Below are 172,467 nucleotides of genomic sequence, written 5' to 3' on the forward strand. Positions count from 1 at the left end.
GGCGGGCCGGATACAGGTGCTCCAGATGGTGCCGCGACTCGAAGAACGCCGGGACACCATGGGCGACCGCGTGCGCACCCGGCGTCGGCGCGGACAGCGGCATGCCGTCGAACCGCTCCACGACGTGCGGGTCGGAATACCCGTGCATGCCCAGCACGTGCAGCCGCCCCGCCCGCGCCCCGAGCAGCGCCAGGGCCTGGCTGCCCACGGCCGGCGCGATCTCGTGGGCGACCAGCCCCACCACGTCCTGCACGCTCACCGTCTCGGTGAGCGCCCCCGCCATGCTCAGTGCCTGGGACATCGACACCAGCCGGATCGGCGCGGCCCCCGTCCGCGGCTCCGGCGGTCCGGTCCCCGTCACCCCGCGGGCCCGGCTGATCCGGGCGCTGATCCCGGTGGTGCTCGGGTACAGCCGGAACGACAGCCAGTCCGAGGGCGGCCGCAGCGCCACGAACGACACGGGCTCCTGGCTGAGCAGCGCGGCCCGGTGGCGCTCCTCGTAGGAGGGGTCGTTGAGCCAGGGCACCGCCGCCCACAGCTGCGTTCCCAGCAGCCGGCTCGCCGGCACCCCGAGCAGCTCGGCCGCGGCGGCGTTGGCGAAGCCCACCCGCCCGCTCAGGTCCAGCGCGCACAGCCCGTACGGCAGCCGGGCCACCATCCGGGCCGCCTCCAGGGTGCCGAGCGTGGAGGCGGTCCCGCCGATCGGCCCCGCGTCCACCAGATCGGACTCGGCCGGCAGCGGACGGTTCTCCGACGCCGCCCGCTCCAGCCGCGCGGCCAGCCGGTCGCACGCCGACGTCAGCTGCTCCCGCTCCCCCTCCGACAGCTCCGGCGGATGCGAGCCGGGCCAGGTCACGTACACCGCGCCGAACACCCGGGACGGCGTCGCGACCGGCAGCGCGGCCAGCGCGAAGGGGTACGGCAGGACGACGGCGATCCGGGGGTAGCGGCGGGCCATGTCCTCCTCCCCGCCGACCCACACCAGCCGCCGCTCGCGCACCGCGTCGGCGACCGGGACCGGCGCGCTCAGCACCACCCGCTCCCAGGGCGCCGCGAACGACCGGGGCAGCCCCGCCATCACCGCCATCTGCAGCACCTGCTCGTCGCCCGGACGCAGATACACGGCACCGGAGTGCGCGCCGACGGCGTCCATCATGGAGGTCAGCGCCAGGGACAGCAGCGGGCGGCCGACCGGCGTCGGCACGGTCGTGATCACCTGACCGGACTGCTGCCCGTCGGACACGGCGGTCACCTCCTCGGCCCACTGGTCGCCCGGGGGTCCCAACGTTCAAATCTGCCCCTTGGCGGCCCGGCGCGCACGGCGAGCGGGGAGCGGCAGGGATCCGGGGGCCCTGTGCGCGGAACAGGGGCTGCGCACGGGTTCCATAAGCGCTGTAATTGCGGACGTGGTCAGTGAGGGTGCTGCGGAGCGCAGAACGGGACCCGTGCGTGCCGAAATCGCCCTCAAGACGATCACGGCCGATCCCGCCTCTCCCGAGCGTACGAGGCGTGTCCTCGAACAGGCGCTCGTCTTCACGGCGGCGTCCCTCGCCGCCGTGTACACCCCCGGCGACGACGGTCTGCTCCGCCTGACCGAGTCGGCCGGCGTGCCCGGCACGCTGTACGGGCTGCGCGACGGCTACCCCGCCGACGGACACTCGCCGGCCGCCGAGGCCCACCGCACCGGGCAGCCGGTGTGGCTGGACCCGGACCGGCTCGCCGACTACGCGCCCGCGCAGGGCACGGCCGTCCGGGACGTCCACCTGGCCGTGCTGCCCCTGCCCGACGGCGGAGGCGGCTGTCTGCTCGCCGTCAGCGAGCGGCCCGCCGGCTTCGACGGCGCCGACCGCGCCTGCCTCGCCCTCCTCGCGGAGGCCGTCGCCACGCCCGCGCCGGCCGCCCCCGAGGACGCCGAACCACGCGCCGACGCCTTCGGCCTCGCCATGGACACCGGCCGGGTCGAGGTCGGCGACACGATCCTGGAGCTGTTCGGCATGGACCGGCCGGACTTCGACGGCCGTGTGGAGACGCTGCTCGGCCGGACCGTCCCCGAGGACCTGCCCTCGCTGATGTCCGTCGTCGAGGCCGACCACATGTCCATCGGCGAGCGCGAGCTGGAGTTCCGCGTGCTCCAGCCCGACGGCCCGCCCCGATGGCTGCGGCTGCGCGGCCGGCTGCTGCCCGGCGGGGAGGGACAGCCGGCGCGGCTCGTCGGCACCGTCGCCGACGCCTCCACCCTGCGCGCCGAGATCACCGACGTGGCCCGCGTCCAGCGCCTCGCCGCCGCCCTCGCCACCGCCGGGACCGTACGGGACGTCAGCCAGGCCGTCGTCACCGCCCTGCGCAAGCCGCTGCGCGCCGACCGGATCGCGCTCGCCGAGCTGGAGAACGAACGACTCGTCGTCACCGTCCTCGACCCGCCCACACCCGAGTCCTGGCCCGAGCTGTGGCAGTCGGAGTGGCGCGGCGAGTGGCCCGACGCGCCCGTGCGCGCCATGCCCACCCTGGCCGCCGCGCTGCGCGAGGGCCGCGCCCAGATCTGGCCCGCCGGCGCCACCGGACTGGAACCCGCCCTCGCCGAGGTCGGTCCCGGCGGCCTCGCCGTGCTCCCGCTGCCCGCCGGCGGACGCATGGCGGGCGCCTGTCTCATCGGCTGGGACAGCCCGCACGACTTCGGCCCCGACGAACGCGCCCTGCTCACCGCCTCCGCCGGCCTCGCCGGGCAGGCCCTGCTGCGCGCCCACGCCTTCGACGCCGAGCACGAACTCGTCGGCATGCTCCAGCGCCAGCTGCTCCCGCGCCGCCTGCCCGAACTCCCCGGCGGGGTCGCCGTCGCCCGCTATCTGCCCGCCACCGCGGGCCTGGAGGTCGGCGGCGACTGGTACGACGTGATCCCGCTGCCCGACCACCACGTCGCCCTCGTCATCGGCGACGTCCAGGGCCACAGCGCGGGCGCCGCCACCCTGATGGGCCAGATGCGCACCGCCCTGCGCGCCTACGCCGCCGAGGGCCATCCGCCGGACGTGGTCGTCGCCCACGCCAACCGGCTGCTGATGGAGCTGGAGACCGACCTCTTCGCCACCTGCTGCTACGTCGACGTCGACATGGAGACCGGCACCGGCTGGTGCGTGCGCGCCGGACATCCGCCACCGGTACTGCGCCACCCGGACGGCGCGACCGACATCGCCGAGGCCGACGGCGGGCCGCCGCTCGGCGTGCTGGCGCAGGCCGAGTTCCCGATGACCCCGCTGCGGCTGGTCCCGGGCACGATCGTCGCCCTGACCACGGACGGCCTGGTGGAGGCCGCCGACCTGGACATCGACACCGGTCTGGCCCGGCTCGCCCACGAACTGTCCCTCTCCGACCCCGCCCACCTGGGCCAGGTCGCCGACAACCTGCTCGGCGGCGCCCACCGGGCCGACGACATCGCCCTGCTCCTCCTGCGCTACGACGGCATGGCCGTCAAGCCCCGGCGCGAGGGCTGGACCGTCTGGCGCGTGCCCGAGGCGGCCCGGCAGGCCCGCCGCTTCACCCGGCGCACCCTGCGCTCCTGGGGCATGCCCGAGGACCCCGTGGACACGGCCCTGCTCGTGGTCTCCGAACTCGTCACCAACGCCCTGGTGCACACCGACGGCCAGGTCCGCCTCGACCTCACCCTGATCGGCCGGCGTCTGCGCGTCGCCGTCACCGACACCTCGCCCCGCACCCCCGTCAAACCGACCAGCCTGGGCTGGGAGGCCACCGGAGGCCGCGGCATCCTCCTCGTGGAGGCCGTGTCCGACGCGTGGGGGACCCTGCCGGTCAGCGGCGGCAAGCAGGTGTGGGCGGAGATCTCCCCGCCGGGCTGAGCGCCACGTGTCCGCGCGGCGCAGAAGGGTACTCGCCCGTCCGTGGCCCCGCGTGAAGCGTTCCGGGGGCCTTGTGAAAGGTGTTGAACCGTCGTGACCTCGTCCGCTGAGGAGAAACCCGCCGTCCGCCGGGCCGAGACCGGCTGGGCCCGTGCCCGCCGCCTGCGCCGCGACCTGTGGGCCCTGCGCACCTGTCTGCCGGCCGTCGTCACCCCCGCCACCCCGCCCGGGATGCGCTCCGGCACGGAATGGAACATCGTCAGGGGAGAGGACTGAACGGAAGTGACCACGACGATCTAGGGCATCCGGACGCACCGGGAGCCGAGGTGAGGCGATGAAGGCTCTCGTGCTGGCCGGTGGTGCCGGAACCCGACTCAGGCCGATCACCCACACCTCGGCCAAACAGCTCGTCCCCGTGGCCAACAAGGCCGTGCTCTTCTACGGCCTGGAGTCCATCGCCGCCGCCGGCGTCACCGAGGTCGGCGTGATCGTGGGCGAGACGGCCGACGAGATCCGTGCGGCCGTCGGCGACGGCTCACGCTTCGGCCTCGACATCACGTACATCCCGCAGGAGCGTCCGCTCGGTCTCGCCCACGCGGTCATCGTGGCCCGGGACTTCCTGGGCGACGACGACTTCGTGATGTACCTGGGCGACAACTTCATCGTCGGCGGGATCACCGACCTCGTCGACGAGTTCCGCGGCACCCGCCCCGACGCCCAGATCCTCCTCACCCGCGTCCCCGACCCCCGCGCCTTCGGCGTCGCCGAGCTCGACACGGCCGGACAGGTGGTCGGCCTGGAGGAGAAACCCGAGCGGCCCAAGAGCGACCTCGCCCTGGTCGGCGTCTACCTGTTCACCCCCGCGATCCACGCCGCCGTACGCGCCATCGGGCCGTCCCGGCGCGGCGAGCTGGAGATCACCCACGCCATCCAGCACCTGATCGACGCGGGCGCCGACGTGCGCTCCACGATCATCAAGGGCTACTGGAAGGACACCGGGAACGTCGTCGACATGCTGGAGGTCAACCGGACCGTCCTGGAGGTCATGGAACGGCGGATCGACGGCGAGGTCGACGAGGCCTCCGAGACCGTCGGCCGGGTCGTCGTCGAGGCGGGCGCCCGGATCGTCAACTCGCGGCTCGTCGGACCCGTCGTCATCGGCGCCGGCACCGAGGTCCGCGACTCCTACGTCGGCCCCTTCACCTCCGTCGCGGAGAACTGCCGGATCACCGACAGCGAGCTGGAGTTCTCCATCGTGCTGCGCGACTCCTCCATCGACGGAGTGGGCCGCATCGAGAACTCCCTGATCGGCCGACATGTCGAAGTCACCCCCGCGCCCGGCGTGCCGAGCGCCCACCGTCTCGTCCTCGGCGACCACAGCAAGGTACAGATCCACACATGAACCTCCTCGTCACCGGAGCCGCGGGATTCATCGGCTCCACGTACGTCCGCGGCCTCCTCGCCCGCGACAGCGCCCTCGACATCACCGTCCTGGACAAGCTCACCTACGCGGGCACCCTCACCAACCTGCCCGCCGGCCACCCCCGCCTGGAGTTCGTGCAGGGCGACATCTGCGACGCCGACCTCGTCGACAAGCTGACGGCCGCCGCCGACCAGGTCGTGCACTTCGCCGCCGAGTCCCACGTGGACCGCTCCATCGACGGCGCGGGAACCTTCGTCCGCACCAATGTGCTCGGCACCCAGACGCTGCTGGACGCCGCCCTGCGGCACGGCGTCGGACCGTTCGTGCACGTCTCCACCGACGAGGTCTACGGCTCCATCGAGACCGGCTCCTGGCCCGAGGACCATCCGCTGAGCCCCAACTCCCCGTACTCGGCCTCGAAGGCGTCCTCCGACCTGATCGCCCTCGCGTACCACCGCACCCACGGCCTGGACGTCCGCGTCACCCGCTGCTCCAACAACTACGGTCCCCACCAGTTCCCCGAGAAGGTGATCCCGCTCTTCGTGACGAACCTCCTCGACGGCGAGCGGGTCCCCCTCTACGGCGACGGACGCAACATCCGCGACTGGCTCCACGTCGAGGACCACTGCCGGGGCGTCGACCTCGTCCGCACCAAGGGCCGCCCCGGCGAGGTCTACAACATCGGCGGCGGCACCGAACTGAGCAACCGTGAACTGACCGGGCTGCTGCTCGACGCCTGCGGCGCCGGGTGGGACCGGGTCGAACAGGTGCCGGACCGCAAGGGACACGACCTGCGCTACAGCGTCGACTGGACCAAGGCCCGCACCGAACTGGGCTACCGGCCCGGGCACGACTTCACGGCCGGGCTCGCCGACACCGTCGCCTGGTACCGGGACCACCGCGACTGGTGGGAGCCGCTGAAGCGGGGAGCACGGACCGTATGAGATGGCTCGTCACCGGCGCGGGCGGCATGCTGGGCCGCGACACCGCCGAGGAACTGGCCCGGCGCGGCGAGGACGTCACCGGCCTCGACCACGTGGCCCTGGACGTCACCCGGCCCGACTCGGTCGACCGGGCCTTCGCCGCGTACGGCCCCGACCTGGTCGTCAACTGCGCCGCCCACACGGCCGTCGACGCCGCCGAGACCGACGAGGCCCGCGCCCTGCGCGTCAACGGCGACGGCCCCCGGCTGCTCGCCCGGGCCTGTGCCGCGCACGGCGCCCGGCTGATCCACGTCTCCACCGACTACGTCTTCGCCGGGGACGCCTCGGTCCCGTACCCGGAGGACCACCCCCCGGCCCCGCGCACCGCCTACGGCCGCAGCAAGCTGGCCGGTGAACGGGCCGTCCTCGCCGGACTCCCGGACGCGTCCGTCGTCCTGCGCACCGCCTGGCTCTACGGCGTCCACGGCCCCAGCTTCGTCCGCACGATGCTCGCCCTGGAGGCGAGCCGCGACACCGTCGACGTCGTCGACGACCAGCGCGGCCAGCCCACCTGGAGCGCGGACGTCGCCGCCCGCATCGCCGACCTGGGGCCCCGCACCGGCCGCACCGCCCGGGGCGTCCTGCACGCCACGGCGGCCGGCGAGGCCAGCTGGTACGAACTGGCCCGCGAGATCTTCCGGCGGATCGGCGCCGACCCGGACCGGGTGCGCCCCACCACCAGCGACGCCTTCCCCCGGCCCGCCCCGCGCCCCGCGTACAGCGTGCTCGGCCACGGCCGGTGGCGGGAGACAGGCCTCGCCCCGCTGCGCGACTGGCGCGCCGCCCTGCACGAAGCCCTGCCCCTGATCCGCAAGGAGACCCAAGGAGTCCGTTCGTGAAACGCCATGAGTTCCTGCGGGAACTGCACAAGGTCACGGCCAACCGCAACTACCTGGAGATCGGCGTCAACGACGGCCGCAGCCTGCGCCTGTCCCGCGTCCCCAGCATCGCCGTCGACCCCGCGTTCAAGGTGACCACCGAGATCCGCTGCGACGTCCATCTGGTGCAGGCCACCAGCGACGACTTCTTCGCCCGCGCCGACCCCCTCCAGCACCTCAAGGGCGGCCGCCACCCCTGGCGCAACCTGCGCCGCGGCCGCCACCCCCTCGGCCACTGGCGGCGCCCCACCCTCGACCTCGCCTTCATCGACGGCATGCACCTGTTCGAGTACGCGCTGCGCGACTTCGTCAACGTCGAGCGGCACTCCGACTGGACCAGCGTGATCGTCTTCGACGACATGCTCCCGCGCAACGTCGACGAGGCGGCCCGCGACCGGCACACCGGCGCCTGGACCGGCGACGTCTTCAAGGTGGGCGAGATCCTCGCCCGGTACCGCCCCGACCTCGTCACCGTCCTCGTCGACACCCAGCCCACCGGCCAGCTCGTGGTCTTCGGCGCCGACCCCCGCAACCGGGTGCTCAGCCAGAAGTACGACGAGATCGTCGCCGAGTTCGACGTGCCCGACCCGCAGAAGGTCCCCGAGACGGTCCTGGACCGGGTGCGCGCGGTACCGCCCGAGGCCCTGCTGGAGGCCACCTTCTGGCGTCCCCTCGTGCGCGCCCGCAACCTCGGCCTCTCCCGCTCCCGAGGCTGGGGCGCGCTGCGTGCCGCGGTGGAACAGGTGACGATCAGCCGCTGACCCCGGGGCGCGGGCCCCGTATCCGCTCCACGCTCCTCCGCGGCGGGAGGCGTACGACGGAAGTGCCGTCGTACGCCTCCCGCCCGCGTCGTCGAGACGCAGGCGTCAGCGCCGTCGACGGCACCCGGGCCCCCTGACGGCAGCCGGGCGGCCCCGTGACGGCACCCGGCCCGGCGACGGCCGGACACCGTCACCCCCCGCGCGCCGTGCCCCGTCCGAGCAGCCGGTGCAGCGCCCGCCGCACCCGGCGGGCCGCTCTGCGCACTCCGCCCGGCCGGGGCGCGGGCACCGCGCGCACCCCGTCCGACCCGACGCGCAGCGCCACGGGCAGCGGATGGAAACGCGCCCCCTCCCCGCCCGGGGCGAGACACAGCGCCGTACGCCAGGTGCGCCCCGCCAGATCCGCGACGGGCAGCACGGCCTCCAGCCGCCCCCCGGAGGCGAGCACGGCGGGAACGTCGTGGGAACCGGTCCCGGTCAGCCGCAGCAGCACCCCGGTGCGCGCGGGCACGTGCAGCGGCAGGTCCACGGCGATCCGCTCCCCGGCGACCCGGACGTCCCCGGCGGTGAGCCGGCCGAGGCCCAGCCGCTTGCCGGCCCGGCCGACGTCCAGCGCGAGACCGGCGTGCCGGTCGGTCCAGTACGGCAGCACCACACGGCCGGCGACCACCCCGGCGGGCGGGGCGGGGCGGTCGTGGCGGGGCGCCGGGCCCAGCCGCAGTTCCTTGGTCCAGCCGCCGAGACCCACCCGCACGTACGCGTCCCACAGTCCGTCGGCCGGCAGCACCGCGCGGTCCGCGGGGTCGACGGTCGCCGTCCCCCGCAGCACCAGCCGCACCCGGCTGCCGTCCCCGGCCGGAACCGTCTCCCGGACGACCTCCACCGGATGGAAGTACTGCGCCGCGCTGGCACGGTCGCGCAGCAGCAGGTCCGGCTTCGCCTTGCCGAACCGGCCGACGGTGTCCTCGCCCAGCCACCGCACCGCCTCGCCGATGTCCGCCGGCGGCCACCGGGGGGAGCCCCCGGCGGCGGGGAACGTCATCGGGCCGCCGTCGTGCGTCAGCTCGGCCGCGAACGCGATCCGCAGCACGCCGCCCTGCCAGCGGACGTCCTCCGGGTCGACGGAGAGCGCGACGCCGGCCTCCCACTCGGCGAACGCGACGACGTCGTCGTAGCGCCCGTCCGCGACCAGGGCCGCGACCACCCGCTGGGTGGGCTGCAGCGGTGCCGCCACGCCCGGCCCGAACCGTTCGACGACCACCGCGTGGATCTCGTCGAACAGCTCCCTGCGGTAGTCCTCGGGCAGCTTCAGGAACCGGCCGCCGCGCAGCCGCTCGACCATCTCCACGCGCAGCCAGCGCCGGAACAGCCGGTCGCGCAGCGGACCCGGCTCGGTGTACCTCTCCACGACGTCGAGGGCCTCACGGAGGTTTTTGAAGTACCCGACCGGGTCGAAGCGCTGGAAGCCCGCGTTCGCGTCGTCGTCGCGCCGGACGTGGTAGTAGCAGACGTAGTCGGACAGCACCGAGACGTTGTCCGCGCGCAGATAGGCCTCGGTGACGAAGACGTGGTCCTCCAGACGGCGCCGCCCCTCGGGGAAGCGCAGCCCGGTGCGCTCCAGGAACGCCCGCCGGACCATCTTGTGCGGGGTGAGACTGTCGATGAGCGGCGCGTTCTCCACGTTCGCCTTCGGCCGGTTCACCCGGAACAGCTCCACCGGCACCCCGCGGCCCCGGCCCACCATCTTCCCCACCACGACGTCGGCGCCGTGGGCCACCCCGTAGGCGTACATCCGCTCCAGGGCCTCGTCGCCGAGGTGGTCGTCGTTGTCGACGAACATCAGGTACTCGCCCCGTGCCGCGTCGATGCCGACGTTGCGGGGCTTGCCCGACCAGCCGGAGTTCTCCTGGTGGATGACCCGCACCCGGGGGTCCTCGGCGGCCAGCGCGTCGAGGCGGGCCGGGGTGGCGTCGGTGGAGCCGTCGTCGACGAAGATCACTTCGTACTCGTCGGGAGGCAGCGACTGCCGCAGCAGTGACGCGACGCAGTCCTCGATGTAGGGACCGGGGTTGTAGACCGGGACGATGACGCTGACCTTGACCGGCATCGGGCTCCTGGCCCCCTTTTGGGTCTGTGCCGTCGGGCGGATGAGCGTGGCCCGATGCTAACTCCGCGGGCCGCCGGCCACCTGTCCTGTTCCCCGGCGTTCACGCACCGTTGCCCGGCGCCGCGGGGCTCCCGGCGCCCGCGGGGGCTTCGGCCGACCGGGGGAGAGCCGCGGGCGGGGCCGCGGGAGTCCCGTCCCGCCGAGGGAGGGGGCCGGCCGGGCGCGCGTAGCCTGGCCGGGTGCGTCTGCTCCTGATGTCCGACACCCACCTGCCCAAGCGCGCCAGGGCGCTACCCGCCCCGCTGCTCGACGAGCTCGCGCACGCCGATGTCGTCGTCCACGCCGGGGACTGGGTCGACGAGGCCACCCTCGACCTGCTGGAGAGCCGCAGCCGCCGGCTGATCGGGGTGTACGGCAACAACGACGGCCCGGAACTGCGGGCCCGGCTGCCCGAGGTCGCCCGCGCCGAGCTGGGCGGGCTGCGCCTGGGCGTGGTCCACGAGACCGGCCCCGCCCAGGGCCGTGAGACCCGCTGCGCCGCCCGTTTCCCCGAGCTCGACGTGCTCGTCTTCGGCCACAGCCACATCCCCTGGGACACCACGGCCCCCGGCGGACTGCGCCTGCTCAACCCCGGCTCCCCGACCGACCGCCGCAGACAGCCGCACTGCACCTATCTGACCGCCACCGTGGCCGACGGACTCCTCACCGACGTGGTCCTGCACCGGCTGCCGCCCCGCTGAGCCCGCGGCCCCGCCGCACACGGGTACCGGGCCGGAGACCGGAACCGGGCCGGAGACGGGAACCGGGGCCGGACAAGGGAACCGGGCCGCGCCCGGCCGAAACGGTCGGGGGCGGCCCGGCTGCTGCGAGTGTGCGATGTCTCACGGACCTCCTTCCCTCGCGGAGACAGAAGCCACAGGACATGCATGCCTGTCCGTTGAAGGGGCGACTACCCCGCCCGGAGGCCTCTCACACGCCCTGATTCGACGGATTTGTATGCATATGACCATGGATCGCCCCCGCCGTCGCCGTCAGCGGGGCACCGCTGCCGCCCCAGCGCTGCGCGACGATCTCCGCGGCCACCGAGACCGCCACCTCCTCGGGCGTACGGGCACCGAGGTCGAGGCCGACCGGAGAGCGCAGCCGGCCCAGCTCGCGCTCGGTCAGCCCCGCCTCGACGAGCCGCCGCCGACGGTCGTCGTGGGTGCGCCGGCTGCCCATCGCCCCGATGTACGCGGCCGGCCGCCGCAGCGCCTCCTCCAGGAGCGGCACGTCGAACCGGGGATCGTGGGTGAGGACGCAGATCACCGTGCGCCCGTCCGTGTCCGTGCCGCGCAGGTACCGGTGCGGCCAGTCGACGACCACCTCGACGCCCTCCGGGAAGCGCCGCGGCGTGGCGAACACCGGACGCGCGTCGCACACCGTGACCCGGTAGCCCAGGAAGGCGCCGATGCGGGCCACGGCCGCCGCGTAGTCGATCGCCCCGAACACCAGCATGCGCGGCGGCGGGGCGAAGGAGTGCAGGAACACCGTGACCGCGTCCTCGCGCCGCTGCCCGCGCGGTCCGTAGTGCCGCAGCCCCGTGGCGCCGAGCGCGAGTTCCCCGCGCGCGTCGGCCGTGACCGCCACGTCCAGACCCTCCGTGCCGAGCGAACCCGAGACGCGGTCCGGCCAGACCGCTCGGGTGGCGCCGCGCGGGGCCGGACCGTCGGTCACCGTCGCCAGGGTCACCGGCTCGCCCGCGGCGACCGACGCGGCGACCGCGCCGAAGACGGGGTCCAGCGCGGGCGCGACCGGCCGCACCAGCACGGTGATCTCGCCGCCGCAGGTCAGTCCGACGGCGAACGCGTCCTCGTCGCTGTACCCGAACGACTCCAGCCGTGGCCGGCCGCTCGCCACGACCTCCTGGGCGAGCTCGAACACCGCGCCCTCCACACAGCCCCCCGACACACTGCCGACGACCTCGTCGTCCGGCCCCACCGCCATCGCCGCCCCCGGGCCGCGCGGCGCGCTGCGGCTGACCGCGACCACCGTGGCCAGCCCGAACGGCACACCGGCGGCGTACCACCCGTTCAGCACCGGGAGAATCTCACGCATCCTTGAACGTTAATCCGTTGCCGTGCCCCCCGCCGTTCTGCTGCACTGCGCGGGTATCACTCCCGGGAATCGCAGGAGCCGAGATGCGCACACCGTTCATGTCCACCCAGCAGGAAGGAACACCCCCCATTTCAAAGGACATGACACTTCGTGCACGTGCTCAACCTCGGCATCCTGGCCCACGTCGACGCAGGTAAGACCAGTCTCACCGAGCGGCTGCTGCACTCGGCCGGGATCATCGACGAGATCGGCAGCGTCGACGCCGGCAGCACCCGGACCGACACCCTCGCGCTGGAGCGCCGGCGCGGCATCACCATCAAGTCCGCCGTCGTCTCCTTCCCGGTCGACGACGTCACCGTCAACCTCATCGACACCCCCGGCCACCCCGACTTCATCGCGGAGGTGGAGCGGGTCCTCGGCGTGCTCGACGGGGCCGTCCTCGTCGTCTCGGCCGTCGAGGGCGTCCAGGCGCAGACCAGGATCCTCATGCGCACCCTGCGCAGGCTGCGCATCCCCACGCTCGTCTTCGTCAACAAGACCGACCGGCGCGGCGCCCGCGAGCAGGGCGTGCTGACGGAGCTGACCGAGCGGCTGGCGGTGCCGGCCGTCCCGATGGGCACGGTCACCGCGCTCGGCACCCGTGAGGCCGCCTTCCGCCCCGGTCCGGTGCGCGAGGACGTCCTCACCGAGCACGACGACGACCTGCTCGCCGCGTACGTCGACGGCACCCTCACCCCCCGCCGGGTCCGGGCCGCCCTGGTCGCCCAGACCGGCCGCGCCCTGGTCCATCCGGTGTACTTCGGCTCCGCGGCGACCGGCGCGGGTGTGCCCGAACTCATCGCCGGCATCAAGGAGTTGCTGCCCGCGGCGGCGGGCGACCCCGAGGCCCCGCTCTCCGCGAGCGTCTTCAAGGTGGAGCGCGGCCCGGCCGGCGAGAAGATCGCCTACGCGCGCCTGTTCTCCGGCACCCTGCGCACCCGCGACCGGGTCCCCTACGCGCGGACCGAGGGCAGGGTCACGGCGATCAGCGTCTTCGACCACGGCACCGACGTACGCCAGGAGTCGGTCCGGGCCGGTCGGATCGCCCGCCTCTGGGGCCTCACCGGCGTCCGTATCGGCGACAGCATCGGCGCACCCCGCGAGGACCCCGGCCACTTCTTCGCACCCCCGACCCTGGAGACGGTCGTCGTGCCGGGCCCGGACGCCGACCTGCGCTCCCTGCATCTGGCCCTCACCCAACTGGCCGAACAGGACCCGCTGATCGGTCTGCGGCACGACGAGGTCCGCCAGGAGACGTCCGTGTCGCTGTACGGCGAGGTGCAGAAGGAGGTCGTCCAGGCGACCCTCGCCGAGGACTACGGCCTTCAGGTCACCTTCCGCGAGACGACACCCCTGTGTGTCGAGCGCCCGGCCGGCACCGGGGCGGCCGCCGAGTTCATCAAGAAGGGTGCCAACCCCTTCCTCGCCACCGTCGGTCTGCGCGTCGAGCCCGCCCCGCCCGGCACCGGCGTGACCTTCGGTCTGGAGGTCGAGCTGGGCGCGATGCCGTACGCCTTCTTCAAGGCGGTCGAGGACACCGTCCGCACCACCCTCGGCCAGGGCCTGCACGGCTGGCAGGTCACCGACTGCGCGGTCACCATGACCCACTCCGGCTACTGGCCCCGCCAGAGCCACGCCCACCAGGGCTTCGACAAGAGCATGTCCAGCACCGGCCACGACTTCCGCGGTCTCACCCCGCTGGTCCTGGTCGAGGCGCTGCGGCGGGCGGGCACACAGGTGTACGAGCCGATGCACCGCTTCCGCCTGCGCGCCCCTGCGGACACGCTGGGCGGGCTGCTGCCCGTGCTGGCCTCCCTGGGCGCGGTTCCGCAGACGACGGAGCCCCGGGGTGACGGGTGCGTGCTGGAGGGAACCGTGCCGGCCGCCCGGGTGCACGGCCTGGAACAGCGCATTCCCGGGCTGACGCGTGGCGAGGGGGAGTGGGAGAGCGCCTTCGGCCACTACGCGCCGGTCGTCCGCGGCACGGTCCCGGAGCGGCCGCGCACCGACCACAACCCGCTCAACAGGAAGGAGTACCTGCTCCGTGTGGCGGGGCGAACGGGCGGCTGAGTGACCTGGGTGACGGGAGCGGCGGCCGAGGTGCGTCACGGCAGTGGGGTGACTGATAGTCAACTTACTCGTGGGTCAGAAGCTATTGACGGTGTCCGGAAATCGCACGACTGTAGTGGACATGCCGAATATCCGGGCACGTATGCTCGCTGTTCTGGTTGTCCTCTGCGGACTCTGCGGCTTTCTGACGGCGGCGGGCACCCCCGCCGCCGCGGCCACCGTCCCCGACTCCCTCTCCTTCGACGGCACGGCGCTCACCGTGTCGAACGGCCGCTTCGTCGACGCGAACGGCCGCGAGGTCGTGCTGCGCGGCTACAACGTCTCCGGCGAGACGAAACTCGACGAGAACAAGGGCCTGCCCTTCGCCTCGGTCGCCGACGCCAGGAAGTCGGCGACCGCCCTGCGCGCCCTCGGCGGCGGCAACGCGGTGCGCTTCCTTCTCTCCTGGGCCTACGCCGAACCGGTGAGGGGCCAGGTCGACACCACCTATCTGGCCTCGGCCACGGCGCAGATGCAGGCCTTCCTCGACGCCGGCATCCGTGTCTACCCCGACTTCCACCAGGACCTCTACTCCCGCCACCTGTTCAACTCGGGCAGCTGGTACACCGGCGACGGGGCCCCCAAGTGGGCCGTGGCCCTGGGCGGTTACCCCACCGAGTACTGCGGGATCTGTCTCCTCTGGGGCCAGAACATCACCCAGAACGCGGCGGTGACCAAGGCCCAGTACGACTTCTGGCACAACAACTACGGCCTCCAGGACTACTTCCTGGCCACCGCCCAGAAGACCATGGCGTACCTCAAGGCGAACCTCTCCGCCGAGGAGTTCACCGGCGTCCTGGGCTTCGACCCCTACAACGAGCCCTACGCCGGCACCTACGACTCCGGCCAGAACAGCCGCACCTGGGAACGCGACCTGCTGTGGCCCTTCTATGTGAAGTTCCGGGCCCGGATGGACGCCGCCGGCTGGCAGGACAAGCCCGCCCTCGTCGAGCCGAACCTGTTCTGGAACGGCAACGTCAGCAAGGAGGAGGGCGGTCTGCTCGACGCGGGCACGCTCGGTTCCCGGTACGTCTTCAACACCCACTTCTACGACCAGAAGGCCATCTCCGGCATCCTGATGTGGGGCAACGCCGCGGACGGCCAGTACGTCACCGACTTCGGCACCGTCCGTGACCGGGGCTCGGCGGCCGGGACGGCCGCGATCGTCAGCGAGTTCGGCCATCCCCTGAACGGCAGCACCGCCGGCAAGGCGCCGACCGTCCTGAAGGCGATGTACCAGGCCCTGGACTCCCGGGTGAAGGGCGCCAACTGGTGGACCACCCCCGCCACTTCGGGTCCCGTCCTGTCCGGCTCGCAGTGGCAGTGGGACATCTACAACGGCCGTCACCACGAGCTGATGAACGGCAACGCGGACAAGGTGCAGACCTCCGGCGACGGCTGGAACGACGAGGACCTCTCCGCCGTACGCCTCGACGACAGCGGTGCGCCGGCGCTCCGTCAGGACGCCCGGCTCCTGGACCGCGTCTACCCGAGCGCCACCGCGGGCACCACCGTCGCCTTCACCTACGAGGACCGCTCCCGCGACGGCTCCACCACCCTCACCTGGAACCCGGTCCCCGGCAGCCTGCCGAACGTCGCCTCACTGGTCGGCTCCGGACAGTACGGCGTACTGGTGTGGCGCTCCAACGGCAGCACCGCGCCGACCGAACTGCATCTGCCGGCGTCCTTCCCGACCGCGTCCACCACGGTCGTCTCCGACCTGGGCACGGTGTACGGGCCGTCAGCGTACACCTCCTCGGCGAAGATCGGCGCCGCCGTGGAACCGGGCGGCACGGGCAGCCGCCGACTGCTGCTCGGCGCCCCGGACTCCGGTGTCGTGCACTACGCGCTGGTGACCAACGGAGCGGCCTCCCCGTCCGCGACGCTGCTGGCCGCGGCCCGCGGCGAGCTGGCGGCATGGGTGGCGTCGAAGATCGGATAGGACCCGCGCGCACGGAGGAGGGCGGGCGCCCGGCGCCCGCCCTCCGATGCCGCGACCGGCCGGATCAGCTGCCGGTCCCGGTCCAGTTCGCGGCCACGTGGCCCAGCCGGACCCGCTGCGGGTGGTCGCCCACCGGGACGGACAGGACCTTCTGTCCGGTGGCGAAGTCGATCACCGTGACCTGGTCCGCGCCGCTCTCGGAGATCACGCAGTCCTTGCCGTCGCCGCTGACCGTGGCCCAGTACGGCTTGGAGGCGGTGACGAGCGGGCCCTCCTGGAGGGTGCCGCGGTTGACGACCGTCGCGTAGTCGTCCATCGTGCCCGCGACGCACAGCTTGCTGCCGTCCGGGCTCATCGACAGGCCGTGATGGCGCGAGTCGTTGACGAACGTGGTGCGGTCGTCGCTGGTCGCCGCGTTCTTCGGCAGGGTCTTGGTGCGTGTGATGCGGTCGGTGGCCAGGTCGTACTCGAAGAAGCCGTTGAAGAACGACACCTGGAAGTACAGCTTGGACTCGTCGGGCGAGAACACGGCCGGGCGCACGGCGTCCGAGTAGTCCGTGAGACCGATCGCGTCCAGTCTGCTCCGCATGTCGATGACCTTGACCTGCTTGTACGTGGTCGCGTCGACGACGGTGATGCGCCGGTCGCCCTTCGTCCAGTCCAGCCACGGAGCGTCGAGATCGGTGTTCACGTCACCGATCGCCATGTTGTAGATGTACTTGCCGTCCTTGGTGAAGATGTTCTCGTGCGGCTTGTCGCCCGTGGCGAACGCCCCAACCTGCTTGCCGGTGTTGATGTCCAGCACGTGCACGGTGTTCGCGGTCGACGCGGAGACCGCGACCCGGGTGCCGTCGGGGGAGACGGCCATGTGGTCGGAGCGGTAACCGGACACCGGGAAACGCCAGTTGATGGCCCCGGTGGACAGGTTGATCGAGACGACGTCGGCGAAGCTGGGCCGTGAGACGACCACCGACGAGCCGTCCGGGGTGGAGTACATGTCGTCCACGAACTGGTCGTGGCCCTCGCCGACGCCGTTGCGGATGGCCATGAAGTAGATCCACTTGATCGGGTCGGCGTTGATCTCCGCCATCCGGGCGTCCTTGTCGGGGATCACGTTGATCCGGCCGACCTTGGCGAAGTCACCGGTGGACTTGATGACGTCCGCGGTGCCCTCCCAGTTGTTGCCGACGAACATCACCTCGCGCAGGGAGGCGTCGGACGCCGCCATGGCCGCGGTCGCGGGGGCGGTGACGGTCAGGACGAGGGCGGCGGCTACGGCGCAGAGGTGCCTGGTGCTGAAGGCAGCCATCGGTGCTCACTCCTCTGGAGTGGGGAAAAGGGGCGGGGCAGGGCTGAGCGGCTCTGGGGGTCCGAATCTGAACACAGCTGCGTTCAGAGTGGACTTACTGGAAAGTAAGGAAGGGGTGCCCTTCGCCACAAGACTTCTGGCACGACAAAATTGGCGACGGGGGAGCACGGAGCGACGAGGGAGGGTTCAGTGGCGGGCAGGCTCAGGGCGCCGACCGGCAGGTACGGCGGCAGGACCGCGGCCGAGCGGCAGGCCGAGCGGCGCGGAAGGTTCCTGGCCGCCGCGCTGCAACTGTTCGGGGGCGCCCCCGGCTACCGCGGCACGACGGTCGCGGCACTCAGCGAGGCCGCCGGCCTGTCGACCCGCCAGTTCTACGAGGAGTTCCGCACCCTGGAGGACGTCCTCGCCGCGCTGCACCTCCAGGTCAACGACTGGGCGGAGGAGGCGGTCGTGGCCGCGTTCGCCGCGGCGCAGGGCCTGCCGCTGGCCGAACGGGTCACGGCGATCTTCCGCGCCTATGCCGGGAACGTCACCTCGGACCCGCGCCGCATCCGCATCACCTTCGTCGAGATCGTCGGCGTCAGCCCCCGCCTGGAGGAACAGCGTCTGGCCCGCCGCGCCCGGTGGGTCGACCTGATCTGCGCCGAGGCCACGGCCGCCGCGGCCCGCGGAGAGGCGGCCCCCCGCGACTACCGGCTCGCGTCCACCGCCTTCATCGGCAGCGTCAACGGCCTGCTCCACGACTGGAGCGCCGGCTGGGTGGACGCCACCCTGGACGAGGTGGTCGACGAGCTGGTGCGCCAACTGCTGGGAATACTGCGGCCGGTGGGGTGGGAGCCGAGCGGACGGTCCCCCGGGGCGGCCGCCCCGGTGTGAGGCCCTCCGGTCCGTCGCCGGCGGGGTGAACGACCGCGTGAATGCGGTCACTTCGCTTTTGAGACCGGTCACATGACTTCTGTCGCAGCCGTTGACTTCATCCTCCGGCGGCTCTACTTTCGGCGCGCCGACACGTTCGGATCGCCGACCCTTGTTCGATATCTCGGAGCCGCCGCATGTTGCCCCCACCGCGCTCAGGACTCCTCCGGCGCTGCAGAGCCGCCGCCGTACGCGTCCTGGTCCTCCTGCTCACCGCGACCGCCGCCCTCCTGTTCGCCGGTCCCGCACCGGCGCAGGCCGCGACGAGCCGTCAGATCCCGGTGCCCACCGCTCCCATGGGCTGGGCGTCCTGGAACAGCTTCGCCGCGAAGATCGACTACAGCGTCATCAAGCAGCAGGTCGACGCGTTCGTCGCGGCGGGACTGCCGGCGGCCGGGTACCAGTACGTCAACATCGACGAGGGCTGGTGGCAGGGCACCCGGGACAGCGACGGCACCATCACCGTCGACGAGTCCGAGTGGCCCGGCGGGATGAGCGCCATCGCCGACTACATCCACAGCAAGGGCCTCAAGGCCGGCATCTACACCGACGCCGGCAAGGACGGCTGCGGCTACTACTACCCGACCGGCCGCCCCGCCGCCCCGGGCAGCGGCAGCGAGGGTCACTACGAGCAGGACATGCTCCAGTTCTCGAAGTGGGGCTTCGACTTCGTGAAGGTCGACTGGTGCGGCGGTGACGCCGAGGGCCTCGACGCGGCGACGACGTACACCGCGATCAGCGGCGCGGTCGCCAAGGCCACCGCCGCCACGGGCCGCCCCCTCACCCTCTCCATCTGCAACTGGGGCTACCAGAACCCCTGGAACTGGGCCCCGGGCCTCGCCCCCATGTACCGGACCAGCACCGACATCATCTACTACGGCAACAAGCCGTCGATGACGAACCTGCTGTCCAACTTCGACCAGACCCTGCACCCCACCGCCCAGCACACCGGCTACTACAACGACCCGGACATGCTGATGGTCGGCATGGACGGCTTCACCGCCGCCCAGAACCGCACCCACATGAACCTGTGGGCCGTCTCCGGCGCCCCGCTGCTGGCCGGGAACGACCTCACCACCATGACCGCCGAGACCGCGAACATCCTCAAGAACCCCGAGGTCATCGCCGTCGACCAGGACCCGCGCGGCCTCCAGGGCGTCAAGGTCGCCGAGGACGGCAGCGGCCTGCAGGTGTACGGCAAGGTCCTCGCCGGCACCGGCAAGCGCGCCGTCGTCCTGCTCAACCGCACCTCCGCCGCCGCGAACATCACCGTCCGCTGGTCCGACCTGGGCCTGACGAACGCCTCCGCGACCGTCCGTGACCTGTGGGCCCGCGCCGACGTGGGGTCGTACAGCACGAGCTACACGCAGAGCGTTCCGGCGGGCGGCTCGGTGATGCTCACCGTGACCGGCGGCACCGAGGCCCCGGGCAGCACCTACTCCGGCACGTCGGGCTTCTCCGGTGTGGTCGCCGGTGCCACCGGCACCAAGATCGTCGACGTCGCCTACACCAACACCGCCACCACGGCCCGTACCGCCACCCTCAAGGTCAACGGCCAGACGTCGACGACGGTCTCGTTCCCGCCGACCGGTTCGAGCCAGGGCACGATCAGCCTGCTGGTCGGCCTGTCCAAGGGCTCCTCCAACACCCTGACGTTCACGGGCGCCCCGGCCCTCGCCGGCATCACCGTCAAACCGCTGCCCGGCATGAACGGCAGCCTGGTCGTGGGCAAGCAGTCCGGCCGCTGCCTGGACCTCTTCAACAGCACCGTCACCAACGGCACCCAGGCCGAGATCTGGGACTGCAACGGCGGTTCCAACCAGGCCTGGACGTACACCTCCCGCAAGGAGCTCGTGGTGTACGGGAACAAGTGCCTGGACGCCTACAACCTGGGCACCACCAACGGCACCAAGGTGGTGATCTGGGACTGCAACGGCCAGAACAACCAGAAGTGGAACGTCAACAGCGACGGCACGATCACCAACGTCAACGCGGGGCTGTGCCTCGACGCCAACGGGGCGGGCACGGCCAACCGCACGCCGATGGTGCTCTGGTCGTGCGGCGGCGCCGACAACCAGAAGTGGACGCTGACCTGACGGCGCGTACGCCTGTCCGGGTGGACCCCGCGGACGCACCCGCAGGTAATCATCTGTAAATCACACTGTCCCGCCGATCATGACGGTCGGCGGGACACGCCCGCCCCCTCACGACCCGGGCGGAGCGGCGCATGCGGAGCAGGTTCGGATTCCTGGCACCTCTGGTGACGGCCTGTCTGCTGGCCGGCGCCCTCACCACGCCCTCCCTGGCCGCCACCCCCGACGACCGGCGCTCCCGCGCCGCCGACGTCACCACCGTCTCCGAGGACACCTACCGGACCGGCTGGGACGACAACGAACCCGGCCTCGCCCCCGACCAGGTGTCCAGCTCGGACTTCGGCCAGCAGTTCTCCACCACCGTCGACGGACAGGTCTACGCACAGCCGCTGGTCGTCGGGAAGACGGTCGTCGTCGCCACCGAGAACAACAAGGTGTACGGCCTGGACTCCGCCACCGGCGCCAAGACCTGGACGAAGAGCCTGGGCGCCGCCTGGCCCGCCTCGGCCATCGGCTGCGGCGACCTCGTGCCGAACATCGGCGTCACCGCGACCCCCGTCCACGACCCGGCGACGGGCACCGTCTACCTCACCTCCAAGGCCGACGACGGCGCCGACGTCCAGCACCCCAACTGGTACGTCCACGCCCTCAACGTCACCACCGGCGCCGAGCGCAGCGGCTGGCCGGTCAAGGTGGCCGGCGCCCCGGTCAACGACCCGGGCCGCCCCTTCAACGCCTACACCGCGATGCAGCGCCCCGGCCTGCTGCTGATGGGCGGCGCGGTGTACGCGGGCTTCGCCTCCCACTGCGACCACGGGCCGTACGTCGGCTACGTCCTGCGGGTCAGCACCTCGACCCGCAAGCAGACCCTGTGGGCCACCGAGAACTCCTCCGCCAACGGCATGGCCGGCATCTGGATGAGCGGCGGCGGCCTGGTCTCCGACGGACCCGGACGGATCCTCTTCTCCACCGGCAACGGCATCTCCCCGGCCCCCGGACCGGGCTCCAGGCCCCCGGGCCAGCTCGCCGAGGCCGTCGTCCGGATCGGCGTCAACAGCGACGGCACGATGTCCGCCCAGGACTTCTTCAGCCCCACCAACGCCCCCACCCTCGACCAGAACGACACCGACCTCGGCTCCGGCGGCCCGGTCGCCCTCCCCGACGACGTGTTCGGCACCGGCGGGCACCCCCACCTGCTGGTCCAGATCGGCAAGGACGGCCGGCTGTTCCTCCTCGACCGCGACAACCTCGGCGGCCGCAGCCAGGGCTCCGGAGGCACCGACAAGGTCCTCGGCAACTTCGGCCCCTACGAAGGCGTCTGGGGCCACCCGGGCGTGTACGGCGGACAGGGCGGCTACGTCTACACCACCGGCAGCCGCGGCCCCCTGCGGGCGTTCAGGTACGGCGTCACCGGCTCCGGGCTGCCCGCGCTGACCAACACCGGCCGCTCCACCGAGACCTTCGGCTACACCTCCGGCTCCCCGGTGATCACCTCCACCGGCACCGCGGCGGGCTCAGCCGTCGTCTGGGCGGTGTACTCGGACGGTGCGAGCGGCGCGCACGGCCAGCTGCGCGCCTACGACGCCACACCGGTGAACGGCACCCTGAAGAAGCTGTGGTCGGCCCCGATCGGCGTCGCCTCCAAGTTCTCCGTCCCCGCCACCGACGGCGGCCGCGTCTACGTCGGCACCCGCGACGGCCACGTCCTCGCCTTCGGCCGGCCCTCCAACGCCGCCCTCATCGGCGACCCCGTGGACTTCGGCGACGTACCGGTCGGCGGCACCGGGCACGCCACCGCCACCGTCACCGCGACCCGGGACGTCCGGATCGACGCGGTCACCGCCCCGCCCGGCAGCCCCTTCTCCGCCGCCGCCACCGGACTGCCCCGCACCCTGCACACCGGCGACACCTACTCCGTCCCGGTGTCCTTCGCCCCGACCGCACCCGGCCCCGACAACGCGGTCCTCAACTTCGCCACCGACCTCGGCGACACCGGCCTCGGCCTGACCGGCTACGGCACCCAGGACGGCCTGCTCGCCTCGCCCTCCTCCCTGGCCTTCGGCACCGTGCCCACCACCACTGGCAAGACGCTGGGCATCACCTTCACCAACACCGGCACGCAACCCGAGACCATCTCCGCCGTCACCGCACCCGACGCCCCCTTCACGGCCGGGGGACTGCCCGCCGACGGCACGGTCGTCCAGCCGAAGCAGTCCGTCTCCGTCCAGGTGACCTACGCCCCCACCGAGGCCGGCGACGACTCCTCCGCCCTCTCCGTCACCGGAACGCACGGCACCGTCACCGTCCAGCTGACCGGCTCCGCGATCACCGGTGAGGCGCATCTGACGATCACCCCGTCCTCCACCGACTTCGGACAGGTCGGGGTCGGACGGTCGGTCACCAGGACCTTCGACATCAGCAACACCGGCAACATCCCCCTGACCATCACCAAGGCCAAGGCCCCCGCGGCCCCCTTCCACGTCAGCAACCCGCTCAGCGAAGGCCAGGTCATCGGCCCGGAGGACGTCGTCCACCAGTCCGTCACCTTCTCCCCGACCTCCGTCGGCGCGGTCAGCGGCACCTACGAGATCACCGCCGACGACGGCACCGGCGCCCACAACGAGGCCCTCACCGGCACCGGCACCACGGGCAGCGGCGTCACCCTCCCGGCGCCCGGCGCCGGCGGCTGGCAGCTCAACGGCTCCGCACAGCTCTCCGGCGACGACCTCCAGCTCACCCAGGCCACCCGCAGCCAGGCGGGCTCGGCGGTCTTCCCGGTCCCGGTCCTCACCGACGGCCTGAACACCACGTTCACCACCGTCATGGGAGGCGGCACCGGGGCCGACGGCCTCACCTTCGCCCTCGTCGACCCGGCCAGGGCCACCCCCGGCGCCCTCGGCGGCACGGGCGGCGGCCTCGGCTGGACCGGGATGCGGGGCATCGCGGTCACCCTCGACACCTACCGCAACGGCCGCGACCCCTCGGCGAACTTCGTCGGCATCGCCCTCACCGGCAGCGACGCGTCGATCACCTACGCCTCCACCACGACAGCCGTTCCCGACCTGCGCGCGGGCCCGCACGCCGTGGCGCTCTCCGTCTCCGGCAGGACGGTCACGGTGTCGATGGACGGCGCGCAACTCCTGCGGACCACCGTGCCGGCCCTCCCGCCGGCCGCGTTCGTCGCCTTCACCGGCGCCACCGGCTCACGGACCGACATCCACGCCGTCCGGGACGTCGCCGTCACCGCTGCCTCCTACGCCGTACCGCCGCCCGGCCCCAACGGCTGGAAGTACAACGGCTCCGCCGTCCTCTCCAACGGCACGGACCTCGTCCTGACCCCCGCCACCGCCCGCACCCGGGGCAGCGGCATCCAGGGCACCGCCGTCCCGTCCGCCCGGCTGCGCGCCCGCTTCACCGCCAGGATCGGCGGCGGCACCGGCGCCGACGGCCTCGCCCTGCTGCTCCTCGACGCCTCGAAGACGACGCCGACGGCGCTCGGCGCGGGCGGTATGGGCCTCGGCTACGCCGGGCTCCCCGGTGTCGCGGTCGCCCTGGACACCTACCGCAACGACACCGAGCCGTCCGCCAACTTCGTCGGCATCGCCGACGGCAGCACCAGCGGCCGGCCGAAGTACATCGCCACCTCCACCGCCGTCCCCGCCCTGCGCACCGGCACGCACACCGTCGACGCCAACGTCACCGCCGCCGGACACCTGGTGGTCAGCGTCGACGGCACCCAGGTCCTCGACAAGGCGGTGAACCTCCCGCCGAACGTACTCGTCGGCTTCTCCGGCGCCACCGGCACCCGGACGGACACACACACCGTGACCGGCATCAGGGTCGGTTACTGAGGGATGTGAGGAACTCCCATGCGCGCGTTCACCCAACCCCTGCTGGCGGCGGCGGCCGCACTGGCCTGCCTCGCCGCCGCCCCGGCACCCACGGTCCTGGTCGGCTCGACCGAGACGATGGGCCAGATCCTGACGGACCCCTCCGGACTCACCCTCTACGTCTACGACCAGGGCCCGTGCACCGGGTCCTGCCTCGCCGACCGCAAGCCCCTGCACATCGCCGCCGGCGAGACCCCGACCCTTCCCCCGGGCGTCGCCGGCACCCTCGGCGCCGCCCCCCGCCCCGACGACGGCACTCTCCAGGTCACCTACGACGGCTCCCCGCTCTACACCTACGCCGGTGACGCCCAGCCGGCCGAGACGAACGGCGTCACCCTCGACTGGCACGTGGTCCCGGCCCGTTACCTCCCGACCGGCTGATCACCGACGATCCGCACGACGCCCCGGCCGGGCCCGCGCCGAGCAGGTCCAGGCCGGCCCGGAGGCGACCTGGACCCCGGTTCACCTGCCCGCTACTCGTCCCAGGCCTGGACCATCGTCTGCTGGACGATCTTGCCGTCGCGCAGCCGGATCATCGAGTCGGCGAGGACGCGCACACCGTCCGCGTACTCGCAGGACTCGCTGAAGGCGGCGCGGTCGCCCTGGACCACGCACTCCTCCAGCTTGTGCGTCATGTCCCGGCTGTAGACGTCGTCGAGCAGCTCGGCGATCTCGTTCCGGCCGTGCAGGACACGGGGACTGCTGGGCTGGGTGTTGTGGTCGACGACGCGCAGTTCCGCATCGTCCGCGTAGAGCGACAACAGCGTGTTCGGGGCCGGGCCTTCGATGGCCCTGCGCAGTATCTCGGTGTCGAAGGCGGAATCCGCCGCGGTGCCCATGATGACCTCCTCAAAGGGCCGCGGCCCAGGGAGGAGGACCGCAGCGCCCTCACCTTCGAGACTCCTCCGCCGCACCCGCCTCGGCAAGCGCAGCCGCCACCGACCGGCCGCCGCGGCACGGCGGCTGCACCCCTCGGGTGAGCGGTGACCGCCACCCGTGTCCCGGACGGCACCGGTCGCGTTGGCCAGCGCATGATCTCCCCTCGACGCATCGTCGCCGCCGCCGCTCTCGCCGCCGGGGCCGCCGGCCTCGCCGCGCCCCTGGCGCACGCGGCCGAAACCCCGGACACCGGCCGGAGCGGCCCGATGGCCACGCTCGACGCCCTCGGCGCGAGCGGGATCCCGGCCGAGCAGCGGGCCACTCTGCCGCCGGTCTCCCGTCAGCTGGCCGAGCTGAACAACGTGCGGCGGCTCGGCGAACTGCACCAGGTCACCGACCTCGCCGCCCCGGTCACCGGGCTGCTGCCCGCGATCGCGACCTGAACCGCCGTTCCCCGAAGGGCCGTCGCCGACCGCCGGCCCTCTCGGCCGTCCCGGGGGAACCGCCGCCGGCGGCGCCCCTCACTCGGCCGTCGCGAGGAACTGCGTCGCCGCCAGCTCGGCGTAGAGCGGGTCGCCCGCCACCAGTTCACGGTGCGTGCCCACCGCCCGCACCCGGCCCGCGTCCATGACCACGATCCGGTCGGCCATCGTGACCGTCGACAGGCGGTGCGCGACGACCAGGACCGTGGTCGTCCGCGCGACATCGGCGACGGTGTCGCGCAGCGCCGCCTCGTTCACCGCGTCCAGCTGCGAGGTCGCCTCGTCGAGCAGCAGCAGCCGGGGGCGGCGCAGCAGGGCCCGCGCGATGGCCACCCGCTGCCGCTCGCCGCCGGACAGCTTCGTCCCCCGGTGCCCGACCAGCGTCTCCAGGCCCTGCGGCAGCCGGTCGGCCAGCCCGTCCAGACGGGTCGTCTTCAGCACCCGCCGCACGGTGTCGTCGTCCGCCTCCGGGTTGCCCAGCACCAGGTTGTCGCGCAACGAGCCCGACAGGACGGGCGCGTCCTGCTCGACGTACCCGATGGAGGACCGCAGCAGGGACAGCTCCCAGTCGGCGAGATCGCGGCCGTCGAGGCTGATCGTGCCCGACTCGGGTTCGTAGAACCGCTCGATGAGCGAGAACACGGTGGTCTTGCCCGCGCCCGAGGGACCGACGAAGGCCGTCATGCCCCGCGCCGGCACGTCGAACGTCACCCCGTGGTGGACGTACGGCAGATCGTCGGCGTACCGGAAGCGGACGTCGGTGAACGCGAGCGAGGCCGGTGCGGCGGCGGGGGAGGGCAGCGGAGCAGGCCCGGTGGCCGGTTCGGCCGGCAGCCGCAGGGCCTCCTGGATACGGCTGAGGGCGGCCGCGCCCGTCTGGTACTGGGTGACCGCCCCCACGACCTGCTGGATCGGCGACATCAGATAGAAGACGTACAGCAGGAACGCCACCAGGGTGCCGACGTCGATGGCGCCGGTGGCGACCCGCGCGCCGCCCACCGCCAGCACGGTGATGAACGCGGTCTGCATCGCGAGGCCGGCCGTGTTCCCGGCCGCAGCCGACCACTTGGCGGCGCGCACGCTCTGCCGCCAGGACTCCTCGGCCGCCGCGTGCAGCGTCTCCTCCTCGCGGTGCTCGGCGCCCGACGCCTTCACCGTGCGCAGCGCGCCCAGCACCCGCTCCAGCGAGGCCCCCATCACCCCGACCGCGTCCTGCGCCCGCCGGCTCGCCCGGTTGATGCGGGGCACGATCACCCCGAGGACCGTGCCCGCGCACAGGATCACGGCCAGGGTGACCGCCAGCAGCACCGGGTCGACCAGGCCCATCATCACGACCGTCGCGGCCAGCGTGAGCCCCCCGGTGCCGAGGCCGACCAGCGAGTCGGTGGTGACCTCGCGCAGCAGCGTCGTGTCGGAGGTGATCCGGGCCATCAGATCCCCGGGCTCGCTGCGGTCCACGGCCGTGATCCGCAGCCGCAGCAGATACGAGGACAGCGCCCGCCGCGCACCGAGCACCACCGACTCGGCGGTGCGCCGCAGCACGTACGAACCCAGCGCCCCCACAGCCGCGTTGGCGACGACGAGCGCCGTCAGGGCCACCAACGCGCCGGTGATCGCGCGGTCGTGCCCCAGGTCGTCGATCAACCCCCGTGCCACGAGCGGCAGGAGGAGTCCTGTCGCCCCGGTGACCAGCGACAGCAGCGCCCCCGCCAGCAGGGCCGGGCGGTGCGGTCGTACGTAGTCGAGCAACAGCCGCCACGGAGGCCGGACGCCGGCTGTCTCTGCGTTGCTCACGGGACTCCTCGGAGGTCGGACGGAGCCTTCAGGCTACGGGCGGCGATCGCCGGGCGTGGCCGGAAGGGGAGGCTCCGGACCGTCGGCCGCGCCCTTACCGATCAGTCACGCGTAGGGTCGGACCTGGGACGGATGACCGCCGAAGAAAGGGGCAGCACCATGCCGCAGGAAGTACGCGGAGTGATCGCGCCGGGCAGGAACGAGCCGGTGCGGGTGGAGACGATCGTGGTGCCGGACCCCGGTCCGGGGGAAGCCGTCGTGAAGATCCAGGCGTGCGGGGTCTGCCACACCGATCTGCACTACAAGCAGGGCGGGATCAACGACGAGTTCCCGTTCCTGCTGGGGCACGAGGCGGCGGGTGTGGTGGAGTCGGTGGGGGAGGGGGTGACCGATGTGGCGCCCGGGGACTTCGTCGTTCTCAACTGGCGTGCGGTGTGCGGGCAGTGCCGGGCCTGTCTGCGGGGGCGTCCGTGGTACTGCTTCGACACGCACAACGCCCGGCAGAAGATGACTCTGCTGGACGGTACCGAGCTCTCTCCGGCGCTGGGTATCGGTGCTTTCGCGGAGAAGACGCTGGTCGCGGCGGGGCAGTGTACGAAGGTGGACGCGTCGGTGTCGCCGGCGGTGGCGGGGCTGCTGGGCTGCGGTGTGATGGCGGGCATCGGCGCGGCCATCAACACCGGCAGCGTGGGGCGTGGCGACACGGTCGCGGTGATCGGCTGCGGCGGGGTGGGGGACGCGGCGGTCGCCGGTGCGAACCTGGCCGGCGCGGCGAAGATCATCGCCGTCGACATCGACGACCGCAAGCTCGCGAAGGCCCGCGAGATGGGCGCCACCCACACCGTCAACTCCCGGGAGACGGACCCGGTCGAGGCGATCCGAGAGCTCACCGGCGGTTTCGGCGCGGACGTCGTCATCGAGGCGGTCGGCCGTCCGGAGACGTACAAGCAGGCCTTCTACGCCCGTGACCTGGCCGGCACGGTCGTCCTCGTCGGTGTTCCCACCCCGGAGATGAAGCTCGAACTCCCCCTGCTCGACGTCTTCGGGCGCGGCGGGGCCCTGAAGTCCTCCTGGTACGGCGACTGTCTGCCCTCCCGTGACTTCCCCATGCTGATCGACCTGCATCTCCAGGGCCGTCTGGACCTGGAGGCGTTCGTCACCGAGACGATCGCCCTCGACGAGGTGGAGAAGGCCTTCGAGCGGATGCACCACGGCGACGTGCTGCGCTCGGTGGTGGTGCTGTGATGGCCGCGCGCATCGAACGGCTCGTCACCTCGGGCCGGTTCAGCCTCGACGGGGGCACCTGGGAGGTGGACAACAACGTGTGGCTCGTCGGTGACGACCACGAGGTCGTCGTCATCGACGCGGCCCACGACGCCACCGCGATCGCCGAGGCCGTCGGAGACCGGCGGCTGACCGCCATCGTGTGCACCCACGCCCACAACGACCACATCGACGCCGCACCCGCCCTGGCGGACCTGACCGGCGCCACCATCTGGCTGCACCCCGACGACCTGCCGCTGTGGAAACTCACCCACCCCGACCGCGAGCCCGACGCCCATCTGGCCGACGGCCAGGTCATCGAGGCCGCCGGCGCCGACCTGACGGTCCTGCACACCCCCGGGCACGCGCCCGGCGCGGTCTGTCTGTACGACCCCGGGCTCGGCGTGCTGTTCAGCGGCGACACCCTCTTCGCGGGTGGACCCGGGGCCACCGGGCGGTCGTACAGCCACTTCCCGACGATCATCACGTCCCTTCGCGAGAAGCTGCTCGGCCTGCCGCCGGAGACGAAGGTGCTCACCGGGCACGGGGACGCCACCACCATCGGCGCCGAGGCCCCTCACCTGGAGGAGTGGATCGCGCGGGGCCACTGACAAAAGGCGACAGGAGATGTCCGGCTTCCCCGGCACCCTGAAGGGGACACCACTCGCCAGGGAAAGGGAGGCCGGACATGCCGGGTCCGCTGCAGGGCAGGGTCGCGCTCGTCGCCGGAGCTACACGAGGCGCCGGGCGGGGCATCGCCGTCGAACTGGGCGCGGCCGGCGCCACCGTCTACGTGACGGGACGCACCACCCGGGCCCGCCGCTCCGAGTACGACCGCCCCGAGACGATCGAGGACACCGCCGCCCTGGTCACCGAGGCCGGCGGCCGGGGCGTCGCCGTCCCCACCGACCATCTCGAACCCGGCCAGGTCCGCGCCCTCGTCGACCGGGTCGACGCCGAGCAGGGCCGGCTCGACGTCCTCGTCAACGACATCTGGGGCGGCGAGAACCTCTTCGAGTGGGACACCCCGGTCTGGGAGCACGACCTGGACAAGGGGCTCAGGCTCCTCCGGCTCGCCGTCGAGACGCACGCCGTCACCAGCCACCACGCCCTGCCGCTGCTGCTGCGCCACCCCGGCGGCCTGGTCGTCGAGATGACCGACGGCACCGCCGAGTACAACCGCGACACGTACCGTGTGAACTTCTTCTACGACCTCGCCAAGGCGTCCGTGCTGCGCATGGCCTTCGCCCTCGGCCACGAACTCGGCCCGCGCGGCGCCACCGCCGTCGCGCTCACCCCCGGCTGGCTGCGCTCGGAGATCATGCTCGACACCTTCGGAGTGACCGAGGACACCTGGCGCGACGCCCTCGACCGCGTCCCCCACTTCGCCATCTCCGAGACGCCGCGATACGTCGGCCGGGCCGTCGCCGCCCTCGCCGCCGACCCCGACGTGGCCCGCTTCAACGGCCGGTCGCTCTCCAGCGGCGGCCTCGCCCCGGTCTACGGCTTCACCGACCTCGACGGCAGCCGCCCGGACGCCTGGCGCTACCTGACGGAGGTCCAGGACGCGGGGAAACCGGCGGACGTGACGGGCTACCGGTGAGCGTCGTGAGACGTAGTTCACCGTTTCGTCACAGGTTGGGTAATACCACAACCACCGCCCCGGCGCACTGGTCTAGGTTGACGAGACCGCACACCGCGCCAGGAAGAGGGCACCCATGGGGGACATACGCAGACGAGGAGCCGTCGCGCTCGGGATCACCGGACTGGTGGCCCCGCTGACGCTCGTGCTGGGCGCCGCACCCGCCCAGGCCGCGAGCTGCACCACACAGGCCGGGCCGTACCAGAAGCAGGTCGAGAAGTTCCTCGGCCGGCCCGTCGACGGCAGGCAGTCCACCGCCGACTGCCGGGCCATCCAGGCCTTCCAGAACAAGCACGGCATCACCCCGAACATCGGCTACGCGGGTCCCGTCACCTGGGGTGTGATGGACCTCATGAACAAGCAGAAGGCGGTGGGCAGCGACCCGAACAAGGCCGGCAAGTGCCCGACCAACAAGGGCCGGATCGCCTGCGTCAACCTCACTCTCCAGATCAGCTGGATCCAGGACGGCAGCAGGCTCGTCTACGGTCCGGTCCCGGTCCGCACCGGCCGTGACGGGTACGAGACCCGCACCGGTCTGAAGAAGATCTACTGGCGTGACATCGACCACGTCTCCACGATCTACAACGTGCCGATGCCCTACAGCCAGTTCTTCGACGGCGGCCAGGCCTTCCACTCGGTCAACCTCAGCATGTGGAACCCGCCGGGCTCCCACGGCTGCGTCAACATGACCACGACCACCGCCAAGAAGTACTGGTCGCTGCTGAAGAACGGCGACGACGTCTTCGTCTACGGCCGCAAGCCGGGAACCTGACGGCTCGGGGCCCGTCGGACCGCTGGGGGCGACAGGGGACGTGATCAGCAACACGGTGCGGAATGCCTGAATTATCCGTACTAACTCACGTGACCTTCACGTCGGGAGCCGTATGCTTCACAGCATGTCCACCACTGTTGAAACCGTTTCCGATCGCTCGGCTGACGAGGTCAACGAGGAGATCCGGGCCCTGTGGCTGCGGTCGGGCGGGACACTGAGCGTCGAGCAGCGTGAGGAGTACCAGCGGCTCGTGCTGGAGTGGGCCGCCGCGGCCCCGCAGCCGGCGGACGCTGTCTGACGCTCCCCGAGGACCGCAGAGCCTCGAAGACCGAAGCGGGCACCCTGACCGGGTGCCCTTTTCGTTTTCCCCGGGGGGTGCAACCCGGGGTGTCCTTCGGGGCTCAGCTCCAGGTCGCCGAGTAGTACTCCCGGTAGGCCTTGCGGTCCTGTTCGGCGCGGATGTAGCGGGTCGCGACCAGGGCGACCAGACTGCCGCCGATGACCAGCAGACCGGGGCCGATGTTCCTCGGGTCGGTCAGCCGGGAGGCGAGGGTCGCCCCGTCGCCGAGGCCACCCACCGGGGTGGTGGAGCCCGGCGAGGCCGAACCCGGCGCGATCGCCGCCTGGGTGGGCGAGCCGGACGGCTGGGGGGCACCGGACGGAGTGGCGGCGCCCTGCCCGGCGTTGTCCGAGGGCGCGGCCACGATGAGCGTCACACCCAGCTGCGCCAGCGCCCGGGTCACCGGCTGGAAGAACGTCGTACCGCCCGTCGTGCAGTCACCGCTGCCGCCCGAGGTGATGCCGAGGGCGATGCCCTCCGAGAACATCGGCCCGCCGCTGTCACCGGGTTCGGCGCACACGTTCGTCTCGATCAGCCCGCTGACCGTGCCCTCCGGGTAGTTCACCGTCGCGTCGAGCCCGGTGACCTGACCGTCGCGCAGCCCGGTCGTGCTGCCGCTGCGGAACACCCGCTGGCCGACGGCCGCGTCGCCGGTGCCCGTGATGCGCACCCCGTTGCCGTCACCGATCGCCACCACGTCGGCCCCGTCCCCGGCCTTGCCGCTCGCGTACTGCACCAGCGAGAAGTCGTTGACGGGGAAGCTCTGGTTGACCGTCTGCCCCACCTGCTGCTTGGCCGTGTTGTCGGCGAACCAGGTCGACCCGGTCGGCCCGCAGTGCCCGGCGGTGAGGATGAAGTCGTTCGTCCCGTTGGTCACGTTGAAGCCCGCCGAACAGCGCCCGCCGGTCGACAGGATCGGCTGGGCGCCGTTGAGCCGGGTGGTGAACGTGCCGGTGGTGCGCTCCATACGGACGTAACTGCCGATGTCCGCCGCTGTCTTCGTCAGCTTCGCCCAGTCGGAGGCCGACACGGTGCTGTCGGCCCGCACGACCACCTCGTTGGTCCGGTAGTCCGTCACCCACGCCGTACCGGGCACCTTGGGCGCCGAACGCAGCGTCGCCGTCGCCGACTTGAGCTCGTTCATGCTGTGGCTCACGAGCTTCGCCTCGGCGCCCGCCTTCCGGACCGTGGCGGCGGACTCCTCGTCGGTGACCGCGACGACCGGCTGCCCGTCCTCGTCGAGCCAGGTGCCCGCCGTCCGCGCGGTGCCGAGCTTCTTGACCAGCGCCGCGCCGGGATTGGTGACGACGGTCTCCGGCGCGCTGCGGGGCGTCGCCGAGCCGGCGGGCGTCTCGGTCGCCATCGCCGCCTGGGTGACCATGGCCCCGCCCAGGAGGAGTCCGCCGACTGCCGCCAGCCGTGTCACTCGCCGGACGATCCGTCGTCGTACGTGCCTCATGCCTGGCTCCCGAAACCCCGAACGTGCGGCCTCAACACCGCGGGGCCCTCCGGTCGTTGAGTGCCCTCATCCCCATACGTGCGAAGCCCCGGCCGCGTTCAGCCCGGACGCGGTCACATGCCGGTGCCGGCGATCACCTCAGCGTTTTCGCGCCACCCCGCCGAACATCGCGACCTCCTCGGGCTCCGCGCCGTCGGCCGGCCGGGCCGAGGGGCGCCAGCGCGAGCACGACACCACGCCCGGTTCCAGCAACTCCAGGCCGTCGAAGAAGCGGGCCACCTCCCCGGGGGTGCGCTGGGTCAGCTTCGGCGTGCCGTGCTCGTTCCAGAACTTCACGGCCTCGTCCACGTCCGGCATCGCCGGGCTGGTGATGGTGTGCGACAGCACCAGGTGGCTCCCCGGCGCCAGCCGGTCGACCAGCCCGCGCACCAGCCCGTACGGGTCCTCGTCGTCGCCGATGAAGATGACCACACCGAGCAGCATCAGCGCGACCGGCTGGTCGAAGTCCAGCGTCTTGGCCGCGTGGGCGAGGATCGCGTCGGCGTTGCGCAGGTCCTCGTCGAGGTAGTCGGTGCGGCCCTCGGGCGTGCTGGTGAGCAGAGCACGGGCGTGCGCCAGGACCAGCGGGTCGTTGTCGACGTAGACGACCCGCGCCTCCGGGGCGAGCTGCTGGGCCACCTCGTGCGTGTTGTCCGCGGTCGGCAGACCGGTGCCGATGTCGAGGAACTGGCGGATGCCGGCCTCGGCCACCAGGTGCTCCACGGCCCGGCCCAGGAAGAGCCGGTCGGCGCGCGCGTACGCGCCGATGTCCGGGTGTAACTCCCGGATCCGGTCGCCGGCCTCCCGGTCGACCTCGTAGTTGTCCTTGCCGCCCAGCCAGTAGTTCCAGATACGGGCGGTGTGCGGCTGGGTGATGTCGATGCGGCTGTTCTCTGACATGGACGGGCTCCGGCGAGAAGGGATCACGTGCGTCAACCAGCAATCTAGACAAGGGTGTTGACGTCCGTGGCAGGACCCCCGGATTCCTCCGGCGCCGGACCGAGCAGCGCCCAGCTGCGCGCGTCGCCCCACACGGCCGATCCACCGGTGTAGGGGCGCAGCAGCGCGGCGAGCGCGGGGTCGCCGTGCCCGTTCAGCTCGTCGGAGGCGACCTTGCGGGCGATCCCGGCGAGGAAGTCGGCGAGCTGCACCCGCGCGTCGTCGCGCGCCACGACCAGCCGCAGCCCGGTGAGCCCGATGCCCTCCCGCCCCGCCGCGTCCTCGATCCAGGCGATCCGCTCCGGCGTGAGCATGTTCTGCCGGTCGTGGACGAGCCGGACCGGACGCCCGCCGCGGCTCCAGTGCGCCGCCGTGCGCAGGACGGAGGGCAGCAGGGGATTGAGAAGCGGAATGAGGGGTGCCGGTCCGGCCCCGATCCCGTCGCGGTAGGCGACCGCGCGGCACCGCTCCGCCGCCAGTCGCGCCAGAAGGTCCGCGGCCCGCGTGCCGGGATACGTCCGCCGCAGGGTGCCGACGGTGCGGAAGAAGCCGTCGACGGGGTCCTCCGGTCCCGCTCCGGGCCGCACCCGCAGCAGTCGGTTGGCCGCCCCCAGGAAATCCCGCCATTCCTCTTCCGTGAAAGTGCGCCGCCCCTCACGGAAGAGCTCCCCGGCCGCCTCCGGGTCCTCGAGCAGCAGACCCGCGGTCCGGTCGACGACGAAGAAGGCCTTTTCGACCAGGTGCACATGGGCGTGCCCGTACAGCGGGCCGGATTCCGACAGCAGCCATTCCAGGACCGCCCGGTGTTTCTCCCGCAGCAGATGGTTCGCCTTGTACTCCTCGGCGGGCGAACGGATACGGCCGCGGATTTCCTGGACCTGCGCGGCCGCGCATTCCATCGGCAGCAGCACGCTGGCGTGCGCGAACACGTCCGTGTTGCCGCCGGTGAGATTCTCGCCGTCCGAGCCGGACTCGTCGCACGCCACTTCCAGGGATGTCCCGTTCACCCGATCCCAGGTCACACCGCGGCCCCCTATCTTGTGCCCCATGACCAGGATCCCGCACGAAGCCGCCGGTGGACCAAACCCTTTTCACGCCGTCACCCTCGAGCGTCTCCGATGTCGTACGAGCATGAAATGGCGCACCTATCCGGACGACGTCCTTCCGCTGTGGGTCGCGGAGATGGACGTGCCGCTCGCCGCGCCCGTGGTCCGCGCGGTCACGGAGGCCATGGAGCTCGGCGACACCGGATATCCGGCGGGCACCGGCTACGCGGAGGCGCTGGCCGGCTTCGCCGCCAAGCGGTGGGGGTGGCACGGGCTCGCGGTCGAGCGGACCGCGATCGTGCCGGACGTGATGCTGGGCGTCGTCGAGATGCTCAGGCTGGTGACCGGGCCCGGCGATCCGGTCGTCGTCAACCCGCCGGTGTATCCGCCGTTCTTCCCGTTCATCACCCATCTGGACCGCCGGATCGCCGAGGCGCCGCTCGGCGCGGACGGACGGCTCGACCTCGGCGTCCTGGAGGAGACCTACCGGCGGGCCGTCGCGGGCGGCGGGCGGGCCGCCCATCTGCTGTGCAGCCCGCACAACCCCACCGGCACGGTGCACACCGCCGGGGAACTGGCCGCCGTCGCCGCCCTCGCCGAGCGGTACGGCGTCCGGGTCGTGGTCGACGAGATCCATGCCCCGGTCACCGCCGCCGGTGTGGATTTCGTGCCCTATCTCAGCGTGCCGGGCGCGGACCACGGCCTGTCCCTGATGTCGGCGTCCAAGGCGTGGAACCTGGCCGGCCTCAAGGCGGCCCTGGCCGTGGCGGGCCCCGGGGCCGCCGCCGATCTGGCCCGGCTGCCCGAGGAGGTCGGGCACGGTGCCAGTCATGTGGGCGTCCTCGCCCACACCGCCGCCCTGAGCGACGGCACCGCCTGGCTGGACGCCGTGCTGGCCGGCCTCGACGCCAACCGGCGCCTGCTCGCCGCCCTGCTGGCCGAGCACCTTCCCGGCGTCCGGTACCGGCCCGCGGAGGGGACCTATCTCGCCTGGCTGGACTGCCGGGCCCTGGACCTCGGGGACGACCCGGCCGGGGTGTTCCTGGAACGCGGACGGGTGGCGTTCAGCTCCGGACCCGAGTTCGGCACCGGTGGGGCCGGGCACATACGGCTGAACCTGGCCACCTCCCCGGAGATCCTCACCGAGGGCGTGCACCGGATGGCCGCCGCCCTGCGCTGATCCCGGCACGGCCCGACGCCGCCGCGGGTGGTGGCACCGACCGCGGCCTAGACTGCCGGGCATGGACGAGAAGGCGCTCGACCGGCTGGGTGAGGGCAAGTACCTGCTGATCACCAGCTACCGGAAGAACGGGACCGGGGTCGCGACCCCGGTCTGGGTGGTGCGGGACGGAGACGCGCTCGGCGCCTGGTCGGCCGCCGACGCCTGGAAGGTGAAGCGGATCCGGGCCCGCGGTGACGTCCTGGTCGGCCCCTGCGACGTGCGCGGCAACCCCACCGGCGAGCAGATCCCGGCCACCGCCGAGATCTGCGACCCGGAGACCACCGCCCGGTACCGCACCCTGATCGCCCGCAAGTACGGCCTCCTGGGCCGCATGACGCTCCTGGGCAGCCGGCTGCGCCGAGGGCTCGACGGGACGGTCGGGATCCGCGTCACCCTGTGAACGGGTGAGGGGGCACGGACCGGCCGGCCCGTGCCCCCCTTTCTCCTCCGGCGCGGCCTACGGCGCGTCCGTCACCGTCCCCGTCTGCGCGGGGTGGCCGGGCAGCGGCTCGGCGTTGTCGTCGGTCAGCGCCAGACGCACCGACTCGACCGGCTCGGCCACCTGGTCCTTCACCGTCGGCACGACGAACTGGGCGGTGGTGCTCCCGGCCGGGATCTGCGTCCACACCCACAGGTTCGCCTGTGACAGCGGACGCTCCGGGTCGGGCGCGTCACCCGAGTAGTCCATCAGCCACTGCGGGTCCACGTCCTTGGTGGACAGTTCCGCGCCCTCCGTGACGGGCAGCACCCGGGCGGGCTGCCAGATGTCCACGTCGGCCGGCGCGGAGAGGGAGAGCCGCCAGGTCAGCGTCCCGCCCTCGGTGACCTTGTCCGTGACCGGGGTCAGGGTGACCTCGGGCGCGGGGTCGTCGTTCTCCGCGACGACCCCGCCGAGGTAGGAGCCGACGACCGCGCCCCGTACGGCCTTGGCGACGAGGTCGTGCTGCTGGTCGTAGCCGAAGCGCGTGTCGCCCTTCACCACCACCGGCACGTCGACGGGGGTGCTGCCGGGGCGTACCGTGACCAGCTTGTCCACGGCCCGGCCGGACTCCGGGTCGAGGACGGAGAAGCGGACCTTGCCGCTGCCGTGCCCGGAGACCTTGACCGGAATGTGGTACGTGCGGGTGCCGGAGTCGCCCTCCTTGACCCGGAGCCGGCCGATGTCGACGCGCGGCAGTGCCGCGGCACGCACGGCCGGGGTGCCGGGCGCCCAGCCCCAGGCGTCCATCAGCCAGGCCTGCCCCGACCGGGAACGCGGAGTCAGTTCGAGCGACTTGACGTGCTTGAGATCGAACCCGCCGCGGGTGGCCGCGGTCAGCGGGACACGCACCTCGCGCGCCCAGTAGGAGGCGGTGCGCTCGGTGCCGGGCAGTCCGTCGACCTTGACCTGGCCGAGCCTGGCCCGGCGGCCGGCGGAGTCGGTGACCGACACGTCCAGCTTGGTGCCCGTGGTGTTCGGCGGTACGAAGACACGCAGCGCCAGGTTCTTCGCGCCGGACAGGGAGAGCGGCTTCGTGGGGGTGACCTTCGCCGCCGTACCGGGCGCCGACCACTTCAGCGCGACCGCGCCGCGGCCGGCCTCCTTCGCCGTCACCCACCAGGCGAAGTGCGGTGAGGTGCCCCCGGCGTCCTCGCGCAGACAGGCCTTGGCCGGGTCCGGGTCGATCGCCGCGCACAGCTTGCCGCCGGTCACCTTCACGCCGGCGTCGGGCAGCAGCCCGCCGGTGCGGCGCGCGCCGACCGCGTGGGTCAGCACCCGCGCCGGGTCCGCCGAGGGAGCGCGCCGCCCGGTGCCGTCGAGCAGCGGGCGCACCCGGTCGTCGCCGCCGACGAACAGCCGGGCCGAGGCGGCGATGTAGGTGGCGCCGGCCTTGTGCTGCTGGTCGGCGGTCAGCCGGGTACGGGTCCCGGCGGAGCACACCGGGTCGCGCTCGCCCTCCGGGTCGTCCCAGAAGTCGTCGAAGGAGGGCGCCTCCGACTTGCCGGGCGTCCACTCGGTGTTGAAGAAGTTGTGGTTCGCGCCGACCACGTACACGGCGCTGTGCAGGGCGGCGCCCTTGCTGATGCCGCGCGTGCCGTCGGCGTACACCTCGCCCTGGAGGTCGGAGACGTCGCCGTCGCAGCCGGGCAGGATGGTCGTGGACGGGACGTCGGCGACCGGATTCTGACCGAAGATCGTCGGTCCGATGAGGACGGTGCCGCGGATCTTCCAGCGGACCGGCCCGCGGTAGCCGTCCTGTGCGGCGGGTGCCGGGTAGAGGCTGTCCATCGCGGCGCGGTTGACGCCCTCGCCGCCGCGCGAGTGGCCGACGAGCAGGACGCGGGAGAGGTCGGCCTTGGGCGCGCCGCGCACCACCGCCGGGGCGTCGCCCGGGCGGTCGGCCCAGCCGGCCCACCGGGCGAGGTGCTGCCGCACCAGCGAGGAGCGGGCCTGCGCGCCGCCGTCCTCGGCCGCCCAGTCCTGGCCGTTGATGCCGTTGGCGGAGATCGACACCGTCACATAGCCCTGCGAGGCCAGCAGCTTCTGGTCCTGCAGATAGCCCTTGTAGCTCGGGACGGGCTTCAGGCCCGCCGGGCAGGGCCAGTCGCCGGTGGCGTCGTCGCCGCCCGGCTTGTAGCACGTGCCGTGCCGGCCGTGCAGGAACAGCGCGAGCGGCCGCTTGCCGGTGGCGCCCTTCGGGGCGACGACCACGGCCTGCATCTCGACCGGCTGGGCGAAGCCGGGCAGCTTCACCGGGTCGAGGTCGTACTCACCGGTGACCGTGCGGTACGCGCCCGGCTTGCCGGGGTCGACGGGGTTCGCCGGGGGTGCGGCCGGGGGCCGCGCGGCGGCCAGGGAGTTTCCCGCGGACGGGCCGGAGCCGTCGGCGGGCGCGTCCAGCCGGCGTCCGGCCGCCAGGACCCGCAGGTCCTTCAGCGGTGCGGCCCGGTCGAGGGCGAGCCGGAAGGTGCGGCCGTCCCCGGCCGCCTTCGGTACGCCGAGCAGCCGGCCGCCCGCGTGGAACTCCACCCGGGCGTCCCCCATGGGCACGGTCCGCTCCGACCGCCAGACCAGCTCACGCGTCGCGCCCTCGCCGCTGACGCGCCATCCCGGCGGCAGCCCGCTGTCGGACGCCGCCGACGTCGTCGTGCCGGGCGGCTGCTGGGCCTGGGCCAGTCCCGGTGATCCCGCCAGTGCCGCGAGCACGGCCACGGCGGTGACACCTATGCGACGGGCATGGGTCACGGGTCCCCTCCTCACACTTCGAGCGCGGGCGCCCCGTCCGTTCCGGGAGCGCCTCACGCCACGGAGGAAGTGATTCGGGATCTGTGGGTTGCCTGTGACGACGGAATCCGTCCGTGGACGGCAAGAATCCGGACACCTCGGGAGCCGAACTCCCCACCCGCGCACGGCAGTCGTCGGCACCGGTCACCGCGCCCGGACCTTCGCGGCGGCAGCCGACGACCCCGCGCCCGCCCAGCGAGGGCCACGGAGTGACGGTCAACGGCAGGGCGGGGCGGGCCGGCAGGAACTGGAGGAGAGCCGTGGGCGGCCGGGCCGGTGCGCGTGAGGGATGTCGTGCCCGGGGGTCAGCGGCCGGGTCCGTACCCCGGTTCCAGGGCGTGGGTCCGGCGGGCGGGCCTCAGTGGTGCCAGGCCCGGTAGGGCTCGTCCACCAGTTGGAACACCGGCTCGCCGCGTACCGGGTCCTTCACCGTGGACAGGCGCACGCGGTCGCCGCTGTGGATGCCGATGAGCGGGCCCATGACCCGGCCGCGCACCACGAACCCCTCCGCCATCTCCACCAGCGACACATTGCGCGCGGAGGGGGTGTTGCGGTGGACCACCGTGGAATGACGGACCGTCCCGGTGCCCTCGCTGCGCTCCGTCCGCAGGTCGCTGCCCTGGCACACCGGACACAGCAGCCGGTGGTACATGGCGGTGCCGCACCAGGTGCAGCGCTGGAAGAGGATCGCCTCGCCGTCGCCCTTCGCGCGGTCGAGCAGGCCCGCCGAGGAGCCGGCTGCCTGCTGAACGGCGGTTCCTGAGTGGTGGTACACGCTGGTCAACTCCCTGCCCTGGGCCCGGAATCCACGTGCGCGGCTCACCCGTGCACGGACGTGCGCGGTTCACCGTGCCACCGTGCACGCGCTCAGCGTATGGCACTCAGTGCCAGGCGTAAAGGCACTGCGTACCCCCAATATCCGCAGAGCGCGCGCCCCGGATCCGCGTCCCGTCCCGGCTACGTCCGGCCGAGCGTCGTCTCGATCTCCTGCACCACCCGCCACAGGGGCGCCCCGCGCCGGGACACCACCACGACGACGTCCTCGGGGCTCTCCGGTCGCACGTCCACCGAAGGCGCGGCCGGTGCGTTCGGGCCCGCCCCGAACGCCGACTGCACATAGGCCAGCGCGTGATCCACGGTCGCGGTCGCGTCGCCCTGGCCGTCGGAGCGCAGCCAGGACCGCAGGGCGTTGTTGTGCGCGGCGACCACGGCGGAGGCGATCACATCGGCCCGCAGACTGCCGTCGGACCGGCCGGCGAAGCGGCCCCGCAGATAGGCGGCGAGGGCGCGTTCGTAGCGCCACACCACCGACAGTTCGTACGCGCGCAGTCCCGGCACCTGCTTGGTGAGCCGGTAGCGCTGCACGGAGAAGGAGGGGTTCTCGGCGTACATCAGCAGCACGAGCCGGGCCGCGTCGCACACCCGGCGCACCGGCTCCGCGTCCTCCTCGCTCGCGGCGAGGAAGGCGGTCATGTCGGCCAGGCACCGCTCGTGGTCGGGGAAGACCACGTCCTCCTTGGAGGGGAAGTAGCGGAAGAAGGACCGCCGCCCGACGCCCGCGAGGGCCACGATGTCGTCGACGGTGGTCTGCTCGTAGCCCCGCTCCAGGAACAGCCGGAAGGCCGCCGCGACCAGGGCGTCCCGCATGGGCGGCTTGGCCTCCGCCTTCACAGTGGCGCTCATGGACGGGAACGTAACACCTGACACCCGGCGATGGCACTCAGTTCCCTCTTGTCAGGGAACTGAGTGCCTGGCACGCGGTGCCGCTGAGGGTCAGAGCCGCTCGGCGGCCTCGACGACGTTCGTCAGCAGCATCGCGCGGGTCATCGGACCGACGCCGCCGATCGGCGGGGCGAAGGAGCCGGCGACGTCACCGACGTCCGGGTGGACGTCGCCGAGGACGCCCTCGACCGTGCGGGTCAGGCCCACCGACAGCACGGTGGCACCCGGCTTGATCCAGTCGGGCCGCACCAGATGGGCCACTCCGGCGGCGGCGACCACGACGTCCGCCTCCCGGGCGTGCGCGGCGACGTCCTGGGTGGCCTCGTGGCACAGGGTCACCGTGGCGTGCTCGGTGGCACGGGTCAGCATCAGGCCCAGCGGCCGGCCCACCGTCACACCGCAGCCGATGACGCAGAACTGCTGCCCGGTGATGGGCACATGGTTGCGGCGCAGCAGGTCGATGATGCCGCGCGGGGTGCAGGGCAGCGGCGCCGGGATGCCCAGCACCAGCCGGCCCAGATTGGTCGGGTGCAGACCGTCGGCGTCCTTGACCGGGTCGATCAGCTCCAGCACCGCGTGGGTGTCGATGTGGGCGGGCAGCGGAAGCTGCACGATGAAGCCGGTGCACGACGGGTCGGCGTTCAGCCGCAGCACCGCGGCCTCGACATCGGCCTGCGCGGCGTCGGCCGGGAGCTCCACCCGGATCGACGCGATGCCGACCTGTGCGCAGTCCCGGTGCTTGCCGCCCACGTAGGAACGGCTGCCCGCGTCGTCGCCGACGAGGATCGTGCCCAGCCCGGGGGTGATGCCGCGCTCCCTCAACGCCTGGACGCGGAGGGCGAGTTCGCTCTTGATGTCGGCCGCGGCGGCCTTGCCGTCGAGAAGTGTTGCGGTGGTCACGGGAGTCGTCGGGCCCTTCAGGAGAAAAACGACGGTCCTGTCATCGTACGACCCCTCCGTCCCCCTCCCCGCAGGAGTCCCGCGCACCCCGTCGTACCCTTTGCGCACCGCAGCCCAGCTCAGAGGAGACCCCGTGCCGTCCGCCCGCCCCCGCCTCCTCTACGTCACCGACCTGGCCTACCCCGCCCGCGGCCGACGCTACGGCGACGAGGACGTCTTCCTCACCTCCCGGCTGCGCGCCGACTTCGACCTGGCCCTGTGCCACCCCCTGGACGCGGAGGCGCTGATGGGCGCCTTCGACGCGGTGGTCGTCCGCAACAGCGGCCCCGTGCTCGGCTACCGGCAGCAGTACGAGGCCTTCCGCGAGCGCGCCCTGCGGGACGGCGTCCGTGTGTACAACCCGCTGACCGGACGCGCCGACATGGCCGGCAAGCAGTACCTTCTCGACCTGAGCGCCGAGGGCTGTCCGGTGATCCCCACGGTCGACCGCGTCGAGGATCTGCACCTGCTCCCCGCGACCGACCGGTACGTCGTCAAGCCCAAACTGGGCGCCGACTCCCTGGGCCTGCGGATCGTCACCCCCGACCTCCTCCCCGCCCTGGCCGACGGCGGCGTCCTCGTCCAGCCGTACGTGGACTTCGCGTACGAGGTCTCCTTCTACTTCGTGGACCACGACTTCCAGTACGCCCTGCACGCCCCGGACCCCGACCACCGCTGGCGGCTCCAGCCGTACGAACCCACGTCCCGCGACCTGGAGTTCGCCCGCCGCTTCATCGACTGGAACGGCTTGGCGCACGGCATCCAGCGCGTCGACGCCTGCCGCGCTCCCGACGGCGAGCTGCTGCTGGTCGAGCTGGAGGACCTCAACCCCTACCTCTCCCTGGACGCCCTCGACGACACGGCCCGGGACGCGTTCGTCGCCGCGACCACGCGTTCCCTGCGGCGCTTCCTCACCGGCTGAACCCGTTCGCCCGTCCGCCCGTATCTCTCCGCGGGGGAACGGAACGGAGGGAGACCAGGGTGCCGACACCGGCCGAACCGGGACAGCCGCAGGAACGACGGGTCGTGGAGCCCATCCGGGTACTGCGGCCCCGCAACACCGACGCCCTGGCGGAACTGTTCCGCGAGATGACCGAGCTGACGAAGGACCCCGTCTCCTACGAGTCCGTCCCCCTGGGGGCCGAACCGGCCGCCGGCGGTGAGGCGGAGACGGAGGAGCTCCCGCCGACGGACCCCTGGGCGGCCGACCCCGCACCGCCGCCCGGCGGCCGCCGGACCACGACGGCCGCCCCCGAGGACACCGGCCCCCCGACGGAACCTGTCACCGCCCAGGACTGGGCGTCCGGACCGGGCTCCGTGACGGAACAGGGCGGGCCGGGGGCGTCCGGTCCGGGGTCCGGGGGCGGTCCGGGGGACTGGGCGTTCGGGCACGGGGCCGTGGCAGATCACGGCGGGCCGGGGGACTGGGCGTCAGGGCCTGGGGCCGGGGCGGAGCAGGGCGGCCCCGGGGGCAGGATGCCCGGGCGCGGGTCCGTGACGGGAGACGACGGCCACCGGGACTGGGTGTCAGGGCCTGGGGCCGGGGCGGAGCAGGGCGGCCCCGGGGGCAGGATGCCCGGGCACGGGTCCGTGACGGGAGACGACGGCCACCGGGACTGGGCGTCCGGGTCCGGGGCCGCGAGGGCGCGGGAGGGGCACCGGGACGGGGCCTTCGGCCACGCGCCCGCGACGGAGCGGGGCGGGGCGCCGGGGCGGCGGGCGGCCGGACCCGGCCGGGCGACGGACGGCGGCGGGTTCCCGGCCGACGAGGGCGGCGGGCACGGGTACGCGGCGGATCCCGGCGGCGGCCGGGACTGGGCGGAGGACGATGCCGGCCGGTACGCAGCGGCCCCCGGCGGGACGAGCGGGCGGACCCCCGCGGCACCGCCGCCGGGCCGCGACCGCGCGGCCGGTCACGACCTGCCGGGGCCCTCTTCCGGGCCGCGCGGCGCGCGTCGCCCGGGGCCGGGCCGACGGCATCCGCACGGCTCCGGGGCGGCCCGTCCCGCCGCCGGCTACCCGTACGGGTCCTTTCCCGGGCGCCCCGGCACCGGAGCCGGAGCGGCGGGTGCCCCCGGTGCCGCGGCGGCACCCGGCGGGGCGGGCCGGTGGCGGCGCGACGCCCAGGGGGCGGCGCCCGCAACGGGTGGCGCACGGGCGCGCGACGAGGACGGCTCCGGGACCGGGCTGCGCCGGGCCGCCATCACGGTCGGTGTGTGCGCCGCCGCGCTCGTCGGCTTCGCCGCCGCCCTCCTGGTGCCGGGCCGGGGCGGTGAGGCGGCCGCGGAGACCGTCCAGCCGACACCGACCGCCACCCGGGCGGAGAGCCCGTCCCCGTCCACCGACCCCGACGGCGCCGGCACCCTCCGGGAGGGAGACAGTGGGCCCGAGGTGACCGATCTCCAGCAGCGGCTGCTGAAGATCCCGGACGTGTACCGCGACGGCGCCACCGACGGCCGCTACGACACCGTCCTCACCGAGGCCGTGGCCCGCTTCCAGCTCTGGTACGGGATCCGCGGCGACGAGGACGGCGTCTACGGCGACGACACCCGTGAGGCCCTGGAGTCACGCACCGGCGGATGACGGGGCGCTGCCTCGGGAACGGGGCGGGCGGACGGCCACGCGGCGCGTGTCACCATGGGCGCCGCGCCGACGCGCCTTCGGCACCCCGGCCCGTCGGGCCGGAGCCGTCCGCGTGCACGTCTCCCGCATCCCGGGCCCGGTGCCGCCCGTCCCCTTCCTGCCGGCCCTCGTCGCGGGGGTGCCGGGGTGCCGGCGGCACCGCGACGACCGAGCGCCCACGGGGCCGGCCGGGTCACTCCCCGGCGTCCCGCGGCACCTGGATGTCCAGCACGCACACGTCGTCCCGGCCCTCCGGCTCCAGCAGCAGGCCGAGCAGCCGCTCCAGCGGGGCCGGTCCGCCGGGGCCGGGCGGCGCGGCGGCCAGGGCGAGTCTCTCCAGGCCCCGGTCGATGCTCTCCCCGGGCCGTTCGACGAGCCCGTCGGTGTACAGCACCAGCCGGTCACCGGGTGTGAGGCGGCACTCGGCCTCCTCGTAGCGCGGATGGTCGCTCGCGCCGAGCAGGATGCCGCGGGGCCGCTCGAGGTACCGTGCCTCGCCGCCGCGCAGCAGCAGCGGCGGGGGATGACCGGCCTGCGCCCACACCAGCCGCCGTGCGCGCGGGCTGTAGCGGGCCAGCACCAGGGTCGCCGTGCCGTGCGGGTCGCGGGAGTGCAGCAGCAGGGTGTTGAGGCGGGCGAGCGCCCCGGTGAGCGACGAACCGGTGATGACCATGCCCTTGGCGGTGAACCTGAGCAGGGCCATCGCCGCGACGGCGTCCATGCCGTGCCCGGCGACGTCGCCGACCACGAACAACGCGTCCCCGTCGGGCAGTTCGATGGCGCTGAACCAGTCGCCGCCCACGCTGAGCCCCGACTGCGCGGGCAGGTAGGCGATGTCGACCCGCAGCCCGGCCAGCCACACGGGCTGCTTCGGCAGCGGAAGGAGGGCGTCCTGGAGCCGGGACGCGACCGTGCGCTCGGCCATCAGCACGCCGTGCTGGGTGAGCATCGCCCGCTCACTGGCGACGAGGGCGAGTTCGGCGCTGCGCTGGGCGCTGACGTCCTGGATGAAGCCGTGCGCCTCGACGGGGGTGCCCTCGGCGTCCGCCACCGCCTCGGCGACCACCCGCAGATGACGGTTGCCGTCACCGGCCGCGACCCGGAACGGCACGTCGCACGGCCGCCCTTCCCGCACCAGCTCCCCGACGGCACGGGCCAGCGCGGGCACGTCCTCGGGCACCGCGATCCGGGGGAGCTGGGTCAGCGGCACGGGCCCGTGCGCGGCGTCGCGTCCGAGGATGGCGTAGACCTGGGAGGACCAGTTCCCCTCGCCGGTGGTGAGGTTCCAGGTGGCCCAGCCGAGGTTGCCCAGCCGCTGCACGTCCGCCAGCCGCTGCTCCTGGCGGTCCGAGGCGTCGTGCCGGATCCAGCTGACGACCAGTCCGTCGCCCAGCCGCGCCACCCGCGCCGTGTACGTGGCCAGTTCGCTGACCCCGGCGACCACCTGCTGCCGGGCGAACGGCTCGCTCTCGTACGGCTCGTCGCCCGCCAGCGCTTTCAGGCACCCCTGCCACAGCGGTTCGTCGGCCGCCGCCGGCCAGCACTCCAGGAAGCGCAGGCCGAGCAGTTCACGGCCGGCGCGGCCGAAGGAGTCCGAGGTGCCGGCGGCCACGGCCTCGATCCTGAAGTCCTCGACGGTGCCCGCCGCCCCGCGCAGCGGGGTGAGCAGCACCGCGGCGACCGGCAGCCGGTCGAACACCGTCTGCACGGCGTCCGCGGCGGCGCCGACGCCGGGTTCCTGCCGGACGCCGAACGTGCGCAACGGGCCCGCGCACAGCCGCGCGGCGGCCAGCAGATGCTCGCGCGCACCGGCCGTGAACGGGCCCTCGTGGCGGCGCAGGACGCCGATCGCGACCTCGGTCGTCTCCCCGGTGGCCACGGGCAGCCAGGCCCGCGAGCCCCACCGCCGGGGCGGGTCCCCGATCAGCAGGTACCGTCTGCTGTCCGCCTCCGGGCTCTCCAGCCAGCGCGCCTCGCCGGCGGCCAGGGCGTCCAGCGCGGCGATCCCGGCCAGCGGCGGCACCCGGCTCCACTGCCGGGCCAGGATGTCGTCGACGCCTGCGTGCCCGATCAGTTCCAGCCCTCCGCTCGGCAGCCGCGCGTAGATCATGACCGCGTCGGCGCCCACGTCCGGGGAGAGCCGGTCGAGCAGACAGCGGGCGAGATCCTGCGAGGTGCCCACGCGCACGAGGGCCCGGGCGAGGCGGCCCAGGGCAGCCGACCCGGCCTCGTCCGGGGGCGGGAGCGGCTGGTCCTGGACGGCGGCGGCCGCGGACGGCCGGGGGGCGCCGCCCGCGGGCGGCGGGGCCAGGGAGCCGAGCGTGATCCAGCACTCCTCCAGCAGCGTCCGCCGGGCGGCCTTCGCCCGCAGCCGCAGTGCCTCCAGCGCGTCGTCCGGGGAACAGCCGAACTGCGCCATCACCGCGCCCTTGGCCCGCTCCAGTACGGCCGAGGAGGCCGCCAGTTCCTGGAGCCGGTCCATCTCGGCCCGCTGGCGTGCCACGACCCGGGTCAGGGCGGCCATGTCGGGCACATCACCGGACCCGAGGGGCAGGGCGGGTTCGCTCGTCACGCCTTGAGCATGGCACACGGGCGGGGAATCGATCGCGGCCTTGCGGCAACGCCCCCGTCAGCGACGATGGCCGGAACGGACGGTGCCGTTCAGCGGCCGGAGCCGTGCTCCACCAGGCCCTGGGTGACGGCGCGGACGCTGCGGGCGATGTGCTGGAGCTGCATGAGCTCGGCGGCGTACAGCTTGATGGTGTGCTCGATGACCGACTCGGGCATGCCGAGCCGGGGCAGGTCGGCGCGGGCCGTCTGCAGGGCGGTGCGGGCCACCCGGATCTCCTGCTGGACCTGGATCTGAGCGTGGCGGGCCAGCAGCACCGGGTGACGCAGCAGCACCGGGTAGCTCGCGTAGCGCGCGGGGACCAGTTCGCGCAGCCACTTCGCGGCCGAGCGCTCCCAGTCGTAGCTGCCGGGGGTCTTGACCTGGCACGGCCAGTCCGGGCTGATGCGCTGCGTCGTCGTCAGAGTCATGGTCATCGCTTCCGGGTGTACGGCGTCGGGACGGGTGGTCCGACGTTTTGTGGGGCGGCCCCGGTCTAGGGGATGACCGGGGCCGCCACGGGCGCTCGCGCTGGCGATGCCCCGAGCACCCTCAGCGCCGACGTGGGTAGGGGACGACGGCTTCGGGTGCCCGTACAGGAGCCCTTCGCGGGCGGGTGCGGCCGTGAGCAGTATTTATATATGCCGACTGGTTTGCAAGACGTATGAAAACATTCATGCGTGATTTGACCGCAATGATCCCCCTGCGTCTGTACGGGGGGAGGGGGGTGGCCTCGGCGGCGCGGTCGGTCCGGTGGGTCACTCGCGCAGGAAGAACTGGTGCTGCTCGGCGATCTGCTCGTACTCCTCCAGGCGCGCCTGGGTGCGCTCCGGGCCGGCGTCGGTCATGGCCTGGAGCAGCGCGGCGGCCATCACCCCGGGGGCGGCGTAGGAGTCGAACACCAGCCGCGAACCGGTGCCCGTGGCGAACGTGACGTCGGCCTCGTCGGCCACGGGGCCCAGCGCCAGATCGGTGACCAGCGCGACCTTCAGACCGGCGCTGCGCGCGACCCGCACCGCCGTCAGGGTCTCCTGCGCGTGGCGGGGCATCGAGAACGCCAGCACCCAGGTCCCGCCCGCCTCCCGGGACTGCAGCAACGCGTCGTAGGCGACGCTGCCGCCCCGGGTCACCAGCCGTACGTCCGGGTGGACGCGGCGGGCGGCGTAGGCGAAGTACTCGGCGAGCGAGGCGGAGATCCTCAGACCCAGGATGGTCAGCGGGGTCGACTGCGACAGCGCCCGGCCGATCTCGATGACCCGGTCCGGGTCGGCGAAGTCGCGCCGCAGGTTCTCCAGGTTCTCGATCTCCGCGTCGACCGCCGCCTGGAGCTCGTTGCTCCGGTTCACCTCGGCCGGGGCGGGGCCGCCCAGCGTGCCGAGCGCGATCGACTGGAGCTTCTCGCGCAGCGCGGGGTAGCCGCTGAAGCCGACGGCCGCGGCGAACCGGGTCACCGAGGGCTGGCTGACCCCGACCCGCTCGGCGAGGTCGGTGATCGACAGGAACGCCGCCTCGGTGAGGTGCTCGATCAGATACTGGGCGATACGTCGCTGCCCCGGGGAAAGATGGGGTCCGTCGAAGAGGGCCCTGAGCCGGGAGGTCGGGGACACCTCCGCTTCCGGATCCGTCTTGCCCGAGGTGATCGCTGATGCCTGTGCGCGTGCCTGTTGCGGCGATGGCACCGGTGCGCCTCCTTTGTCTCCCACGCAGCTCAACATAGCTCACGGAGCGTGCGGGACAGCGTGCCCGAGACCGTGCCCTTCGCACACCCCGCCGGCCTTTACCGCTGGTAAATCGTGATCGAGTGCCCGACCTCGCCGACCTGCCGGCTGGAGCGGATCAGCCGGGCCAGCCGCCCTCTCGCCCTGGCCGCGGCCGAGTCCGACACGGCCAGCACCCCGTGCACCTTGCGCAGCGGCGCCCGCCGCGGGTCGGACGCCCGGATGCCGTAGTACGAAGGCACACCGCTGCCCTTGTAGACGAGCCACACCCGCTCGCCCGCGTACCGCCCGTGCAGCCGGTCCGCCAGCCGTCCGAGATCCTGGCCCCAGTCCACGTTGGAGTCGTGCAGCCGCAGATGCGTCTTCGCCGGCCCGCCGAACGCCTCGTTGGAGTACGGCAGGTAGTACGGGAACGTCCGCAGCGAACTGACCGCGACGAACGCCACCACCGCCCAGGTCGGCACCCGCCTCCCCGGCCACCGCACCACCAGGACGCACCCGGCGGCCACCGCGAGGAACATCGGCAGGAAGACCGCGTACCGGGTGCCGAAGTCGCGCGACCCGGTCATCGCCGAGGCCAGCAGCACCGCCGCCGGCACCAGCACGTAGGGCACCGCCGGACGCAGCCGCCGCACCGCCACCAGGGCGAGCGCCCCGGCCGTCCACAGCGCGAGCATGCCGAGCGGCGTCTTCACCACCAGCGCGACCGGCAGGTAGTACCAGCGCGGCCCGGAGTACACGTGCCCGAACAGAAAGCCCTGCCAGGCCTGGTTCTCCAGCCCGAACTGCATCCGCATGCCGTCCCGGTACGCCTCGGGGAAGGGCAGCAGCCGCACCAGCAGCCCGCGCAGCCCGTGCACCACGGGCACGTGCGTCTGCCGCGGGTCCCACCGCAGCCGGGGATCCACCAGGAGGTACGTCGCCCACACGAAGGCCACGGCGGTCACCGCCACGACGGCGGCAGCCGCCGTCGCCCTGCGCACCCGCCGGAGCCCCGTCGACCAGGCCGCGAGAGCCACCAGCACGGGCAGCGCGGGCAGCGCGCTCATCTTCGTGGCGAGCGCGGCGCCGAGCGCCGCCCCGGCGAGCGGGAGGTACCGGCGCGCCCCTCCGCCGCGGGCCCGCCACAGCAGCCACGCCGACGTCAGCAGGAAGCCCGCCGCCGGGACGTCGAGCGTCGCCAGGGAACCGTGCGCGATCACGTCGGGGGAGAAGGCGTACAGGGCGAGCGCTGCCAGGGCGGGGGCGGGCCCGGCGAGGTCGCGGGTGAAGGCGAAGACCACCAGGCCGAACAGCAGCGTCAGGACGATCACCGGCAGCCTGGCCCAGAACATCAGCCGCCAGGGGTCGTTGCCCGACTCGTAGAGGAGATGCCGGCCCGCCGCGGTCTGGTCGCCGGTGAAGTCCGTGTCCACCCGCGGGCCGGCGAGAGCCACCCCGACGGCGACGACGAGCTTGCCCAGCGGCGGGTGCTCGGGGTTGTACCGGATCCGGTGCTCGCGCAGATAGCCGGCGGCCGTGGCGACGTACACCGGTTCGTCGATGGTCGGCGTCTGCCGCACCGCCGTCGTCACCGCCGCGACCGCCGTCTGGGCCAGCAGCAGCGCCACCAGCAGACGCACCAGCCACGGACGGAGACGGCCCGGGGGTGAGGGGCGCGGCCGGGACGGCACCGGTTCCGGGTGCCCCGCGTCCGTCCGCCGTGCGTCCGTGGGAGTCGCGCGTGTCATCATCCGCCCCGCGGCGACACCCGCGGGGCGGCGGCGGGAGCGGTCCGCGGTGGCCACAGGGCCACTGTGCACCAGCTCCCGCCACCGGGGGCGCTACCGCTTCAGGAGTCGTACCGACAGACCTTCCGCCGTGTAGACAGGTACGGCGCGCAGCTTGTCGGAGTTCAGCTCCACCGTGTCGAACTGGCCGCGCAGCGCGCAGGTGGCGATCACCGGGACGACGTCGCCGGCGCGGGCGGGCCGCTCGTCGTCCAGGCGCAGCGACAGCACCGAGCCCTGGCCGAGGGTCACCCGGCCCGACACGGTGAGCGCCGCGCCGTGGCCGCGGCGCAGCGGCAGCTCCACCGTCGCGCCCCTCGACTGCGTCCAGGTGCCGCGCACCCGCAGCGGCGGCTCCGCGCGGACCGTGCCGCCGGTGAGCCGTACGCCGCCCTGGCCGAGCGCGTCGGCGTGCCCGGCGACGAGGATGCCCTCCTCCACCACCGTGCCGCCGCGGTAGCGGTTGTGCCCGGTCAGGGTGAGCGTGCCCGAGCCGCGCTTGGTCAGACCGCCGTCGCCGTCGATGTCGTTGCGCCAGGCGTCGGCCGCGTGGAAGCCGCCCTTCGCCGCGTCCAGGGTGACCGTCACGTCGGACTCGAAGGAGCCGTAGCCGTCGGCGGCCGCGAACAGGTTGAGGCGGCCCCACTGCTCGAAGCCGTCCAGCAGGACGTACCCGGAGGGCAGCGCGGTCGTGCGCAGGACCGCGCGGCGCTGCTCGGCGGTGAGGTACGGCTGGCGGGTCTCCAGCAGCACCTCGGCGCCCTTGGGCACGGTGAGGGGTTCCTTGCGGCCCTGCCGTTCGAGGACGTACGTCAGACGGGGGGCCACGGCCCGCGCGTTGGCCTCGCGGTCGGCGTACGGGTCGGAGGCGTCCGCGTGCGCGTAGGCGAACAGGGTGTCGGCCGTCGTGCCGGTCCGCGCGGTGAAGTAGGCCAGGGCCTGGGCCCGGGCGGCCGCCTTCAGCTCGGCGTTGGCCGGGTCGGCGAGGGCGGCCGCGGCGAGCGCGGTGGCCATGATACGGCCGCCCATGACGTCGACCGTGGAGTGCATGCCGGAGACGATCCGGGTGTGGCTGAGCTCCAGGGCGCGGGTCACCAGCTCCTGGAACCGCTCCGGCACCGCGTACGCGAACGCCAGCGAGGCCAGGTGGAAGGCGTTGGTGTGACCGCTCGGGAAGCCGCCGTCGTCGGTCGCGGAGGTGCCGCGCTGACGCAGCAGCTGCGGGACGACGACCACCTTCGAGTCGTAGACCGGATACCCGAGCGCGTCGGTCGCGCCGGTGTCGACGACCTCGCTGTCCTCGTTCATGCGCCACGGACGCGGGTACTGGAAGGCGTACTTGCCGGGGTTGCCGGAGGCGTACGGGCCGCGCACGGTGTCGACCAGCCTGGCCACCTGGCCGAGGTCGGAGGTGTACGAGCCGGCGCCGAGCGCGGAACCGGCGGGCGCGTCGGCGGGCACCGCGTCGCTGACGGTGGTCGGGGGCGTGGTGTCCGGCGCGCTCGTGATCGACGTGACCGCCTTGGCGCCGGTCCGGTACAGGTCCGCGAGCGGACCGAGCCCGCCGGTCATCGCGTAGCTCTGGTGCTGGCGGTCGTAGACGAACGCCTCCCTGCCCTGGGCCTCGGTGCGCGCCCCGGTGACCGCGGCGCAGTAGCGCATGTTGGCGCGCAGGACCTCGGGCCGGAGCGGGGTGCCGGTGTTCCAGGCCGAGCCGGTCTTCCACACCTGCGCGAAGCCGCCGAGGATCCTCACCACGGCGTTGGTCTCGGGCGTGAGGTTCGTCAGGACGTTCGTCTTGTAGTCGTCGACGAACGGCAGCGCGCTCGTGGCGGCCCTGGCGTCGGCGGCGCCCAGCCAGGAGACCGTCGTCGGGGCGGCGACCAGGGCCGCGGAGCCACCGATGGAGGTCTTCAGGAAGCGCCTTCTGTTCACGGCCGAGGGGGTGCCGAGGCCGGCGGATGACGGCATGGATGTGCCTCTCTCGAGTTCTGCGGCCGGGAGGCCGGAGGGAAGAGGTGCGGTCATGTGCGACTCGGTGGCCTTCTGGGGACCGGTGAGCCGGATGACGCGTACGAGCGAAGATCTACGGCCGGGCCGTGTCGCTTCCGCGAGGCCCGGGCGACCGGTGCGTGTCCTGCGGGTGAACGGGGGAGCGGCGGCTCACAGAAGCGAACGCGCCAGCGCCACCGCGCCCTCGACCGGCGGCACGGTCAGCGGCCGCGGCCGCGCTCCCGGTACGGCGGCGTCCAGCGCGGCGGTGAACGCCTCGTACAGCGCGGGCTGCCCGAGCACCGTGCCGCCCGCCACCACCACGTCGTCGACCGCGACCCCGCGGCCGGCGAGCCGGACGACGAGTCCGGCGAGGGACTCGCCCGCCCCGGCGATCACGGAACGGGCGAGCGCGGAGCCGTCGGCGGCGGCCGTGAAGACCACGCGCGCGTGCCGGCCCCACTCGGCGGAGACGTCCGAGGCGCCCTCGAGGGCCGCGCCGAGCGCGGGCACCTCGGGCACCGCGAACGCGGCGAGGAGACCGGCCGCGAGGGCGTCCGGCTCCTCCCCGCGGTCGTGGGCGGCCCACACGGCCCGCGCCGCCTCCCGGACCAGACCGGCGGCGCCGCCCTCGTCACCGAGGACCGCGCCCCAGCCGCCCACCTGCACGGGGGTGCCGTCGGGCAGCGGACCCACCGCGACCGAACCGGTGCCGGCGACCAGGCCGACCCCCTTGTCCAGTCCGGCGGCGGGCACGAGAAGCTCGGCGTCGCCCACGATGTGCGCGGGCACGCCGAGAAGTTCCTGGACGGCGGTGCGGATCAGCGCGCACTGCCGGGGTGTCTCACAGGCGTGGGCGCCCACGGCCAGCGCGCCCGGGCGGGAGCCCGCCGGCAGCGCCTCGTGGACGAGGCCGGCCAGCCAGCGTGCGGCGGCGGCCGGGTCGTGCGGCCGCCAGCCGCTGCTGGACCGGACGTGGTCGGCGACGACGTCCCCGCCCGCGAGCGCGCGGAGATGCGTCTTGGTGCCGCCCACGTCGACGCCGACCACGAGGGGGCACGAAGGGGGGGAGTCCTGCACGGATCCTCTTTCGTCGATGCGCTGAGCTGCGACGGCGGGCGAACCGTGACCGCGGGAGATCCCGCGCCTGGATGGAGCTTCGGTGACCTAGGGAAGCCCCGGGACGGGCTTCTGGTGAGCCACGGCAGGCGAGTACCGTGAAGTTCGTTAGGAAGTTAACTAACGAAGTACAGTGCGTCAAGAGCAGTCGCGCACTCGACCCCCGGGACGCCCGTCCGGGCCGCCGCGGGGCGGGACCGCGCGCCGTCGTCGCATCCCATCGCCGCAGCCCGCCGAAGAGACCGGCAGGGTGCGCGGCCCTGTACCCGTGTGGGGGAAACTGTGGAACACGACGTGGCGGAAGCCCCCCGCCTGACCGAGAGCGCGAGCGCGGTGTTCGCCGTGCTGGCCCAGGCGGGCAGCGCCACCCGGCCGCAGCTGGCGAGCCTGGCGGGGCTGTCCAAACCGACGGTGTCCTCCGCCGTGGCGGAGCTGGAGGGCGCCCGGCTCGCCGCGCACTCCGGCACCGCCTCCAGCGGGACCGGCCGCTCCGCCGCCGTCTACCGGCTCGGGCCCGCCGCCGGCGCCGTCCTGGCCGTCGATCTCGGCCCCGCCCTCACCCGGGTCAGGGGCTGCGCCCTGGACGGCACCCTGCTCGCCGAGGCGACCGCCTCCCGCAAGGACGCCGCCGACGCCGTACGCGAGGCGCTCACCGCGCTGCCCGCGGGCGCCCCGCTGCGCTCCGTCGTCGTCGCCGTCGGTGACGTCACCGCGCGGGACCGGCAGGGCAGCGGGATGCGCCCGGCCACCGCCAAGGCCGGCCCGGTCTTCGACGCCATGGCCGTCGCCCTGCCCGCCGGGGTCCCCGTCCACGTGGAGAACAACGTCAACTGTGCCGCGCTCGCGGAGCTGCACGAGGGCGCCGCCCGGGGCCGTCACACCTTCGGCTACCTGCGCATCGGCGTCGGCATCGGCCTCGGCATCGTCGTCGGCGGCCAGGTGCTGCGCGGATCCAACGGCGCCGCCGGTGAGCTGGCCCGGCTGCCCTACCCCTGGGACGACGGCCGTGAGCCGCGCCAGGAGGCCCTGGAGCAGTACATGGGCGCCCGCTCCCTGCTGCGCCGGGCCGAAGACGCCTGGGAGGCCGTGGACGGCCCCTGCCCCCGCACCACCGAGCGGCTCTTCGCGCTGGCCGGGCAGGGCGGGGCCACGGCCCGCGCCGTCGTCGGCCGTCACGCCACGGACGTGGGCCGTCTCGCCGCCGCGGTGACCGCCGTGCTGGACCCCGGCCTGATCGTGCTGGGGGGCAGCACCGGCGCGGATCCGCAGCTCCTGCCCGGTGTGCGCGCCGAACTGGCACGCCTGAGCTGGCCCACCGAAGTGGTCAGCAGCACGGTCGGCGACCTGGGCACCGTCGCGGGTGCGGCACGGCTCGCGGTGGCCCGGGGAGTCCAAACCGTGACCGAGGCCGCGGGGCCCAAGGATTGACGGCCTCCGACTCGGTCTGCCAATGTCCGGACAAGCGCTTTCTAAGCCGGTCGGGACACCGGCTCGAGGTGAGCGTCCCGCCCGTACTCGACGTACGGCAACCGCACCAGGGCGTGCTTGTGCGGCGACGGCCACAGCGGCCGGGGACCCTCGCCCGTCAGGATGACGCGGCCGGGCGAGGCCGCGCCCTCGGAAAGCGAACCTTCCTGCAAAATGCACCCGTGCCGCTCGGTCGGCGCCGTGCTGCGTCCCCTACGACGAAAAGGGATCAAAGATGACCACTGTGGGTGTGCGGCGCTCCCGCCGACTCGGCCGCGGCGGTATACGCCGCGTGGTTCCCCTCGCTGCCGTGGCCACGGCAGGTGCCCTGCTGCTCTCCGCCTGCGGGTCGGGGTCCGACTCGGGCGGTAACGCCAAGTCGCTGACGTTCTGGATCTCCACGGTTCCCGGACAGGACGCGGGCTGGAAGAAGCTGGTGGCGCAGTACAAGAAGGAAGCCGGCGTCTCCGTCAAGCTCGTCAACATCCCCTACGACGGCTACACGACGAAGCTGCACAACGCCGCACAGGCGAACTCCCTGCCCGACGTGGCGGCCGTGCCGGCGCTGGACCCGATCTGGTCGAGCAAGCTGATCGACCTCAGCTCCATCGCCAACGACAAGAGCAACAACATCAACGCGAACTTCCTCGCCAAGGACTCGTCCGGGAAGGTGCTGTCCATCCCTTCGGACGTCACCGCGTCCGGCCTGTTCATCAACGAGACGCTGTTCAAGAAGGCCGGCGTCTCCTTCCCGACCTCGCCCGACAAGACCTGGACCTGGACCGACTTCATCGCGGCGGCGGACAAGGTCCGGGAGAAGACCGGCGCCAAGTACTCCCTGACCTTCGACCAGTCGCCGTCCCGGCTCCGCGCCATGGTGTACGAGATGGGCGGGAAGTACGTCCACGCGGACTCCTCCGGCAAGTTCTCGGTGGACGCGGCGACCAAGAAGGCCGTGAACTACTTCGTCGGACTCAACGACAACAAGACCATGCCGAAGTCGGTGTGGACCAGCGGCGCCGACCCGTCCGCCATGTTCCAGAGCGGTGACGTGGTCGCCTACTGGTCCGGCGTGTGGCAGGTCGCCGCCTTCGCGGACAGCATCAAGAAGTTCGACTGGGCGAGCGTCCCGACCCCCGCCCAGCCGGTGCAGGCCAGCGACGTCAACAGCGGCGGCATGACGGTGGGCTTCAACAACAACGCCGCCGGGGCCACCGCCGCGAAGAAGTTCCTGTCCTGGCTGTACGAGCCGGACCACTACCGCGAGCTGTGCGAGGCGTCCGGGTTCCTGCCCGTCGAGAGCGGTCTGAACCCCGAGTACCCCTTCGAGTCCGAGGCGGCGCAGGCGGCGTTCAAGCTGTACAACGAGGAGATCCCGCTCTACGCCCCGATCTCCGGCTACTTCAACACCGCGCAGACGAACTGGGTGCTGAAGGGCAAGAGCCTCACCGAGGACCCGACCAAGACGGAGCTCGGCAAGGCGATCAACGGCCAGCAGTCGGCCGACAAGGCCCTGGAGAACATCGTGGCCGGCTACAACCAGCAGGTCGGCGGCTGATCGCAGGCCAGGGGACCGGGCGGCGGGGTCGAGACACCGCCGCCCGCCCCGGGCGCCCATGTGATGCCGGGCTCATGGCGTGAGCCCACCGCAATCCACCCCACCAGCACGGAGTCAGGAAGATGACAAAACGCGCCTCGGACGTGTCAGCGAGCCCGCCGAGCCCGCCCAGGAGACGCAGCAGGTACACCCTCGCGCCGCTCGTCCTCATCGCGGCCAATGTCGTGCTGTTCTCGCTGTTCTTCGTCTGGCCGGCGGTGATCGGGCTCGTCTACTCCTTCACGAACTACACGGGTGTGGGGGCGTTCCAGTTCGTCGGCCTGGACAACTACCACAACCTGTTCGGGGACTCCACCTTCTACGACGCGCTGTCACGGACGCTGCTGTACGCCGTGCTCTTCGTACCGCTGAACTTCGCGCTCTCGCTGCTCGCTGCCAACCTGGTGGTGAACAAGCACGCGAAGGGCGCGTCCGTCGCCCGTGTCATCTTCTTCATCCCCTGGCTGCTGTCGCCCATCGTCGTCGGTGTCCTGTGGCGGTGGCTGTTCGGAGAGAACTTCGGCCTGGTCAACTACGTCATCGAGAGGCTCGGCGGAAGTGCCGTTCCGTGGCAGTCGAACGCGGACCTGTCGTTGATGGTGGTGGTGATGGCGGCGTCCTGGGCCTGGACGGGTTTCTCGATGCTGCTGTTCATCGCGGCGATCAAGAACGTACCGGTGTCGTACTACGAGGCGGCCTCGCTCGACGGCGCCGGCCCATGGCGCCAGTTCATCAGCATCACGCTGCCGAGCATCGCGCCCACCTCGTTCATCGTCATCCTGCTCAACACGATCAACGCGATGAAGGAATACCCGGTGTTCGTCGCCCTCAACAACGGCGGGCCCGGAACGTCGAACAACCTGCTTGTCCAGTACATCTATGAGACCGGCTTCAAACGGGGCCAGATCGGCTACGCGAGCGCCGCGTCATTCGTGCTCATGCTCATCCTGATGGCCGTCGCGATCATCCAGCTGATCGTCAACCGGCGGGTGGAGAACCGATGACAACCACAGACATGCCACGCCCGGTCGACGCCGGTTCAGGACGGGCCGTCTCCAAGAAGCGGCCCCGCGGCGCGGGCAGCGGCGGGCTCCGGCGGGCGGTGTCCGCGACGACGCTGCTGTGGATCCTGGCGTGCCTGTACGGGCTGCCGGTGCTGTGGTTCATCCTCAGCTCCCTCAAGCCGGCCAGCGACCTGTTCTCCTATCCGCTGACGCTGGTTCCGCACAACCCCACCCTGTCGGGTTACCTGACGGCGTGGCGCAGTGCCAACTTCTCCCAGTACTTCGTCAACACGGCCATCGTGTGCGTGATCACGACGATCCTCACGGTGGGAGCCAGCTGCTGCACCGGGTACGCCCTGGCCAAGTACGACAACAAGTGGCTCAAGGTGTTCTTCATCTGCATCCTGGCCACCACGATGCTGCCGTCCGAGGTCATGCTCGCCCCGGAGTTCCTGGTGGTCCGCAACCTCGGCCTCTACAACTCGTTCAGCGGCATCATCCTCCCGGCCGTGCTCACCGCGACCGGATGCTTCATGTTCCGCCAGTTCTTCCTGACGGTCCCCGACGAACTCGTGGAAGCCGCGCGCATCGACGGCGCCCGCGAACTGTCGATCTTCCTGCGGATCATGGTGCCGCTCTCCCGGCCCATCATGCTGACCCTCGCCATCCTGTCCTTCCAGTGGCGGTGGAACGACTACATCTGGCCCCTTCTGATGCTGAACGACCCCAACAAGTTCACCGTGCAGATCGGTATCCAGAGCATCGTCGGCGCGCAGAACATCAACTGGTCGGTACTGCTGGGCGCATCGGTCATCTCCATGATCCCGCTGATCGTGATCTTCCTGGTCTTCCAGCGTTACGTCATGGGCGCCGACATCAATGCCGGACTGAAGGACTGACCTTGCCCACCCCGCCCACCCCGCCCGACCACGAGTTCGTCCGCGCGGTGGCCCGCGCGGCCGACCGGTCGGCCGCCCCGTCGGCGGCCGGCCCGGACGTGGAACCCGCCGGTGTGACCCATCGCGTGCTGGCCCGGCGGGTGAAGACCCTGGTCGCGGCGTACCGTTCGCCGGACTCGGCCCTGCACGGCAGCGGGCGGGCCGTCGCGGCCGCGACGACCCACCTCCGCGCCCTGCGGGCCGCGCAGACCGCCACCGGCCTCTTCGCCGGCGGCGACAACGTGCAGTCACCGCCCGACTCCGCGTTCACCGTCAACGACCTGTGCGACGCGCACGTCCTCGCCGCCGGCGCGGGGCCGGAACTGCGCGACGTCACGGCCGCGCTCGCGGAGATCGCCGGCGCCGCCTCCGGCAGTCTCCTGACCGGTGGGGTGCACACCCCGAACCACCGCTGGGAGCTGTGCGCGGCGCTGGCCCGGCTGCACCGGTCCTTCCCCGACGGCCGGCTGCTCGACCGCGTCGAGGAGTGGCTCGCCGAGGGCGTCGACATCGACGCGGAGGGCCTGTACTCGGAACGCAGCGCCGTCTACGCGTGCCACGTGACGAACCCGTCGCTGCTGCTGCTGGCCGACGTGCTCGGCCGCGCCGACCTGCTGGACGCCGTCGAACGCAATCTCACCACCACCCTGGACCTCATCAGGCCGGACGGCACGGTGGAGACCGTCCACTCGCGACGGCAGGACCAGAAGCACCCGTTCCCGCTCGCGCCCTACCTGCCGCACTACCGGCTGCTCGCGATCCGCACAGGCCGGGGCGACTTCGCCCGGGCGGCGCGGCTGGCGGCCGCCGACGGCATCGACGACGCCGACCTGCTCGCCCAGACCCTTCTCACCCCGGACCTGTGCCGTGCCCTGCCGGCCCCGGACGCGGAGACACTTCCGCGCGACCGGTACATCGGCACCGCACGCCTCGCCGCACATGCCTCCGCCACCGCCCACACGGTGGTGTACGGCGGCTCCGACGTGCCGGAACACCGGCGCATCCGCTCGGGCCTCGCCTGCAATCCCACCTTCCTGCGCCTGTTCGCCGGCGACGCCGTCCTCGACGCGGTCCGTCTCTCACGGGGCTTCTTCGACCTGGGCCCGTTCCGCGCGGCCGACATGCGACAGCTCGCCGACAACCGGTACCGGCTCACCGAAACCCTCACCGCCGCCTACTACCAGCCGCTCCCGACGGACCAGCGGCGGGACGACGGCGTCTACCGGCTGGTGGACGAGGGACGCTTCTCGGCCGCGATGGCCTTCCCGGACCGGCCTCGGGACGAGGTCTCCCACACGACCCGCGTCGAGGTGGACCTGACGGAGGACGGCGCCGACCTGCGGATCGACCTCAGCGGACCACGGGTGCCCTGGGCCCTCGAACTGACCTTCCGGCCGGGCGGCGTGACAGAGGGCGCCGTACCGATCGGCGAGGGACGCTGGTGCCTGACGACCGGGCCGATGACCTACCGGGTCGGCGACGACGAGATCCGGGTCGAGGCCGCCGCCGAGGCGGGCGAGCCGCCGGCCGGGCCGGACCGGACCGACCTGCTGCGGTACGACCCGGGCCAGGACTACACCGTGGTGGGCGGTACCGACGCGACGACCGGGAACCGCGTCTACATCGGTGGGCACGGCCCGCAGACACTGACCGTCACACTGCGCGCCCGCCGGCCCGCACCTCTCGTGTGACCCCATGGCCAATGAAGGACTGATCCCCGTGCACCTCCCACGCCAGCTCGGTTCGCTGCACGACCTGCCGGACACTCCGGAGGCGTACGACGCCGTGCTCGCCGACGTCACCGAGCAGGCCCTCGCGCGCCTCACCCCCGAGGGCAGCCTCGAACACCCCGACTGTGTCGACGACATCGGCGACACATCCCTCGGGATCACCTCCCTGCTGGCCCTCGCCTGGCAGCGCACCAAGGACCCGCGCCTGCCGGAGGCGGTCCGCCGCAGCCTCGCCTTCCACCTGCGCGAGCGGGTCTACCGGGACGACAACCCCGGCTACCCGAACCTGAGGATGCGCGACTCCGGCCTGCCGTACGCCCGCTACACGCTGGCGGCGGGCGCGCACCCCATCGGCGACTGGCCGAGCACGGTGTGGGCCCTGCTCCAGGCGGTGAACGTCCTCGACACGGCGGACGGCCTGGTCGACGACGGGCAGCGGGCCGACCTGCTCGACGTGGCGCGCGGCTACTGGAACTGGCTCACCGAGGCGACCTTCTTCAACCCGCAGGAGGCGGGCAACCAGGCGATCGGATGCGTGGTGGGCGGTCTGATGCTGGCCCGTCGTCTGCCCGCCGACGAGGGAGCACGGGTCCGCTCCCGGGCCCTGGAGCTGTACACCGACGAGATCCGCGCCCACCGGGTCCGCGACCGGGGCGCCCTGCTGCCCCCCGAGCACGGCGGCGCCTACGACAACAACTACGGCCCGATCTCCCTCTCCTTCCTCGCCCAGGCCCACCGGGTCAGCGGCGAGGAGGTGTTCGCCGAGGACGGCGACGCCCTCGCCCGCTACCTCGACGCCCGCCTGACGAACGGCGGCTTCGACAACGGGGGCTCCCGCTACAGCGAGCAGCACTCCGCCTTCGAGTCGGTGCTCGGCCTGCGCTACTTCGGCGCCCGTATCGGCTCCGACCTGGGCCGCTACCGGGGCGACAGCCGCTGGGCCCGGCACGCGGTCAAGGAGGACGGCGGGGTCGACGGGCACTTCGCGTGGATGCTGGTCTGGCAGATCCAGGACACCACCCCCTGGCACCGCACCCCGGCGAGCGCGCCCGCCCGGCACCAGCTGCGCGCCGGCACGGTCTCCGTCGCCTTCGACGACCGGATGACCCCGGCGGTGGTCGAGGCCGCCGGCACCTACTACCTGCCCGCCGCCGTCAACCGCCAGCACGGCTTCGGCCCGGTCACCGACGGCTTCCTGCTGTGCCGCCCCATGGGCGAGATCCGCGTCCGCGACGTCCGCGCCGGCGGCCTGGCCGCCAAGCTGGTCACCAAACCGGTCGTCGGCCGCGACCACGTCCTGCGCCGGGTCCGCTCCCTGTACGTCACCGACGGCACGACCCTCTGGACGGCGGTCGCCGTGGAACGCCTCGCCGGCACCCCGTACCTGCTGGCCGGCCTGCCGTACGCCGAGGACGACGGCGACCGGGTCCGGCGCACCGCGCACGGGGCCGTCTCCTCCGCGGGCACCCTGCGCCTCACCCACCCCGAGGCCCGGGGCGCCGAACACTTCGACTCCCGCGCCGAACGCACCCAGGAGGAGGCCGCCTTCGCCCTCGCCGCCGACCCGCGCGGCTACGGCAACCCCGACGAGGGCTGGCGCCACCTGGTCAGCTCCACCGCCCTGGAGGCCGGCCCGGTCCCGGACGCACCGGACGACCTGCACGTGTTCGCGGTGCGCTACGGAACCGAGGAGCCGTTCGCGGTCTCCGTGGAGCGGGGCGAGAAGGGGCTGACCATCCGGACGGACGCCTTCACCGCGGTCCTGGGCCCCGACGACGCCCATGCCGAACCGGAACTGACCCTGAGCGCCGCCGAGGACTGAGGCCGGCGCTCAGACAGGCAGCCCCAGCAGTCCCCAGCCACGCCGCGCCGTCTCCTCGACCACCACCGCCCACTCGCGCAGCAGCACCACGAAGGCGTCGAAGTCGGCGATCCGGCCGCCGGGGCGCGCCGCGTGCCGGTCGTACTTCTCGCGCAGCCCCTCCAGAAGGGGCTCCGCGCGGCCCCAGTGGGCGGCGATCGCGGGCACGAGGGCGGGCGGGCAGACGAGGAGGAGTTCCGGACGCCAGGGTGCGGGATCCGAGGCGAAGAGGCCGGTCGCCGGCAGCTCGTCGCCCTCCCCGATCAGGTGGAAGAGGAAGCCGTCCAGGGCGTCCCGCAGCGCGGGAGCGGCGAACCGCCGCGCGGTGTCCCAGCCCTCGCCCGCCCAGAAGTGCGGCTTGTAGGACCCGCTGGTGCTGTGGAACTCGTAGCGGCCGCACCAGGGCACCTCCGGTGAGGCGGGGAACACCCAGCCGGCCTCGGGTTCGGCGTCCCGGCCGGGAGCGTCCGGGCACGCCGCCTCGTACAGCAGCTCCTGCCGGTCGGCCACCGGCGTCCGCTCCAACCGCTCCCAGTCCAGCGCCAGTACGGTGATGTCCAGCCCCACGCCGCTACCCTACGCGGACCACCAGGTCCGCCCGGTCCCGTGTCCCGGCCACCAGCAGGGCGTTGCGCTCGTCGCTGCCGTGCACCCAGGCCACCGCCGCCTCGTGCTCCTTGCCGAACTCCTCGTGGCGGGCGATCAGCCGGCGGACGCGGTCGTCCTCGTCGGTCTCGCAGAACCACACCTCGTCCAGCGCGGCCCGCACCCGCGGCCACGCGCCCGTGTCGAGGAGCAGGTAGTTGCCCTCCGTGACGACCAGCCGGGCCGTCGGCGGGACGGGGACCGCGCCCGCGAGCGGCTGCTCCAGCACCCGTTCGAAGCCGGGCGCGTACACCACCTCGTCGGTGTCCGACCGCAGCCGGTGCAGCAGGGCCGCGTACCCGGCCGCGTCGAAGGTGTCCGGGGCGCCCTTGCGGTCGCGGCGGCCCAGACGGTCGAGTTCGACGTCGGCGAGGTGGAAGCCGTCCATGGGGACGTGCGCGGCCCAGGACTCGCCGTCCCCGTTCAGTTCCCGGACCAGGCGCTCGGCGAGGGTCGTCTTGCCCGCGCCGGGGCTCCCCGCGATGCCGAGGAGCGCGCGCCGCCGGCCCTCCCCGGCGAGAGAGCGGGCCCGGTGCAGCAGATCGTCGAAAGTGAGCACACAGCAGAGTGTCGCAGTCTCCTGGAAGGAGACCCCAGGGAGGTCCGTACCGGATCGTATCGACCCGTACCGAGAGGAGGACGACCGTGTCCGACGACGAGACGCAGATCCGCACCCTGATCACCCGCTGGGCCGACGCCGTCCACCGCGGCGACCTCGACGCCGTCCTCGCCGACCACGCGGAGGACCTCGTCCTGTACTACGTCCCGCCGCCGCACGCGGGCTTCCGCGGTCTCGCGGCCTACCGGGCCGTCTGGCCGCCGTTCTTCGCCTGGCAGGCCCAGGGCGCCCGCTTCGACATCGACACCCTCGACGTCACCGCCGGCCACGACGTCGCCTACGCCCACGCCCTGCTGCGCTGCGGCACACCCGGGGAGCTGGCCCGGACGCCCGGCCTGCGGCTGCGCCTCACCTTCGGCCTGCGCAAGGAGCACGGCCGCTGGCTGATCGCGCACGAGCACCACTCCTTCCCCCACGACTGACACCGGACCGCCGGGGATGTGGCGGGTGCCACACCGGTGAGGGACCCGTTCCGGGGGAACGGAACCCTGTATGACGACGACGCTCGGCCTTCCCGAAGCCATCCAGGCCTGTCTCTTCGACCTCGACGGGGTCGTCACCCGGACGGCCGTGGTGCACGCGGCCGCCTGGAAGGAGACCTTCGACGCCTTCCTGCGCGAGCGCGACGGCGAGGGGTTCCGGCCGTTCGACGCCGGTGACGACTACGACGAGTACGTCGACGGCCGCCCGCGCGCCGACGGTGTGCGCACCTTCCTCGCCTCCCGCGACATCCATCTGCCCGAGGGCCGGCCCGAGGACCCGCCCGACGCGCCGACCGTCCACGGCCTCGGCAACCGCAAGAACGAGCGCCTCCTGGAGAAGATCCGCAGCGAGGGAGTGGAGGCCTACGACGGCACCCTGCGCTACATCGAGGCGGCACGCGCGCGGGGGCTGCGGACGGCCATCGTCTCCTCCAGCGCCAACACCCGGGACGTGCTGCGCTCGATCGCCGCCGAGCACCTCTTCGACGTACGGATCGACGGTGTCGTGGCCGCCGAGCGGGGCCTGCCGGGCAAGCCGCACCCCGACACCTTCCTCGCCGCCGCCCGCGACCTCGGTGTCGAGCCGTCGGCGGCGGCCGTGTTCGAGGACGCGCTCGCCGGGATGGACGCCGGGCGCGCCGGGAACTTCGGGTACGTCGTGGGCGTCGACCGCGTCGGGCAGACCGACGCGCTGTACGCGCACGGCGCGGACGTCGTCGTGAAGGACCTGGCCGAGCTGGGGGGACGCGCGTGATCACCGAGCGGTCGTACACCGTGGAGCCCTGGTGCGTGCGCGAGACGGAACTCGACCTCGACGTCCTCGCGCAGAGCGAGTCGGTGTTCGCGCTGTCCAACGGACACGTCGGCTGGCGCGGCAACCTCGACGAGGGCGAACCGCACGGCCTGCCCGGCTCCTACCTCAACGGCGTCCACGAACTGCACCCCCTGCCGTACGCCGAGGCGGGCTACGGCTACCCGGAGTCCGGCCAGACCGTTATCAACGTCACCAACGGCAAGGTCCTGCGGCTGCTGGTCGACGACGAGCCGTTCGACCTGCGCTACGGCCGCCTCGTCGCCCACGAACGGGTGCTCGACCTGCGCCGGGGCGTCCTGGAGCGGACCTGCGAGTGGACCTCGCCGGCCGGCTCCACGGTCCGGGTGCGCTCGACCCGGCTGGTCTCCCTCACCCAGCGCGCCGTCGCCGCCGTCGCCTACGAGGTGGAGGCCGTCGGCAGCCGCTCCCGGGTGGTGATCCAGTCCGAGCTGGTCGCCAACGAGAGCCTGCCCGACCCGAACGGCGACCCGCGCGCGGCCCGCGCGCTGAAGTCGCCGCTGGAACCGGAGGAGGACGTGGCCCTCGGCCACCGCCTGCGGCTCGTCCACCGGACGAAGCGCAGCGGCCTGCGGGTGGCCGTGGCCGCCGACCACACCGTCACCGGACCCGAACGCACCACCACCGGCAGCGAGAGCAACGTCGACGTCGCCCGCCTGACCGTCACCTCCGTGCTGGAACCAGGAGAGAAGCTGAGGGTGGAGAAGCTCGTCGCGCACGGCTGGTCCGGCGCCCGCTCCCGGCCCGCGATGAGCGACCAGGTGGAGGCCGCCCTCGCCGCCGCCGCGCACAGCGGCTGGCAGGGCCTCCTCGACGAACAGCGGGCCTGGCTGGACGACTTCTGGGCCCGCGCGGACGTCGAGGTCGACGGCGACGAGGAGATCCAGCAGGCCGTCCGCTTCGCCCTCTTCCACGTCCTGCAGGCCGGCGCCCGCGCCGAGCAGCGCGCCATCCCCGCCAAGGGGCTCACCGGCTCCGGCTACGACGGCCACGCCTTCTGGGACACCGAGACCTTCGTCCTCCCCCTGCTCACCTACACCGCCCCCGGCTCCGTCGCCGAGGCCCTGCGCTGGCGGCAGAGCACCCTCCCCGCCGCCCGCGAACGCGCCGTCCAACTGGGCCTGCGGGGCGCCGCGTTCCCCTGGCGGACCATCGAGGGCTCGGAAGGCTCGGCATACTGGCCGGCCGGCACCGCCGCCTTCCACGTCAACGCGGACATAGCCGACGCCGTCGTCCGCTACGTCGCGGCCACCGGGGACCGGGACTTCGAACGGACCACGGGCGTCGAGCTGCTGGTGGAGACGGCCCGGCTGTGGCGCTCGCTCGGCCACCACGACGCCCACGGCACCTTCCACATCGACGGCGTCACCGGACCCGACGAGTACAGCGCGGTCGCCGACGACAACACCTACACCAACCTGATGGCCCGGGCGAACCTCCTCGCCGCCGCCGACGCCGTCGAACGCCACCCCGGGGAGGCCGCCCGGCTCGGCGTCGACGAGGAGGAGAGCGCCGCCTGGCGGGACGCCGCCGAGGCCGTGCACATCCCCTACAACCACGACCTCGGCGTGCACGAACAGCACGCCGGCTTCACCCGCTACCAGCAATGGGACTTCGCCGGCACCCGGCCCGACCAGTACCCCCTGCTGCTGCACTTCCCGTACTTCGACCTCTACCGCAAGCAGGTCGTCAAGCAGGCCGACCTGGTCCTGGCGATGTACACCTGCGGCGGCCACTTCGACGACGAGCAGCTCGCCCGCAACTTCGCCTACTACGAACCCCTGACCGTCCGCGACTCCTCGCTGTCCGCCTGCTGCCAGGCGGTGATCGCCGCGCAGGCCGGCCATCTGCGGCTGGCCTACGACTACACCGCCGAGGCCGCGCTGATGGACCTGGCCGACCTGGAGCACAACACCCGCGACGGACTGCACATCGCCTCGCTGGCCGGCACCTGGACGGCCCTGGTCGCCGGGTTCGGGGGACTGCGCCGCGACGGCGACAGCCTGCGCTTCGCGCCCCGCCTGCCGGAGAAGTTCAGCCGTCTCGCCTTCAGCGTCCAGCTCCACGGCAGCCGGCTGCGCGTGGAGATCGGCCCCGAGAAGGCCGTGTACACCCTGCTGTCCGGCGGACCCCTGACGGTCCGTCACCACGGCGCGCCGCTCACCGTGAACGGAGACGGCCCCGTGGTGCGCCCGGTGCCGCCCGCGCCGGTGCGCCGGCCGCCCGCCCAGCCCCCGCACCGGGGACCGAACACCCGCTGACCCGTACCCGGGTTTCCCGGCCGCCGGGCGCAGGTAGGAAGGAGGAAGTCGGTGACCGCGGCGGGTGAGGGGGAGTGGCATGACGGCGGACCGTGGGCACGAGGGCCGGCTGGGGGACGCGTTCCTCACCCCGGGGGGCTCGTCCTTCAGCGAGTTCCTCGCGGCGCACCGGCCCGAACTGCTCCCGAACCGCCCGCCGTTCCCCGACGGCGTCCGCGCCGCGCCCGACCGGTTCCCGCACGGCACCACGGTCCTGGCCCTCTCCTACCGCGACGGCGTCCTGATCGCGGGCGACCGCCGGGCCACGATGGGCAACCTCATCGCCCAGCGGGACCTGGAGAAGGTGCACCCGGCGGACGACCACACCGCCGTCGCCTTCGCCGGCACCGTCGGGCTCGCCGTGGACATGGTGAAGCTGTACCAGGTCGAGCTCACCCACTTCGAGAAGCTCGAGGGCATCCCCATGACCCTCGGCGCCAAGGCCCGCCGGCTCGCCACGATGATCCGGCAGAACCTCGGCCAGGCCATGCAGGGCCTCGCCGTCGTCCCCCTCCTCGCGGGCTACGACCACACCGCACCCGGGGGCGCCCGGGGCCGCATCTTCAGCTTCGACGTGGCCGGCGGCCTGTACGAGCAGGCGCCCTTCCACGCCGAGGGCTCCGGGTCGCCGTACGCGCGGGGCGCCCTGAAGAAGCTGTACCGGACGGACCTGACCCGACGCGAGGCGGCCCTGGCCGCGCTCCAGGCCCTGTACGACGCGGCCGACGACGACTCCGCCACCGGCGGCCCCGACATCGGCCGCCGCATCTTCCCGACCGTCTCCGTCATCACCGAGGACGGCTTCGAGCGGCTGCCGGAGCGGGAGACCGAGGAACTCGGCCGGGAGACGGTCGAGCAGCGCCGGAGCAGGCCGGACGGCCCGAACGCGGCACCCTGAGCCGCCGAGCCCTCACACGCGCAGCCCCGACTCCTTGCGCCAGCGCAGGATCTGCTGGGCCGGGTCGCCGGTGTACGCCCAGGGGGTGCGGGTGGCCCGGCGGCCCAGGAGGCGCAGCAGCTCCGCCGCCACGTCGTGCGCGTCGGCCCAGCAGGCCGCGTGCGCCAGGTAGTTGAGGTCGCGGAGTTCGCCAGGGGCGACGGGGGTGTCCGGACGGCCGGCGATCCAGCGCTCCCAGGTGCGGCGGACGTCGCTCACCGCGCCGTCGTTGGTCCAGTGCTGGGCGAGCCCCACCGTGGCGGGGCGGCCCTGCGGGGTGTCGACGGCGTAGCGGTACTCCTCCACGCGGGCGTACTGGACCAGGACCGGCAGCGGGCAGCCCGGCGGGGCCACGCCCGCCGCGTCGCGGGCGAAGTCGTACATCAGGCCGTGCGAGCCGTGCCAGCGGGCGGAGTAGTAGTGCAGCACCTGGAGATGGCCCTCCATGCTGTACGGGTCACGCCGGTGCAACTCGTCCCACCAGCGCGCCATTTCCTGCCGGCGCACCCCGGACGGGTACAGGCGGGCCACCGAGATCAGCGAGATCCACGGTGTGGGGTCGTCCGGGCACGCCTCGGCCGCCGACAGGCATGCCAGCACCGCCGCGTCGATCCGCTGCTGGTCGATCGGCACACCCCGGCCCGCGGCGATCGCCAGATTGAACGCCCGGGCGGTCTCCGTGGCCGCCCGCAGCACCAGCGCGTCGGCGCTGTGCGGTTCCGCGGCCAGCCAGGTCTCCACCGTCGAACTGCCCGTGCAGGCCTGCGCCAGCAGCCGCACCCGGTGGCCCCGGGCGAGCCGGTCGGAGCCGGTCGTGCGGAGCAGTTCGCGCAGGCCCTGCCAGCGGCCGATGACGATGTCCTGCCGGGCGGAGGAGAGGGAGGTGTCCCCGCAGTCGGGGTCGAAGTCGGGAGCGAAGCGGTCACGCGCCATCAGATCGGGCTCCCTCTCAGAAGTCGGTCGGGAGACCCTCGTAGGCCGTGGCATGGGCGGCCGCGTGATCGTCGGGCGCGTAGTCCGCCTCCACGGTCCGCGAGGCGTCGAGCCGGGCCGGCCGGTAGTAGTCGCTGCCCCGCCGCCAGTACCAGAGCATCGGCACCAGCCCCACGGCGAGCCCGCCGATGCCGATGACGATCGCGGCCGGCTCCAGCGCGCCCAGCGACTCCGCGAAGACCCAGAACATGAACAGCGCGCCGAACAGCGGCCACAGCCCGCCGAGGAGGAAGTCGGACGGGGACCGCAGCAGCGTCCTGCGGTACGCCACCACCGCCGCCAGGCCCGCCAGGCCGTAGTACACCGCGATCTGCAGGCCGATCGCCGAGATCGCGTCGGCGAGGATGTCGCCCACCGAGCCCAGCGCGTTGGACGCCACGAACATCGCCAGCGCCACCCCGCCGACCACCGCGATCGCGACCCACGGCGTGTTCCAGGTGCGGTGCACCCGGCCCAGCGCGGACGGCATCGTACGGTCGCGGCCCATCGCGAACAGCGACCGCGTGACCTGGATGAGCGTCGTCTCCAGCGTGGCGATCGTCGACAGCATCACGGCGACGATCAGCAACTTGCCGCCCCAGCCCGGCCACAACTCCTCGCCCAGCGCGGCCAGCACGTTCGCCCCGTTGTCCTCGATCCGCTGCGCACTGAGGACGACGTTCACCGCGATGGTGAACACCTCGAACAGCAGGAACACGATGCCCACCCCCACCAGGCCCGCGAGCCCGGTGGTACGGCGGCTGTTGCGGGTCTCCTCGCTGAGGTTGCTGGTCACGTCCCAGCCCCAGTAGTAGAACGCCGCCACCAGCGCGCCCGACGCGAAGCCGGAGACCCCGTCGAAGTGGCTGAACCCGAGCCAGGACCAGTCGAACGGCAGCGCGTTGTCCCGCGTGTGGACACAGGCGAGCAGCACGAACAGCGCCAGGATCGCCAACTCCACGCCGGACATGACGAGCTGCGCCCGCACGGTGAGCCGGGCGCCGCCCAGCACCACCGCCAGCATCACCAGGAACCAGGCCGCCCCCACCGCCGTCGACAGCGCCGTGTCGCCGGCGAGATCCTCGTCGAAGAGCGCGAGCGTCATCGAACCGGCCGGCAGCGACCCCGCCACCATGAAGATCGTCGCCGAGACGACCAGCGCCCAGCCGCTGAGGAAGCCCAGGAACGGGTGGAGGGTCCGGCCCACCCACGAGTAACTCGCCCCGGCGTTCACGTCGATGCGGCCGAGCCGGCTGAAGGCCAGCGCGATCCCCAGCATCGGTATCGCGCAGTACAGCAGCGCCGCCGGGCTGGCCAGGCCCACCGCGCCGACCAGGACCGCCGTGGTGGCGGCGATGGAGTACGCCGGGGCGCTGCCCGCGACCGCCATCACCACCGTGTCGAAGGTGCCGAGGACGTTCGCCTGCAGCCCTCTTCCGGTGCTGTTGCTCATGCTTGTGCCGCTTTCCGTCGTGCACCGCCGGAACGGGAGGGGCCCGACGGCGAAGGGGGGGTGAGGGTTGGAGCACCGCCGCGCACCGAAGAGGGGTGACCTCGGGGGACGACGGCGGGGAGGAGCATGGCGGTTGCCGGCCACCAGAGCGTTCAGGGACGATCACACCGAGTGTGCGAGTGATGATAACCCCACCTTTTGAGCTTTCAAGATTGACGGGTGAGTAACCGCCGCACCACACGTGAGCGGCACATGACGCGATTGGAGCGGGCGACACGGGAAACGCGGACGGGGTCAGCAGCAGCCCGCGACACGAGGGAGGCACCCATGGGCAGCGAGCCCGCGGCGATGGGCGACGACGCCTACCAGCCCACCGGCACGAACGAGGAGCAGCAGGACGCCGCCCCGCTCGACCTGCAGGACGCCGTCGACGAGCGCACCTACGACGACACCCTGGACGAGGGGTACTCCCCGCCCGAAAGGCCGCTGGGCGTCGAGAAGTACGGCACCACCGCGGCCGAACAGCACGACGGCGAGACCCTGGACCAGCGGCTCGCGCAGGAGGTCCCGGACGTCTCCCAGCCCGCCGGTGACGGTATCGGGGACCTGCCCGACGGCGAGGGCGAACCCCTCGACCCCGAGGCCGGCGACGCCCGCGCCGGCCGGCTGGTCGCCCCCGACGAGGGTGCCCACTCCGACACCACCGGGGAGGAGATCGCCCAGGACGTGGGCATCGACGGCGGGGCCGCCGGAGCCGAGGAGGCCGCCGTTCACATCATCGAGGAGTGAACGGTCACCGGCCCCGGGGCCGGTGACCGTCCCTCAGGGCAGCAGCTTCTCGATCGCGCTCGGGCCCTCCTTGTCGAGCTTGCGGCGCGCCCACTCGAGATTGCGGGGGGTCAGGTCCCGGCCCGTGGCCAGGACCACGTCCTCCGGCGACACCTCGGTGCCGGTGCGGGTGTGGAGCAGGTTGTCCGGGGTGACGCGGTCCGGGGAGGGCCGGGAGGCGCCGGGCTGTGACGTCGGCATGGTGTCCGCTCCTCGCGTCCGAAGGAATGTACTAACACCATTCATCCTGCGGCGGCACCTTGCAATCCGATCAGCCCAGCCCAGGATGCCGGGAAGATCCCGTGAGCGTCTACTGGGCCCCATGGCACCGACCACGCCGGGGAAACCGCGACGCGGGGGACTGCGCAGGCTCGGCGCCTGGTGCGCCCACCACCACCTGATCGTCATCATCGCCTGGCTCGTGGCCCTCGTGGCCCTCCAGGTCGTCGACCGCGCCGTCGGCGGAACCTACGAGGACAACTTCCAGCTGTCGGACACCCAGTCCCAGAAGGGCCTGGACGTCCTCAAGGAGCACGACCCGCAGGCCGGCGGCTACAGCAGCCAGATCGTCCTGCACGACGACCGGCAGGCCCTGAGCGCGCTCGGCTCCCAGATGTCCACCACGGTGGGCGACCTGCAGAAACTCCCGCATGTGCTCGCGGTGCAGAACCCGCTCTCGCAGAGCCCCACCAAGATCGGGCCGGTGTCGGGCGACGGCAAGACCGGCTACATCACCGTCCGCTTCGACGTCCAGCCCTCCACCCTCGGCGACGGCTACCTCGACGGCGTCGACGACGCCGTCCAGCCGCTGCGGGCGGCCGGCGCCGAGGTCGAGTACGGCGGCTCCCTCGGCGAGCTGGCCCGGCCCGCGGCGGACGACCGGATCAGCGAACTGATCGGCTTCGCGGTCGCCATCGTCGTGCTGCTCATCGGCTTCGGCAGTGTCTTCGCCGCCGGCCTCCCCCTGATCACCGCCCTGATCAGCGTCGTCGGCGGACTCGCCATCCTGGGCCTGTTCGCCGCCGCCTTCACCTTCGCGACCGTCTCGCCCACCCTCGCCACCATGATCGGCCTGGGCGTCGGCATCGACTACGCCCTGTTCCTGATCACCCGGCACCGGCAGAACCTGATGAACGGCGCCGACCCCGCCGAGGCGGCCGGGCACGCCACCGCCACCAGCGGCCGCGCCGTCCTGGTCTCCGGCACCACCGTGATCATCGCGCTGGCCGGCCTGTACGCGTCCGGGGTGTCCTTCATCGGCAAACTCGGCCTCGCCGCCGCCATCACGGTCGTCTCCGCCGTCGTCGGCGCCCTCACGCTCGTGCCCGCCCTGCTCGGGCTCATCGGCCGGCACATCGACCGCTACCACGTCCGCAAACCCGTCGCCGAGACCGACGCCGAACCGGGCGCCACCCCGCACGGCACCTGGCACCGCTACGCCAAACGCGTCGAGCGCAGACCGTGGGAGTACCTCGGCGTCGGCGTCGCCGTCATCGCGATCCTCGCCATCCCCGTCTTCTCCATCCAGCTCGGCCACATCGGCGACGGCGCCGACCCGACGTCCTTCACCGACCGGCGGGCCTACGACCTGATGACCGACGCCTTCGGCCCCGGCTCCAACGGCCCCCTGACGGTCGTCATCGACCAGTCGTCCGTCCCCTCCGACAAACGCTCCGACCTCCAGTCGCAGGCACAGAAGACGCTGAACGCCGTCCCCGGCGCCGCCACGGTCACCCCGCTGGAGCCCACCCCGGACGGCGACGTCCTCACCGGCACCGTGTACTCCACCCAGGCACCGCAGGACGCCACCACCACCGACCTGACGAACCGGCTCAAGGACCACACCCTCCCCGACGCGGTCTCCGGCTACGACGCCAAGGGCTACGTCACCGGCACCACGGCCGCCCAGGTCGACTTCCGCGACATCGTCGCCAGCCGGCTCCCGCTGATCATCTGCGTGGTCGTCGGCCTCGCCTTCCTGATCATCCTGGCCGTCTTCCGCGGCCTCCTGGTCGCCGTGAAGGCCGCCGTCCTCAACGTCCTGTCCATCACGGCCTCGTACGGCGTGGTCGTCGCCGTCTTCCAGTGGGGCTGGGGCGGCCCCGCCCTCGGCGTCAACGGCGACGTGCCCATCGAGAGCTATGTGCCGATGATGATGTTCGCGATCATCTTCGGCCTCAGCATGGACTACGAGATCTTCCTGCTGTCCCGCGTCCACGAGGCCTGGCTGCGCACCGGCGACGCCAAGGACTCCGTCGCCCACGCCCTGGAGATCACCGCCCGGGTGATCACCTGCGCCGCCCTGATCATGGTGAGCGTGTTCTCGGCGTTCATCATCAGCGACAACATCGTCGTGAAGATGCTCGGCCTCGGCCTCGCCGTCAGCGTGCTGATCGACGCCACCGTCGTACGGCTGCTCATGGTGCCCGCGGTGATGACGCTGCTGGGCGCGCGGGCCTGGTGGACGCCGCGGTGGCTGGACCGGATCCTGCCGCACATCGACGCCGAGGGCGACGCGGAGACCCTCAGCGGTGCGGACGCGCGGGCGCGAGAACGAGCATCGTGACGTCGTCGCGGACCGCGGGGGAGTGACGCAGCAGATCGGCCCAGACGCGGGTGGTCGTGACGGCCGGGTCGGTGCCGTCGGCGAGCGCGGGGAGCCGGTCGGTCAGCGGGTAGAAGGCGTCGGCGGTGTCCCTGGCCTCCCAGACGCCGTCCGAGGCGAGGAACAGACGGTCGCCGGGCCGCAGGCACAGGGCGCGGCCCACGGGCGCGGAACCGTCCGGCAGGCCCAGACCCAGCGGCGTCCACGGGGCGACCCGCACCTCCGTCGCCGTACCGTCGCGCAGCAGCACCGGCGGCGGATGCCCGCACACCACCACCTGGACGGCGTCCCCGTCCGGCGCGAACTCCAGCAGGACCGCCGTCGCGAACAGCTCGGCCTGCGCGAGCCGCGCCGAGTCCACCGCCAGCCGCCGGTCCAGCCGTGCCGCCACCGCCTCCAGGGACGGCTGGTCGAGCACCGCCTCCCGGAACGCCCCCATCAGCGACGCCACCGTCGCGATCGCCGCCAGCCCGTGCCCCTGGACGTCCCCCAGCACCGCCCGCACCCCGTACGCGCTCTCGCGCACGTCGAAGAAGTCGCCGCCGACGAGCGTCCCCCGCTCGGCCGCCCGGTACAGGCCCGCGCAGCGCACCCGGCCCACCCGCTCCGGCACCGGCGGAACCACGGCACGCTGCGCCGCCTCCGCGATCGTGCGCTCGATGTCCAGCTGCACGTCCCGGCGGCTGCGCACGAACGCCACGAACACGCTCAGCACGGCGACGAAGCAGATCGTCAGCAGGTCGGTCCGGCCCGGGTTGTCCAGCCGGAACGCCGGCACGTTCAGCATCACGACCACGGTCGCACCGAGCACGGCGGTCGCCAGCGGGCCGTACGACAGCACCGCCAGCGGCGGGATCGCGCCCAGCAGGAAGCCGATGTCGAGCGGATCGGGACTGGCCAGGGTGGCCGCACAGACACCCGCCACCAGCACGAGGGGCAGCGCCCGTACCCACCGCGGCGGCGGGGCGCCCCGCAGCCAGCTCCGTCGCTCGGCGTCCAGTCCTGCCACACCACCACGCTCCACCCCGGCACCGCCGGGCGCACGCCGGAACCACGGGTGGGGAGCGGGCGAACTCCGAACCGGCCTGATCAGCGCGGCTCGCCGGCCCCCGGGGCCAGCAGGGCCCCGGCGTCGGCGAGGATCTCGGTGACCCGCAGGCCGAAGGCGGCGTCGCACGGGTGCGCGCGCCCGTCCCGGGCCGCGGCGAGGAGTTCCCCGGCGGCCCGGGACAGCGCGTCGGCCGCGCTGCCGGTGGGCTCGGGCAGGCGTACGACCCCGCCGTCGCCGTACAGCTCTACGGCGGCCCCCGACGCCGCGGGCGGGGCGGTCAGACTGAGCGTCACGGTGCTGGAGGCGCCGCCGGTGTGCTCCAGGACCAGGTGGACGGTGTCCCCCGGGCCGGGTCCGGCGGCGCTCACCCGGCGGACGTCGCCGAGGACCGGCAGCAGCACCGACAGGGCGTGCGGGCCCACGTCCCACAGGGCGCCCTTCCGCCGCCAGGGTGTGGCGAACGGGCTGTCGCCGCCCTCGGCGAACACCGACCCCAGCCAGCGGGCGTGCGCGGTGAACCAGCCCCCGGCCTCCTCCTGCGCGGATATCCAGTCGGCGGTCTCGGTCAGGTACCGGGTGGTGAAGAAGACCACCGAGGCCACCCCCGCCTCCTCGGCCGCCGCCGCCACGGCCCGCGCCCCGGCCGCGGTGGTGGCGACCGGCTTGTCCAGCAGGAGGTGCCGGCCCGCCCGGGCGGCCCGGACCGCCAGCTCCGCCTGGACGTCCGGCGGGAGCGCCACGGCGACCGCGTCCACGTCCGCGAGGAGCGCGTCGACGTCGTCGTAGGCGCGGGTGCCGTGCCGGTCCGCCAGCTCCTTGGCGGCCTCGGGGCGGCGGCCCCAGACCCCGGTGAAGTCGAGGCCCTCGTGCGACGCGAGGACGGGGCCGTACACCATGCCGGCCCAGGGACCGGTACCGAGCAGACCGATGCGCATGCCGTTGTCACTCCCCGCCGAGCCGACCAGATCGCCCCGAGCCTCGCACACCCGACCGACCGGGGGCAGCCCCGCCGGCGGGGTGCCTCCGCCGACCGGGGCCGGTCATCGCCCCTGGCCGCCGCCCGGCGGGACCCTCGTGCGGCGGGGTGGCGCGGGGCGGCTGGTCAGGCGGCGCGGGCCCGGGGTGCTCGGTCGGGGGTGGCCGCGGGGCCCTCGGGCGCTGGTGCGGGCTCCGCCGGTTCCGGGAGGGGGCCGGCGTCCGTCCGGTCCGGTGAGGTGCCCTTGATCAGGCGGAGGTGCCTTCGGCGCGCCGCGTGGCGGGGCCCGGCCGCGACGGGGGCCAGCATGCGGTCCTCGACGCGGTCCAGGACCGCCAGCAGGACGGACAGGGACGGCAACAGCAGTAGGGCGACCCAGAGCACGGTTCTCTCCTCGTCCGGCGACAGGAGGACGGGTGCTCAGAATCGGCCGGGTGATGCGCGCCGCGTCGCCCTCAGGGCAGGGAAGGCGCGGCGAAGCCCGTCAGCAGGGCGTCCGCGTGGTCCCGGCCGCTCTCCAGGGAGATCTCCCGGAGCGACTGGGCGGGCCGGACCGTGGCGAAGGTGACGTGACCGTCCTGGAGCAGACAGCCGTACACGGCGGGCCTGGGCAGGCTGTTGTACGCCCACGGCGCCGAGAAGTAGTAGGCGCCCGTGTCGTGCAGGACGACCACGTCCCCCTCGTCGAGCGCGGGCAGCGGGCACGCGCGCGCCACGACGTCCCCGGCGAAGCAGAGCGGCCCGGCGACGTCCTGCGGCACGACGGGCGTCCGCTTGGGCATGCCGTCCGGACCGTACGCCGAGAGCCGCAGCGGCCAGGCCTCCGGCATGAACGCCGTCCGGGTGGCGATCTGGGCCCCGGCGTGGGTGAGCGCGATCCGCCGTCCGCCCGCCTCCTTGACGTACTCGACGAGCGCGGCGGTGAAGCCGTTCTTGGCGAGCAGGGAGCGACCGAACTCGGTCACCACCTGGTAGCGGCCGTCCAGCAGGGCCGGCTCGACGGCCGTGAGCGCGGCGGCGTACTCCGCGTGGGTGGGCGTGACGCAGTCGTCGGCGAAGTTCACCGGCAGCCCGCCACCGAGGTCGAGGCTGGTGACCTGGCGGTGGCCGACGCGCGCGTTGATCTCCTCGGCGAGCCGGTGGAGCGCCGCCAGCCCCTGCGCGATCAGCGGCAGCGGACAGCCCTGGGAGCCGACGTGCGCGTGCAGCCGGGTCAGCCACGGCCGCCGTACGAAGGCCTCGACGACACGCTCGCGGGCCCCGGGGTCGCGCAGGGCCACGCCGAACTTGGACTGGGCGGTCGCGGTGCTCATCGCGCCGATGGACCCGCCCCCGACCTGCGGATTGACCCGCAGCCCCAGGACGGACGCGCAGCCGGCCGGACGCAGCGCGTCGATCCGGTCGAGCTCGGCGAGGTTGTCGGCGTTCAGCGCGATCCCCAGCTCCAGCGCCTCGCGGATCTCCCGGCGGGTCTTGGCGGGGGAGTCCAGCACGATCCGCTCCGGGGCGAACCCCGCGTCCAGCGCCAGCCGCAGCTCGCCGGGGCTCGCCACCTCGCAGCCCATCCCCGCGTCGGCGAGCAGGCGCAGCACGGGCACCAGGGGACAGGCCTTGGCGGCGAAGGCGTGCAGCACGTCCGGTACGCCCGCGAACGCCTCGTGCAGGGCCGCGACGCTCTCGCGCACCCCCCGGACGTCGAGGAAACCGGCCAGCGGCCGGTCCTCCGTCAGGAGCCCGTCGGCGACGGCCTGCCGGACGGCGAGAGCGAGGTTTTCGGTGGAAAGCGACACGTCCGGGTCTCCTTAGCCGAGGGGGCGGGACACCTCCAGGTTCACTCGCCGGGGAGTCCCGCGTCATTGGAGGACCGGCCAGGAACAACCGGAACCCTTGTGTCCCCGCACAACCTCAGGACGCCGGGGGAGCGGCCAGCCGCACCGCCAGGGCCAGCAGCAGCCGGCTGTCGGGGTCGTCCAGGTCCACGCCGTACCGCTCCCGGACCCGGCCCAGGCGGTAGCGGAGGGTGTTGGGATGCACGAGCAGACGGTGGGCCGCCTCCGTGACGTCGTGCCCGGTCTCGAACCACACCGCCAGCGTCCGGACCAGCTCCCCGCCCGCGGCCAGGTCGGCGCGGACCAGATCGTGGACCGGGCCGGCACCCGACTCCCACACCGGCCGGACGGCGTCCAGCAGCCGCAGCACCTCCAGCGACGCGCCCACACCGGCGGCGTCCGCGGAACGCGCCGGCCGCGGCCGCCCCGCCGCCAGGGCCCGGGCCTCCCGTTCCCGCAGCGCCCGCACCACCAGCCCCGCCCGCTCGTGCGACCACGCGGCCTCCTCCGGCACCACGACCGGGCCCACACCCAGCCACACCGCCGCGTCCGGCAGCGACGAGACGGCCGCGTCCAGGTCGCGCACGACGGCCCGCACGGCCCGCTCGTGGTCCGCCGCCGCGCCCTCCCCGGCGAGCAGCAGCGCCAGCCGGTCGCCGTCCCGCAGCACACCCGTGCCCGGGCGGAGCGCCGAGATCTCCAGGACGAGCACGTCCAGGGACCGGTCGTCGGACCTCCCTGCGGGCCGCCGCTCGGCCACCACCACCGCGCACGGCGCGTCCGGCGACAGCCCCAGCGACCAGGCGTGCGTACGGAGGTCCCCGAACCCGTGCAGCAGACCGCGCAGCGCGGCCTCCCGGCGGTGCGCCGTCCCGCTCTCCCGCAACCGTTCGCGCACCAGCAGCGGGGCGGCGAGACCGGCGGCCGTACGCAGATGGCGGGCCGCGTCCGGGGCCAGCGCGGCACCGTCCGCGGCCGCCCAGATCGACCCGAGCACCTCCCGGCCGCTGCGCACGGCGACGACCAGCCGCTCGGGGCTGTCGCCGTCGGCCGGCCTGTGGATGACGTCCGGCGAGGTCCACAGGGCGCGCAGCAGGCCGCTCCGGCGCAGCTCGGCCACCCGCCAGTCGGGCACCCGCCCGCCGAGGATGACCGTGCGGCGCAGCGCGTCCGCGCCGGGGCCGGTCGCGGAGTGGGCCAGGACCCGCAGCCGGGTGTCCTCGATGGTGATCGACCCCTTCACGTATGCCGCGACCCGCGCCGCGAGCACCGCGAGCGAGGGTGCCGCCTCCGGGTCCGGCGGCGGTTCGGCGTCCTCGCCCCGGCCGGCGCCGACGTAGGACAGCGCCGACCGCAGCAGCGCGGCCGCCTCCGCCCAGCCGGTGCCCTCGGCGCGGGCGAGGAGCGCGACCCCGGCGTCCCGCGCCGCCGGCACCAGCCCCTCGTCCGCTTCGCCCAGGACGACCGCGCAGGCGCCCCGCCGGGCGGCCTCCCGGACGGTCCCGGCGACCGGGGCCGCCCCCACGGCCAGCAGCAGGACGCCCTCCTGGCCGGGACGCAGGTCGTCCAGGCCGACGGCGATCCGCCGCACCACCGTGTCGGGCGCGGCGGGCGCGCACAGCAGGCGCAGCGCGTGGCCGTCCTCGAAGGCCAGCAGGGACCGCAGCGTCACGGCCGCCCCGCCCGCGCTCCCGCTCTCCTCGCCCATGGGCACCGCTCCCGTCCTCGTCCGTCCTCGTCCGGTCTTCCCCGGCCCGGCCTGCGTCGCCGCCCGGCGCCATCCGCTCGTCGCCCGACCTGTTCCGCGCGTCGGTTTGATCTGGCCCGTCATGCCGGCCCGGCCCGGCGACGTCCGTCGCGTCGGCCCGGCCATGTGACGTCCCGTCGCGTCGGCCCGGTCCGGCCATGTGACGTCGCGTCGGCCCGGCCCCGCCCGACCCCTCGAAGCGGCGGCGGGGCCCGCCGGGCTTCCCGCGTACCGTGCCCACCCGGCGCACGGCGTACGCCGCGCCCGCCCCGCCGGTGTGGTGCGCTCCCGTGGTCCGGTGTGCGTTCCCCGGTGAGGACGGGCGGCCGAGGGGCGGCTCGTCGGAGTCGTGATCACCCTCGGCCGCCGTCCCGACCCCGCCGACCCCGCCGACCCCGCCGACCCGCCGACCCCGACGGCGCCGTGGGGGGCGAGGACCGCGATCCGGGCGGCGCGGCGGGGTGTGCGCGCCGCGATCCGTTCCACGCCCACCGCTCCCGGAGCCTCCCGGGCACGGCGCGAGTCCGTCGGGTGCGGAAGCCGGTGACATTGCCGATCCCCGCGTCCGGGTCCGGCCCCGACAGTGGCACCGCCAGCCCATCGGCGGCGCCCCGAGGAACACCCGCCGGACCCGCTCGCACGGGGTTTCGTGCGCCGTGTCCCGCCGGGCGGCCCGCCCGACCGAGAGGACGACTCGTCGTGCTGAAGCAAGCGCCCACCGGTACCCCCCACCGCAGGCCCGGCCGGCTCGCCGTCGTCGCGGCGACGATCGCCGCCGTCGTGGGTCTCACCCTCGACGGACCCGGCGCGCACGCCGCGGACAACCCCTACGAGCGCGGCCCGGCGCCCACCGAGGCGAGCGTCGAGGCGGCGCGCGGCCCCTACGCGGTCTCGCAGACCACCGTCTCCTCCCTGTCCGTCACCGGGTTCGGCGGCGGCACGATCTACTACCCGACCAGCACCGCCGACGGCACCTTCGGCGCGATCGCCGTGTCGCCCGGCTACACCGGCACCCAGTCCTCCATCTCCTGGCTGGGACCGCGACTGGCCTCCCAGGGCTTCGTCGTCTTCACCATCGACACGCTCACCACGCTGGACCAGCCCGACTCCCGCGGGCGGCAGTTGCTCGCCGCCCTGGACTACCTCACGCGGTCGAGCTCCGTCCGCGCACGCGTCGACGGCAGCCGGCTCGGCGTCATGGGCCACTCCATGGGCGGCGGCGGCAGTCTGGAGGCCGCCAAGAGCCGGCCGTCGCTGCAGGCCGCGATCCCGCTCACGCCCTGGAACCTCGACAAGACCTGGCCCGAGGTGGTGACCCCCACCCTGATCTTCGGCGCCGACGGCGACACGATCGCCCCCGTCGCCACCCACGCCGAGCCGTTCTACTCCACGCTGCCGTCCTCCCTGGACCGCGCCTATCTGGAGCTGAACAACGCCACCCACTTCACGCCCAACTCGTCGAACACGACGATCGCGAAGTACAGCATTTCGTGGCTGAAGCGCTTCATCGACAACGACACCCGCTACGAGCAGTTCCTGTGCCCGCTGCCGCAGCCGGGTCTGACCATCGAGGAGTACCGGGGCAACTGCCCGCACACCTCCTGAGCAGGGCCTGGTGGCCGTTGTGCCCGTGCCCGCGGCGCGGCGGCCGCCGTTGGGCAGCCGCACAAGGCACGTCCCGCCGGTCACCCGCGAAGCCCCAGGTGACGGGGGTCCCGCGGGGTCACGGCGGTACGGACACCCGGCTTCCACCCCTCGGCACGCCTCCGTAGCGTCGGCGGAATGACCGGACAGACGCCCGCCGCACCCGCCCGGCCCCGCCAGCCCGTGCCCCGCAGGTCCCATCCGGCCGGCGGGGCACGCGTGGTGACCGCCGAACCGGGCGGTGGACGCACGACGTTCCTGGAGCACGCGGCCCGCGCGTTCACCGCCGGGCCGGCGGTCCTGGTACGGGCGGACCCGGCGCGCGTGCCCGCCGTACCCCTGGCAGGTCTGCGCGCCCTGCTGGACACGCTGTCTCGGACCGTCGGCGAACCGGCCGCCGCAGCGCTGTCTCGGACCGTCGACGGACCGCCGGCCGCCGCGCCGCCGCGCCCCGGACCGCTGTTCCGAGGCCATCACCCCACCGGACCCGGCCCCGCCCCCGCCCCCGCCCCGGTACCCACCCCGACCCCCGCACCCGGTGCGGTGCTCCTCGACGCGCTGCACGAGGCGTCGGCCCGTTCCCCGCTGCTGGTCTGCGTCGACGACGCGCACCGGTGGGACGGCGCCTCCCGGGCCGCGCTCGGGTACGCAGCCGCCCGGCTGTGCCGGACAGGGCGCGTCGGTCTGCTGCTGAGCGTGGCCGGGTACCGGCCGGTCGCGCCGGAGTTCGCCGGCCTGCCGGTGACCAGGATCGAACCGCTGTCCCCGGCGGAGGCCACTGCCCTGCTGGACGAGACGACGGACCGGACCGTCGACCTCGCCGTGCGCGACCGCCTCGTGGACGCGGCCGAGGGCAACCCGGGCCTGCTGCTGGCCATGGTCCGGCGTCTGACCCCGGCCGAACTGCGCGGCCTGCGCCCGCTGACGCGCCCCCTCGCCGACGCCGAGGCCCTGACCGGCCTGTTCGGCGACCGTCCCGCCGGCCTGCCGCCCGTCTGGCGGGGGGCCCTGCCCCTGACGGTCGCCGCGGCCTTAAGGGACGGCGCTCCCGAGGACGCCCGGATCGACCTGGCGCTCGCCCTGCGGGCGGCGGGACGGCTCCTGGCGGACGGTCGCTTTCCGGCGGACCGCCCGCCGCCCGGCGCCGGGGAACCCCGCAGAGAAACGCTCCCCGAGGTCCTCAGCCTGGTCGACGGCCGGATCGGCTTCCACAGCGACCTGCTGTGCCGCGCCGTGTACGCGGAGGCGGGGCCCGCGGGGCGGCGCGCGGCGCACCGCGCGCTGGCCGAGGCCCAGGCGGCGGACCACGGCGGCCCGGCCGTGCGCACGCTGCTGCACCGGGCGCGATCCGCTGCCCCGCCGTGGCCGGGGGCGGCGGCGGAACTGGCCGAGGCCGCGGCCGACCCGACCGGCGCCCCCTCCAGAAGCCTGCGCTGCGCGGCGTACGCCCAGGCCGCCGGACTGACCGGGCGCGGCGCGTCGCGCGCGGAGCGCTTCACGGAGGCCGCCGAACAGGCCCTGCTCGGCGGGCGCCCGCACCGCGCCCTGGGGCTCCTCGACGCGGCCCGGCACAGTGCCGGGCCCGCGCCGTCCCCGGCGCTGCGGGGCCGCATCGAGCTGCTGCGCGGCACCACGGTCCTGTACGACGGACCGGTCGACGAGGCCCAGGCGTCCCTCCTGCTCGCCGCCGACCTGCTGTCCGCCACCCTCCCCGCGCAGGCCGAGCGAGCGGCCCTGGCCGCGTCGGACGCGGCCTGGACGGCGGGCGACGTCCAGGGCTGCCTGCGGGCCCTGCGCCACGACGCCCCGCCCACGACGACAGCCACGCCGCGTCCCGCCGCACCCACGGCCCTCGTCGCGGCCGTCCGGCCCCCCGGCGCGACGCCTGCCCAGCCGAGCGCCCCACGGTCTCACGAGGCGGCCGCCGCCCCGGACGCCATGGCCGCCGACCGGGGCAGTGCCCCGGACGCCGCGGCCGACGACCCGGGTACTGCCCCGCTCTCCGGCGCCGTGGCCACCGAGCCGGGCGCTGCCCCGCCCCCGGGTGACTACCGCATCGGCGTGCTGGCGTTGCTCGAAGGTGATCACGGTCGGGCCGGCTGGGCTCTGCGGCGGCAGGTGGTGGAGGCGGAGGGGAGCGACGAGCCGGAGCGGATCCTGCGGGCGGCGGCCTGTGCGCTGCTGCTCGGCGACCTCGGCGGCGCCCGTCGGGCCGGGGCGCGGGCCCTGGCGGCCGCCCGCGAGAGCGGCACCGTCTCGGCCGTGGCCCGGGCCCGCGAGTACCTCGCCTACGCCGAACTGCGCGCCGGACGGCACGCGGTGGCCCGTGTCCACGCCGAGGAGGGGCTGCGGGCCGCGCACCGGACCGGACAGCGCAACGCGGCCGCCCACCACCGGGCCCTGCTCGCCCTGGCCGCCTCGATCGAGGGCGACCCCGAGGAGGTCGAAGCCCACGCGACGGCCGCGCTGACCACCGCACGGCGGCACGGCCTGGCCCAGGCGGCGACCCTCGCCGAGTGGGCGGCGGCCCGCGCCGACCTGGCGCGCGGACGCCCCCGGGAGGCCGCGGACCGGCTCGGCCCCCTGGTGGGCCGGGGCCCGGGCCGCGGGCACTTCGCGGTGTGGATGTTCGCCGTACCGTGCTTCGTGGAGGCCGCCGCGTCCGTGGGCAGGGGCGAGGGTGCCGCCGCGGCCGTCCAGGACTTCGCCCGGTGGGCCGGTCTGGGCGCCGACCCCCAGGCGCCCGCCCAGTTGCTGCGCTGCCGTGCCCTGCTGGCCCCGGCGGACCGGGCCGACGCCCTGTACCGGTCGGCGCTCGCCGCGCACGACGTGGCGGGCGGTGACTTCGAGCGCGCCCGCACCGCCCTGCTGTACGGCAAGTGGCTGCGGCGCAGGCGCCGGCTGCGCGAGGCACGTGACCGTCTCGGCTCGGCCCTGATGGGGTTCGAGCGCTGCGGGGCCCGTGCCTGGGCGGAGCAGGCCCGCGCCGAGCTGCGCGCCAACGGGGTGTCCCCGGGCGGCGCGCCCCGGACCGGGGGACTGTCCGGACTGACCCCGCAGCAGCAGCGGATCGCCCGGTGCGTCGCGGAGGGCGCCACCAACCGGGAGGTCGCCCTCACCCTGTCGGTCAGCACCCGCACGGTCGACTACCACCTGCGGAAAGTCTTCGCCGCGCTGGGCGTGCGTTCGCGGGTGGAACTGGTGCGGATGGTCGAGCAGTCGGGTGGGCTCGGCAGGGGAGAGCGCTGATCAGACGGAAAAGAACCGCTGCAGACCTCTAGGGACCGACCGGGCGGTATGTCATCCTGCGGGACAGGGTGAGGGGGACGCGGGACACCTAGCCGGAGGAGGACCGGGATGCAGCGCGCCGTACGGACACGAACCGCGTTCCGGCCCGCGCCGGCCCCGCCGCCCGCGCCCGCGACGACCGGGAGGCGGCCGCGTCCACGGCGCGTGCGGTCGCTGATCGACGCCGACGCCCTCCAGGTCCTGCATCGCGCCACCCGGACCCTCCTGGCGGATCTGCCCGGTCTCACCGACCGGCTGGTCGCCACGCTCCAGGACGAGGAACCCGCCTACCGCGCGGCCATGGCCGACGACCCGGCCGCGACCTGGCAGGAGGTGCACCGCTCGCTGCGGCACAGCGTCTCCTCGCTGCTCGACCCGCGCGGCAGCCGGGACGCGGCGCGCCGGTGCTCGTGGAAGATCGGCGCGACCCGGGCGGAACAGGGGCTGCCGCTGGACACGCTGCTGCACGCGTTCCGGCTGGGCGGGTCGCTGGTCTGGCAGGGCCTGGTCGAGGAGACCTCCCGCTCCGCGCCGGAGGACGTACGCCTGCTCGTGCACGTCGCCGCCGACGTGTGGAACTTCGTCGACGAGCACTGCACCCTCGTCGCGGACGCCTACCGGCAGGTCGAGCGGCAACTGGCGTGGCGGCGCGAGAACCGGCAGCGGCTGCTGGCCGCCGCCCTCCTCGACGGCACCAGCCGTATCGCGGACCTGCCGGAGACCGCGCACGCGCTCGACCTCCCCGAGAGGGGCCGCTACGCCGTCGTGGCGGTGACGGGCGGCTGCCCCTCGGACGCGGCGGGGGCGCGCGCCGCTCTCACCCGGGGCCTGCGCGTGTACTGGCACACGGGCGTGGAGGTCGACTACGGCATCGTCCTGCTGGGCGCGGCCGACGCCGCCGACGCCGCCGCGGCGGACGCCGGGGGCGACCGGGACGGCGACGGCCTCGGGCCCGGAACGGCCGGCGGCGACGTCGCCGGCAGCGCCCGGGCCGGAGTGAGCACGTCCGTGTCGGGCCTGGCCGCGGTCGGTGACGCGCGGCGGCTCGCGGACACCGCGCTGGCCATGTGCCCGCAGAGCGGCGGCACCATCCGGCTGACCGAACACCTGCCGGCCGCCCTGGTGGTCTCCGCCCCGGAACTGGGCGCGGCCCTCGTCGACCGGGCGCTCGGTCTGCTCGGCGCGCTGGAACCCGCCGACGAGGCCGTGCTGCTGGACACCCTGGCCACCTGGCTGGCCTGCGACGGTTCCGCCCAGCGGGCGGGGGAGCGGCTGTACTGCCACCGCAACACCGTCCTCAACCGCCTGCGCCGCTACGAGCAGCTGACCGGCCGTTCCCTCTCCCGCCCCACCGACCTGGTGGAAATCACCCTCGCCCTGACCGCCCGAGGCCTACGAACCCACTGAACCCCACCCCGGGGCACAGCCGCGCGCGGACCGGGGGGCGGGCCCCGGCCGTGGGCAGCCCCACATCCCGGGACGCCTGTTCCGCCGGAGTCCCACCACCTGCCCCGCCCGTCCCTCACCTCGGCTACGCCCCCACAGCCCAAGCCCGCGCCCCGGCGCCTGCCCGGCCCGGCGGTGTCCCAGGCCTGCCCCGCCGGGCCCAGCCTCCAGCGCTACGGCCTGGGTCCGGCCCGCCGTCCCGACCGGCGTCGTCCTGCGCCCGCTCGGCTGACGGTCCGCCTGCCTGGCCCGGCCAGCCTCGCCTCCCGCCCTGACGGCCATGCTCCATGTGGTCAGCGCCGCGCCCGCGGTCGGCTCGGACCTGCCGGGTGTGCGGCGGATGGGGGCCGCGTACGGCGAGAAGTACCCCGGCTCGCCGGTGGACTCCGGTGTGCTGTCCGGCTACAACGCTGCCCGGCTGCTGGGCGCCGACCTGGCGAATGCCTGCGCCGCGGGCAGCCTGGAGCGGGCGGACGTGGTGAAGGCGCACCGCTCCACCGAGAACGCCGACACCGGGCTCGGCACCCCGCAGGACTTCTCCGACGTCTCCCGTCCTGCGGCCCTGTCGACGTACGTCCTCAAGCCCGACGCGAAGGCGGTCGGCGGTCTGGTGGGCGTGGAGGACGCGCACCGGGCGCCGGGGGTGACGGAGTACCTCGCGAGCCGCTCCTGACGCGAGCGGGTGTACTTCCCGGGGAACGGGGGAGAAAGCGCTTGCCGTCCCTGGGAAGTCAGGAGGACCCCCGTCCATGGCGTCGTCGTACGAACGCCCGCTCGACCACCGCTACCGCGGCGAACACCCCGTCCGCACCCTCGCCTACCTCCTGCGCGCCGACCGCCGCAGCCTGGCCGGCGCGGCGGTCGTCTTCACCGTCAAGCACAGCCCGATCTGGCTGCTGCCGCTGATCACCGCCTCCGTCATCGACACCGTCGTCCAGCACCGGCCGATCGGCCGGCTCTGGACCAGCACCGCCGTCATCCTGTTCATCCTGCTGGTCAACTACCCCCTGCACCTGCTCTACGTCCGCCTGCTGTACGGCAGCGTCCGCCGTATGGGAACCACCCTGCGTTCCGCGCTGTGCACCCGGATGCAGCAGCTGTCCATCGGCTATCACTCCCGGGTCAGCGCGGGCGTGCTCCAGGCCAAGGTGGTGCGGGACGTCGAGACCGTGGAGCAGATGGTTCAGCAGACCGCGGAACAGGGGCTCGGCGCGCTCACCGTGCTCACCGGCGGCCTGGTCGTCATCGCCGTGCGCACCCCGGAGTTCGTGCCCGTGTTCCTCGTCGTCGTGCCCGCCGCGGCCCTGCTGGTGGACCGTCTGCGGGCCCGGCTGCGCGCCCACAACGAGCACTTCCGGCACGAGGTGGAGACCCTCTCCTCCCGGGTCACCGAGATGACCCGGCTGATCCCGGTCACCCGTGCCCACGGTCTCGAGAGCAAGGCACTGCGCCGCATGGACGGCACCCTGCACCGGCTGCTCACCTCCGGCATGCGCCTGGACCTGCTCAACGGCCGCTTCGGCTCGCTGGCCTGGGTCCTGCTCAACGTCATCGGCGTCCTCGTCCTCACCGGCGCCGCACTCGTCTCGTACTACGGCGTCTGGGGTGTCACCCCCGGTGACGTCGTGATGCTCAGCGCGTTCCTGACCACGCTCACCAACTCCACCACCACACTCACCGGCCTCGCCCCGGTGATCGCCAGGGGCCTGGAGTCGGTCCGTTCGGTCGGCGAGGTCCTCCAGGCACCCGAGCTGGAGGACAACGAGGGCAAGGCCGAACTCTCCGCCCTGCACGGCGCGGTGACCTTCGAGCGCGTCGGGTACGCCTACGACGACGGCGGCGCCGCGGCGGTGCGCGACTTCACCCTGTCCGTCACGCCCGGCGAGACGGTCGCGCTCGTCGGAGCGTCCGGCGCGGGCAAGTCCACCGTCCTCGGCCTCGTGATCGGGTTCATCCGGCCGACCTCGGGCCGGCTGCTGCTCGACGGCACCGACATGAACACCCTCGACCTGCGCACCTACCGGCGGTTCGTGTCGGTCGTGCCGCAGGAGTCGATCCTGTTCGACGGCACCGTACGGGACAACGTCGCCTACGGCATGGAGGACGAGGCCGACGAGGAACAGGTCCGCGCGGCCCTGCGGGACGCCAACGCGCTGGAGTTCGTGGAGCGGCTGCCGGACGGCCTGGACACGCTCCTCGGCGAGCGCGGGGCCCGGCTGTCGGGCGGGCAGAAACAGCGGCTGGCCATCGCCCGCGCCCTGATCCGCGACCCCAGGGTGCTCGTCCTCGACGAGGCGACGTCCGCCCTCGACACCCGCTCGGAGGCACTCGTCCAGCAGGCCCTCGCCCGGCTGCTGCGCGGCCGCACCACCTTCGTGGTGGCGCACCGGCTGTCCACCGTGCGGGGAGCCGACCGGATCGTCGTGATGGGGGAGGGGCGGATCCTGGAGACCGGCACGCACGAGGAGCTCCTGCACCGCGGCGGTGCCTACACGGACCTGCACGCCGGACAGGTGGCGTGACGCGGAACGCGACGCGCAAGGAGGGGACCGGGGCGGGGGCGTGACGCGGAAGGAGGGGCTCGCGTGACTCCGCGTGCGCGCCCGCGTTACGTACGGCACGAACCCGCGTGGCGCGATCGTGCCCCCAAAGGGTGAGCCGTGTGCTCCATGCGCATGATTCGCCCAGGTCCGGGCACACGCAGCGCAACAACCGTAGAGAGGGGCGCTCGTGATCGTTCCGGACCCGAAGGTCGCCAGGACGTTGCTGACCCGGTACGCGACGCTGAGGATCGCTCAGGCCGAGCAGGAGAGGCCGGAGACGGCCTGGGAGCTGCGTGACGTGACCTACACGCTCTGTGTGCTGATGGGCACGTCCGACGTCCAGGAGGCGCTCGCCGCGGCGGACGCCCTGCTCGACTCCCGCCCCGAGGCGACCGGCAGGGGGCTGTCGCTCGCCGTCTGAGCGGTCACCGGCGGGGCCGGAGCCCCCACCGGGTCCGGCCGCGCCGCTCGGCCTCAGGAGGCCGCCGAGCCGCAGCAGTCGGCCTGCCGGGGGCCGGACTTCGGGGACGGGCCGGCCAGCCACTCCGCGATGGTGCGGGCGATCGGCTGGCCGGTGTCCACCTCCACGAACCCGAACTGCCCCGACTGGTTGCACTCCAGGAACCACCAGGTCCCGTCCGAGTCCTCCGCGAAGTCGAAGGCGCCGTAGGCCAGTTCCGCCTCGCGCAGATACCTGCGCACGGCCTCGGCGAGGCGCGGCGGGACGTCGGCGGGGCGCCACGGCGTGCCGGCCGGCGCGAACCGTACGTCCACCACGTCGGGGTCGGCGCCCGGAGCCGTGTCCTTGCGGGCCGCCAGGATCCTCTCGCCCACCGCGGTCAGCCGGATGTCCGCCCGCTTGGCGATCCTGCGCTGCAGCAGGGTCGGACCGTAGGCGACGGCCGCGAAGTCGGCGCCGGGCGGGACCCGGGTGGTGGGCACCGCACGGGGCGGGTCCTGCGGATGTGCCCCGGACACCGGCTTGACCACCAGGTCCGGGTAGCGCTCGGCGAAGTCCCGCGCGGCCTGCGGGAAGGTCGTGATGAGGGTGGCGGGTACGGGCAGCCCGCTGCGCTGGGCGAGCCGCAGCTGCCATGGCTTGTGCCGGGCGCGCCGGGACGCGTCCGGATGGTTCATCCAGCGCGCTCCGGTGCTCCGGAGCATGCCATAGAGCGCCTGCGAGGCCTCTTCCGTGAGCCATGCGGACGGCTCGGCCGCCCGCGCCGCGGCGGAGCCCGGCCGGCGGACCCACACGGACCGCAGTCCGTCCAGGCTCACCAGCCGGCCCGCCGAGGACAGATGGCCCCGGAAGGCACCGTGGACGTACTCGCCGGACAGGGCGACGGTGCTGGTCAGATCGGCCGGGTCGAACCGGACGACCGGGACGCCCGCGGCGTTCAGGTGCACGACCACCATGTCCGCCGTGACGTCCTCTTCGCAGGTCAGGATGAGCACGGTCATCTTGCGCGGCCCGTGCTCAGTCGTCGAAGTGGGTCTTGGAACCCGCGGTGGAGGTGGTGGTCCCCAGTTCTCTGAGCAGGGCGTGGTCACGAGCGGCGACACGGCCGTCGAGGAGTACGTTCAACTGCAGTCCGGGGTCATAGGCGTACGGAGTTACGAACTCCAACTCCGCCGCAGGGCGTGCGTAGTTGAGCGCGAACGGTTGCATGTTCTCTCCCTCGTCGGTACTGCCTCGATCAAGCGGTGCCGCTGTGCGACGTCACTCGGGCCCGCTCTGTGGTGCGACCTTCAGTCACTTATACGAATCGAACGGGTGGTTGGTTTCCTTACTCTCCGTGATCATCGGCGAGTCGGGACCCCAACAGGGCGCGGAGCAGGGGAGATGGGCCGAGCGGGAGGTGAAAACGTCTTCAGGCACGGTCGGTTGGGATCCCCGCGCGCTCGGGGGCGCGACGCAGGGAGCGCAGGGCGAGCAGCAGAACGCCGATGTCGTCGAGGTAGACCGGGTCGGGCAGGAGGTCGGCCGGGAGCACGAAGTACAGGACCGCACCCCAGAACACCCAGCGCGAGCCGGTGGGGAGGCCGGCGCGTCTGAGGTCCCGACGTGCCCTTATGAGCCGCACGAGGACCGCTGCGGCGCACGCCAGGAGGGCCGCGGCCAGTATCGCGGCGACCGTGACGAGCGTGGTGGTCGTGTCCACGGGCCCTCCCTCCGGGGTCCGTCGCGCGGCGCGCTGCCCTTGTTTTCGAATTCCCCGATTTCGGTTCCCGAATTCCCCGTTTCCCGCAGGATTACCTCAACGGGGGAGGCGGTTTCCGGCCGTTCCCCGAGGGGCGGGCGAGCGCGCCGGTTCCCTGTCCGGTGGCGGAGTGTAACTTTGGTCACATCCCGCACCGGGGGCGGGACGCGCCGGCTGACGCCGGGTCAGTGACCGGGCCGGTGAACGGACACGGCCCGACACCCGAACCCTGCTCGGGCAGCGGACCCTGACGGCCCGTCGGCCGGGCGGACGGCCCACGCGGGCCCCGCGCACCGCTCGGTCCCAGGAGGCCCGCCACCCACTAGCGGTCGGTCGCCGCCACGCCGTCGCCCGGGCCCGGGTCCCTGTTCTCGTCCCGTGGGTGTTCCGTCGCCGCCGCCGGGCGCAGACCCATGGTGGTCTCCTTGAGCCGCTCCAGGGTCCGGCCCAGCTGCTGGAAGGGCGAGCCGCTCTTCCTCACCGGCTGCTGCCGCTGCGGCTCACCGGCCTCCGCCGCCGCCTCACGGTAGGCGGCCAGCGCCTCGTGGGCCTGCTCGGCCGCCTCCCGGTACAGGTCCCGGGACTGCGTCATCGCCTCCAGGGCCTCCTTGTACATGGCGACCAGCTCGCGCTCCCGGGCGAGTTCCTCCTCCAGGGTCAGCAGCTGCCACTTCTCCCGGAGCAGGGTGAGCGCGGCGTCGCCGCCCTCCGGCAGCTGTGCGGGCAGCGCGGCGTACCGCCGTACCGCGTCCAGCACCTCGGTGGGATGCGACCCGTCCAGGAACACGCTGCGCACGGAGAAGTCCCCGGCGGCGTAGCCGTCCGGGGCGGGGCTGCCGGGCAGCACCAGCGCGCCGCCGCGCGGCACCTCGGCCCCGAAGTCCTTGAGGGCCCAGTTCACCGTGCGCAGCTGGTGCGGCGCCGCCCGGTGCTCCACCACCCGGTGGTGCAGGCCCGGCGGCAGCAGCGGGACCAGGGAACGCCGGCCCCGCTCGTCCGGGGTCATGGCCTCGTGGACCACGACATCGATGGTCCAGGTGTCACGCAGGGCTCCCCGGAGCGTGCGGCGCAGGTCCTTGTCGTCGGCCGGCAGCGGGTTGACGTCCAGGAACCGCAGGCCGGTCACGGTCTCATGGCCCCACGCGCTGTCCGTCTCCCACGGCCAGAACATCTCGGCGGGCGACGGCCACCGCGGGTCCCAGGGCCGCTCCGCCTCCGCCACCAGCGTCCACTCCTGCCCCCGGCCCGACCACTCCGCCAGCTTCAGCCGGGCGCGCACGGTCACGTCCTCGGGCACCTGCCAGCGGGCCTCGAAGGCCGACTCGCCCTCGGCGGTCTCGGTGTCGGGCAGCTCCCTGAAGTCATGGAGGGTCCCGCTGTCCTTGAGCGCCTGGAGGTGCGCGCGCAGCACATCCGGCGCGGCGGGGCCGGTGTGGCGGCCACGGCCGAGCCAGACCGTGGAGGGCGTGGTGGGCGGGGCGGTGGCGGAGATGAGCATGAGTCCGTTCATGAGGGAGGGACGAGGGTGGTATGCGAGGCCAGTATCGCGCGCCGCGAGGTGTGCTTGATCACGCGGGGCCGGGGCCGACCTGCCCACGGGGGCGGGTCTCACCCGGTTCAGGTGCGCCTTCCCCACCGCGCGGGCCGTCACGCGTGGCGCGGGGACATTCGTACGGGGTGTGCGCGCAGCGCGCGGCGTGCGCGCCGTTCACCACGGTCGGCGCCGGCGCACCCGTGGGCATGCGCCGCCACGCCCCCGAGAATCGACCGGGTGGCAGGGCTCGCCCACCATCCGCGTCGGGGCGAGCCCTGCCCGCGCGCTGTCCCGCGCGTCCCGGCGCCGCGCGGGTGGCCACGCCCGCCGGTCGCGGCGGCCCGGAGGACCGCGCCTTCCACGGCCGGTCGCCATCGTGCTGTTCGTCGGCTTCGGCAGCGTCTTCGCCGCATGGTCGGCCGGCCGGCCGGATCGTGCCGATGGCGGCCGGCCGGGAGGCGTCCAGGTCGTGCGGGGGCACGTCGGTGGCGCGTCCTTCGCCGCGGTCGCCCAGCAGTGCCCGGTGGACCGCGGGACCCGGGAGTGCTGGTGGTCACCTTCTTCGCCCGCGGGTTCATCGCCGACGCCACCAAGGGGGCCCTGCGCTGACGACGGCGAGGGGTCAGAGCCGGAGGGTGATCAGAGCGGTGTCGTCGGTGTTGCCGGTGGGCGGCAGCAGGTCGGTGAGCAGGGCGTCGGCCAGCGGCTCGGGGCCGGACCTCCCGTGGCGGGCGAGGGACGCGGCGAGGCGGTCCAGACCGGTGTCGATGTCCTCGCCCCGGCGCTCGATCAGGCCGTCGGTGTACAGCACGAGAGTGGCGCCCTCGGCGAAGGAGGCGCGGGCCTGAGGCCGGGGAAGGTGCTCGGGGCGGGCCGCGAGCGGCGGGTCGGTGGCCTGGTCGAGGAAGGTGACGGTGCCGTCCGGGTGCAGCAGCGCCGGGGGCGGGTGGCCGGCGCTGCTGTAGGTGATGGTGCGCTCGTCCCAGTCGATGAAGGTCGCCAGCACGGTGGTCGACTCCGCGCCCGCGACGGAGCGGGCGTACAGGCCGAGGGCGTCCAGAGCCCGGGCGGGACCGTCGGCGACCCGGCAGGCCGCGCTCAGCGCGCTGCGCAGCTGCCCCATGACGCCGGCGGCGGCGAGGCCGTGGCCGACGACGTCGCCGACCGCGACGGCGAGGTTCCCGCCGGGCAGGTCGGCGAGGTCGTACCAGTCGCCGCACACGTTCAGCGCGCCGATGGCGGGCCGGTAGCGCACGGCCGCCGCGTGCCGGCCGTCCAGGTCCGGTGCGGGCAGCATCGCCGCCTGCAGGGACAGGGCGACCTCGCGTTCGTGGGCGTGCGCCCGGCGCAGCCGGTCGTTGACCTCCTGCAGTTCCCGGGCGCGGGTGTACAGCTCGGCCTCCAGGACGCGGGCCCGGCTGTCGTCGTCCCGGCCGCCGAAGGCGCGGATGAGTTCGGTGATCTCCTCCACCCGGTGCACGATCAGGGCCACCTGGCCGTCAGGGCCGAGGACGGGCGCGTTGACCGGGCTCCAGTAGTGCTCCTGCCAGCGGCCCGGACGGTCCGGGTCCTCGATGTCGTACCGGACCAGCGCCATCGTGTCGCGCTCGCCGGTGGCCACCGTACGGAGCATCGACGCCTCGGTCTCCCGCCTGCCGGCCGCGGCCGGGTCGTTCGGGTTCTCCGGGAAGACGTCGAAGATGTAGCGGCCCAGCAACTGCTCCCTGGTGCGCCGGGTCAGCCGCAGGAAGTCGTCGTTGGCGTCCGCGTACTCAAGGGCGGGGGTGAGCAGTGCCACCATGCCGGGCAGGGCCCGGAAGACCGCCGCGTAGTCGATCTGCGGGTTCCTCATGTCCTGCCCGTCTGCCTCGCGCCGCGCCTGAGTGTGCCTCTCCACGATAGGAGGGTGCGGTCCCGGCGTCCGCTCGAAGCCGCGTCCCGGCGTACGGAGCCGTACGCACGAACCGCGGCCGCCGGCGGACGGCCCGGCGACCGCGCCGCCCTCCGCCGCCTGCTCCCCCCGCGCCGGCTCACGGCGGCCTCGGCGGGGTGACCCACCCCAGGGAGCGCTCGACGGCCCGCTGCCAGTTGGCGTACTCCGACTCCCGCCGCTCGGCGTCCATGTCCGGCAGCCACTGGGCCGCCCGGTGCCAGTTGCGGCGCAGGACCTCCAGGTCGGGCCAGTAGCCCGAGGCGAGCCCGGCGGCGTAGGCGGCGCCCAGGGAGACCGTCTCGGCGACCATGGGCCGTACCACCGGCACGTCGAGGACATCGGCGACGAACTGCATCAGCAGGTTGTCCGCCGTCATGCCCCCGTCCACCTTCAGCTGTTTCAGCGCCACCGACGAGTCGGCGTTCATGGCGTCGACGACCTCCCGCGTCTGCCAGCCGGTGGCCTCCAGGACGGCGCGGGCCAGATGCCCCTTGGTGATGTACGAGGTGAGGCCGACCATGACACCGCGCGCGTCGCTGCGCCAGTGCGGTGCGAACAGACCGGAGAAGGCGGGCACGATGTAGCACCCGCCGTTGTCCTCGACCGTCCGGGCGAGCGTCTCGATCTCCGGCGCGCTGCTGATCAGCCCCAGACGGTCACGGAACCACTGCACCAGCGAGCCGGTGACGGCGATCGAGCCCTCCAGGGCGTAGACCGGTGCCTGGTCCCCGATCTTGTAGGCGACGGTGGTGAGGAGGCCGTGCCGGGACCGCACGACATCGGCCCCCGTGTTGAGCAGCAGGAAGCTGCCCGTCCCGTACGTGCACTTCGCGTCGCCGGGCGAGAAGCACGTCTGGCCGAACAGCGCGGCCTGCTGGTCGCCGAGGGCGGCGGTGATGCGGACGCCCGGGAGGACCGAGCGGGCGGCACCGTAGTGCTCGGCGGAGGACCTGATCTCGGGCAGCATGGGACGCGGCACCCCGAAGAACTCCAGCAGCTCCTCGTCCCAGGCGAGGGTGCGGATGTTCATCAGCATGGTGCGGCTGGCGTTGGTGGCGTCGGTGATGTGCAGCCCGCCGTCCGGGCCCCCGGTCAGGTTCCAGATCAGCCAGCTCTCCATCGTGCCGCACAGCACCTCGCCGCCCTCGGCGCGCTGCCGGAGACCGGGGACCTGGTCGAACAGCCAGCGGATCCGCAGGGCCGAGAAGTAGGTCGACGGGGGCAGACCGCACCGCTCGAGGAAGAACTCCTCGCCGGGGTCCGCGCTGAGCGCCGTGACGAGGGGTTCCGTGCGGGTGTCCTGCCACACGATCGCCCGGCCCAGGGGAACGCCCGTGCGCCGGTCCCAGAGCACCGTCGTCTCCCGCTGGTTGGCGATGCCGATCGCGGCGATCTCCTCCGCGCCGACACCGGCACCGGAGAGCGCCTCGGGCACGACGCGCCGCAGGTTGCGCCAGATCTCGACCGCGTCGTGCTCGACCCAGCCGGGCCGCGGGAAGTGCTGCTGGTGCTCCCGCTGGGCGACCGCCACCAGCCGCCCGTGGTGGTCGAAGAGAATGCATCGGGTGGAGTTGGTGCCCTGGTCGATGGACATCACATACCGTTCGACCATGATCGCGTCTCCTTCCGACGTCTCGGGCGGGGCGGGGTCACCAGCGGGTCGCGCCCAGGTCTCTGGAGATCGCCCGTGCGGCCTCGCGCAGCAGGTTGACCAGGGTCGACCGGGGGTGCCCCTTGCTGTCGCAGATCCGCTCGATCTGGCCGGACAGGCCGATCGCGCCGACCACCAGGCCGCCGTGGCCGCGGATGGGTGAGGCGACCCCGGCCTCCCCCATGCTCATCTCCTGGACCTCGCCGGCCCACCCGCGCTCCCGGACCTCGGCCAGCGCGCGGTTGAGCTGGTGCCGGTCGACCAGGGTGTGCCGGGTGTACGCCTCCAGCCCCGACTCCAGGGCCGACTCGACGGGCGCCGTGCCGAAGGCGAGCAGGACCTTGCCGAGCGAGGAGGCGTGCAGCGGCAGCAGGGAACCGACCTCGAGGGTCTGGAACGTGTCGTCCGGCCGGAACACGTGGTGGACGACGAGGACCTTGCCCTCCAGCGGGGTGCCCAGACGGACCGCCTCCCCGCTGCGGGCGGCGAGGGCGTCGGCCCAGTTGATGGACCGCGAGCGCAGCTCGTTGACGTCGAGGTAGCTGGTGCCGAGATGCAGCAGGGCCGCCCCGAGCTGGTATTTTCCGGTGGCCGCGTCCTGCTCCACGAAGTCCACGTGCTGGAGGGTGCGCAGGATGCCGTGGGCGGTGCCCTTCGCCAGCCCCAGCGAGGCCGCCACCTCGCCGAGCCCGAGACGGCGGGGCCCTCCGGCGAGCAGACGCAGGATCGCCGCCGCCCGTTCGATCGACTGGACCGGGCCGGTCATGAGGCGAGCCTATTACCGCTGCGAGGGGTTCGCTCCATGTGCGCCCTGACCTGCGATCACTCACGGGCGCGACGCGTTCGGTAATGCCGACCACGATTCGTTGACCCGCACCCCCGGGCTCCCTAACGTGCTTCAAGGTCCGGCATTCGCGCTGCGGCCCGGCATCGGCCGACAGCATTCACCGGAGGAGAGAAGATGGCGGTACAGCTCGGCATACTGCCCCGGGAGACAGTGGAACACGTGTGTCCGCTGCCGCCCGTCCCCGGGGCCGTCGCAGCCGTACGCCGACGCGTCGGGGCGGTCCTCGCCGACTGGCAGGTGTCCGAGGACATCGTCGACGACTCCCTCCTGGTGGTGTCGGAGCTGCTCACCAACGCGATCGTCCACGCCCTGCCCCCGGCGGAGCTGCGGCTGTCCTGGGCTTGCGGCGACGGCCGGGGCACCCTGCGGGTCGAGGTCACCGACGCGGGACCCGCGCTGGTGCCCGGTCAGTCACGTGCGGGCATCGACCCCGACGAGCACGGCCGGGGCGAGCTGATCGTCCAGGCGCTCGCCACCCGGCACGGCAGGCGCGTCCACTCCGGCGGCGTCACCCGGTGGGCGGACCTCGTGGCCGCCTGAGCCGGCCTCACCGCACGACGTCGACGAGATGGGGCACCACCCGGGTGAGCCGGAGCACGCCCCCCAGGATCAGAAGCGCGCCGATCGCCTCCGGCACCAGCCACCAGCCCGTGCGGACGCTCTCCTCGAACAGCGCGACCCCCAGCACGAGGCTCACCGACGCGTCACCGATGGTCAGCGCGGGCTGCGAGGCGGCCAGCGGGCCGGCCTGGAGCGCGTTCTCCAGCAGCAGGAGCGACGCGACGCCGGTGAGGGCGAACCCGTAGGTCTGCCAGGTGGTGAGGAAGGCGGGCAGCCCGGCGTCGGCGAGGCGTCCCGTGGCCGACTTCATGAGCGCGGCGGTCAGCGCGTTGCCGACCGCCGCGGCCGCCGCCAGGGTGGCGGCGCGCAGCAGCGGCGAGGACGAGGAGCACGCGAGGACGACGGCCGCGGCCATCGCACCCAGGGTCAGCGCCAGGACCGGAACCCACCGGTCCATCGGCGCCTGGACCCGGGTCCCGGACGGGTCGGCCGAGGCCAGGAGCAGCGCGAGTCCGGCCAGCACCACCGCGACCGCCCGCCAGCCGTCGGCCGACAGCCCGTGGTGCATCAGCGGCACGGCGACGAGCAGGGCGAACGGCAGCTCCAGAATGAACAGGGGCTGGACCAGCGCCATGGGTCCGTTGACCAGAGCCAGGGCCTGGCACACCGCGGCGCCCACCACACCGGCGATGCCGATCGCCCAGGCGGGCCGCCGCACGAGGGCGAGCAGCAGGCGGATGCCGCCGCCACGCGGCACCGTGGAGGCGGCCTTGCGCTGGAACGCCGTGCCCACGGCGTTGCTGGCGGCCCCCAGGACGGCGAAGAGGACGGCGAGCATCATCACCCGACATGCTCCCGGACGCGATCTCCCGGCGCACCGGCGACACCGCCGACCGAGTGCCACACCCCCGACGCCACCTCGGTCGCCGACGACCGGCCAGCCGTACCCACCGGGCGGGCCGGGCGGGCCGGGGGACGGGATGGGGGCGGGGTGGTGTGGGGGAAAATATGGTCGGCCCTGGCCCTTTGGCTTGCGATCACGCAGGATCGGCGGTGAGCGGCAACCGGTGGCGCCCCGTGGGGGCGGTCCGGTCGCAAGAGCTCGGACGGCACAGACGAAGACGGCAAAGTAGAAGGAGTCCCCACATGGCGGACGGCGAGCGCTCCGGATCCGACAACCCGATCCGGGTGTTCCTCATGGACGACCACGAGGTCGTACGGCGGGGGGTGCGCGACCTGCTGAACGACGAGCCGGACATCACGGTCGTCGGCGAGGCGGGCACGGTGGCGCAGGCCCTCGTGCGCGTTCCCGCGCTGCGCCCGCAGGTGGCGGTGCTCGACGTCCGGCTGCCGGACGGCGACGGGGTGACCGTCTGCCGGGAGCTGCGCTCCCAGATGCCGGAGCTGGCCTGCCTGATGCTGACCTCGTTCGACGACGAGGAGGCGCTGCTCGACTCGATCATGGCCGGCGCCTCGGGTTATGTGCTGAAGCAGATCCAGGGCTCGGACCTGGTGTCCGCGGTCCGCGCCGTCGCCGCCGGGCAGTCGCTGCTCGACCCCAGTGCCACCGCCCGGCTGATGGCCCGCCTGCGGCAGGGCCAGGAGCCGGAGCCCGAGCCGGACGCCCTGCCGGGTCTGACGGACCGGGAGCGGGAGATCCTTGCCCTGATCGGCGAGGGGCTGACCAACCGCCAGATCGGGCAGCGGCTCTACCTCGCGGAGAAGACCGTGAAGAACCACATCTCCCGGCTGCTGGCCAAGCTGGGTGTGGAACGGCGCATCCAGGCCGCGGTCATCGCGACCCAGGCCCAGGACCGGCTCCAGCAGAAGGAGAACTGAGCCCAGGGCCACGCGGAGCCCTGCCGGGCGGGACGTCCCGCCCGGCAGGGCTCCGCGTGGCTCATGCGGCTCGCCGGGAGCCGGAGGCGGGGCGCCCGGGCCGGCGCGGCCCCGCCGGGGCGGCGGCCGGCGCGGGCCGCCTGCGATAGACCAGGTAGGGCCGGGCGAGGTAGCCGACCGGGACGCTCCACACGTGCACCAGCCGGGTGAACGGCCAGGCCGCGAAGAGGAGGCAGGCGGTCAGGGCGTGGAGCTGGAACAGCAGGGGTGCGTCGGCGATCGCCTCGGGCCGCGGCTGCAGGACGAACAGACCGCGGAACCAGACGGAGACGGTGGAGCGGTAGTCGTAGCCGGGGCCGAAGACGTTGTGGGCGGCGGTGGCGGTGATGCCCAGCAGGACGGTGGCGGACAGCAGCGGGAAGAGCAGCTTGTCGCTGCGGTCGGTGCCGAGGCGGATCCGGCGGGTCAGCAGACGGCGGGCGCACAGCATGCCCAGCCCGGAGACCATCGCGACGCCGGCCACCGAGCCCGCCCAGACGGCCGTGGTGTGGTAGGCGTGCTCGGAGATCCCCGCGGCCTCGGTCCACGAGGCGGGCACGGCGAGGCCCACCACGTGCCCGGCGATCACCATGAAGGCGCCCAGGTGGAACAGCGGGCTGCCCCAGCGCAGCCAGCGGTGTTCGAGGAGCTGGGTGGTGCGCGAGGTCCAGCCGAACTGGTCCTGGCGGTAGCGCCACACGTGCCCGACGGCGAACACGGCGAGACAGATGTAGGGGACGGCGACCCACAGCAGGAGGTCGGCGCCGCTCGTGGAGGCGGCCGCGAGGGGGAGGGCTGCGGCGTTCATCGGGGACCTTCCGTACGGCTGGTCGGGGCGGGGGACACTCGGGTCGGCGGGGCGGGCATCGGGGGTACGAAGGTGCCCGGCGGCGCGAACTCGCCGTCGCCGTAGGTCCCGTACGGGTCGAGACCGACCTCCTCGTTGGGCGGGCCCTCGGCGACGAGCCGGGCCACCGCCGCACGGTCCGCCTCGGTGGGCGGCGGCAGCAGGGTGAGCAGGGCGGCGAGCACATGCCGGTAGGGGGAGTCGGCGTCGGTCAGGGCGCGGTGGATGAGTTCCAGTCCGCGCCGGTGCTGGCGCAGCGGCGCCTCGCCGCCGCCCGGGCCCGCCAGAGCGGCGAACTCCAGGACGACCGGGAGGTGGTCGGGCAGCTCGCTGCCGTCGGTGTCCCAGCCGGCGGCCCGGTAGCGCTGGTTCAGGGTGAGCAGGGCCATGCCCCGCCGGCGGGTGTCGCCGTGCAGGTAGTAGGTGAGGTAGAGGCTGCTCTTGCGGCGCAGGTCGAACATCTCGACGTAGTGCCGTTCGAGCGTGTCGGTGTCCTGCGCGGTGAGCCAGGCGGCGAAGGCGGTGAGGTGTCCGGCGGCGGGCGAGGGCGGCAGCGCCTCGATCGCCGCCGCCAGCTCCGGGCGGGCGGCGGTGAGTTCGGCGTCCGGGTACTGCAGCAGCAGTGAGCACATCCGCAGCAGCAGGACGCGTGCCTCGCTCTCCTCGGGGGTGAGGCGGGACGGACGGCGCACGGCGGCCCGGACGCGGGCGCGCACGAGTGCGGGAATCGACGGGGGTCCCCCCGGGCGTTCGGTGCTGGGGGCGGGCAGCGGACTCACGAGTGGCCTCCGGCGGTGTTGCGGCGCAGCGTGGGGATGCCGAGCATCACCTTGCGGTCGGACGGTTCCCCGGCGGACTCCACCGGGCAGCGGTTCTCCATCGCGGTGAGCGCTGCCGCGTCCTCCTTGTGCGCGGCCGGGACGACGTAGCGGTCGGCGTACTTGGCGACGGCGAGCAGCCGGTGCATGTCCTCCGCCTCACGGACGGTGAGCCCCACCGCCTTGAGCACCGCCTCGTCGCCGGTTTCGCCGAGGGTGCGTTCGCGCATGTACGAGCGCAGCGCGGTGAGCTTCATCAGAACCCCGGCGACGACGTCGGTGTCCCCGGCGGTGAACAGCTCCGCCAGGTACTCCAGCGGGATGCGCAGCCGGGTGACGGCGGCGAAGACATGGTCGGGGTCGTCCTGGTCGCCTCCCGCGGCGTCGACGGCGTCGAGGACGGGCGAGAGCGGCGGGACGTACCAGACCATGGGCAGGGTGCGGTACTCCGGGTGCAGCGGCAGCGCCACCTTGTACCGGGAGACCAGGTCGTACACGGGGGAGCGGCGGGCGGCGTCCAGCCAGTCCTCGGGGATGCCCGACTCCCGTGCCGCCGCGCGCACCTCGGGGTCGTGCGGGTCGAGGAACACCCCGCGCTGGGCGTCGAGCAGGTCGCGCTCGTCCGGGGTGGCGGCTGCCTCGCCGACGCGGTCGGCGTCGTACAGCAGCAGGCCGAGGTAGCGCAGCCGGCCGACGCAGGTCTCGGAGCAGACGGTGGGCTGGCCCGCCTCGATGCGCGGGAAGCAGAACGTGCACTTCTCGGCCTTGCCGGTGGCGTGGTTGACGTACACCTTCTTGTACGGGCACGCCGTCACGCACATCCGCCAGCCCCGGCAGCGGTCCTGGTCGACGAGGACGATGCCGTCCTCGACCCGCTTGTACATCGCGCCGGACGGACACGCCGACACACAGGCCGGGTTGAGGCAGTGCTCGCACAGCCGGGGCAGGTGGAAGAGGAAGGTCTGCTCGAACTCGAACTTCACCTTCTCGGCCCACTCACCGGTCAGGTTGGGGTCGCCGCCGGCGTTCTCGGGCGCGCCGCCGAGGCCGTCCTCCCAGTTGGCGCCCCAGGTGATGGCGGTGGGCTTCCCGGTGAGGACCGAGCGCGGGCGGGCCACGGGCATGTCCGGGCCGGCCGGGGCGTTGACGAGGTTGTCGTAGTCGTACGTCACCGGCTCGTAGTAGTCCTCGATGCCCGGCAGGTCCGGGTTGGAGAACAGCGACAGCAGCCGCTTGACGCGCCCGCCGGAGCGCAGGACCAGCCGTCCGCGCTTGTCGAGCATCCAGCCGCCCTTCCAGCGCTCCTGGTCCTCGTAGCGGCGGGGGTAGCCGACACCTGGCTTGGTCTCCACGTTGTTGAACCAGGCGTACTCGACGCCCGTCCGGTTGGTCCACGTCTGCTTGCAGGTGACGGAGCAGGTGTGGCAGCCGATGCACTTGTCGAGGTTCATCACCATCGCGATCTGGGCCATCACGCGCATCTCAGTACTCCACTTCCTGCGCGCGACGGCGGATGACCGTGACCTCGTCGCGCTGGTTGCCGGTCGGGCCGTAGTAGTTGAAGGCGTAGGTGAACTGGGCGTAGCCGCCGGCGAGATGGGTGGGCTTGAGCAGCAGCCGGGTGAGCGAGTTGTGGATGCCGCCGCGCTTTCCGCTGACCTCGGTCTTCGGCACGTTCACGTTGCGGTCCTGGGCGTGGTACATGTACACCGTGCCCTCCGGCATACGGTGGGTGACGACGGCCCGGGCGGCGACGACGCCGTTGCGGTTGTACGCCTCGATCCACTCGTTGTCCTTCACGCCGATCTTCTCGGCGTCGGCGGTGGACATCCAGATCGTCGGACCGCCCCGGGACAGGTCGAGCATGTACTTGTTGTCCTGGTAGTTCGAGTGGATGGACCACTTGGAGTGCGGGGTCAGATAGCGGACCGTGACCTCGGCCCGGCCGCCCTCGTGCAGGTGCTCGTCGCCGTAGTGCCTGGGCGTGTTCAACGGAGGCCGGTACACGGGGAGTTGTTCACCGAGCTCGGTCATCCAGTCGTGCTGCACGAAGAAGTGCTGGCGGCCGGTGAGCGTGTGCCAGGGCTTGCGGTGCTCCACGTTGATGACGAACGGCGAGTAGCGGCGCCCGCCGGTCTCCGAGCCGGACCACTCGTACGAGGTCATCACCGCGCGCGGCTGGGTGCGCGTGTCGGCGAAGGTGATCCGCTCCGCCTCCCGTTCGGCGGCGAGCTCCACCAGCCCCTCGCTGCCGGTCCGCCGCTCCAGCTCGCGGAAACCCTCGGTGGCCAGACGGCCGTTGGTGGTGCCGGACAGGGCCAGGATCGCCTCGCACATGTCACTCGCGGTGGCGAGCGAGGGCCGGCCGGCGGCGATCCCCTCGCGGACGGTGCCGTTGCGGTGCCGCAGGTCGTCCAGCTCCTTGTCGGGGTGGACGGTGACGCCCTTCGTGGTGGTGCCCAGCGTGTCCAGCAGCGGGCCGACGGCACGCATCTTCTGGGCGATCGCGCCGTAGTCCCGTTCGATCGTGACCAGCTTCGGCATCGTCCGCCCCGGAACCGGCTCGCACTCACCGGTCTTCCAGTCCCGCACCACCCCGCCGGGCTGGGCGAGTTCGTCGGGGGTGTCGTGCAGCAGCGGCACCGCGAGGACGTCCGTGCGGGTACCGAGGTGCTCGGCACCCAGCTCGCTGAACCGGTCGGCGATGGTGAGGAACGTGTCGTAGTCGGTGCGGGCCTGCCAGGGCGGGGCGATGGCGGGGGTGAAGGCGTGCACGAAGGGGTGCATGTCCGTGCTGGACAGGTCGTCCTTCTCGTACCAGGTCGCGGCCGGCAGGACGACGTCGGACAGCAGCCCGGTCGAGGTCATCCGGAAGTCCATCGTGACCAGCAGGTCGAGCTTGCCCTCGGGCGCCTCGTCCCGCCACACCACGTCCTTCGGACGCGCCTCGGGCGGGGTCTCCTCGGAGCGGACCGCCGCGTCGGTGCCCAGCAGGTGCCGCAGGAAGTACTCGTTGCCCTTGCCGGACGAGCCGAGCAGGTTGGCCCGCCAGACGGTCAGCACCCGCGGGAAGTTGGCCGGGTCGTCGGGGTCCTCGGCGGCGAACCGCAGCCGCCCCGACTTCAGCTCCTCGACGATGTGCTCGGCGACCGGCCGGCCGACGGCCGCGGCCTCGTCCGTGAGGTCGAGGGGGTTGCGGTTGAAGCCGGGGTGACCGGGCGTCCAGCCCAGCCGCACGGCCTGCGCCAGACAGTCGGCGAACCCCTTGCCCCGGAACCGTCCCTCGCCGAGCGGTGACGCCAGCTCGTCGGGACCGAACGCCTCGTAGCGCCACTGGTCGGAGTTCAGGTACCAGTAGGAGGTGCCCGCCATGTGCCGGGTGGGCCGCTGCCAGTCGAAGGCGAAGGACAGGTGCTGCTGCCCGGTGACCGGGCGGACCTTCTCCTGGCCGACGTAGTGCGCCCAGCCGCCGCCGTTGACGCCCTGGCAGCCGGTCATCGTGAGCAGCGCCAGGAAGGCGCGGTAGATGGTGTCGGAGTGGAACCAGTGGTTGGTCCCGGCACCGAGGGCGATCATGGAACGGCCGTTGGTGCGCTCGGCGTTGCGGGCGAACTCCCGCGCGATCCGCGCCGCCTGCTCGGCCGGCACGGAGGTGACCGTCTCCTGCCAGGCCGGGGTGTACGGCTCCGAGGCGTCCTCGTACGACGACGGCCAGGTACCCGGGAGCCCCGGCCGCCGCACGCCGTACTGCGCCAGCATCAGGTCGAAGACCGTGGTGACGAGGTGCCCGCCGATCCGGCGGACGGGCACGCCGCGCACCATGACCGAGCCGCCCTCCGTGGCGCCCTCGTCGAACCGGGGCAGCGCCACGGGCACCGTCTCCTCGGCCCGCTCCAGCAGGCTCAGTTCGGGCTCCACCTCGCCCAGGTCGAGATTCCAGCGGCCTCGCCCGGCCTCCCCCCACCGGAAGCCGAGCGAGCCGCCGGGGACCACCGGTTCACCGGTGGCCCGGTCCAGAAGGACTGTCTTGAACTCCTCGTTCTCCCCGGTCTCCCCGGTCTCCGCGTTCTCCCCGGTCTCCCCGGCACGGCCGAGGTCGGCGGCGGTCAGGAATCCGCCCGGGACGAGGCCGTGGGCGCCCTCCCGCAGGGTGATCAGGAAGGGGGCGTCCGTGAACGTGCTCAAGTAGTCCCGGAAATAGGGCACTTCGCGGTCGACGAGGAACTCGCGCAGGATGACGTGGCCCATGGCCATCGCCAGCGCGCCGTCCGTGCCCGGGTGCGGAGCCAGCCATTCGTCCGCGTGCTTGACGTTGTCGGCGTAGTCGGGGCTGACAGCCACGATCTTGGTGCCGTTGTAACGGGTCTCGGTGAGGAAGTGCGCGTCAGGGGTGCGGGTCACGGGGATGTTGGACCCCCACATGATCAGATAGCCCGCGTTCCACCAGTCCGCCGCCTCCGGTACGTCGGTCTGGTCGCCGAAGACCTGCGGCGAGGCGATCGGCAGGTCGGCGTACCAGTCGTAGAAGGACAGCAGGGTGCCGCCGATCAGCGAGGTGAAGCGGGCACCCGCCGCGAAGGAGGCCATGGACATGGCCGGGATCGGGGAGAACCCGGCGACACGGTCGGGGCCGTAGGCCTTGACCGTGTGCACCTGGGCGGCCGCGATCAGCTCGCTGACCTCGTCCCAGTCGGCCCGCACCAGGCCGCCCTTGCCCCGGGCCCGCTTGTAGGCGCGGGCCTTGGCCGGATCGCCGGTGATCTCGGCCCAGGCCGCCACCGGGTCACCGAGCCGCCGCCGCGCCTCGCGCCACAGCTTCAGCAGCGCGCCGCGCACATACGGGTAGCGGACCCGGCTCGGGGAGTACGTGTACCAGGAGAACGAAGCACCGCGTGGGCAGCCGCGCGGCTCGTACTCGGGGCAGTCGGTGCCGATCGACGGGTAGTCGGTGGCCTGGTGCTCCCAGGTGATGATGCCGTCCTTGACGTACACCATCCACGAGCAGGAGCCCGTGCAGTTCACGCCGTGGGTGGAGCGCACCACCTTGTCGTGGGCCCAGCGGTCCCGGTAGAAGCCCTCCCACCGGGGGTCACCCTCGCCGAACACGGCGCGTCCGTCGGCCGACACCTCACGGCGGGTCAGCAACCTGCGGGCGGCCAGCGGCCAGCCCTCACCGGACCGCGGCGTCCGGCGCCGTGCGTTCTGATCGTTCTCCATGCCCAGGAACGCTAGGGGGCGCGGACCTCGCCGTACCTGGGCCCGGCGGTCCCTCCCGGACCGCCCTCCGGCCCCATCCGGACGGCCGCGACCGGGACCAATGGTCCCGGTGGTCGGGCCCGGTCGGCCAGGCGACCGGGGGCCCCGGACGTGCATGCTGACATCGATCGATCCGCACCACGCACATCTGGCCCGTGCGCCCGGATCCCGGTGTCCGCCCGACGGCCGTTCCCCCCGTCCCCCGGCCGCGGCGGGCACACGCGTACGGCGTGTCGTCGCCCGGTTCGGTCGCGCGTCCGGCCGCTGCCGCCCGCCGCTCGGCGGCGCACCCGCGGCCGGACGCCGCGTCAGCCCCCGAAGCACCCACGAGGAAAGAAGGTCGACACGTCATGGACCGTGCGCACCGTCGAGCCGCCACGCTGCTCGCCACCACGGGTCTCGCCCTCGCCGCCGCCGGACCGGTCATGCTGGTGCGCGGCCGCGGCGGCAGGAAGCAGATCCGCGCCGAACTGGCCGCGCAGAAGATCACCTTCCCCGGCCACGGGCTGCCCGCCGAACTCGCCGCCCACGCCGGCCGCCGGGTCGAGACCGGCCCCGAGGCCCGCGCCTACGCCGAGTTCATCAAGGGCAACCTCGCCCACGCCACCGGCGGCCGCACCTACGCCGAGATCACGGCGGAGCTGCATGCCGCGGGCGACGACGACGAGAAGCTCACCGCCCTGCGCCAGACCGCGTTCATGGGCCAGTCCCTGCGCGCCTCGCTGATGTCCGCCTACCAGGCATGGGAGCTGACGACCCTGGTCACGGGCCTCGGCGCCGCCCTCACCGGCCTGGGCGCCGCGCTGGTCGCCACGGCGGACGCCCTGGCACCGCGCGCCCCCCACCGCTCCTGAGCCATGTGCCCGCCGGCCGCCGGGCCACCGTGCGCGGTGCGCCGGCGCCCGCCCTCCGAAGGACCCCTGAGCGCCCCCGCGACGAGGGACCTTCGGCCCTGTCCGTGATGACCATCGGCCGCCGCGCCGACCGCCGCCGCCGGTGGATGCTGACGGCGACCGATCCGGAGGTTTTCCGTGTACGACCACGTCGACCGCCCTCGAGGCCGATTCCACCGCTGTCGCTCGCGGTGGGTGCCGCGCACGGTCCGGCCCGGTCACCGTCCGGCCGCCCGCCTCGTCTGCCCTGACTCCAGGGCGGCCGGACACAGCCCCAGGGCGCTGGGCAGGGCCGTGCGATGAGCTCTCCCGCCCGAGCCGTACGGCACCAGCGGCACGACGCCGCCGACCGGCCCTTCATCGTCATCTGGGAGTCCACCCGCGCCTGCCCGCTGGCCTGCCGGCACTGCCGCGCCGAGGCCGTGCCCGACCGCGACCCCCGGGAACTGGACACCGCCGCCGCCAAGGACCTGCTGGACCAGGTGGCCGCCTTCGGACAGCCGGCCCCGCTGTTCGTGATCACCGGCGGGGACCCGTTCCAGCGCCCCGACCTGAACGAACTCGTCGCTCACGGACAGCGGACGGGGGTCCGGGTGGCCGTGTCGCCCTCCGGCACGCCCACGCTCACCGAGGAACGGCTGCGGGCCCTGCACGCCGCGGGCGCCGTCGGGCTCTCCCTCAGCCTGGACGGGTCCACCGCCGCCCTGCACGACGACTTCCGCGGTGTGCCCGGGGTGTTCCGCTGGACCCTGGACGCCTGGGACACCGCCCGCGCCCTCGGCATGAAGGTGCAGATCAACACCACGGTCGCCCGGCACAACCTGCACGACCTCCCCGACATCGTCCGCCTGGTCGCCGAGCACGGCGCCATGCTGTGGAGCGCCTTCTTCCTGGTGCCCACGGGCCGCGGCCGCGGGCTCGGCGCGCTGACCGCCGCCGAGGTGGAGGACGTCCTCAACTTCGTCTACGACATCGGCCTCGTCCTTCCCGCCAAGACCACCGAGGCCCACCACTTCCGCCGCGTCGCCCTGCAGCGCCAGGTCCTCGCCGACGCGGGCGAGGACCCCGCGGCGGCCCTCGGACTCGGCCGTCTCTACCGGGAGCTGACCGACCGCGCGGCCGCCCTGGGCCTGGACACCGCCACGCGCCGGGTGCGCCGCCCGCCGCTCGACGTCAACGCGGGTCGCGGCTTCGCCTTCGTCTCGCACACCGGCACCGTGCACCCCAGCGGCTTCCTGCCGCTGAGCGCGGGCAACGTCCGCGAGACACCACTGACCTCGATCTACCGGACCTCCCCGCTGTTCACCGGCCTGCGGGCCGAGGGCATGCTCGGCGGCCGGTGCGGGAGCTGCGAGTTCCGCCGCGTCTGCGGCGGCTCCCGCTCCCGCGCCTACGGCGTCACCGGCGACCCGTACGCCGAGGAACCCTGGTGCGGCTACGTCCCCGGCTCCTTCCCGCACCAGCGCGAACTCGCCGCGCTGATGAACGCCGGCCCGGGCACGGCACCGCCGGCCCGCCCCCGCCCGCCCGCCGCCCCGGGCGGCAAGGAGCACCGTGTACAGCAAGAACGATGAGCCCGCCGGCGGCGCCGGCCGGCCGCCCAGCAGATTCAAGGCCTCCGGCCCCCGCGGTCGGCACCTGGCCGCCCATGTCCTCGTGGGAGTCTGGGCCACGCTCGCGCTGCTGTCGGCCGGCGCCCAGGAGACGCTGCCCGTGGCCCGCTGGCTGGCCGTCCACCTCTTCCTCCTCGGCGCCGCCACCACGGCGATCGTCGTGTGGAGCGAGCACTTCGCCGTCGCCATGCTCCACACCCCCCTGCCCGACCGGCGCTGGAGCGACGCCCGGCTGGCCGGCGTCAACGCCGGAGCCCTGGGCGTCCTCGCCGGCGTCTGGGCGGAGCGGCCCCTGCTGACCGGTGCCGGCTGCGCACTGCTGATCGCCGCCGTCGCGGCGCACCTGGTGGTGCTGGTCCGCCTGGGCCGGGGCGCGCTGGGCGGGCGGCTCGCCCCCATCGCCGACTACTACCGGGCCGCCGCGGCGGCACTGATCCCCGGGGCGGCGCTGGGCTGGCTGCTGGCCGACGGCGCGGCCGGCCCGGCGCACTACACCGGCCTGAAGCTGGCCCACGTGCACGTCACCCTGCTCGGCTGGATCGGACTGCCCGTGCTGGGCACGCTGTTCATGCTCTGGCCCACGGTGCTGGGCGTACGCATGGCCGAGCGCACCACCGTGCTGGCGCGCCGGGTCCTGGTGCTGACCGGCGGCGGCCTGCTGACCGCCGTCGCCGGACTGGTGGCCGGACTGCGCCCCGTCGCCGCACTGGGCGTCGCCGGATACGCGGCCGGGGTCGCCGTCGCGGTCCGGCTCTTCGCCCGGACGGTACGCCGGCGGCCCGCCGTCTCGGCGGCCGCCGCGTGGACCCTGGCCGCCGCCACGGGCTGGCTGTGCGCCGGGGTGCTGACGGACCTGGTGCTGCTGGCCGCACGCCCGCTCGACGCGGCACGGGACGGCGTCGGCGCCCTGGTTCCGGTGCTGCTCCTCGGGCTCGTCGCCCAGGTCCTCGTCGGTGCCCTCACCTACTTGCTGCCCATCGTGCTCTCCTCCGGTCCCAAGGAACGGGCCGCGCTGCGGGCGGTCCTGGAGCGCGGCTGGCTGCCGCGGCTCGTCGTGCTCAACCTCGGCGTGGCCCTGCTCGTGCTTCCGCTGCCCGACCCGGCCGGCACGGCGGGCATGCTGCTGGCGGCGGCGGCCGGGGTCGCGTTCCTCGCCCTGGTGGTGTGGGTGCTGGTCCGCGGCGCACGGAGCCTGCGCCGGGGCACCGACGCGGCCGGCGCGTCACACCGCCCCGCCCTGTGGGGCATCGCCGCGGGGGCCGTACTGACCGTGCTGGCCGTGCTCGTCGCCAACAGCGGCGGGGACACCGGCGGCGGGACGAGCGCCGCCGCGACGGCGGGCGCGGGCGCCGGCACCACCCGAACCGTCGCCGTCACCCTGGCCGACATGCGCATCCGCCCGGCCCGCGTGGAGGTCGCCGCGGGCACCGACCTGCGGCTGAGGATCACCAACACCGACTCCCAGCGCCACGACCTCAAGGTCGAGGACGGACCCGGCACCCCCATGCTCGCCGAGGGCCGGACCCGCGTACTCCACGTCGGGCGGATCACCGAGAGCCGCGAGGCCTGGTGCACCCTGCCGGGCCACCGGGCGGCCGGGATGAGCATGGACATCGTCGTGACCGGCGACACCGGCGACACCGGCGACACCGGCAGCGCGGACGCGCACGCCGGGCACTCCGCCACCACCGACAGCGGCGGCCTGGACCTCTCCGCGGACTTCTCCTCGGACTGGCGGCCACGCGCCGCGGACCTGGCCCCCGCGCCCGGCGGCACCGTCCACAAGGTCGAACTGCGCGCCGCCCACACCACGGTCGAGGTGGCCCCCGGGGTGAAGCAGCAGATGTGGACCTTCGGCGGCACCGCACCCGGCCCCACCCTCCACGGCAAGGTCGGCGACGTCTTCGAGGTCACCCTCGTCAACGACGACACCGCCATGGGCCACGGCATCGACTTCCACGCCGGCTCCCTCGCCCCCGACCGTCCCATGCGCACCCTCCAGCCCGGCGAACGCCTGGTCTACCGCTTCCGCGCCGAGCGGGCCGGGGCATGGCTGTACCACTGCAGCACGGCCCCGATGCTCCAGCACATGGGCAACGGCATGTACGGCGCCGTCGTCATCGACCCGCCGGGCCTGGCGAAGGCGGACCACACATACCTGCTGGTCTCCTCGGAGCTCTACCTGGGCACGCCGGGCAGCACCGCCCAGGTGACGAAGATGCGTCAGAACACCCCGGACGCCTGGGCGTTCAACGGGGTCGCGAACCAGTACGCCGAGCGGCCCCTGAAGGTGAAGGCCGGCGAGCGCGCCCGATTCTGGGTGGTGGCCGCCGGGCCGAGCGACGGCATCGCGTTCCACGTCGTCGGCACCGTCTTCGACACCGTGTACAAGGAAGGCGCCTACCTGCTCCAGCCGGGCGGTACGGGCGGTTCCCAGGTGCTGGACCTGGCCGCGGCGCAGGGCGGATTCGTCGAGACGACATTCCCCGAGGCCGGCCACTACGCGTTCGTCGACCACGACATGCGCCACGCCGAAGCGGGCGCCCACGGCATGGTGGAGGTGAGCGAGTAGTGGACACCGTCGGCCTGTGGTCCGTCGTGCGCTTCCTGCACGTGGCCGGCGCCGCCCTGTGGGTCGGCGGTCAGCTCGCCCTGTCCCTGGTGGTCCTGCCGCTGGCCCGCCATCTGCTCGCCCCGGAGGCCAAGGACGACTTCACGGCCGCCGCCGGCCGCCGCTTCGGCATGCTGACCGGAGCGGTCTTCCTGCCCGTGCAGCTGGCCACGGGCTGGGCCATGGCCTGGCACCGGGGCGTCACCTGGGCCTCGCTCGCCGAACCCGGTTACGGCCGCACCCTGGCGGCCAAACTCGCCCTGTTCGCCCTGGTGATGCTCGCCGCGGCCGGGCACGGCGTCGCCCACGCCAAGGGGCGCGCCGACCTGGCCCGGACCCTGGCGGTGGTCTCCCTCGTCGGCTCGCTCGGTGTCGTCCTGCTGGCCACCGCCCTGCCCGCCACCTGACCCGCGGTCATGAAGAAAGAGGAGGCGCCATGCGCACCCAGGTCCTGCCGGACGCGACCACCGTGGAGTCGTTGCTCGCGGCGGCCGTGATGGCCCCGTCCCTCCACAACACCCAGCCCTGGCGGTTCCGGGTGGACCCCGGCAGCCGGATACTGGAGGTCCATTCGGCACCGGCGCGAACGCTGCCGCTGACCGACCCGGCGCACCGCGCCCAGTACCTGTCCGTGGGCGCCGCCGTCTTCAACCTCCGGCTCGCCGCCGTCCACCAGGGCTGGCGGCCGGAGGTGAGACTGCTGCCGGACCCGCGCGTGCCCGGACTGCTGGCGACCGTCCGCCTGACCGGACCGCTCGCGGCGGACGACCAGCCCGCCGGGGACGGCCTCCACGAGGCCATCGCGCGGCGGCACACCAGCCGGATGCCCTTCACCGGCCGGCCGGTGCCCGAGCCGGTCGTGGCGGAGATGACGGCGGCCGCACACGCCGCAGGCGCGCGGCTGCACGTGCCGGACGTCGCCGGGACACGGCGGCTGCTGCGTCTGACCGCCGAGGCCGAGGCCCGCAACAACGCCCACCCCGCCCGCACCGCCGAGACCCGCTCCTGGCTCACCGCCCCGGGAGCGGACGCCTCCTACGGCATTCCGGTCAGCGCCCTCGGCCCGCCCGACGCGGCCGGACGGATGCCGATGCGTGACTTCACCCATGGGCTGCCCGCGCTCCGGCTGCCCGCCCTGTGGTTCGAGCGCCATGTGCAGCTGGCCCTGCTGTGGACCGGCCACGACCGGCGGGACGACTGGCTGCGCGCCGGGCAGGCCCTGCAGTACGTCCTGCTCACGGCCACCGCCCGAGGGCTGCGCACGTCGCTTCTGCACCAGGCCATGGAGTGGCAGGACCTGCGCTCCGCGACGGCCCTCCCCCGGCACAAGCGGTGCCACCCGCAGGTGCTGATCCGGTTCGGCTACGGCCCCGACGGCCGCCCCACTCCCCGCGCGGCCGCGCATCCCCTGCCCGGCCACGCCGCCACGGACCCCGGCCCGCAGGCCACCCCGTGAGGCAGGCCTGCCCCACCGGCCCTCACGGAGCGGGGGCCGGCGCGACGGAGCCGGAGAAACGGGGCGGGTACGCCCCGGCAGACGAACCGGAGGCCGGTCCGGCCGGGCCGGTGCAGCGGAGGCTGGTGGGGGCGGGTCGGTGATCGGAGGCCGGTCCGGTGGGGCCGGGCCGGTGAGTCGTAGGGCGGGAAGGCCGAGGGGCCGGAGGCCGGTGGGATCGAGCCGGGGAAGCGGAGGCTGGTGGGACCTCGCCGCGGTAGCCGCGGCCGGGCCGGTAGGGCCGGGGAACGGACGGACGGCACGACGGAGCCGGCGGCCTGCGGGCCGCCGGCTCGGGCACGGACGAGGGGCAGGTGTCAGAGGTCCGGGGGGTACCGGGGCGGTGTCTCGGGGGAGGCCGCCCGGTCTCCCAGCTCGCGCCCCGTGACCACCTCGGAGTCGATCCGTACGAACACCGGGTCCCGCAGCGGCATCCACGACTGGGGGCCGGCCTGCCACAGCCGCGCGTGCTCGGTGGGGTCGGTCACCACGGAGGCCCGTCCGGTCACGACCACGCTCCAGCCGGACCGGGTCTCGGCGTCGAACTCGTCCGCCTCGAAGGCGACCACGACACCGTCGATGGCCCGCACCAGGTCCGATCCCTGTGTGGTGCACAACAGCACCGAGGCATCCGCGTCGAGCGAGAAGTTGACGGGGAGGACCGCGGGCAGCGCGTGTCGGGTGTACACGACGCGGCCGACCGGCACTTTGGCTAGCAGGCGCAGGCACTCCTGCCGGTCGAGTGCGCGAAAGCCGTCGTTATGGAACATCAGCCCATCGTCGCGGGTCGCGGGTCGTGGGGGTAGGGCCGACCGGCCCTACCCGAAGGGGGCTGACCGGGGGAAAGGCCGGCGCCTCCGACGGGGACCGTCCGTCCACCGAAGGGGACACCCGGCCCATGCCGCCGGCGGGGCCCGGTACGGACAGTGGTGCAGGGGTGCCGTTCCGCTCGGGCAAGAGGCCCGCGGTGGGCGTGTGACCCCGGTGGCGCAGTTCCACCATGAAGACGAAAGGGGCGGACACCATGGTCCAGCCGTCGAAGTCGAAGAGCGCCGGCTCACCGTCGGGTACGCAGGTACCCGGCCGTGCCTGGCTGATGCTGGCCCTGGCCACCGTCGGGTTCGCCGTGAACTTCTGGGCGTGGGCGCTGCTCAGCCCGCTCGGCCCCCGCTTCAAGGACAGCCTCGACCTGTCGTCGTTCCAGCAGTCGCTGCTGGTGGCGGTGCCGGTGGTGGTCGGTTCCCTGGGCCGCATCCCGGTCGGCGCGCTGACCGACCGGTTCGGCGGGCGGGTCATGTTCCCGATCGTCTCGGCGGCCACCATCGTGCCGGTGCTCTACCTGGGCCTGGCCGGGCACTCCTCGCTGACGGCCCTGCTGGTCGGCGGGTTCTTCCTCGGCATCGGCGGCACCGCCTTCGCCGTCGGCGTGCCCTTCGTCAACGCCTGGTTCCCGCCCGAGCGGCGCGGCCTCGCCATCGGCGTCTTCGGCGCCGGCATGGGCGGCACCGCGATCAGCGCGCTCACCACGGTGAAGCTGGTCGACGCGCAGAGCATGTCGACCCCGTTCCTGATCACCGCCGCGGTGCTGGCCGGGTACGCCCTGGTCGCCGGGCTGGTGCTGCGTGACGCGCCCGGACGGACCGTTCCGACGCAGCCGCTGGCCCGCCGGCTGGCCGCCACCGCCCGGCTCGGCATCACCTGGCAGGCGGCCGCGCTGTACGCGGTGGCCTTCGGCGGCTACGTCGCCTTCTCCGTCTACCTGCCCACCTACCTCAAGACCGGCTACGGACTCACCCAGGCCGACGCGGCGAACCGCATGGCCGGGTTCGTGCTGCTGGCGGTGGCGATGCGCCCGATCGGCGGCTGGCTGTCCGACCGCGTCGGACCGGTACGGGTCCTGTCCGGGGCGCTGGCCGTGGTCGTGGCCGGAGCCGTGGTCCAGTCGTTCACCCCGCCGCTGGCGCCGCTGGGCACCGTCGCCTTCCTGGCCATGGCCGCCGCGCTCGGTGCGGCCAGCGGGGCGACCTTCGCCCTGGTGGCTCTGCTCACCCCGGCCGACCAGGTCGGCTCGGTCACCGGCGTGGTCGGCGCCGCGGGCGGACTGGGCGGCTTCCTGCCGCCGCTCGTGATGGGCTCGCTGTACGGCGAGTACGGGACCTACGCCGCCGGTCTGGCGCTGCTCGCGATCGTGGCCGCCGCCGCGCTGGCCTACACCCTCACCGCCGTCCGCGCCGCGGTCGAGGGCGGCGGGCGCACGCCGCGCACCAGCGGCGGACGCGGACACCACACCGCCGCCGGCACCACCGCGTAAGGGCACACGCCCCGGGTCCCCGCTCGGAGACGAGCGGGGACTTCGCGGTCCTCGGGGCCCGGTGCGCCGGCGACGCGCCTGCCGCGCGACGCCCGGCGCACATCCTGTCGCCGCACCGCCCGAAAGCCCGGGTACGCCCGGTACGAGGGTTTCCGGGCGACGACGCCACTGTCGCGACGAGCCCTAGAGGCGCGCGTACTGCTTCGTCTGCTCGGCGAACTCCTCGGCCGCGGCGGCGCCGACCGTGGGCTGGGTGCCGCGGATCGCGTCCAGGTAGTCGTCCGTGGTGGGGAGGACCCGGATCCCGGTGTCGAAGGTGCGCTCGAAACCGGCCTGGGAGACGGTCCGCGCCACATGGGCGATGTCGGCCGGTGTGAAACCCTCGCTCGCGGACGCGAGTGCCGCGACGTCCGCCGTGGTGCCCGCTCGTGCCAGGTAGCTCTCCCACAGCGCGGTCCTGGCGCGGTGGTCGGGAGGACCGATCGGCAGCACGTAGTCGAAGCGGCCGTGCCGCAGGAACGCCGAGTCGAGGGTGGTCACGTTGTTCGTGGCGCAGACGAGCAGCCGCCCGTCCTGCTTGCGGAACCGGACGATCGCCTTGAGCAGCTCGTTGACGACACCGACCGCGGTCGCGTCCGCGCCGCCGCGCTCACCGGCGACCTCCTCGACCTCGTCGATGAACACCAGGACGTGGTCGAGCCGGGAGATCTCCTCGAACCGCCTGCTCAGCCCGGTCGCCAGGCCGTACTCGGCGGCCAGCCGGGCCGGGAACAGTTCGAGGAAGGGCCACCCCAGGCGGCTGGCGATCGCGTGCGCGAACGTGCTCTTGCCGGTCCCGGGCGGACCGAACAGCATCACGGCCCGCGGCAGCTCCACTCCGTGGTCCGCGGCCAGTTGGGGGTGGGCCAGCGGCAGGACCAGGCGGCGCTCGATGAGCCGTTTCTCCCGTTCCATGCCCGCGACCTGCTTCCACAGCCCGTCGGCCGGCAGCTCCCCTCCGAGCGAGGAGAGCATGCCCGCCGCCTGCGGGGGCATCGGCCGGTGCTTCTCGAAGAGGACCAGACCCGTGCGGGCGCCGAACGAGCGGTTGCGCAGGGCGGCGGCACCGGTCTCGCCCTCGGGCAGGGCCGCGTGCACCGTGCGGACACCGTCGGTGAAGAGACGGTGCTCGAGCGCCGTGATCAGGGCACTGCCCAGCCCCTGGTGCCGCCAGGCGGGCGCCATGCAGATGCGCAGGATCCACGCCCGGTCGCCCTCCACCCTGCTCACCGCGGCGCCGATCACGACATCGTCCGCCGTGGCCACCACGGCCGGGTGGAGGTCCTGGAGCGCGGACACGGCGTCCGCGAGCGGGAAGAGAGCCGGCTCGTCGGTCGTGCCGCTCTCCATGTCGACGCGGACCACGCCCTCCAGATCGTCCTGGTGGTAGTCCCTGACCCGCCAACCCGTCATGATCACTCCGCGTGTAGGGCCGTACCCCCATCATCGGCCGCCGCGCGGGGTCGCGCGCGCAGAGCGACCGCTTCGGCTGAGCCACCCGGACCGGTCGCCGGCGACGGGGCGGCGACGCGGGGTACGCCGTCGGCCGGAGCGGCGGCCGCCGGCTCCGCGCGCCGGCGCCGGTCGGCGGTCCCGTGCTCCTGACGCGGGCAGCCGGTGCCGGAGACCCGCGAGGGCGGTTCGCCGGGCCCTCGGCCCGGACCGCCGCGCCGTCCCGCCGGTGCCGGGCGGGGGGCTCAGCCCTTCGACGAGCGGCGCGCCAGGATGGCGGCCCGGCGCTCGTCGAACCGGGTCGCCTGCGTGCGCAGATCGCCGAGGAACTCGCCCAGTTCCTGCTGGGCCCTGAGCCCTTCGGGCCCGAGGCCGCCGATGTGCAGCACCTTGAGGTGGCGCAGCACCGGCTGGAGGACGTCGTCGTGGTGGACGCGCAGGTTGTAGACGCCGCCCAGGGCGATCTCGACGGCGGCGCGCTCGAAGCCGGGCAGCCCGTGGCCGGGCATCCTGAAGCCGCTCACCACGTCGGCGACGGCGCGCAGCGCCTGGTCGGGGGCGATCTCCAGGGCGGCCTTGAGCAGGTTGCGGTAGAAGACCATGTGCAGGTTCTCGTCGGTGGCGATGCGCGCCAGCAGACGGTCGCAGACCGGGTCGCCCGAGCTGTGCCCGGTGTTGCGGTGCGAGATGCGCGTGGCCAGCTCCTGGAAGGCGACGTACGCCACGGTGTGCAGGGGCGAGTGCCGGTTGTCGGAGACGAATCCGGCGGACATGTGGGTCATGCGGGCCCGCTCCAGGGCCGCCGGGTCCACCGCGCGGGACGCCACCAGGTAGTCCCGCATGACCATGGAGTGCCGGGCCTCCTCCGCGGTCCAGCGGTGCACCCAGGTGCCCCAGGCGCCGTCGCGCCCGAACAGGGTGGCGATCTCGTGGTGGTAGCTCGGCAGGTTGTCCTCGGTGAGCAGGTTCACCACCATCGCGACCTTGCCCACCTCGGTCAGCGGAGACTGCTCCGGCGCCCAGGGCTCACCGCCCAGGACCCCGTCGAAGTCCCGTCCCCGGCTCCACGGGACGTACTCGTGGGGCATCCATTCCTTGAAGACGCCCAGGTGGCGGTTGAGTTCGCGCTCGACCACCTCCTCCAGGGCGTGGAGGAGCTGCGCGTCCGTCCAGGTGGTGCGGCGGACGGAACGGGACGGGGGGATGGTGGCCACGTGAACCGGCCTCTCACTGCGGGGACTGAACCTACGGTTCCGTAAGTTATGAGGCCGCGCCGTGGTTCCGCTGGGGCCGTTCGGCCCTACCCGCGCGTACGGGTTCGTCCGGGCGGGTACGGGCGCGAGGCCGGCGCGTACCGGGCGCCGCGCCAGGAAACCACAGGTCAGGGCAGGTTCGAAAGGGCCGAACTTCCCTGTCGGCCGGGGCCGGACGTCGACGGGGCGGCGGTGCAATACTGGCGCGCCTCCCGGTCGTGCCTCCGCTGCCGCCGCCGTCGCCGCGAACGGCCGGCCCCCGCCGTCCGTGTCCGCCGCGGGTCATGGTCCGGCCCCGGCCGAGGCCGACGGGGAGGCGCCGTCAGGTCTGTCCCAGGTCTGTCCCGGCTCCGTCCGGCAGGCCGCACCCGTGCTTCGACAGGAGACGCCCGCCATGCCCCGTCCACCGCATCCGCCACGTCTCGCCGTGTACGCCGGCTGTCTCTGCGCCCTGGCCGCGGTCGCCGCGGCCGTGTCCTTCAGCCGGGGCGCACGGGTGGGGATCGTCTGGCTCCTGCTGGCCGGGCTCGCCTCCAACATGGCCTGGTACTACGCGCGCCGAGGCCGGGGCACCGCCGGGAAGCGAACGTGTGCCCCGGCCGTGGCCGGCCCGCTCGGGGCCGGGGTGGCGCGCGGCGCCCCGGCCGCCGGCTGCGGGAGCGGCGGCGCGTGCGGAACGTGTGTGCGCGACGTCGGCGGAGTCCCGCCGGCGGCTGCCGGGGACCGGCGGGCGACACCGGCGACGGGGCGGGGGAGGACCGGCTCGTGAGCACCACCGGAAGCGACGCGTACGACGAGTACCATGCGCTCCTGGCGCGGCAGGACGCGATGCGGCTGCGGCAGCGGCTGCTCTCCCCCGGGCGGTCGCCGTCCCCGGCCGCAGGGCCCGCGCGGGCCGCCGGGGCGTGGGAGGCCGGGCGCGCCCACGACCGGGGTGCCGACCAGCGGACGATCATCCGGGACCTGCCGCTGGTGACGCCCTTCGGCGACCTCATCACCTACCTGTACGAGGCCATGTTCGAGCAGCACCCGTATCTGCGCGGGCTGTTCCCCGGCTCCATGGACTTCCAGCGGGCCCATCTGGAGCGGGCCTTCTGGTATCTGATCGAACACCTGGACCGGCCGGACGAGGTGGCCGCCTTCTGCGCCCGGCTGGGCCGTGACCACCGCAAGCTGGGCGTGCGGCCGGTGCACTACGAGGTGTTCGAGCGGGCGCTCCGCGAGGCCCTGCGGCGGAGCGCGGGGGAGCGGTGGACGGAGGAGCTGGAGCAGGCGTGGCTGCGCATGCTGCGGTTCGCCGTCGCGGCCATGGTGGACGGGGCGGACGCGGCGCTGGCGGAGCCTCCGTACTGGAACGGGACCGTGACGGAGCACCAGCGGCGCCGTCCGGATCTCGCCGTCCTCCGCGTCCGCACCGCGGAAACGTATCCCTACCGGGCCGGGCAGTACGCGAGACTCCAGACCCCGCTGCTGCCGCACACCTGGCGGCCGTACTCCCTGGCCTGCGCGCCCCGCCCGGACGGGGAACTGGAGTTCCACGTCCGCGGTACCGGCCGCGGAGGCGTGAGCGATGCGCTGGTGGCGCACACCCGCGTCGGCGACCCGCTGCGGCTGGGGCCCGCTCAGGGATCCATGACGCTGGACGACGGCCTGGAGCGGGATGTGCTGATCGTGGCGGGCGGCACCGGGTGGGCCACCGCCAAAGGGCTGCTGGAAGAGCTGGCCGCACGCCGTCCGCGCGGCCGCGGCGCGCACCTGTTCCTCGGCGCTCGCACGCCGGACGACCTCTACGACAACGCCGCCCTGGCGGAGCTGGGGAACGGCCGCCCGTGGCTGCGCGTCGTCCCGGTGATCGCCGAGGGCCCCGGGGGCGCGGAGGAGGTCTCGGTGTCCGACGCGGTCGCCCGGCACGGTGACTGGTCGGGGCACGTCGCCTATGTGAGCGGCCCGCCGGCCATGGTCACCGCCACGGTGCGGAGCCTGACCGCCATGAACCTGCCCCCGGACCGGATCCGCCACGATCCGCTCGGCGGCACGGCACCTCCTCCCCGCCCGGCGTCCACCGGTCGGTGACCGAAGCCCGTGCGGGAGCCCCCGCGCACGACGCCCTCCGCCCGCCGCACGCCGGTCAGCGGCCCGGCCGCGGCTCGGTGAAGGCGGCCACGGGCACGTCGCCGCGCGGGGACGGGGGTCCCTCGGGGCCGTAGCCGAGGCGGATCACCATGTGGGCGTGGGCCGGGCGGGCGTCCGCCGACGTCACGAGCTGCTCGCGCAGGTCCGGCCATTCCACCGCCTGGTGCAGGAGCGAGGTCCGGACACCGTGGGCGGTGGCGACCAGCAGACAGTGCTGCAGGGCCTGCCCCGCCCGCAGCCAGTCGGTCCTGCGATCGTGCATCGTGGAGAGGACGGCGAGGGCGGGCCGTCGCTCGAAGGGGCGCGCCGGCAGCCCGCGGAGCGTGCGGTGAGCACCGAAGTCCCGCATGGGGACGATCTCCCGGACGTCCTGCGGGCCGAGCACCTCCGGCGGCATCCCGAGGCCGGCGCCGTCCCGCGCGCGCACCCAGCGGCGGCTCTCCCGGGCCCGGTCGTGATCGGCGGCGTTGCGGTGCTCCGCGTCGCGGGTGAGCCGGAGCAGGCGGTCGGCGCCGGCGGGGGAGAGGTGGGCCAGGGCGGCGCCCTCGGCGTGGGCCGCTTCGGTCAGCTCGGCCCGTACCGCGGCCGGCAGCGGGCGCCCGGAGAAGGGGAACCGGCTGCTGTGACGGCGCCACAGGGCGTCGTAGAGACCGGGGAAGGAGCTTCTGGCGGGACCGCCGAGCCGTACGGCGGCGAGCAGGTCGGGCTGCTCGGGGCGCGGCAGCAGCCGCGTCACCGGTTCCCGTCCGAAGTGGGTGAGCGCCACCCTGAGGTTGAAGACCGCGCAGCCGACCGAGAGGTGCAGGGCACGGCCGAGGGGATCGGTGTGGCGCAGTCCGCGGTCCGGGGCCGCGTGGATCCGCAGCGTGGCCGTGTCCGCGTCGAGGCGGAAACGCCAGGGCTGCGTGTTGTGGATCGAGGGGGCCGTCACGGCGGCGGAGACCAGGGTCTCCAGGGTCCGGACGTCGAGGGCGGTGGAAGACATCGGGGTCTCATCCCCTCACTTCGCTGGAAGGCCGGGCCGGTATCGGCGGTTGCCTCAGCGTGCTCCGCGGGGGAGTGCCCGGACAGAGGCCGTACGGCCCCGCGCACGGGCCCGGTCGACCCGTCCTGTCCTCACCTGGAGCGGTGCTCGGCCCCCTGCGGCTCCAGATGGGAGGCGAGGACCGCGGCCTGGACCCGGCGCTGCACACCCAGCTTGGCCAGGAGGCGGGAGATGTGGTTCTTGACGGTCTTCTCCGAGAGGTAGAGCTTCTTGCCGATCTCGCGGTTGGTCAGACCGTCGCCGATGAGGGCCAGGATGTCCCGCTCGCGCGGGGACAGGCTCGCCAGCTCGGACGGCATGGCCGGGGCGGCGTCGGGCTCGGCCCGCAGCGAGCGCATCAGGCGGGCGGTGGTGGCGGGGTCCAGCATCGACTGGCCCGAGGCCACCGTGCGCACCGCCGAGACCAGGTCGGATCCCTTGATCTGCTTGAGGACGTAACCGGAGGCGCCGGCCATGATCGCGTCCAGCAGGGCCTCCTCGTCGTCGAACGAGGTCAGCATCAGACAGGACAGGGTCGGCATCTGGCTGCGCAGTTCCCGGCACACCGAGATGCCGTCGCCGTCCGGCAGCCGCACGTCGAGGATCGCGACGTCGGGACGCAGCGCGGGCCCCCGGGCGAGCGCGTGGTCGACGGTGCCGGCGTCGCCGATCACCGAGATGTCGGGCTCGGCGTCGAGCAGGTCGGCCAGGCCGCGGCGGACGACCTCGTGGTCGTCCAGCAGGAACACCCGGATCGGGTTCTGCTCGGTGAAGGTGCGTGGCTCTGGCATGGTGACCCCTTGTTCCCGGTGGAGGACGGACAGCGAGCTGTCCACGCTGCCGATCATCATGCGCCGGGGTCGGGCGCACTAGGGCCGACCGGCCCCTCTCGGGGCGGCGGAAGCCCCCGACCGGCCCCATCCGCAGGGGCGGGCCGGGGATGGCGCGGGGGTCACGCGGAGTCGGCGCCCCGCGGGCCGGCCGCGGGCGCGTCCGTCGGCCCTGCGTGCCGGGTGAGGGCGAAGTCCACGTCCACGACGCCCTCGACGGCGCGGGTCAGCCGTGCCGCCACCGGCACCAGCGCGGTGTCCCGGACCTGGCCGGCCAGCTTCACGACACCGTTGTGCACCTCCACACGCACGTTCGAGTCCGGCGTCGGGAACAGGTAGGACACGACCTCGCGCCGTACCTCCTCGGCGATGTCCTCGTCGGTGCGGAGGAAGACCTTGAGCAGGTCGGCGCGGCTGACGAGCCCTTCGAGCATGCCCACGGCGTCCACGACGGGAAGCCGCTTGACCTTCGCCCGGGCCATGATCCGGGCGGCCTGGGCCAGCGTGGCGTCCGCGCGGACGGTGAGCGCCGGGGAGGTCATGAGTTCCTCGGCGGTCACGGCGCCGGCCTTCGCCAGGTCGGAGAGGCGGCGCAACTGGGTGTACCGGTCGGGATCGCTGTCGCGGAACTCCTCCTTGGGCAGCAGGTCCGCCTCGGAGACGACGCCGACGACCCGGCCCTCGCCCTCGAGGACGGGCAGGGCGCTGACCTTCCAGTCCTGCATCAACTGCACGATCTCCTTGAAGGTCGCCCCGCGACCGACCGCGGCGACCGTGTGGGTCATCACATCACTGACGAGGTGCGGGGTGCCGTGCATGGCCACTCCTTCATGGTGGGTCCGGGCCGGAGTCAGACGAGGCTTCCGGCGCCGTGGGGGGCGTACAGGTCGATCAGGCGCGTCCTGGACGAGCGGAGCCGGTGGGCGAGCACCTGACCGACCCACCGGGCCACGTCGTTGCCCAGCGCCGGGTCGTCCTCGCACATCAGCCGGACGGCCGTGGCGTCGAACTCGTAGGCCCGCACCGGGGTGGTCGCCTCGGCGCCCAGGTGCCAGACATGGGGCGTGAACAGCCAGGACCAGCCGACCAGTTCGTTGTGCCCGAGATTCTCGATGACGGCCGGCCGGCGGCCCGGCACCCGCATGTCGAGCTCGATGCCTCCGGTGCGGATGATCCAGAAGCGGTCGGCGCGCTCACCCTCCTCGAACAGACGGGTTCCCTGGGGGATGGACACCTCTCGGGCGATGCGCATGAGCCGCCGGCTGTGTTCGGCGGACAGCGAGCGCATCATGCTGGGGGTCGCGGAAGTGTTCATGGCATGTCTCCCTGGCGGGGGGCTGCGAACGTCAAGGCCAGCGTGTGCCCGGCCGGCGGCGTGGACCATGGGCCACCTGGTCCCACGACCGGCCCGTTCGGCACCGGCCGGTACCGCCCGGGCCCTCGGACCGGGACTGCCCGGACCCTGGGACCGGGACCTTCGGGTCCGGCCCGGGCCCCTGTGGCCGCTGCCCCCGATCCGGCTGGGCGCAGAACCATCGTTCCGGATCCACTCATCCGCGACTTGCACGAGGAGCACAGCCATGCCCAGGCCTTCAGCGAGCGGTGACCGAGCGGCGCCCAAGGCGGCGCTCGGTCTCCCGGCCGCGTCCGCGCTCGTGATCGGGACCGTCATCGGGACCGGAATCTTCGCCCTTCCCTCCGCCCTCGCCCCGTACGGGCCCGTCTCCCTGGTCGCCTTCGTCGTCGTCACGCTGGGCGCGCTGGCGCTCGCGCTGACCTTCGGGGCGCTGTCGAAGCGGGTTCCGGCCAGTGGCGGACCGTACGTCTACGCCCGGGAGGCGTTCGGCGAGTTCGCCGGATTCCTCAACGCCTGGTCGTACTGGATCACCGCGTGGGCCGGCAACGCGGCGATCGCCGTGGCCTGGGTCGGCTATCTCGAGGTGTTCGTCAACAAGGGCCACACGACGTGGATCTCCATGACGCTCGCCCTCGCCGGACTGTGGACGGCGGCCGCGATCAACCTCACCGGCGTCCGCAACATCGGCGCCTTCCAGGTGGTCACCACCGTGCTGAAGTTCGTGCCGCTCGTCTTCATGGCGACCGTCGGACTGCTCTTCATCGACCCGGACAACTTCGGCGCCTTCAACGCCAGCGGCCAGTCGGCGCTCGGCGCGATCTCCGCCGCCGCCGCGATCGCCCTGTTCAGCTACCTCGGTCTGGAGGCCGCCTCGGTGGTCGCCGGCCGGGTCCGCGACCCGGAGCGCAACGTGCCGCGCGCCACCGTCTACGGCACCCTGCTGTGCGCGGTCATCTACATCCTGGGCACGCTCGCGGTCTTCGGCACCGTCTCGCACGGAGCGCTCGGCGACACCACGGCGCCGTTCACCGACGCCGTGAACAACATCTTCGGCGGCACCTGGGCGGGAGACGTCGTGGCCGCCGCCGCGATCATCTCGGGCATCGGGGCCCTCAACGGCTGGACCATGCTGTGCGCCGAGATGCCCTACGCCGCCGCCCGCGACGGACTCTTCCCCGACGCCTTCGCCAGGCTGCGCGGCGAGAGCGGTGTCCCGGCCTTCGGCGTCATCGCCTCCACCGTGCTGGCCTCGCTCATCACCGTGTTCAGCTACACCCGCTTCGAGGACGTCTTCACCAAGATCGTGCTGCTGAGCGTGCTCACCGCGGTGATCCCGTACCTGTTCTCCGCCGCAGCGCAGCTCTACTGGCTGCTGGTGCGCGGCCGGGAGACCCTCAGCCCGCGGCGCCTGGCCCGTGACGTCACCGTCGCCGCCCTGGCGCTCGCCTTCTCCTACTGGTCGATCCAGGGCAGCGGCTACCAGACCGTCTACTACGGACTGTTCGTGCTGCTGCTCGGCGTGCCGGTCTACGTGTGGCTGAAGCGGGGGCAGGGCCGGTACGGCGACGCCCAGGCGGAGATCCCCGCCGCCCGCGCCCCGCGTGAGGAGCGCGCCCCCGAGACGCCGGCCCCGCCCGCGCGGCTCTCCCGCGGAGTGGGCACCAGCCGCGTCGGCGGCCCGCGCAAGCGCGACGCCCACCGCCCCCAGGACTGACCACCGCCCCCGCACGGCAGAGGAAGCAACGCCATGAACACGTTCCACGTCGACTCCGAGGCGGGCCGCCTGCGCCAGGTGATCCTGCACCGCCCGGGCATCGAACTCTCCCGCCTCACCCCGCGCAACGTCGACGCCCTCCTCTTCGACGACATCCTGTGGGCCAAGCGCGCCCGGGAGGAGCACGACGCCTTCGCCCAGGTGCTGCGCGACCACGGCACCCGCGTGCACTACTTCGCCGACCTGCTCGCCCAGACCCTCGACTCCGCGCCGGCCCGCGACTGGCTGCTGGACCGGGTGATCACCCCGGCCACCGTCGGACCGGCGCTGATCGACCCGGTGCGCGCCCTGTGCGCCGAGCTCGACGGCGAGACCCTCGCCGGACACCTCATCGGCGGCCTCCTCAAGAGCGACCTGCCGCTGGCCACCCCGCACAGCCTGGTCTGGAGCGCGCTGGACGCCGAGGACTTCGCCCTCGCCCCGCTGCCCAACCACCTCTTCCCGCGCGACAACTCCTGCTGGATCTACGACCGTCTGTCGGTCAACCCGATGGCCAAGCCGGCCCGGCGGCGCGAGAGCCTGCACGCCGAGGCGATCTACCGCTTCCACCCCCTGTTCGCCGGCGTCGCCCCGGCACCGCTCCTCGACGGGCCGGTGGGCACCCTCGAAGGCGGAGACGTCCATGTCCTCGGCAACGGCGCCGTCATGGTCGGCGTGGGGGAGCGGACCACCGCCCAGGCCGTGGAGAACCTGGCCGCCCGCCTCTTCGCGGACGGCACGGCGACCCGGCTGGTCGCCGTCCAGCTCCCGGCCACCCGGGCCTACATGCACCTCGACACCGTCCTGACGATGCTCGACCGCGACACCTTCGTCATCTACCCGGGTCTCGCCGACTCCCTGCGCTCCTGGACGCTCACGCCCAGCGGCACCCGCGAGTGCGGCTTCGACGTCGCCCCGAACTCCGACCTGGCCACCGCCCTCGCCGAGGCCCTCGACCTCGACAAGGTCCGGATGCTCTCCGCCCCGCAGGACATCCGCAACGCCGAACGCGAGCAGTGGGACGACGGCAGCAACTTCCTCGCCCTCGCCCCCGGGGTCGTCGTCGGCTACGAGCGCAACGTCACCACCAACACCTACCTGCGCAAGCAGGGCATCGAGATCGTCACCATCGCCGGCGCCGAACTCGGCCGCGGCCGCGGCGGACCGCGCTGCATGAGCTGCCCCGTCGAACGCGACCCGGTCGCCTGACCACCAGGGGGAACCCACATGACCATCGACCTGCGAGGCCGCTCCTACCTGAGCGAACTCGACTTCACCGCCCCCGAGATCCACCACCTCCTCGACCTGGCGGCCACCCTCAAGGCGGCCCGGCGCGCCGGCACCGAGCAGCCCCGCCTGACCGGCAGGCACCTCGCCCTGATCTTCGAGAAGACCTCCACCCGCACCCGCTGCGCCTTCGAGGCCGCCGCCGCCGACCAGGGCGCCGCCACCACCTACCTGGGCCCCGGCGACACCCACATCGGCGCGAAGGAGTCCATCGCCGACACCGCCCGTGTACTCGGCCGCATGTTCGACGCCATCGAGTACCGCGGCTCCGCGCAGTCCCTCGTCACCGCCCTCGCCGCCCACTCCGGCGTCCCCGTCTACAACGGTCTCACCGACACCGCGCACCCCACCCAGAGCCTGTGCGACGTCCTGACCATGCACGAGCACAGCCCCAAGCCGCTGCCCGACATCGCCTACTGCTACCTCGGCGACGCCCGCAACAACATGGGCAACTCGCTGCTCTCCATGGGCGCGCTGCTCGGCATGGACGTGCGGATCGCCGCGCCCGCCCGGCTGTGGCCCGACCCCGCCCTGGTCACCACGTGCCGGAAGCTGGCCGAGGACAGCGGCGCCCGGATCACGCTCACCGAGGACGTCGAGACCGCCGTACGCGGAGCCGACTTCCTGCACACCGACGTCTGGGTCTCCATGGGCGAGCCCGCCGAGACCTGGCGGGAGCGGATCGAACTGCTGCTGCCGTACCAGGTCGACGCCAAGACGCTGGCCGCCACCGGCAACCCGGACGTGAAGTTCATGCACTGCCTGCCGGCCCTGCACGACCGCAGCACCCGTCTGGGCCGGGACCTCTTCGACCGCTACGGCCTGGACGCGCTCGAAGTCACCGACGAGGTCTTCTCCTCCCCCGCGTCCATCGTCTTCGACCAGGCCGAGAACCGGCTGCACACCATCAAGGCCGTACTCGTCGCCACCCTGGAGGACTGAGCCATGCGTATCGTCGTCGCCCTGGGCGGCAACGCCCTGCTCCACCGCGGTGAACGCCCCGACGCCGCCGTCCAGCAGGCCAACATCGACCGGGTCGCCACCGCCCTCGCCACCCTCGCCCACGAGCACGAACTCGTCATCACCCACGGCAACGGCCCCCAGATCGGCCTGCTCGCCATGGAGAGCGCCGCCGACCCCGCCCTCAGCGCCCCCTACCCGCTGCACCTGCTCGGCGCCCAGACCCAGGGCATGATCGGCTCCCTGCTGGCCTGCACCCTGCACGACGCCCTCCCCGGCCGCCACATCGCCACGCTCGTCACCCACACCCTCGTACGGGCCGACGACCCGGCGTTCGCCCGGCCCACCAAGTTCGTCGGCCAGGTCTACCCCCGGGAGGTGGCCGCCGCCCTCGCCCGCAAGCGCGGCTGGCACATCGCGCGGGACACCACCGGCTGGCGGCGCGTCGTCCCCTCCCCGGCCCCCGAACGGATCCTGGAGACCGACACCGTCCACGCACTCCTGAACAGCGGGACCCTGGTGATCTGCGCGGGCGGCGGAGGCGTCCCCGTCACCGCGGACCGCGACAGCGGCGCACTGACGGGCATGGAGGCCGTCATCGACAAGGACCTGACGGCCGCCCTGCTCGCCGAGGACCTGAAGGCCGACTTCCTGCTCATCCTCACCGACGTCCCGTGCGTGTACGAGGACTACGGGACCCCCGCCCAGCAGCCGGTCCTCGACGCGACCCCCGCCGAGATGCGCCGCAAGGGCCTCCCGGAGGGCTCCATGGGGCCCAAGGCCGAGGCCGCCGCCCGGTTCGTCGAGCGGACCGGAGGGCTCGCCGCCATCGGCGCCCTGGACGCGGCCTACGAGATGGTGCACGGCCGGTCGGGCACCCTGATCCGCCCCGACCTCACGGCCGGCTGACCGGCCGTGCCCGGGCTGCCGGGACGTCCGGCCCGGGACCCGGGGGCCGGACGGCCCGCACCGCGGGCGCCTTCCGGCACTCCCCGTGACGATCACGAGCGACGAGCATCGAAGTGCAGGACACGAACCGAGGAGAGGAACGGCGATGACCGCAACCGTGACAGTCGGTGACAAGGTCGCCGAGGCCTGGCGAGGCTTCGCCGGGGCACGCTGGCGCGAGCTGATCGACGTACGCGACTTCATCCAGGCCAACTACACCCCGTACGAAGGCGACGCGTCGTTCCTGACCGGTTCCACGGAGCGCACCCGGGCCGTCTGGGAGAAGGTCAGCGCCCTGTTCCCCGAGGAGCGCGCCCGGGGCATCCTCGACGTGGACGCCGCGACGCCCTCGACGATCACCTCGCACGCCCCCGGCTGGATCGACCGGGACCGCGAACTGATCGTCGGTCTGCAGACCGACGCCCCGCTCAAGCGCGCGATCATGCCCAACGGCGGCCTGCGCATGGTGGAGAACGGCCTCAAGGCGTACGGCTACGAGCCCGACCCGTTCGTCACCGAGGTCTTCGGCACCTACCGCAAGACCCACAACGCCGGTGTCTTCGACGCGTACACCCCCGAGATGCGGACCGCCCGCAGGGTCGGCATCATCACCGGCCTGCCCGACGCCTACGGCCGCGGCCGGATCATCGGCGACTACCGGCGCGTCGCCCTGTACGGCACCGACCGGCTGATCGAGGCCAAGCGCGCGGAGAAGGCCCAGCTGGACGGCCGGCCGTCCACCGAGCACGTCATCCGCGACCGCGAGGAACTCGCCGAGCAGATCAGGGCACTGGGCGAACTGACCCGCATGGCGGCGACCTACGGCTGTGACGTCTCCCGTCCCGCGCTCACCGCGCACGAGGCCGTCCAGTGGCTCTACCTCGGCTATCTCGCCGCGGTGAAGGAACAGAACGGCGCCGCGATGTCGCTGGGCCGCACCTCGACCTTCCTCGACGTCTACCTCCAGCGCGACCTGGACGAGGGGATCATCGACGAGTCCCGCGCCCAGGAACTCATCGACGACTTCGTGATCAAGCTGCGGATCGTCCGGTTCCTGCGCACGCCCGAGTACGACGCCCTGTTCTCCGGCGACCCCACCTGGGTCACCGAGTCGATCGGCGGCATCGGCGCCGACGGCCGCCCGCTGGTCACCCGCACCTCGTTCCGCTTCCTGCAGACCCTCTACAACCTCGGCCCCGCCCCCGAACCCAACCTCACCGTGCTGTGGTCGCCCCGGCTGCCCGCCGGCTTCAAGGAGTTCTGCGCCCAGGTGTCCATCGACACCAGCGCCGTCCAGTACGAGTCGGACGAACTGCTGCGGCCGAACACCGGCGACGACACCGCGATCGCCTGCTGTGTCTCCGCCATGGCGGTGGGCCGGCAGATGCAGTTCTTCGGGGCGCGCGTCAACCTGGCCAAGGCCCTGCTCTACGCCGTCAACGGCGGCCGCGACGAGATGACCGGCGACCAGGTCACCCCCGAGATGCCCGCGCTGACCGGCGAGTACCTGGACTACGAGGAGCTGTCCGCGGCCTACGACCGGGTCCTGGACTGGCTGGCGGGGACGTACGTCAACACCCTCAACGTCATCCACTACATGCACGACAAGTACGCCTACGAGCGCATCGAGATGGCGCTGCACGACCACCCCGTGCACCGCTTCATGGCCTGCGGCATCGCCGGACTGTCGGTCGCGGCGGACAGCCTGTCCGCGGTCAAGCACGCCCGGGTGAAGGTCATCCGGGACGCGACCGGACTGGCCGTCGACTTCCTGACCGAGGGCGAGTTCCCCGCGTACGGCAACAACGACGACCGCGCGGACTCGCTCGCCGTCGGCCTGGTCGAGACGTTCATGGCGAAGGTCCGCCGGCACCCCACCTACCGGGACGCCGAGCACACCCAGTCGGTGCTGACCATCACCTCCAACGTCGTCTACGGCAAGCACACCGGCAACACCCCCGACGGACGGCGGGCCGGACAGCCCTTCGCTCCCGGAGCCAACCCGATGAACGGCCGTGACCGGCACGGCGTCGCCGCCTCCGCGCTGTCGGTGGCCAAGCTGCCGTACGAGCAGGCCCGCGACGGCATCTCGCTGACCACCACCATCACCCCGGAGGGCCTGGGACACGCCCCCGAGGAGCGCGCGGGCCACCTGGTGGGCATCCTCGACGCCTACATGGCCACGGGCGGCTTCCACATGAACGTCAACGTGCTGGACCGCGCCACCCTCGAGGACGCGATGGCACACCCGGAGAACTACCCCGACCTGACCATCCGGGTCTCCGGATACGCCGTCAACTTCGTCCGCCTGACCCGTGAGCAGCAGCTCGACGTGATCAGCCGCACCTTCCACGGAACCCTGTGAAGGCGATGACGACCGGCCGGATCCACTCCTGGGACCTGTCCACCGGCGTGGACGGTCCCGGGACCCGGTTCGTGCTCTTCGTCAGCGGCTGCCCCCTGCGCTGTCTGTACTGCGCCAACCCCGACACCTGGCACATGCGGGACGGCCGGGAGGCGACCGTGGACGAGGTGATGGCGGAGATCGAGAAGTACCGGGCCTTCGTCACCACCGCCGGGGGAGGGGTGACCGTCACCGGCGGCGAACCCCTGCTCCAGCCGGCCTTCACCGGCGAGGTGCTGCGCCGCTGCAAGGAGGCCGGACTGCACACCGCCCTGGACACGTCCGGCTTCCTCGGCGCCCGCGCCACCGACGAACTCCTCGCCGCCACCGACCTGGTCCTGCTGGACATCAAGTCCTTCGACATCGACACCTACCGGAAGCTGACCGGCGGCCGGCTCGCCCCCACCCTCAGCTTCGCCACCCGGCTGGACCGTCTCGGCGTCCCGATGCGGATCCGCTACGTGCTGGTGCCCGGCTGGACCGACGACCCGCGGTCCGTGGACGCCCTCGCCGAATTCGTCGCGGGGCTGGGCACGGTCGAGCGGGTCGACGTGCTGCCCTTCCACAAGCTCGGCGCCCACAAGTACGACGCCCTCGGCATCCCCTTCCCGCTGCGCGACACGCCGACCCCCGACCCGGCCCTCACCGAGAGCGTCCGCGCACGCTTCCGGGAGCGGGGCGTGCCCGCCTACTGACCGCGGTCCAGGTGCGGCGCGGCGCGCAGCCGTGCCCTCCCGCCGCACCAACGGTCCCTGGAGACAGGGACGTTCAGCCCCGGGGCGGCAGACCTTCGGCCTGCGGCGCCGGGCGGCGCGCACCGCCAGAGTGAGTGGTGTCAGGCACCGCCCCGACCGCCCCCGAAGGGAATCACGACCATGGCCGTGCACGAGCACCCTCACCGGAGCCCCGGCTTCCACCTGCCGACCTTCCGCAGGAACCGGACCGCCTCCGCATCCGAGTCGGCCTCGTCGGCCGCCACCGACACGCACACCGCGCGGGCCTACGCCTTCGCCTCCCTGCGTCTGCTCACCGGGTTCGTCTTCCTGTGGGCCTTCCTCGACAAGACCTTCGGCTTCGGCTACGCCACCCCGTCCGGCAAGGGCTGGATCGACGGCGGCTCGCCGACCAAGGGCTTCCTCGGTTCCGTCGCCGTCGGGCCGATGGAGTCGACCTTCCACTCCTGGGCCGGCGACCCGTGGGCGGACTGGCTGTTCATGCTCGGTCTGCTCGGGATCGGCCTCGCCCTGGTCGCGGGGGTCGCGCTGCGCCTCGCCGCCGTCGCCGGCACCGTGATGATGGCGCTGATGTGGATCGCCGAATGGCCGCCGGCCAAGCACCTCGCGGACGGCTCGGCGAGCATGTCCACGAACCCGCTCGTCGACTACCACGTGATCTACGCCGTCGCCCTGATCGTGGTGGCCGCTGCCGCCGCCGGCGACACCCTGGGCGCGGGCCGGCTCTGGGCCCGGTTGCCGCTCGTCCGCGACCACGGCTGGCTGCGCTGAGCGCCGAAGGTGCGGTGGGTCCCTCCCCGGGCCCACCGCACCGCGCTGCGCGGAGGACCGTCGGCCCCGGCTCGGGACCACTGGCCCCTCCCCGCGAGACCCCTTCGACGACCACTCTGTAATCGGATCCTCACCACAGGAGGTAGAGATCATGCTCCGCACCATCACCGTAGGGCTCGACGGCTCCCGCGAGAGCCGTGCCGCCGCGGAATGGGCGGCTCGCGAAGCCCAGCTGCGCGGCCTGCCGCTGAAGATCGTCCACGTCTGGGAGCCGGTGCCGGAGCCCATGGCCCAGGCGCCCCTCCTGGGCGCAGAGACCCAGCAGCACTGGACCGAGCGCATTCCCCGGGAAGCCGCCGAGGGCATCGGTCTGCGCCACCCCGGCGTCGAGGTGATCAGGGAGCAGCTCTCCGGACACCCGGCCGACGCCCTCGCCGAGGCGGCGAAGAGCGCCGAACTGCTCGTCCTGGGCTCCCGCGGCCTCAGCGGCATCGGCGGGTTCATGGTCGGCTCCGTCGGTCTGTCGGTCGTCGCCCACGCCGACCGCCCCGTGGTGCTGGTCCGCGCCCTGGAGGTGGCCGCCGACGAGCACGAGCCCGACCCGGCGGGTGTCCCGTCCGCCGCGACGCCGTTCCGGCCCGTGGTCCTCGGACTCGACACCGACCACCCGGACGAGACGCTGATCGAGTTCGCCTTCGACGCCGCCCAGCGCCGGTCGACCTCGCTGCGGGTCGTCCACGGCTGGAACCCGCCGCCCTACTACGCCTACGGAACGCCCGCCAACCCCGCGCTGCACGAGGCGCTGGCGCTGAGCGCCTCCGAGGCCCTGTCCGAGGTGCTGCGCCCCTGGCGGAAGAAGTACCCGGACGTGAAGGTCGTCGAGGAGTCCCGCTACGGCAGCGCCGCCGTCCACGTCGTGGACGCCTCGCGTGAGGCCTCCCTCGTCGTGGTGGGCCGGCGGATCCGCCGCAGCCCGTTCGGCGCGCACGTCGGCCATGTCACGCACGCGGTGCTGCACCACTCCACCGCCCCCGTCGCCGTCGTCCCCCACAGCTGACCCGCTTCCGAGGAGAAGAGACCCATGAAGGCAGCGGTTGTCCGAGCGTTCGGTGAGCCCCTGGTCGTCGAGGAGCGCCCCGACCCCGAGCCCGGCCCCGGCCAGGTCCGGATCCGCGTCGAGGCCTCCGGGCTCTGCCACACCGACATCCACGCCGCCCACGGCGACTGGCCGGTGAAGCCGAACCCGCCGTTCGTGCCGGGCCACGAGGGCGTCGGCCTGGTCGAGAAGCTGGGCGAGGGCGTCACCCACCTGTCCGTCGGACAGCGGGTGGCCGTGCCCTGGCTCGGCAGGGCGTGCGGGCGGTGCGAGCACTGCCTGTCCGGCTGGGAGACGCTGTGCGAGCAGCAGATCAACACCGGCTACGGCTGCGACGGCGGCTACGCCGAGAAGATGCTGGCCTGGGCCGACTTCGCCCAGCCGGTGCCCCAGGGCATCACCGCCCTGGACGCCGCCCCGCTGACCTGCGCGGGGGTGACGACGTACAAGGCGCTGAAGGTCGCCGACGTCCGGCCCACCCAGCTCGTCGCGATATCGGGGATCGGCGGCCTCGGTCACCTCGCCGTCCAGTACGCCAAGATCGCCGGCGCGACGGTCGCCGCGATCGACGTCACCGACGAGAAGCTCGAACTGGCCGCGGAGCTGGGCGCCGACCTCGTCATCGACGCCCGCAAGCACGACGTCGGCGAGGTGCTCAAGCGGCACGGCGGTGCCCACGCGGCGATCGCCCTCGCGGTGAACGACGCGGCCTTCGAGGCCGTCAACTCCGGTCTGCGGCGCGGCGGCAAGCTGGTCATGGTGGCCCTGCCGGCGCACGGCACGGTCCGGGTCCCCATCTTCGACACCGTGCTGAACGGCACCTCGGTGATCGGCTCCATCGTGGGCACCCGGCAGGACCTCGCCGAGGTCTTCCAGCTGCACGCCGCGGGCCGGACCAAGGTCATCTACGAGACCCGCCCGCTGGCCTCGGTCAACGAGTCCATCGACGAGGTGCTGCGGGGTCAGGTCAGGGCACGGATCGTCTTCGACTTCGGAGCGCTGTGATGACCGCCCGCGAACTGCCCCTGGTCGTCGGCGTCGACGGCTCCGAACCGAGCCTGCGCGCCGTCGACTGGGCGGCCGACGAAGCAGCCCTGCGCGGGGTGCCGCTGCGGGTCGTGTACGCCTCCCTGTGGGAGCGCTACGAGGGTTCCGCCCTCGCCGAGGACCTCGCCAAGCCGTACGAGGAGGTACGGGCGGACGACATCGTCGCGACCGCCGCACGCCGCGCCCACCGCCGGCGGCCCGAGGTGAAGGTCTCGGCCGACGTGCTCGCCGAGGAACCGGAGTACGCGCTGGTGCGGGAGGGACGCAGCGCCTCCGCGCTGGTGCTGGGCACCCGCGGGCGCAGCGGCCTCGTCGAGATGCTGCTCGGGTCCGTCAGCCTCGCCGTGGCCGCCCACGCGGACTGCCCGGTGATCGTGCTGCGCGGCGGTCACGACAACCGGGGCGGCACCGGCACGCACGGCCGGGTCGTCGTGGGCGTCGGCGAGAAGGGCACGGACTCCGCCGCCCTGCGCTTCGCCTTCGAGGAGGCGAGGCTGCGGCACGCGGCCCTGGACGCGGTACGGGCCTGGCGCTGCCCCGCGCACGAGAGCACCGATCACCCGCTGCTCGCCGGCGAACCCGCCCGGCTGCACGAAGAGGCCGCGGCCGAGGTGCTGGAGAAGGCGCTGCGGGACGCGCCCGCGGACGTGGACCTGCACCGGCGCACGGTCGAGGGACCGGCCCGCCGGGTCCTCCTCGCCGCCTCCCACGAGGCCGACCTGCTGGTGGTCGGGGCCCGCCGCAACCCCGGGCACCTCGGACTCCAGCTGGGGCGGGTCGCCCACGCGGTGCTGCACCACGCCGCCTGCGCCGTCGCGGTCGTACCCGAGCGGGAGTGAGGGAGGTGGCCGGCTGCTCAGAGGCCCGCCGCGTGGTCGGGGACGTAGGTCCGCAGATCGCGCGGCGTGCGCACATAGCCGGTCGACGGGGGCCGCTCCGGCAGCTCCAGCACCGGCGGCGGCACCTCGGCGTAGGGCAGGGAGCCCAGCAGATGGGCGATCATGTTCAGCCGCGCCCGGCGTTTGTCGTCGCTCTCCACCACGTACCAGGGCGCCTCGCCGATGTCGGTGTGCACCATCATCTCGTCCTTGGCCCGCGAGTAGGCCTCCCACCGGGCGAGGGACTCCAGGTCCATGGGGGACAGCTTCCAGCGCCGCAGCGGGTCCTCCAGCCGGCGCCGGAAACGCTCCTGCTGCTCGGTGTCGCTCACCGAGAACCAGTACTTGCGCAGCAGGATCCCGTCCTCGACGAGCATCCGCTCGAAGATCGGGCACTGCCGCAGGAAGAGCTGGTGCTCCTCCTTCGTGCAGAAGCCCATCACATGCTCGACCCCGGCCCGGTTGTACCAGGACCGGTCGAACAGCACGATCTCCCCGGCCGCCGGCAGATGCTCGACGTACCGCTGGAAGTACCACTGGCTGCGCTCGCGCTCGGTCGGCTTCGGCAGCGCCGCGATCCGCGCCACGCGCGGGTTGAGATGCTCGGCGACGCGCTTGATCGTCCCGCCCTTGCCCGCCGCGTCCCGCCCCTCGAAGACCACGACCAGCCTGGCGCCCTCGGCGCGCACCCACTCCTGCAGCTTCACCAGCTCCGTCTGCAGCCTGAGCAGTTCCTTCTCGTAGGTCTTGCGCGACACCTGCGCCGCGTCCTTGCCGGCCATGCCGCCTCCACACCCCGATGACCTTCTACGCCGACGACTTCCGGAGTCTCACCCATGTCCACGGTCGAACACCAGGACGCCACCGTACTTTCCGACGACGAGCTGCGCACCCTGGACGCGCACTGGCGGGCCGCCAATTACCTGGCCGCCGGACAGATCTACCTGATGTCCAACCCGCTGCTGACCGAGCCTCTGAGGCCCGAGCACATCAAGCCGCGGCTGCTCGGCCACTGGGGCACCTCGCCCGGACTGAACCTCGTGTACACCCACCTCAACCGGGTGATCAAGGCACGCGGACTCGACGCGCTGTGCATCTGGGGGCCGGGCCACGGAGGGCCGTCCATCCTCGCCAACTCCTGGCTGGAGGGCAGTTACAGCGAGACGTACCCGGACGTGCCGCGGGACGGGGCGGGCATGGCGCGGCTGTTCCGGCAGTTCTCCTTCCCCGGCGGTGTGCCCAGCCATGTCGCGCCGGAGACGCCCGGCTCGATCCACGAGGGCGGTGAGCTCGGCTATTCGCTGGCGCACGCCTACGGCGCCGCCTTCGACAACCCGGGCCTGCTGGTGGCCTGTGTGATCGGCGACGGCGAGGCGGAGACCGGGCCGCTGGCCGCCGCCTGGCACTCCGACAAGTTCCTCGACCCCGTGCACGACGGCGTGGTGCTGCCGATCCTGCACCTCAACGGCTACAAGATCGCCAACCCGACGGTGCTCTCCCGGCTGCCGGAGAGCGAACTCGACGCGCTGCTGCGGGGATACGGCCACGACCCGATCCACGTCACCGGCGACGACCCGGCGCGGGTGCACCGGGCCATGGCCCGGGCGATGGACGACGCGCTGGACCGCATCGCCGTGATGCAGCGGACCGCCCGCGAGGACGATGTCGCCGAGCGCGTGCACTGGCCCGTGATCGTGCTGCGCACCCCCAAGGGCTGGACCGGTCCCGCCGAGGTGGACGGCGAGCCCGTCGAGGGCACCTGGCGCGCCCACCAGGTGCCGCTGACCGGCGTCCGGGAGAACCCCGAGCACCTGCGCCGGCTGGAGGCCTGGCTGCGCTCCTACCGGCCCGCGGAGCTCTTCGGCGCCGACGGACGGCCCGTGGCCGACGTCCTCGCCTGCGTCCCCGACGGCGCCCGGCGGCTCGGCGCCACCCCGCACGCCAACGGCGGCCTGCTCGTGCGGGACCTGCCGCTCGCGCCGCTCGACGAGTTCGCCGTCCCGGTCGACAAGCCGGGCACGACCCTGCACGAGCCCACCCGTGTGCTCGGGGACCTGCTGGCCCGGGTCATGAAGGACACCGGAGGACGCCGGGACTTCCGGCTGGTCGGACCGGACGAGACCGCGTCCAACCGGCTCCAGGCGGTCTTCGACGTCAGCGGGAAGGCCTGGCAGGCACAGCATCTGCCGGTCGACGAACACCTCGAGCACCACGGGCGGGTCCTGGAGATCCTCTCCGAGCACACCTGCCAGGGCTGGCTGGAGGGCTACCTCCTGACGGGCCGTCACGGACTGTTCTCCTGCTACGAGGCGTTCGTCCACATCGTCGACTCGATGGTCAACCAGCACATCAAGTGGCTGAAGACGTCGCGGGAGCTGCCGTGGCGGGCCCCGATCGCCTCCCTCAACTACCTGCTCACGTCGCACGTCTGGCGCCAGGACCACAACGGCTTCTCCCACCAGGACCCCGGCTTCGTCGACCACGTCCTCAACAAGAGCCCCGAGGTCGTACGCGTCTATCTGCCGCCGGACGCCAACACCCTGCTGTCGGTGGCGGACCACGCCCTGCGCAGCCGCGACCACGTCAATGTGATCGTGGCCGGCAAACAGCCCTGCTTCGACTGGCTGACCCTGGACCAGGCCCGCGCCCACTGCGCCCGCGGCGCCGGAATCTGGGAGTGGGCCGGCACGGAGAACGGCGGCGAACCGGACGTCGTCCTGGCCTGCGCCGGTGACGTCCCCACCCAGGAGGTGCTGGCCGCCGCCCAGCTCCTGCGCAGGCACCTGCCCGGCCTCGCCGTCCGGGTGGTCAACGTGGTCGACATGACCCGGCTGCTGCCGCGCGAGGAACACCCGCACGGCATGAGCGACTTCGAGTACGACGGCCTGTTCACCACCGACAAGCCGGTGATCTTCGCCTACCACGGCTACCCCTGGCTGATCCACCGCCTGGCCTACCGCCGCACCGGCCACCGCAACCTGCACGTGCGCGGCTACAAGGAGTCCGGCACCACGACCACCCCGTTCGACATGGTCGTCCGCAACGACCTCGACCGCTACCGCCTGGTCATGGACGTCATCGACCGCGTCCCCGGACTCGCGGTGCGGGCCGCCGCCGTACGGCAGCGGATGGCCGACGTGCGCACCCGCCACCAGGCCTGGATCCGCGAGCACGGCACCGACCTTCCCGAGGTCGCCGACTGGACCTGGAACGCCTGACCGTCCCTCACTCCCGACAAGGAAGTCCCGCCATGACCGTACGCGTCGGCATCAACGGCTTCGGGCGGATCGGCCGCACCTACCTGCGCGCCGCCCTCGACCGTGCCGAGGAAGGCCTCCAGGACGTCGAGGTGGTCGCGATCAACGACATCGCCTCACCCGCCACCCTGGCCCACCTGCTGGAGTACGACTCCACGTTCGGGCGCATCGGACGCGACGTCGAGCACGACGACAGCTCCCTCACGGTCGACGGACGGCGCATCGCCGTCACCGCCGAACGCGACCCCGCCGCCCTGCACTGGTCCGACTACGGCGCCGGCATCGTCGTCGAGTCCACCGGCCGCTTCCGGGACCGGGACGCGGCGGCCCTGCACCTGAAGGGCGGAGCCCACACCGTGCTGCTGTCGGCGCCCGGCAAGGGCGTGGACGCCACCATCGTGATGGGCGTCAACGACAGGACCTACGACCGGCACAGCGACCGGATCGTCTCCGCCGCCTCCTGCACCACCAACTGCGTCGCCCCGATGGTGAAGGTGCTCGACGACGCCTTCGGCGTCGAGCGCGGAGTGATGACCACCATCCACGGCTACACCAACGACCAGTCGCTGCTGGACGGCCCGCACCGCGACCTGCGCCGGGCCCGCTCGGCCGCCGTCAGCATCATCCCCACCAGCACCGGCGCCGCCCGCGCCGTGGGACTGGTGATGCCGGAGCTGGCCGGGACGCTGAACGGGATCGCGGTCCGGGTGCCCGTGGAGGACGGCTCGCTCACCGACCTCGCCGTAGTCCTCGGCCGGGAGGCGAGCGCCGACGAGATCAACGCCGCGTTCGAGGCGGCCGCGAACGGTCCGCTGCACGGCATCGTGCGCGTCTCCGAGGCCCCGATCGTCTCCCGCGACGTCATCGGCGACCCCGCGTCCTGCGTCTTCGACCCGGCCCTGACCCAGGCCGACGGCACCCTGGCCAAGGTCTTCGGCTGGTACGACAACGAGTGGGGCTACGCCAACCGGCTGCTGGACCTGACGGCCCTGGTGGCGGACGACTGACGCGTCCCGGCCGCGCGCCCCGCCCGTGCGGCGGAGGGGGGTCCATCGGCGGGCGCCGGAAGGGCCGACCGGCCACGGGGCGGCCCCGTACAGCCCATGCGATCCCCGCCTCCGCGCCGGACGATCGAAGTATCGAGAGCCACCGAGGAGACCTGCGATGACGGACGACCTGCTCGACCGGGCCCCGGTTCACGCCCTGCTCGCGGACGGCACCACCGTGTGCATCCGGCCGGTGCTGCCGGGCGACCGCGAACAGCTGCGAGGGTTCTACGAGGAGATGTCGCCGGAGAACCTCCGGCTGCGGTTCTTCTCGGCGAGCAGGCGCTCGGGCGCCCTCGCCGCCGACCGGGCCTGCGCTCCGCCCCGGCCGGGCTACCGGGCCCTGCTGGCCGAGGTGGACGGCAGGGTGATCGGCCTCGCCGAGTACGACACCGGCGGGGACCGGGACGGGGACGGCGGGCGGAAGAACGGCGCGGAGGTCTCCATCGCCGTCGCCGACGGCCTCCACCACCGCGGGGTCGGCACGCTTCTCGTCGAACACCTGGCCTCGGCGGCGCGCGCGGAGGGCATCGCCACCTTCACGGCCGACGCGCTCAGCGAGAACCACGAGGTGCTCCGTCTCTTCGCCGACCTCGGCCTGCGCACCTCCCGCCGCTTCGAGGGGCCCGAGGTGCGCTGCACCGTCCACCTGGACCAGGACGACACCTATCTGTCGGCCGTCGAGGCCCGGGGCCGGTCCGCCGACGTGGCCAGCCTGCTGCCCCTGCTGCGGCCGTCCGTGGTCGCCGTGGTCGGCGCCGGACGCACCCCCGGCTCCGTGGGCCGGGCCGTCCTGCACCATCTGCGCACGGGCGGCTTCACCGGCCGCCTCTTCGCCGTGAACCCCAAGGTCAGCTCCGTGCTCGGCGTGCCGTCCCACCCCTCGGTCGCCGCGCTGCCCAAGAAGCCCGACCTGGTGGTCGTGGCCGTACCGGCCGCGGCGGTGGCGGCCGTCGCCGAGGAGAGCGGCCGGGCCGGGGCCCGCGCCCTCGTCGTCGTCACCGCAGGCCTGGACCACGCCCAGGCACAGGCCCTGCTGACCGCCTGCCGCACCTACGGCATGCGCCTCGTCGGCCCCAACTGCCTCGGCATCTCCCACACCGACCCCGAGCTGAGCCTCGACGCCACCTTCGCCGCCGGACACCCCCGGCCCGGGACGGCCGGAGTCGCCGTGCAGTCCGGCGGGGTCGGCATCGCCCTGCTCGACGGGCTGTCCCGGCTGGGCATCGGCGTGTCGTCCTTCGCCTCCCTCGGCGACAAGTACGACGTCAGCGGCAACGACATGCTCCAGTGGTGGGAGAGCGACGGCCGCACCGAGCTCGCCCTGCTGCACCTGGAGTCCTTCGGCAATCCGCGCGCCTTCTCCCGCACCGCCCGGCGCGTGACCCGCCGCATCCCGGTGCTGACCGTCGACGCCGGCCGTACCGACGCCGGCCGCAAGGCCGCCGCCTCCCACACCGCGGCCGCCGCCACCCGCACCATGACCCGCGGCGCGCTGTTCACCCAGGCCGGCATCACCGCGACCCGCTCGGTCGGCGAACTCCTCGAAACGGCGGCCCTGTTCCACTCCCAGCCGCTGCCGGAAGGCAGTCGCGTCGCGATCGTCACCAACGCGGGCGGAGCCGGGGTGCTCGCCGCCGACGCCTGCGCGGAGGCCGGACTGGCGCTGCCGCCGTTCACCCCCGCGACGGTCGAGGAACTGCTCGCCGTACTGCCGGACGGCGCCACCGTCGGCAACCCGGTCGACGCCACCGCCGCCGTGTCCGAGGAACAGCTGACGGCGTGCGTCGACCGCCTCACCCGGTGCGCCGGCATCGACGCCGTCGTCGTGGCCCTCGTGCCCACGGCGGTCGCCGCGGCCACCGGGGACGACCTGGTCCGGGCCCTCACCGGGGGCCCCGGCCGGCGGCCGCGGCCCGTGCTCGCCGTGCGCCTGGAACAGGACCTGCCCGTCCGGCTGCTGCCCGCGGCCGACGGCGGCACCGTCCCCTCCTACGCCGAACCCCAGGCGGCGGCCCGCGCCCTGGCCCATGCCGCCGAGCGGGCCGCCTGGCTCGCCCGGCCCGCCGGCGCCGTCCCCGCCCTCGACGACATCGAGACCGGGCGGGCCCGTGCGGTCGTCGAGGAGTACCTCGGCGCGCATCCCGACGGCGGCTGGCTCGACCCGCGCACCTGCGCCGACCTGATGGCCTGCTACAGCATCCCGCAGATCCCGTGGGCCTGGGCCGAGACCGAGGACGAGGCCGTGCTCGCCGCCGACCGGCTGCGCGGCTTCGACGGCCGGGTGGTCATGAAGGCCCACTGGCCCGGGCTGCTGCACAAGTCCCAGCAGCGGGCCGTCCACCTGGATCTGCGCGGCGACTCCCAGGTCCGGGCCGCCTTCCGGGACCTGGAGACCCGCTTCGCCGGTCTGCTGACCGGCGTGGTCCTGCAACCCCTCGCCGCCCGCGGCACCGAGCTGTTCGCCGGTGTCGTCCAGGACGAGGTCTTCGGCCCGCTCGTCCTGTTCGGGCTCGGCGGCACGGCCACCGAGGTCCTCGCCGACCACGCCGCCCGCCTCGCCCCCCTCACCGACCGCGACGTCCACGAGCTGATCACCTCGCCGCGGTGCGCCCCGCTGCTGCTGGGCGCGAACGGAAACACCCCCGTCGACCTCGGGGAACTGGAACAGCTGCTGCTGCGGCTGTCCCGGATGGCGGCCGACCTGCCGCAGCTCGCCGAGGTCGACTTCAACCCCGTCCTGGCGACACCGGGCGGCGTCACCGTGCTCGACGCGCGGCTGCGCCTGCTGCCACGTCGCCCCCACGACCCCTATCTGCGCCGGCTGCGCTGAGGAGGAACGGCCATGAGGCACAACAAGGTCGGCTCCGTGATGACCACGGACGTCGTCCGCGCCGAGTACGGCACCCCGTTCAAGGAGGTGGCCCGACTGCTCGCGACCCACCGGATCAGCGGACTGCCGGTGGTGGACGAGGACGACAAGGTCATCGGTGTCCTGTCCGAGACGGACCTGATGATGCACCAGGCGACCCTTCCCGACCCCTACGAGCCGAAGAACCGCGCGCGGCTCACCGAGCTGGCGCCCGGCGCCCGGCGCCAGGCCGCGAAGGGCAGGGCGCGCACCGCGGGCCGGCTGATGACGGCACCGCCGGTCACCGTCCACGCCGACGACACCATCGTCCAGGCCGCCCGCACCATGGCCCGGCGGCGGGTGGAACGGCTCCCCGTCCTCGACGAGGAGGACCGGCTCGTCGGGATCGTCACCCGCCGCGACCTCCTCCAGGTCTTCCTGCGGCCCGACAAGGAGATCCGCGACGAGGTGATCGAGGAGGTCCTGGTGCGCGCGCTGTGGCTGCCGCCGCGCAGCGTCGAGGTCTCCGTGACGGAGGGCGTCGTCACCCTCACCGGACACATGGAGCGCAAGAGCGACACCGAGATCGCCCTGTCGATGACCCGCCGGATCGACGGTGTGGTCGACGTGGTCGGGAAGCTGACCTACCGGCTGGACGACGCACGGTGGCGTACCGAGGAACAGCCTCAGGCCGTCCACGGCGTGGCCGACGACTGGCTGCGCCGACTGTGAGAGGAGGCGGACCGCCATGACCGGCACCGTGTTGGTCACCTACGGAACGACGAACGGATCCACCGAGGGGATCGCCGAAGCCGTCGCCGACGTCCTGCGCAAGGACGGGCTGACGGTGGAGGCGCTTCCGGCCCGGTCCGTGACGAGCGTGGAGCCGTACGACGCCGTCGTGGTCGGCGGCGGGCTCTACGCGGGGCGCTGGCAGAAGGACGCCCGGCGGTTCGTCCGCCGGCACCGCGCCGAACTCGCCCAGCGGCCCGTGTGGTTCTTCAGCAGCGGACCGCTCGACGCCTCCGCCTCCGAGCGGGACATCCCGCCCGTGCGCGGTGTGCAGCGGGCCATGCTCCGGCTGGACGTCCGGGAGCACGTCACCTTCGGAGGGTGCCTGCGGGAAGGAGCCAAGGGGCGCGTGGCCAAGATGATCCTCCGCTCCGGGAAGGGCGGCGACTTCCGGGACTTCGGCGCGATCGAGGCCTGGGCGGGACGCGTCGCCGAAGCCCTGACGCGCCCGTAGGAGCCCGCTCCGGACACGCGGAAGGCTCCGGGCCGCTTCTCTTCGGCCCGGAGCCCGGAACGCGTCTGCCATGCTCTCAGCTGGTCTTGTGGCCCCATCGCGGTCCCACCTGATCCCATTCCCTGCCCCACTGGTCGATCCGGCGCCGGTCGAGCCGCCACCGGGCGACCGCTCCGGAACCGAACGCCAGGCCGGCGAGGCCGGCCGCGGCCGCGGTGCCCAGGAAGCCCGACTCGATCGCCGCTTCCGTGGAGCTCGGCGGCTCGGCGGTGAGCCGGCCCCGGGCGTCCTGCCAGACGGTGACCCGGGACCCGGCCTCGAGGCCGGCGTCCACCAGCGTCCGGCCCGTGCGGGTCGAGCCGTCGGACGCCGTCCAGCGCACCTTCGTCATCCGGCGGTCGGAGGTCCCGCCGAGCGTGGCGGTGCCGAGCGGGACGTCGGTCAGGAGCACGGCCCGGACCGGCTGACGTTCGGCTCGCTGCTGTGCGAACACCTCGTCGGCGGCGTGAGCGGTCACCAGCCCGGCGGCCGTGCCACCCACGGTGAAGACCGTCCACACGGCCAGCACGATCCAGGACTCGACGATGTCGTCGTGTCGCCGCAGCGGGTTGCTGCGCCACCGCCACAGCCGTTTCCTCGCGCACTTGCTTCCGGGCATCGGTCCGCACCTCCTCCTCGTCGTCGTGACAGTTCCGAAGGTGACAGCCGGAGCCGTGCCGGGACATGGGCCGACCAGGGGTCCGTGCAGGGCCGCCAGGGACCGACTCCACCGCTGCGAAGGGCCGTTCAGCCCAGGAGACCGTGTGGGCCGCCGGGCACCACGCCCGGGACCTTCGACCCCTGCCGGGGGCGGGACGGGGCGCCGATGCTCGGAGGAGACAAGGAACACCGGCCGTCCGACGCCCACGCGCGAGGAGGGCATCATGGAGAGCACATCGTTCGGCGCCGCGCTCCTGGAGACCTGTGTCTCCGCCGCGGTGGCCGCGCCCTCGGTCCACAACACCCAGCCCTGGCGGTTCGGACTGGACCCCGAGACGGTGACGTTCGAGGTGCGTGCCGACCCCGGACGGGGCATGCGGCACCTGGACCCCACGGGGCGGGCCCTGCTCCTGTCCGTCGGGGCCTGTGTGTTCAACCTCCGGGTCGCGCTCGCCCACTTCGGGTGGTCACCGGTCACCCGTCTGCTGCCCAGCCCCCGCGACCCCGCCCTGCTCGCCACCGTGCGGCCGGCGGGGCTCACGGCCCGGCGGACGGGGGAGCGGGACGCGGACCTGTACGAGGCGATCTGGCGCAGGCACAGCAGCCGCTTCCCCTTCACCAGCCGGCCGCTGCCCGCCGCGGTGCGCCGGGAGCTCGCCGCGGCGGCCCTCGCGGAAGGCGCCTCGCTGCGCTTCACCGAGGGGGCGGACACGCTGCGTCTGCTGCGGCTGACCGCCGAGGCCGAAGAACGCAACCGCCTCGACGCGGACCGGGCCGCCGAGGCCCGCCACTGGGTGCACCGGGACCTGGAACCGGCGCCCGACACGGGTCTGCCGCGCACGGCACTGGGACCGCAGGACGCCCGGGAGAGGATCCCGCTGCGGGACTTCACCGCCCAGCGCCACCGCGAACGGCTGACCGCCCGGCCCTTCGAGGCGGCCCCGGTCGTCGCCGTGCTGACCACCGGCCACGACCGCCGGGTCGACTGGCTGTGCGCCGGACAGGCCCTGGAGCGGGTGTGGCTCGTCGCGACGGCCCACGGGCTGCGCGCGTCGGTGATGCACCAGGCCGTCGAGTGGGCCGACCTGCGCGACGCCCTGGTCGCCGTCCCCGACGGCACCGCCCACCCGCAGCTGCTCCTGCGCCTCGGCTACGGACCGGAGGGGCCGCCCACCCCCCGCCGCACGGCGGGCCGGGAGCTGCGGCCCGTCACCCGGACGCCGCCCTCACCGGCGTACTGACCGGGTGAGGTCCCGCTCCGGAGGCCGCGGTGCGGCCCGACCGGCGGCCGAGGGGGGCCGGACGGCCCAAGCGGATCCGGCGAACAACGGACAAGCTGTATGTATCGGGCCATATCTGCAGTCACGCAGAGGACGGTGAGGAGTGTCATGAAAGGCTTCGTCTTCCACGGCCCCGGGCAGTCCGCCTGGGAAGAGGTCCCGGACCCTGCCGTCAAGGAACCCACCGACGCCATCGTGCGGGTCGGCGCCGTCACCATCTGCGGGACGGACCTGCACATCCTCAAGGGCGACGTGCCCGAGGTGCGCCCGGGCACGGTCCTGGGACACGAGGCCGTCGGCGAGATCGTGGAGATCGGCGCCGACGTCCGGACCGTACGTCCGGGGGATCGCGTGCTGGTCTCCTGCATCAGCGCGTGCGGACGCTGCCGCTACTGCCGCGAGGCCGCCTACGGCCAGTGCCGCGGCGGCGGGGGCTGGATCCTCGGCCACCTGATCGACGGAACCCAGGCCGAGTACGTCCGCGTCCCCTTCGCCGACCTGTCCGTGCACGCGCTGCCCAGCGCGGTCGAGAGCAAGGACGCCGTCCTGCTGGCGGACATCTTCCCGACCTCCTACGAGGTCGGCGTGCTCAACGGGCGGGTGCGCCCGGGCGACACCGTCGCCGTCGTCGGGGCCGGCCCCATCGGCCTCGCGGCGATCGCCACGGCCCGCCTGTTCGCGCCCGAACGCATCGTCGCCGTCGACCTGGCCGCGTCCCGGCTGGAGGCCGCCAAGCGGCTCGGCGCCGACGCCGTGGCCGACGCCCGAGAGGACCCCGAGCAGCTGATCGCCGACCTCACCGACGGGCTCGGCGCGGACGTGGTCATCGAGGCCGTCGGCGTGCCGGAGAGCTTCGAGCTGTGCACCCGCATGGTGCGCCCCGGCGGCCACGTCGCCAACGTCGGTGTCCACGGCAGGCCCGCCACGCTGCACCTCGAGGACCTGTGGATCAAGAACGTGACCATCACGACCGGTCTGGTGGACACCCACTCCACACCCACCCTGCTGCGCATGGCCGCCGCCGGCCGGCTGCCCACCGCGCAGCTGGTCACCCACACCTTCCCGCTGGAGCAGATGGAGGAGGCGTACGACGTCTTCTCCCGGGCCGCCGACACCGGCGCCCTCAAGGTGGTGCTCGGCGAGCAGCCGCACGACGAGGTCGCCGTCCGGGCGGCCTGACGAAAGGACGTGAGGGGCCATGGCCGAACAGACACGGGCGAACGTGACGGGCGGCGCGCCCTCGGGCGACCTGGGCCGCCGGCTCGCCGCACGCCGCGTCCAGCTCGGGCTGACACGGGAGGAGGCGGCCGCCCGGGCGGGCATGGCCCCCAGCTATCTGGCGCACCTGGAACAGCACCCCGACGCCGCGCCCGGCCGAGGCGCGCTGCTCACGCTGGCGGCGGCACTGCAGACCACGGTCTCGGCGCTCACCGGCGGCGACACCGATCTGCCGCCCGGTCGTGAACAGGCCGGGCGCGCACCCGAGTTCACCGAGCTGAGCAAGGCCGAGTGCGCCGTCCTGCTGTCGTCGCACGGTGTCGGAAGGATCGCGGTGCCCACCGCCCTCGGGCCGGTGATCGTCCCCGTCAACTACACCGTCGTCGACGACACGATCGTCTTCAGGACCGCTCGCGGCGCCACCCCGTCCCTGGCGTCCGGCTGCCCGGTCGCCTTCGAGGTCGACCGCATCGACGACGCCTTCAGCGAGGGCTGGAGCGTCCTGGTGCGCGGGTACGGGCGCACGGTGACCGACGTCGCCGAGGAGCGCCGGCTCGCGGAACAGGCGTACAGCGCGCCGTGGACCGGCGGCCGGCGCGACGTGTGGGTGCGCATCGAACCGTACGCCGTCACCGGGCGCCGCATCGCGGTCTGAGCGGGGTCTCTCTCAGCCGGCCGGGGACCGATGGTCCCTGGTCGGGGGCGTCCCCGCCGCCCGACGATGGACCGTGAGACACCGCTCTGTCACGTGAGAGACGAGAAGGCCGATGGACGCCAACGACGGATTCCGCGCACTCGACCGGCACGAGTGCCTGCGCCTGATGGCCGGGGTGCCGGTGGGGCGCATCGTGTACACACGGCAGGCGTTGCCCGCCGTCCTGCCGGTCAACTTCCGCCTGGACCACGACGGCGCGGTGCTGGTGCGCACCTCGGCCTCCTCGGAACTCGTGAGCGCCGTCGACGGAGCGGTGGTCGCCTTCGAGGCCGACGAGGTCGACGCCGCCACCCACTCCGGCTGGAGCGTCGTGGTCACCGGGCCGGCCGCCCTGGTGACCGACCCCGCCGAACACGCACGGCTGCTGATGACCGGTCCGCGTTCCTGGGTGCCGGCCCCACGGGAGGCCTTCGTGCGCATCGAGCCGGAGCTGGTCACCGGGCGCGCACTCGTCGGCGGACGCACCCTGTACGGCGTGCGGCTCCCCTCCTGACCCGCGCCGAGAGCCGCCCGGCCGGCCCCGGCGATCCGCGCCCACCCCGCCCCTCGGGAGGACCACCCCTGTCCCGCACTGGTCCGAACGGCCCTTGAAGCAGGGGCCGTTCGGCGTTCCCGGGGGTTCTCCCGGCTTCTGCCCGGGGCGACGGCGCACGAGGAGCATCGTCGGGGGAGGCCGGTGCGCCCGTCGGGCGCCGCCTCCGTCGAACGGTCACCCGAACCACAGAAGGGACAGGTACGGCCATGACCTTGCATCACGTAGTCGTCGGAGTGGACGGCTCATTGATCTCCGTGCGGGCGCTGGACCGGGCCGCGGCCGAGGCCGCACGGCGTGGCCGCGCTCTGCGCGTGCTGTACGCGGTTCCCGACCGTGACGAGGCCGCACCGGTCCTCGGCGCCGCAGAGGCACGCGTCCACGCACGGCATCCGGGGCTGCCCGTGGAGACCGTCGCGGCGGAGGGCGGCGCGGTGCGCGCGCTGGCGCGCGAGAGCGCCGGCGCGGACCTCACCGTCGTCGGGACCCGCGGTCTGGGCGCGGTGAGCGGCCCGGCGCTGGGTTCGGTGAGCCTGCGGCTGGCCGCCCTCGCGCAGAGCCCGCTCCTGGTCGTCCGCGGGGACCACCCGTGCGACGACGGCGGGGACGTACTGCTGGGCCTCGCGGACGACCGGGACGCGGGGGCGGCGGCGTACGCCTTCCAGGAGGCCGAACGGCGCGGTGCGGGGCTCCGGGTCCTGCACAGCTGGAACCACCGGCACATCACGCCCGAACTTCCCTCCCTCGTGCCGACGCGCAGTCCGGGGCAGGAACGGCTGGCCGGCACGGCCCGGGCCGAGGAGGCCGTACCGCGCTACGCCCTCACCCGGCTGCGGGACCGGCACCCCGACGTCGTCGTGGAGACCCGCACGGTCCGTGCCGCTCCCGCGGACGAGCTGCTGGCGGCGACCCGGGGGGCGGCGGTGGTCGTCATCGGCGCCCAGCACCGGACGAGCGTGCTCGGCCCGCGGCTGGGTCCCGTCGCCCACACCCTGCTGCACCGGGCGCACTGCCCGGTGGTCCTCGTCCCGCGAGGATGACCGGCGGCCCCGTTCCGCGCCGGGCGGGCGGGGGCCGTACGCGACGGAGCGACACCGCGGGGGATCGGTGCCGCTCCTGTCTTCACTGTCCCTCGCGCCACGCCGTTCCCACCAGTGCCGATGGTCCCGGGCGAGGGGGGCCGGACGTCCCCCCTCGGGCCTGCGCTGCCCGTCCTACCTGCGGTGCATGGTCTCCAGGGCGGCGGCCAGCACGTGCGGGTCGTGGTGGCCCTTGTAGACCTCCGGCGGCTGCTTCTCCAGCCCCAGCAGCTGCGCCACCGCCGTCCAGGCGGTGCGGACGGAGTACTCGACGGTGAAGACGACGTCGTCGGGCACCTCGGCGAACTGCCCGATGAAGGCGAGGTTGACCGACCCCTGCGGCACCACCTTCGGCCGGTCGTCGCGACGGCGCGCCAGGAACTGGCTGGTGATGTACGGCATCACGCAGGGCACGACGGTGGAGGTCTCCAGGATCCGCGCCGCCGTCCGCTCGTCGAACGGGAGGTGGTGCAGCACCTCCTCGAGGATCTCCCGGCCGCTGCACATCGTCATCGGCTTGGGCGTGTGGTTGCCGGCCCGGCCGGGGTGCAGACCGTAGCCCCACCAGACGGTCACGCCCTCGGGCTGGTCGCGGTAGACCGGCTGACGGTTGGCGACGACGGTGAGCAGCCAGTTGGACGCGGTGAAGGTCATCAGACCGCCCTTGCCGGCCGGACGCCCGCTGAACTCCTCGAGCGCCTTCTCGAACGCGGGGTCCTTCGTGGTGACCGTGAACGACTCCCAGCGGGACTCCTTGATCCGCTTGTCGAAGACGGACGGGTTGCCGAAGTTCTCCCGGCCACGGGCCAGCCGGTGCCACAGCAGCCAGGCGTCCGAGCTGTGCGGAGCCGGCGGGGGCGCGGAGGTGTGCGAGCCGAGGCTGGAGGCGTCGGTCATCGAGCCGTTGGTGACGAAGACCAGGTCGTCGGGGGCGACGGCGATCTTCTCGTCCTGGCCGTCCCGGCTCAGGTGGAGGGTGTCGACCGTGCCGCTGTGGATGCCGGGGGTGAACCCGAGGTCGGTGACCCGGCAGCGGGTGTGGACGGTCACCCCCTGCTCGTGGAGCCAGGCCGTCAACGGCCGCACGATGGAGTCGTACTGGTTGTAGCGGGTCCGGTGGATGCCCTTCATCGTGGCGAACTCGGGGAACAGGTGGATGAAGCGCCTGAGGTAGCGGCGGAACTCGATCGCGCTGTGCCAGGGCTGGAAGGCGAACGTGGTGCACCACATGAACCAGAAGCTGGTGGTGAAGAAGTGCTCGCCGAAGCAGTCGGTGATCCGCTTGCCGTCCAGGTGCCCCTCGGGAGTGGCCAGACAGCGCACCAGCTCCAGCCGGTCGCGCTCGGAGAACCCCATCGAGGTCGTGTCGACGATCTTGCCGTCCCCGTCGACCAGCCGGGCGATGTCGTCCCAGGCGAAGTCCTCGTGGCCGGCCAGGATCTCCTCCGTGACGGAGACCTTGGGATCGTCGAGGGTGGGGATCCGGGACAACAGGTCGTACGTGCAGCGGAACTCGGCCTCGAACATGCGGCCGCCGCGCATGGTGTAGCCGGCGTCCGGTGTGCCGCCCGCGTCCAGGCTGCCGCCGAGGGTCCGCTGCTCCTCGAAGAGGTGGATGTCGGATCCCTCGAAGCCGCCGTCGCGGATCAGGTACGTCGCCGCGGCCAGTGCCGCGATCCCGCTGCCCACCAGATATGCCTTCGCCATCACACAACTCCTCATGCTTTCCCGCCGATCGGGAACCGCGGTCCCAGGCTCGCCGCCACCGGTGCCTCCCGTCAGGGGGCCGTTGGTCACCATGTGGGCCCGGACGTCCCTCACATCCCCCGGCCACCCCACCCATCGCCCGCCCGCCGGACGGACCGGCTACCGGCCCGCCTGGTGAGGAACGGGGCCGGTACCCGCCGCCCGGGGCCGGCGAACGGGGCCCGTGCTGCCCCCCGGGCCAGGTGAACGGGGCCTCGCCCGCCGGGGTGGTGGGCCGGCCGGTGTCCTCACCTGGGTGGCACCGAGCGGGGGCTCGACCGCCGGGTGCCGGACAGGCCGGTGGGCGGCCTGCCGGGTGATGGTGGCCTGCCGAGTGGCGGGCGGGCCGGTGTCCGCCAACTGGGCGGCGGGCGGCGGGTGCCGGCCCGCCGGGTGGGTGTCGGCCGGGCGGGGGCCCGGGCACTCGGGTTCATGCCGAGCGGGGGGTGTCCTCCGGCGTGGCGGGGTGGGACGGGCCGCCTTCGCGGCGCCACGGCGGGGTTGTCGTCCGGTGTCCGCCGTCGCGGGCCTGGGCGGCCCTGTCGGTCTGGCGGCGCAGCCGGTCCTGGAGCCGGTCGACGACCTCCGTGCCCGTCGGCTCCTCGGCCGCCGCGACCACCTGGCGACCGCCGATGCGCAGGTCGGCCGTGGCCGACCACGGGTGGTCGCCGTGGTGGGCGGCCGCTCGCACGATGCGCACCTCGCCGGTGACGACCGGCAGGCCCGGCCGCTCCGTCACGGCGTCGATCTTCGTGCGGGCGTACGCCAGGGTCGCCTCGTCCACGGCGCCGTCGGAGCGCAGCAGAACCCTGGGCGTCTCCTGGGCGTTCTCGCTGGTCATGCGGGTCCTTCCGTCGGTGCGTCAGAGTGTTCGGGGGCGGCTCAGGCCGCGGTGCCGGGCAGCCACAGGTCGGGTCCGAAGACCTCGTAGCGGATGCCGCGCGGGGGAACCCCGGCGCCGAGCAGCTGGGCGCGCACCTCGCGCATGAAGGGCAGCGGACCGCACAGGAACACCGTCGCGCCGTCGGGGAGTTCGATCCCGCTCAGGTCCATCAGGCCGGTGCGTGCGTCGGGTTCCTCGGCTCCGGGGCGCTCGTACCAGTAGACGGCCCGGGCGTCCGGCAGCCGGCCGACGAGGTCGTTCGTCTCGGCGCGCAGGGCGTGGTCGGCGGGGGAGCGGTCGGCGTGCAGGACCAGGACCGGCCGGGTGGAGCCGAGGGCGGCGAGATGGGCCAGGATGCCGGTCATGGGCGTGACCCCGATGCCGGCCGAGACCAGCACCACCGGCGCGGAGGCGTCCGCCGGCTCGTCGAGGAAGACGTCGCCGAACGGCGCCGACAGCAGCAGTTCGTCCCCGGCGCGGACCTCGTCGTGCAGCAGGGTGGAGACCTCACCGGCCGGTGCGTCGGCCTCCTGCGTGACCCGCTTCACGGTGATCCGCCGCAGCTCTCCGCCCGGGTCCGAGGACAGGCTGTACTGGCGCAGCTGGTGCACCCCGTCGGCCATGCGCACGCGGACGCTCACGTACTGGCCCGCACGGGCGCGCGGCGCCGGTTCGCCGTCCGCCGGACGGAGCAGGAACGACACGACGTCGGGGGTCTCCGTACGGCGTTCCACGACCGTCCAGGGCCGCCAGATCCCGCCGGGCTGGACGCCCGCGTCCTGGTAGAGCAGGGCCTCCCGGCTGATCAGGGCGCCCGCCATGAGCCAGTAGACCTCGTCCCAGGCGGCCGCCACCTCCGGGGTGACCGCCTCGCCGAGCACCTCGGCTATCGCGCCGAACAGGTACTTGTGCACGATCGTGTACTGGTCGTCGGTGACACCGACGGCGGCGTGCTTGTGGGCGATCCGGGACAGCAGCTCGTCCGGCCGCGCCTCGGGGTTCGCCAGCAGGGCGGAGGCGAATCCGGCGATCGAGCCGGCCAGTGCGCGCCGCTGGGCCCCGCTGGCCTGGTTGCCGCGGTTGAACATGCCGTCGAGCAGTTCCGGACGGTCGTGGAACATCGTGGCGTAGAAGCGGGTGGTGATCTCGTCGAGGGCTCCGGCCACGGCGGGCAGGGTGGCCTCTACGAGGGCGGCGGATTCCGCGGACAGCATGAAGACTCCTGGGAAGGCGGGTGAAGGGAGGGAAAAGGGCAGGAAAGGGGCAGGAAAGGGGAGGGAGAGGGGTGAGAGAGGGAAGCGGGCGGGGCGGCGGCCCCGGTCGGTTCGCCGGGACCGCCGTCGGTCCCGGTCAGCTCGCCGGGACCGCGCCGTCGGCGCTCACGTCACGCCCGTAGTAGGCGGTGCGCATGAGCTCGCGCATGTCGTCGAGCATGGGCATCCGCGGGTTGGCGGGTGCGCACTGGTCCTCGTAGGCGTTGAGCGCCTGCTGGGGCAGCGCATCGAGGAAGGCGCGCTCGTCGACGCCGAGGGCCTGGAACGTCGGCTCGATGCCCACGGCCTCACGCAGCCGCTCCACCGCCGAGGCGAACGACTCGACGCCCTCGGCCGGGGTGGCGGCGGGCAGACCGAGCGTGCGCGCGATGTCCTGGAAGCGTTCGGGGGCACGGTAGTTCTCGTACTTGGGCCAGCCGGTCAGCTTCGTGGGGACGGTGCCGTTGTAGCGGATGACGTGCGGCAGCAGCACCGCGTTGGTGCGCCCGTGCGCGATGTGGAAGGTGGCGCCCAGCGTGTGGGACATGGCGTGGACGATGCCCAGGAAGGCGTTGCCGAAGGCCATGCCCGCGATGGTGCCGGCGTTGTGCATCTTCTCCTGCGCCTGCGGCCGGGCGGCGCGGTCGTTGACCGCCGCCTCGATGTTCTCGAAGATCATCCGGATCGCGTGCAGGGCGAGGCCGTCGGTGAAGTCGTTGGCGTAGACGGACACGTACGCCTCGATGGCGTGGGTGAGGGCGTCGAAGCCGCTGTCGGCGGCCAGCGCGCGGGGCAGCGCGGTGGTGAGCAGCGGGTCGACGATCGCCACGCTGGGGGTCAGCGCGTAGTCGGCCAGCGGGTACTTCTTGCCGGTGGCGGGGTCGGAGATGACCGCGAACGGGGTCACCTCGGCGCCGGTGCCCGAGGTCGTGGGGATGCACACGAGACGGGCCAGCTTGCCGAGCACGGGGAAGCGGAAGGCCCGCTTGCGGATGTCGGAGAACTTGTGCCGCATGTCGGCGAAGTCGACGTCCTTGCCCTCGGCCTGCTGCTCGTACAGCAGCCACATCACCTTGGCCGCGTCCATGGGGGAGCCGCCGCCCAGGGCGATGATGGTGTCCGGCCGGAAGTCGCCCATGAGCCGGGCGCCGCGCCGGACGGAGTCGATGCTGGGCTCCGGCTCGACGTTGTCGATGACCTGGATGGTGACCGGCTCGCGGCGCCGGCGCAGCACCCGTTCGATCCGGTCGACGAGCCCGAGGCGGGTCATCGTGGCGTCGGTGACGACCGTGACGCGGTGGACGTCCGGCATCGAGGCGAGGTAGCGGATGGACTGCGGCTCGAAGTAGATCTTCGGCGGGACCTTGAACCACTGCAGGTTGTTGCGACGCACCGAGACCCTCTTGACGTTCAGCAGCTGGGCGGCGGAGACGTTGTTGGACACCGAGGTGCTGCCCCAGGAGCCGCAGCCCAGGGTCAGCGACGGCAGCAGGCTGTTGTAGATGCCGCCGATGGCGCCCTGCGAGGACGGGGCGTTGACGATGATCCGCACGGTCTTGATGCGCTTGCCGTACGCCTCCGCGAGCTCCATGTCCTCGGTGTGGATGACGGCGCTGTGGCCCTGCCCGTGGAAGGCGACCATGTCGGCGGCCAGGTCGAAGCCCTGCTGCTCGGAACCGGCGCGCAGGACGGCGAGGACCGGGCAGAGCTTCTCGCGGGTGAGGGGCTCCTGCGGGCCGACGAGGTCGGTCTCGACCAGGATGAGGGAGGTGTCCGCCGGTACCGAGAATCCGGCCTGCTCGGCGATCCACGCCGGGCTCTGCCCGACGGCCGCGGCGTTCACCTTGGGCTCGCAGCCCGCGCCGGCGGCGCCGGCGGGGAACAGGAACGTCTCCAGCTTCGCCTTCTCCTCGGCGGTGGCCAGATGGGCGTGCAGGGTGCGGAATTCGGCGAGGACCGCGTCGTAGATCTCCTCGTCGAGGATGACGGCCTGTTCGGAGGCGCAGATCATGCCGTTGTCGAACGACTTCGACAGCACCAGGTCGTTGACGGCGCGTCGGACGTCGGCGCTCCGGTGGACGTAGGCGGGCACGTTGCCGGCGCCCACGCCCAGGGCGGGCTTGCCGGCCGAGTACGCGGCCTTGACCATGGCGTTGCCGCCGGTGGCCAGGATCAGGGAGACACCCGGGTGGCGCATCAGGGCGCCGGTCGCCTCGACGGACGGGGTCTCGATCCACTGCACGCAGTGCTCCGGCGCACCCGCCGCCACCGCCGCGTCACGGACGATGCGGGCCGCCTGCGCGCTGCAGCGCTGGGCGGAGGGGTGGAACGCGAACACGACCGGGTTGCGGGTCTTCAGCGCCATCAGCGCCTTGAAGACGGTGGTGGAGGTCGGGTTGGTGACGGGGGTGATCGCGCACACCACGCCGACCGGCTCGGCCACCTCGGTCATGTCGTCGATGTCGTCGCGGGCGATGACGCCGACCGTCTTCATCGGGCCCATGCTGTGGGTGACGTACTCGCAGGCGAACATGTTCTTGGCCGCCTTGTCCTCGAACACGCCGCGCCCGGTCTCCTCCACCGCGAGCCGCGCCAGCTCGGTGTGCTGGTCCAGGGCGGCGACCGAGGCCTTCTTCACGATGTGGTCGACCTGCTCCTGATCGAGCGCCTCGTAGTCGGTGAGCGCCTTGAGCCCGTTCGTCACCAGGCGGTCCACCGCGATGGCGATGTCGGACGGCGCGCCGGCGGGGTCGGTGGTCGCACTGCGGTCGTCGTGGCGGGTCATGGGGGCGAGCCTCCGTGGTCGAGGGGGGCGCCGCACGGGCGGCGGCGCGGGGTGGGAGCGGCACCGGCGGGTTTGCCGCGGTACCGCTTCCACCAGCAGCGTCTTACGTCAGCGGTGCTCCGGCCCAGGACCCGAAGGTCCCTTCGCGGGACCGACCGGCCCCGACGGGACACGGACCGTCAGCCTGTTGACCACGCCGACCACTCCGTCCACCCGGTACGTCAGCCGGATCGCGAGCGGGATGTCGTCGAGGTGCTCCAGGTGTCCTTCCAGCGTGACCACGCCGTCCCGGGCCGAGACGGTCACGCCGTGGGCCGAGGGGCCCAGGGCGCGGGTCAGGACTTCGTCGTGGACCTCCCGGCGGATCTCGTCGTCCGTGCGCAGGAACACCCGCAGCAGGTCGCGCCGGGTGGCGATGCCGATCAGCCGGTCCTCCTCGTCCACGACGGGCAGACGCTCGACGCCGTGCCGCTCCATCACGCGCGCGGCGTCCGCGATCCGTTGTTCCGGATGCACGGTGACCGCGGGGGTCGACATCAGTTCCCCGGCCGTGCCGGCGCGAGCGGCCGCGGCGGCACGGCGGGCGGACCGGCCCAGCGGGGGCAGCCGCAGCCGCCGGGTCAGGAGGCCCGTGGACCGGGCCGCCTGACGGCGGATCAGATCGGTCTCGGAGATCACTCCCACGACCTTGTCGTCGTCGTCCACGACGGGCAGCCCGCTGATCCGGTACCGGTCCAGCAGCCGTACGACGTCCTTGAACGACATCTCCCGGCGGGCCTCGACGACCTCGCGGGTCATCACCTCACCGACGATGCGGGCCATGTCGGCCACCTCCTTGTCACCTGCTTGTCACCTGCTGTCACTCGTTTCCGTCCCGGCGAGCGCGGCCCGTCCGGCCTCCAGCCGGGCGACCGGGACGCGGAACGGCGAGCAGGAGACGTAGTCCAGCCCGGCCGCGTGGAAGAAGTGGACGGACTCGGGGTCCCCGCCGTGCTCACCGCAGACGCCGATCTTCAGATCGGGCCGGGTGGCGCGGCCCTCGTCGACCGCGATCCGGACCAGCCGGCCCACCCCGTCACGGTCGAGGGTCTCGAACGGCGAGGTGGCGAAGATGCCCTTGTCGAGGTAGGCGGAGAAGAAGGCCGCCTCGACGTCGTCGCGGGAGAAGCCCCAGGTGGTCTGGGTGAGGTCGTTGGTGCCGAAGGAGAAGAACTCCGCCTCCTCGGCGATCCGGCCGGCGGTGAGCGCGGCCCGGGGCAGCTCGATCATGGTGCCGACCGGGCAGCGCACGGGGACGCCGGTCTCCTCGGAGACCTCGGCCAGCACGCGCTCCACCTCGGCCCGCTCGATGCGCAGTTCCTCGACGGCGCCGACCAGCGGCACCATGATCTCCGCCCTGGGGGAGCCCCCGGCCCGCGTGCGTTCCACGACCGCCTCGGCGATCGCCCGCACCTGCATGGCGACCAGTCCCGGCACGACCAGGCCCAGACGCACCCCGCGCAGGCCGAGCATCGGGTTCTCCTCGTGCATGCGGTTGACCGCGTCGAGCAGCTCGGTGTCGTGCGGCTCGGGGACCGCGCCCCGGGCCTCGGCGGCGGCGATGCGCACGGCGAGTTCGGTGCGGTCCGGCAGGAACTCGTGCAGGGGCGGGTCGATGAGCCGGATGGTGACCGGCAGACCGTCCATCGCCTCCAGGATGCCGACGAAGTCCTCCCGCTGGAGCGGCAGCAGCGCGGCCAGCGCCTTCTCGCGCCGGCTCTCGTCGCCGGCCAGGATCATCGCCTCGACCAGCTTGCGGCGCTCCCCGAGGAACATGTGCTCGGTACGGCACAGGCCGACACCCTGCGCGCCGAACCGCCGGGCGCGGGCGGCGTCCTCGGGGGTGTCGGCGTTCGCCCGCACCTCCAGCCGCCGCACGCCGTCCGCCCGGTCCATCGCGCGGGCCACGGCCTCCACCAGCCCGGCGGAGCGCTCACCGGTCTCGAAGTACCGCATCACGGCGGAGTCGACCAGCGGGGCGGCGCCCAGGTACACGGCGCCCCTCGACCCGTCCACGGAGACGACGGTGCCCTCCTCGACGGTCGTGCCGCCCACCGTGAAGCGACGGGCCTCGGTGTCCACGGTGATCTCCTCGGCACCGCACACGCACACCCGGCCCATGCCGCGCGCGACCACCGCCGCGTGGCTGGTCTTGCCGCCGCGGCTGGTGAGCACCGCCTGGGCGGCGATCATGCCCGGCAGGTCGTCGGGCGTGGTCTCCTGGCGCACCAGGACGACCTTCTCGCCCGCGGCGGCCCGGCGGACCGCTTCGGCCGAGTCGAACACCGCCGCGCCCACGGCCGCTCCCGGCGAGGCCGGCAGACCGTGCGCGAGCGCGTCGCCGACGGCCGAGGTGTCGAACCGGGGGAACATCAGCCGGGCGAGTCCCTCGCCGCTGACGCGGGCCAGGCTCTCGTCCGGGGTGATCATGTCCTCGTCGGCCAGCTCGGCGGCGATCGCGAACGCGGCCTCGGCGGTGCGCTTGCCGACCCGGGTCTGCAGCATCCACAGCCGGCCGCGCTCGATGGTGAACTCGATGTCGCACAGATCCCGGTAGTGCGCCTCCAGCGTCCGCATGTGACCGAGCAACTGGTCGTACGAGACCGGGTCCAGCTCCTGCAGGGCGGTCAGCGGGACGGTGTTGCGGATGCCCGCGACGACGTCCTCGCCCTGCGCGTTCGCCAGGTAGTCGCCGTACAGGCCGGGCCGGCCCGTGGCCGGGTCGCGGGTGAAGGCGACGCCGCTGCCGGAGTCGCTGCCGAGATTGCCGAAGACCATGGTCTGCACGTTGACCGCGGTGCCCAGGTCGTCGGCGATGTGCTCACGGCGGCGGTACACGCGGGCGCGCTCGCCCCGCCAGGACTCGAAGACGGCGAGGACGGCCCGGTGCAGCTGCTCGGCCGGCGACTGCGGGAAGTCCTCGCCGGTCTCGCGCCGGATCAGGTCCTTGTACGTGCCGACGAGCCCGGCCAGGTCCGCCGCGTCCAGACCCAGGTCGTTCGCCGCGCCCCGGGCCCGCTTGAGGTCGGCCATGGCCTTCTCGAAGCGGGAGCCGTCGACCCCCATGACCGTGCTGCCGAACATCTGCACGAGACGGCGGTAGGAGTCCCAGGCGAACCGCTCGTTCCCGGAGACCTTCGCCAGGCCGAGGACGGACTCGTCGTTGAGGCCGATGTCGAGGATCGTCTCCATCATGCCGGGCATGGAGAACCGTGCCCCGGAACGGACGGACAGCAGCAGCGGGTCGTCGGGCCGCCCCAGGCTCCGTCCGGCGGCCTGTTCCAGGGCGGTCAGGTGCCCGGAGATCTCCTCGGCCAGGCCGTCCGGCTCGGTGCCGGCGGCGAGGAAGGCCCGGCAGGCCTCGGTGGTCACCGTGAAGCCCGGCGGGACCGGCAGGCCCAGCCGGGTCATCTCGGCCAGGTTCGCGCCCTTGCCGCCGAGCAGGTCGGCCTGGTCACGGCCGCCCTCTGTGAAGTCGTACACGTAACGGACCATGACGCCGGTCTCCTCCGTCGGGCTTCGGGCTGGATACTCCTCCAGCGTCAGCCCGCAGGGACCGCGGGGGCAGGTGCTGCAGGTCCCCTCCACTGGGCCGACCGGCCCAGGCGCGCAACCGCCGAGAACTCGGCCCGATCCGCTACCGCGACCTCCGGCCGACCACTACCGTGGCACATGATCGGACCGGTGGGTGTCCGTGTGACCGGAGGAGTGCAGGTGGGAAGCCCCGAGGAGGCTCGCGTACGGCTGCCTCAGCTGCGACTGGACGAGCTGCTGGAGGAATTGCAGGCTCGGCTGGACGCGGCCCGCGGCACCCGCGACCGGGTGCACAGCCTGCTGGAGGCGGTGCTGTCGGTCGGCAGGGAGCTGGACCTGGAGCAGGCCCTGCACAGCATCGTGGAGGCCGCCGCCGTGCTGGTCGACGCGGAGTACGCGGCGCTCGGTGTGATCGGCCCGGACGGCAAGCGGCTGTCGGCCTTCCACACGGTCGGCGTCACCGAGGAGCAGATCGCCCGGATCGGCCCGTACCCGGAGGGCCACGGCATCCTCGGCGAGCTGATCCGCCACCCCGAGCCGCTGCGCCTGGCGAAGATCTCCGAGCACCCGGCGTCGTACGGCTTCCCGCCGCACCACCCGCCGATGAACACCTTCCTCGGCGTCCCCATCCGGGTGCGCGACCAGGTCTTCGGCAACCTGTACCTGACCGAGAAGCGGGGCGGGGGCCAGTTCGACGAGGAAGACGTGTCCGTGACGCTGACCCTGGCCGTCGCCGCCGGTGTCGCCATCGACAACGCCCGGCTGTACGAGGAGTCCCGGCTGCGGGAACGCTGGCTGCGGGCGAACGCGGCGATCACCCACAGCCTGATGTCCGGCGGCGCGCGCGGCGAGGTCCTCGCCCTGATCGCCGAGCAGGCCGGTGAGATCACCGGGTCCGCGCTGGCGGCGGTCGCGCTGCCCATGGAGGACACCGGGTCGCTCGCCGTGGAGGTCGCCGTCGGGATGGACGCCGAGGCGCACCGGGGGCTCGTCCTGCCGATGGACCGGAGCCTGATGGGGCTGGCCTTCTCCGCAGCGACCCCGGTCACCAGCGACGACGTCACCCACGACGACCGCGTCTCGCTGGAGCCGCCGCGGTTCGGCGGGCTCGGCCCCGCGGTGGCCGTGCCCATCGGCACCGGCGAGGCGGGTCCGCGGGGCGTGGTCCTGCTGGCGCGCGAGACCGGCCGGCCGGCGTTCTCGGCGACGGAGACCGAGACCCTGCAGGGCTTCGCCGCACAGGCCGCCCTCGCGATGGAGCTGGCGGAGCGCCGCCAGGACGCCGAGGAGGTCGCGGTGCTCAAGGACCGCGACCGCATCGCCAGGGACCTGCACGACCTGGCGATCCAGCGGCTGTTCGCCACCGGCATGACCCTGCAGAGCGCGGGCCGCTTCATCGAGCACGAGCAGGCGGCGGAGCGGGTGGTGCGCGCGGTCGACGACCTGGACGAGACCATCAAGATCATCAGGTCCACCATCTTCGGGCTGCGCACCCGCGAGGGCACCGGCGAGTCGGGGCTGCGGGCGCGTGCCGTACGCGTGGTCGGGGAGGCGGCGCCGGTCCTCGGGTTCGCCCCCAGCGTGCGCATGGAGGGCCTGCTGGACACCGACGTGCCGAAGGAGATCGCCGACCATGTGGTGGCGGTGCTGTCCGAGGCGCTGACCAACATCGCCCGCCACGCGCGCGCGGACCGGGCCGACGTCCTCCTCGCCACGGACGGCCGGGAGGTACGGCTGTCGGTCACCGACAACGGCGTGGGCATCCCGCCGGAGGGCCGCCGCAGCGGGCTGCGCAACATGGCCGAGCGCGCCGAGCAACTGGGCGGCCGACTGGAGCTGGGCACCCCCGAGGGCGGCGGCACCACGCTGGTGTGGCGCGTCCCGTCGCGCAAGCCGTAGGGGCCGGGTGCGAGCCCGGCGGTCCCGGGAGACCGCCCGTTCGGGGCCGGGGGGACCGCCCGGCAGCACCGGGGCGACCGCCCCGTCGGTTCCGGGCGACTGCCCGCCGGTGCCGGGGGATCGGCTCCCGGTTTCGGGGGACCGACCGCCGGTGCCGGGTGCGAGCCCGGCCGGTGTCGGGGGACCGCCCGTCGGTTCCGGGCGACTGCCCGCCGGTGCGGGGGGACCGCCTCCCGGTTCTGGGCGACCGCCCGCCGGGGCCGGGTGCGAGCCCGGCCGGTGTCGGGGGACCGCCCGCCGGTGTCTGGGGACCGCCCGGCAGCACTGCGGCGACCGCCCGCCGGTGCCGGGGGACCGCCCCGTCGGTTCCGGGCGACTGCCCGCTGGTGCCGGGGGATTGCCTCCCGGTTTCGGGGGACCGACCGCCGGTGCCGGGGGACCGCCCGCTGGTACTGGGGGCCACCCGCCGGTGCTGGGGGGCCGCCCGCCGGTACGGGGGGGACTGCCTGTCAGTGCCGGGGTGGACGCCTGGCGGTTCCGGGCGATCGCCCGTCAGTGCCGGGGGACCGACCGCTGGTACTGGGGGCCACCCGCCGGTGCCGGGGCGACCGCTTGCCGGTTGCGAGCGATCACCCGCCGGTGCTGGGGGCCGCCCGCCGGTACGGGGGGGGGACCGCCTGTCAGTGCCGGGGCGGACGCCTGCCGGTTCCGGGCGACCGCTCGTCCGTGCCGGGGCGACCGCCCGCCGGTAGCGGCGGGCCGATGCAGGGAGTGGCAACCCGTGAGTAGAGGCTTCCGGACCTCGGGAACAGGGCCATGGGGCCCATGTCCTCGCGGGCCCGGCGGCGGAGGCTGGAAGTGAAGCAGGACGGCATCCCAGCACTTGGAGGACGTCATGCCCTACCTCGTGAGTGACGTGATGACCCGCACGGTGGTCGCGCTGCGGGAGGGTGCGGTCTTCAAGGACATCGCCCGGACCATGCGGCGCTGGAAGGTCAGCGCCCTGCCCGTCCTGGACGGCGACCACCGGGTCATCGGGGTCGTGTCCGAGGCCGACCTCCTGCCCAAGGAGATGCTCCGCGACCCCGACGGGGACCCGGACCGCCACGGGCGCCCGTCCGGCGGCTCGGGCCTCGCCAAAGCCGACGCGGTGTGCGCCGAGGACCTGATGAACGCTCCGGCCGTCACCGTGCGCGCCGACGAGACCGTGGCCCGGGCCGCGCGCGTCATGGCGCGGCACCGCCTCAAGCGGCTGCCGGTCGTCGACGGCGAGGGCGTGCTGCAGGGCATCGTCAGCCGCACCGACCTGCTCAAGGTGTTCCTCCGGGAGGACGCCGACATCGCCGAAGAGGTGCGCCGGGACGTCGTCCCACGGCTCTTCGCCGTGCCGGTCGAACCGATCCGGGTGGAGGTGCGCGACGGGGTCGTGACGCTCACCGGCCGGGTCCGCGACACCTCGCTCGTCCCCGTCGTCACGCGCATGGTGCGGGCGGTGGAAGGCGTGGTGGACGTGGACTGCGCCCTGTCCGGGCCGCCCCGACGCCCGGACCTCGACCCGGATCTCCCCGACGACGCCCCGACCGCCCGGGCCGACGGCGCAGGCGCCGGGACCGTGGTGTGACCGTGGCGGCACACGAGGAGGTGTCAGGTTCATGGCCGGGACGCGGCGTACGACGATGACCGGAGTGCGGTGCTGGCGGTGGCGGCGCAATCCGCTGCGCCGCCGCAGCGACGTCGTGGAAGCCAGGATCGTGCTCGCCACGTGGACGCTGGCCCTCCTCGGCGGGGCGTTCGCGGGCCAGGCGGCCGCGACGGCGGTCGACCGGGACATCGCCGCGCGGCGGGCGGAGGTGCATGCCGTCGCCGTGGTGCTGCTGGAGGACGCCGTGAAGATACCGCCGACCACGACCGGCTTCGACGACGGCAGGGTGTGGGCCAGGGTCCGCTGGACGAGTGCCGACGGCGTCACGCACACGGCGCGGACGAAGGTCGATCCCGATGCCGCGGCGGGCACCCGTGTGACGGCCTGGTTCGACAGCGCCGGCGATCCGGTCTCCGGACCGCCCACGGCAACACGGCGGACGGTGGAGGTGGCGGGGGCCGGTGTGCTGGCCGCGTCCGGTGCCGGACTCGCGGTCCTGGCCGGCGGACGGCTGATACGCGGGCGGCTGCTGCGCCGGCGTCTGGAGGAGTGGGCCGCGGAGTGGGAGCGCGTCGGCCCGCAGTGGCGGAATCTCAGCGGAGGCAAGGGCTGACGGACGTCCTGCCCCGGGGCCGGGGCACCCGAAGGGGCGGGAAGGACGCCACCCGCTTCTCGCGGATCCTGATTGCGCGGTGCGCGGCTTGTGACGGCCGCTTCTCCGCGTCTCTCTGCCGGGTCCTTCCCGCCGCCTCCAGCACACCACGGCGACCTCGCGGCCACCAGGGCCGACCGGCCCGGGAACGAGGGCCGTTCCGGGCCTTCGCCCGGCCCCCTCGGCTCAAGCGCGCCGTCCCGCCGCGGAGTTGGCTGGAGGCAGGGAGAACGACGCCGACCAGGGAGGGCGAGGACAGTGGGTACCAGTCTCACACCGGAGTTCTGGGAACGGTTCGCGATGCTGCTCGTGCTGGCGGCGGGACTGACGTGTGTCCTCACCGCGGCCTTCGACGGTCTGGCCGTCCGGTTGCTGCGCCGCCGGACACCCAGGACGCCTCCGCCCGCGCCGCACCGGCCGGAGCGGACCGAGCACCGCGTGTCGGTGCACTCCTGACGCGCCGCGGGCATCGCTCTCGTGGGCCGGGGACCTGATCCCCGGCCCACGCTTCGTTGTCCACCGGCAGGGTTCCCGTGCGCCGGATCGCCGGCACCGTTCCCGTGTGCCGGCCGGCCGGCGGCGGTCACTTCCGGAACTCCCGGTGGTCGTCGTTCTTGCCGAAGTAGTGCCGTTCCTCGACGAACTCCCGCTCACCGGGGCGCAGCACGGCGCCCGGCGTCGACAGGAAGGCGATCAGCCCCAGGACGCCGACCACCATCAGTGCGAAGCCGACGACGAACGAGCTGTAGCCGAACACCAGACAGGCGCCCAGCACCGTGGCGACGATCAGAAGGACGGGGATCATCTCTGTCACCTTCGTTCAGAGTGAGCGCAGCCAGTCGTCGGCGACGCCGTGCACGGCCAGGCCGGCGGGCTGCTCGGGCTTGTCGTCGATGCGGTAGGTGAGGTGGTCGACGACGTCCACGACGCCGTCCAGCCGCCGCGTCATGGCGACGGCGACGCGGATCTCGCTGCGCCGTTCCAGCCGGCCGGTGAGCGTGACCACACCGTTCCGCACGGCCGTCTCGACGGTGTGCGGTGCCAGCCAGAGCGTGTTCAGGAGAACCTCCCGCTGCACGTCCCGCCGGATCTCGTCGTCGGTGCGCAGGAACACCTGGAGCAGGTCCCGGCGCGTGACGATGCCGACGAGGGTGCCCTCCTCGTCCACCACGGGCAGCCGCTTGACGCGGTGCTCGGTCATCAGCCGGGCGGCCTCGGTGACCGTGGTGTCGGCGCGCACGGTGACGGCGGGCGCCGTCATCACCCCGCGGGCCGTCCTGGCGACGCCCTTGGCCGCCGTGTGCCGGGCGCGGCCGCTCAGCAGACGCCGGCAGCGCGCCCGGACGCCGGTGGACCCCGGCTCGCGCACCTGACGCAGCACGAGATCGGACTCGGAGATCACGCCGATGACCTTGCGGTCCTCGTCGATCACCGGGAGGCCGCTGATGCGGTGCTCCTCGAGCAGGCGCACCACGTCCTTGAACGGCGTGTCGCACCGTGCGGTGACGACGTCGCCGACCATGACGGCGCCTGTCCTCGTGGGCTTCATGGCCGAGCCTCGCTTTCCTGGGTACCGGTGTCACGAACTCCCCCTGAGGGAGCTCGACTTCAGCGTGCGCCCAGGGACGCGCCGACCCCATGGGCTGGGCGGGCACGGCGGCGGGCCGAGTGGCACTCGACACACCTCACCCGGCCCGGCCCGCCCGGCGCGGACGGACACAGGGGCCGGACGACCCCCGCGAGGGGCCGGTCCGCCCCTCGTACGGACCGCCGACCGGTGCGACGGTATGAGAGGGCCCCTGTGCGGTACGGAAGGCGGTGGGGACGATGACCCTTCCCCTGGTCGTGGGAATCGACGGATCCGACGCCGGCCTGACGGCGGTGGACTGGGCGGTGGACGAGGCCGCCCGGCACGGTCTCGCGCTGCGGCTGGTGTACGCCTCGCGCTGGGAGCGGTACGAGCGGGCCGTCCCGTCCACCACCCTCGGCCGCCCGTCGGAGCGTGTGTTCGCGGAGAACCTCGTCGCCACCGCCGCCGAGCGCGCCGGGCGGCGCAACCCCGATGTGAAGGTCACCACCGACATCGTCCCCGACGACGCGGCCGACGCCCTCCTGCGCGAGGGGGAGGACGCCTTCGCCGTGGTGACGGGGGCACGCGGCCGCGGCGGGCTGAAGGGACTGCTCCTCGGCTCGGTCGGCCTGGCCGTGGCCGCCCGCGCGCAGTGCCCGGTGATCGTCGTGCGGGGCGACCGGGCGGGCCTGGCCGGCTCCCACGAGCGGATCCTGCTGGGCGCGGGCGAACCCGTGACCGGCGCGGGCGCCGCGCGCTTCGCCTTCCGCGAGGCCGAGGCACGCGGATGCACCCTGGACGTCGTACGGGCCTGGCGCTGCCCCGCGCACGACGGCGCCGGCGATCCCGCCCCCGGGGAGGAGCCGATGCGCCGGCACGAGGAGCGGGCCTCCGCCCTGATCGACACGCTGCTGCGGGACGCCGTCGCCGACCATCCGGCCGTCAGGGTGCGGCGGGTCACGGTGGAGGGACCGGCCCACCGGGTCCTCGCGCGCCGTTCGGCCGCTGCCGACCTGGTGGTCGTCGGGGCCCGGCGCAGGCAGGGCCGTCTCGGGCTCCAGCTGGGCCGGGTGAGCCACACCCTGCTCCATCACGCGGACTGCCCGGTGGCGGTCGTGCCGGAGACGGTGTGAACGTGGTGGACACGGGCAGAGCGGCTCCGCCGGCAGGCTCCGAGGCCGGACCCGGCCTCGGCGAACCGCTCGACGAGGGGGTACCGCAGTGACGGGCTGGACCTGGGCGTACGACGACTACGATCCCGCGGACGAGCGCCTGCGCGAGTCGCTGTGCACGCTGGGCAACGGCTACTTCGCCACCCGCGGGGCCCTGCCCGAGTGCGTCGCGGACGAGGTGCACTATCCCGGCACCTACGTGGCCGGCTGCTACGACCGGCTCACCACGGACGTCGCGGGCCGCCGGGTGGAGAACGAGGACATGGTCAACGCCCCGAACTGGCTGCCGCTGCGGTTCCGTCTCGCCGGACAGCCGTGGCTGACCCCGGACACCGCGACCGTGCTGGAGCACCGGCAGGTGCTGCACCTGGCCTCCGGGCTGCTGGAACGCCGGACGCGGTACGCGCTCGGCGACGGCCGGGTGCTGGCGGTGCGGCAGCAGCGCGTCGTGCACATGGCCGATCCCCATCTCGCCGCCCTGCGCACCGAGTTCACCGCCGAGGGCTTCGCCGGGGACCTCGACGTGGAGGCGGCGCTGGACGCCGGGGTCACCAACTCCGGGGTCGCGCGCTACCGGGACCTGGACGGCCGTCACCTCACCAAGGTGCACACCGGATCCGCCGGGCCGGACACGGTGTGGCTGCACTGCCGTACCCGCACCTCCGACGTCCGCGTCGGCATGGTGGCCAGGCTGGACGCCGACGACCCCGGCACCGCACGGCACGAGGAGACCCGTGTCGGCCGGCGGGTGCGCCTGAGCCTGCTGCCCGGACGTACCGTCACCGTCGACAAGATCGTCGCCCTGCACACCTCCCGCGATCCCGCGATCAGCGACCCGCTCGACGCGGCGCTCGACCGGGTCGGCGCGGCGCCCGGCTTCGACGAACTGCTCGAAGGGCATCTGACCGCCTGGGACCAGCTGTGGCGGCGGGCCGAACTGGACGTCGCCGGCGAGGCCGGGGACATCCTGCGGCTGCACCTCTTCCACGTCCTGCAGACCCTCTCCCCGCACACGGCGGACCTGGACGTCGGCGTGCCCGCCCGGGGGCTGCACGGGGAGGCGTACCGCGGCCATGTCTTCTGGGACGAGCTGTTCGTGCTGCCGTACCTCAACCTGCACTTCCCGGAGGTCTCCCGCGCCTTGCTCCGCTACCGCCACCGCCGCCTCGACCGGGCCCGAGCCGCCGCCCGCGCGATCGGCCGGCGTGGCGCGCTGTACCCCTGGCAGAGCGGCAGCGACGGGCGCGAGGAGACGCAGGAGCTGCATCTCAACCCCCGCTCCGGCCGCTGGCTGCCGGACCACTCGCGGCTCCAGCGGCATGTCGGCTCGGCGGTGGCGTACAACGTGTGGCAGTACTGCGAGGCCAGCGGGGACGCCGAGTTCCTGCACACCAAGGGTGCCGAGATGCTGCTGCAGATCGCCCGCTTCTGGGCGGACTCGGCGACCTGGGACGAGCAGCTGGGCCGGCACCGCATCCGGGGCGTGATGGGCCCCGACGAGTACCATGACGCCTATCCCGGCGCGCCGCGGCCCGGCCTCGACGACAACGCGTACACCAACGTCACCGCCGCCTGGGTGCTCGCCCGCGCCCTGGAGGTGCTGCGCATCCTGCCGGAACCCCGGCGGCGCGAACTCACCGAGCGCACCGGCCTCGACGGCGGCGAGCTCGAACAGTGGGAGGACGTCTCGCGCACCCTGCACGTCCCGTTCCACGACGGCATCATCAGCCAGTTCGAGGGCTACGGCGACCTCGCCGAGCTCGACTGGGAGGACTACCGGCGGCGCTACGGCGACATCCGGCGCCTGGACCGGATCCTGGAGGCGGAGGGCGACACGGTCAACCGCTACAAGGCGTCCAAACAGGCCGACGTCCTGATGCTCGGCTATCTCTTCTCGCCCGGCGAACTCCGGGACCTCTTCGCACGGTTGGGCCACCGGCTGGACGACGAGACCTGGTGCCGGACGGTCGACCACTACCTCCTGCGCACCAGTCACGGTTCCACCCTCAGCGGCCTGGTCCACGGCTGGGTCCTGGCCCGCGCGCGGCGGGCCGAGGCATGGACGTACTGCCAGGAGGCCCTGCGCGGTGACATCGCCGACCTGCAGGGCGGCACCACGGCCGAGGGCATCCACCTCGGCGCCATGGCCGGCACCCTGGACCTCGTCCAGCGGGGACTGACGGGCATGGAGACCCGGGAGGGCGCCCTGTGGCTCGATCCGGTGCCGCTGCCGGAGCTGTCGGCCTACGGCTTCTCCCTGCGCTACCAGGGGCACTGGGGTGTCCGGCTGCGCCTGGAGCGCGGCGGCCTGGAGGTGACGGTGCCGCCGTCCGACCGCTCGCCGATCGACATCCGGCTGCCGGACCGGGCGGTGAGCGTGCAGCCGGGGGAGAAGTGCCACCTCCTCCTCGCGGACTGACGCCCGCACCGGCTTCCGGACCGACTGCCGCCCGGCTTCCGGACGGACTGCCGCCCGGCTTCCGGACCGACTGCCGCCCGGCTTCCGGACGGACTGCCGCCCGGCTTCCGGACGGACTGCCGCCCGGCTTCCGGACGGACTGCCGCCCGGCTTCCGGACGGACTGCCGACCGGTTTCCGGACCGACCTCCGGACCGGCCTGCTCCGACGGCGGGCAGGGCTGCCGGTCGGCCGCCGTTGGCCTTGCACAGAGGGGCCGTACGGCCCCCGGAGAGGACCGGGCAGCCTCTGCCCCCGCACCGGCCGCGGCGCGACGCTGGTACCGGATGACAGACCGAGCGCTGGAGGTGCCGACATGCTTTCCCCCGTTGTCGCCGGAGTCGACGGATCCGCCGAGAGCCTGGCCGCCGCGGCATGGGCGGCCCGTGAGGCCGAGCGGCGGCACCGGCCGCTGCACCTGGTGCACGCCTGGGACTGGCACCCCCGCCAGCAGGAGCGCGAGATCGCCGGCGCCGCGCAGCGGCACCTCGCCCGGCGTGCGCTGCGGCGGGCGGAGGAACACGTCCGGGCCGAGAGCCCCGACGTCCGCCTCACCGACGAACAGATGGAGGGCCCGGCCGTCGCCGCCCTGCTGAAGGCGGCCGACCAGGCCGACCTGCTGGTCCTCGGCTCGCGCGGCCTGAGCGGCTTCACCGGGTTCCTCGTCGGTTCCGTCGCGCTCGGCGTGGTCGCGAAGGCCACCCGCCCCGTCGTGCTCGTCCGGGCGGACGAGGACGCGGCCGACGAACACCTGCCGGCGGGCGACGGAAGCGCCGCGACGGACACCGGCTACCGGGACGTCGTGGTCGCGATCGACGTCGACGAAGCCTGTGACGAGGTCATCGAGTTCGCCTTCGAGGCCGCCCGGCTGCGGCACGCCCGGCTGCGCGCCGTGCACGCCTGGCACACGGTCGGCCCGATCGGCCTCGGATCCGGCGACGTCGGCCTGGTGAACGACCCGGAGCAGGGCGAGGAGTGGCTGGGCTTCCTCCAGGCCGTGCTGCAGGTGTGGCGGGACAAGTACCCCGACGTGGAGGTCCTGGCGACGGTGGTGGAGGAGAGGCCCTCGACCGCGCTCGTGCGGGCCTCGACCGGGGCGAGTCTCCTCGTCGTCGGCCACCGCCTCACCGAACGCCCGGTCGGCCCCCGCACCGGTCCCGTCACCCACGCCGCGATCCACCACGTCGGCTGCCCGGTGGCCGTCGTCCCCCACCTGTAGAGGAGCCCCGGACCGCGCTGGGCGGGTCCTTCGCCGAAGGACCCGCGAGCGCGGGTGGACGAAGGAGGTGACGGTCATGACGAGGCCAGTCGTGGCCGGTCTGGACGGTTCGAAGGAAAGCCTCGCCGCGGCCGACTGGGCGGCGAGGGAAGCCCTCCGCCGAGGACTGCCGCTCCGTCTGGTGCACGCCTGGGAGGGCCTGCCCGACGACGACACCGACGCGGACCTGCCCGAGGTCCGGGTACCGCAGTACCGCGCACGGCGGGTGCTCCGCGCCGCCCTCGAACTGCTGCACGAGCGCTATCCGCGGCTGTACATCGCAGCCGAGCAGGTGCGCAGGCAACCGGGGCCCGCGCTCCTCGCCGAGTCGGAGACCGCGGAGCTGCTGGTCATCGGGAGCCAGGGAGCGGGCGGTGTCGGCGGGTTCATGTCGGGTTCGGTCGCCCTGGCCACCGTGGCGCACGCCGACCGGCCCGTCGTCCTCGTCCGGGCGGGTGAGACGGCGACCGACGAACACCTTCCCGACGGCTCGGGAAAGCCGTCGACCAGCACTCCGTGCCGTGAGGTCGCGGTCGCCGTCGACATCGGCGGGGCCTGCGACGACGTCCTCGACTTCGCGTTCCGCGAGGCCGGACTCCGCAAGGCGCCGCTGCGCGCCGTGCACGCCTGGCACGCGCCGCTCACCAGCGGCGTCCCGGGTGCCGAGGAGCGTGCGCGGCTGCGGCGGATGGCGGAGCGCGACCTCACCGAACTGCTCGAACCGTGGCGCGCGAAGTACCCCGAGGTGGTCGTGCGCGAGAACCTCCACGAGGGCCGGGCGGCCCACGTCCTCGCACACGCCGCGGCCGGGGCCGGACTGCTGGTGGTGGGCCGCCGCCGGCGGCGTACCGCGGTCGGCCCGCACACCGGCCCGGTGGCCCACGCGCTGCTCCACCACGTGCGCCGGCCCGTCGCGCTGGTCCCGCACGACTGACGCGGGCCCGGCTCCGGCGGCCGTCCGCCGGAGCCGGGCCCGAGAAAGGGTGTTCCCGATGATCTCCGACGTCCGTGCAGAACCCTGCCACGCCGCCGCCTATCTGGTGCGGGCCGCCGTCACCGCCCCGTCCCCGTACAACACCCAGCCCTGGATCTTCGTCGCGGAGGACGAGGACCGGGGCGTCGAGCTGCACGCGGACGGTGCCCGGCGCCTTCCCCTCACCGACCCCAGCGGCAGGGAAATGGTCATCAGCTGCGGAGCCGCCCTTCTCAACATCCGGCTCGCCGTCCGCCACCTGGGCTTCAACCCGGTCGTCGAGCACTTCCCGCGCCCGTCGGACCCGGCGTTCCTGGCCCGGGTGACCTGGGGCGCCTACCACCGGCCCGCACCCGAGGACGAGCGTCTGTTCGGCGCCGTGCGGCGCCGCCACACGGTGCAGGGGCCGTTCCTGGCGGAGCCGCTCCCCCCGTCGCTGGCCGAGGCCCTGCGCGAACACGCGCACGAGGCGGGCGCGACCCTGGACTTCGTCACCGACCGCGCGGGCAGACGGCACCTCGCCGAGCTGGTGCGCAGGGCCGAGGACGCCCGCCGCTCCCGTCCGGAGTACGCCGCCGAGCAGCGGCGGTGGACCTGGTGGCCCGGCGAGCCGCGGTACGACGGCGTCCCCGGCGACGCCGACCGGACGCACCCGGACGTCACGGACTTCGCCGGACGGGACTACGTCGGCCTCACACGGATGTTCCCGGAGCCCCCGCAGCGCCGGACCTCGCGCACCGGGCCCGTCGCGATCCTCAGCACGGACCGTGACGACCCGGCGGCCTGGCTGCGGGCCGGGGAGGCCCTTCAGCGGGTCCTCCTCGAAGCGGCGGACCAGGGGGTCATGGCGGCCTTCCACACCCAGCCGCTGGAGGTGCCGTCCCTGCGGACGAGGATCCGGCAGACGCTCAGCGGCGGGGCCTTCCCGCAGATGATCTTCCGGCTCGGGTATCCGCCGTGCGTACGGCCACTGCCCCGACGCCCGGTCGCCGAGGTCCTCAAAGTCACCGGCGCGGCCACCCCGAGCCCCACGTGAGCTGCGCACCGGGAACGCGGTGGGGCGACGCCCGCCCACACGTCTCCCGGTCGACCGCCGACCGAGCACGCGTCGCCTCCGTTCGTCCTGCCGCACGGCTCCCGGTCGACCGGTGTCGGCTGCGCGGCCCGAGCGGGCGTCGTATCCGGTGGTCCTGCGGTACGGGTCCTGGCCGACCGCCGTCGGCGCGAGCGGGCGGCCGTCGTGCCGCACGGCTGCCGCCCTCCGGCGCCGGCTGTCCCGCTCGATGCGCTGTCGCATCCGGTCGTCCTGCCGTACGGGCTCCTGGTCGACCGCCGTCGGCTGCCGGGCCCGAGCGGGCGTCGTATCCGGTGGTCCTGCGGTACGGGTCCTGGCCGACCGCCGTCGGCGCGAGCGGGCGGCCGTCGTGCCGCACGGCTGCCGCCCTCC

General features: G+C 73.5%; 138 protein-coding genes and 1 pseudogene (1 of these 139 cut by a window edge). 81 read left to right on the forward strand and 58 right to left on the reverse strand.

What is annotated here, in order from left to right:
* Positions 1–1,252, reverse strand: the 5' portion of a protein-coding gene (locus tag ACFY2L_RS10855) for a SpoIIE family protein phosphatase (RefSeq protein ID WP_390657114.1). It extends 905 nt beyond the left edge of the window; only the first 1,252 of its 2,157 coding nucleotides appear in the window; it begins with the start codon at positions 1,250–1,252; the stop codon falls past the left edge of the window.
* Between the two features lie 154 nt (positions 1,253–1,406).
* Between ACFY2L_RS10855 and ACFY2L_RS10860 the strand changes: the two genes are divergently transcribed.
* The 6 genes from ACFY2L_RS10860 to ACFY2L_RS10885 all read left to right on the forward strand — a co-directional run bounded on the left by ACFY2L_RS10860 (position 1,407) and on the right by ACFY2L_RS10885 (position 7,893).
* A complete protein-coding gene (locus tag ACFY2L_RS10860) occupies positions 1,407–3,848 on the forward strand; it encodes a SpoIIE family protein phosphatase (protein ID WP_390822070.1) in 2,442 nt (813 codons plus the stop codon).
* A 93-nt stretch (positions 3,849–3,941) separates the two neighbouring features.
* A complete protein-coding gene (locus tag ACFY2L_RS10865; RefSeq protein WP_390656593.1) occupies positions 3,942–4,124 on the forward strand; it encodes a hypothetical protein in 183 nt (60 codons plus the stop codon).
* 58 nt (positions 4,125–4,182) lie between these two features.
* On the forward strand, positions 4,183–5,250 hold the full coding sequence (locus ACFY2L_RS10870) for a glucose-1-phosphate thymidylyltransferase (RefSeq protein WP_390822071.1): 1,068 nt from the start codon (positions 4,183–4,185) through the stop codon (positions 5,248–5,250).
* Complete coding sequence (gene rfbB, locus ACFY2L_RS10875) at positions 5,247–6,215, forward strand: dTDP-glucose 4,6-dehydratase (RefSeq protein ID WP_390822072.1); 969 nt, start codon at positions 5,247–5,249, stop codon at positions 6,213–6,215. The genes ACFY2L_RS10870 and rfbB overlap by 4 nt, the downstream gene beginning before the upstream one ends.
* Positions 6,212–7,093, forward strand: coding sequence for a dTDP-4-dehydrorhamnose reductase (gene rfbD, locus ACFY2L_RS10880; RefSeq protein ID WP_390822073.1), 882 nt, complete (start codon positions 6,212–6,214; stop codon positions 7,091–7,093). The genes rfbB and rfbD overlap by 4 nt, the downstream gene beginning before the upstream one ends.
* Complete coding sequence (locus ACFY2L_RS10885) at positions 7,090–7,893, forward strand: class I SAM-dependent methyltransferase (RefSeq protein WP_390656597.1); 804 nt, start codon at positions 7,090–7,092, stop codon at positions 7,891–7,893. The genes rfbD and ACFY2L_RS10885 overlap by 4 nt, the downstream gene beginning before the upstream one ends.
* 190 nt (positions 7,894–8,083) lie before the next feature.
* Here the strand turns inward: ACFY2L_RS10885 and ACFY2L_RS10890 are convergent, their stop codons facing one another.
* Positions 8,084–10,000, reverse strand: coding sequence for a glycosyltransferase family 2 protein (locus ACFY2L_RS10890; RefSeq protein ID WP_390656598.1), 1,917 nt, complete (start codon positions 9,998–10,000; stop codon positions 8,084–8,086).
* Positions 10,001–10,239: 239 nt separating this feature from the next.
* Here ACFY2L_RS10890 and ACFY2L_RS10895 point away from each other — a divergent pair, with 239 nt between their 5' ends.
* Positions 10,240–10,740: a metallophosphoesterase family protein gene (locus tag ACFY2L_RS10895; protein WP_390656599.1), complete on the forward strand. Its 501-nt coding sequence runs from the start codon at positions 10,240–10,242 to the stop codon at positions 10,738–10,740.
* Between the two features lie 229 nt (positions 10,741–10,969).
* On the opposite strand, the gene ACFY2L_RS10900 is transcribed toward ACFY2L_RS10895, so the two are convergent.
* Positions 10,970–12,097: an XdhC family protein gene (locus tag ACFY2L_RS10900; protein ID WP_390822074.1), complete on the reverse strand. Its 1,128-nt coding sequence runs from the start codon at positions 12,095–12,097 to the stop codon at positions 10,970–10,972.
* Positions 12,098–12,247: 150 nt separating this feature from the next.
* Here ACFY2L_RS10900 and ACFY2L_RS10905 point away from each other — a divergent pair, with 150 nt between their 5' ends.
* Complete coding sequence (locus tag ACFY2L_RS10905) at positions 12,248–14,206, forward strand: GTP-binding protein (RefSeq protein ID WP_390822075.1); 1,959 nt, start codon at positions 12,248–12,250, stop codon at positions 14,204–14,206.
* A gap of 121 nt (positions 14,207–14,327) precedes the next feature.
* Positions 14,328–16,187 (forward strand): cellulase family glycosylhydrolase, encoded by a 1,860-nt coding sequence (locus ACFY2L_RS10910; protein WP_390822076.1) that lies wholly within the window; start codon positions 14,328–14,330, stop codon positions 16,185–16,187.
* A gap of 64 nt (positions 16,188–16,251) precedes the next feature.
* Here the strand turns inward: ACFY2L_RS10910 and ACFY2L_RS10915 are convergent, their stop codons facing one another.
* Positions 16,252–17,496 (reverse strand): YncE family protein, encoded by a 1,245-nt coding sequence (locus ACFY2L_RS10915; RefSeq protein ID WP_390822077.1) that lies wholly within the window; start codon positions 17,494–17,496, stop codon positions 16,252–16,254.
* Positions 17,497–17,685: 189 nt separating this feature from the next.
* Between ACFY2L_RS10915 and ACFY2L_RS10920 the strand changes: the two genes are divergently transcribed.
* The 4 genes from ACFY2L_RS10920 (at position 17,686) to ACFY2L_RS10935 (ending at position 24,775) form a co-directional block, all read left to right on the forward strand.
* The gene (locus tag ACFY2L_RS10920) at positions 17,686–18,372 is read left to right on the forward strand and encodes a TetR/AcrR family transcriptional regulator (protein ID WP_390656604.1); all 687 of its coding nucleotides are present in this window, start codon (positions 17,686–17,688) and stop codon (positions 18,370–18,372) included.
* A gap of 176 nt (positions 18,373–18,548) precedes the next feature.
* Positions 18,549–20,507 carry a ricin-type beta-trefoil lectin domain protein gene (locus ACFY2L_RS10925; protein ID WP_390822078.1) on the forward strand — a complete coding sequence of 653 codons (1,959 nt, stop codon included), beginning with the start codon at positions 18,549–18,551 and terminating at the stop codon, positions 20,505–20,507.
* 131 nt (positions 20,508–20,638) lie between these two features.
* Positions 20,639–24,355: a choice-of-anchor D domain-containing protein gene (locus ACFY2L_RS10930; RefSeq protein WP_390822079.1), complete on the forward strand. Its 3,717-nt coding sequence runs from the start codon at positions 20,639–20,641 to the stop codon at positions 24,353–24,355.
* Between the two features lie 18 nt (positions 24,356–24,373).
* The gene (locus ACFY2L_RS10935) at positions 24,374–24,775 is read left to right on the forward strand and encodes a hypothetical protein (protein WP_390822080.1); all 402 of its coding nucleotides are present in this window, start codon (positions 24,374–24,376) and stop codon (positions 24,773–24,775) included.
* A 92-nt stretch (positions 24,776–24,867) separates the two neighbouring features.
* Here the strand turns inward: ACFY2L_RS10935 and ACFY2L_RS10940 are convergent, their stop codons facing one another.
* Positions 24,868–25,233 (reverse strand): nuclear transport factor 2 family protein, encoded by a 366-nt coding sequence (locus ACFY2L_RS10940; protein ID WP_390656608.1) that lies wholly within the window; start codon positions 25,231–25,233, stop codon positions 24,868–24,870.
* A 192-nt stretch (positions 25,234–25,425) separates the two neighbouring features.
* Here ACFY2L_RS10940 and ACFY2L_RS10945 point away from each other — a divergent pair, with 192 nt between their 5' ends.
* Positions 25,426–25,716 (forward strand): hypothetical protein, encoded by a 291-nt coding sequence (locus ACFY2L_RS10945; RefSeq protein ID WP_390822081.1) that lies wholly within the window; start codon positions 25,426–25,428, stop codon positions 25,714–25,716.
* Between the two features lie 78 nt (positions 25,717–25,794).
* On the opposite strand, the gene ACFY2L_RS10950 is transcribed toward ACFY2L_RS10945, so the two are convergent.
* Positions 25,795–27,549, reverse strand: coding sequence for an ABC transporter ATP-binding protein (locus ACFY2L_RS10950; protein WP_390822082.1), 1,755 nt, complete (start codon positions 27,547–27,549; stop codon positions 25,795–25,797).
* A gap of 159 nt (positions 27,550–27,708) precedes the next feature.
* Between ACFY2L_RS10950 and ACFY2L_RS10955 the strand changes: the two genes are divergently transcribed.
* The 5 genes from ACFY2L_RS10955 to ACFY2L_RS10975 all read left to right on the forward strand — a co-directional run bounded on the left by ACFY2L_RS10955 (position 27,709) and on the right by ACFY2L_RS10975 (position 31,524).
* Positions 27,709–28,794, forward strand: coding sequence for an S-(hydroxymethyl)mycothiol dehydrogenase (locus ACFY2L_RS10955; protein ID WP_390656611.1), 1,086 nt, complete (start codon positions 27,709–27,711; stop codon positions 28,792–28,794).
* Complete coding sequence (locus ACFY2L_RS10960; protein WP_390656612.1) at positions 28,794–29,423, forward strand: MBL fold metallo-hydrolase; 630 nt, start codon at positions 28,794–28,796, stop codon at positions 29,421–29,423. The genes ACFY2L_RS10955 and ACFY2L_RS10960 overlap by 1 nt, the downstream gene beginning before the upstream one ends.
* 77 nt (positions 29,424–29,500) lie before the next feature.
* The gene (locus ACFY2L_RS10965; protein ID WP_390656613.1) at positions 29,501–30,415 is read left to right on the forward strand and encodes an SDR family oxidoreductase; all 915 of its coding nucleotides are present in this window, start codon (positions 29,501–29,503) and stop codon (positions 30,413–30,415) included.
* A 115-nt stretch (positions 30,416–30,530) separates the two neighbouring features.
* On the forward strand, positions 30,531–31,226 hold the full coding sequence (locus ACFY2L_RS10970) for a L,D-transpeptidase family protein (RefSeq protein WP_390656614.1): 696 nt from the start codon (positions 30,531–30,533) through the stop codon (positions 31,224–31,226).
* 112 nt (positions 31,227–31,338) lie between these two features.
* On the forward strand, positions 31,339–31,524 hold the full coding sequence (locus tag ACFY2L_RS10975) for a hypothetical protein (RefSeq protein WP_390656615.1): 186 nt from the start codon (positions 31,339–31,341) through the stop codon (positions 31,522–31,524).
* Between the two features lie 103 nt (positions 31,525–31,627).
* On the opposite strand, the gene ACFY2L_RS10980 is transcribed toward ACFY2L_RS10975, so the two are convergent.
* From ACFY2L_RS10980 to ACFY2L_RS10990, 3 genes are all read right to left on the reverse strand, one after another.
* On the reverse strand, positions 31,628–33,025 hold the full coding sequence (locus ACFY2L_RS10980) for a S1 family peptidase (protein WP_390656616.1): 1,398 nt from the start codon (positions 33,023–33,025) through the stop codon (positions 31,628–31,630).
* Positions 33,026–33,163: 138 nt separating this feature from the next.
* Positions 33,164–33,964 (reverse strand): SAM-dependent methyltransferase, encoded by an 801-nt coding sequence (locus tag ACFY2L_RS10985; protein ID WP_390656617.1) that lies wholly within the window; start codon positions 33,962–33,964, stop codon positions 33,164–33,166.
* Between the two features lie 44 nt (positions 33,965–34,008).
* Positions 34,009–35,052, reverse strand: coding sequence for a hypothetical protein (locus ACFY2L_RS10990; protein ID WP_390822083.1), 1,044 nt, complete (start codon positions 35,050–35,052; stop codon positions 34,009–34,011).
* Between ACFY2L_RS10990 and ACFY2L_RS10995 the strand changes: the two genes are divergently transcribed.
* Both ACFY2L_RS10995 and ACFY2L_RS11000 read left to right on the forward strand, forming a co-directional pair.
* Positions 35,051–36,229 (forward strand): MalY/PatB family protein, encoded by a 1,179-nt coding sequence (locus ACFY2L_RS10995; protein WP_390822084.1) that lies wholly within the window; start codon positions 35,051–35,053, stop codon positions 36,227–36,229. The genes ACFY2L_RS10990 and ACFY2L_RS10995 overlap by 2 nt on opposite strands.
* 61 nt (positions 36,230–36,290) lie before the next feature.
* Entirely contained in the window at positions 36,291–36,671 is a 381-nt protein-coding gene (locus tag ACFY2L_RS11000; RefSeq protein ID WP_390656620.1) for a PPOX class F420-dependent oxidoreductase, read from the forward strand.
* A gap of 57 nt (positions 36,672–36,728) precedes the next feature.
* Here ACFY2L_RS11000 and ACFY2L_RS11005 read toward each other — a convergent pair whose 3' ends face one another.
* From ACFY2L_RS11005 to ACFY2L_RS11020, 4 genes are all read right to left on the reverse strand, one after another.
* On the reverse strand, positions 36,729–39,497 hold the full coding sequence (locus ACFY2L_RS11005; protein WP_390822085.1) for a hypothetical protein: 2,769 nt from the start codon (positions 39,495–39,497) through the stop codon (positions 36,729–36,731).
* 397 nt (positions 39,498–39,894) lie between these two features.
* Positions 39,895–40,311 (reverse strand): Zn-ribbon domain-containing OB-fold protein, encoded by a 417-nt coding sequence (locus ACFY2L_RS11010; RefSeq protein WP_390656622.1) that lies wholly within the window; start codon positions 40,309–40,311, stop codon positions 39,895–39,897.
* A gap of 182 nt (positions 40,312–40,493) precedes the next feature.
* On the reverse strand, positions 40,494–41,183 hold the full coding sequence (locus tag ACFY2L_RS11015; protein ID WP_390822406.1) for a TetR family transcriptional regulator: 690 nt from the start codon (positions 41,181–41,183) through the stop codon (positions 40,494–40,496).
* A gap of 126 nt (positions 41,184–41,309) precedes the next feature.
* Positions 41,310–42,158 (reverse strand): bifunctional methylenetetrahydrofolate dehydrogenase/methenyltetrahydrofolate cyclohydrolase, encoded by an 849-nt coding sequence (locus ACFY2L_RS11020; RefSeq protein WP_390822086.1) that lies wholly within the window; start codon positions 42,156–42,158, stop codon positions 41,310–41,312.
* A 133-nt stretch (positions 42,159–42,291) separates the two neighbouring features.
* Here ACFY2L_RS11020 and ACFY2L_RS11025 point away from each other — a divergent pair, with 133 nt between their 5' ends.
* Together ACFY2L_RS11025 and ACFY2L_RS11030 are read left to right on the forward strand one after the other, a co-directional pair.
* Positions 42,292–43,119 (forward strand): hypothetical protein, encoded by an 828-nt coding sequence (locus tag ACFY2L_RS11025; RefSeq protein WP_390656624.1) that lies wholly within the window; start codon positions 42,292–42,294, stop codon positions 43,117–43,119.
* A 59-nt stretch (positions 43,120–43,178) separates the two neighbouring features.
* A complete protein-coding gene (locus ACFY2L_RS11030) occupies positions 43,179–44,780 on the forward strand; it encodes a peptidoglycan-binding protein (RefSeq protein ID WP_390822087.1) in 1,602 nt (533 codons plus the stop codon).
* 232 nt (positions 44,781–45,012) lie between these two features.
* On the opposite strand, the gene ACFY2L_RS11035 is transcribed toward ACFY2L_RS11030, so the two are convergent.
* The 6 genes from ACFY2L_RS11035 to ACFY2L_RS11060 all read right to left on the reverse strand — a co-directional run bounded on the left by ACFY2L_RS11035 (position 45,013) and on the right by ACFY2L_RS11060 (position 53,986).
* The gene (locus tag ACFY2L_RS11035; RefSeq protein WP_390822407.1) at positions 45,013–47,343 is read right to left on the reverse strand and encodes a SpoIIE family protein phosphatase; all 2,331 of its coding nucleotides are present in this window, start codon (positions 47,341–47,343) and stop codon (positions 45,013–45,015) included.
* A 137-nt stretch (positions 47,344–47,480) separates the two neighbouring features.
* Complete coding sequence (locus ACFY2L_RS11040) at positions 47,481–47,864, reverse strand: hypothetical protein (RefSeq protein ID WP_390656627.1); 384 nt, start codon at positions 47,862–47,864, stop codon at positions 47,481–47,483.
* A 321-nt stretch (positions 47,865–48,185) separates the two neighbouring features.
* A complete protein-coding gene (locus tag ACFY2L_RS11045) occupies positions 48,186–49,106 on the reverse strand; it encodes a MurR/RpiR family transcriptional regulator (RefSeq protein ID WP_390656628.1) in 921 nt (306 codons plus the stop codon).
* Between the two features lie 98 nt (positions 49,107–49,204).
* Positions 49,205–50,875, reverse strand: a complete 1,671-nt coding sequence (locus ACFY2L_RS11050) for a phospholipid carrier-dependent glycosyltransferase (RefSeq protein ID WP_390822408.1) — start codon at positions 50,873–50,875, stop codon at positions 49,205–49,207.
* A gap of 93 nt (positions 50,876–50,968) precedes the next feature.
* On the reverse strand, positions 50,969–52,885 hold the full coding sequence (locus ACFY2L_RS11055) for a phosphatase PAP2 family protein (protein WP_390656629.1): 1,917 nt from the start codon (positions 52,883–52,885) through the stop codon (positions 50,969–50,971).
* 192 nt (positions 52,886–53,077) lie between these two features.
* A complete protein-coding gene (locus ACFY2L_RS11060) occupies positions 53,078–53,986 on the reverse strand; it encodes an N-acetylglucosamine kinase (RefSeq protein ID WP_390822088.1) in 909 nt (302 codons plus the stop codon).
* A gap of 333 nt (positions 53,987–54,319) precedes the next feature.
* On the opposite strand from ACFY2L_RS11060, the gene ACFY2L_RS11065 reads away from it, so the two are divergent.
* The 6 genes from ACFY2L_RS11065 (at position 54,320) to ACFY2L_RS11090 (ending at position 62,583) form a co-directional block, all read left to right on the forward strand.
* Positions 54,320–55,453, forward strand: a complete 1,134-nt coding sequence (locus tag ACFY2L_RS11065; RefSeq protein ID WP_390656631.1) for an ROK family transcriptional regulator — start codon at positions 54,320–54,322, stop codon at positions 55,451–55,453.
* Between the two features lie 274 nt (positions 55,454–55,727).
* Positions 55,728–57,050, forward strand: a complete 1,323-nt coding sequence (locus ACFY2L_RS11070; RefSeq protein ID WP_390822089.1) for an ABC transporter substrate-binding protein — start codon at positions 55,728–55,730, stop codon at positions 57,048–57,050.
* 122 nt (positions 57,051–57,172) lie between these two features.
* Positions 57,173–58,093, forward strand: coding sequence for a carbohydrate ABC transporter permease (locus tag ACFY2L_RS11075; protein ID WP_390656633.1), 921 nt, complete (start codon positions 57,173–57,175; stop codon positions 58,091–58,093).
* On the forward strand, positions 58,090–58,992 hold the full coding sequence (locus tag ACFY2L_RS11080; protein ID WP_390656634.1) for a carbohydrate ABC transporter permease: 903 nt from the start codon (positions 58,090–58,092) through the stop codon (positions 58,990–58,992). Before ACFY2L_RS11075 ends, ACFY2L_RS11080 begins: the two co-directional genes overlap by 4 nt.
* Positions 58,993–58,994: 2 nt before the next feature.
* Positions 58,995–60,722, forward strand: coding sequence for a hypothetical protein (locus tag ACFY2L_RS11085; protein WP_390822090.1), 1,728 nt, complete (start codon positions 58,995–58,997; stop codon positions 60,720–60,722).
* Positions 60,723–60,750: 28 nt separating this feature from the next.
* On the forward strand, positions 60,751–62,583 hold the full coding sequence (locus ACFY2L_RS11090) for a hypothetical protein (RefSeq protein WP_390822409.1): 1,833 nt from the start codon (positions 60,751–60,753) through the stop codon (positions 62,581–62,583).
* Positions 62,584–62,592: 9 nt separating this feature from the next.
* Here ACFY2L_RS11090 and ACFY2L_RS11095 read toward each other — a convergent pair whose 3' ends face one another.
* Positions 62,593–63,189 (reverse strand): hypothetical protein, encoded by a 597-nt coding sequence (locus ACFY2L_RS11095; protein WP_390822091.1) that lies wholly within the window; start codon positions 63,187–63,189, stop codon positions 62,593–62,595.
* Between the two features lie 4 nt (positions 63,190–63,193).
* On the reverse strand, positions 63,194–63,826 hold the full coding sequence (locus ACFY2L_RS11100; RefSeq protein WP_390822092.1) for a nucleoside/nucleotide kinase family protein: 633 nt from the start codon (positions 63,824–63,826) through the stop codon (positions 63,194–63,196).
* A gap of 86 nt (positions 63,827–63,912) precedes the next feature.
* Between ACFY2L_RS11100 and ACFY2L_RS11105 the strand changes: the two genes are divergently transcribed.
* The 4 genes from ACFY2L_RS11105 to prcB all read left to right on the forward strand — a co-directional run bounded on the left by ACFY2L_RS11105 (position 63,913) and on the right by prcB (position 68,398).
* The gene (locus ACFY2L_RS11105; RefSeq protein ID WP_390656638.1) at positions 63,913–64,308 is read left to right on the forward strand and encodes a YybH family protein; all 396 of its coding nucleotides are present in this window, start codon (positions 63,913–63,915) and stop codon (positions 64,306–64,308) included.
* Positions 64,309–64,378: 70 nt separating this feature from the next.
* Positions 64,379–65,122, forward strand: coding sequence for an HAD family hydrolase (locus ACFY2L_RS11110; protein ID WP_390822093.1), 744 nt, complete (start codon positions 64,379–64,381; stop codon positions 65,120–65,122).
* Positions 65,119–67,461: a glycoside hydrolase family 65 protein gene (locus ACFY2L_RS11115; protein WP_390656640.1), complete on the forward strand. Its 2,343-nt coding sequence runs from the start codon at positions 65,119–65,121 to the stop codon at positions 67,459–67,461. The genes ACFY2L_RS11110 and ACFY2L_RS11115 overlap by 4 nt, the downstream gene beginning before the upstream one ends.
* A gap of 79 nt (positions 67,462–67,540) precedes the next feature.
* Positions 67,541–68,398 (forward strand): proteasome subunit beta, encoded by an 858-nt coding sequence (gene prcB, locus ACFY2L_RS11120; protein WP_390822094.1) that lies wholly within the window; start codon positions 67,541–67,543, stop codon positions 68,396–68,398.
* Positions 68,399–68,410: 12 nt separating this feature from the next.
* On the opposite strand, the gene ACFY2L_RS11125 is transcribed toward prcB, so the two are convergent.
* Together ACFY2L_RS11125 and ACFY2L_RS11130 are read right to left on the reverse strand one after the other, a co-directional pair.
* Entirely contained in the window at positions 68,411–69,370 is a 960-nt protein-coding gene (locus tag ACFY2L_RS11125) for a hypothetical protein (RefSeq protein WP_390656642.1), read from the reverse strand.
* A 16-nt stretch (positions 69,371–69,386) separates the two neighbouring features.
* Positions 69,387–70,862: an APC family permease gene (locus tag ACFY2L_RS11130; protein ID WP_390822095.1), complete on the reverse strand. Its 1,476-nt coding sequence runs from the start codon at positions 70,860–70,862 to the stop codon at positions 69,387–69,389.
* A gap of 327 nt (positions 70,863–71,189) precedes the next feature.
* On the opposite strand from ACFY2L_RS11130, the gene ACFY2L_RS11135 reads away from it, so the two are divergent.
* Positions 71,190–71,651, forward strand: a complete 462-nt coding sequence (locus tag ACFY2L_RS11135) for a DUF5709 domain-containing protein (protein ID WP_390656644.1) — start codon at positions 71,190–71,192, stop codon at positions 71,649–71,651.
* Positions 71,652–71,684: 33 nt separating this feature from the next.
* Here ACFY2L_RS11135 and ACFY2L_RS11140 read toward each other — a convergent pair whose 3' ends face one another.
* Positions 71,685–71,891, reverse strand: a complete 207-nt coding sequence (locus ACFY2L_RS11140; RefSeq protein ID WP_390656645.1) for a hypothetical protein — start codon at positions 71,889–71,891, stop codon at positions 71,685–71,687.
* A 121-nt stretch (positions 71,892–72,012) separates the two neighbouring features.
* Between ACFY2L_RS11140 and ACFY2L_RS11145 the strand changes: the two genes are divergently transcribed.
* Positions 72,013–74,256, forward strand: coding sequence for an MMPL family transporter (locus tag ACFY2L_RS11145; protein WP_390822096.1), 2,244 nt, complete (start codon positions 72,013–72,015; stop codon positions 74,254–74,256).
* On the opposite strand, the gene ACFY2L_RS11150 is transcribed toward ACFY2L_RS11145, so the two are convergent.
* From ACFY2L_RS11150 to ACFY2L_RS11170, 5 genes are all read right to left on the reverse strand, one after another.
* Positions 74,216–75,304: a PP2C family protein-serine/threonine phosphatase gene (locus ACFY2L_RS11150; protein WP_390822097.1), complete on the reverse strand. Its 1,089-nt coding sequence runs from the start codon at positions 75,302–75,304 to the stop codon at positions 74,216–74,218. The genes ACFY2L_RS11145 and ACFY2L_RS11150 overlap by 41 nt on opposite strands.
* 80 nt (positions 75,305–75,384) lie before the next feature.
* The gene (locus tag ACFY2L_RS11155) at positions 75,385–76,281 is read right to left on the reverse strand and encodes a Gfo/Idh/MocA family protein (protein ID WP_390822098.1); all 897 of its coding nucleotides are present in this window, start codon (positions 76,279–76,281) and stop codon (positions 75,385–75,387) included.
* A 167-nt stretch (positions 76,282–76,448) separates the two neighbouring features.
* On the reverse strand, positions 76,449–76,706 hold the full coding sequence (locus tag ACFY2L_RS11160) for a hypothetical protein (protein ID WP_390656649.1): 258 nt from the start codon (positions 76,704–76,706) through the stop codon (positions 76,449–76,451).
* Between the two features lie 71 nt (positions 76,707–76,777).
* The gene (locus ACFY2L_RS11165) at positions 76,778–78,112 is read right to left on the reverse strand and encodes a diaminopimelate decarboxylase (protein ID WP_390656650.1); all 1,335 of its coding nucleotides are present in this window, start codon (positions 78,110–78,112) and stop codon (positions 76,778–76,780) included.
* Positions 78,113–78,227: 115 nt separating this feature from the next.
* Positions 78,228–79,859 carry a PucR family transcriptional regulator gene (locus ACFY2L_RS11170; RefSeq protein WP_390656651.1) on the reverse strand — a complete coding sequence of 544 codons (1,632 nt, stop codon included), beginning with the start codon at positions 79,857–79,859 and terminating at the stop codon, positions 78,228–78,230.
* Between the two features lie 738 nt (positions 79,860–80,597).
* Between ACFY2L_RS11170 and ACFY2L_RS11175 the strand changes: the two genes are divergently transcribed.
* From ACFY2L_RS11175 to ACFY2L_RS11200, 6 genes and pseudogenes are all read left to right on the forward strand, one after another.
* Positions 80,598–81,503, forward strand: coding sequence for an alpha/beta hydrolase (locus tag ACFY2L_RS11175; protein WP_390822099.1), 906 nt, complete (start codon positions 80,598–80,600; stop codon positions 81,501–81,503).
* A gap of 177 nt (positions 81,504–81,680) precedes the next feature.
* Complete coding sequence (locus ACFY2L_RS11180) at positions 81,681–84,791, forward strand: LuxR C-terminal-related transcriptional regulator (protein ID WP_390822100.1); 3,111 nt, start codon at positions 81,681–81,683, stop codon at positions 84,789–84,791.
* 108 nt (positions 84,792–84,899) lie between these two features.
* Entirely contained in the window at positions 84,900–86,237 is a 1,338-nt protein-coding gene (locus ACFY2L_RS11185) for a PucR family transcriptional regulator (RefSeq protein WP_390822101.1), read from the forward strand.
* A 301-nt stretch (positions 86,238–86,538) separates the two neighbouring features.
* Positions 86,539–86,949: pseudogene (locus ACFY2L_RS11190) on the forward strand (ABC transporter substrate-binding protein); the annotation flags it as partial.
* A gap of 76 nt (positions 86,950–87,025) precedes the next feature.
* Positions 87,026–88,798 (forward strand): ABC transporter ATP-binding protein, encoded by a 1,773-nt coding sequence (locus ACFY2L_RS11195; RefSeq protein WP_390822102.1) that lies wholly within the window; start codon positions 87,026–87,028, stop codon positions 88,796–88,798.
* A 208-nt stretch (positions 88,799–89,006) separates the two neighbouring features.
* The gene (locus ACFY2L_RS11200; RefSeq protein ID WP_390822103.1) at positions 89,007–89,240 is read left to right on the forward strand and encodes a DUF5133 domain-containing protein; all 234 of its coding nucleotides are present in this window, start codon (positions 89,007–89,009) and stop codon (positions 89,238–89,240) included.
* A gap of 53 nt (positions 89,241–89,293) precedes the next feature.
* Here the strand turns inward: ACFY2L_RS11200 and tgmB are convergent, their stop codons facing one another.
* From tgmB to ACFY2L_RS11235, 7 genes are all read right to left on the reverse strand, one after another.
* The gene (gene tgmB / locus ACFY2L_RS11205; protein ID WP_390656657.1) at positions 89,294–90,280 is read right to left on the reverse strand and encodes an ATP-grasp ribosomal peptide maturase; all 987 of its coding nucleotides are present in this window, start codon (positions 90,278–90,280) and stop codon (positions 89,294–89,296) included.
* A gap of 16 nt (positions 90,281–90,296) precedes the next feature.
* A complete protein-coding gene (gene tgmA, locus ACFY2L_RS11210; protein WP_133915973.1) occupies positions 90,297–90,488 on the reverse strand; it encodes a putative ATP-grasp-modified RiPP in 192 nt (63 codons plus the stop codon).
* A gap of 202 nt (positions 90,489–90,690) precedes the next feature.
* Positions 90,691–90,981, reverse strand: a complete 291-nt coding sequence (locus tag ACFY2L_RS11215) for a DUF1232 domain-containing protein (protein WP_390656658.1) — start codon at positions 90,979–90,981, stop codon at positions 90,691–90,693.
* A 361-nt stretch (positions 90,982–91,342) separates the two neighbouring features.
* Positions 91,343–92,518 (reverse strand): hypothetical protein, encoded by a 1,176-nt coding sequence (locus tag ACFY2L_RS11220; protein ID WP_390822104.1) that lies wholly within the window; start codon positions 92,516–92,518, stop codon positions 91,343–91,345.
* Between the two features lie 658 nt (positions 92,519–93,176).
* A complete protein-coding gene (locus ACFY2L_RS11225; protein WP_390822410.1) occupies positions 93,177–94,406 on the reverse strand; it encodes a PP2C family protein-serine/threonine phosphatase in 1,230 nt (409 codons plus the stop codon).
* A gap of 178 nt (positions 94,407–94,584) precedes the next feature.
* Positions 94,585–96,099 (reverse strand): glycerol kinase GlpK, encoded by a 1,515-nt coding sequence (glpK, locus tag ACFY2L_RS11230; protein WP_390656660.1) that lies wholly within the window; start codon positions 96,097–96,099, stop codon positions 94,585–94,587.
* A 37-nt stretch (positions 96,100–96,136) separates the two neighbouring features.
* Complete coding sequence (locus ACFY2L_RS11235) at positions 96,137–96,904, reverse strand: IclR family transcriptional regulator (protein ID WP_390656661.1); 768 nt, start codon at positions 96,902–96,904, stop codon at positions 96,137–96,139.
* Between the two features lie 195 nt (positions 96,905–97,099).
* On the opposite strand from ACFY2L_RS11235, the gene ACFY2L_RS11240 reads away from it, so the two are divergent.
* Entirely contained in the window at positions 97,100–97,525 is a 426-nt protein-coding gene (locus ACFY2L_RS11240) for an ATP-binding protein (RefSeq protein ID WP_390656662.1), read from the forward strand.
* 7 nt (positions 97,526–97,532) lie between these two features.
* On the opposite strand, the gene ACFY2L_RS11245 is transcribed toward ACFY2L_RS11240, so the two are convergent.
* Positions 97,533–98,390, reverse strand: a complete 858-nt coding sequence (locus ACFY2L_RS11245) for a DMT family transporter (protein ID WP_390822105.1) — start codon at positions 98,388–98,390, stop codon at positions 97,533–97,535.
* Positions 98,391–98,692: 302 nt separating this feature from the next.
* Here ACFY2L_RS11245 and ACFY2L_RS11250 point away from each other — a divergent pair, with 302 nt between their 5' ends.
* A complete protein-coding gene (locus tag ACFY2L_RS11250; RefSeq protein WP_390822106.1) occupies positions 98,693–99,385 on the forward strand; it encodes a response regulator in 693 nt (230 codons plus the stop codon).
* A 61-nt stretch (positions 99,386–99,446) separates the two neighbouring features.
* On the opposite strand, the gene narI is transcribed toward ACFY2L_RS11250, so the two are convergent.
* From narI to ACFY2L_RS11270, 4 genes are read right to left on the reverse strand one after another with little or no spacing between them, the layout of a single operon-like run.
* Positions 99,447–100,232, reverse strand: a complete 786-nt coding sequence (gene narI, locus ACFY2L_RS11255) for a respiratory nitrate reductase subunit gamma (protein ID WP_390822107.1) — start codon at positions 100,230–100,232, stop codon at positions 99,447–99,449.
* Complete coding sequence (narJ, locus tag ACFY2L_RS11260; protein ID WP_390822108.1) at positions 100,229–101,050, reverse strand: nitrate reductase molybdenum cofactor assembly chaperone; 822 nt, start codon at positions 101,048–101,050, stop codon at positions 100,229–100,231. The genes narI and narJ overlap by 4 nt, the downstream gene beginning before the upstream one ends.
* On the reverse strand, positions 101,047–102,570 hold the full coding sequence (gene narH, locus ACFY2L_RS11265) for a nitrate reductase subunit beta (RefSeq protein ID WP_390656667.1): 1,524 nt from the start codon (positions 102,568–102,570) through the stop codon (positions 101,047–101,049). The genes narJ and narH overlap by 4 nt, the downstream gene beginning before the upstream one ends.
* Before the next feature lies 1 nt (position 102,571).
* The gene (locus ACFY2L_RS11270) at positions 102,572–106,306 is read right to left on the reverse strand and encodes a nitrate reductase subunit alpha (protein WP_390822109.1); all 3,735 of its coding nucleotides are present in this window, start codon (positions 106,304–106,306) and stop codon (positions 102,572–102,574) included.
* 389 nt (positions 106,307–106,695) lie between these two features.
* Between ACFY2L_RS11270 and ACFY2L_RS11275 the strand changes: the two genes are divergently transcribed.
* The 5 genes from ACFY2L_RS11275 (at position 106,696) to ACFY2L_RS11295 (ending at position 112,918) form a co-directional block, all read left to right on the forward strand.
* Complete coding sequence (locus ACFY2L_RS11275; RefSeq protein ID WP_390822110.1) at positions 106,696–107,199, forward strand: hypothetical protein; 504 nt, start codon at positions 106,696–106,698, stop codon at positions 107,197–107,199.
* 338 nt (positions 107,200–107,537) lie between these two features.
* Complete coding sequence (locus tag ACFY2L_RS11280) at positions 107,538–108,812, forward strand: TIGR04053 family radical SAM/SPASM domain-containing protein (RefSeq protein WP_390822111.1); 1,275 nt, start codon at positions 107,538–107,540, stop codon at positions 108,810–108,812.
* A complete protein-coding gene (locus ACFY2L_RS11285) occupies positions 108,793–111,423 on the forward strand; it encodes a multicopper oxidase domain-containing protein (protein WP_390822112.1) in 2,631 nt (876 codons plus the stop codon). Before ACFY2L_RS11280 ends, ACFY2L_RS11285 begins: the two co-directional genes overlap by 20 nt.
* The gene (locus ACFY2L_RS11290) at positions 111,423–111,869 is read left to right on the forward strand and encodes a hypothetical protein (RefSeq protein WP_390656672.1); all 447 of its coding nucleotides are present in this window, start codon (positions 111,423–111,425) and stop codon (positions 111,867–111,869) included. The genes ACFY2L_RS11285 and ACFY2L_RS11290 overlap by 1 nt, the downstream gene beginning before the upstream one ends.
* Before the next feature lie 29 nt (positions 111,870–111,898).
* A complete protein-coding gene (locus tag ACFY2L_RS11295) occupies positions 111,899–112,918 on the forward strand; it encodes an Acg family FMN-binding oxidoreductase (RefSeq protein WP_390656673.1) in 1,020 nt (339 codons plus the stop codon).
* Between the two features lie 356 nt (positions 112,919–113,274).
* Here the strand turns inward: ACFY2L_RS11295 and ACFY2L_RS11300 are convergent, their stop codons facing one another.
* A complete protein-coding gene (locus ACFY2L_RS11300) occupies positions 113,275–113,727 on the reverse strand; it encodes a pyridoxamine 5'-phosphate oxidase family protein (RefSeq protein ID WP_390656674.1) in 453 nt (150 codons plus the stop codon).
* A 254-nt stretch (positions 113,728–113,981) separates the two neighbouring features.
* Between ACFY2L_RS11300 and ACFY2L_RS11305 the strand changes: the two genes are divergently transcribed.
* Positions 113,982–115,268, forward strand: coding sequence for a nitrate/nitrite transporter (locus ACFY2L_RS11305; protein WP_390657120.1), 1,287 nt, complete (start codon positions 113,982–113,984; stop codon positions 115,266–115,268).
* A gap of 183 nt (positions 115,269–115,451) precedes the next feature.
* On the opposite strand, the gene ACFY2L_RS11310 is transcribed toward ACFY2L_RS11305, so the two are convergent.
* Together ACFY2L_RS11310 and ACFY2L_RS11315 are read right to left on the reverse strand one after the other, a co-directional pair.
* Positions 115,452–116,720, reverse strand: coding sequence for an ATP-binding protein (locus ACFY2L_RS11310; protein ID WP_390656675.1), 1,269 nt, complete (start codon positions 116,718–116,720; stop codon positions 115,452–115,454).
* Positions 116,721–117,004: 284 nt separating this feature from the next.
* The gene (locus ACFY2L_RS11315) at positions 117,005–117,973 is read right to left on the reverse strand and encodes an acyl-ACP desaturase (protein ID WP_390656676.1); all 969 of its coding nucleotides are present in this window, start codon (positions 117,971–117,973) and stop codon (positions 117,005–117,007) included.
* A 433-nt stretch (positions 117,974–118,406) separates the two neighbouring features.
* Here ACFY2L_RS11315 and ACFY2L_RS11320 point away from each other — a divergent pair, with 433 nt between their 5' ends.
* The gene (locus ACFY2L_RS11320) at positions 118,407–118,781 is read left to right on the forward strand and encodes a hypothetical protein (protein WP_390822113.1); all 375 of its coding nucleotides are present in this window, start codon (positions 118,407–118,409) and stop codon (positions 118,779–118,781) included.
* Positions 118,782–118,840: 59 nt separating this feature from the next.
* Positions 118,841–120,085 (forward strand): globin domain-containing protein, encoded by a 1,245-nt coding sequence (locus tag ACFY2L_RS11325; RefSeq protein ID WP_390822411.1) that lies wholly within the window; start codon positions 118,841–118,843, stop codon positions 120,083–120,085.
* A 55-nt stretch (positions 120,086–120,140) separates the two neighbouring features.
* Here ACFY2L_RS11325 and ACFY2L_RS11330 read toward each other — a convergent pair whose 3' ends face one another.
* From ACFY2L_RS11330 to ACFY2L_RS11345, 4 genes are all read right to left on the reverse strand, one after another.
* Positions 120,141–121,130, reverse strand: coding sequence for an Acg family FMN-binding oxidoreductase (locus ACFY2L_RS11330; RefSeq protein ID WP_390822114.1), 990 nt, complete (start codon positions 121,128–121,130; stop codon positions 120,141–120,143).
* A 131-nt stretch (positions 121,131–121,261) separates the two neighbouring features.
* On the reverse strand, positions 121,262–121,960 hold the full coding sequence (locus ACFY2L_RS11335) for a response regulator (protein WP_390656679.1): 699 nt from the start codon (positions 121,958–121,960) through the stop codon (positions 121,262–121,264).
* A gap of 161 nt (positions 121,961–122,121) precedes the next feature.
* Positions 122,122–122,817, reverse strand: coding sequence for a CBS domain-containing protein (locus ACFY2L_RS11340; RefSeq protein WP_390822115.1), 696 nt, complete (start codon positions 122,815–122,817; stop codon positions 122,122–122,124).
* 32 nt (positions 122,818–122,849) lie between these two features.
* Positions 122,850–123,314: a cyclic nucleotide-binding domain-containing protein gene (locus tag ACFY2L_RS11345; RefSeq protein WP_390822116.1), complete on the reverse strand. Its 465-nt coding sequence runs from the start codon at positions 123,312–123,314 to the stop codon at positions 122,850–122,852.
* 340 nt (positions 123,315–123,654) lie between these two features.
* Between ACFY2L_RS11345 and ACFY2L_RS11350 the strand changes: the two genes are divergently transcribed.
* The 10 genes from ACFY2L_RS11350 to ACFY2L_RS11395 all read left to right on the forward strand — a co-directional run bounded on the left by ACFY2L_RS11350 (position 123,655) and on the right by ACFY2L_RS11395 (position 135,195).
* Positions 123,655–125,070: an APC family permease gene (locus ACFY2L_RS11350; RefSeq protein WP_390657122.1), complete on the forward strand. Its 1,416-nt coding sequence runs from the start codon at positions 123,655–123,657 to the stop codon at positions 125,068–125,070.
* 33 nt (positions 125,071–125,103) lie between these two features.
* Complete coding sequence (locus ACFY2L_RS11355; RefSeq protein ID WP_390656682.1) at positions 125,104–126,318, forward strand: arginine deiminase; 1,215 nt, start codon at positions 125,104–125,106, stop codon at positions 126,316–126,318.
* Between the two features lie 18 nt (positions 126,319–126,336).
* Positions 126,337–127,338: an ornithine carbamoyltransferase gene (gene argF / locus ACFY2L_RS11360; protein ID WP_390822117.1), complete on the forward strand. Its 1,002-nt coding sequence runs from the start codon at positions 126,337–126,339 to the stop codon at positions 127,336–127,338.
* 3 nt (positions 127,339–127,341) lie between these two features.
* Positions 127,342–128,265 carry a carbamate kinase gene (locus ACFY2L_RS11365; RefSeq protein ID WP_390822118.1) on the forward strand — a complete coding sequence of 308 codons (924 nt, stop codon included), beginning with the start codon at positions 127,342–127,344 and terminating at the stop codon, positions 128,263–128,265.
* A gap of 145 nt (positions 128,266–128,410) precedes the next feature.
* Positions 128,411–130,669 carry a formate C-acetyltransferase gene (gene pflB / locus ACFY2L_RS11370; protein ID WP_390656685.1) on the forward strand — a complete coding sequence of 753 codons (2,259 nt, stop codon included), beginning with the start codon at positions 128,411–128,413 and terminating at the stop codon, positions 130,667–130,669.
* 5 nt (positions 130,670–130,674) lie between these two features.
* Positions 130,675–131,403, forward strand: a complete 729-nt coding sequence (pflA, locus tag ACFY2L_RS11375) for a pyruvate formate-lyase-activating protein (RefSeq protein ID WP_390822119.1) — start codon at positions 130,675–130,677, stop codon at positions 131,401–131,403.
* 180 nt (positions 131,404–131,583) lie between these two features.
* The gene (locus ACFY2L_RS11380) at positions 131,584–132,213 is read left to right on the forward strand and encodes a hypothetical protein (protein ID WP_390656687.1); all 630 of its coding nucleotides are present in this window, start codon (positions 131,584–131,586) and stop codon (positions 132,211–132,213) included.
* 151 nt (positions 132,214–132,364) lie between these two features.
* A complete protein-coding gene (locus ACFY2L_RS11385) occupies positions 132,365–133,270 on the forward strand; it encodes a universal stress protein (RefSeq protein ID WP_390656688.1) in 906 nt (301 codons plus the stop codon).
* A gap of 24 nt (positions 133,271–133,294) precedes the next feature.
* Positions 133,295–134,314, forward strand: coding sequence for an alcohol dehydrogenase AdhP (gene adhP / locus ACFY2L_RS11390; RefSeq protein WP_390656689.1), 1,020 nt, complete (start codon positions 133,295–133,297; stop codon positions 134,312–134,314).
* Entirely contained in the window at positions 134,314–135,195 is an 882-nt protein-coding gene (locus ACFY2L_RS11395) for a universal stress protein (protein ID WP_390822120.1), read from the forward strand. The genes adhP and ACFY2L_RS11395 overlap by 1 nt, the downstream gene beginning before the upstream one ends.
* 17 nt (positions 135,196–135,212) lie before the next feature.
* Here the strand turns inward: ACFY2L_RS11395 and ppk2 are convergent, their stop codons facing one another.
* Positions 135,213–136,016 carry a polyphosphate kinase 2 gene (gene ppk2, locus ACFY2L_RS11400; RefSeq protein ID WP_390656691.1) on the reverse strand — a complete coding sequence of 268 codons (804 nt, stop codon included), beginning with the start codon at positions 136,014–136,016 and terminating at the stop codon, positions 135,213–135,215.
* 54 nt (positions 136,017–136,070) lie between these two features.
* Here ppk2 and ACFY2L_RS11405 point away from each other — a divergent pair, with 54 nt between their 5' ends.
* The 5 genes from ACFY2L_RS11405 to ACFY2L_RS11425 all read left to right on the forward strand — a co-directional run bounded on the left by ACFY2L_RS11405 (position 136,071) and on the right by ACFY2L_RS11425 (position 143,634).
* Entirely contained in the window at positions 136,071–138,452 is a 2,382-nt protein-coding gene (locus tag ACFY2L_RS11405; RefSeq protein ID WP_390822121.1) for a phosphoketolase, read from the forward strand.
* Positions 138,453–138,484: 32 nt separating this feature from the next.
* Complete coding sequence (gap, locus tag ACFY2L_RS11410) at positions 138,485–139,498, forward strand: type I glyceraldehyde-3-phosphate dehydrogenase (RefSeq protein WP_390822122.1); 1,014 nt, start codon at positions 138,485–138,487, stop codon at positions 139,496–139,498.
* Positions 139,499–139,655: 157 nt separating this feature from the next.
* Positions 139,656–142,370 carry a GNAT family N-acetyltransferase gene (locus ACFY2L_RS11415; RefSeq protein ID WP_390822124.1) on the forward strand — a complete coding sequence of 905 codons (2,715 nt, stop codon included), beginning with the start codon at positions 139,656–139,658 and terminating at the stop codon, positions 142,368–142,370.
* A gap of 12 nt (positions 142,371–142,382) precedes the next feature.
* Positions 142,383–143,120 (forward strand): CBS domain-containing protein, encoded by a 738-nt coding sequence (locus ACFY2L_RS11420; protein WP_390656695.1) that lies wholly within the window; start codon positions 142,383–142,385, stop codon positions 143,118–143,120.
* A 16-nt stretch (positions 143,121–143,136) separates the two neighbouring features.
* Positions 143,137–143,634, forward strand: a complete 498-nt coding sequence (locus ACFY2L_RS11425; RefSeq protein WP_390656696.1) for a flavodoxin domain-containing protein — start codon at positions 143,137–143,139, stop codon at positions 143,632–143,634.
* A gap of 76 nt (positions 143,635–143,710) precedes the next feature.
* Here ACFY2L_RS11425 and ACFY2L_RS11430 read toward each other — a convergent pair whose 3' ends face one another.
* Positions 143,711–144,292 carry a hypothetical protein gene (locus ACFY2L_RS11430; RefSeq protein WP_390656697.1) on the reverse strand — a complete coding sequence of 194 codons (582 nt, stop codon included), beginning with the start codon at positions 144,290–144,292 and terminating at the stop codon, positions 143,711–143,713.
* A 265-nt stretch (positions 144,293–144,557) separates the two neighbouring features.
* Here ACFY2L_RS11430 and ACFY2L_RS11435 point away from each other — a divergent pair, with 265 nt between their 5' ends.
* The 5 genes from ACFY2L_RS11435 to ACFY2L_RS11455 all read left to right on the forward strand — a co-directional run bounded on the left by ACFY2L_RS11435 (position 144,558) and on the right by ACFY2L_RS11455 (position 149,118).
* Complete coding sequence (locus ACFY2L_RS11435) at positions 144,558–145,574, forward strand: Acg family FMN-binding oxidoreductase (protein ID WP_390822125.1); 1,017 nt, start codon at positions 144,558–144,560, stop codon at positions 145,572–145,574.
* A gap of 147 nt (positions 145,575–145,721) precedes the next feature.
* Positions 145,722–146,792, forward strand: coding sequence for a zinc-dependent alcohol dehydrogenase family protein (locus tag ACFY2L_RS11440; RefSeq protein ID WP_390656699.1), 1,071 nt, complete (start codon positions 145,722–145,724; stop codon positions 146,790–146,792).
* Positions 146,793–146,811: 19 nt separating this feature from the next.
* Positions 146,812–147,486, forward strand: a complete 675-nt coding sequence (locus tag ACFY2L_RS11445; protein WP_390656700.1) for a helix-turn-helix domain-containing protein — start codon at positions 146,812–146,814, stop codon at positions 147,484–147,486.
* Between the two features lie 112 nt (positions 147,487–147,598).
* Entirely contained in the window at positions 147,599–148,039 is a 441-nt protein-coding gene (locus tag ACFY2L_RS11450; protein WP_390822126.1) for a pyridoxamine 5'-phosphate oxidase family protein, read from the forward strand.
* Positions 148,040–148,287: 248 nt separating this feature from the next.
* Positions 148,288–149,118 carry a universal stress protein gene (locus ACFY2L_RS11455; protein WP_390822128.1) on the forward strand — a complete coding sequence of 277 codons (831 nt, stop codon included), beginning with the start codon at positions 148,288–148,290 and terminating at the stop codon, positions 149,116–149,118.
* 174 nt (positions 149,119–149,292) lie between these two features.
* Here the strand turns inward: ACFY2L_RS11455 and ACFY2L_RS11460 are convergent, their stop codons facing one another.
* From ACFY2L_RS11460 to ppdK, 6 genes are all read right to left on the reverse strand, one after another.
* Positions 149,293–150,864, reverse strand: coding sequence for an oleate hydratase (locus ACFY2L_RS11460; protein ID WP_390822130.1), 1,572 nt, complete (start codon positions 150,862–150,864; stop codon positions 149,293–149,295).
* 469 nt (positions 150,865–151,333) lie between these two features.
* Complete coding sequence (locus tag ACFY2L_RS11465) at positions 151,334–151,744, reverse strand: hypothetical protein (RefSeq protein WP_390656704.1); 411 nt, start codon at positions 151,742–151,744, stop codon at positions 151,334–151,336.
* Between the two features lie 41 nt (positions 151,745–151,785).
* A complete protein-coding gene (locus tag ACFY2L_RS11470; protein WP_390822131.1) occupies positions 151,786–153,000 on the reverse strand; it encodes a globin domain-containing protein in 1,215 nt (404 codons plus the stop codon).
* 136 nt (positions 153,001–153,136) lie between these two features.
* Entirely contained in the window at positions 153,137–155,824 is a 2,688-nt protein-coding gene (adhE, locus tag ACFY2L_RS11475; protein WP_390656706.1) for a bifunctional acetaldehyde-CoA/alcohol dehydrogenase, read from the reverse strand.
* Positions 155,825–155,932: 108 nt separating this feature from the next.
* Positions 155,933–156,646 (reverse strand): CBS domain-containing protein, encoded by a 714-nt coding sequence (locus ACFY2L_RS11480; protein ID WP_390822132.1) that lies wholly within the window; start codon positions 156,644–156,646, stop codon positions 155,933–155,935.
* Between the two features lie 27 nt (positions 156,647–156,673).
* Positions 156,674–159,358, reverse strand: a complete 2,685-nt coding sequence (ppdK, locus tag ACFY2L_RS11485; RefSeq protein ID WP_390656708.1) for a pyruvate, phosphate dikinase — start codon at positions 159,356–159,358, stop codon at positions 156,674–156,676.
* A gap of 219 nt (positions 159,359–159,577) precedes the next feature.
* Here ppdK and ACFY2L_RS11490 point away from each other — a divergent pair, with 219 nt between their 5' ends.
* The 4 genes from ACFY2L_RS11490 (at position 159,578) to ACFY2L_RS11505 (ending at position 164,046) form a co-directional block, all read left to right on the forward strand.
* Positions 159,578–161,296 (forward strand): GAF domain-containing protein, encoded by a 1,719-nt coding sequence (locus ACFY2L_RS11490; protein WP_390822133.1) that lies wholly within the window; start codon positions 159,578–159,580, stop codon positions 161,294–161,296.
* Positions 161,297–162,191: 895 nt separating this feature from the next.
* Positions 162,192–162,917 carry a CBS domain-containing protein gene (locus ACFY2L_RS11495; protein WP_390822134.1) on the forward strand — a complete coding sequence of 242 codons (726 nt, stop codon included), beginning with the start codon at positions 162,192–162,194 and terminating at the stop codon, positions 162,915–162,917.
* Between the two features lie 31 nt (positions 162,918–162,948).
* Entirely contained in the window at positions 162,949–163,551 is a 603-nt protein-coding gene (locus ACFY2L_RS11500; RefSeq protein WP_390822135.1) for a hypothetical protein, read from the forward strand.
* Positions 163,552–163,848: 297 nt separating this feature from the next.
* The gene (locus ACFY2L_RS11505) at positions 163,849–164,046 is read left to right on the forward strand and encodes a hypothetical protein (RefSeq protein ID WP_390656712.1); all 198 of its coding nucleotides are present in this window, start codon (positions 163,849–163,851) and stop codon (positions 164,044–164,046) included.
* A gap of 127 nt (positions 164,047–164,173) precedes the next feature.
* Here the strand turns inward: ACFY2L_RS11505 and ACFY2L_RS11510 are convergent, their stop codons facing one another.
* Positions 164,174–164,395 carry a hypothetical protein gene (locus tag ACFY2L_RS11510; protein WP_390656713.1) on the reverse strand — a complete coding sequence of 74 codons (222 nt, stop codon included), beginning with the start codon at positions 164,393–164,395 and terminating at the stop codon, positions 164,174–164,176.
* 15 nt (positions 164,396–164,410) lie between these two features.
* Positions 164,411–165,139: a CBS domain-containing protein gene (locus ACFY2L_RS11515; protein ID WP_390822137.1), complete on the reverse strand. Its 729-nt coding sequence runs from the start codon at positions 165,137–165,139 to the stop codon at positions 164,411–164,413.
* 278 nt (positions 165,140–165,417) lie between these two features.
* Here ACFY2L_RS11515 and ACFY2L_RS11520 point away from each other — a divergent pair, with 278 nt between their 5' ends.
* From ACFY2L_RS11520 to ACFY2L_RS11545, 6 genes are all read left to right on the forward strand, one after another.
* On the forward strand, positions 165,418–166,293 hold the full coding sequence (locus ACFY2L_RS11520) for a universal stress protein (protein WP_390656715.1): 876 nt from the start codon (positions 165,418–165,420) through the stop codon (positions 166,291–166,293).
* A gap of 88 nt (positions 166,294–166,381) precedes the next feature.
* The gene (locus ACFY2L_RS11525; protein WP_390822138.1) at positions 166,382–168,751 is read left to right on the forward strand and encodes a glycoside hydrolase family 65 protein; all 2,370 of its coding nucleotides are present in this window, start codon (positions 166,382–166,384) and stop codon (positions 168,749–168,751) included.
* A gap of 354 nt (positions 168,752–169,105) precedes the next feature.
* On the forward strand, positions 169,106–170,008 hold the full coding sequence (locus ACFY2L_RS11530; protein ID WP_390656717.1) for a universal stress protein: 903 nt from the start codon (positions 169,106–169,108) through the stop codon (positions 170,006–170,008).
* Positions 170,009–170,084: 76 nt separating this feature from the next.
* Positions 170,085–170,981, forward strand: coding sequence for a universal stress protein (locus tag ACFY2L_RS11535; protein ID WP_390822139.1), 897 nt, complete (start codon positions 170,085–170,087; stop codon positions 170,979–170,981).
* Positions 170,982–171,039: 58 nt separating this feature from the next.
* Positions 171,040–172,056: an Acg family FMN-binding oxidoreductase gene (locus ACFY2L_RS11540; RefSeq protein ID WP_390822140.1), complete on the forward strand. Its 1,017-nt coding sequence runs from the start codon at positions 171,040–171,042 to the stop codon at positions 172,054–172,056.
* 112 nt (positions 172,057–172,168) lie between these two features.
* Positions 172,169–172,467 (forward strand): hypothetical protein (locus tag ACFY2L_RS11545; RefSeq protein ID WP_390822141.1); only part of this gene is annotated, 299 nt, incomplete at its 3' end.

Origin of the sequence: Streptomyces sp. NPDC001381 (genome assembly GCF_042895685.1) — a bacterium.
GTDB lineage: Bacteria > Actinomycetota > Actinomycetes > Streptomycetales > Streptomycetaceae > Streptomyces.

Excerpts from the sequence above, each read along its gene's own strand:
- argF (WP_390822117.1), top strand. The coding sequence starts at position 126,337 with ATGACCATCGACCTGCGAGGCCGCTCCTACCTGAGCGAACTCGACTTC.
- narI (WP_390822107.1), bottom strand. The coding sequence starts at position 100,232 with ATGAACGCCGCAGCCCTCCCCCTCGCGGCCGCCTCCACGAGCGGCGCC.
- ACFY2L_RS11425 (WP_390656696.1), top strand. The coding sequence starts at position 143,137 with ATGACCGGCACCGTGTTGGTCACCTACGGAACGACGAACGGATCCACC.
- ACFY2L_RS11110 (WP_390822093.1), top strand. The coding sequence starts at position 64,379 with ATGACGACGACGCTCGGCCTTCCCGAAGCCATCCAGGCCTGTCTCTTC.
- ACFY2L_RS10975 (WP_390656615.1), top strand. The coding sequence starts at position 31,339 with ATGCTTCACAGCATGTCCACCACTGTTGAAACCGTTTCCGATCGCTCG.
- ACFY2L_RS11235 (WP_390656661.1), bottom strand. The coding sequence starts at position 96,904 with ATGACCGGCCCGGTCCAGTCGATCGAACGGGCGGCGGCGATCCTGCGT.
- ACFY2L_RS11040 (WP_390656627.1), bottom strand. The coding sequence starts at position 47,864 with ATGACCATGACTCTGACGACGACGCAGCGCATCAGCCCGGACTGGCCG.
- ACFY2L_RS11055 (WP_390656629.1), bottom strand. The coding sequence starts at position 52,885 with ATGCCGTCATCCGCCGGCCTCGGCACCCCCTCGGCCGTGAACAGAAGG.
- prcB (WP_390822094.1), top strand. The coding sequence starts at position 67,541 with ATGACGGCGGACCGTGGGCACGAGGGCCGGCTGGGGGACGCGTTCCTC.
- ACFY2L_RS11495 (WP_390822134.1), top strand. The coding sequence starts at position 162,192 with ATGCCCTACCTCGTGAGTGACGTGATGACCCGCACGGTGGTCGCGCTG.
- ACFY2L_RS11430 (WP_390656697.1), bottom strand. The coding sequence starts at position 144,292 with ATGCCCGGAAGCAAGTGCGCGAGGAAACGGCTGTGGCGGTGGCGCAGC.
- narH (WP_390656667.1), bottom strand. The coding sequence starts at position 102,570 with ATGCGCGTGATGGCCCAGATCGCGATGGTGATGAACCTCGACAAGTGC.
- ACFY2L_RS11240 (WP_390656662.1), top strand. The coding sequence starts at position 97,100 with ATGGCGGTACAGCTCGGCATACTGCCCCGGGAGACAGTGGAACACGTG.
- ACFY2L_RS11035 (WP_390822407.1), bottom strand. The coding sequence starts at position 47,343 with ATGGCCGCCCTGACCCGGGTCGTGGCACGCCAGCGGGCCGAGATGGAC.
- ACFY2L_RS11510 (WP_390656713.1), bottom strand. The coding sequence starts at position 164,395 with ATGATCCCCGTCCTTCTGATCGTCGCCACGGTGCTGGGCGCCTGTCTG.
- ACFY2L_RS11530 (WP_390656717.1), top strand. The coding sequence starts at position 169,106 with ATGCTTTCCCCCGTTGTCGCCGGAGTCGACGGATCCGCCGAGAGCCTG.
- ACFY2L_RS11050 (WP_390822408.1), bottom strand. The coding sequence starts at position 50,875 with ATGACACGCGCGACTCCCACGGACGCACGGCGGACGGACGCGGGGCAC.
- adhE (WP_390656706.1), bottom strand. The coding sequence starts at position 155,824 with ATGACCCGCCACGACGACCGCAGTGCGACCACCGACCCCGCCGGCGCG.
- ACFY2L_RS11225 (WP_390822410.1), bottom strand. The coding sequence starts at position 94,406 with ATGAGGAACCCGCAGATCGACTACGCGGCGGTCTTCCGGGCCCTGCCC.
- ACFY2L_RS11365 (WP_390822118.1), top strand. The coding sequence starts at position 127,342 with ATGCGTATCGTCGTCGCCCTGGGCGGCAACGCCCTGCTCCACCGCGGT.
- ACFY2L_RS10935 (WP_390822080.1), top strand. The coding sequence starts at position 24,374 with ATGCGCGCGTTCACCCAACCCCTGCTGGCGGCGGCGGCCGCACTGGCC.
- ACFY2L_RS11070 (WP_390822089.1), top strand. The coding sequence starts at position 55,728 with ATGACCACTGTGGGTGTGCGGCGCTCCCGCCGACTCGGCCGCGGCGGT.
- ACFY2L_RS11080 (WP_390656634.1), top strand. The coding sequence starts at position 58,090 with ATGACAACCACAGACATGCCACGCCCGGTCGACGCCGGTTCAGGACGG.
- ACFY2L_RS11460 (WP_390822130.1), bottom strand. The coding sequence starts at position 150,864 with ATGGCGAAGGCATATCTGGTGGGCAGCGGGATCGCGGCACTGGCCGCG.
- ACFY2L_RS11415 (WP_390822124.1), top strand. The coding sequence starts at position 139,656 with ATGACGGACGACCTGCTCGACCGGGCCCCGGTTCACGCCCTGCTCGCG.
- ACFY2L_RS11295 (WP_390656673.1), top strand. The coding sequence starts at position 111,899 with ATGCGCACCCAGGTCCTGCCGGACGCGACCACCGTGGAGTCGTTGCTC.
- ACFY2L_RS10985 (WP_390656617.1), bottom strand. The coding sequence starts at position 33,964 with ATGTCAGAGAACAGCCGCATCGACATCACCCAGCCGCACACCGCCCGT.
- ACFY2L_RS11075 (WP_390656633.1), top strand. The coding sequence starts at position 57,173 with ATGACAAAACGCGCCTCGGACGTGTCAGCGAGCCCGCCGAGCCCGCCC.
- ACFY2L_RS11280 (WP_390822111.1), top strand. The coding sequence starts at position 107,538 with ATGAGCTCTCCCGCCCGAGCCGTACGGCACCAGCGGCACGACGCCGCC.
- glpK (WP_390656660.1), bottom strand. The coding sequence starts at position 96,099 with ATGGTCGAACGGTATGTGATGTCCATCGACCAGGGCACCAACTCCACC.
- ACFY2L_RS10965 (WP_390656613.1), top strand. The coding sequence starts at position 29,501 with ATGCCGGGTCCGCTGCAGGGCAGGGTCGCGCTCGTCGCCGGAGCTACA.
- ACFY2L_RS10990 (WP_390822083.1), bottom strand. The coding sequence starts at position 35,052 with ATGGGGCACAAGATAGGGGGCCGCGGTGTGACCTGGGATCGGGTGAAC.
- gap (WP_390822122.1), top strand. The coding sequence starts at position 138,485 with ATGACCGTACGCGTCGGCATCAACGGCTTCGGGCGGATCGGCCGCACC.
- ACFY2L_RS11180 (WP_390822100.1), top strand. The coding sequence starts at position 81,681 with ATGACCGGACAGACGCCCGCCGCACCCGCCCGGCCCCGCCAGCCCGTG.
- ACFY2L_RS11330 (WP_390822114.1), bottom strand. The coding sequence starts at position 121,130 with ATGTCTTCCACCGCCCTCGACGTCCGGACCCTGGAGACCCTGGTCTCC.
- ACFY2L_RS10925 (WP_390822078.1), top strand. The coding sequence starts at position 18,549 with ATGTTGCCCCCACCGCGCTCAGGACTCCTCCGGCGCTGCAGAGCCGCC.
- ACFY2L_RS11305 (WP_390657120.1), top strand. The coding sequence starts at position 113,982 with ATGGTCCAGCCGTCGAAGTCGAAGAGCGCCGGCTCACCGTCGGGTACG.
- ACFY2L_RS11520 (WP_390656715.1), top strand. The coding sequence starts at position 165,418 with ATGACCCTTCCCCTGGTCGTGGGAATCGACGGATCCGACGCCGGCCTG.
- ACFY2L_RS11340 (WP_390822115.1), bottom strand. The coding sequence starts at position 122,817 with ATGCACGGCACCCCGCACCTCGTCAGTGATGTGATGACCCACACGGTC.
- ACFY2L_RS10945 (WP_390822081.1), top strand. The coding sequence starts at position 25,426 with ATGATCTCCCCTCGACGCATCGTCGCCGCCGCCGCTCTCGCCGCCGGG.
- ACFY2L_RS11275 (WP_390822110.1), top strand. The coding sequence starts at position 106,696 with ATGGACCGTGCGCACCGTCGAGCCGCCACGCTGCTCGCCACCACGGGT.
- ACFY2L_RS10930 (WP_390822079.1), top strand. The coding sequence starts at position 20,639 with ATGCGGAGCAGGTTCGGATTCCTGGCACCTCTGGTGACGGCCTGTCTG.
- ACFY2L_RS11125 (WP_390656642.1), bottom strand. The coding sequence starts at position 69,370 with ATGGCGCGTGACCGCTTCGCTCCCGACTTCGACCCCGACTGCGGGGAC.
- ACFY2L_RS11380 (WP_390656687.1), top strand. The coding sequence starts at position 131,584 with ATGGCCGTGCACGAGCACCCTCACCGGAGCCCCGGCTTCCACCTGCCG.
- ACFY2L_RS11320 (WP_390822113.1), top strand. The coding sequence starts at position 118,407 with ATGCCCCGTCCACCGCATCCGCCACGTCTCGCCGTGTACGCCGGCTGT.
- ACFY2L_RS11145 (WP_390822096.1), top strand. The coding sequence starts at position 72,013 with ATGGCACCGACCACGCCGGGGAAACCGCGACGCGGGGGACTGCGCAGG.
- ACFY2L_RS11470 (WP_390822131.1), bottom strand. The coding sequence starts at position 153,000 with ATGCTGTCCGCGGAATCCGCCGCCCTCGTAGAGGCCACCCTGCCCGCC.
- ACFY2L_RS11170 (WP_390656651.1), bottom strand. The coding sequence starts at position 79,859 with ATGGGCGAGGAGAGCGGGAGCGCGGGCGGGGCGGCCGTGACGCTGCGG.
- ACFY2L_RS10995 (WP_390822084.1), top strand. The coding sequence starts at position 35,051 with ATGACCAGGATCCCGCACGAAGCCGCCGGTGGACCAAACCCTTTTCAC.
- adhP (WP_390656689.1), top strand. The coding sequence starts at position 133,295 with ATGAAGGCAGCGGTTGTCCGAGCGTTCGGTGAGCCCCTGGTCGTCGAG.
- ACFY2L_RS11395 (WP_390822120.1), top strand. The coding sequence starts at position 134,314 with ATGACCGCCCGCGAACTGCCCCTGGTCGTCGGCGTCGACGGCTCCGAA.
- ACFY2L_RS11405 (WP_390822121.1), top strand. The coding sequence starts at position 136,071 with ATGTCCACGGTCGAACACCAGGACGCCACCGTACTTTCCGACGACGAG.
- ACFY2L_RS10960 (WP_390656612.1), top strand. The coding sequence starts at position 28,794 with ATGGCCGCGCGCATCGAACGGCTCGTCACCTCGGGCCGGTTCAGCCTC.
- ACFY2L_RS10890 (WP_390656598.1), bottom strand. The coding sequence starts at position 10,000 with ATGCCGGTCAAGGTCAGCGTCATCGTCCCGGTCTACAACCCCGGTCCC.
- ACFY2L_RS11450 (WP_390822126.1), top strand. The coding sequence starts at position 147,599 with ATGGACGCCAACGACGGATTCCGCGCACTCGACCGGCACGAGTGCCTG.
- ACFY2L_RS11140 (WP_390656645.1), bottom strand. The coding sequence starts at position 71,891 with ATGCCGACGTCACAGCCCGGCGCCTCCCGGCCCTCCCCGGACCGCGTC.
- rfbD (WP_390822073.1), top strand. The coding sequence starts at position 6,212 with ATGAGATGGCTCGTCACCGGCGCGGGCGGCATGCTGGGCCGCGACACC.
- ACFY2L_RS11015 (WP_390822406.1), bottom strand. The coding sequence starts at position 41,183 with ATGCGGGACGCCCTGGTCGCGGCGGCCTTCCGGCTGTTCCTGGAGCGG.
- ACFY2L_RS11130 (WP_390822095.1), bottom strand. The coding sequence starts at position 70,862 with ATGAGCAACAGCACCGGAAGAGGGCTGCAGGCGAACGTCCTCGGCACC.
- ppdK (WP_390656708.1), bottom strand. The coding sequence starts at position 159,358 with ATGGTCCGTTACGTGTACGACTTCACAGAGGGCGGCCGTGACCAGGCC.
- ACFY2L_RS11335 (WP_390656679.1), bottom strand. The coding sequence starts at position 121,960 with ATGCCAGAGCCACGCACCTTCACCGAGCAGAACCCGATCCGGGTGTTC.
- pflA (WP_390822119.1), top strand. The coding sequence starts at position 130,675 with ATGACGACCGGCCGGATCCACTCCTGGGACCTGTCCACCGGCGTGGAC.
- ACFY2L_RS11385 (WP_390656688.1), top strand. The coding sequence starts at position 132,365 with ATGCTCCGCACCATCACCGTAGGGCTCGACGGCTCCCGCGAGAGCCGT.
- ACFY2L_RS11155 (WP_390822098.1), bottom strand. The coding sequence starts at position 76,281 with ATGCGCATCGGTCTGCTCGGTACCGGTCCCTGGGCCGGCATGGTGTAC.
- ACFY2L_RS10900 (WP_390822074.1), bottom strand. The coding sequence starts at position 12,097 with ATGCGTGAGATTCTCCCGGTGCTGAACGGGTGGTACGCCGCCGGTGTG.
- ACFY2L_RS11455 (WP_390822128.1), top strand. The coding sequence starts at position 148,288 with ATGACCTTGCATCACGTAGTCGTCGGAGTGGACGGCTCATTGATCTCC.
- ACFY2L_RS11355 (WP_390656682.1), top strand. The coding sequence starts at position 125,104 with ATGAACACGTTCCACGTCGACTCCGAGGCGGGCCGCCTGCGCCAGGTG.
- ACFY2L_RS11515 (WP_390822137.1), bottom strand. The coding sequence starts at position 165,139 with ATGAAGCCCACGAGGACAGGCGCCGTCATGGTCGGCGACGTCGTCACC.
- ACFY2L_RS11465 (WP_390656704.1), bottom strand. The coding sequence starts at position 151,744 with ATGACCAGCGAGAACGCCCAGGAGACGCCCAGGGTTCTGCTGCGCTCC.
- tgmA (WP_133915973.1), bottom strand. The coding sequence starts at position 90,488 with ATGCAACCGTTCGCGCTCAACTACGCACGCCCTGCGGCGGAGTTGGAG.
- rfbB (WP_390822072.1), top strand. The coding sequence starts at position 5,247 with ATGAACCTCCTCGTCACCGGAGCCGCGGGATTCATCGGCTCCACGTAC.
- tgmB (WP_390656657.1), bottom strand. The coding sequence starts at position 90,280 with ATGACCGTGCTCATCCTGACCTGCGAAGAGGACGTCACGGCGGACATG.
- ppk2 (WP_390656691.1), bottom strand. The coding sequence starts at position 136,016 with ATGGCCGGCAAGGACGCGGCGCAGGTGTCGCGCAAGACCTACGAGAAG.
- ACFY2L_RS10970 (WP_390656614.1), top strand. The coding sequence starts at position 30,531 with ATGGGGGACATACGCAGACGAGGAGCCGTCGCGCTCGGGATCACCGGA.
- ACFY2L_RS11135 (WP_390656644.1), top strand. The coding sequence starts at position 71,190 with ATGGGCAGCGAGCCCGCGGCGATGGGCGACGACGCCTACCAGCCCACC.
- ACFY2L_RS10980 (WP_390656616.1), bottom strand. The coding sequence starts at position 33,025 with ATGAGGCACGTACGACGACGGATCGTCCGGCGAGTGACACGGCTGGCG.
- ACFY2L_RS10910 (WP_390822076.1), top strand. The coding sequence starts at position 14,328 with ATGCCGAATATCCGGGCACGTATGCTCGCTGTTCTGGTTGTCCTCTGC.
- ACFY2L_RS11535 (WP_390822139.1), top strand. The coding sequence starts at position 170,085 with ATGACGAGGCCAGTCGTGGCCGGTCTGGACGGTTCGAAGGAAAGCCTC.
- ACFY2L_RS11435 (WP_390822125.1), top strand. The coding sequence starts at position 144,558 with ATGGAGAGCACATCGTTCGGCGCCGCGCTCCTGGAGACCTGTGTCTCC.
- ACFY2L_RS11445 (WP_390656700.1), top strand. The coding sequence starts at position 146,812 with ATGGCCGAACAGACACGGGCGAACGTGACGGGCGGCGCGCCCTCGGGC.
- ACFY2L_RS11440 (WP_390656699.1), top strand. The coding sequence starts at position 145,722 with ATGAAAGGCTTCGTCTTCCACGGCCCCGGGCAGTCCGCCTGGGAAGAG.
- ACFY2L_RS10955 (WP_390656611.1), top strand. The coding sequence starts at position 27,709 with ATGCCGCAGGAAGTACGCGGAGTGATCGCGCCGGGCAGGAACGAGCCG.
- ACFY2L_RS11310 (WP_390656675.1), bottom strand. The coding sequence starts at position 116,720 with ATGACGGGTTGGCGGGTCAGGGACTACCACCAGGACGATCTGGAGGGC.
- ACFY2L_RS11500 (WP_390822135.1), top strand. The coding sequence starts at position 162,949 with ATGGCCGGGACGCGGCGTACGACGATGACCGGAGTGCGGTGCTGGCGG.
- ACFY2L_RS11250 (WP_390822106.1), top strand. The coding sequence starts at position 98,693 with ATGGCGGACGGCGAGCGCTCCGGATCCGACAACCCGATCCGGGTGTTC.
- ACFY2L_RS11300 (WP_390656674.1), bottom strand. The coding sequence starts at position 113,727 with ATGTTCCATAACGACGGCTTTCGCGCACTCGACCGGCAGGAGTGCCTG.
- ACFY2L_RS11195 (WP_390822102.1), top strand. The coding sequence starts at position 87,026 with ATGGCGTCGTCGTACGAACGCCCGCTCGACCACCGCTACCGCGGCGAA.
- ACFY2L_RS11345 (WP_390822116.1), bottom strand. The coding sequence starts at position 123,314 with ATGAACACTTCCGCGACCCCCAGCATGATGCGCTCGCTGTCCGCCGAA.
- ACFY2L_RS11270 (WP_390822109.1), bottom strand. The coding sequence starts at position 106,306 with ATGGAGAACGATCAGAACGCACGGCGCCGGACGCCGCGGTCCGGTGAG.
- ACFY2L_RS11540 (WP_390822140.1), top strand. The coding sequence starts at position 171,040 with ATGATCTCCGACGTCCGTGCAGAACCCTGCCACGCCGCCGCCTATCTG.
- ACFY2L_RS11420 (WP_390656695.1), top strand. The coding sequence starts at position 142,383 with ATGAGGCACAACAAGGTCGGCTCCGTGATGACCACGGACGTCGTCCGC.
- ACFY2L_RS11185 (WP_390822101.1), top strand. The coding sequence starts at position 84,900 with ATGCAGCGCGCCGTACGGACACGAACCGCGTTCCGGCCCGCGCCGGCC.
- ACFY2L_RS10940 (WP_390656608.1), bottom strand. The coding sequence starts at position 25,233 with ATGGGCACCGCGGCGGATTCCGCCTTCGACACCGAGATACTGCGCAGG.
- ACFY2L_RS10870 (WP_390822071.1), top strand. The coding sequence starts at position 4,183 with ATGAAGGCTCTCGTGCTGGCCGGTGGTGCCGGAACCCGACTCAGGCCG.
- ACFY2L_RS10915 (WP_390822077.1), bottom strand. The coding sequence starts at position 17,496 with ATGGCTGCCTTCAGCACCAGGCACCTCTGCGCCGTAGCCGCCGCCCTC.
- ACFY2L_RS11480 (WP_390822132.1), bottom strand. The coding sequence starts at position 156,646 with ATGGCCCGCATCGTCGGTGAGGTGATGACCCGCGAGGTCGTCGAGGCC.
- ACFY2L_RS11220 (WP_390822104.1), bottom strand. The coding sequence starts at position 92,518 with ATGCTCATCTCCGCCACCGCCCCGCCCACCACGCCCTCCACGGTCTGG.
- ACFY2L_RS11325 (WP_390822411.1), top strand. The coding sequence starts at position 118,841 with ATGCGGCTGCGGCAGCGGCTGCTCTCCCCCGGGCGGTCGCCGTCCCCG.
- pflB (WP_390656685.1), top strand. The coding sequence starts at position 128,411 with ATGACCGCAACCGTGACAGTCGGTGACAAGGTCGCCGAGGCCTGGCGA.
- ACFY2L_RS11000 (WP_390656620.1), top strand. The coding sequence starts at position 36,291 with ATGGACGAGAAGGCGCTCGACCGGCTGGGTGAGGGCAAGTACCTGCTG.